The 230,686-nt window shown below is 60.6% G+C and carries 194 protein-coding genes, 2 tRNA genes and 6 pseudogenes (2 of these 202 cut by a window edge); 102 read left to right on the forward strand and 100 right to left on the reverse strand.

Going from position 1 to position 230,686, the window contains the following annotated elements; translation table 11 throughout:
- The 17 genes from AC0Z5Z_RS06605 to AC0Z5Z_RS06685 form a co-directional block, all read right to left on the reverse strand.
- On the reverse strand, positions 1-295 hold the 5' portion of the coding sequence (locus tag AC0Z5Z_RS06605; protein ID WP_485610890.1) for a glycosyltransferase. Its footprint begins 800 nt before the window's first position; the window shows 295 of its 1,095 coding nt (coding positions 1-295); the start codon lies at positions 293-295; its stop codon lies off the left edge, out of view.
- Between the two features lie 54 nt (positions 296-349).
- Entirely contained in the window at positions 350-1,111 is a 762-nt protein-coding gene (locus tag AC0Z5Z_RS06610; protein ID WP_252887212.1) for a glycosyltransferase family 2 protein, read from the reverse strand.
- A 54-nt stretch (positions 1,112-1,165) separates the two neighbouring features.
- Complete coding sequence (locus tag AC0Z5Z_RS06615) at positions 1,166-2,122, reverse strand: glycosyltransferase (RefSeq protein WP_485610891.1); 957 nt, start codon at positions 2,120-2,122, stop codon at positions 1,166-1,168.
- 81 nt (positions 2,123-2,203) lie between these two features.
- Positions 2,204-3,604, reverse strand: coding sequence for a PIG-L deacetylase family protein (locus tag AC0Z5Z_RS06620; protein WP_485610934.1), 1,401 nt, complete (start codon positions 3,602-3,604; stop codon positions 2,204-2,206).
- Between the two features lie 8 nt (positions 3,605-3,612).
- Positions 3,613-4,509: an antimicrobial resistance protein Mig-14 gene (locus tag AC0Z5Z_RS06625; RefSeq protein WP_485610892.1), complete on the reverse strand. Its 897-nt coding sequence runs from the start codon at positions 4,507-4,509 to the stop codon at positions 3,613-3,615.
- Positions 4,509-5,639, reverse strand: coding sequence for a glycosyltransferase (locus AC0Z5Z_RS06630; protein ID WP_236168150.1), 1,131 nt, complete (start codon positions 5,637-5,639; stop codon positions 4,509-4,511). The genes AC0Z5Z_RS06625 and AC0Z5Z_RS06630 overlap by 1 nt, the downstream gene beginning before the upstream one ends.
- On the reverse strand, positions 5,623-7,380 hold the full coding sequence (locus AC0Z5Z_RS06635; protein WP_024011327.1) for a carbamoyltransferase family protein: 1,758 nt from the start codon (positions 7,378-7,380) through the stop codon (positions 5,623-5,625). Before AC0Z5Z_RS06635 ends, AC0Z5Z_RS06630 begins: the two co-directional genes overlap by 17 nt.
- Before the next feature lie 172 nt (positions 7,381-7,552).
- A complete protein-coding gene (locus tag AC0Z5Z_RS06640) occupies positions 7,553-7,882 on the reverse strand; it encodes a YceK/YidQ family lipoprotein (RefSeq protein ID WP_370695111.1) in 330 nt (109 codons plus the stop codon).
- Positions 7,883-8,062: 180 nt separating this feature from the next.
- Positions 8,063-9,514 (reverse strand): lipopolysaccharide kinase InaA family protein, encoded by a 1,452-nt coding sequence (locus tag AC0Z5Z_RS06645; RefSeq protein ID WP_095180990.1) that lies wholly within the window; start codon positions 9,512-9,514, stop codon positions 8,063-8,065.
- The gene (locus tag AC0Z5Z_RS06650; RefSeq protein WP_056787474.1) at positions 9,514-10,266 is read right to left on the reverse strand and encodes a lipopolysaccharide kinase InaA family protein; all 753 of its coding nucleotides are present in this window, start codon (positions 10,264-10,266) and stop codon (positions 9,514-9,516) included. Before AC0Z5Z_RS06650 ends, AC0Z5Z_RS06645 begins: the two co-directional genes overlap by 1 nt.
- Positions 10,263-10,997 carry a lipopolysaccharide kinase InaA family protein gene (locus AC0Z5Z_RS06655; protein ID WP_041477623.1) on the reverse strand — a complete coding sequence of 245 codons (735 nt, stop codon included), beginning with the start codon at positions 10,995-10,997 and terminating at the stop codon, positions 10,263-10,265. The genes AC0Z5Z_RS06650 and AC0Z5Z_RS06655 overlap by 4 nt, the downstream gene beginning before the upstream one ends.
- Positions 10,997-11,803 (reverse strand): lipopolysaccharide core heptose(I) kinase RfaP, encoded by an 807-nt coding sequence (rfaP, locus tag AC0Z5Z_RS06660; RefSeq protein ID WP_056787471.1) that lies wholly within the window; start codon positions 11,801-11,803, stop codon positions 10,997-10,999. The genes AC0Z5Z_RS06655 and rfaP overlap by 1 nt, the downstream gene beginning before the upstream one ends.
- A complete protein-coding gene (locus AC0Z5Z_RS06665; RefSeq protein ID WP_041477621.1) occupies positions 11,803-12,924 on the reverse strand; it encodes a glycosyltransferase family 4 protein in 1,122 nt (373 codons plus the stop codon). Before AC0Z5Z_RS06665 ends, rfaP begins: the two co-directional genes overlap by 1 nt.
- Positions 12,924-13,985 carry a lipopolysaccharide heptosyltransferase RfaC gene (gene rfaC, locus AC0Z5Z_RS06670; protein ID WP_252885200.1) on the reverse strand — a complete coding sequence of 354 codons (1,062 nt, stop codon included), beginning with the start codon at positions 13,983-13,985 and terminating at the stop codon, positions 12,924-12,926. The genes AC0Z5Z_RS06665 and rfaC overlap by 1 nt, the downstream gene beginning before the upstream one ends.
- 1 nt (position 13,986) lies before the next feature.
- Positions 13,987-15,021: a lipopolysaccharide heptosyltransferase II gene (gene waaF / locus AC0Z5Z_RS06675; protein ID WP_056787465.1), complete on the reverse strand. Its 1,035-nt coding sequence runs from the start codon at positions 15,019-15,021 to the stop codon at positions 13,987-13,989.
- A 310-nt stretch (positions 15,022-15,331) separates the two neighbouring features.
- Positions 15,332-18,271 (reverse strand): bifunctional [glutamate--ammonia ligase]-adenylyl-L-tyrosine phosphorylase/[glutamate--ammonia-ligase] adenylyltransferase, encoded by a 2,940-nt coding sequence (gene glnE, locus AC0Z5Z_RS06680; protein ID WP_485610893.1) that lies wholly within the window; start codon positions 18,269-18,271, stop codon positions 15,332-15,334.
- A complete protein-coding gene (locus AC0Z5Z_RS06685; RefSeq protein WP_256584330.1) occupies positions 18,268-18,393 on the reverse strand; it encodes a hypothetical protein in 126 nt (41 codons plus the stop codon). Before AC0Z5Z_RS06685 ends, glnE begins: the two co-directional genes overlap by 4 nt.
- A gap of 262 nt (positions 18,394-18,655) precedes the next feature.
- On the opposite strand from AC0Z5Z_RS06685, the gene aceE reads away from it, so the two are divergent.
- The 5 genes from aceE (at position 18,656) to msrA (ending at position 28,757) form a co-directional block, all read left to right on the forward strand.
- Entirely contained in the window at positions 18,656-21,301 is a 2,646-nt protein-coding gene (aceE, locus tag AC0Z5Z_RS06690) for a pyruvate dehydrogenase (acetyl-transferring), homodimeric type (RefSeq protein WP_024011316.1), read from the forward strand.
- An 11-nt stretch (positions 21,302-21,312) separates the two neighbouring features.
- The gene (aceF, locus tag AC0Z5Z_RS06695) at positions 21,313-23,271 is read left to right on the forward strand and encodes a dihydrolipoyllysine-residue acetyltransferase (protein ID WP_056787460.1); all 1,959 of its coding nucleotides are present in this window, start codon (positions 21,313-21,315) and stop codon (positions 23,269-23,271) included.
- Positions 23,272-23,547: 276 nt separating this feature from the next.
- On the forward strand, positions 23,548-24,945 hold the full coding sequence (locus tag AC0Z5Z_RS06700) for an alkaline phosphatase D family protein (protein WP_465918993.1): 1,398 nt from the start codon (positions 23,548-23,550) through the stop codon (positions 24,943-24,945).
- 254 nt (positions 24,946-25,199) lie between these two features.
- Positions 25,200-27,896 (forward strand): putative bifunctional diguanylate cyclase/phosphodiesterase, encoded by a 2,697-nt coding sequence (locus tag AC0Z5Z_RS06705; protein WP_485610894.1) that lies wholly within the window; start codon positions 25,200-25,202, stop codon positions 27,894-27,896.
- A 195-nt stretch (positions 27,897-28,091) separates the two neighbouring features.
- Positions 28,092-28,757, forward strand: a complete 666-nt coding sequence (msrA, locus tag AC0Z5Z_RS06710; RefSeq protein ID WP_258707497.1) for a peptide-methionine (S)-S-oxide reductase MsrA — start codon at positions 28,092-28,094, stop codon at positions 28,755-28,757.
- A gap of 127 nt (positions 28,758-28,884) precedes the next feature.
- Here the strand turns inward: msrA and AC0Z5Z_RS06715 are convergent, their stop codons facing one another.
- Positions 28,885-29,724 (reverse strand): 23S rRNA (adenine(2030)-N(6))-methyltransferase RlmJ, encoded by an 840-nt coding sequence (locus AC0Z5Z_RS06715; RefSeq protein WP_016772007.1) that lies wholly within the window; start codon positions 29,722-29,724, stop codon positions 28,885-28,887.
- A 1,210-nt stretch (positions 29,725-30,934) separates the two neighbouring features.
- On the opposite strand from AC0Z5Z_RS06715, the gene AC0Z5Z_RS06720 reads away from it, so the two are divergent.
- Complete coding sequence (locus AC0Z5Z_RS06720; protein ID WP_150638083.1) at positions 30,935-31,168, forward strand: S1 domain-containing protein; 234 nt, start codon at positions 30,935-30,937, stop codon at positions 31,166-31,168.
- A 165-nt stretch (positions 31,169-31,333) separates the two neighbouring features.
- Here AC0Z5Z_RS06720 and AC0Z5Z_RS06725 read toward each other — a convergent pair whose 3' ends face one another.
- The 4 genes from AC0Z5Z_RS06725 to putP form a co-directional block, all read right to left on the reverse strand.
- Positions 31,334-31,654, reverse strand: coding sequence for a hypothetical protein (locus AC0Z5Z_RS06725; RefSeq protein ID WP_315435174.1), 321 nt, complete (start codon positions 31,652-31,654; stop codon positions 31,334-31,336).
- Positions 31,655-31,985: 331 nt separating this feature from the next.
- The gene (locus tag AC0Z5Z_RS06730) at positions 31,986-32,708 is read right to left on the reverse strand and encodes a DUF4123 domain-containing protein (protein ID WP_460142627.1); all 723 of its coding nucleotides are present in this window, start codon (positions 32,706-32,708) and stop codon (positions 31,986-31,988) included.
- Complete coding sequence (locus AC0Z5Z_RS06735) at positions 32,689-34,704, reverse strand: type VI secretion system Vgr family protein (protein ID WP_485610895.1); 2,016 nt, start codon at positions 34,702-34,704, stop codon at positions 32,689-32,691. The genes AC0Z5Z_RS06730 and AC0Z5Z_RS06735 overlap by 20 nt, the downstream gene beginning before the upstream one ends.
- A 350-nt stretch (positions 34,705-35,054) precedes the next feature.
- Positions 35,055-36,539, reverse strand: a complete 1,485-nt coding sequence (gene putP / locus AC0Z5Z_RS06740; protein ID WP_150638076.1) for a sodium/proline symporter PutP — start codon at positions 36,537-36,539, stop codon at positions 35,055-35,057.
- A gap of 458 nt (positions 36,540-36,997) precedes the next feature.
- Between putP and putA the strand changes: the two genes are divergently transcribed.
- Together putA and AC0Z5Z_RS06750 are read left to right on the forward strand one after the other, a co-directional pair.
- A complete protein-coding gene (gene putA, locus AC0Z5Z_RS06745; RefSeq protein ID WP_485610896.1) occupies positions 36,998-40,951 on the forward strand; it encodes a trifunctional transcriptional regulator/proline dehydrogenase/L-glutamate gamma-semialdehyde dehydrogenase in 3,954 nt (1,317 codons plus the stop codon).
- Between the two features lie 312 nt (positions 40,952-41,263).
- Entirely contained in the window at positions 41,264-43,066 is a 1,803-nt protein-coding gene (locus AC0Z5Z_RS06750; protein WP_485610897.1) for an acyl-CoA dehydrogenase, read from the forward strand.
- A gap of 201 nt (positions 43,067-43,267) precedes the next feature.
- Here AC0Z5Z_RS06750 and AC0Z5Z_RS06755 read toward each other — a convergent pair whose 3' ends face one another.
- Complete coding sequence (locus tag AC0Z5Z_RS06755; RefSeq protein WP_408005097.1) at positions 43,268-44,113, reverse strand: methyl-accepting chemotaxis protein; 846 nt, start codon at positions 44,111-44,113, stop codon at positions 43,268-43,270.
- A gap of 21 nt (positions 44,114-44,134) precedes the next feature.
- Positions 44,135-45,205 (reverse strand): annotated as a pseudogene (locus AC0Z5Z_RS06760) (cache domain-containing protein); the annotation flags it as partial.
- A 252-nt stretch (positions 45,206-45,457) separates the two neighbouring features.
- Between AC0Z5Z_RS06760 and AC0Z5Z_RS06765 the strand changes: the two are divergent.
- Entirely contained in the window at positions 45,458-45,829 is a 372-nt protein-coding gene (locus AC0Z5Z_RS06765) for a hypothetical protein (RefSeq protein ID WP_056787429.1), read from the forward strand.
- Between the two features lie 57 nt (positions 45,830-45,886).
- Here the strand turns inward: AC0Z5Z_RS06765 and AC0Z5Z_RS06770 are convergent, their stop codons facing one another.
- Both AC0Z5Z_RS06770 and AC0Z5Z_RS06775 read right to left on the reverse strand, forming a co-directional pair.
- The gene (locus AC0Z5Z_RS06770; RefSeq protein ID WP_056787426.1) at positions 45,887-46,189 is read right to left on the reverse strand and encodes a cell division protein ZapA; all 303 of its coding nucleotides are present in this window, start codon (positions 46,187-46,189) and stop codon (positions 45,887-45,889) included.
- Positions 46,186-46,416, reverse strand: coding sequence for a hypothetical protein (locus AC0Z5Z_RS06775; protein WP_016772015.1), 231 nt, complete (start codon positions 46,414-46,416; stop codon positions 46,186-46,188). Before AC0Z5Z_RS06775 ends, AC0Z5Z_RS06770 begins: the two co-directional genes overlap by 4 nt.
- A 343-nt stretch (positions 46,417-46,759) precedes the next feature.
- Here AC0Z5Z_RS06775 and AC0Z5Z_RS06780 point away from each other — a divergent pair.
- From AC0Z5Z_RS06780 to selO, 5 genes and pseudogenes are all read left to right on the forward strand, one after another.
- Positions 46,760-47,416: pseudogene (locus tag AC0Z5Z_RS06780) on the forward strand (MCP four helix bundle domain-containing protein); the annotation flags it as partial.
- Positions 47,417-47,719: 303 nt separating this feature from the next.
- Positions 47,720-48,319 (forward strand): annotated as a pseudogene (locus tag AC0Z5Z_RS06785) (methyl-accepting chemotaxis protein); the annotation flags it as partial.
- A gap of 314 nt (positions 48,320-48,633) precedes the next feature.
- Entirely contained in the window at positions 48,634-50,376 is a 1,743-nt protein-coding gene (locus AC0Z5Z_RS06790) for a potassium/proton antiporter (protein ID WP_056787420.1), read from the forward strand.
- A gap of 34 nt (positions 50,377-50,410) precedes the next feature.
- Positions 50,411-53,764 carry a mechanosensitive channel MscK gene (gene mscK, locus AC0Z5Z_RS06795; protein ID WP_095181005.1) on the forward strand — a complete coding sequence of 1,118 codons (3,354 nt, stop codon included), beginning with the start codon at positions 50,411-50,413 and terminating at the stop codon, positions 53,762-53,764.
- A gap of 48 nt (positions 53,765-53,812) precedes the next feature.
- Entirely contained in the window at positions 53,813-55,276 is a 1,464-nt protein-coding gene (gene selO / locus AC0Z5Z_RS06800) for a protein adenylyltransferase SelO (RefSeq protein WP_485610898.1), read from the forward strand.
- Positions 55,277-55,281: 5 nt separating this feature from the next.
- Here selO and mazF read toward each other — a convergent pair whose 3' ends face one another.
- Together mazF and mazE are read right to left on the reverse strand one after the other, a co-directional pair.
- Positions 55,282-55,644: a type II toxin-antitoxin system toxin MazF gene (gene mazF, locus AC0Z5Z_RS06805; protein WP_056787412.1), complete on the reverse strand. Its 363-nt coding sequence runs from the start codon at positions 55,642-55,644 to the stop codon at positions 55,282-55,284.
- Entirely contained in the window at positions 55,644-55,913 is a 270-nt protein-coding gene (gene mazE / locus AC0Z5Z_RS06810) for a type II toxin-antitoxin system antitoxin MazE (protein ID WP_315435182.1), read from the reverse strand. Before mazE ends, mazF begins: the two co-directional genes overlap by 1 nt.
- A gap of 236 nt (positions 55,914-56,149) precedes the next feature.
- Between mazE and trxC the strand changes: the two genes are divergently transcribed.
- Positions 56,150-56,584: a thioredoxin TrxC gene (trxC, locus tag AC0Z5Z_RS06815; protein WP_130911754.1), complete on the forward strand. Its 435-nt coding sequence runs from the start codon at positions 56,150-56,152 to the stop codon at positions 56,582-56,584.
- Between the two features lie 130 nt (positions 56,585-56,714).
- Here the strand turns inward: trxC and AC0Z5Z_RS06820 are convergent, their stop codons facing one another.
- A complete protein-coding gene (locus AC0Z5Z_RS06820; RefSeq protein ID WP_056787407.1) occupies positions 56,715-57,485 on the reverse strand; it encodes a ParA family protein in 771 nt (256 codons plus the stop codon).
- A gap of 356 nt (positions 57,486-57,841) precedes the next feature.
- On the opposite strand from AC0Z5Z_RS06820, the gene AC0Z5Z_RS06825 reads away from it, so the two are divergent.
- From AC0Z5Z_RS06825 to AC0Z5Z_RS06930, 22 genes are all read left to right on the forward strand, one after another.
- Positions 57,842-58,567, forward strand: coding sequence for a beta-ketoacyl synthase chain length factor (locus AC0Z5Z_RS06825; protein ID WP_041477598.1), 726 nt, complete (start codon positions 57,842-57,844; stop codon positions 58,565-58,567).
- The gene (locus AC0Z5Z_RS06830; protein ID WP_041477597.1) at positions 58,543-59,355 is read left to right on the forward strand and encodes a lysophospholipid acyltransferase family protein; all 813 of its coding nucleotides are present in this window, start codon (positions 58,543-58,545) and stop codon (positions 59,353-59,355) included. The genes AC0Z5Z_RS06825 and AC0Z5Z_RS06830 overlap by 25 nt, the downstream gene beginning before the upstream one ends.
- Positions 59,333-59,608 (forward strand): phosphopantetheine-binding protein, encoded by a 276-nt coding sequence (locus AC0Z5Z_RS06835; RefSeq protein WP_039756723.1) that lies wholly within the window; start codon positions 59,333-59,335, stop codon positions 59,606-59,608. Before AC0Z5Z_RS06830 ends, AC0Z5Z_RS06835 begins: the two co-directional genes overlap by 23 nt.
- Before the next feature lie 9 nt (positions 59,609-59,617).
- Positions 59,618-59,872 (forward strand): acyl carrier protein, encoded by a 255-nt coding sequence (locus tag AC0Z5Z_RS06840; RefSeq protein WP_041477596.1) that lies wholly within the window; start codon positions 59,618-59,620, stop codon positions 59,870-59,872.
- The gene (locus AC0Z5Z_RS06845; RefSeq protein WP_041477595.1) at positions 59,869-60,414 is read left to right on the forward strand and encodes a COG4648 family protein; all 546 of its coding nucleotides are present in this window, start codon (positions 59,869-59,871) and stop codon (positions 60,412-60,414) included. The genes AC0Z5Z_RS06840 and AC0Z5Z_RS06845 overlap by 4 nt, the downstream gene beginning before the upstream one ends.
- Positions 60,411-62,090: an acyl-CoA synthetase family protein gene (locus AC0Z5Z_RS06850; RefSeq protein WP_041477594.1), complete on the forward strand. Its 1,680-nt coding sequence runs from the start codon at positions 60,411-60,413 to the stop codon at positions 62,088-62,090. Before AC0Z5Z_RS06845 ends, AC0Z5Z_RS06850 begins: the two co-directional genes overlap by 4 nt.
- On the forward strand, positions 62,083-62,817 hold the full coding sequence (locus AC0Z5Z_RS06855; protein ID WP_076565267.1) for a glycosyltransferase family 2 protein: 735 nt from the start codon (positions 62,083-62,085) through the stop codon (positions 62,815-62,817). Before AC0Z5Z_RS06850 ends, AC0Z5Z_RS06855 begins: the two co-directional genes overlap by 8 nt.
- Positions 62,814-63,761 (forward strand): LpxL/LpxP family acyltransferase, encoded by a 948-nt coding sequence (locus AC0Z5Z_RS06860; RefSeq protein WP_315435185.1) that lies wholly within the window; start codon positions 62,814-62,816, stop codon positions 63,759-63,761. The genes AC0Z5Z_RS06855 and AC0Z5Z_RS06860 overlap by 4 nt, the downstream gene beginning before the upstream one ends.
- Positions 63,742-65,286: an HAL/PAL/TAL family ammonia-lyase gene (locus AC0Z5Z_RS06865; protein WP_137215151.1), complete on the forward strand. Its 1,545-nt coding sequence runs from the start codon at positions 63,742-63,744 to the stop codon at positions 65,284-65,286. The genes AC0Z5Z_RS06860 and AC0Z5Z_RS06865 overlap by 20 nt, the downstream gene beginning before the upstream one ends.
- On the forward strand, positions 65,279-65,704 hold the full coding sequence (locus AC0Z5Z_RS06870) for an acyl-CoA thioesterase (protein WP_485610899.1): 426 nt from the start codon (positions 65,279-65,281) through the stop codon (positions 65,702-65,704). Before AC0Z5Z_RS06865 ends, AC0Z5Z_RS06870 begins: the two co-directional genes overlap by 8 nt.
- Positions 65,701-66,303 carry an outer membrane lipoprotein carrier protein LolA gene (locus tag AC0Z5Z_RS06875; RefSeq protein WP_485610900.1) on the forward strand — a complete coding sequence of 201 codons (603 nt, stop codon included), beginning with the start codon at positions 65,701-65,703 and terminating at the stop codon, positions 66,301-66,303. Before AC0Z5Z_RS06870 ends, AC0Z5Z_RS06875 begins: the two co-directional genes overlap by 4 nt.
- Positions 66,287-68,617 (forward strand): MMPL family transporter, encoded by a 2,331-nt coding sequence (locus AC0Z5Z_RS06880; protein WP_485610901.1) that lies wholly within the window; start codon positions 66,287-66,289, stop codon positions 68,615-68,617. Before AC0Z5Z_RS06875 ends, AC0Z5Z_RS06880 begins: the two co-directional genes overlap by 17 nt.
- Entirely contained in the window at positions 68,614-69,777 is a 1,164-nt protein-coding gene (locus AC0Z5Z_RS06885) for a cation:proton antiporter (protein ID WP_056787377.1), read from the forward strand. The genes AC0Z5Z_RS06880 and AC0Z5Z_RS06885 overlap by 4 nt, the downstream gene beginning before the upstream one ends.
- The gene (locus tag AC0Z5Z_RS06890; RefSeq protein WP_353188805.1) at positions 69,764-71,011 is read left to right on the forward strand and encodes an NAD(P)/FAD-dependent oxidoreductase; all 1,248 of its coding nucleotides are present in this window, start codon (positions 69,764-69,766) and stop codon (positions 71,009-71,011) included. The genes AC0Z5Z_RS06885 and AC0Z5Z_RS06890 overlap by 14 nt, the downstream gene beginning before the upstream one ends.
- Positions 71,008-71,733, forward strand: a complete 726-nt coding sequence (locus AC0Z5Z_RS06895) for a class I SAM-dependent methyltransferase (protein WP_125925750.1) — start codon at positions 71,008-71,010, stop codon at positions 71,731-71,733. The genes AC0Z5Z_RS06890 and AC0Z5Z_RS06895 overlap by 4 nt, the downstream gene beginning before the upstream one ends.
- Positions 71,733-72,344: a hypothetical protein gene (locus AC0Z5Z_RS06900; protein WP_485610902.1), complete on the forward strand. Its 612-nt coding sequence runs from the start codon at positions 71,733-71,735 to the stop codon at positions 72,342-72,344. The genes AC0Z5Z_RS06895 and AC0Z5Z_RS06900 overlap by 1 nt, the downstream gene beginning before the upstream one ends.
- Entirely contained in the window at positions 72,341-73,537 is a 1,197-nt protein-coding gene (locus AC0Z5Z_RS06905) for a beta-ketoacyl-[acyl-carrier-protein] synthase family protein (protein ID WP_485610903.1), read from the forward strand. The genes AC0Z5Z_RS06900 and AC0Z5Z_RS06905 overlap by 4 nt, the downstream gene beginning before the upstream one ends.
- A complete protein-coding gene (locus AC0Z5Z_RS06910; protein ID WP_056787367.1) occupies positions 73,534-73,998 on the forward strand; it encodes a hotdog family protein in 465 nt (154 codons plus the stop codon). The genes AC0Z5Z_RS06905 and AC0Z5Z_RS06910 overlap by 4 nt, the downstream gene beginning before the upstream one ends.
- A complete protein-coding gene (fabG, locus tag AC0Z5Z_RS06915; RefSeq protein ID WP_041477582.1) occupies positions 73,991-74,719 on the forward strand; it encodes a 3-oxoacyl-ACP reductase FabG in 729 nt (242 codons plus the stop codon). Before AC0Z5Z_RS06910 ends, fabG begins: the two co-directional genes overlap by 8 nt.
- Positions 74,719-75,945, forward strand: a complete 1,227-nt coding sequence (locus tag AC0Z5Z_RS06920; protein ID WP_252868660.1) for a beta-ketoacyl-ACP synthase — start codon at positions 74,719-74,721, stop codon at positions 75,943-75,945. The genes fabG and AC0Z5Z_RS06920 overlap by 1 nt, the downstream gene beginning before the upstream one ends.
- A gap of 29 nt (positions 75,946-75,974) precedes the next feature.
- A complete protein-coding gene (locus AC0Z5Z_RS06925; protein WP_095181023.1) occupies positions 75,975-76,418 on the forward strand; it encodes an excinuclease in 444 nt (147 codons plus the stop codon).
- Positions 76,419-76,551: 133 nt separating this feature from the next.
- Positions 76,552-76,989 (forward strand): hypothetical protein, encoded by a 438-nt coding sequence (locus AC0Z5Z_RS06930; protein WP_024011278.1) that lies wholly within the window; start codon positions 76,552-76,554, stop codon positions 76,987-76,989.
- Between the two features lie 103 nt (positions 76,990-77,092).
- Here AC0Z5Z_RS06930 and AC0Z5Z_RS06935 read toward each other — a convergent pair whose 3' ends face one another.
- Positions 77,093-77,995: a LysR family transcriptional regulator gene (locus AC0Z5Z_RS06935; protein ID WP_056787362.1), complete on the reverse strand. Its 903-nt coding sequence runs from the start codon at positions 77,993-77,995 to the stop codon at positions 77,093-77,095.
- 118 nt (positions 77,996-78,113) lie between these two features.
- On the opposite strand from AC0Z5Z_RS06935, the gene AC0Z5Z_RS06940 reads away from it, so the two are divergent.
- Complete coding sequence (locus tag AC0Z5Z_RS06940; RefSeq protein WP_485610904.1) at positions 78,114-79,388, forward strand: MFS transporter; 1,275 nt, start codon at positions 78,114-78,116, stop codon at positions 79,386-79,388.
- Between the two features lie 177 nt (positions 79,389-79,565).
- Here the strand turns inward: AC0Z5Z_RS06940 and hemE are convergent, their stop codons facing one another.
- The 11 genes from hemE to AC0Z5Z_RS06995 all read right to left on the reverse strand — a co-directional run bounded on the left by hemE (position 79,566) and on the right by AC0Z5Z_RS06995 (position 95,378).
- A complete protein-coding gene (hemE, locus tag AC0Z5Z_RS06945; protein ID WP_056787355.1) occupies positions 79,566-80,633 on the reverse strand; it encodes a uroporphyrinogen decarboxylase in 1,068 nt (355 codons plus the stop codon).
- Between the two features lie 251 nt (positions 80,634-80,884).
- A complete protein-coding gene (locus AC0Z5Z_RS06950) occupies positions 80,885-82,303 on the reverse strand; it encodes an FAD-dependent oxidoreductase (RefSeq protein WP_007909438.1) in 1,419 nt (472 codons plus the stop codon).
- 33 nt (positions 82,304-82,336) lie between these two features.
- Complete coding sequence (gene gltB / locus AC0Z5Z_RS06955; protein WP_252868656.1) at positions 82,337-86,782, reverse strand: glutamate synthase large subunit; 4,446 nt, start codon at positions 86,780-86,782, stop codon at positions 82,337-82,339.
- Between the two features lie 350 nt (positions 86,783-87,132).
- Complete coding sequence (locus AC0Z5Z_RS06960; RefSeq protein WP_056787348.1) at positions 87,133-88,719, reverse strand: AAA family ATPase; 1,587 nt, start codon at positions 88,717-88,719, stop codon at positions 87,133-87,135.
- A gap of 10 nt (positions 88,720-88,729) precedes the next feature.
- Complete coding sequence (gene aroB / locus AC0Z5Z_RS06965) at positions 88,730-89,830, reverse strand: 3-dehydroquinate synthase (protein ID WP_041477573.1); 1,101 nt, start codon at positions 89,828-89,830, stop codon at positions 88,730-88,732.
- A gap of 152 nt (positions 89,831-89,982) precedes the next feature.
- Positions 89,983-90,501, reverse strand: a complete 519-nt coding sequence (aroK, locus tag AC0Z5Z_RS06970; protein ID WP_024011270.1) for a shikimate kinase AroK — start codon at positions 90,499-90,501, stop codon at positions 89,983-89,985.
- Between the two features lie 4 nt (positions 90,502-90,505).
- Positions 90,506-92,593, reverse strand: a complete 2,088-nt coding sequence (locus AC0Z5Z_RS06975; RefSeq protein WP_056787342.1) for a type IV pilus secretin PilQ — start codon at positions 92,591-92,593, stop codon at positions 90,506-90,508.
- Positions 92,594-92,606: 13 nt separating this feature from the next.
- Positions 92,607-93,131, reverse strand: a complete 525-nt coding sequence (locus AC0Z5Z_RS06980; protein ID WP_256808421.1) for a pilus assembly protein PilP — start codon at positions 93,129-93,131, stop codon at positions 92,607-92,609.
- On the reverse strand, positions 93,128-93,751 hold the full coding sequence (gene pilO, locus AC0Z5Z_RS06985; protein ID WP_041477570.1) for a type 4a pilus biogenesis protein PilO: 624 nt from the start codon (positions 93,749-93,751) through the stop codon (positions 93,128-93,130). Before pilO ends, AC0Z5Z_RS06980 begins: the two co-directional genes overlap by 4 nt.
- The gene (locus AC0Z5Z_RS06990) at positions 93,748-94,314 is read right to left on the reverse strand and encodes a PilN domain-containing protein (RefSeq protein WP_485610905.1); all 567 of its coding nucleotides are present in this window, start codon (positions 94,312-94,314) and stop codon (positions 93,748-93,750) included. Before AC0Z5Z_RS06990 ends, pilO begins: the two co-directional genes overlap by 4 nt.
- Complete coding sequence (locus AC0Z5Z_RS06995; RefSeq protein ID WP_150741723.1) at positions 94,314-95,378, reverse strand: pilus assembly protein PilM; 1,065 nt, start codon at positions 95,376-95,378, stop codon at positions 94,314-94,316. Before AC0Z5Z_RS06995 ends, AC0Z5Z_RS06990 begins: the two co-directional genes overlap by 1 nt.
- Before the next feature lie 219 nt (positions 95,379-95,597).
- On the opposite strand from AC0Z5Z_RS06995, the gene AC0Z5Z_RS07000 reads away from it, so the two are divergent.
- A complete protein-coding gene (locus AC0Z5Z_RS07000; protein ID WP_375709703.1) occupies positions 95,598-98,042 on the forward strand; it encodes a penicillin-binding protein 1A in 2,445 nt (814 codons plus the stop codon).
- A gap of 320 nt (positions 98,043-98,362) precedes the next feature.
- Here the strand turns inward: AC0Z5Z_RS07000 and AC0Z5Z_RS07005 are convergent, their stop codons facing one another.
- From AC0Z5Z_RS07005 to rpmE, 3 genes are all read right to left on the reverse strand, one after another.
- On the reverse strand, positions 98,363-99,631 hold the full coding sequence (locus AC0Z5Z_RS07005; protein ID WP_016772053.1) for a malic enzyme-like NAD(P)-binding protein: 1,269 nt from the start codon (positions 99,629-99,631) through the stop codon (positions 98,363-98,365).
- A gap of 184 nt (positions 99,632-99,815) precedes the next feature.
- Positions 99,816-100,604, reverse strand: a complete 789-nt coding sequence (locus AC0Z5Z_RS07010) for a thermonuclease family protein (protein ID WP_236168186.1) — start codon at positions 100,602-100,604, stop codon at positions 99,816-99,818.
- Between the two features lie 41 nt (positions 100,605-100,645).
- A complete protein-coding gene (gene rpmE, locus AC0Z5Z_RS07015; RefSeq protein ID WP_041477565.1) occupies positions 100,646-100,867 on the reverse strand; it encodes a 50S ribosomal protein L31 in 222 nt (73 codons plus the stop codon).
- Positions 100,868-101,151: 284 nt separating this feature from the next.
- On the opposite strand from rpmE, the gene AC0Z5Z_RS07020 reads away from it, so the two are divergent.
- The gene (locus tag AC0Z5Z_RS07020) at positions 101,152-103,371 is read left to right on the forward strand and encodes a primosomal protein N' (protein WP_236168187.1); all 2,220 of its coding nucleotides are present in this window, start codon (positions 101,152-101,154) and stop codon (positions 103,369-103,371) included.
- A 118-nt stretch (positions 103,372-103,489) separates the two neighbouring features.
- Here AC0Z5Z_RS07020 and AC0Z5Z_RS07025 read toward each other — a convergent pair whose 3' ends face one another.
- Positions 103,490-103,612 carry a hypothetical protein gene (locus AC0Z5Z_RS07025; RefSeq protein ID WP_256579857.1) on the reverse strand — a complete coding sequence of 41 codons (123 nt, stop codon included), beginning with the start codon at positions 103,610-103,612 and terminating at the stop codon, positions 103,490-103,492.
- On the opposite strand from AC0Z5Z_RS07025, the gene argS reads away from it, so the two are divergent.
- The 9 genes from argS (at position 103,611) to AC0Z5Z_RS07070 (ending at position 114,285) form a co-directional block, all read left to right on the forward strand.
- On the forward strand, positions 103,611-105,347 hold the full coding sequence (gene argS, locus AC0Z5Z_RS07030) for an arginine--tRNA ligase (protein WP_305382031.1): 1,737 nt from the start codon (positions 103,611-103,613) through the stop codon (positions 105,345-105,347). The genes AC0Z5Z_RS07025 and argS overlap by 2 nt on opposite strands.
- Before the next feature lies 1 nt (position 105,348).
- Entirely contained in the window at positions 105,349-106,059 is a 711-nt protein-coding gene (locus AC0Z5Z_RS07035) for an SPOR domain-containing protein (protein WP_076565226.1), read from the forward strand.
- 290 nt (positions 106,060-106,349) lie between these two features.
- Positions 106,350-106,880, forward strand: a complete 531-nt coding sequence (gene hslV / locus AC0Z5Z_RS07040; RefSeq protein ID WP_007968352.1) for an ATP-dependent protease subunit HslV — start codon at positions 106,350-106,352, stop codon at positions 106,878-106,880.
- A gap of 55 nt (positions 106,881-106,935) precedes the next feature.
- Complete coding sequence (hslU, locus tag AC0Z5Z_RS07045) at positions 106,936-108,273, forward strand: ATP-dependent protease ATPase subunit HslU (protein ID WP_016772060.1); 1,338 nt, start codon at positions 106,936-106,938, stop codon at positions 108,271-108,273.
- Between the two features lie 153 nt (positions 108,274-108,426).
- A complete protein-coding gene (locus AC0Z5Z_RS07050; protein ID WP_133337328.1) occupies positions 108,427-108,804 on the forward strand; it encodes a gamma-butyrobetaine hydroxylase family protein in 378 nt (125 codons plus the stop codon).
- Positions 108,805-109,061: 257 nt separating this feature from the next.
- Positions 109,062-110,741: a class II poly(R)-hydroxyalkanoic acid synthase gene (gene phaC / locus AC0Z5Z_RS07055; protein WP_041477559.1), complete on the forward strand. Its 1,680-nt coding sequence runs from the start codon at positions 109,062-109,064 to the stop codon at positions 110,739-110,741.
- 215 nt (positions 110,742-110,956) lie between these two features.
- A complete protein-coding gene (phaZ, locus tag AC0Z5Z_RS07060) occupies positions 110,957-111,811 on the forward strand; it encodes a poly(3-hydroxyalkanoate) depolymerase (RefSeq protein ID WP_076565220.1) in 855 nt (284 codons plus the stop codon).
- A 140-nt stretch (positions 111,812-111,951) separates the two neighbouring features.
- Complete coding sequence (gene phaC, locus AC0Z5Z_RS07065) at positions 111,952-113,634, forward strand: class II poly(R)-hydroxyalkanoic acid synthase (RefSeq protein WP_095181035.1); 1,683 nt, start codon at positions 111,952-111,954, stop codon at positions 113,632-113,634.
- A gap of 30 nt (positions 113,635-113,664) precedes the next feature.
- Positions 113,665-114,285, forward strand: coding sequence for a TetR/AcrR family transcriptional regulator (locus tag AC0Z5Z_RS07070; RefSeq protein WP_024011259.1), 621 nt, complete (start codon positions 113,665-113,667; stop codon positions 114,283-114,285).
- Positions 114,286-114,539: 254 nt separating this feature from the next.
- Here the strand turns inward: AC0Z5Z_RS07070 and AC0Z5Z_RS07075 are convergent, their stop codons facing one another.
- The 3 genes from AC0Z5Z_RS07075 to AC0Z5Z_RS07085 all read right to left on the reverse strand — a co-directional run bounded on the left by AC0Z5Z_RS07075 (position 114,540) and on the right by AC0Z5Z_RS07085 (position 116,385).
- Entirely contained in the window at positions 114,540-115,445 is a 906-nt protein-coding gene (locus tag AC0Z5Z_RS07075) for a phasin family protein (RefSeq protein WP_217851073.1), read from the reverse strand.
- Positions 115,446-115,455: 10 nt separating this feature from the next.
- Complete coding sequence (locus AC0Z5Z_RS07080; protein WP_076565216.1) at positions 115,456-115,878, reverse strand: phasin family protein; 423 nt, start codon at positions 115,876-115,878, stop codon at positions 115,456-115,458.
- A 231-nt stretch (positions 115,879-116,109) separates the two neighbouring features.
- Positions 116,110-116,385 carry a polyhydroxyalkanoic acid system family protein gene (locus tag AC0Z5Z_RS07085; RefSeq protein ID WP_056787308.1) on the reverse strand — a complete coding sequence of 92 codons (276 nt, stop codon included), beginning with the start codon at positions 116,383-116,385 and terminating at the stop codon, positions 116,110-116,112.
- Between the two features lie 154 nt (positions 116,386-116,539).
- On the opposite strand from AC0Z5Z_RS07085, the gene ubiE reads away from it, so the two are divergent.
- The 11 genes and pseudogenes from ubiE to AC0Z5Z_RS07140 all read left to right on the forward strand — a co-directional run bounded on the left by ubiE (position 116,540) and on the right by AC0Z5Z_RS07140 (position 124,755).
- Positions 116,540-117,310 carry a bifunctional demethylmenaquinone methyltransferase/2-methoxy-6-polyprenyl-1,4-benzoquinol methylase UbiE gene (ubiE, locus tag AC0Z5Z_RS07090; protein WP_016772069.1) on the forward strand — a complete coding sequence of 257 codons (771 nt, stop codon included), beginning with the start codon at positions 116,540-116,542 and terminating at the stop codon, positions 117,308-117,310.
- On the forward strand, positions 117,310-117,933 hold the full coding sequence (locus tag AC0Z5Z_RS07095; RefSeq protein WP_122508488.1) for a ubiquinone biosynthesis accessory factor UbiJ: 624 nt from the start codon (positions 117,310-117,312) through the stop codon (positions 117,931-117,933). The genes ubiE and AC0Z5Z_RS07095 overlap by 1 nt, the downstream gene beginning before the upstream one ends.
- Complete coding sequence (gene ubiB, locus AC0Z5Z_RS07100) at positions 117,930-119,534, forward strand: ubiquinone biosynthesis regulatory protein kinase UbiB (protein ID WP_056787303.1); 1,605 nt, start codon at positions 117,930-117,932, stop codon at positions 119,532-119,534. Before AC0Z5Z_RS07095 ends, ubiB begins: the two co-directional genes overlap by 4 nt.
- Before the next feature lie 120 nt (positions 119,535-119,654).
- Positions 119,655-120,056 (forward strand): phosphoribosyl-AMP cyclohydrolase, encoded by a 402-nt coding sequence (gene hisI / locus AC0Z5Z_RS07105; RefSeq protein ID WP_007899278.1) that lies wholly within the window; start codon positions 119,655-119,657, stop codon positions 120,054-120,056.
- A complete protein-coding gene (locus AC0Z5Z_RS07110) occupies positions 120,049-120,381 on the forward strand; it encodes a phosphoribosyl-ATP diphosphatase (protein ID WP_003220849.1) in 333 nt (110 codons plus the stop codon). The genes hisI and AC0Z5Z_RS07110 overlap by 8 nt, the downstream gene beginning before the upstream one ends.
- 25 nt (positions 120,382-120,406) lie before the next feature.
- On the forward strand, positions 120,407-120,688 hold the full coding sequence (locus AC0Z5Z_RS07115) for a twin-arginine translocase TatA/TatE family subunit (protein WP_016772073.1): 282 nt from the start codon (positions 120,407-120,409) through the stop codon (positions 120,686-120,688).
- A gap of 10 nt (positions 120,689-120,698) precedes the next feature.
- Positions 120,699-121,142 carry a Sec-independent protein translocase protein TatB gene (gene tatB, locus AC0Z5Z_RS07120; RefSeq protein ID WP_150638019.1) on the forward strand — a complete coding sequence of 148 codons (444 nt, stop codon included), beginning with the start codon at positions 120,699-120,701 and terminating at the stop codon, positions 121,140-121,142.
- Entirely contained in the window at positions 121,139-121,930 is a 792-nt protein-coding gene (gene tatC, locus AC0Z5Z_RS07125; RefSeq protein ID WP_016772075.1) for a twin-arginine translocase subunit TatC, read from the forward strand. Before tatB ends, tatC begins: the two co-directional genes overlap by 4 nt.
- Entirely contained in the window at positions 121,927-122,634 is a 708-nt protein-coding gene (locus tag AC0Z5Z_RS07130; RefSeq protein WP_406228069.1) for a 16S rRNA (uracil(1498)-N(3))-methyltransferase, read from the forward strand. The genes tatC and AC0Z5Z_RS07130 overlap by 4 nt, the downstream gene beginning before the upstream one ends.
- A 321-nt stretch (positions 122,635-122,955) precedes the next feature.
- A pseudogene (locus AC0Z5Z_RS07135) lies at positions 122,956-123,900 on the forward strand (methyl-accepting chemotaxis protein); the annotation flags it as partial.
- 141 nt (positions 123,901-124,041) lie between these two features.
- Positions 124,042-124,755 carry a methyl-accepting chemotaxis protein gene (locus AC0Z5Z_RS07140; protein WP_370593502.1) on the forward strand — a complete coding sequence of 238 codons (714 nt, stop codon included), beginning with the start codon at positions 124,042-124,044 and terminating at the stop codon, positions 124,753-124,755.
- Between the two features lie 253 nt (positions 124,756-125,008).
- Here the strand turns inward: AC0Z5Z_RS07140 and mdoH are convergent, their stop codons facing one another.
- The 15 genes from mdoH to hutC form a co-directional block, all read right to left on the reverse strand.
- The gene (mdoH, locus tag AC0Z5Z_RS07145) at positions 125,009-127,579 is read right to left on the reverse strand and encodes a glucans biosynthesis glucosyltransferase MdoH (protein ID WP_073471586.1); all 2,571 of its coding nucleotides are present in this window, start codon (positions 127,577-127,579) and stop codon (positions 125,009-125,011) included.
- The gene (locus AC0Z5Z_RS07150) at positions 127,572-129,353 is read right to left on the reverse strand and encodes a glucan biosynthesis protein G (RefSeq protein ID WP_162098724.1); all 1,782 of its coding nucleotides are present in this window, start codon (positions 129,351-129,353) and stop codon (positions 127,572-127,574) included. The genes mdoH and AC0Z5Z_RS07150 overlap by 8 nt, the downstream gene beginning before the upstream one ends.
- Before the next feature lie 305 nt (positions 129,354-129,658).
- Positions 129,659-130,096, reverse strand: a complete 438-nt coding sequence (gene dtd / locus AC0Z5Z_RS07155) for a D-aminoacyl-tRNA deacylase (RefSeq protein ID WP_056787289.1) — start codon at positions 130,094-130,096, stop codon at positions 129,659-129,661.
- A complete protein-coding gene (pip, locus tag AC0Z5Z_RS07160) occupies positions 130,093-131,064 on the reverse strand; it encodes a prolyl aminopeptidase (protein ID WP_056787286.1) in 972 nt (323 codons plus the stop codon). The genes dtd and pip overlap by 4 nt, the downstream gene beginning before the upstream one ends.
- Positions 131,065-131,309: 245 nt before the next feature.
- Positions 131,310-132,113 carry an N-formylglutamate deformylase gene (gene hutG / locus AC0Z5Z_RS07165; protein WP_150638010.1) on the reverse strand — a complete coding sequence of 268 codons (804 nt, stop codon included), beginning with the start codon at positions 132,111-132,113 and terminating at the stop codon, positions 131,310-131,312.
- A 10-nt stretch (positions 132,114-132,123) separates the two neighbouring features.
- A complete protein-coding gene (gene hutI, locus AC0Z5Z_RS07170; RefSeq protein ID WP_150638008.1) occupies positions 132,124-133,329 on the reverse strand; it encodes an imidazolonepropionase in 1,206 nt (401 codons plus the stop codon).
- A gap of 244 nt (positions 133,330-133,573) precedes the next feature.
- Positions 133,574-135,106: a histidine ammonia-lyase gene (gene hutH, locus AC0Z5Z_RS07175; RefSeq protein WP_353188075.1), complete on the reverse strand. Its 1,533-nt coding sequence runs from the start codon at positions 135,104-135,106 to the stop codon at positions 133,574-133,576.
- Between the two features lie 116 nt (positions 135,107-135,222).
- A complete protein-coding gene (locus AC0Z5Z_RS07180) occupies positions 135,223-136,746 on the reverse strand; it encodes an HAL/PAL/TAL family ammonia-lyase (RefSeq protein ID WP_353188074.1) in 1,524 nt (507 codons plus the stop codon).
- Positions 136,747-136,930: 184 nt separating this feature from the next.
- Positions 136,931-137,761 (reverse strand): quaternary amine ABC transporter ATP-binding protein, encoded by an 831-nt coding sequence (locus AC0Z5Z_RS07185; protein ID WP_016772086.1) that lies wholly within the window; start codon positions 137,759-137,761, stop codon positions 136,931-136,933.
- Entirely contained in the window at positions 137,758-138,609 is an 852-nt protein-coding gene (locus AC0Z5Z_RS07190; RefSeq protein WP_016772087.1) for an ABC transporter permease, read from the reverse strand. Before AC0Z5Z_RS07190 ends, AC0Z5Z_RS07185 begins: the two co-directional genes overlap by 4 nt.
- Positions 138,610-138,679: 70 nt before the next feature.
- A complete protein-coding gene (locus tag AC0Z5Z_RS07195; protein ID WP_130887639.1) occupies positions 138,680-139,648 on the reverse strand; it encodes an ABC transporter substrate-binding protein in 969 nt (322 codons plus the stop codon).
- 71 nt (positions 139,649-139,719) lie between these two features.
- A complete protein-coding gene (locus AC0Z5Z_RS07200; protein ID WP_485610906.1) occupies positions 139,720-141,192 on the reverse strand; it encodes a purine-cytosine permease family protein in 1,473 nt (490 codons plus the stop codon).
- Between the two features lie 147 nt (positions 141,193-141,339).
- A complete protein-coding gene (hutU, locus tag AC0Z5Z_RS07205) occupies positions 141,340-143,028 on the reverse strand; it encodes a urocanate hydratase (RefSeq protein ID WP_016772090.1) in 1,689 nt (562 codons plus the stop codon).
- Between the two features lie 473 nt (positions 143,029-143,501).
- Positions 143,502-144,071 carry a HutD/Ves family protein gene (locus AC0Z5Z_RS07210; protein ID WP_485610907.1) on the reverse strand — a complete coding sequence of 190 codons (570 nt, stop codon included), beginning with the start codon at positions 144,069-144,071 and terminating at the stop codon, positions 143,502-143,504.
- Positions 144,068-144,778, reverse strand: coding sequence for a histidine utilization transcriptional repressor HutC (gene hutC, locus AC0Z5Z_RS07215; protein ID WP_162803449.1), 711 nt, complete (start codon positions 144,776-144,778; stop codon positions 144,068-144,070). The genes AC0Z5Z_RS07210 and hutC overlap by 4 nt, the downstream gene beginning before the upstream one ends.
- Before the next feature lie 146 nt (positions 144,779-144,924).
- Here hutC and AC0Z5Z_RS07220 point away from each other — a divergent pair, with 146 nt between their 5' ends.
- Positions 144,925-146,289 carry a formimidoylglutamate deiminase gene (locus AC0Z5Z_RS07220; RefSeq protein ID WP_485610908.1) on the forward strand — a complete coding sequence of 455 codons (1,365 nt, stop codon included), beginning with the start codon at positions 144,925-144,927 and terminating at the stop codon, positions 146,287-146,289.
- Between the two features lie 121 nt (positions 146,290-146,410).
- Here the strand turns inward: AC0Z5Z_RS07220 and AC0Z5Z_RS07225 are convergent, their stop codons facing one another.
- Positions 146,411-146,980, reverse strand: a complete 570-nt coding sequence (locus AC0Z5Z_RS07225) for a lipocalin family protein (RefSeq protein WP_016772094.1) — start codon at positions 146,978-146,980, stop codon at positions 146,411-146,413.
- 29 nt (positions 146,981-147,009) lie between these two features.
- Positions 147,010-147,264: a hypothetical protein gene (locus tag AC0Z5Z_RS07230; protein WP_016772095.1), complete on the reverse strand. Its 255-nt coding sequence runs from the start codon at positions 147,262-147,264 to the stop codon at positions 147,010-147,012.
- A 282-nt stretch (positions 147,265-147,546) separates the two neighbouring features.
- On the opposite strand from AC0Z5Z_RS07230, the gene AC0Z5Z_RS07235 reads away from it, so the two are divergent.
- A complete protein-coding gene (locus AC0Z5Z_RS07235; RefSeq protein ID WP_224789889.1) occupies positions 147,547-149,439 on the forward strand; it encodes a methyl-accepting chemotaxis protein in 1,893 nt (630 codons plus the stop codon).
- A gap of 107 nt (positions 149,440-149,546) precedes the next feature.
- Here AC0Z5Z_RS07235 and AC0Z5Z_RS07240 read toward each other — a convergent pair whose 3' ends face one another.
- From AC0Z5Z_RS07240 to AC0Z5Z_RS07260, 5 genes are all read right to left on the reverse strand, one after another.
- The gene (locus AC0Z5Z_RS07240) at positions 149,547-150,149 is read right to left on the reverse strand and encodes a DUF924 family protein (protein WP_252883024.1); all 603 of its coding nucleotides are present in this window, start codon (positions 150,147-150,149) and stop codon (positions 149,547-149,549) included.
- Positions 150,150-150,152: 3 nt separating this feature from the next.
- The gene (locus AC0Z5Z_RS07245; protein ID WP_016772098.1) at positions 150,153-151,163 is read right to left on the reverse strand and encodes a class 1 fructose-bisphosphatase; all 1,011 of its coding nucleotides are present in this window, start codon (positions 151,161-151,163) and stop codon (positions 150,153-150,155) included.
- A 288-nt stretch (positions 151,164-151,451) separates the two neighbouring features.
- Entirely contained in the window at positions 151,452-152,816 is a 1,365-nt protein-coding gene (locus AC0Z5Z_RS07250; protein ID WP_485610909.1) for a DUF3999 domain-containing protein, read from the reverse strand.
- A complete protein-coding gene (locus AC0Z5Z_RS07255; protein WP_485610910.1) occupies positions 152,813-156,394 on the reverse strand; it encodes a DUF2339 domain-containing protein in 3,582 nt (1,193 codons plus the stop codon). The genes AC0Z5Z_RS07250 and AC0Z5Z_RS07255 overlap by 4 nt, the downstream gene beginning before the upstream one ends.
- A 251-nt stretch (positions 156,395-156,645) precedes the next feature.
- Positions 156,646-159,096, reverse strand: a complete 2,451-nt coding sequence (locus AC0Z5Z_RS07260) for a glycogen/starch/alpha-glucan phosphorylase (RefSeq protein ID WP_041477535.1) — start codon at positions 159,094-159,096, stop codon at positions 156,646-156,648.
- A 259-nt stretch (positions 159,097-159,355) separates the two neighbouring features.
- On the opposite strand from AC0Z5Z_RS07260, the gene AC0Z5Z_RS07265 reads away from it, so the two are divergent.
- A complete protein-coding gene (locus tag AC0Z5Z_RS07265) occupies positions 159,356-159,793 on the forward strand; it encodes a YkgJ family cysteine cluster protein (protein WP_150637984.1) in 438 nt (145 codons plus the stop codon).
- A 215-nt stretch (positions 159,794-160,008) separates the two neighbouring features.
- On the opposite strand, the gene typA is transcribed toward AC0Z5Z_RS07265, so the two are convergent.
- Positions 160,009-161,829: a translational GTPase TypA gene (typA, locus tag AC0Z5Z_RS07270; RefSeq protein ID WP_016772102.1), complete on the reverse strand. Its 1,821-nt coding sequence runs from the start codon at positions 161,827-161,829 to the stop codon at positions 160,009-160,011.
- Positions 161,830-161,968: 139 nt separating this feature from the next.
- Entirely contained in the window at positions 161,969-163,423 is a 1,455-nt protein-coding gene (gene thiI, locus AC0Z5Z_RS07275) for a tRNA uracil 4-sulfurtransferase ThiI (RefSeq protein ID WP_024011233.1), read from the reverse strand.
- A gap of 327 nt (positions 163,424-163,750) precedes the next feature.
- On the opposite strand from thiI, the gene glnA reads away from it, so the two are divergent.
- From glnA to ntrC, 5 genes are all read left to right on the forward strand, one after another.
- Entirely contained in the window at positions 163,751-165,157 is a 1,407-nt protein-coding gene (gene glnA, locus AC0Z5Z_RS07280) for a type I glutamate--ammonia ligase (protein WP_016772104.1), read from the forward strand.
- A gap of 329 nt (positions 165,158-165,486) precedes the next feature.
- On the forward strand, positions 165,487-165,999 hold the full coding sequence (locus AC0Z5Z_RS07285) for a DUF4124 domain-containing protein (protein ID WP_095181055.1): 513 nt from the start codon (positions 165,487-165,489) through the stop codon (positions 165,997-165,999).
- Entirely contained in the window at positions 165,996-166,619 is a 624-nt protein-coding gene (locus AC0Z5Z_RS07290; RefSeq protein WP_485610911.1) for a DUF4124 domain-containing protein, read from the forward strand. The genes AC0Z5Z_RS07285 and AC0Z5Z_RS07290 overlap by 4 nt, the downstream gene beginning before the upstream one ends.
- Before the next feature lie 230 nt (positions 166,620-166,849).
- The gene (gene glnL, locus AC0Z5Z_RS07295) at positions 166,850-167,935 is read left to right on the forward strand and encodes a nitrogen regulation protein NR(II) (protein WP_024011230.1); all 1,086 of its coding nucleotides are present in this window, start codon (positions 166,850-166,852) and stop codon (positions 167,933-167,935) included.
- Positions 167,932-169,368, forward strand: a complete 1,437-nt coding sequence (gene ntrC / locus AC0Z5Z_RS07300; RefSeq protein WP_016772108.1) for a nitrogen regulation protein NR(I) — start codon at positions 167,932-167,934, stop codon at positions 169,366-169,368. Before glnL ends, ntrC begins: the two co-directional genes overlap by 4 nt.
- 608 nt (positions 169,369-169,976) lie before the next feature.
- Here the strand turns inward: ntrC and AC0Z5Z_RS07305 are convergent.
- From AC0Z5Z_RS07305 to AC0Z5Z_RS07320, 4 genes are all read right to left on the reverse strand, one after another.
- Complete coding sequence (locus tag AC0Z5Z_RS07305) at positions 169,977-172,448, reverse strand: leucine-rich repeat domain-containing protein (protein WP_485610912.1); 2,472 nt, start codon at positions 172,446-172,448, stop codon at positions 169,977-169,979.
- Positions 172,449-172,696: 248 nt separating this feature from the next.
- The gene (locus tag AC0Z5Z_RS07310) at positions 172,697-175,162 is read right to left on the reverse strand and encodes a leucine-rich repeat domain-containing protein (RefSeq protein ID WP_485610913.1); all 2,466 of its coding nucleotides are present in this window, start codon (positions 175,160-175,162) and stop codon (positions 172,697-172,699) included.
- Positions 175,163-175,281: 119 nt separating this feature from the next.
- Positions 175,282-177,273, reverse strand: a complete 1,992-nt coding sequence (locus AC0Z5Z_RS07315; protein WP_485610914.1) for a leucine-rich repeat domain-containing protein — start codon at positions 177,271-177,273, stop codon at positions 175,282-175,284.
- A gap of 186 nt (positions 177,274-177,459) precedes the next feature.
- Positions 177,460-177,900, reverse strand: coding sequence for a hypothetical protein (locus tag AC0Z5Z_RS07320; protein ID WP_095181059.1), 441 nt, complete (start codon positions 177,898-177,900; stop codon positions 177,460-177,462).
- Here AC0Z5Z_RS07320 and AC0Z5Z_RS07325 point away from each other — a divergent pair.
- The gene (locus AC0Z5Z_RS07325) at positions 177,899-178,354 is read left to right on the forward strand and encodes a tRNA (cytidine(34)-2'-O)-methyltransferase (RefSeq protein ID WP_016772113.1); all 456 of its coding nucleotides are present in this window, start codon (positions 177,899-177,901) and stop codon (positions 178,352-178,354) included. The genes AC0Z5Z_RS07320 and AC0Z5Z_RS07325 overlap by 2 nt on opposite strands.
- Positions 178,355-178,475: 121 nt before the next feature.
- On the opposite strand, the gene secB is transcribed toward AC0Z5Z_RS07325, so the two are convergent.
- From secB to AC0Z5Z_RS07340, 3 genes are read right to left on the reverse strand one after another with little or no spacing between them, the layout of a single operon-like run.
- Complete coding sequence (gene secB, locus AC0Z5Z_RS07330; RefSeq protein ID WP_016772114.1) at positions 178,476-178,961, reverse strand: protein-export chaperone SecB; 486 nt, start codon at positions 178,959-178,961, stop codon at positions 178,476-178,478.
- A 57-nt stretch (positions 178,962-179,018) separates the two neighbouring features.
- On the reverse strand, positions 179,019-179,273 hold the full coding sequence (gene grxC, locus AC0Z5Z_RS07335; RefSeq protein ID WP_016772115.1) for a glutaredoxin 3: 255 nt from the start codon (positions 179,271-179,273) through the stop codon (positions 179,019-179,021).
- Between the two features lies 1 nt (position 179,274).
- Positions 179,275-179,688: a rhodanese-like domain-containing protein gene (locus AC0Z5Z_RS07340; RefSeq protein ID WP_016772116.1), complete on the reverse strand. Its 414-nt coding sequence runs from the start codon at positions 179,686-179,688 to the stop codon at positions 179,275-179,277.
- A 153-nt stretch (positions 179,689-179,841) separates the two neighbouring features.
- Here AC0Z5Z_RS07340 and gpmI point away from each other — a divergent pair, with 153 nt between their 5' ends.
- The 5 genes from gpmI to AC0Z5Z_RS07365 all read left to right on the forward strand — a co-directional run bounded on the left by gpmI (position 179,842) and on the right by AC0Z5Z_RS07365 (position 186,531).
- Positions 179,842-181,371: a 2,3-bisphosphoglycerate-independent phosphoglycerate mutase gene (gene gpmI, locus AC0Z5Z_RS07345; RefSeq protein WP_423664263.1), complete on the forward strand. Its 1,530-nt coding sequence runs from the start codon at positions 179,842-179,844 to the stop codon at positions 181,369-181,371.
- A 254-nt stretch (positions 181,372-181,625) separates the two neighbouring features.
- Entirely contained in the window at positions 181,626-182,912 is a 1,287-nt protein-coding gene (locus AC0Z5Z_RS07350) for a murein hydrolase activator EnvC family protein (protein WP_056787238.1), read from the forward strand.
- A 31-nt stretch (positions 182,913-182,943) separates the two neighbouring features.
- Positions 182,944-184,263 (forward strand): S41 family peptidase, encoded by a 1,320-nt coding sequence (locus AC0Z5Z_RS07355; protein ID WP_039756590.1) that lies wholly within the window; start codon positions 182,944-182,946, stop codon positions 184,261-184,263.
- A gap of 2 nt (positions 184,264-184,265) precedes the next feature.
- The gene (locus AC0Z5Z_RS07360; RefSeq protein WP_485610915.1) at positions 184,266-185,042 is read left to right on the forward strand and encodes a divergent polysaccharide deacetylase family protein; all 777 of its coding nucleotides are present in this window, start codon (positions 184,266-184,268) and stop codon (positions 185,040-185,042) included.
- 115 nt (positions 185,043-185,157) lie between these two features.
- Positions 185,158-186,531, forward strand: a complete 1,374-nt coding sequence (locus AC0Z5Z_RS07365) for a Vps62-related protein (protein WP_485610916.1) — start codon at positions 185,158-185,160, stop codon at positions 186,529-186,531.
- On the opposite strand, the gene AC0Z5Z_RS07370 is transcribed toward AC0Z5Z_RS07365, so the two are convergent.
- The 7 genes from AC0Z5Z_RS07370 to AC0Z5Z_RS07400 all read right to left on the reverse strand — a co-directional run bounded on the left by AC0Z5Z_RS07370 (position 186,512) and on the right by AC0Z5Z_RS07400 (position 192,331).
- Positions 186,512-187,267: a substrate-binding periplasmic protein gene (locus AC0Z5Z_RS07370; protein WP_041477526.1), complete on the reverse strand. Its 756-nt coding sequence runs from the start codon at positions 187,265-187,267 to the stop codon at positions 186,512-186,514. The genes AC0Z5Z_RS07365 and AC0Z5Z_RS07370 overlap by 20 nt on opposite strands.
- Before the next feature lie 73 nt (positions 187,268-187,340).
- Entirely contained in the window at positions 187,341-188,111 is a 771-nt protein-coding gene (gene hisF / locus AC0Z5Z_RS07375; RefSeq protein WP_007897430.1) for an imidazole glycerol phosphate synthase subunit HisF, read from the reverse strand.
- Between the two features lie 9 nt (positions 188,112-188,120).
- Positions 188,121-188,858 carry a 1-(5-phosphoribosyl)-5-[(5-phosphoribosylamino)methylideneamino]imidazole-4-carboxamide isomerase gene (gene hisA / locus AC0Z5Z_RS07380; RefSeq protein ID WP_056787231.1) on the reverse strand — a complete coding sequence of 246 codons (738 nt, stop codon included), beginning with the start codon at positions 188,856-188,858 and terminating at the stop codon, positions 188,121-188,123.
- Between the two features lie 42 nt (positions 188,859-188,900).
- Positions 188,901-189,161, reverse strand: coding sequence for a DUF2164 domain-containing protein (locus AC0Z5Z_RS07385; protein ID WP_485610917.1), 261 nt, complete (start codon positions 189,159-189,161; stop codon positions 188,901-188,903).
- Positions 189,162-189,800: an imidazole glycerol phosphate synthase subunit HisH gene (gene hisH, locus AC0Z5Z_RS07390; RefSeq protein WP_056787225.1), complete on the reverse strand. Its 639-nt coding sequence runs from the start codon at positions 189,798-189,800 to the stop codon at positions 189,162-189,164.
- On the reverse strand, positions 189,800-190,393 hold the full coding sequence (hisB, locus tag AC0Z5Z_RS07395) for an imidazoleglycerol-phosphate dehydratase HisB (RefSeq protein WP_016772125.1): 594 nt from the start codon (positions 190,391-190,393) through the stop codon (positions 189,800-189,802). The genes hisH and hisB overlap by 1 nt, the downstream gene beginning before the upstream one ends.
- Positions 190,394-190,666: 273 nt before the next feature.
- Entirely contained in the window at positions 190,667-192,331 is a 1,665-nt protein-coding gene (locus tag AC0Z5Z_RS07400; RefSeq protein WP_485610918.1) for an OFA family MFS transporter, read from the reverse strand.
- Positions 192,332-192,686: 355 nt separating this feature from the next.
- On the opposite strand from AC0Z5Z_RS07400, the pseudogene AC0Z5Z_RS07405 reads away from it, so the two are divergent.
- The 18 genes and pseudogenes from AC0Z5Z_RS07405 to vapC all read left to right on the forward strand — a co-directional run.
- Positions 192,687-192,881, forward strand: a pseudogene (locus AC0Z5Z_RS07405) (GNAT family protein); the annotation flags it as partial.
- Positions 192,882-192,959: 78 nt separating this feature from the next.
- Positions 192,960-195,176: an AsmA family protein gene (locus AC0Z5Z_RS07410; RefSeq protein WP_485610919.1), complete on the forward strand. Its 2,217-nt coding sequence runs from the start codon at positions 192,960-192,962 to the stop codon at positions 195,174-195,176.
- The gene (gene mutY, locus AC0Z5Z_RS07415) at positions 195,173-196,240 is read left to right on the forward strand and encodes an A/G-specific adenine glycosylase (protein ID WP_041477524.1); all 1,068 of its coding nucleotides are present in this window, start codon (positions 195,173-195,175) and stop codon (positions 196,238-196,240) included. Before AC0Z5Z_RS07410 ends, mutY begins: the two co-directional genes overlap by 4 nt.
- Entirely contained in the window at positions 196,237-196,509 is a 273-nt protein-coding gene (locus tag AC0Z5Z_RS07420) for an oxidative damage protection protein (protein WP_041477523.1), read from the forward strand. Before mutY ends, AC0Z5Z_RS07420 begins: the two co-directional genes overlap by 4 nt.
- A gap of 91 nt (positions 196,510-196,600) precedes the next feature.
- Positions 196,601-196,676: transfer RNA gene (locus AC0Z5Z_RS07425), tRNA-Phe, on the forward strand.
- A gap of 402 nt (positions 196,677-197,078) precedes the next feature.
- Positions 197,079-198,053: a 2,3-diaminopropionate biosynthesis protein SbnA gene (gene sbnA / locus AC0Z5Z_RS07430; protein WP_252868631.1), complete on the forward strand. Its 975-nt coding sequence runs from the start codon at positions 197,079-197,081 to the stop codon at positions 198,051-198,053.
- A 5-nt stretch (positions 198,054-198,058) separates the two neighbouring features.
- Entirely contained in the window at positions 198,059-199,090 is a 1,032-nt protein-coding gene (gene sbnB / locus AC0Z5Z_RS07435) for a 2,3-diaminopropionate biosynthesis protein SbnB (protein WP_485610920.1), read from the forward strand.
- Positions 199,084-200,865: an FAD/NAD(P)-binding protein gene (locus tag AC0Z5Z_RS07440; RefSeq protein ID WP_485610921.1), complete on the forward strand. Its 1,782-nt coding sequence runs from the start codon at positions 199,084-199,086 to the stop codon at positions 200,863-200,865. Before sbnB ends, AC0Z5Z_RS07440 begins: the two co-directional genes overlap by 7 nt.
- Complete coding sequence (locus tag AC0Z5Z_RS07445; protein WP_056787214.1) at positions 200,862-201,476, forward strand: glutathione S-transferase family protein; 615 nt, start codon at positions 200,862-200,864, stop codon at positions 201,474-201,476. Before AC0Z5Z_RS07440 ends, AC0Z5Z_RS07445 begins: the two co-directional genes overlap by 4 nt.
- 15 nt (positions 201,477-201,491) lie before the next feature.
- Positions 201,492-202,916: an L-lactate permease gene (locus tag AC0Z5Z_RS07450; protein WP_041477518.1), complete on the forward strand. Its 1,425-nt coding sequence runs from the start codon at positions 201,492-201,494 to the stop codon at positions 202,914-202,916.
- A 27-nt stretch (positions 202,917-202,943) separates the two neighbouring features.
- Positions 202,944-204,422, forward strand: a complete 1,479-nt coding sequence (locus tag AC0Z5Z_RS07455; RefSeq protein WP_485610922.1) for an aminotransferase-like domain-containing protein — start codon at positions 202,944-202,946, stop codon at positions 204,420-204,422.
- Positions 204,423-204,444: 22 nt separating this feature from the next.
- Complete coding sequence (locus AC0Z5Z_RS07460; protein ID WP_256808525.1) at positions 204,445-204,789, forward strand: hypothetical protein; 345 nt, start codon at positions 204,445-204,447, stop codon at positions 204,787-204,789.
- A gap of 280 nt (positions 204,790-205,069) precedes the next feature.
- Positions 205,070-206,128, forward strand: a complete 1,059-nt coding sequence (locus tag AC0Z5Z_RS07465; RefSeq protein ID WP_256808527.1) for a PDDEXK nuclease domain-containing protein — start codon at positions 205,070-205,072, stop codon at positions 206,126-206,128.
- 106 nt (positions 206,129-206,234) lie between these two features.
- Positions 206,235-207,170: an alpha/beta hydrolase family protein gene (locus AC0Z5Z_RS07470; RefSeq protein ID WP_256584334.1), complete on the forward strand. Its 936-nt coding sequence runs from the start codon at positions 206,235-206,237 to the stop codon at positions 207,168-207,170.
- Positions 207,171-207,199: 29 nt separating this feature from the next.
- Positions 207,200-207,613 carry a hypothetical protein gene (locus tag AC0Z5Z_RS07475; RefSeq protein ID WP_236168218.1) on the forward strand — a complete coding sequence of 138 codons (414 nt, stop codon included), beginning with the start codon at positions 207,200-207,202 and terminating at the stop codon, positions 207,611-207,613.
- 6 nt (positions 207,614-207,619) lie between these two features.
- Positions 207,620-208,072: a hypothetical protein gene (locus tag AC0Z5Z_RS07480; protein ID WP_056787197.1), complete on the forward strand. Its 453-nt coding sequence runs from the start codon at positions 207,620-207,622 to the stop codon at positions 208,070-208,072.
- Between the two features lie 165 nt (positions 208,073-208,237).
- Positions 208,238-208,468, forward strand: a complete 231-nt coding sequence (gene vapB, locus AC0Z5Z_RS07485; RefSeq protein WP_024011210.1) for a type II toxin-antitoxin system VapB family antitoxin — start codon at positions 208,238-208,240, stop codon at positions 208,466-208,468.
- Positions 208,468-208,866, forward strand: coding sequence for a type II toxin-antitoxin system tRNA(fMet)-specific endonuclease VapC (gene vapC / locus AC0Z5Z_RS07490; RefSeq protein WP_150637947.1), 399 nt, complete (start codon positions 208,468-208,470; stop codon positions 208,864-208,866). Before vapB ends, vapC begins: the two co-directional genes overlap by 1 nt.
- Before the next feature lie 78 nt (positions 208,867-208,944).
- Here vapC and gabP read toward each other — a convergent pair whose 3' ends face one another.
- A complete protein-coding gene (gene gabP / locus AC0Z5Z_RS07495) occupies positions 208,945-210,336 on the reverse strand; it encodes a GABA permease (protein ID WP_016772141.1) in 1,392 nt (463 codons plus the stop codon).
- 543 nt (positions 210,337-210,879) lie between these two features.
- Here gabP and AC0Z5Z_RS07500 point away from each other — a divergent pair.
- The 7 genes from AC0Z5Z_RS07500 to AC0Z5Z_RS07530 all read left to right on the forward strand — a co-directional run bounded on the left by AC0Z5Z_RS07500 (position 210,880) and on the right by AC0Z5Z_RS07530 (position 216,870).
- Positions 210,880-211,653: an ABC transporter ATP-binding protein gene (locus AC0Z5Z_RS07500; RefSeq protein ID WP_024011209.1), complete on the forward strand. Its 774-nt coding sequence runs from the start codon at positions 210,880-210,882 to the stop codon at positions 211,651-211,653.
- A 13-nt stretch (positions 211,654-211,666) separates the two neighbouring features.
- Entirely contained in the window at positions 211,667-212,419 is a 753-nt protein-coding gene (locus tag AC0Z5Z_RS07505; RefSeq protein WP_150741763.1) for an ABC transporter substrate-binding protein, read from the forward strand.
- Positions 212,420-212,496: 77 nt separating this feature from the next.
- Complete coding sequence (locus tag AC0Z5Z_RS07510) at positions 212,497-213,192, forward strand: ABC transporter permease (RefSeq protein ID WP_041477511.1); 696 nt, start codon at positions 212,497-212,499, stop codon at positions 213,190-213,192.
- Entirely contained in the window at positions 213,189-213,878 is a 690-nt protein-coding gene (locus AC0Z5Z_RS07515; RefSeq protein ID WP_064363372.1) for an ABC transporter permease, read from the forward strand. The genes AC0Z5Z_RS07510 and AC0Z5Z_RS07515 overlap by 4 nt, the downstream gene beginning before the upstream one ends.
- Positions 213,859-215,094 carry a methyltransferase gene (locus AC0Z5Z_RS07520; protein ID WP_252887167.1) on the forward strand — a complete coding sequence of 412 codons (1,236 nt, stop codon included), beginning with the start codon at positions 213,859-213,861 and terminating at the stop codon, positions 215,092-215,094. Before AC0Z5Z_RS07515 ends, AC0Z5Z_RS07520 begins: the two co-directional genes overlap by 20 nt.
- Before the next feature lie 429 nt (positions 215,095-215,523).
- Positions 215,524-215,599: transfer RNA gene (locus AC0Z5Z_RS07525), tRNA-Thr, on the forward strand.
- Between the two features lie 281 nt (positions 215,600-215,880).
- Positions 215,881-216,870 (forward strand): Abi family protein, encoded by a 990-nt coding sequence (locus AC0Z5Z_RS07530; RefSeq protein WP_485610923.1) that lies wholly within the window; start codon positions 215,881-215,883, stop codon positions 216,868-216,870.
- Between the two features lie 202 nt (positions 216,871-217,072).
- Here AC0Z5Z_RS07530 and AC0Z5Z_RS07535 read toward each other — a convergent pair.
- A pseudogene (locus AC0Z5Z_RS07535) lies at positions 217,073-217,186 on the reverse strand (helix-turn-helix domain-containing protein); the annotation flags it as partial.
- A 19-nt stretch (positions 217,187-217,205) separates the two neighbouring features.
- Between AC0Z5Z_RS07535 and AC0Z5Z_RS07540 the strand changes: the two are divergent.
- On the forward strand, positions 217,206-217,250 hold the full coding sequence (locus AC0Z5Z_RS07540; RefSeq protein ID WP_236168269.1) for a hypothetical protein: 45 nt from the start codon (positions 217,206-217,208) through the stop codon (positions 217,248-217,250).
- Positions 217,251-217,583: 333 nt separating this feature from the next.
- Positions 217,584-218,381, forward strand: coding sequence for a lipopolysaccharide biosynthesis protein (locus tag AC0Z5Z_RS07545; RefSeq protein WP_095181080.1), 798 nt, complete (start codon positions 217,584-217,586; stop codon positions 218,379-218,381).
- Here the strand turns inward: AC0Z5Z_RS07545 and AC0Z5Z_RS07550 are convergent.
- The 3 genes from AC0Z5Z_RS07550 to AC0Z5Z_RS07560 form a co-directional block, all read right to left on the reverse strand.
- Complete coding sequence (locus tag AC0Z5Z_RS07550) at positions 218,372-219,037, reverse strand: RES family NAD+ phosphorylase (protein ID WP_095181167.1); 666 nt, start codon at positions 219,035-219,037, stop codon at positions 218,372-218,374. The genes AC0Z5Z_RS07545 and AC0Z5Z_RS07550 overlap by 10 nt on opposite strands.
- An 11-nt stretch (positions 219,038-219,048) precedes the next feature.
- The gene (locus tag AC0Z5Z_RS07555; protein ID WP_150637943.1) at positions 219,049-219,456 is read right to left on the reverse strand and encodes an MbcA/ParS/Xre antitoxin family protein; all 408 of its coding nucleotides are present in this window, start codon (positions 219,454-219,456) and stop codon (positions 219,049-219,051) included.
- A gap of 219 nt (positions 219,457-219,675) precedes the next feature.
- The gene (locus AC0Z5Z_RS07560; RefSeq protein ID WP_056787159.1) at positions 219,676-219,966 is read right to left on the reverse strand and encodes a type II toxin-antitoxin system RelB/DinJ family antitoxin; all 291 of its coding nucleotides are present in this window, start codon (positions 219,964-219,966) and stop codon (positions 219,676-219,678) included.
- Positions 219,967-220,434: 468 nt separating this feature from the next.
- Here AC0Z5Z_RS07560 and AC0Z5Z_RS07565 point away from each other — a divergent pair, with 468 nt between their 5' ends.
- Positions 220,435-221,361: a LysR family transcriptional regulator gene (locus AC0Z5Z_RS07565; protein ID WP_016772151.1), complete on the forward strand. Its 927-nt coding sequence runs from the start codon at positions 220,435-220,437 to the stop codon at positions 221,359-221,361.
- On the opposite strand, the gene AC0Z5Z_RS07570 is transcribed toward AC0Z5Z_RS07565, so the two are convergent.
- From AC0Z5Z_RS07570 to AC0Z5Z_RS07610, 9 genes are all read right to left on the reverse strand, one after another.
- Positions 221,278-221,595, reverse strand: a complete 318-nt coding sequence (locus AC0Z5Z_RS07570; protein ID WP_024011198.1) for an AzlD domain-containing protein — start codon at positions 221,593-221,595, stop codon at positions 221,278-221,280. The two genes, AC0Z5Z_RS07565 and AC0Z5Z_RS07570, sit on opposite strands and share 84 nt — an antisense overlap.
- Positions 221,574-222,290 (reverse strand): AzlC family ABC transporter permease, encoded by a 717-nt coding sequence (locus tag AC0Z5Z_RS07575; protein WP_016772152.1) that lies wholly within the window; start codon positions 222,288-222,290, stop codon positions 221,574-221,576. Before AC0Z5Z_RS07575 ends, AC0Z5Z_RS07570 begins: the two co-directional genes overlap by 22 nt.
- Positions 222,287-222,664 carry a GNAT family N-acetyltransferase gene (locus tag AC0Z5Z_RS07580; RefSeq protein WP_008080517.1) on the reverse strand — a complete coding sequence of 126 codons (378 nt, stop codon included), beginning with the start codon at positions 222,662-222,664 and terminating at the stop codon, positions 222,287-222,289. The genes AC0Z5Z_RS07575 and AC0Z5Z_RS07580 overlap by 4 nt, the downstream gene beginning before the upstream one ends.
- 79 nt (positions 222,665-222,743) lie before the next feature.
- Positions 222,744-223,490 (reverse strand): 2OG-Fe dioxygenase family protein, encoded by a 747-nt coding sequence (locus tag AC0Z5Z_RS07585; RefSeq protein WP_041477502.1) that lies wholly within the window; start codon positions 223,488-223,490, stop codon positions 222,744-222,746.
- 231 nt (positions 223,491-223,721) lie between these two features.
- A complete protein-coding gene (locus AC0Z5Z_RS07590) occupies positions 223,722-225,026 on the reverse strand; it encodes an OprD family porin (protein ID WP_122699900.1) in 1,305 nt (434 codons plus the stop codon).
- 453 nt (positions 225,027-225,479) lie between these two features.
- Positions 225,480-225,692: a hypothetical protein gene (locus tag AC0Z5Z_RS07595; RefSeq protein WP_056787152.1), complete on the reverse strand. Its 213-nt coding sequence runs from the start codon at positions 225,690-225,692 to the stop codon at positions 225,480-225,482.
- 245 nt (positions 225,693-225,937) lie between these two features.
- Complete coding sequence (gene aguA / locus AC0Z5Z_RS07600) at positions 225,938-227,044, reverse strand: agmatine deiminase (RefSeq protein WP_485610924.1); 1,107 nt, start codon at positions 227,042-227,044, stop codon at positions 225,938-225,940.
- Positions 227,044-227,922, reverse strand: a complete 879-nt coding sequence (aguB, locus tag AC0Z5Z_RS07605) for an N-carbamoylputrescine amidase (RefSeq protein WP_485610925.1) — start codon at positions 227,920-227,922, stop codon at positions 227,044-227,046. Before aguB ends, aguA begins: the two co-directional genes overlap by 1 nt.
- A gap of 305 nt (positions 227,923-228,227) precedes the next feature.
- Positions 228,228-230,686, reverse strand: the 3' portion of a protein-coding gene (locus AC0Z5Z_RS07610; protein WP_485610926.1) for an aminotransferase. Its footprint extends 454 nt past the window's final position; only the last 2,459 of its 2,913 coding nucleotides appear in the window; its start codon lies beyond the right edge, outside the window; its stop codon occupies positions 228,228-228,230.

The raw sequence follows: 230,686 nt of genomic DNA on the forward strand, positions 1-230,686 counted from the left end.
CGCCCATGCCGTCCAGCAGCAGCAATCGAGCGTCACTGTCCACGAGCGCCTGGCGAAACCTCGCCCGCATCACGGGTTTGGCCAAACGCCAGAAATGCCGGCCCTTCAGGCGGGCTGACGATAACTGCCACTCCCGGACCTCACCGACATCCACGCCGCACTCGGCTCCCTGCCCCTGGAGCAGCCAGGTTTTGACCACCGCCGACGGCGCAGCCTGAGAGAGTATCTGCTGATGCACTTTATGGATTGATGCGAACGGAGCGCCACCGGCCCACATGATATTGAGAATATTCATAGGGCAGAAAGCCGTTGCACGGATTTGCGGGGACAAGCTGCGCGGTACTCGAACTCAGTTGATGAACCAGCCAATGCAGACTCCCAGCAACAGAAACAAGGCAAATTTGATCTGTTCGCGGCGATTGCGGCGCGCTTTGCGTTCACGCTCGACATCCGTTTGCACGTGCAGACCGAAACCGGTGTGCATGACCGCGTCTGCCTCGAGTATCAAGGCGTCCCTGTTCAGTTGTGAGTAGCGCTGTGACAAGGCCTTCTCGCCACCATGGCCGGCGAAAGGCGCACACAACCGATAGTCCTCAAGTCGACGCAACCCAGGGTTCAGCGAGAACCCCTGCCACTCCGGCTTGTCGGAAATCAGCGGATAACACGCAACGCCATCGACAATCTCGCGCGCGCCCAAATGGATGTAAGGACTGTGAACCCGCAGATCGTGATTATAGCTGCGCAACCAGATCTGCAGAATTTCCGGCCGCGCTTGCAGAATGGTCATCGAGTCTTCGACGAACCCCGGACGGTAGAACTCCCAGTCATCTTCGCAATGAAAAATGTAGGGGGTGCTGACGTGTCCGTAGGCCAGGTCGATCGATGCCAACTGGCCCAGCTTCGGACGATTGACGAAGACCGTGCAATGTTCTTTCCAGTGGGCAGGCAGAATCCCGGCAACGCCTTCGTCGCCGGCATCTTCGGTGATGAACACTTCACGAATGGGTGCCGTGTTGTACCGGTCGAAGCTATCGAGAGTGGCCTTGAGCAGATCGAGTCGACCGCAGCTGGTAACCACCAATGTAATCTGGCTTTCTTTGGAAAATTGCACCGATATCTCGTTAATCAGAAGTCGCCAGCAATATCACTGGCTATATGACACTTGTCAAATGCCCACTTTCAGGCGGATTTTTTCCAGCAGGCTCAGCGGCGCCCGATCACGCAACGGCGGCTCAAGTTCTTCAACGATGCGCTGACCGATCCGCGCGAAGCTGAACTGCTCCACCGCCAGCTTGCGACCGTTGTCAGCGATGCGTTGCGCCAGTTGCGGATCCTCGCGCAGCGTGGCCAGCTTTTCCTGCAACTGCGCGATCGTCTGATAGAACACCACGTTGTGCATGTCCTGCAAACCCAGCGCCGCAGCTTCGGCGGCGCCTTGATCATAGGCCAGCAGGACGCAGCCGCAAGCCATGGCTTCGAAGTTCTTGATCATGAACTCGCCCATGCCCACGTCCGCGCTGACAAAAAAACGGATACGGTTGAGCGTTTCCAGGTATTCAGCCCCGGACTTGGTCCGCGTCACCAGCAGCGGCTCGACCTGGCCCAGTTCATCCAGCAGCGCCTTGCGGCCACTGTAGGCCACACTGTTGGTGCTGCCGACGAAGGCGAGTTCGATATCCCGCTCGCGCCCCTGGTCCTGCAATTGCGTCTGATCGTAGCCCTTGGGCACGAACACGGCGTCGAAGCCCTCCGAGCGCAGGCGCTCGGCCACCACGAAACCGGAACTGATCACCCGTGCCCACGGCAAACGCCGATAGTGCGCACTGAACTTGCCGGTGTACTTGCAGGGGATGTAATTCTGATAGGCATCGTGCTCCAGAATCACCAGATTGGGGATGGTGCGGATAAACCCGACCTGCCGGATCTCCTGCTTGAAGCGCAGGAAAAACACGATGCGGTCATAGCGGGTAACATCGACTTCGCGGCGGAAATATCGCCGCAGATTGCGCTGCTCGTCACCGCTCAACCAGCGCAGATCGCAATCACAATGGGCGGCGACACCCTCATACAAGCGATCGAGGATGGCCCGCTGATCTTTCTGCACCAGAAATAGAACTTTCATTGTCTTCCTTGCCGCAACAGCAACCCGAGCAAACCTGAACATGCCCGCCTGCAAGACAGTCTTGCGCGGGCTCCTGTGTCGTTACAAACGCCAGAACAGTTCGTGTCGCCGAACCGCCTTGCGGAAAAATTCGTTTTCGCCATAAGGCGAACCGGCGCGCCCAGCCAGCAATCGCTGCAGGCTTCGACGCAAGCGACGCTTGAACGGCGCGGGCGGCTGCAGGTCATGCATCATGCCCAGGGCCATTGCCTTGTCACGCTGCTGATCCACGGACAACGTCAGGCATACAGGCTGCACCGGCACGCCAGCATCAAAGGCTGGCGGCAGCGCCACGCCATCGCCACTATTGCCCATCGGCCACCGGTCGTTATCGTGCAGATGGTTGGCATAACCGAGCAGCGTCGGCTGCCAGTCCAGCCCCCCCAACACTTCAAGTACAGCCTGCTGCGCACAGATGTGGTCGGGGTGCGGGTCCAGCGTCGGATGCGGCAGCACGATAACGTCCGGACGCGCGCGCAGCATTGTTTCGCGCAGATCAGCCAGCAGATTGTTCCAGGTCGGCGCGCCATCGGCGTCACTTGGCAGAACAAACCGATTGAATTGACGGAACAGACGGGTATCGCTCAAATCCGCTTCGCGCGAACCCACCGGTTGCTCCGGCTTGTCCCGCATCGCGGCCAGTTGCAGGCAGAAATAGCCCAACTGCACGCAGCGTTCCTGGGGGACACCGGCCCATTGCGGTACGGTGAGGCTGTCCCAGGCGCGCAAGCGTCCCTTCAGCCGCGCGGCGTCGACCTTGCTCACGCCCATCTGCTGATAATGTTCGGCCTCGATTTCGCCAGCGGTCAGGGTGACGATCCAGGCTTCATCGGCCTGACTGTACAACCCGAACGCCGCCAGCTCCGCATCGTCGGCGTGAGGGGCAATGACCATGACCCGCTGGCGACGATAATCAGCGTGTTCCAGCGCCCACAGTACCGGCTCGCCCGACACTCGACAGAAACGGCCGCGCAGACGCAATACTCCTTCGGACAACGCTTGCGCCTGACCGCTCAGGTTCAGATAGCGCAGGCCGCCGACACCGCGTTCAAAGGTCTGCACGTCAGGATTGGCGCCACCCGACAACTCGATGAAAGGATCAAGAAAACGTCCCAGCCAAGTGCTTTTGACCTGTACAGCCAGAATCAGCACGGCTTCGTCAGCCAGCATCACCCCTTCATCCAGACGCAACTGCTCGCCGTTCAGATGCACCTTAGGCTGCGGCGTATACGCCGGGAAGCTGTATTGGTAATCGTCGCCGGGCGCGTAGAAAAGATGATCGGCAAACCACGCCTCATGGGCGATCCAGCCGCCAACCAGCAACACCGGGGCCAGCCACCAGGCGACCAGCACGCTCAGCGCGATGATGGCGGCCAGCGCGACCAACATGGCCACGCGCTTGTTGCGTCGATGGCGTCTGAGCAATTGCTGTTTGCGGCTCATGGTCTGACTCATACGGTGAACACCGGCACAGGGTTGCACCAGCGGTCCTTGTATTCACGGTCAGCGCGACCGAACGAAAAACGCAACGGCTTGCCGAGTGCCCGTGCGTGTTCCCAGGCGCTTTGCGTATTGAGAAAGCTCAGCACGCTGCCGGGGCTGAACTCGCGGGTTTCGGGATCCACGCCGCCATTCACGTATTCGATACTGATCCATTCTGCCGCCTCAACGCGGTAGACCAATTGAATCGCAATCGGCGCATCGTTGAGGAAAATGACCGAGCCGATGAGCAACTCGCGCAGCAACTCTATGACCTCGGCCATGCGCGCCGCGCCGGTCGCCGGAAAGCCCCAGCGGCGCTGAAACAGATCGCAGTACATCGCGGCCAGCTCAACGCTGGAAAACTCGCTGACCGCTCGCACCACACCGCCCGCTTCTTCCAGCAGACGCAGCTCTCGACGCTGGTTATAGCGAAACTTTTTCGACAACTCTTCCGGCGTGCGGGCCATGGCCAGTTGTTCAGCCTGCAACTTCAGGCCACTGAAACGGCCTTCGTTGAGTGCCGACAGATAGCGCGCCCGATGCCGCAGCGGTGCCTGAGCATCGACGGCGGCCGGCAGAATCAGCTCGGCATTGCCGAGGTCGAACAGGCCTTTCTTGCCGTTGCGTTTGAGCACGTCCTTGGACAACGCCAGGTCGCGTCCCCAGGTAGCGATGGCGGCTTCAACCTCGCCCTGCTGCTGCCAGGCCAGATAACGCACCGGGATCCCGGCCAGGTCCGCCAGGCGCTCGATGACCAGCGGATGTGTCGCGACACTGCCGCCATAACGTTGCCAGGCAGTGGCGTAGGTCGAGGCGTCAACGGGCGACCAGCCACGTTCGCGCCAGCCTTGAAATCGGTTGAGCATCAGCCCCTCGTTGCCAGATCGGTAACTGGCGGCAGGCGCCAGAAGGTCTCGCGCACCGCACGGTCGGAGAAACGCTCATGTAGTCGCTCGAGCATCATCTGCGCACATTGACGACGCTGCGGCTCATCCATCGCGGCCAGATGTTGCAGCCCCTGAGCCAGATGTTCGGCATCGCCCAATGGAAACAGGATGCCCACACCCTCCACCACTTCCTTCGCCCCGCCGCACGCGGTGGCCAGCAACGGTAAGCCGGCGGCCATGGCCTCCAGCAAGACCATGCCGAACGGTTCATGATCGGAGCTCAAGGCGAACACATCGAAGGCGCGGAAATAATTGCGCGCATCAGGCACCTGACCGAGAAACAGCACTCGGTCGGCAATGCCCAGCTCACGGGCCAGCACCTTGAGATCCTGCTCCAGGCGACCACTGCCGAGAATGACCAGCTGACTGTTGGCCGGCAGGCCTGGCAGCGCTTGGGCAAACCCGCGCAGCAACGTGGCCTGATCCTTGTCCGGGTGCAGGCGGCCGACGTTGCCGACAATCCAGGCATCCGGCGACAGCCCGAGGATCTGCCGCGCTTCTTCGGAAGGTACCTGACGGGCTTGCAGTGCAGGCACATCGATGCGGTTGTACAACGTCTGGATTCGGCTTGCCGGCCATTTCGGCAGGCAGCGCCGCATGTCGTCACGCACTGCATCCGACACGCCGAGAAGGCTCAGGCGCTGGCGGAAAATATGCGCGAACAACTTGCGCGTCCCTCGCTGGTAATCGCCGAACGCGTGGTGCACACCAATGACCGGTAGCGATGTGCCGAGCAAGGCGATATAGATCGGCTTGAAGCGATGGGCGATGCAAAGACTGAAATTGCGTGAGGCGACGATCTTGCGCAGATCGCCGATAGCCCCCAGTTTCAGGCCACGAATGGCCTTGGAGCTGTACTCCATGAACAACACTTCATCGGAAGCACACGCTGCGGCCACCTCGCTATCGGCGGCCCCGGTGAGAAACACCGTGGTCACCCGATAGCCGGTGCCGGCAAACAGGCTGGCGTACTGCCGCGCGCAGTCCAGGAACGGCCCGTCATAGCCGTGACAGAACTGCAGCACATGGCGTTCAGCCGAGCGAGTCATAAGCGTTGGCGCCCTCTTTGACCACCAGAATGTCTTCCATGATCAGGTACTGCAGATCCGAGCCGAAAAACATGTTCAGCGCGTCGGTCGGCGAGCAGATCATCGGTTCGCCACGACGGTTGAGCGAAGTGTTCAGCGACACGCCGTTACCGGTGAGGTTTTCCAGCGCCTTCATCATGTCGTAGTAGCGCGGGTTGTATTCGCGCTTGAGTACCTGGGCACGGGAAGTACCGTCCTCATGGACGACTTCCGGCACGCGGGTTTTCCATTCTTCGGCGACTTCGAAGGTGAAGGTCATGAACGGCGCCGGGTGATCGATCTTGATCATCTGTGGAGCGACTGTGTCGAGCATCGACGGGCAGAAAGGCCTCCAGCGCTCGCGGAACTTGATCTGATGGTTGATGCGGTCGGCGACACCGGCCACGCTCGGGCAACCGATGATCGAACGACCACCCAACGCGCGCGGACCGAATTCCATACGGCCCTGGAACCAGGCGACCGGGTTGCCATCGACCATGATCTGGGCGATCTGCTCCGGCATGTTGTCGAGCTTGCGCCAGGTCGGCTTGTTCTCGTGCCGGGCACACGCGGCAATCACGTCCTCGTTGCTGTACGACGGGCCGAGATAGACGTGTTCCATCTTCTCGACCGGTACGCCACGGGCGTGCGACACGTAAGCGGCAGCGCCGACTGCGGTGCCGGCATCGCCGGACGCAGGCTGTACGAACAGCTCTTTGATGTCGTCGCGAGCGATGATTTTCTGGTTCAGCTTGACGTTCAACGCACAGCCACCAGCGAAAGCCAGTTTGCCGGTTTCCTTGAGCACGTCGCCCAGATAGTGGTCGATCATCTGCAGCGCGAGCTTCTCGAACAGTGCTTGCATGCTCGCGGCGTAGTGGATGTACGGCTCGTCGGCAATGTCGCCTTCGCGCTTCGGACCCAGCCACTCGATCAGCTTCGGCGAGAAGTAGAAACCCTTGCCCTTCTCTTTATAGCGACGCAGGCCGATCACGTTGGCGTAGTCGGTGTTGATCACCAGCTCGCCATTTTCGAACGAGGCCAGACGCGAGAAATCGTACTTGCTGGCATCGCCGTATGGCGCCATGCCCATGACCTTGAACTCGCCGTCGAGCATCTCGAAACCGAGGAATTCGGTGATCGCACCGTACAAACCACCGAGGGAATCCGGATCGAAGAATTCCTTGATCTTGTGGATCTTGCCGTTTTCGCCGTAACCGAAGAAGGTCGTGGCGTATTCGCCTTTACCGTCGATGCCGAGGATCGCGGTTTTCTCTTTGAAACCGGAGCAGTGATAAGCACTGGAGGCGTGAGCCAGGTGATGCTCGACCGGCTCGATCTTGATTTTCTTCGGATCGAAGCCCAGTTGCTCGAGGCACCAGACGATCTTGTTGCGATAGCGCTTGTAGCGACGGTTGCCCATCAGGATGGCATCGAGTGCGCGATCAGGGGCATACCAGTAGCGCTTGGCGTAATGCCAGCGGGCCTTGCCGAACAGGCTGATCGGGGCGAAAGGAATCGCCACCACGTCAACGTCGGACGGTTTGATGCCGGCTTGCTCGAGGCAGAATTTCGCCGATTCGTAGGGCATGCGGTTCTTTGCATGTTTATCGCGTACGAAGCGCTCTTCCTCAGCCGCCGCGACCAGCTTGCCGTCGATGTACAAGGCTGCGGAAGGATCATGGCTAAGGGCGCCGGACAGGCCAAGAATCGTCAATGCCACAGGGGTCTAGCCTCTTTAGTCTGCATGCAGGCGCGATGCGCCTTGAAAATTGATGTGCCCTCGCACAGGGCGAGTGGCAGCTAAAGGGCGGGATTATAGCGTAAACATGACGGGAATTACCTTGTACGAATTGCCACCTGCGCGATTGATCCGATTCAACGAGTCCAACGACTCAATAGCCGTCTCTGCGCCAGTAAATACTCAGATTTGAATCGGTAATCTGCCGATAGACCGTGTAAGGCAACGAAAGCGTATCGAACACGGCGGACAGCGGAAGATCGAGCAACACAAAGGGCGCCAGCATACCCGTAGGATCAGGCGGCGCATTCAGCGTGCAAAAATCGAAGGCCAGACCACTGTAGATGCGCGGAATCGATTGGCAGTAGGTCTTCTTTTTGCGCAGGTCACGGGCAGCATCGGCGTCGCCCTGCAAAACGGTCGAGACACTGCCACAGCCTGAGAGAACTGCAGACATTACGCCCAGCGTCAGAATTTTTTTCATGCTCAAGATTCGCCCTCCGAGATCGTCAGGCAAATTAGCATCGAGCCCGAGCAGGGCACAGTTCATGGCTTCTGGAGAAGTTGTAGGACAGATCGCTGTATTTTGTCCGCTACTGCCCACAGACTCCGTTTCGCAGTGGACCAGGTCCATTGCAAGAACGAGTCTGCTCGTGAGAAGGAATCACCCTGCGCTGGAGACTTCTTTCGGCAACCGCTGATCAATGACCTGGTACAACGCGCTGCTTTCAGGCCAGTTGCGCATGAACCGCGCGCGATCGCGGGCGTAAGCTGGGGCAAAACTGCCGACCGATGAGTGCTGACACATGGAGTCGAGGTCGATCAGCGCCCAGCGATCCGCCTGCCAGAATAGGTTGTGGCCTTTGAAGTCGCCATGACTGATGCGCTCGGCGATCAATCGGGCAAACAATTGATCAAGCGCCAGCAACTCGGCTTCCGGTGCCTGGCCATTTTCCACGTACGGCGCAAAGCGCTTGATGATGTCCGGCCCGGGCAGGAACTCGGTGACCAGATAGGCACTGCGGCGCAGCCACAAAAAACGCTTTTCCAGTACCGCCAGCGGTTTCGGCGTGGCGATGCCCAGGAACGCCAGGCGATTGCCTTCACGCCACGAATGCCAGGCCCGGCTCGGGCGCCAGAAGCGCTTGAGCCAATGGGCGAAATTCTTGATGTTGTAGCGTTTGATAACCAGAGCTCGCCCGGCCACCTCGACTCTGCCGACGCTGGCCGCGCCGCCGGTCTTGTACAGATGCCCCCGATCAAGCAAGGCGTCGGCCTGATCAAGCACCGGCAGCATGGCCGCTGCTTCTTCACGGCGAACGGCGCGCAGGACAAATGCACCGCGCTGCACGGCGAACAGCGTGCATTCACGGCCGACCTTGTTCAGATAATCCCTGAGCCGCCAGCTGCGCACCTTGTCGATCTGTTTCTGCAACGCCTCCAGCGGCAAAGCATGTTCGCTGTTGCTCAACAGGTAATAGACCAGCAACTCTTCGGTGAACGGCTCGAGTGACTTCGGAAGCTGAGCGAAAAACACCCCGAGATTTTCCAGCACTTTTTGTCGGGACAGTGGCTGGCCCGCAGCTTCCGCACGAACTCCGGCGCCATCGATCAGGTACAACTGACCGCCGTGACGCAGCAGATTGTCCAGGTGCAGATCCTCCTGCCAGAGTCCTTTGCCATGCATCCGACCGATAGCGTCAAGCGCTTCGGCCAGAACGGCGGTCTGCTCATCGGCCAGTGCCGGCAGAGACTCGACCTCGGCCCAGGCATCACCGAGGCTCTCGGCGCCCTCGAGGAATTCGAACAGCAGCCAGCCACCCTCACCGTCTTTCAGTCCATCGGCCAACAGCAGCGGCGTGGTCAGACCTTGCGCAGCGAGCAGGCGCACACCGTCCAGCTCCCGCTGAAAATGCCGGGCGGCCTTGCTGCCGACCAGCAACTTGGCCAATACCGGCCGACCGCGCCAGACGCCGGCGCCAACATAGCGCTGCCCGGGCAACACCCGCAGCAGGCTCAGCAACTGCAAATCCGCAACACCGGCGGCGTCCGCCAGGGTCACGGTCAGCGGCAGTGAGGGGGTACGCCCGGAGCGGGCCAGCTCGGACAATTGCATCAGCGGGTCTCCTTGTGGCTGCGCCGCGCTGTCAGTCGGCTCAGCCAGCTGTCGAGCAGCGAGCTGTCAGTCGGCTGATCGAGATAAGCCGCGAGCAACTGGCGCAAGTCTGCCTCGCTCCATTGCGGCGCTCGCCGTTGCAACGGTTCCAGATCCTTGACCCGATCACGCATGCCGAACAGCAACGGCCGGGTTTTCTCCAGATCGATCAGCTGCGCCTCATAGCCGTCGCCGGTGGCGCGCAGGAAAATATGTTTGGGATAGAAACAGCCATGCACCTGACGCGCGCCGTGCAGCCGCCGCGCCAACAGCCCGCAAGCCTTGAGAATGGCCGAATGCTGCGCGGCACTGAGCTGCGCCCAGCACGCCAGCAACGAATCCAGGTCGCTCCAGCCGTCCAGTGCACGGGTGAGCAGAATGGCGCGCACTTCCCCGGCGACCTTGCGCTCACCGAAAAAGGCTGCCTGCAACGCCGGAATGCCTAGCTTGCGGTAACGGCTGATGTTGCGAAATTCGCGGGCAAAGCTCGGTTCGCCAAACGGCGCCTGCAAGGTGCGGGTCAGATAATTGCTCTGGCGCTTGAGGTAATAGCCCTGGCCTTCAAGATCGAGACGGAACACGCTGCTCCAGCCGCCACCGGCAGTGTTGGGCTCATCCACAGCTTCAAGCTGTTTGGCCCACAGTGCATCGAAATTGCCGAGACCGTGGCGCTCCAGCAGTGCGCGGTCCTGTTCGGCAAGAAAATCAGTCATTCGCGCCCCTCAAAAAATCTCACCACATGGCGGATCCGTTTCTTGTCGGCGACATCGAGCCGATCACACTGGCGATACTGCTTGTAGAAGCGCAGGCGCTGGGTGTTGGACAGGTGATATTTGGCCAGTTTGTCGAGACAGGCGAGGTCCTTGGTGATCCGGTACTTGAGCCAGAAGCCGCGCCAGAATTCGCCGTTAGGGCAGTCGATGAGGAAGATGCGCGCCTGATCGTCGATCAGCAGGTTGCGCCATTTCAAATCGTTATGCGTAAACCGATGGTCGTGCATGGTCCGGGTGTAACCGGCCAATTGCTGGCTGACACCGTCGACCCAGGCGCGATCCTTGAGCCTGGGATCCTTGCGCTCGGCCAGTGCCGAAAGGTCTTCGGTATTGGGCAGTTCACGGGTGATCATCGCGCCCCGATCATAGGCCGCGCCCCGCCGCTCCAGCCCCCAGGCCACCACCTCGGCCGTGGGGATGCCCCACTTGGCGAAGCGCTTGAGGTTCTGCCATTCCATTTTTACGCGCGGCTTGCCGAGGTAACGGCGCAGGCCCTTACCGGCGCCGACGTAGCGTTTGACGTAATAATTGACGCCGTCGCGCTGCACCCGAACCACCTCCGACAGCGGATCGCGGGTCAGGCGTTCGCCCTGCAAGGCAAATACGGCTTCGAGGCTGCCGAAATCTTCGGCGAGTTCGCCGTACTGCGGCTCAAGTGTCCAACCCGCCATCAGAGCGCATCCCCGTAACGCTGTTTACGCTCGTAGAGCTTGTCGGCCTTGCCTTGCAGCCAGCTCAGCAATGGCGCTTCTTCTGCCAGAATCTGCCGCAGCGGTTGCTGGAAATAGCCTTTGAGGAAACGCAGTTTGTCGCGGCGGGTCAGGCCGATGTCCAGCGCCGAGAAGTACAGCGCCGCCAGATCCTTGTTGCGCCAGCGCTGAGTGATCTTTGCGCGGGTCTGGGCTCGATGCAGGTCAATCACCGAGAGTTTGAAATCCTGCGGTGTGACCGGTTTGTCGGTGTGCAGCAGAAAATGGCAAATGTAGCAGTCACGGTGATTGACCCCGGCGCGGTGCATCATCCCGGTCATCCGCGCGACTTCGGCAATCAGCGCGCGCTTGAGTGTTGGCTCCGGCGGCTGCTTGACCCAGTCAATGCTGAAGTCTTCGAGGCTGATGGTCGGCGCGAGTTCTTCGGTGACGATGAACGAATGCTGATCCGCCGGGTTGCTGCCTTTCTCGCCGTAGGCGACGGCAGTCATGGTCGGCACGCCGGCTTCCTGCAGACGCTGAATGGCTTTCCACTCCTGACCCGCGCCGAGCACCGGCAGCTTGGCGGTCAGCAGGTTCTTGAAGATCTCGCCCCAGCCGATGCCACGGTGGATTTTCACAAAAAACCCGTTGCCGTCGACTTCCGTGCGCAATGTCCGGCGCGCTTCCAGCTCGCGGTACACCTCGCCCTGCAAGCCTTCGACTTCGGCGAACGGGTCGCGTCCGGCCCAAAGGCTTTTGAACGGTTCAGCCAGCATCAACTTCATTAAGCGTGCTCCGCCAGAATCACATCCGCCGCGTGCTGCGGCATGCTGTAGAGGTCGGCCGTCTCGGCGAAGGCCAGACCGTTGCGGCTCCAGGCCGCCCGTGCAGCGTCGTCGCTCAACATCTCGGTCAGGTATCGGGTCAGTTGCGCCTGCTCGAACGGCTCATCGAGCACTCGCCCGGCATCGGCTTCGGCGATGTAATGGGCGTAACCGCAGACCGCACTGACCAGTACAGGCAACCCGGCAACCAGCGCTTCAAGCAGCACGGTGCCGGTGTTTTCGTTGTAGGCCGGGTGAATCAACAGGTCGGCACCGAGCAGGAAACGCGGGATATCGCTGCGGCCTTTGAGGAAGGTCACATTGTCGCCCAGGCCCAGCGTCGCACTCTGCATCTGGAACAATTTGGGGTCATCCTGGCCGATTACAAACAGCCGGGTGCGTTTTCTCAACTCGGCCGGCAGCGCGGCCAGCGCCTTGAGGCTGCGATCGACACCCTTGGTCTTGAAGCCGGAGCCGATCTGCACCAGCAGCAACTCGTCGTCCTTGAGATTGAATTCAGCGCGGAAACCGGCGCGAATCTCATCGGCATCCGCCGGCCGCCGACGGTCCTGGGCAATGCCCGGCGGCAGCAGGTGGAAGCGCTCGAGCGGCGTGTCGTAATACTTGATGAACAGCGGCTGCTGCACTTCGGAAATCATCAGCACTTCGGTCTTCGCGTCCTTGGCGAACACCGCGCGCTCATACTCGGCGAAGTGGCGATAGCGGCCCCAACGGCGGTACAGCGAGTTGCGCAGGTTCTGCGCCTTGTCTTCGAAGCAGCCGTCGGCGGCGTAGTAGACGTCCAGGCCCGGCATCTTGTTGAAGCCGATCAAGCGATCGACCGGACGCTTGGCCAGATCCGCTGCCATCCACGCGCTGAGCTTTTCGTTGCGACGGTGGTTGAAGAACGCTTTGACCGGCGCCACCAGCACTTCGAAACCCGGCGGCACGTCGCCTTCCCAGATCAGCGTGTAGACGCGAATCTGATGGCCGCGCTTCTGGCATTCGAGAGCGATGCGCATGAAGTCGCGCTGCAAGCCACCGAACGGGAAATATTTGTACAGGACAAATGCCAATTGCATCAGCGCAGCTCCTCAGCCATTAACAACGTGCTCAGTCGGCTGGCGACACGCTCGGGGTTCACACGCGTGAAGCACAAAGGCTGCTCGCGTTTCAGGTCAAACTGACGGGCATCCTGCTCGGTCGGTTGATAGGTACATTTTTTCTGCATGCAGGGCGCGCACGGGAAGTCGCTGGCCAGATGAATCTGCAGCTTGCCGTAAGCGCCGGTCAGGCCCGGGTTGGTCGGGCCGAACAACGAGATGGTCGGCACATCCAGCGCAGCGGCCAGATGGCCGAGCCCGGTGTCCACCGCCACGCAGGCTTGCGCGCCGGCGAGGACTTTGCCGACGCCGGCCAGATTGAGCTTCGGCAGCACTTCGGCGTGTTTGAAGCCGGCAGCGATGCGTTCGGCGCGGGCCTTTTCCTGAGGGTTGCCCCATGGCAGCCTGACGCCAACGCCGAGGTAGCCGACCCGCTCGGTCAGCTCGCGCCAGTAGATTTCCGGCCAGTGCTTGGTGTCCCAAGTGGTGCCGTGGAGGAACACCACGTAGGCGTTCTTGCGCGGCAACTCGACCAGTCGTTCAACGTTGAGGCCGTAATCGCCGAGGCCTTTGGGCAGGTCGTAACCCAAGGCAATGGCGAACAACTGGCGCACGCGTTCGACGGCGTGCTGACCACGGGCGACGGCGAGCTTGCGATCGTAGAAGCGCGCAGCCATCGGCTCGCGGGCCGAGGTTTTATCGAGGCCGGCCACCGGGGCTTTGACGTAGCGGGTCAGCCAGGCACTTTTCAGCAGGCCTTGGGCATCGATCACCAGATCGTATTTATTGGCGCGCACGCTTTGCTTGAAGCGTTTCCACTCGCCGCTGGTGATGGTTTTCCAAAGATTCTTGCGCCAGCGGCGGATCGCCACCGGAATCACTTTATCGACCGCCGGGTGCCAGCTCGGAATCTCGGCGAAGCCCTCTTCCACCACCCAGTCGAACTTGATCCCCGGGATCGCGCGTGCAGCGTCGGTCAGCGCCGGCAACGCGTGAATCACGTCGCCCAGCGATGAGGTCTTGATCAGCAATACCCGCAAGTTAATGAACCTCGACCACGGAGCCCTGCAACTTCTGCAAGGCATCGTTGACCGCTTCCGGCATCAGCTGACGCAGGCAGTTGTAATGGCCGAACCGGCAAGTGCGATCGAAGCACGGGCTGCATTCGATGCCCAGGCGTACGATCTCGACCTGCTCGGCCAGCGGCGGGGTGAAGCCCGGCGAGGTCGAGCCGTATACCGCGACCAGCGGACGATTCAATGCCGCAGCGACGTGCATCAGGCCGGAGTCATTGGACACAACGGAATCGGCGCAGGACAGCAGGTCAATGGCCTCGGCCAGCGAGGTGCCGCCGCTGAGGTTGACCGATTCTTCGCGCAGGCCCGGGATCAAACGTGCGCGGATATCTTCACCGACAGCGTGATCGTTTTTCGAGCCGAACAGCCACACCTGCCAGCCTTCGCGGATGCGCGCTTCGGCGACCTTGGCGTAATGCTCGGACGGCCAGCGCTTGGATTCGCCGAACTCGGCGCCGGGGCACAGGGCCAGGACCGGACGATCAAGGCTCAGGCCGAACTTGGCCAGTGCCGCCTCGCGGGTGACCGGGTCAATTTGCAGACTCGGGCGCGGGTACGGCTTCGGCAGCTCGGCGTTGGCTTCATAGGCCAAGGCCATGAAGCGCTCGATCATCAGCGGGTAGCGTTCTTTGTCGAGAGTGCGCACGTCGTTGAGCAGGCCATAGCGGAATTCGCCGCGCCAGCCAGTGCGTTTCGGGATGCCGGCGAAAAACGGCACCAGCGCCGATTTCAGCGAGTTGGGCAGCAGGATCGCCTGATCGTACTGACCGCGCAGGGATTTGCCGATGCGCCGGCGCGTCGCCAGTTCCAGCGCGCCGTGGCCGAGCGGGAAGCTCAAGGCCTTGCGCACTTCGGGCATGCGCTCAAGGATCGGCCGGCTCCATTCGGGCGCCAGCACGTCGATTGCGCATTGCGGGTGGCGCTGCTTGAGACACTGAAACAGTGTCTGCGCCATCACCATGTCACCGACCCAACTGGGCCCAACGATCAGAATATTCATGTGGTTTCCAAAAACGAACCGGGGAGGCATTTACGCCTCCCCGCCTCGATAATCATTGTGGAAGCGGCGCTGCTGGCGATGGGTCATTTCCTTCAACATGACTGTCGACTGTCACTCCACTATCGCGAGCAGGCTCACTCCTACATTGTTTTGCATCTGTTCACATTACTGCGCTCAGCGCAGATCACTGTGGGAGCGAGCCTGCTCGCGAAGGGGCCGGCACGTTCAACATTGCTGTTGACTGACACTCCGCGTTCGCGAGCAGGCTCGCTCCCACCTTTTGAATCTCATTGTCTTCATTGGCGCTTTTTCAGCTTAGCCCCATCTCTTTCCATATCCGCAAAACCTGCCGGCGTTCGTCGGCAAACTGGTCGCCCGGTATTACCCCGGCGTCCTTCTGCAAGGCCTGCCGGTGGGCGGCGGAGCGGTAGGCTTTGTAGGCCTCGCGCAACAGACTGGCATCTTCTGCGGGCATCAGCCCTTCGTGTTCCAGCTCTTCCAGAATGCGGATGTTATCGGTCCAGCGCAGCAGCGGCGGATGGCTGTGCGACCACGCCAGGGCCGCGTATTGCACCATAAATTCAATATCGACGATACCTCCGGCGTCCTGCTTGAGGTCGAACGGCACGCCCGCGTCGAACGCATTCGCTGCCGTGCCGGCTGCGGTGCTGCGGGTGCCGAGGTTGTCGCGCATCTTGGCGCGCATCTCGCTGACTTCCTGTTGCAGCTTGGCCAGATCCCTAGGTTTGCCCAATACTTGCGCACGGACTTTTTCGAAGGCCTGGCCAACATCCTGACTGCCCACCAGCACCCGCGCGCGCACCAAGGCCTGATGCTCCCACGTCCAGGCTTCATTTTCCTGATAGCGGGCGAACGCGCCGAGCGAACTCACCAGCAACCCGGAAGCACCGGACGGCCGCAGACGCATATCCACTTCATACAGCTGGCCGGAATTGGTCTGCGCTGTGAGCAGATGAATGATCCGCTGCCCCAGGCGCGTGAAGAACTGCGCGCCGTCGATGGATTTCGGCCCGTCGGTTTCCGCCTGCGGATCGCCGTCATGGATGAACACCAGATCCAGATCGGAACCATGCCCCAATTCGATACCGCCGACTTTGCCATAACCGACAATGATGAAGCCGGGATCGCACAGCGTACCGTCGGTGCGCAGCGGCGTGCCGTACTTGGCCACGGTCTGCCGCCAGGCCAGGGCCAGCACCTGTTCGAGAATCGCTTCGGCCAGCCAGGTCAGGTAATCGCTGACTTTCATCAACGGCAGGCTGCCGGCGATTTCCGAGGCGGCGACGCGCAAGCGGTGCGCCAGTTTGAAATGGCGCAGGGCTTCCATTTGCTGCTCGAGGTCGTCCTCGGGAATTCGCGTCAGGCGTTCGCGCAACTCGGCCGCCAGTTCCGGCGCCAGCGGCGGCTTGAACAGCCGACCCTCGTTGAGCAATTCGTCGAGCAGCAGTGGGAAGCGCGTGATCTGCTCGGCAATCCAAGGGCTCGCCGCACACAAGGTCAGCAGGCGGCGCAGCGCGCCGGGGTTTTCCGTGAGCAACACCAGATACGCCGAACGCCGCGCCACCGCTTCCACCAGCGGCAGCACGCGCTCGAGCACCAGATCGGGATTTTCATGCTCCACCGCTTGCGCAAGCAGTCGAGGAATAAAAGCATCGAGACGCTCGCGCCCCAGCCGCTGCATCGCGCGCAATTGCGGACTGCCACGCAAACCGGCCAGCGCTTTCAGGGCTTTGCCGGCATCGACGAAACCGCCCTCCTGCAACTGTCGGCAAGCGGCCTCTTCGTCCTGTTCTTCCTCCCAGAGTGGCAGCCACTCACCACCGACCACCACTTCGCTTTCGCCGCCCTCTTCTTCGTCGGGATCGGCGATCACCTGGGCGAAATGCCAGGCTACGCGCCCGCGCCAGTACATCAGTTGTTCATGGAACGCCGACCAATCGGCGAAGCCCAGCATGAAGGCGATCCGCGCCTGATCCTGAGCGCTGTCCGGCAGCATCTGCGTCTGGCGGTCGGCAATCGCTTGAATGGCATGTTCGGTGTAACGCAGAAACTCGTAACCCTCGCGTAACTCACTGACCACCGCCGGCGGCAGATAGCCTTGCCCTTCCAGCGTGCTCAGCACCTTTAATAGAGGACGCTGTTGCAGGCTCAGGTCGCGGCCACCGTGGATCAATTGAAAGGCCTGAGCGATGAACTCGACCTCGCGGATGCCGCCGGAGCCGAGCTTGATGTTGTCGGCCATGCCCTTGCGTCGCACTTCCTGCTGGATCAGCTGCTTCATGGTGCGCAGCGCTTCGATCGCCGAGAAGTCCAGATAGCGCCGATAAACGAACGGCCGCAGCATATCGAGCAACTGCGCGCCGGCAACCTGATCGCCAGCCACCACCCGCGCCTTGATCATCGCGTAGCGTTCCCAGTCGCGGCCCTGATCCTGGTAATACTGCTCCAGCGCGTTGAAGCTGAGCACCAGCGCACCGGACGATCCGTATGGACGCAGGCGCATGTCGACGCGGAAAACGAAGCCGTCGACCGTCATCGGGTCGAGCGCCTTGATCAGACGCTGGCCGAGGCGGATGAAGAATTCCTGATTATCCAGCGAGCGTTTCACGCCGACGGTTTCGCCGCCTTCGGGGTAGGCGAAGATCAGGTCGATGTCGGAAGACAGATTCAGCTCGACCGCGCCGAGCTTGCCCATGCCGAGAATGACCATCTGCTGCGGCTCACCGCTGCGCCGGCCGGTGGGTGTGCCGAATTGCTCGCAATGGCGGCTGTACAGCCATTGATAAGCCTGATCGATGGTGGCGTCGGCCATGTCCGAGAGGTCACGGCAGGTCTGCACCAGATCGGCCTGACGGGTCAGGTCGCGCCAGATGATCCGCACCTGATGCCGTGCACGCTGACGGCGCAAGGCGCGGCCGAGTTCGTCTTCGCTCTGCGCGCAGTTCACGGCGGCGGCGATCTGTGCGCACAGTTCGCCGGGCGCGAACGCCCGATCAAGTTCGCCGGACGCCACCAGCGACAGCAACATCAAAGGGTCACGAATGCTCTGTTCAATGACAAATTCGCTGGCGGCGCTGACGCGGGCGAATTGCGCCCAGCGCTCCGGCGTCCAGTTCGACAGGCCGTGATCGTCTTCAAGGGCGGCGACGGACGTACGGAACGACTGCTCGGATCGGCTGACCAACGGCAGGAGAATGGCGGGCAGTTCGGCAAGCACGGGCAGGGTCATGGTCTATCCTTGATCGGCGTAATAAGGGCCGCTTGTAGTGAATGATGAAAACCCGCTACGTGAAGGACTGTCGAACAAAAGTTAGAAATAGCTGAAATTTCTTCTTCTTTGGCATCCAGCATCAAACATTCACCTTATTCGGATGGAAATCGACCCGCCTTAACGATTATTCTCACAACGCAGTCGGAGGCCACAAGCCTTTCATCTGTAGTTTTACTACTCGTCTATACATTCGAAAGGCTGAAATGCCGGAAGATTTGTAGTAAAACTACACGCCGCCGGAACAACCTGTCGGCAATCCAAGAATTTTAAATCGTCTGCCCACAAGGCCAGTCGCAAACTCAGGCAACCGATTCTGGAAGCCTTTCCGCCCTGGAGCAAGCCATGCAAGACCTCGATCCCGTCGAAACCCAGGAATGGCTGGACGCCCTGGAATCGGTTCTCGACAAAGAAGGCGAAGACCGTGCTCACTATCTGATGACCCGTATGGGCGAACTCGCGACCCGCAGCGGCTCGCAGCTCCCTTACGCGATCACCACGCCTTACCGCAACACGATCCCAGTTACCCACGAAGCACGCATGCCTGGCGACCTGTTCATGGAACGCCGCATTCGCTCGCTGGTACGCTGGAACGCGATGGCCATGGTAATGCGCACGAACCTGCGAGATTCGGACCTGGGTGGTCACATCTCCAGCTTCGCTTCCAGTGCGACCCTGTATGACATCGGCTTCAACTATTTCTTCCAGGCCCCGACCGACGAACATGGCGGCGACCTGATCTACTTCCAGGGCCACACCTCGCCAGGCGTTTACGCCCGCGCATTCATGGAAGGCCGCATCACCGAAGACCAGATGAACAACTTCCGTCAGGAAGTCGATGGTCAAGGCCTGTCGTCCTATCCGCACCCTTGGCTGATGCCTGACTTCTGGCAGTTCCCGACCGTATCGATGGGTCTGGGTCCGATCCAGGCGATCTACCAGGCGCGCTTCATGAAGTACCTGGAGCATCGCGGTTTCATCCAGCCGGGCAAACAGAAAGTCTGGTGCTTCCTGGGCGACGGCGAGTGCGACGAGCCGGAATCCCTGGGCGCGATCTCCCTGGCCGGCCGCGAGAAGCTGGACAACCTGATCTTCGTCATCAACTGCAACCTGCAGCGCCTCGACGGCCCGGTTCGCGGCAACGGCAAGATCATCCAGGAACTCGAAGGCGTGTTCCGTGGTGCGCAGTGGAACGTGACCAAAGTCATCTGGGGCCGTTTCTGGGACCCGCTGCTGGCCAAAGACGTCGACGGCATCCTGCAACGCCGCATGGACGAAGTCATCGACGGCGAATACCAGAACTACAAAGCCAAAGACGGCGCATTCGTTCGCGAGCACTTCTTCAACACGCCTGAACTCAAGGCAATGGTTGCCGATCTGTCCGACGACGAGATCTGGAAACTCAACCGTGGCGGCCACGACCCGTACAAGGTCTACGCGGCGTACCACGAAGCGGTCAACCACAAGGAACAACCGACCGTCATCCTCGCCAAGACCATCAAGGGTTATGGCACCGGTGCCGGCGAAGCGAAAAACACTGCGCACAACACCAAGAAAGTCGACGTCGACAGCCTGAAGCTGTTCCGCGACCGCTTCGACATCCCGGTCAAGGACGAAGAACTGGAGAACCTGCCGTTCTTCAAACCAGAGCCGAACAGCGCCGAAGCCCGCTACCTCGCCGAGCGCCGTGCCGCACTGGGCGGTTTCGTGCCGCAGCGCCGCGCGCAGAGCTTCAGCGTACCGACCCCGGATCTGGACACCCTCAAAGCCATCCTCGATGGCTCGGGCGACCGTGAAATTTCCACCACCATGGCTTTCGTGCGGATCCTCGCGCAACTGGTCAAGGACAAGGAAATCGGCCCGCGCATCGTCCCGATCATCCCGGACGAAGCCCGTACCTTCGGTATGGAAGGCATGTTCCGTCAGCTGGGTATCTACTCCTCCGTCGGCCAGCTCTACGAGCCAGTCGATAAAGACCAGGTGATGTTCTACAAGGAAGACCAGAAAGGTCAGATCCTTGAAGAAGGCATCAACGAAGCAGGCGCCATGAGCTCGTTCATCGCTGCCGGTACTTCGTACTCCAGCCACAACCAGCCGATGCTGCCGTTCTACATCTTCTACTCGATGTTCGGCTTCCAGCGTATCGGCGACCTGGCCTGGGCCGCTGGCGACAGCCGTACCCGTGGCTTCCTGATCGGCGGCACCGCTGGCCGCACCACCCTGAACGGTGAAGGTCTGCAGCACGAAGACGGTCACAGCCACCTGCTGGCCGCGACCATCCCGAACTGCCGCACCTACGATCCGACCTACGGCTACGAGCTGGCGGTGATCATTCAGGACGGCATGAAGAAGATGACCGAAGAGCAACAGGACATCTTCTACTACATCACCGTGATGAACGAGTCGTACCAGCAGCCAGCCATGCCGGCCGGTGCCGAAGAAGGCATCAAGAAAGGCATGTACCTGCTCGAGGAAGACACCCGCGATGCGGCGCACCACGTTCAGCTGATGGGCTCCGGCACCATCCTGCGTGAAGTGCGTGAAGCGGCGAAGATCCTGCGTGAAGAGTTCAACATCGGCGCTGACGTGTGGAGCGTTACCAGCTTCAACGAACTGCGTCGCGACGGCCTGGCCGTAGAGCGCAGCAACCGCCTCAAGCCTGGCCAGAAGCCTAAGCTGAGCTACGTCGAAGAGTGCCTGAACGGCCGTAAAGGTCCGGTCATTGCTTCTACCGACTACATGAAGCTGTTCGCCGAGCAGATCCGTCAGTGGGTACCGTCCAAGGAATTCAAAGTCCTGGGCACCGACGGTTTCGGCCGCAGCGACAGCCGCAAGAAACTGCGTCATTTCTTCGAAGTCGACCGTCATTTCGTGGTGTTGGCAGCCCTGGAAGCACTGGCTGACCGTGGTGATATCGAACCTAAGGTTGTGGCCGAAGCCATCGCCAAGTTCGGCATCGACCCGGAAAAACGCAACCCACTGGACTGCTGAGGAGACATTTTGTGAGCGAACTCATTCGCGTACCTGACATCGGCAGCGGTGAAGGTGAAGTAATTGAACTGTTTGTGAAGGTCGGCGACCGCATCGAAGCCGACCAGAGCATCCTTACCCTGGAATCGGACAAGGCCAGCATGGAAGTGCCGGCCCCGAAAGCCGGCGTCATCAAGAGCCTGAAAGTGAAGCTGGGCGACCGTCTGAAAGAAGGCGACGAACTGCTTGAGCTGGAAGTCGAGGGCGCCGCTGAAGCGGCACCTGCGCCTGCCGCTGCTCCTGCCAAAGCCGAAGAGAAACCGGCTGCGACACCTGCTGCTGCCGCGCCTGCCGCTGCTCCTGCTGCCGCTTCGGTACAGCAAGTGCACGTGCCGGACATCGGTTCGTCGGGCAAGGCACAGATCATCGAGATCCAGGTCAAGGTCGGCGACAGCGTCGAAGCTGATCAGTCGTTGATCACCTTGGAATCCGACAAGGCCAGCATGGAAATCCCGTCGCCTGCCGCTGGCGTGGTCAAGGCCATCAGCGTCAAGCTCAACGACGAAGTCGGCACTGGCGACCTGATTCTGGATCTGGAAGTGGCGGGTGCTGCGGCCCCTGCGGCTGCCGCTCCGGCCCAGGCTGCTGCACCGGCCGCTGCCGCTGCGCCTGCTCCGGCAGCCGCGCCAGCAGCACCGGTTGCCGACAGCGTTCAGGACATCCACGTTCCGGACATCGGCTCGGCTGGCAAAGCCAAGATCATCGAAGTGTTGGTCAAGGCGGGCGATACCGTTGAAGCCGACCAGTCGCTGATCACCCTGGAATCCGACAAGGCAAGCATGGAAATCCCATCGCCTGCCGCTGGCGTGGTGGAAAGCGTTTCGATCAAGCTGGATGACGAAGTCGGTACCGGCGACCTGATCCTCAAGCTCAAAGTCAAAGGCGCGGCCCCTGCTGCTGCCCCGGCTCCAGCTGCCGCAGCTCCGAGCGCTCCGGCACCTGCCGCTGCTGCTCCGGCTGCCGCTGCACCTGCTGCCGCCGCTCCAGCCGCCGCACCGGCCAAGCCGGGCGCGAAAGTTCACGCCGGCCCTGCCGTGCGTCAACTGGCCCGTGAGTTCGGCGTCGAGCTGAGCGCCGTTGGCGCCAGCGGTCCGCACGGTCGCATCCTCAAGGAAGACGTGCAGGTTTACGTCAAGGCGATGATGCAGAAGGCCAAGGAAGCCCCGGCCGCTGCCGGCGGCGCTACCGGTGGTGCGGGCATTCCGCCGATCCCGGTGGTCGATTTCAGCCGTTTCGGCGAAATCGAAGAAGTGCCGATGACCCGCCTGATGCAGGTCGGCGCCGCCAACCTGCACCGCAGCTGGCTGAACGTGCCACACGTAACGCAATTCGACTCGGCGGACATCACCGAGCTGGAAGCTTTCCGTGTTGCGCAGAAAGCCGTGGCCGAGAAGGCTGGCGTCAAGCTGACCATCCTGCCGCTGCTGCTCAAGACCTGCGCGCACTTGCTCAAGGAGCTGCCGGACTTCAACAGTTCGCTGGCGCCAAGCGGCAAGGCGATCATCCGCAAGAAATACGTCAACATCGGCTTCGCCGTCGACACTCCGGATGGCCTGTTGGTGCCGGTGATCAAGAACGTCGACCAGAAGAGCCTGCTGCAATTGGCAGCCGAAGCGGCTTCGCTGGCTGAGAAAGCCCGCACCAAGAAGCTGTCGTCGGACGAGATGCAAGGCGCCTGCTTCACCATTTCCAGCCTCGGCCATATTGGCGGCACCGGCTTCACGCCGATCGTCAACGCGCCGGAAGTGGCGATTCTTGGTGTTTCCAAGGCAACCATCCAGCCAGTCTGGGACGGCAAAGCCTTCCAGCCGAAGCTGATGCTGCCACTGTCGCTGTCCTACGATCACCGCGTGATCAACGGCGCTGCAGCGGCACGCTTCACTCAGCGTCTGGGCAGTCTGTTGGGCGACATCCGCACCATCCTGCTGTAACTCAAACGGCCCTCCGGCGACGGAGGGCCGCTTGCTGCACCCTTTCGAGCGCCACACGCTCGTACCTCAACCCCGTCAATTGACGGGGCTTTTTTTGCCTGAAATAAACCGGATCGCGCCTCTTTCCTACAACCTGCGCTGACATCGGCCACAGGTCTGGTCCACTTAACGCCAATATTTTCCGCCGCTGGCCAACTAACCTCTGCTCAGGAAAGTTGCTTCAACGCGCTCCGCTTATTTAAATCTTGTTTATTAAAATCTCGAACGGAATCGATCATGTTCAAACCGACTATCGGCCCCATCGTGGGCCACGCGACAACTAACGAAGTGCGCATTTTCATGCGCGGCGAACAACAGGACAAAAAACGTGTATTTGCCGGAGTTCGCGCTCGCAAGGCCGGCACGGAAAAATGGTCGAACAGCGTATTTGCACTTTTGAACCCGGCCAATGACATGTCGGGTGTACTGGTATTGCAGGATCTCGAAGCTGATTGTGAATACGAATATCAAGCCGGCTGGTTAAGCCCGATGAATCCGGTGCATACCATCGACACGGTCATTGAGTTTCCATTGCAATGGCCGCGACAGCTCTACCGCTTTCGCACCCGCACCGCGAAAGCCAGCCAGCCTCGGGGCTTTGTCGTCGGTTCGTGCCGTTATCTGCGGATTACCGCTGGCGTCGCTTCCTTGCCGCAACTGGGCGACCGCATCTTTGGCTCGATCAATCGACTGGTCGAGAACAGTCATCTACCCGTCAGCGCGGTGATCATGACCGGAGATCAAGTGTATGTAGATGATTTGAATGTCATTGCTCCGGATCGCGAAGCCAAAGACATCCTGAAGAAATATCGAACGGCATTTTCGCAACCGAATATTCAGCGACTGATGTCCAATACATCGACTTACATGATGCTCGACGATCATGAAATAGAAGATAACTGGCCTGCCAATGCCACCGCAGCGGACGAGGACTTATATCGCAACGCCATGGCCGCTTATGAACTTTATCAAGCCAGCCACAGCCCGGTTTATGCATGTAATGAGAAGGGTCAGATAGACCGGGATACGTTGAAGCATTACTGGTATCAGTTTGGCGACAGCGATATCGCCTGGTTCGTCACCGACAGCCGCACCCGACGCAACTTGTCTGAGGATGACCGGCGCATTCTCGACATCGAGCAGGAACAGGCCCTGCTGCAATGGCTGATTCATAGCCCGGCACGGGTGAAATTCGTGGTGACCAGCGTGATGTTCTATCCCGATCGCAAGTTCAACGGTGACGATGCCTGGAAAGCTTTTCCCGAGCAGCGTCTGCGCCTGCTGGAAACCATCCGCACTCACCGGATCAAGAACGTGGTGTTCGTCTCCGGCGACGTCCATGGCTCGCTGACCAGTCGCTTGAGTCACAGCGAGGACACCGATTTCGAGGTGCACACCATCGTGTCCTCGCCGTTGCACAACAGCAAATTGCTGCCGTATGCCAAGGCCTCGACGTTCATCCTCGATCAACCGCTGGTGCGCACGGCAGCCGGGGATTATCGGCACGAGCTGACCAGTGCCGTGGTGAGTCAGGACAATTTTGCGCATGTGGTCGTTGAGGCTGATCAGATATTGGTCAATTACCATGACCGCGATGGCAAGAAGTTGCAGTCGATCAGTATGAAATTGCGTTGAGACACCAAGAGATCGCAGCCTTCGGCACCTCCTGTATGGCTACGTGGCGCCTGCAAGAGTTGTTCAAGGCTGCGATCTTCTGCTCATTTCAGTTGTGCACTGGAGAAATGTTCACTGCAGCCGACATATTCTTATAGCACTTGGCCTTCATCTCTCTTGTCAGTCGGTGCCGCAATGATGCAACCTTGCCGCAGCCAACAGACAAGAGGGCGAGAGCCCGGCGCATTCAGCATATTTCCAAGCGAGTTTCCTTCATGAAGAGCCAGCCCGATGCCGCCAGCCGTATGGCGGCCGAGGTAGTGACGCAGTTGCCTGTGCCCTCGCGGCTCGGCATGCTGCGTTTCGAGCGCTTGAATGAAGCCAGTTGGGCAATGCTGTTCCTCGATCCCAACTGCGAACGCCAGTTTGGCCAGCCGGCCGTCGAGCTCTGCGCGCTGGTCGGCTCGCCCTACGCCAGCCTGATGGAGCCCGAGGCGCGCTATCAACTGCACGATGCGATTCAGCAGCAGTTGAGCAAAAGCGCACATTACGTGGTGCGCTACACCCTGCACACCGCCGCCGGCGCGTTGAACATCCTCGAGCTCGGCGAAGCCTACAAACAGCACAACCGGCACTTGCTGCGCGGCTACCTGCTGGCGGTCGACGAGGTGTTCGACGAAGCCCAGGCGCTGCCTTCGGTGGATCTGGAAACCCAGAACTCGCGCCTGCAAATCGCCCTTGAGCTGAACCAGCGTGCCCAGCAGGAACAACTGCAGCATCTGGAGCGCGTGCGTGCCCAGCAGGATCTGATTCTGCTGCTCGCACGCCAGCGCTACAGCACGCACAACTCGCTGCAGGAAGCCGCCGAACTGATCACCCGCTGCGCCTGCGATATCTACGAGATCGACTGCGCCAGCCTGTGGAACCTCGAAGGCCAGCGCTTGCTGCCGATCTCCGCTTACCATCGCGCGACCCAGGAATACATCCTGCCGGAGCCGATCGATATCAGCGGCTTCCCCGACTACATGGAAGCCCTGCACAGCAGCCGCGCCATCGATGCCCATAACGCCATGCACGACCCGCGTACCCGCGAGATGGCCGAGGCGATGCGTCCGCGTGACGTCAACGCCATGCTCGATGCCAGCATTCGCGTCGACGGCCAGGTAGTCGGCGTGTTGTGCCTGGAACAGACCGGCGTCACCCGCGCCTGGCAGTCCGACGAAATCGCCTTTGCCGGCGAACTGGCCGACCAGTTCGCACAAGTGATCAACAACCACAACCGCCGCACTGCCACCAGCGCCCTGCACCTGTTTCAGCGCGCGGTCGAGCAAAGCGCCAACGCCTTCTTGCTGGTCAACTGCGACGGCGTGGTCGAGTACGTCAACCCGAGCTTCACTGCGATCACCCAGTACACAACCGAGGAGGTCCACGGTCAGCGCTTGTCGGAGTTGCCGGCGCTGGAAAATCTCAGCGAACTGCTGTTCGACGCACCTTCGGCGCTGGCCCAGAGCAACAGCTGGCAGGGCGAATTCAAGAGCCGACGCAAGAACCTCGAACCGTACTGGGGCCAGCTGTCGATCTCCAAGGTCTATGGCGATAACCGTGAGCTGACGCATTACATCGGCATCTACGAAGACATCACTCAGACCAAATTGGCCCAGCAACGCATCGAGCGCCTGGCCTACACCGACAACCTGACCAACCTCGGCAACCGTCCGGCATTCATCCGCAATCTCGATGAGCGCTTCGCCCGCGACAGCGATACGCCGATCAGCCTGTTGCTGGTGGACATCGACAACTTCAAGCGGATCAACGACAGCCTCGGTCACCAGACCGGCGACAAACTGTTGATCAGCCTCGCCCGGCGCTTGCGCAACAGCCTCAGCCCGAGTGGCAGTCTGGCGCGTTTTGCCAGTAACGAGTTCGCCGTGTTGCTCGACGACACCGATCTTGAGGCCGGGCAGCAGATCGCCAGTCAGTTGCTGATGACCCTCGACAAGCCGATGTTCGTCGACAACCAGCTTATCAGCGTCACCGGCTCCGTCGGTCTGGCCTGCGCGCCGCTGCACGGGCGCGATCCGCAAACCCTGATGCGCAACGCCGGTCTGGCACTGCACAAGGCCAAGGCCAACGGCAAACACCAGTTGCAGGTGTTCACTGAGGCGCTGAACGCCGAGGCCAGTTACAAACTGTTCGTCGAGAACAACCTGCGCCGCGCCCTGACGCAGAACGAGCTGGACGTGTTCTACCAGCCGAAACTGTGCCTGCGCAGCGGTCGTCTGCTGGGGATGGAAGCGCTGTTGCGCTGGAACCACCCGGAGCGCGGCATGATTCGCCCGGATCAGTTCATCAGCGTCGCCGAGGAAACCGGCCTGATCATTCCGATCGGCAAGTGGATCGCGCGTCAGGCGTGCCGCATGAGCAAATCCTTGACCGCTGCCGGCCTGGGCAATCTGCAGGTGGCAATCAATCTGTCACCGAAACAGTTCTCTGATCCGGATCTGGTCGCCTCGATCGCCAACATCCTCAGGGAAGAAGCGCTGCCGGCCAATCTGCTCGAACTCGAGCTGACCGAAGGCCTGCTGCTGGAAGCCACCGAAGACACGCATTTGCAACTCGACCAGCTCAAGCGCCTCGGCCTGACCCTGGCCATGGATGACTTCGGCACCGGTTATTCATCGTTGAGCTATCTGAAGAAATTCCCGATCGACATCATCAAGATCGATCGCAGCTTCATCCATGAAATCCCTGACAATCAGGACGACATGGAAATCACCTCCGCGGTGATTGCCATGGCCCATAACCTGAAACTCAAGGTGGTCGCCGAAGGCATCGAAACCGCCGAGCAACTGGCGTTCCTGCGCCGGCATCGTTGCGACGTCGGTCAGGGTTATCTGTTCGACCGACCGATTCCCGGTGACGAGTTGATCAAAGCCCTCAAGCGCTACCCGCGTGGGCCGCTGTGCCTCTAAAGCCTGCCTCTATGAAGATCCCTTGTGGGAGCGAGCCTGCTCGCGAAGGCGATAAAACCGTCGACATCTTCGTCGCCTGACACCCCGCTTTCGCGAGCAGGCTCGCTCCCACAGTTTTGATAGTGCGAATTCCGGCATCATTCGGCACACTGGCGGTCTGACTTTTTACCTCCAACCTGACTGAGAGGAACGCTCATGGTTCTGCGCTCGGAAATTCTTGTGAACAAAAACGTGCTTCCAACCAAAGAACAAGCCCTGCCCGGCCGCGAAACCGCGATGACCCTGCCGGAAAAACACTTCGTCTTCGAAGACACCCCGCTGCTCGGTCCATTCTTTCAGGACGTCGACTTTGCGATTTTCGGTCTGGGTTGCTTCTGGGGCGCGGAACGACGTTTCTGGCAGCGCGAAGGTGTGGTCAGCACCGTGGTCGGTTACGCCGGCGGTTTCACGCCAAATCCGACTTATGAAGAAGTCTGCTCGGGCCTGACCGGCCACGCCGAAGTGGTCTTGGTGGTGTATGACAAAGCCCGAGTCAGTTACGAAGAACTGCTGGCGATGTTCTGGGAACTGCACAACCCGACTCAGGGTATGCGTCAGGGCAACGACATCGGCACCCAGTACCGCTCGGTGATCTACGCGACCTCGCCTGAGCATCTGGACGCGGCGCTGAAGAGCAAGGCTGTGTATCAGGCGGAACTGTCGAAGGCGGGTCTGGGCGAAATCAGCACCGAGATCGAACAGGCGCCGACCGTGTACTTCGCCGAGACGTATCACCAGCAATATCTGGCGAAGAACCCTGAGGGTTATTGCGGGATTGGGGGCACCGGCGTGTGCATGCCTGCGAGCCTGGCGGGCAACTAACCCCACCGACCGATCGTTCCCACGCTCTGCGTGGGAATGCCTCAATGGACGCTCTGCGTCCGCTGTTGGGACGCGGAGCGTCCCGGGCTGCATTCCCACGCGGAGCGTGGGAACGATAAGTCAGTGATCAGCTCTCGGCAATCAACCAATCCATCTGCCAGCCACCTTGGGTCTGCCCCAGCTTCTTCGACAACCACGGCAGCAGCTCACGCAATTCTTCTTCCAGCCCCCACGGCGGATTGGCGATCGCCAGCCCGGAACCGTTCAGGCTGTTCGGCGTGTCCAGTGGATGCACCAGCAGCTCCACACGCAGCAACTTCGGCGCACCCGTGCCCGCCAGGTCTTGATAGAAACGCCGCAATGCACGCTGATCCTTCACCGGATACCAGATCGCTGCCACGGTCTGGCGCATGCGGCCGATGGCCTCTTTCATCGACGCCGCGCAACGCTGCATCTCGTCCAGTTGCTCGAACGGCGGATCGATCAGCATCACCGCACGCTTCTCCTGCACCGGCAACATCGCCCGCGCCACGTGCCAGCCCTCGCCCAGATGCACTTTCACTCGACGATCGCCGGCCATGTTGTCCTTGAGCAACACGCCATCTTCGGGATGCTTCTCGTTGAGCATCACCCGATCCTGCGGCCGCGTCAGACGCCGTGCCAGCTCCGGCGAACCCGGGTAATAGCGCAACTGGCCATCCGGGTTCATCTCGTGCAGCACCTTCATGTAATCGGCGGTCAGCGCCGGCAGGTCCGGCTGATCCCACAACCGCGCAATGCCTTCCAGGTACTCGCCGGTGCGATTGGCCTGATCGCCCTGCAAGTCATACAGACCGATGCCGGCGTGCGTGTCGAGATAGGCAAACGGCTGCTCCTTGCGCGACATCAGAGCGATGAGGCGGGTCAAGGTCAGGTGTTTGAACACATCGGCGTGATTGCCGGCATGGAAGGCGTGACGATAATTCATGGCTGCTCCTGCGAGGGCCGCAAAGTTTACCTTTTACCGGTCGGCAAGTCAGGGGTTCGCAGCCGAGTGGACAAACGCCTTTCCCTCACCCTAACCCTCTCCCGAAGGGAGAGGGGACTTACGGTGGCGATCTTGCGAGTTACATCGACCTGAATGATCGACGTGATCTCAGGCTTGGCCAAACGAAGTTCACCGCTGAAGTCGCAGGTCGGCGTACAACACCAAGACAACTCGGTCAGTCCCCTCTCCCTCTGGGAGAGGGCTAGGGTGAGGGGCTTTGCTTTTATGGCGTTAAACTGGCTAACCATCAACGACAGGAAGTCAAAAATTCATGCGATATCTGATCATCTGTTTACTCGGCCTTCTTAGTCCATACCTCGCCCTTGCCGACGAAACCCACATTGAACAGGCACGCCAGACACTAAAGAACTACGGGCTGAGCCAACTGCATCCCGGCGCCATTCAATGAGCAATCAGCCCAGAGAAAAGACATTGCACTATCCGCCAATGCCTACTCATCCATGGGCAACGGCCTGCATTCCATCCAGCATAATGAAGACACGCTGCAAGTGCTGCACGATCGTTATAAAACAACCAGAAACTATGTGTATGCGGCATCTGAGCAGACACCGTCGATCAGCAAACACTCGAAAAGCCATTTCGTTTTTTATGGGTGCCTGGAGGTCTCAAGTCAGAGGCTTTCGACAGTTTTATCAAGACCCAGGATCGGCACATCGCAGACTGACTGCTGAACCCTAAACGTCAAAAGATCGCAGCCTTCGGCAGCTACTACAGATGATCCCGTGTAGGAGCTGACGAAGGCTGCGATCTTTTGATTTTGCTTCTGAACAGTTCAGGCAGGCATGGCGCCCAGACGTCGCCCGATGACGTCGAGCAAGGGGATGGCGCAGAATTTGGCGAAGTCGCTGAGGATCATCGAGTCACCTTGATCGAACGGCGCATGCATATATTCTCCAGCACCAGGAGCACGGCGCAAAGTGGGGGGTAGTTGAAGGCCATATCAGGAAATCGGAGATGAGGAATTTTACGGAGCTGCACAAAGGTCGAATTTGGATAGACGGTAGTATTTAATGCAATTACCTGTCAGATCTGACAGTGGCGTTATCGGTAGCTACTGATCCATAGTCTGAACGACGCGAAAATCAATCGATCGCCCTGATTCTAGACTACGACTGGAAGGAGATTGGAAATGGCAAAAATTACTGTAAATACATCGGGCAATGGCACCGTGATTAGCGCCTATACCAGTGGTGCAGGCGGGCCGTACCCAACATACTCAATAACGGTGAAACCCGATGACAACAGTGGAGACCTGAGCGTAAGCACTCCGGGCGATCCCCGCCTGAAAGTTGGTGACAAGGTCAGCTTTACCATTAGCGACGGCGCTGCTGGCAGACTTCTGGGAAATGTGACAAAGATATAAAAAAAGTAACCCTGATAAAAAATTCTGTTTACCGCTTCAATAAGGTTGGCTTCGCAGCCTAAAACAACGCCGTGACTTGCTCTTCAACGACAAAAGATCGCAGTCTTCGGCAGCCCCTACATGGGATAGGCGTCCACTCTGCCGAAGGCTGCGATCTTCTGATCTTCAGGCGGGCATGCTGCGCAAGCGTCTGCCGATGACATCGAGCACATCACAGCCATCCCGCAATGGGATGGCGCACAGCAGGGCGAAGTCGCTGAGGATCACGGAGTCGCATTCGATCGAGCCGCGCATGCACATGTTTTCCAAGACCTGGACCACGGCGCGGATGCGATAGTTGGCGGCATCCATGAGGATGTCGAGGGGCACATGGGTGTCGACGAACAGGCTGGGCATGTCGCTGCAATTGCCGGTGAGGGCCATGAAGCGGTTGTCGGGGTGAGGGGTGATTTTTTCGTAGGGTGAATCAGTATGCATATTGGTCATTTTCCGGGTCCCATGATTGATAAACGTGAGCCGCCATCACACCTTCCTACGGGTTAGGGTGGCAGCTGTGCGCGGGAGTAGGAACCGAGCAATCATGGACCTCGGCCACGCCGAAGCGTGCCCCACGCACAGCCGCCGCGAACGATCTTACGGACTTGAACCAAGTGCCGCAAAAAGCCAACGAACTGTAACGTCATGAATGCGGGAATCCTTCATCCTGCCAACGCTCTCGCGGCGACAACGAAAAGACTATCCCTGCAACCCACCGCGCACCAGTTCATGAAAGCCGCCGCGATTCGAAGGAAACGTCCGAAGCGTTTGCCCCGAAATTTCACTCTGCCTCTGCCAGCAAAAACTCCAGAAGGGACGATCGTGACGAATCTTCCGACATCGATAATTTGAAAAACTGCCCGACCTTGCAGCGCAAAACAGCCTCGGGAAACGCCTCGAACACGGCCGGTTGCTCCTCGCTCAGCCATTGCAAAGCATTGGCGATGCGTACGCTTGCATCTGTCTGCGCCAAGAGCGATTGCGGCACGCTCCACCACGGAAAGACCCGCCCCGAAACCAGCGCACGGCCCGCGATTTCGATGGCTTGGCCATTGATCAAGGCTCGTGAAACGACTGGCAGCAATTGCGCGGAATTGACCTCCTCAGAGTGCAAAAGAGGCAGCAGAAACCGACCATCCCAAAAGCGGAAAAACACGGTTTTACCGTCCGGCATCAGCACTTGAGTGAGGCTGCGGAAATGTTCGACCAGCACGTCAAGATCCGCCGAAGACACCGCCAACCATCCCCAATCCCGGGATTCTGTTTCCGCCACCCAACGTAAAAACTCACTGTCTGCAGCGACAATTCCCACGTAGGGCATCACCGCGTCCCACTCGGCATAAATGGTTTCGGCCCAGACCGGATTCGCCGTGCCCTGCCAGGCTTTGAAGGCATCGGCGTCGCTGGCGCGGCTGAAAATGGCGAACAATTTTTCCGACGCATGCAGCGGCTGCCGCGCCAGCCATTGTTCAGGCGTCAATTCCTCACGCGGCACAAACACCATCCTTACAACGCTCACACTCCTCGCAGAATGGCGCATCACCTTTGAGACTCATGATCTGTGCGGCGGTGAGAATCGCCGCCGGCGCAGCGGCCAGTTTCTCCGGCAATCCCGGCACCACCGGCGCAGCGCTGGTCGCCGCCATCGGCGCGCCACCCACAACAATCGGCACGCTGCTGAAAATTCCGCCGGGGCCGATGTTGATCCACTGTCCGCCGGCCTGAATCGTCGCGCTCGCGCCGCCATCAATGACCACTTGCTGGCCTGCGCTGATATGGATCTGCGCCGAGGCGCTGGTGGCCTGGCTGTTCACCCGCACCTGCCGGTCGCCGAGCACGGACAAATGATCATCCTGCCTGACTTCGGTCTGGCGCTGGCCGTGGGTGATGCGTTGCTCGTCGGCCTTGAGTTCATGGCGGGCGGTGCCGGTGACCACCACACTGCGCTGATTATCGACCTGCAGCTGCTGGTCGTTGAGCACATGCTGGGTCCAGTTGCGCTGGGCACGCAGGTAGATTTCCTCGGCGCCTTTTTTGTCTTCGATGCGCAGTTCGTTATAACCGCCACCGCCAGGGCTGCTCTGGCTGCGGAAGATACTGCGGGTCTTGTCTGCCGGCAGATCCAGCGGCACCGGGGTCGCCGCATTCGGCAGGCAACCCATGACCAGCGGCTTGTCGGCATCGCCATCAATGAAGCCGACCAAAACTTCCATGCCGACGCGCGGAATCAACACGCTGCCGTAGTGATCGTGAGCCCAACCGGTCGCAACGCGCAGCCAGCAACTGGAGTGCTCATTGAGTTCGCCATCGCGGTCCCAGGCCAGTTGCACTTTGACCCGGCCGTATTCATCGCAATGGATCTCAAGGTCTTTCGGGCCGGTGACCACGGCAGGTTGGTAGCCCGACATGCGCGGTTTTTCCGGGCACAGCGCCGGACGAAAGACCACGTCCCACGGCGTGGCGACGAAAGTATTGCGGTAGCCCTGGAAGGATTCGCCATCGCTGGTCACCGATTCCTCAAGCACCTGCGGCTGACGGCCGCGATGCTCGACACAGGTGAGCAACCACAGATCATTCCAGTCGCTGCGCGGATGCCCGGTGAGTTGCAGGAAATGGCCGCAGACCAATGAAGACTCGTCGCTGCTGCCCTCGGCCTGACGGTAATCGGCGACGTGCCGTTCCAGCGCACGGCGCGTCAGGTGTCTGCCGGTTTCGCGATCGTTGAATTGGCCGGGGAAGTGGTAGTCCTCCAGCACTGGACGTTGTTCGCCGTCACTGCGACTTTCCAGCGACAGGCGTGGTTTTTCGAAGTTGTAGTCGCGCCGGGTGACGACGCTGGTGCGGGTTTCCACGCGCACATTGAAACGCTGAATCGCCGGCGCGCCCGCCGACATGCCGCTGCCCGGCAGATACAGCGTCGGCTCGGGCAGCTTGGGGAACACGGTCTGGTCGTCGCCGAATACCAGCAAATGGCCTTCGGGGCTGTGTTGAAAGTGGTAATGAATGCCGACTTCGGCACACAGACGCTGGATGAAGGCCAGATCGCTTTCGGCGTATTGCACGCAGTATTCGCGCTCCGGGTATTCGCTGCCCAGGCGAAATTCAAAGGCATCGCGCAGGATCGAATGATCCTTGAGGATCTGCGTGACTATCTGCGGCACGCTCTGATGCTGAAAAATCCGCTGGTTGATGCGATGCCCCAGATACGTCAGACGCGGGACAAGGCTGAGGTGATAGCGTGTCAGACGTTTCCCGGAATCGCCCTGCCCGACCTGATAAATCTGACCATGAATACCGCAACCCTGAGCATCGAAACTCAGAAACGCCTGACCATGCAGCAGGCTTTCCAGATCCAGGTCCGGCCGCTCGCTGACCAGTTCCAGCTCGAAGCGAAAGGGTTGGCTGATGGCTTCCCTGCCCGTGAACTCAAGGACCTTGAGGTCATGCTGGGCGCCTTCGAGGGTCAACGTGAAACGCGGTTGATTGGCAGGCGCGAACATCCGATGTCTCTCTGCAGTGTGAGGGCGGGCGATTCTGCATGAGGGGCAAGGGGTGATGAGCAGGTGACGGGAAATTCAGATTTGCCCTACGTGGTTTGCTGAAAGGACCTTGTTAATTCGGCCGTTCGACTACAGACAATTCAATCAAACCTGCCACCCACCCTGTGGGAGCGAGCCTGCTCGCGAAAGCGGCATGTCAGTCGATACATTCATTGAATGATCAATCGCATTCGCGAGCAGGCTCGCTCCCACAATGGATTTCCACAGGATTCGAGAAATCACAGGCCATAAAAAACGGCCCGCCTCCGGTAGGAAGCGGGCCGTTTTCATGTGAGCCGAAGCTCAGTCCATCACTTGTTCAGATGGAAGTCTTTTTCCGCTGCCTCGAAACGCTCAACCATGCCGCGAGTCGGTTCACCCGCCTTGCTGACAAAGTAGATGGCCAGGCTGGCGAAGATGAAGCCAGGAATGATTTCGTACAGACCCAGCAGTTCGAAATGCTTCCAGACCACCACGGTGATCGCGCCGACCAGAATGCCGGCCAGGGCGCCGTTGCGGGTCATGTCTTTCCAGACGACCGAGATCAGCACCACCGGACCGAACGCAGCACCGAAACCGGCCCAGGCGTAGGACACCAGACCCAGTACGCGGTTTTCCGGGTTGGCAGCCATCGCGATGGCAATCAAGGCTACCAGCAGCACCATGGCACGACCGACCCAGACCAGCTCAAGCTGGGAGGCGGACTTGCGCAGAAAGGTCTTGTAGAAGTCTTCGGTCAGGGCGCTTGAGCACACCAGCAACTGGCAGCTCAGGGTGCTCATTACCGCAGCCAGAATGGCCGACAGCAGCACACCGGCAACCCATGGGTTGAAGAGGATTTTCGCCAGTTCGATGAACACGCGCTCCGGGTTCTCGGTGACCGGACCGGCCACTTCCGGGTGCGCCGAGAAGTAAGCGATACCGAAGAAGCCCACCGCCACGGTGCCGCCCAGGCAGAGGATCATCCAGGCCATGGAAATGCGACGCGCCTTGGCGATCGACTTCACCGAATCCGCCGCCATGAAACGCGCGAGGATGTGCGGCTGGCCGAAGTAGCCCAGACCCCAACCCATCAGCGAGATGATGCCGATGAAGGTGGTGCCTTTGAGCATGTCGAAGTTGCTCGGATCCTGCGCTTCGATGGCCAGGAACGTGGTATCGACGCCGCCGGTGGCCAGCAGGACGATGATCGGCGTAAGGATCAGCGCGAAGATCATCAGGGTCGCTTGTACGGTGTCGGTCCAGCTCACCGCGAGAAAACCGCCGACGAAGGTGTAAGCAATGGTCGCCGCAGCACCGGCCCACAGCGCCGTCTCGTAGGACATGCCAAAGGTGCTTTCGAACAGACGCGCACCGGCGACGATGCCGGAGGCGCAGTAGATGGTGAAGAACACCAGAATCACCACCGCCGAGATAATCCGCAGCAAGCCGCTTTTATCTTCGAAACGGCTGGAGAAGTAGTCCGGCAGAGTCAGTGCATCGCCGTTGTGCTCGGTCTGCACCCGCAGACGGCCGGCGACGAACAGCCAGTTCAGGTAGGCACCGACGATCAGGCCGATGGCGATCCAGCTTTCGGACAGACCGGACATGTAGATGGCGCCCGGCAGGCCCATCAGCAACCAGCCGCTCATGTCGGAGGCACCGGCAGACAGCGCGGTGACGACGCTGCCGAGGCTGCGACCGCCGAGAATATAGTCGGAAAGGTTATTCGTGGAGCGATAGGCCATGAAGCCGATCAGCACCATTGCTGCGATGTAGATCACGAACGTGATCAGGGTTGGATTGCTTACGCTCATTGAGTTACGCCCTGGCTTTGTTTTTATGTAGCGGCGGTAGTGAACCGCTCGCAAACGACGACGTTTGGCAGACGATCCGGGATCCCGCGCATTTAAGACTGATGTTTCCCCAGGAAAGCCATCAGCCGGTACACCGGGTTATTCCCGGTTGCACCTTGGCGGCGAATGCTATGCAACAAAGCAAATAAGGTGCAACCAGTTTCGCGAGAATTAGTTGCACCCAGTCGGATTAATCGACGATCACCCCGTTTTTGCTCCCTTTTGTGGCAGTCATGCCTCTTTGCTAGAAGTAAAAGCACCAAGCAGGAGCAGCACTTTCGTACCAGAAATTATTTCCTGACGAGCTGCGTATTATTCCGGCAAAAAAAGGGTTGCACCCGGTTGCACCTCATTCAGCGCACGGCTAATCTTGCGGCCAGCTGATGCCACGCAACTGTGGCAACCATGAGGATAAAAATATGGCTACCACCACCCTTGGGGTCAAACTCGATGACCCGACCCGCGAGCGCCTGAAGGCTGCCGCAACCTCGATTGATCGCACGCCGCACTGGCTGATCAAGCAGGCAATTTTCAATTACCTGGAAAAACTCGAGGGTGGTGCAACCCTGACCGAGTTGAACGGTTTGACCGCCAAAGACGCCGATGACGCAGGCGAAGTGCAGACCGATCACGCTCACCAATGCTTCCTCGAATTCGCTGAAAGCATCCTCCCGCAATCGGTGCTGCGCGCTTCGATCACCGCTGCTTACCGCCGCCCTGAGCCGGAAGTGGTGCCAATGCTGATCGAGCAGGCACGCCTGCCGGCACCGATGGCCGAAGCCACCAACAAGCTCGCGGCGACCATCGCCGAAAAACTGCGTAACCAGAAAAGTGCCGGCGGTCGTGCCGGTATTGTTCAGGGTCTGTTGCAGGAATTCTCCTTGTCGTCCCAGGAAGGCGTGGCGCTGATGTGCCTGGCCGAAGCGCTGCTGCGCATCCCGGACAAAGGCACCCGCGATGCGCTGATCCGCGACAAGATCAGCACCGGCAACTGGCATCCGCACCTGGGCAACAGCCCTTCGCTGTTCGTCAACGCTGCGACCTGGGGTCTGCTGCTGACTGGCAAACTGGTCTCCACCCACAACGAAGCCGGCCTGACCTCGTCGCTGAGCCGCATCATCGGCAAGAGCGGCGAGCCGATGATCCGCAAGGGCGTCGACATGGCCATGCGCCTGATGGGCGAGCAGTTCGTTACCGGCGAAACCATCGCCGAAGCACTGGCCAATGCGAGCAAGTTCGAAGCCAAAGGCTTCCGCTATTCCTACGACATGCTCGGTGAAGCGGCACTCACCGAAGTCGACGCACAGAAATACCTGGCCTCGTACGAACAAGCGATCCACTCGATCGGCAAAGCGTCCCACGGCCGTGGGATTTATGAAGGCCCGGGCATTTCCATCAAGCTCTCGGCGCTGCACCCGCGTTACAGCCGTGCGCAGTACGAGCGTGTGATGGACGAGCTGTATCCGCGTCTGCTGTCGCTGACCCTGCTGGCCAAGCAATACGACATCGGCCTGAACATCGACGCCGAAGAAGCCGACCGCCTCGAGCTGTCGCTGGATCTGCTCGAACGTCTGTGCTTCGAGCCGCAGCTGACTGGCTGGAACGGCATCGGTTTCGTCATCCAGGCTTACCAGAAGCGTTGCCCGTACGTGATCGACTACGTGATCGATCTGGCCCGCCGCAGCCGCCATCGCCTGATGATCCGCCTGGTGAAAGGCGCGTACTGGGACAGCGAAATCAAACGTGCTCAGGTCGAGGGTCTGGAAGGCTATCCGGTCTACACCCGCAAGGTGTACACCGACGTTTCCTACATCGCTTGCGCGCGCAAACTGCTGTCGGTGCCGGAAGTCATCTACCCACAATTCGCTACGCACAACGCCCATACCCTGTCGGCGATCTACCATATCGCCGGTCAGAACTATTACCCGGGCCAGTACGAGTTCCAGTGCCTGCACGGCATGGGTGAACCGCTCTACGAACAAGTTGTAGGCAAGGTTGCCGAAGGCAAGCTGAACCGTCCGTGCCGTGTGTACGCACCGGTCGGCACCCACGAAACCCTGCTGGCGTACCTGGTGCGTCGTCTGCTGGAAAACGGCGCCAACACCTCGTTCGTCAACCGCATCGCCGACCAGTCGATTTCGATCCAGGAACTGGTGGCCGATCCGGTGGCGCAGATCGAGCAGATGGCCACCGTGGAAGGTGGTTTCGGCCTGCCGCACCCGCGCATTCCGCTGCCGCGTGACCTGTACGGTGCCGAGCGCGCCAACTCGAGCGGCATCGACATGGCCAACGAACATCGTCTGGCCTCGCTGTCCTGCGCCCTGCTCGCCACCGCGCACAACGACTGGAAAGCCGCGCCGATGCTCGGTTGCGCGTCCAGCAACGAAACGCCGGTCGCCGTGCTGAACCCGTCCGATCACCGCGATGTGGTCGGTCATGTTCAAGAAGCTACCGTTGAAGATGTCGACAGCGCCATTCAATGCGCGCTGAACGCCGCGCCGATCTGGCAGGCCACCCCGCCGGCCGAACGTGCGGCGATCCTGGAACGTGCCGCTGACCTGATGGAAGGCGAGATCCAGCCGCTGATGGGCCTGCTGGCTCGCGAAGCCGGCAAGACCTACGCCAACGCCATCGCCGAAGTCCGCGAAGCCGTCGACTTCCTGCGTTATTACGCGGTGCAGGCGCGCAACGATTTCAGCAACGACGCCCACCGCCCACTGGGCCCGGTGGTGTGCATCAGCCCGTGGAACTTCCCGCTGGCAATCTTCAGCGGCCAGGTCGCTGCGGCATTGGCTGCCGGTAATCCGGTACTGGCCAAACCGGCCGAGCAGACTCCGCTGGTAGCGGCTCAGGCTGTGCGCCTGATGCTCGAAGCCGGCATCCCGGAAGGCGTGCTGCAACTGCTGCCGGGGCGCGGTGAAACCGTCGGCGCCGGTCTGGTCGGTGACGAGCGCGTCAAAGGCGTGATGTTCACCGGTTCCACCGAAGTCGCGCGCTTGCTGCAACGCAACATCGCTGGCCGTCTCGACAGCCAGGGCCGTCCGATTCCGCTGATCGCCGAAACCGGTGGCCAGAACGCGATGATCGTCGATTCCTCGGCTTTGACTGAACAAGTCGTGATCGACGTAGTGTCGTCGGCCTTCGACAGCGCCGGTCAGCGCTGCTCGGCGTTGCGCGTGCTGTGCCTGCAGGAAGATTCCGCCGATCGCGTCATCGAAATGCTCAAGGGTGCCATGGCCGAAAGCCATCTCGGCAACCCCGAGCGTCTGTCCGTGGACATCGGTCCGGTGATCGACGCCGAAGCCAAGGCCGGCATCGACAAGCACATCCAGGGCATGCGCGACAAAGGTCGCAATGTTTACCAGGTTGCGATTGCCGACAGCGAAGAGATCAAGCGCGGCACCTTCGTCATGCCGACCCTGATCGAGCTGGAAAGCTTCGACGAACTGCAACGCGAGATCTTCGGCCCGGTACTGCACGTGGTGCGCTACAAGCGCAAAGAGCTGGATCAACTGATCGGTCAGATCAACGCCTCCGGTTACGGCCTGACGCTGGGCGTGCACACGCGCATCGACGAGACCATCGCCAAGGTGATCGACAACGTCAACGCCGGTAACGTCTACGTCAACCGCAACATCGTCGGTGCCGTGGTCGGCGTGCAGCCATTCGGCGGCGAAGGCTTGTCGGGTACTGGCCCGAAAGCCGGCGGCCCGCTGTATCTGTACCGTTTGCTGTCGACGCGTCCTAGCGACGCCATCGAGCAATCCTTCGCTCGCGGTGACGCCATCGTCGCCCCGGACGTGCGCTTGCGCGATGCCATGAGCCAATCGTTGAACGCTCTGAAAGCCTGGGCCGACAACAACAAGTTCGCCGATCTGAGCACCCTGTGCGTGCAATACGCAGCACAATCGCAGAGCGGCATCACCCGCGTGCTGGCTGGCCCGACCGGCGAGAAAAACAGCTACGCCATCCTGCCGCGCGAGCACGTGCTGTGCCTGGCGGAAGTTGAAGGTGATCTGCTGACGCAACTGGCGGCGGTGCTGGCAGTGGGCGGTTCGGCGGTGTGGCCGGAAACCGAGCTGACCAAGGCGTTGCTCGCCCGTCTGCCGAAGGAAGTCCAGGCGCGGATCAAACGCGTTGCCGACTGGAACAAGGACGAAGTGGTCTTCGATGCAGTGCTGCATCACGGCCACTCCGACCAGTTGCGCGGCGTCTGCCAGCAGATCGCCCAGCGTGGCGGCGCGATCGTTGGCGTTCAGGGACTGTCCCAGGGCGAGACCAACATTGCCCTGGAGCGCCTGGTGATCGAGCGGGCATTGAGCGTTAACACGGCTGCTGCTGGAGGCAATGCCAGTCTGATGACGATCGGTTAAACCGCTGTAAGTCCAGGCGACTGCAATGGTTGCCTGGTAAGCAATACCCTCCGGCAGCGAGCCTGCTCGCGAAGACGGCGTTTCAGTCGACATCAATGTTGCCTGAACCACCGCTTTCGCGAGCAGGCTCGCTTCCACAGAAGATCAAAAGATCGCAGCCTTCGGCAGCTCCTACAGGGAAACGCATTCCAAATGTAGGAGCTGCCGAAGGCTGCGATCTTTTGCTTCTGCATCACTCTCATCAATCATCCTATCCAGCCTCTATTCCACCGCCTTAGACTCGGCCCAACCCCAATTTCCAGGTAGGCCGCCATGTCCGAGACGCTGCTCAGTTCCCGCAATCTGGCTTTCGAGCTGTACGAAGTCCTCGATGCCGAGGGCCTGACCCGGCGTGAGCGCTTTGCCGAGCACAATCGCGAGACCTTCGACGCCGCCATCGGCACCGCGCGCAATATCGCCGAGAAGTATTTCGCCCCGCACAACCGCAAGGGCGACGAGAACGAGCCGCGCTACGAGGATGGTAAGGCGATCCTGATTCCTGAAGTGAAACCGGCGGTGGATGCCTTCCTTGAGGCCGGATTCCTTAACGCAGCGCGCAGTTTCGAGGCCGGCGGTATGCAATTGCCGACCCTGCTGTCGCAAGCCTGCTTCGCGCATTTCCAGTCCGCCAATGCAGCTTCGACGTCCTACCCGTTCCTGACCATGGGCGCGGCCAACCTGATCGAGAGCTTTGGCAGCGAAGAGCAGAAACAGCGCTTCCTGCAACCGATGATCGACGGACGTTTCTTCGGCACCATGGCCCTGACCGAGCCCCATGCCGGTTCATCGCTGTCGGACATTCGTTCCCGCGCCGAGCCTGCGTCCGACGGCACCTATCGCCTGAAGGGTAACAAGATCTTCATTTCCGGCGGCGATCATCCGCTGTCGGAAAACATCGTGCACATGGTCCTGGCCAAACTGCCGGACGCACCGCCGGGGGTGAAAGGTATTTCGCTGTTTATCGTGCCGAAGTTTCTGGTCAACGACGACGGCAGCCTCGGCCAGCGCAACGACGTGCTGCTCGCCGGCCTGTTCCACAAGATGGGCTGGCGCGGCACCACATCGACGGCGCTGAACTTCGGCGATAACGGCGAGTGTGTCGGCTATCTGGTGGGCAAACCGCACCATGGTTTGAGCTACATGTTCCAGATGATGAACGAAGCGCGGATCGGCGTCGGCATGGGCGCGGTCATGCTCGGTTATGCCGGTTACCTGTATTCACTGGAATATGCGCGTGAGCGGCCGCAGGGTCGGGTGCCGGACAGCAAGGATCCGACCACGGCGCCGGTGGCGATCATTCAGCACGCGGACGTCAGACGCATGCTGCTGACGCAGAAATCCTACGTCGAAGGGGCATTTGACCTCGGCCTGTATGCCGCGCGGTTGTTCGATGACACCACCACGCTGGAAACCGAAGCCGAACGCAAACAGGCTCATGAACTGTTGGACTTGCTGACACCGATCGTCAAATCCTGGCCTTCGGAGTTTTGCCTGAAGGCCAACGAACTGGCGATCCAGATTCTTGGCGGCCACGGCTACACCCGTGAGTACCCGGTGGAGCAGTACTATCGCGACAACCGCTTGAATCCGATCCACGAAGGCACCCACGGCATCCAGTCGCTGGATTTGCTCGGGCGCAAACTGGCGCAGAACGGTGGCGCCGGTCTCAAGCAGCTGATTCGATTGATCGCCAACACGGCCGAACGTGCCACTGAATACGATTCGTTGACCACCCTGCGCGAACCGCTGGAAAAACTCGTTGCCCGCCTGCAAACCGTGACCATCGGCCTGCTCACCGATCTGGCCCAAGGCAAGGTCAACAGCAGCCTGGCGAACTCGGCGCTGTACCTGAAAGTGTTCGGCCACGCAGTGATCGGCTGGCGCTGGCTGGAGCAGGCGATCCGCGCCGAGGAAGGCCTGGCCAAAGGAAATGCGGCGGATGTCGACTTCTATAAGGGCAAGTTGCAGGCGGCGCGGTATTTCCTGACATGGGAAGTGCCGGGTTGCCAGCATGAGCTGGACTTGCTGGAGGCGCGGGATGATACGTGTCTGGGGATGCGGGATGCGTGGTTCTGAAACGCTACCCTCACCCCAGCCCTCTCCCGGAGGGAGAGGGGGCCGAATGGGGAATATTCAAGAAGTACGCCGACCTGAAAGGGACTTGCCGGATCCATGATCGACTGGTGTTTTCAGGTCGACGTATAGCGATAGACGCCTCGGTCAGTCCCCTCTCCCTCCGGGAGAGGGCTAGGGTGAGGGGCTTTTCAGGTCTGATACTCAACTCAGTTTGAACCCACCCATCTGCCGCGCCAGATCATCCGCCAGCCGCTGCAACATCTGACAATCCTCACGACACGCACGAACCTCCCCCGCCGTCGCCCGCGCCAGATCGGAAATCCCCTGCACGTTGCGGTTGATCTCTTCGGTCACCGCCGACTGCTCTTCGGTTGCCGTCGCCACCTGATGGTTCATATCGCTGATGCGCTCGACCTGACCGGTGATCGCCGTCAGCGACGCGCCGGTACGCTGGCTCGATTCAACCCCGGTGCCGGTCGCGGCCTGGCCGGTGCGCATCGATGACACGGCGTTTTCCGCGCCTTGCTTGAGGCTGCCAATCATCAGTTGAATTTCGTCGGTCGAGGCCTGGGTCCTGCGCGCGAGGGTGCGCACTTCATCGGCGACCACCGCGAAGCCGCGGCCCATGTCGCCAGCGCGGGCGGCTTCGATGGCGGCGTTGAGTGCGAGCAGATTGGTCTGTTCGGAAACGCCACGAATCACCGCCAGCACCGAATCGATCGACGCCACTTGCTGCGCCAGCTCACCCACCGCCCCTGCCGCCACGCCGATCTCATCGGACATGCTTTCGATATGACGGATCGAGCCACCGACCACTTCCCGTGCCTGCAACGCCTCATCGCGCGCGGTTTGCGAGGCAAGCGCGGCGTTGCCAGCGTTCTGCGCGATTTCCTGCACGGTCAGGCCCATTTCGTGGACGGCGGTGGCAACCATGTCGGTCATTTCCTGCTGCCGGCCCGAACGCTCGGCGGTGTTGTCCACCACCTTCGCCACTTGCCCCACGGCCGTGCGCAGGCGCTCGCTGGTGGTCAGCACTTCGCCGATCATCGCGCGCTGGCTGTCGAGGAAACGATTGAAGCCGCGCGCCAGGTCACCCAGCTCATCGGCACGGCTGGAATCTAACCGATGGGTCAAATCTCCACCACCGCTACCGATGGCCACCAGCGCCCGTGTTACTTGTCGAATCGGTCGCACCAGCCCCTGCGCCAGCCACACCACCAACGCCAGGCAGACCAGCGCCACCACCAGACCGATGCCGCCACTCATCCACATCGCTTTCCGTGCTTCGGCGTAGATCTGCGACTGCGGCACTTCGGCCACCAGGGTCCAGCCGAGATCGCGCAGCGGCAGGCTGAAGGCGAGGAAGTCTTCACCGTCGCGCTGGAAGCTGCTGTTCACTGCGGATTTGTGCCCCATCAGCGCTTGCGCCGCGTTGGCGCCGATCTGCTCGGTCAAGGTGCGTTTGCCGCTGAACTGCGCTTCAGGATGGACCTGAATCAAACCATCGGAACGCACGAGATAGACCTTGCCGCGCTCGCCGAAACTGAAGTTGTGGATCAGCTCAGACAGCTCTTTCATGCTCAGCCCCAACCCGGCGACACCGACGACTTTGCCGGCCTGCTCGACCTTCAGATCGATGAACAGGGCCAGCTCGCCAGTGGCGCCGTCGTTGTCGATATTGAGGGTGCGCGGCTGATTGCTGTCGAGAAAGGAATAGAACCAGGCGTCGGCCGGTTTCGCGCGACTGAGGGTGCGATCGAGGCCTTTTTCGGTGATGTAGTGGTTGGATTCGGTGCCGATGATCAGCGCGGTGAAGGCCTTGTGTTCGGCGCGGATGCCTTCCAGATACTGCGCAAAGAGCGCGGTTTTGCTGCTGTCCTCGCCTGTCGCCAGCCAGTCACGCACCATGGTGTTGCTGGCGATGTCCTTGGCGGCGGTGAGCGGTTGCACGAGGATGCGTTCGATATCGTTGCGCGTCGCTTCAATGCTCGACGGCAGCGCTTGTTCGACCAGATAGCTCTGGGCGAGGCGGTTGACCACCAGGGTATAAATGCCAACCACGATCACGATGCTGATCAGCAGGGCCGTGCCCATGCCGAGAATCAACTGCCACTGAATACTGCGTCGCCACCACTGCATGGAGCACCCCCGAAGAATAAGAGCCTGAACCACTGCAACAGCCGTGCCGATTGTATACAAAGAGCATCAGAATAAAACACAACCTTCGGTACAGCCGTATCCTTACAAGCAAGAAGCTGGCCGTTATATCGAGGGATTCACTGTCAAGTCTGACAGGTTACAACTTGCATCGGGTGACTTAGATTCGCGGTTTCACGTCTGTGACAAGCATCCGCGTCGCAGATCCAAGCCGTCCATCGCAGGAGAAAGAACATGACTGACACCGGTCCACGAGAGAATTTTGTTCAGGCAATGGCTGACAACGATACGTTTGTTAAATCGGCGCTCATTGGCGACTTTGTCGGGAGCTCGACTTCTCAATCGATGATTATTCGCAGGCACTTCACCGAGGTCATGGTTTTCCCGGTAATCCATTACAAAATTACGATCACCACCCTCGCAGGCACGACGTACAGCACAGTTCAGCCAATTCCGTCGGCAGAATATATCTACCTGCTTTCCAAGGGTGATGAAGTGACGATCGAAAATACTACCTATAGAGTTTCCCACTCAGAGTTCATCAAGCAATCCGATGGAGAATGGACAACAAAAGTCTACTGGCAGCCAATACTCCAAGCCTCATAGCAACAAGACCTCAGCATGTTCAGCGCCTCAATGTACCGAGGCGCTGCGAAAAGCGAGTCAACCCTGACTGATCGTCTTGGCAATGGTGTCGACCGTGGCGCTGACTTGCTCTTGATAACGGTCGAGTTCTTCCTGGTGCTGTTTCTTCATTTCGATCTGCTGCGAGCACAGATTCATCGCCGCCAGCACCAGCAAACGGTCACCGATCAGCGTCGGGTATTTGCGCTTGGTGTCTTCCAGCGCGGCCTTGAGCATCATCGCCGCGTCCAACAGGGTCTGTTCTTCCCCGGCCGGTGCCTTGATCGAATAGTCCTCGCCAAGAATGGAGATGACTTTTACCCCTGCTGTGCCGTGGTTCATGCGCTGACAGGACCGGCATTGACGCGATCAACCAGCGCCTGGATGCGCGCGGCGGTGGCGCCGTGTTTTTCTTCCTGCTCCATCAGGTTCAGTTGCAGGTTTTCGTTTTCATCCTTGGCCTGGGCCAGTTCCGTGGACAGGGTCTGGTTGGTCTGCAGCAGGGTCTGGTTCTGTTGCACCAGGTCGCTGACGAGCTGTTCCAATTGGCTGAGGGATGCTTCCAACATTTTGATCTTCCAAGCGTTTTTCAAAGGGCGCGTACGATAAAGAAAAGTCACCACGGATGCCAGGGTTAAACCGGCGCAAGGCCTTGATTTTCCTGGGTGGCGAAGCTTCTCGCGAGTTTAAAAGACTGTGATTGGTCGATCTGGTTCCTGCACTTCGTCGCTCAAGCCTGTCTGCGACAAATACGCACACCACCTCAAGACTTTAGTCGTATGACCGATAAGTCACCCATGCAGCAGTCTCAGCCCGCATGGATGCGGCCCTTTTCGGTATCCGCCCATGTCCCTTCGCAATATGAACATCGCCCCACGGGCGTTCACCGGCTTCGCCCTGATCGGCGGCCTGATGTTGATCCTCGGCGTGTTTGCGCTGAACCAGATGAGCAAGATCCGCGCGGCCGGCGAAGACATCGCCACCGCCAGCGTGCCGTCGATCAAGGCTCTGGACGAATTCACCCAACTGACCCTGCGCCTGCGCGTGCTCTCCTATCGTTTGCTGATCAACCGCGAACCCGACGTGCAGCAGAAAACCATCGAACTGTTCGACCTGCGCAATCGCCAGATCGCCGATGCGCAACGCGCATACGAGCCACTGATCGAAGGCCCGCAGGAACGTGCGGCGTACGATCAGTACGTGCAATTGCTGGCGCAGTACCGTCAGCTCGAAGCGCGGATGAAAACCCTGTCGCGCAACAATCAGATCGACGAGTTGCGGCAGATGCTCAACAGCGATTTGCTGAGCAATTCGGAAGCGGTGAATACCGCGCTGGCGCGCTTGCTGGAGATCAACACCCAGCAGATCGCCGAAACCGACCAGGGCGCGAAGGATCAGTATTCGATGTCGTTCAATCTGGTGGTGACCTTGCTGGTGATCGCCAGCGGCCTGACCCTGCTGTTCGCCTGGTTGCTGACCGTGAGCATTACCAAGCCGATTTCCAAGGCACTGGAGGCGGCGGAAACCATCGCCGAAGGCAACCTGACCCAGCCGATCCATGTCGATGGCGAAGATGAAGCCGGGCGCTTGCTGGCGGCGATGGCGAAGATGCAATCGAAGCTGCGCGATACCCTGCAGCGCATCTCCGGTTCGGCCACACAGCTTGCGTCTGCCGCAGAAGAGCTGAACAGCGTCACCGATGAAAGTGCTCGCGGCTTGACCCAGCAGAACAACGAAATCGAGCAGGCGGCCACTGCGGTCAATGAGATGACCAGCGCTGTCGAAGAAGTCGCGCGCAACGCGGTCAGCACTTCGGAAGCCTCGAAAAACGCCACCACCTCGGCGGGCGACGGTCGTGATCTGGTGCAGGAAACCGTCAGCGCCATCGAACGCATGAGCGCCGATGTGCAGAGCACCGCGTCGCTGATCGGCGACCTGGCCAATGAATCCCGCGACATCGGCAAGGTGCTCGACGTGATCCGTGGCCTCGCCGACCAGACCAACCTGCTGGCATTGAACGCAGCGATCGAAGCGGCCCGTGCCGGTGAGGCCGGTCGTGGTTTTGCCGTGGTGGCGGACGAAGTGCGCGCACTGGCCCATCGCACCCAGCAGTCGACCAGCGAAATCGAGCGCATGATCGGCAGCATCCAGAGCGGCACCGAACACGCCGTGGATTCGATGCGCAACAGCACCGAGCGCGCCGAATCGACCTTGAATATTGCCCGTGGCGCCGGGATGTCGCTGGACACGATCAACAGCGCCATCGTCGAAATCAACGAGCGCAACCTGGTCATCGCCAGCGCTGCCGAAGAGCAGGCGCAGGTAGCGCGGGAAGTCGATCGCAATCTGGTCAACATCCGCGATCTGTCGGTGCAATCGGCGACCGGCGCCAATCAGACCAGCGCGGCGAGCAATGAGCTGTCGCGCCTGGCGCTGGATCTGAACAACATGGTTGGGCGGTTCAGCCTCTAAGATCAAAGGCTACCCCCTCACCCCAGCCCTCTCCCCCAAGGGGGCGAGGGGGAAAGGGAGCAGATTGAGGGCCTTTCAGATTTTGAGTTCGGCTCGATATTGCAAGTCGGTGTAACCTGCACAAACACCTCGGTCAGTCCCCTCTCCCTCCGGGAGAGGGCTAGGGTGAGGGCCGCAATCCTCCGCCTGCCGCAAAACCTGATGCACCCTGAAAACCTTTTTGACAGCATCACATTTCAACAGGTTAGAATCGCTGGCACGCAGACTGCATGGTCAGTTTGTGCCCCCGTCTTTACGCTTCTGGAGTACTGCCTTTGAATGCGACGACCATCAACAGCCTGTTCTTGATCGGCGCGTTGCTGGTAGGCGCAAGCATTCTTGTCAGTTCTCTTTCTTCACGTCTCGGCATTCCGATTCTGGTCATCATCCTCGCGGTCGGCATGGCGGCAGGGGTCGATGGTGGCGGGATCATTTTCGATAACTACCCGACGGCCTATCTGGTCGGCAACCTCGCCCTTGCAGTGATCCTGCTCGACGGCGGCTTGCGTACGCGGGTGTCGAGTTTCCGCGTGGCCTTGTGGCCGGCGCTGTCGCTGGCCACGGTCGGGGTGTTGATCACCACCGGGCTGACCGGCATGGCCGCTGCGTGGCTGTTCGACCTCAATCTGATTCAGGGCCTGCTGATCGGCGCCATCGTCGGCTCGACCGACGCCGCTGCGGTGTTCTCGCTGCTCGGCGGTAAGGGTCTCAACGAGCGGGTCAGCGCCAGTCTGGAAATCGAATCCGGCAGCAACGACCCGATGGCGGTGTTTCTCACCGTGACCCTGATCGACATGCTCGCCAGCGGCGAAACCGGCTTGCACTGGAGTCTGCTGACCCACCTGATCCGCGAGTTCGGCATCGGTGGTGTGATCGGTCTGGGCGGCGGCTGGGTGATGCTGCAACTGGTCAACCGCATCAATCTCGCCGCCGGGCTCTATCCGATCCTCATCATTGCTGGCGGTCTGGTGGTGTTCGCGCTGACCAACGCCTTGCATGGCAGCGGCTTCCTCGCTGTCTATCTGTGCGGTCTGGTGATCGGCAACCGCCCGGTGCGCAGCCGCCACGGCATTCTGCATATGCTCGACGGCATGGCCTGGCTGGCGCAGATCGGCATGTTCCTCGTGCTGGGCCTGCTGGTCACGCCCCACGATCTGCTGCCGATCGCCCTGCCCGCCCTCGGTCTGGCGCTCTGGATGATCCTGTTCGCGCGGCCGCTGTCGGTGATGGTCGGCCTGCTGCCGTTCAAGGCTTTCCATGGTCGTGAAAAAGCCTTTATTTCTTGGGTCGGCCTGCGCGGCGCGGTGCCGATCATTCTCGCGGTGTTCCCGCTGATGGCCGGGCTGCCGCAAGCGCAGCTGTATTTCAACCTGGCCTTCTTCATCGTACTGGTGTCGCTGCTGGTGCAGGGCACGAGCCTGCCGTGGGTGGCCAAATTGCTCAAGGTGACCGTTCCGCCAGAACCCGCGCCGATATCCCGGGCGGCACTGGAAGTGCACGTCACCAGCGAGTGGGAGCTGTTCGTTTACAAGCTCGGCGCGGAGAAATGGTGCATCGGTTCGCCCCTGCGTGAGCTGAAAATGCCCGAGGGCACACGCATCGCGGCGCTGTTTCGTGGCCAGCAACTGCTCCATCCGTCGGGTAGTACGGTGCTGGAAGTCGATGATTTGCTGTGTGTTATTGGCCATGAACACAACTTGTCGGCCCTCGGCAAACTGTTCAGCCAGGCGCCGCAACGTGGCCTCGATCTGCGCTTCTTCGGCGACTTCGTGCTTGAAGGAGACGCCCAGCTTAAAGCGGTTGCAGCGCTGTATGGCTTGCCGGCCGAAGGCATCGATCCGGACATGACCCTGGGCGTGTTCATCGCGCAAAAAGTCGGGGGCGCCCCCATCGTCGGCGACCAGGTGGAGTGGAACAACACCCACTGGACGGTTGCGGTCATGGACGGGAACAAGATCGGCAAAGTGGGCGTCAGATTCCCCGAAGGAAGTCGCCCGGGCCCCGGACTCTTCCTCTAAACTGCTTCCACTCTCACTTGCTTGACCGGTCTCTATGCCTACCCTGCGCTCCTTTTTCGCCGCGGCCCTGCTGGGCCTCAGTCTTGTCGTCGGCCCGCTGCATGCTGCCGAACCACCGTCCAGCGATGCCGTGCAGGCCAGCCTCGACAAGCTGGCTGACAGCAAACTGCCGGACGCCGACAAGAAGACCCTGCAGACCGTCCTGCAGAACACCCTCAATCAACTGAACAACCAGCGTGATTACGAGCAGAAGCTGATCGATCTCAAGCGTCAGCTGGCCAACGCGCCGAAGCAGACGATTGAAAATACCCGCGAACTGAGCCGCCTCAAGGCCACCGCACCGGTGCCGGTAGCGCAACGTTTTCCGAAAGAGTCGATCCAGCAACTGGAGCAGATCCTCACCGATCGCTCGACCCAGCAAAGCGATCTGCAAAAAGCCCTGGCCGAAGCCAACAGTCTGATCATCACCGCGCAGACTCGCCCCGAGCGTGCGCAGGCGGAGATTTCCGCCAGCCAGACGCGCATCCAGCAGATCAACACCATCCTCAAATCCGGCAAGGACACGGGCAAAACGGTCACCGCCGAACAGCGCGACCAGTTGAACGCCGAACTGGCCGCACTCAATGCACTGATTCCATTGCGCCGCCAGGAACTGGCAGGCAACACCCAGTTGCAGGATCTGGGCAACGCTCAGCATGACTTGCTCTCGGAGAAATCCGATCGCCTCGACCGCGAGATCCAGGAACTGCAAACCCTGATCAACCAGAAGCGTCTGGCGCAGTCGCAGGAAACCGTTACCCAGCAATCGATCGAAGCGCAGAAGGCCGGCGGCAGCAGCCTGCTGGCGAGCGAGAGCGCGACCAATCTCAAGCTTTCCGACTATTTGCTCAAGAGCACCGACCGTCTCAACGAAGTCACGCAGCAGAACCTGCAGACCAAACAGCAACTCGACACCCTGACCCAGAGCGATTCGGCACTGGACGAACAGATCAGCGTGCTCAAGGGCAGCCTGCTGCTGTCGAAAATTCTCTACAAACAGAAGCAGGCGCTGCCGCACTTGAAGGTCGACCGCGACCTCGCCGACCAGATTGCCGATATTCGCCTGTATCAGTTCGATGTCAGCCAGCAGCGGGAGCTGTTGAGCAATCCGGCGACCTATGTCGACAATCTGCTGGCCACGCAGCCGCCAGAGCAGGTCACCCCGCAACTGCGCAAAAGCCTGCTCGATCTGGCCAACACCCGTGCTGATCTGCTCGAGCGGCTGAACCGCGAGTTGAGCGCGATGCTCAATGAATCGATCACCCTGCAGCTCAACCAGAAACAATTGCTGAGCACCGCGCAAAGCCTGCGCGCGACCCTCGACGAACAGATGTTCTGGATCCCCAGCAACAAGCCGCTGGACGTGGAATGGATGCGCGGCGTGCCCGAGCGTCTCGAGCGACAGGTCAACACCCTGCCCTGGGCGTCGAGTCTGAGCGAACTGACTGACGGCCTGACCCAGCGGCCATTGCTGTTTCTGCCATTGGCGCTGCTGATCGGCGCCCTGTTGTGGCGACGCAAAGCGCTGTACGGAAGACTCAACAAGGTTCACCAGGACATCGGCCACTTCAAGCGCGATAGCCAGTGGCACACGCCGCAGGCGATTCTGATCAACATTCTGTTGGCGATGCCGGTGGCGTTGGGTCTGGCGCTGTGCGGTCTGGCCCTGCAGATTGACGCGCGCGGGCAGAACGCCAACATGGGCGCGGCGCTGTTGCAGATGGGCCAGGCCTGGCTGGTGTTCTACACCGCGTACCGTATTCTTGCGCCGGGTGGCGTGGCGGAATTGCACTTCCGCTGGGAAAAACCGCAGGTCGAGTTCCTTCAGGGCTGGGTACGTCGATTGGGCCTTGTGGTCATGGCGCTGGTGGCCGTGGTGGCCGTCGCCGAGTTGCAACCGGCGGCGCTGGCCGATGACGTGCTCGGCATGCCGGTGGTGCTGACCTGCTACGCCTTGATGGCATGGCTGCTCAGTCGCCTGCTGATCAGCAGCCCGACGCACCAGAACGCTTCGCTGTTCCGCAAAGCCGTCGGCGTGATGTTCACCCTGCTGCCGATCGCCCTGTTTGTTGCGGTGTGTTTCGGCTACTACTACACCGCGCTGAAACTCAGCGACCGTTTGATCAACACCCTGTACCTGCTGATGTTCTGGCTAGTGATCGAGGCCACTTTCGTACGGGGCCTGAGCGTTGCCGCGCGGCGTCTGGCTTACCAGCGCGCGCTGGCCAAACGGCAGGCGGCAAAAGAAGCTGGCGACGGCGAAGCGGTGATCGAAGAGCCGACCCTGGACATCGAAAAGGTCAACGAACAGTCCCTGCGTCTGATCCGCCTGGCCCTGCTCGGCGGCTTCATTGCGGCGCTGTACTGGGTCTGGTCGGACCTGATTTCGGTGTTCTCGTATCTGGACAACATCACCCTTTACGAATACACCAGCGGTACCGGCGCCAACATGAGCATGGTGCCGATCAGCATCGGCGACATGCTCGGCGCGCTGATCATCATCGGCATCACCTTCGCGCTGGCGCGCAACTTGCCCGGTCTGCTCGAAGTGTTCGTGCTGTCCAAACTCAATCTGGCCCAGGGTAGCGCTTATGCGACAACCACGCTGCTGTCCTACGTGATTGCCGGCGTTGGTTTTGTCACCACCCTGTCGACCCTCGGCGTCAGTTGGGACAAGTTGCAATGGCTGGTGGCAGCGCTGTCGGTGGGCCTCGGTTTCGGTATGCAGGAGATCTTCGCCAACTTCATCTCCGGCATCATGATCCTCTTCGAACGCCCGGTGCGGATCGGTGACACCATCACCATCGGCAACCTGTCGGGCACGGTGAGCAAGATCCGCATCCGCGCCACGACCATCACCGACTTCGACCGCAAGGACATCATTGTCCCGAACAAAACGTTCATCACCGGGCAACTGATCAACTGGTCGCTGACCGACACCATCACCCGCGTAACGCTGAAACTCGGCGTCGACTACGGCTCGGATCTGGATCTGGTCAAGGAGTTGCTGCTCAAAGCGGCTCGGGAGAACCCGCGCGTGCTCAAAGAACCTGAGCCACACGTGTACTTCCTCAACTTCGGCGAAAGCACCCTCGACCACGAACTGCGCATGCATGTGCGCGATCTCGGTGACCGCAACCCGGTGCTGGATGAGGTCAACCGCTTCATCAATCGCGAGTTCAAGAAGCAGCACATCAACATCTCGTTCCGGCAGATGGAGGTTTATCTGAAGAACCTCCACGGTCAGGAATACAAGATGGTGCCTGTGGAGCCCGAGAACAAAACCATCGTGCCGATCGTCGACGGACAGAAACCGTTGCCGGAACCGCCACCGAGCAAACTCGACTAACCGACATGGTCCCAGCAGAATGCTCGGACATTCTGCTGGAGCCGGCCCGTGAAAGCCCTCGACGAACTGACTTTCGACAACCGCTTTGCCCGGCTGGGCGACGCGTTCTCCGCGCACGTGCTGCCCGAACCGATCGACAATCCGCGTCTGGTGGTCGCCAGCCCGGCCGCTCTGGCCTTGCTCGATCTCGATGCGGCCAGCGCCGAAACCGAAGAATTCGCGCAACTGTTTGGCGGCCACAAGCTGTGGGCCGACGCCGAGCCACGGGCGATGGTGTATGCCGGGCATCAGTTCGGCGGTTATACCCCGCAACTAGGTGACGGGCGCGGCCTGCTGCTGGGCGAGGTGTACAACAACGCTGGTGAGCACTGGGACCTGCACCTCAAGGGCGCCGGGCAAACGCCCTTTTCGCGCATGGGCGATGGTCGCGCGGTGCTGCGCTCATCGATTCGCGAGTTTCTCGCTTCCGAAGCGCTGTACGCGCTGAACATCCCGTCTTCGCGGGCCGCCTGCGTGATTGGCTCCGACACGCCCGTCTGGCGGGAAAAGCAGGAACGCGCGGCGATGGTGCTGCGTCTGGCGCCGAGCCACATCCGCTTCGGCCACTTCGAATATTTCTACTACACCAAGCGACCCGAGCAGCAGAAACAGCTCGGCGAGCATGTGCTGGCGACGCACTTCCCCGAATGCCTCGAACAGCCGGAACCGTATCTGGCGATGTTTCGCGAAATCGTTGAGCGCAACGCCGAGCTGATCGCCAAGTGGCAGGCTTATGGCTTCTGCCACGGCGTGATGAACACCGACAACATGTCGATCCTCGGCATCACCTTCGACTTCGGCCCGTTCGCCTTCCTCGATGACTTCGACGCGCATTTCATCTGCAACCACTCCGACGATCAGGGCCGCTACTCGTTCAGCAATCAGGTGCCGGTGGGGCAGTGGAACCTCAGCGCCCTCGCCCAGGCACTGACGCCATTCATCAGCGTCGAAGCCCTGCGTGAAACCCTCGGCTTGTACCTGCCGCTGTTCCAGGCGCACTACCTCGACCTGATGCGCCGTCGCTTCGGCTTCACCACCGCCGAGGAGGAGGACCAGCAACTGCTGGAAAACCTGCTGCAACTGATGCAGAACAGCGGCGTCGACTACACGCTGTTTTTCCGCCGCCTCGGTGAAGAGTCAGCCGAACAGGCCATCGCCCGCCTGCGCGACGATTTTGTCGATATCAAAGGTTTCGATGCCTGGGGCGAACGCTACGTCGCCCGGGTTACCCGCGACGGCAATGCCGATCAGGCACAACGCCGCGCACGGATGCATGCAGTCAATCCGCTGTACATCCTGCGCAATTACCTTGCGCAAAAAGCCATCGATGCGGCCGAGCAAGGCGACTATTCCGAGGTGCGCCGATTGCATGCGGTGCTGAGCAAACCGTTTGAGGAGCAGCCGGGGATGGAGGGTTACGCCGAGCGGCCACCGGAGTGGGGAAAGCATTTGGAGATCAGTTGTTCTTCGTAGGCGCTTCAGCTTAGCGGGTCGATTGCACTGATTACACGGTCGACGATGTCAGACATTGTCACGTCATCCAGTCGCTCGATGAATTTGGCCGTGCCGTCTCGTACCCGTTGTTCTATGTCAAAACTGCGAACCTGATTACACACCGCTACACCATTGGTTTCGTGGCCAGTAATGGCGACCGCCAAACCCATATACCGGCTGAAATTCCCACCGCTAGTAACAGGCACCGTCATGCTCACGCCCAATGCGTTGATCTCTCTGGGCGTGATCACCACAAAGCGATGTCTGTTCATCATCTCCCGCCCCGCCACTGGGTTTGGATCAATCCAGTAAACGTCACCCCGCTGAGGGGGCTGTCGGCGCACCATCAACCCAGCTCCCGGCCGACAGAATCACCTTCAAGGGTCTCGCTAGTCTGGGCGTTAAGTTTCTGCAATTCTTCTGCGCCTTCGAGTAGCTCTGACAAACTATAACGCTTACGCGTAACGGCTACGGCTGGACGAGCAATCAGTTCGCCATCGACCACATTCAGCTCTAGCTGTGCGCCAACCTCCAGATGCAACAACTTTAAAAGCGTGGGCGGAATCGTAATGACGGCAGCGCCGCCTTGGCGGCGTATCTTGGAAGTTACGGACATTATGTCGCTCCGATTTGATGCATAGGAATCATCGATTTCTGGATTAGTGCAACAAAAGTAGCACGCGGATAAAGACAAAGCGATCTCCTCACGACAAGCGTAAAACGCCGAATTGGTCTTCAGACTAGCCATCGATCCCGGAACTGTTTTGAGAAAAATGTGAGCAGTGGCGACATTGATAAGTTGGCAGATCGACTCCAAATCAGTTCTATAGACTGTCTATCAGAGAACCAATCATGACCACCCCACTCCTCATCCCCTGCCCCTCCTGCAATGGCGTCAACCGCATTCCAGCCGAGCGTCTCGCCGATCAACCCAAGTGCGGACGCTGCAAATCTGCGGTACTGCTGAGCAAGCCTTTCGAACTCAAGCAAGGCGATTACGCCAGTCAGATCAAGGGCGATCTGCCGTTACTGGTGGATGTCTGGGCGGACTGGTGCGGGCCGTGCAAATCGTTTGCGCCGGTGTTCGAACAGGCTGCGGCGCAGCTGGCAGGCAAGTGCCGGCTGGCCAAGCTCGACAGCGAAGCGAACCAGCAGTTGTCGGCGCAGTTGGGGATTCGCTCGATTCCGAGTCTGATTCTGTTTAAAAACGGCAGGGAAGTGGCGCGCCAGAGTGGTGCATTTCCATTGCCGCAGTTGATGGCATGGCTGCGTAGCCAAGGCATCTGACCCACCACAGATCCCCCTGTGGGAGCGAGCCTGCTCGCGAAGGCGGTCGATCATTCAGCGCCGATGTTGAATGTGCCGGCCTCTTCGCGAGCAGGCTCGCTCCCACAGGATTTGCGTGTGAGTCGGGGAATCAGTGGCCTTCCAGCAGATTGTGCAGTTCAACGAACTGCTGCGTGAGCTTGTGCCGTGGATCGAGGTGGATCAGCGGCATGCTGGCCTGATGCGACTCGCGCATGCGCACCGAACTGCTCAGGTACACCGGCAGTACCGGCAAGCCTTCGGCGATCAACTCATCGAGCATCTGCTGTGGCAGGCTGGCCCGCGCCTGAAACTGATTGACCACGATGCCTTCGACTTCCAATCCTTCGTTGTGGTCATCCTTCAACTCTTCGATCTCGGCGATCAGTCCATACAGGGCCTGACGTGAAAAGCTGTCGCAGTCAAAGGGGATCAACACTCGATCCGCGGCAATCAGCGCCGATACCGCGTAGAAATTCAGTGCCGGCGGGGTATCCAGATAAATCCGGTCGTAGTCCTCGGACAATTCGTCCAGCAACTTGCGCAGCTTGTTGATCTTGTGTTTCGCCTCGAGCTTGGGCTGCAGGTCGGCCAACTCGGCGGTGGCGGTAATGATGTGCAGGTTGTCGAACGGCGTTTCATAGATGTCCGCCTGATTCTTTTTCGAGAACGGCCCGGAGGACAGGGTCTGTTTGAAGAAATCGGCGATGCCCATCGGAATGTCATCGCCGGTGAGCCCGGTCAGATACTGAGTGGAATTGGCCTGGGCATCGAGGTCGACCAACAACGTGCGATAACCCTCGCTGGCGCTGACCGCCGCCAGATTGCAGGCGATGCTGGATTTGCCCACGCCACCTTTCTGATTGAACACCACGCGCCGCATGACCAAACCTCCGTGTATCAAAGAATGACCGAGTGTAGTTGGCGGTGACCGCGCTTCGCTACCTTCACCGACATGGACTACGTCGTCAGGTGTAAAAATCGACGCCCAGGCATGGAAAAAACCGCCAGCCATTACGGAGACACCTGACAGACACGCCGCGTCAAATCTGGGTAATGGCCAAGTGATAGCCATACAGCGAACCGCTCGGTACATTTTGTTGGGCAAAATGTAACCAACATTTGCTACACACCCGTCGCACCGGGATAATGCGCGCCACCCGGCGCCCTGCGCCAAGCCAAGCCTGCTGCGGCGCTGGCGACTCAACGCGTCAACGAAAGCCCGCAGGGGCGGGATGAATGTCCGTGATCAACTTCAACATCGCCCAATGGCGCGCGTGGGCCCCGGGGCTCGACAGCGTGGACGCCTGGCAGGCCTGGAGCCGACAACCGGTCGTGCTGCAGAGCAGTGATGCCGCGCCCGATGTGTCGTTTCTGCCGGCCATGCAGCGCCGCCGCCTCAGCCGCCTGGCGCGGATGGCCTTCAGCGTTGGCTGGCCGCTGGCCGACGGGCGGGACAATCTGCCGCTGGTGTTCGTCTCGCGGCACGGCGAAACCCCCCGCACGTTTGAAATCCTCCGCGATCTGGCCACCGAGCAGCCCTTGTCGCCGACCCAATTCAGCCTGTCGGTGCATAACGCGATCATCGGTTTGTGGTCGATCATGCGCGGTGAAACCAGCGAAATGACCGCCCTCGCGGCGGCTGGCGATGGTCTGGAACATGGCATGCTCGAAGCGGCGGCATTGCTTGATGAAGGCGCCCCGGCGGTGCTGCTGGTGATCACCGAAGAGCAGCCGCCCGAGGCGTATTCGCAGTGGGTCGATGATGTGCCGTTCCCTTATGCGCTGGGCTTGTTGCTCACGCCCGGTACCGACTGGCGGCTGACCCTGAACAGCAGCACCGAAACCCGGTCAAAGGCGCACTGGCCGCACGCGCTCAACCTGCTGCGAACCCTGCTCGGCCAGCAACCTGACTGCCAACATGCGTGGAAAAATCGTGTATGGACCTGGCATCGCAACCCGTGACCGCCAAACACCGCGACGCCTACTACTGGCGCCTGCTGGCCACTGCTGCGAGCTTCGCCTTGTTCGGGCTCGGCGGGCTGTGTCTGCGCCTGCTGGTATTTCCGCTGCTCGGCTGCCTGCCCGGTGACGCGCTGGTCCATCGCCTGCGCGCGCGGCGTACGGTCAGTCGCTTGTTCTGGTTTTTCGTGCGTTTCATGGCCCGCACCGGCGTGCTCACTTACGACATTGAGGGTGCCGAGCGCCTCGGTCGCCCGGGGCAGATGATCATCGCCAACCACCCGTCGCTGATCGATGTGGTGTTTCTCATCGGTCTGGTGCGCCACGCCAATTGCGTGGTGAAAAAAACCCTCTGGGAAAACCCGTTCACCCGTGGCCCGCTGCGCCGCACCGAGTACATCAGCAACGACGGCAGCATGGACATGCTCGACGCCGCCGCGCAGTCATTGCAGGACGGCCAGACCCTGATCATTTTCCCCGAAGGCACCCGCACCCAGCCGGGGCAGGCGCCGGCCTTTCATCGGGGGGCGGCGGCAATTGCCCTGCGCGGTGCGAAAATCGTTACCCCGGTGATCATCAAGGTCAGCCCGACCACCCTGACCAAAGCCGAGCCGTGGTATCGCATCCCCCATCGCCGCGTGCACTTCAGTTTTCGCGTGGGGGCCGATATAGACCCACAGACCTTCGCCGCGCAAGGCCCCGCACCGCAGGCTTCGCGCAAGCTCAACGATTATTTGCATGACTATTTCATTAAGGAGCTCGCCGCAGATGAGCGAACTGAACACCGCTAGCCTGGTGCGTGACATCAAACTGCTGATCATCGATGCCTTGGGCCTGGAAGACATCAGCCCCGAGGACATCGGCGACGAGCAGACATTGTTCGGCGAAGGCCTCGGCCTGGACTCCGTGGACGCGCTGGAACTGGGCCTGGCGATCCAGAAAAAATACGGCATCAAGATCGACGCCGATGCCAAAGACACCCGCAACCATTTCACCAACGTGGCCAGCCTTGCGGCATTCGTCACGGCAAAACAGGCAGCTTGAGACCGGACCATGCAAACTCGTGACGATATTTTCAACACCCTGCGCGATGCCCTGGTCGAGCTGTTCGAACTGGATCCGGCCCGTGTAAGCATGGAAGCCAATCTGTATCAGGATCTGGAAATCGACAGCATCGACGCCGTCGACCTGATCGATCACATCAAACGCCAGACCGGCAAGAAAATCGCCGCCGAAGAGTTCAAATCGGTGCGCACCGTCGGTGACGTGGTCGAGGCGGTGTTCCGTCTGGTTCAACCGGCCGCATGAGCCGACTGATCGGCCTGGGCCTGCTGCTGGCCGGTCTGCTGTACCCCTTTGCGGTGTATTTCGGCATGGAGCATTTCGCCCCGTGGCAATTTGCGCTGCTGTTGGGCAGCCTGTGGCTGGCGCGAGCCCTGACCGGCGAACGCAAGCCGGGCAGCCTGTGGATGGCGTGCGTGGCGATGGTTTTCTGCCTGCTGCTCGCGGTGTTCGACAGCCCGCAGCTGCTGCGCTGGTACCCGGTGCTGATCAGCGCATTCATGCTGGTGCTGTTCGGCGCAAGCCTGAAATTCGGCCCGCCGATGGTCGAGCGTCTGGCGCGCTTGCGTGAGCCGGAGCTGCCGCAGGTTGCCATTCGCTACACGCGCAAGGTCACGCTGGCCTGGAGCGTGTTTTTCTTCTGCAACGGTTTGTGCGCCGCCCTCCTCACCCTGTGGGCGCCGCTGGATTGGTGGATGTTGTACACCGGCCTGATCTCCTACGGATTGATCGGCCTGATGTTTGCCATTGAATGGCTGATACGACAACGGGTAAGAGGCCGTACATGAATTGGATAAAACTTGAGCAGCTGTTGCTCAAGGCACTGCCGGCACGGGCGATCTGCCAGGCGCCGGCACTCGATCACACGCAACTGCGAGCGCAGGCCCTGAGCGTCGCCGCGGGTCTGCAAAGCCAAGGCGTGAAAAGGCTGGCCGTGCATCTGGAAGATGCCGCCGACCTCGCCATCGCCCTGCTCGGCGCGTGGCGTGCCGGCGTCAGCGTGTTGCTGCCGGCGGATCTGCAAGCGCAGACGCGTCAGCGCTGGTCGCAGGAAGTCGATCTATGGCTGACCGATCAATCAGGCGATGCACAGCTGGACGACTTCACTCAGCCCGAACTGCCCGGTGCACAACTGGATCTCGATCAATGCCGCCTGAGCCTGTGCACTTCCGGCTCTAGCGGCGAGCCCAAGCGCATCGACAAGACCCTGCGCCAATTGGCCAACGAGGTCGAAGCGCTGGAACAGTTGTGGGGCGCAGACCTCGGTGAAGCCTGCATCATCGGCAGTGTCGCCACGCAACACATCTATGGCCTGCTGTTTCGCGTGTTGTGGCCATTGTGCGCCGGGCGCCCGTTCGTGCGCCGGCAACTGGCGTTCTCCGAAGACTTGCAGCGCGCCAGCCGCGAATACCCGGCCTTCGCCTGGGTCGCCAGCCCGGCGCTGCTCAAGCGCATGGGCGACAACCTCGACTGGCCGGCCCTGAGCGCGGTGCGCCGGGTGTTTTCCTCCGGGGGCGCGTTGCCGTCGGAAGCGGCGCAAAGTCTGCAACAGCGCTTGCAGCAATGGCCGACGGAAATCCTCGGCAGCTCGGAAACCGGCGGCATCGCCTGGCGTCAGGGCGATTCGTTGTGGCGGCCGTTTGCTGGCGTCGAACTGAGCCAGGACAGCGACGGCGCCCTGCTGATCGCCTCGCCTTACCTGCCTGCCGGCCATGTCGAACACAGCGCCGATGCCGCGCGCATTGCCGCCGATGGTCGCTTCGAACTGCTGGGGCGACTGGACCGCATCGTCAAACTGGAAGAAAAACGCATCTCGCTGCCGATGCTCGAGCAGGCCTTGGCAGCCCATGACTGGGTCGTCGAAGCGCGCCTCGGTGTGGTCCAGGAAAACCGCGCCTCGCTCGGTGCGCTGCTGGTGCTCAGCGAATCGGGCCTGTTCGCCCTGCGCGAGCACGGTCGCCGCGACCTGACCGAAACCCTGCGCAAACATCTGAGCCAACATTGCGAAGCCCTCGCCCTGCCCCGACGCTGGCGCCTGCTGCGGCAGATGCCATTGAACAGCCAGGGCAAACTGGCGCAAGCCGACGTCGAAGCATTGCTGCTGGCCGCGCGACCCAAAGCCCCCGAAGTGCTGGAGCAAAGCGCAAGCGACGGCGAGTGGAGCCTGCAACTCAGCGTGCCGCCGGACCTGGCCTACTTCAGCGGGCACTTTCCCAAGGCGCCGGTGTTGCCCGGGGTGGTGCAGGTGGAGTGGGCGCTGAATCTGGGTCGGCAGTTGCTGAAGCTGGACGGCGCGTTTGCCGGAATGGAAGTGCTGAAATTCCAGCAACTGGTGCGCCCGGGTGATGAAATCCAGCTGCATCTGCGTTTCGATGCCGAGCGCGGCAAGTTGTATTTCGCTTATCGCAACGACACGGCGACCTGTTCCAGCGGACGCATTCTCCTGGGGCCTGCCCATGCATAACCCCTGCGCCGTAATCCCGGTGTACAACCACGAAACCGCGATCACCACCGTGGTCGATGCCCTGCTTGCACAAGGTCTGCCGTGCATTCTGGTGGACGATGCCAGCGAGCCGTCCTGCGCGCGGGTGCTCGACGCCCTGGCCGAGCGCGACAGGGTTTTTCTGGTGCGCCTGACGGCCAATCAGGGCAAGGGCGGCGCGGTGATGACCGGTCTGCGTGAAGCCTCGCGTCTGGGTTACAGCCATGCCTTGCAGGTCGATGCCGACGGCCAGCACGATTTGCACGACGTCGCGCGCTTCGTCGGCGAATCCCGCGCCCATCCCGAGGCGATGATCTGTGGCTATCCGCTGTTCGACGAGAGCGTGCCGAAAGGGCGTTTGTACGCACGCTACCTGACCCACGTGATGGTCTGGATCAACACCCTGTCGTTGCAGATTCGCGATTCGATGTGCGGCTTCCGTGTTTATCCGCTGGCGCCGACTCTGGCCGTGATCGACTCGGCGAAGGTCGGCAAGCGCATGGATTTCGACTCGGACATTCTTGTGCGGCTGGCCTGGCGCAATCAGCCGATGCGCTGGCTGCAGACCAGCGTGCATTACCCGCTGGACGGCGTGTCGCACTTCCGCCTGTTCCACGACAACGCGCTGATTTCCAGCATGCACACGCGGCTGTTCTTCGGCATGTTGCTGCGTTGGCCGGTGATCCTCTGGCGGCGGTGGAAACCATGAGCGAAGAAGTCGACAAGAAGCACTGGGCCGACCGCGAAGAGCGCGGAAGTTTCCTGCTGATGAAATTCACCGCGTTCGCCGCCAAAGTCCTCGGCCGGCGCCTGCTCAGCCCGTTGCTGTACGGCATCGTCCTGTATTTTTTCCTCTTCGGCCGCGTCGCCCGGCGCAGTGCCTGGCAGTACCAGCAGCGGCTGGCTGAGTGGAGCCGGCGCGACGACCTGCGCCCGAGCCACTGGCGGGTGTTTGGCCAGTTCATGACCTTTGCCGATTCGCTGCTCGACAAGCTCGACGTGTGGAACGGCAAGCTGAGCATCGAGCAGATCGAAATCATCGACCCGGCGCTGCTGCGCAAGCAGTTGCGCGGCAGTCGCGGGCAACTGCTGGTCGGCGCGCATCTGGGCAATCTCGAAGTGTGCCGGGCGCTGGCGGAGATCGGCGAAAAGGTCACCATGAACGTGCTGGTGCACACCAAGCACGCCGAGCAATTCAATCGCCTGCTCGGCGAGGCCGGGGCGACCAATCTGCGCCTGATTCAGGTCAGCGAACTCGACCCGGTGATCATGCTGCAACTGCACGAACGGCTGGAACGCGGCGAGTGGCTGGCGATTGCCGGTGACCGCGTGCCGCTGCACGGCGGGCGCAGCGTGACGGTGGACTTTCTCGGCCATCCGGCGCCATTTCCGCAAGGCCCGTGGTTGCTGGCCGGCCTGCTCAAGTGCCCGGTCAACCTGCTGATGTGTCTCAAGCAACCCGACGACCACTATCGCCTGACCCTTGAACCGTTCGCCGAGGCGGTGGTGTGGACACGCCGCGAGCGCGAGCAGGTCATTCATCAGTGGGCCACTCGCTACGCGCAGCGCCTGAGTCACTATTGCCTCGAAGCCCCGCAGCAATGGTTCAACTTTTACCCTTTCTGGAAGACCGATGACGACGCCAACCCATGAGCCGGTAACCTTCGGCGAACGCCCTTTGCGCATCGAAGACGTGCTGGCCCTGGCCAACCGTCAGGCGCCCGTGCAGTTACAGGCTGACGCCGACTATCGCGAGCGCATCGCCAAAGGCGCGCGGTTTCTCGATTCGCTGCTGGACAAGGAAGGCGTGATCTACGGCGTCACCACCGGTTACGGCGATTCCTGCGTGGTCGCGGTGCCGCTGCATCACGTCGAGGCGCTGCCGCGTCATCTCTACACTTTTCATGGTTGCGGCCTGGGCAAACTGCTCGACGCGCAGGCCACTCGCGCGGTGCTGGCAGCGCGTTTGCAGTCGTTGTGTCACGGCGTTTCCGGGGTGCGCGTCGAACTGCTCGAGCGTCTGCATGCGTTTCTCGAATACGACATCCTGCCACTGATTCCCGAAGAAGGCTCGGTGGGTGCCAGCGGCGATCTGACGCCGTTGTCCTATGTCGCCGCAACCCTGTCCGGCGAGCGTGAAGTGATGTTCCGTGGCGAACGTCGTCAGGCTGCCGACGTGCATCGCGAGCTCGGCTGGACACCGCTGGTGCTGCGCCCGAAAGAGGCGCTGGCGCTGATGAACGGCACAGCGGTGATGACCGGCCTCGCCTGCCTGGCTTTCGCTCGCGCCGATTACCTGCTGCAACTGGCCACGCGCATCACCGCGCTCAACGTCGTCGCGCTGCAAGGCAACCCGGAGCACTTCGACGAACGCCTGTTCGCCGCCAAACCGCACCCGGGGCAGATGCAGGTCGCCGCGTGGCTGCGCAAGGATCTGGCGATCGACGCGCCGACCGCGCCACTGCATCGTCTGCAGGATCGTTATTCGCTGCGTTGCGCGCCGCATGTGCTCGGCGTGCTGGCCGACAGCCTGAACTGGCTGCGCGGCTTCATCGAAACCGAGCTGAACAGCGCCAACGACAACCCGATCATCGATGCCGAAGCCGAGCGCGTTCTGCATGGCGGGCACTTCTACGGCGGGCACATTGCGTTCGCTATGGACAGCCTGAAAAACCTCGTGGCCAACGTCGCCGATCTGCTCGATCGGCAATTGGCGTTGCTGGTCGACGAGCGCTACAACCACGGCTTGCCAAGCAACCTCTCCGGCGCGCCAGCCGATCGGGCCATGATCAATCACGGCTTCAAAGCGGTGCAGATCGGCACCAGCGCCTGGACCGCCGAAGCACTGAAAAACACCATGCCGGCCAGCGTGTTCTCGCGCTCCACCGAGTGCCACAACCAGGACAAGGTGAGCATGGGCACCATCGCCGCCCGTGATGCGATTCGCGTGCTGGAGCTGACCGAACAGGTCGCCGCCGCCACGCTGCTCGCCGCCAATCAGGGCGTGTGGCTGCGCGCTCAAGCCGCCGATGCGCGCCCGCTGCCGCCGGCACTGGCAGCGATGCACGAAGAGCTGGGCAAGGACTTCCCGCCGGTCATCGAAGACCGCGCCCTGGAAGGCGAACTGCGCCTGTGCCTGCAACGCATCGCCGCGCAACACTGGAGGCTGCATGCGTAGTGCCGGAGTGCTTCACGCCGATACCGAGATTCTCGTGCCGTTTTTCGACGTCGACACCATGCACGTGGTCTGGCACGGCCATTACGTCAAATACCTCGAAGTGGCGCGCTGCGCGTTGCTGGACAAGATCGGCCACAACTACACGCACATGGTCGAGTCGGGTTACGCCTGGCCGATCATCGATCTGCAATTGCGCTACGTGCGCAGCGCGGTGTTCGGCCAACGGCTGAACGTGCGCGCCAGCCTGATCGAGTGGGAAAACCGTCTGAAGATCAATTACCTGATCAGCGACCTGCAGACCGGCGAGCGCCTGACCCGCGCAAGCTCTGTGCAAGTCGCTGTGGAAGTCAGCCGCCGCGAGATGCAACTGGCCTCACCAAAAGTCTTCACCGATGCCGTGGAAAGGATGCTGCGATGAATGTGTTTTTCAGAAGCCTCGGCGCGTTGGCGCTGCTGGCCGTGTCGTCATGGGCCTATGCCTTCGACCTGCAACAACTCAGTGAACAACTGGCGAAACCGGATGTTATCCACGGCCAGTTCACTCAGGAAAAACACCTGCGCGCCCTGCCGCAGCCGCTGATCAGCAAGGGCAGCTTCGTCCTCGCGAAAAATCATGGCCTGCTGTGGCTGTTGAAAACTCCGCTGCAACAGGATTACCGCATCACCGCCAATGGCATCGCCCGCCGTGACACCAATGGCTGGCAACTCCTGCCGAACAAGAGCGCCGGTGCCGAGCAGAACCGTTTGTTCCTCGCCGTGCTGCAAGGTGACAGCAGCGGTTTGCAGCGCGATTTCGAACTGGCCCTGAGCGGCACGGCGCAGCAGTGGCAACTGACCCTGACGCCGCGTTCGATGCTGCTCAAGCAAGTGTTCCAGCAGATCAATATCGATGGCGGCGCCCTTGTGCAAACCATCGAGCTGCTGGAAACCCAAGGCGACAGCACCCTGCTGCGCATGCAGGACAGCACGGCCGAGCAACCCTTGAGCGAAGCGGAGCAACATGACTTTGCCGAGTGAACGCAAGCTGCCCTGGCTGTTTCTGAGCCTGCTGCTGGCCGTCGTCGCGCTGGCTGCCTGGCAGTGGCGCGACGGTGCGCCGCTGTCGGCCAATCTCATGGAGCTGGTACCCGGGACCAATCCAGACGCGCTGGAGTTGCGCGCCGAACAGCGCATGCAAGAACCGCTCAATCGCGAAATGCTGGTGCTGGTCGGCCACGCCGATCGCCAGCAAGCGCTGACCATGGCCCAACAACTGGGCGAACAATGGCAGGCCAGCGGTCTGTTCGAAACCGTGCAGTGGAACCTGCAAGCCGACTTGCCGGCGCTGCGCAAGCAATTGCTGCAAGGACGCCTTGCGATGCTCTCGGCGGATGATCGGCAGCTACTCAGCAAGCACCCCGACGCGTTCATCCAGCAGCGGGTGCAGGCGCTGTTCGATCCGTTCAGCGGCTTTACCCTGGTGCCGAGCCAGGACGACTGGCTGGGCCTGACCGGACGCATCCAGAACAGCCAGCCGAAACATGGCGCAGTGCAACTGGACATTGGCAGCGGCGCACTGGTCGCCGATGCCGACGGCAAGAGCTGGGTGATGTTGCGTGCGCGCACCACCGGCAATGCCTTCGACATGAACCTGCCGTTGCAAGTGGCAGAGCTACTCAAGCACAGCCGCGAACAGGCGGCGAAAGGCGACGTGCAGTTGCTCGCCGCCAGTGGCCTGCTCTACGCCGCCAACGGCCAGCAACAAGCCACCCGGGAGATGACCTGGGTCGGCGGTGGTGCGACGGTCGGCATTCTGCTGTTGCTGCTGTTGGCGTTTCGCCGCTGGGGCGTGCTGCTGGCATTTGTTCCGGTGCTGGTCGGCATGCTGTTCGGCGCGGTGGCCTGCGTGGCGCTGTTCGGCCACATGCATGTGATGACGCTGGTGCTCGGTTCGAGTCTGATCGGCGTCGCCGTCGATTACCCGCTGCACTATCTGTCCAAGAGCTGGAGCCTCAAGCCGTGGCGCAGTTGGCCGGCCCTGCGCCTGACGTTGCCGGGGCTGACCCTGAGCCTGATCACCAGCGTTATCGGTTATCTGGCCTTGGCCTGGACTCCGTTCCCGGCATTGACGCAGATCGCGGTGTTCTCTGCGGCCGGTTTGCTCGGCGCCTATCTGTCGGCGGTCTGCCTGCTGCCGGCGCTGCTGAAAAATGTCGAACTGCGCCCGGCGCAATGGCCGCTGCGTCTGGCCGAGCGCCTGATTCATCTGCGTGAGGCGTTGCTCGGTTGCATACGCACGCCCGCGCTGCTGGCCCTGCTGATCGCCTTCTGCGTCGGCGGACTGATGCAGTTGCAGAGCAAAAACGACATTCGCCAATGGGTTGGCGCGCCGCAGCATCTGACCGACGAAGCGCAGACCATCGCGCGCATCACCGGTTTTCAACCGACCAGCCAGTTCTTCCTGATCCGCGCTGCCAATCAGGAGCAATTGCTTGAGCGCCAGGCAGCGCTGAGCGAACGGCTGCAGCAACTGGTCAACCTCGACAAACTGCAAGGCTATCTGGCCCTTGATCAACTGGTCAGCGCGCCGAGCCAGCAACAGCAAGTGCGCGAATCACTGAACAAGCTGCCGTCGTTCTGGCAACCGCTGCTCGATCTCGGCGTGCCGGCGGCTGCGTTGCAAAATGAATTGCAGCAGTTGCAGACCCTGCCCGCCGAAGACATCGACGCCGCGCTGGCCGGCCCGCTCGGTGAGCCGTATCGGACACTGTGGCTTGGACCGACTGAAGACGGCGTCGCAGCGATGACCAGTTTGCAGGGCTTGAACAATCCGTCGTTGTTGCGCGTGCAGGCGCTCGATTTGCCGGGAGTGGTGCTGGTCGATCGCCTCGGTGATCTGAACAAGGTGTTCGCCGCCACGCAGATCAGCGCCGCCGAACTGAAACTGGCCTCCTGCGTGTTGATCGTGCTGGTGCTGATGCTGCCGTTCGGCCTGACCGGCGCCCTGCGTATCGTCGCCCTGCCGCTGCTGGCGGCGCTGTGCAGTCTGGCCAGCCTTGGCTGGCTCGGTCAGCCACTGACCCTGTTCAGCCTGTTCGGCCTGTTGCTGGTGACGGCGATCAGCGTCGATTACGCAATCCTCATGCGCGAACAGGTGGGCGGCGCGGCGGTGAGCCTGCTCGGCACCTTGCTCGCCGCCGTCACCACGTGGCTATCGTTCGGCCTGCTGGCGGTGTCCAGCACCCCGGCGGTGAGCAATTTCGGTCTGTCGGTGAGCCTCGGCCTGGCGTTCAGCTTCATGCTCGCGCCGTGGGCCGGGCGCCATGAACCGGTTGCGGAGCCAGCGGCATGATGGTCTTCGGCTTCTGGTTGCTGGCCTTGGCGCTGTTTGCGCTGGCGACTCGTGTCGGCCGTCACTTCGGCCTGATTCCGATCGTCAGTCAGTTGCTGCTGGCGAGCTTCGGTTTGCCGTTGCTGATGTATTTCTGGATCGAGCCGGGCTGGCAGCTCAGCGGCGCACAACTGATCGCCCCGGACTGGCTGAAAGATCTCTACAGCCTGAGCTTCGCCTTGCTGCTCGGGCACATCCTCAGCGATGTCATCGATCTGCGTCTGGATCGCCAGAGCGTAAAAATCGCTGTGCCGAGTTTCGCTGTGCCGTTCGCTTGCGGGCTGGCGGTTGCGTACTGGTTGCTGCCGTCGCAGCCGTGGTTCAACGCATTGGCCATCGGACTGGTCTTCGCGATTACCGCGATCCCGGTGTTGTACCTGTATCTGCGTCATATCGATTACCCGCCCGCTGCCACGCGGCGGCTGGTGCAAACCGCGATCCTTATCGATCTGACCTGCTGGACGCTGTTCGGCCTCGCCCAGGGCAGCCTGCACCTGAGCAGCCTGTTGCTGCCTGTGGCCATGGCCGGCGTGCCGCTGCTTTTGCACCTGCTGCGCGTGCGTCGCCCGCTGACTTACAGCCTCGGCTTCTTCGCGTTGCTGGTGATGGCCGAGCATTACAAACTCAACGCGCTGATTTTCGGCATCGGCTACCTGCTGTGCATGGCGCTGTTGAAAGTGCCGTTGGTGCTGCCGTTGCCGGCGCGCTGGATGAGCCGTTTGCAGACATGGATCGCGATCCCGCTGATCCTCACGTTCGGCATCGTTCAGATCGACGTGCACAGCGCCCTCGCCAGCCTCGACGCCGGGCAATGGGCGGCGCTGCTGCTGTTGCCGATTGCCAGTAAACTGCTGGGCAACTGGCTCGGCCTCGGTTGGGCGGGCGCCTCGTTCGCTGGCGCCAGCCGCTGGCGCGAAAGCGTGCTGCTGAACATTCGCGGCCTGAGCGAAATCGTCTTTCTCAATCTGCTATTGCAACAACAGCTCATCACCCCGGCGCTGTATTTCGCGCTGATGCTGATGGGCCTGATCGCGACGCTACTGCCGGCCCTTATCGGCCTGCATCGCGCGCCCCTGAATCTGAACAGTCCCTTGCCCCGGAGCTCACGTGCCAATCGTTGAAATGGAATCCCGTCAGGTCGTGATCATCGGTGCCGGCCCGTCCGGTGCTATCGCCGCTGCCCTGCTCAAGCGCAAGGGCCACGATGTGCTGGTGCTCGAGCGCCAGCACTTCCCACGCTTCTCCATCGGCGAGAGCCTGCTCAGCCACTGCCTGGATTTCGTCGAAGAAGCCGGTATGCTCGACGCCGTCAACGCCGCCGGGTTCCAGCGCAAGACCGGCGCGGCGTTTGCCTGGGGCGAGCGCTACAGCGCTTTCGATTTTGGCGACACTTTCACCGCCGGCAAGCCGACCACGTTCCAGGTGCAGCGCGCCGACTTCGACAAGTTGCTGGCCGATCAAGCAGCATTGCAAGGTGCGGAAATCCGTTATGGCGATGCGATTGTCAGCGTCGATTTCGATCAGGCGAAACCACAACTCGATGTGCGCCGCGAAGATGGCAGCGAGTATCGCGTCGAAGCCAATTTCGTCCTGGACGCCAGCGGCTACGGCCGCGTGCTGTCGCGCTTGCTCGACCTCGAAGCACCTTCGAATTTCCCGGTGCGTCAGGCCGTGTTCACCCATGTCGAAGATCACATCGACAATCCGGCGTTCGACCGCGAAAAGATCCTCGTCACCACCCATCCCGAGCATCGCGATGTGTGGTTCTGGACCATCCCGTTCAGCAACGGCCGCTGCTCGGTGGGCGTGGTCGCGGCTGAGGAACATTTCCAGGGCCGCGACAGCGACCTCGATGCCTGCCTGCGCAGTTTTATCGCCGAGACGCCAAGCCTCGCCGGGGTTCTGAACAACGCGGTCTGGGACACCCCGGCGCGCACCCTCGGCGGCTATGCGGCCAACGTGAAAACCCTGCACGGCCCGGGCTTTGCGCTGCTGGGCAACGCCGCAGAATTCCTCGACCCGGTGTTCTCCTCCGGCGTGACCATCGCCATGCGTTCGGCGAGCATGGCCGCCGGCGTGCTGCACCGTCAGTTGCAGGGGGAAGCGGTGGACTGGCAAAGCGAATTTGCCGAACCGTTGAAACGCGGCGTCGATACCTTCCGTTGCTACGTCGAAGGCTGGTACGCCGGCACCTTCCAGGACGTGATTTTCTATGAGGACAGCCAGGCGGAGATTCGCCGGATGATCTGCTCGATCCTCGCCGGTTATGCCTGGGACGAGCGCAACCCGTTCGTCAGTGAAGCGCGGCGCCGGCTGAAGATGATTTCCCAACTCTGCGCGCAGGACGCCTCATGAATTACTTGAGCGACAGTTACGTAGAGGAAACCCGCTTCGGTCTTTGGTTCTTGCGCAGCCACACCTGGCAGCACCATGTGCTGCGCGTGGCGATCAATGATCTGCGTGGATTATTCAGTGAGCCGCTGCCGGAACACCCGGTGCTGCTCGACGCCGGTTGCGGTCAGGGCAAGTCCTTCGGCCACCTGCGTCAGACCTTCGCCCCGCAGCGACTGATCGGCGTCGACGCCGACCCGCACAGTTTGCAACTCAGCGCCGAAGAGGCCACCCGCCTGGGCATGCCAGTCGAGTTGATCGGCAGCGATTGCGCCACGCTCAACGTCGCCGATGCCAGCGTCGACCTGCTGTTCTGCCACCAGACCTTCCATCATCTGGTCGAGCAGGAAAAGGCCTTGGCCGAGTTCTATCGCGTGCTCAAGCCAGGCGGCTATCTGCTGTTCGCCGAATCCACCGAGGCTTACATTGATACCTGGGTGATTCGCTGGCTGTTCCGCCATCCGATGCATGTGCAGAAGAGCGCCGCCGGCTACCTGCAGATGATTCGCGAGCAGGGCTTCGAGTTTGCCGAGCGCAATGTGTCCTACCCGTATCTGTGGTGGAGCCGGTCGAAGGATTTTGGTTTGCTGGAGCGGCTGGGGTTGAGCAAACCCAAGCCATTCGGTGAGCGTGAAGAGACGCTGGTGAATGTCGTCGCGCGCAAGCCATTGCAGGAATCTGTCTGATGTACGGCTATCGATCTGAACACCTGAAACCCTGTGGGAGCGAGCCTGCTCGCGAAAGCGGTGTATCAGTCAGCCAAAGTGGCGAATGTCAGATTGCATTCGCGAGCAGGCTCGCTCCCACAGGGTTTGCTGCGTGGCTGGCGATCGTTTTGTCAGCCTTGCTGTTGAGCGCCTGCGCCAGCCAGCCACCGCTACCAGCGGCCAACCCGACGCTGCCTCTGCCGCTGCAACTGCACATTGAGCGCGAGCAAGCCGGGCAGCGTCAGGACTGGCTGCTGGTGATCCAGCGCGAAGGCGCCGGCACGCGTTGGTCGATGATGGATCCGCTGGGCATTCCCCAGGCCCGCCAGCAACTGATCGACGGGCACTGGCAGGCCGACGGTCTGCTGCCGCCGAACCCGGAAGCGCGGGAGTTGTTCGCCGCACTGCTGTTCGCCTTGACGCCTCCTGCCGAGCTGCTGCGCAATTATCCCGACGCCCGACAACAGGCCGATCAGCGTTCACTGCCGGCGCGCTGGAACATCCGCTATTCACAACCGTTGAGCTTCCAATTGAATCTGCCCCAAGGCCCGCACTATCGCGTTTCCCAGTTAGGTGAATCGACGCCATGACCGCTTACCTGAATGCCCTCGGCGTGATCTGCGCCCTGGGCCGCGACAAGTCTGAAGTCGCGCGCAATCTGTTCGCCGGCGACTGTTCGGGGATGCGCCGCGAGTCCGGCTGGGTCGCCGAACGTGAACTGCCTGTGGCTGGCGTACACGGTGAATTGGCGGCGATCCCTGCGGACCTGGTCGAGCACAGCAGTCGCAACAATCAGCTGTTGCTGGAAGCCGCGCTGCAGATTCGAGACGACATCGATCGTGCGATCCAGACCTTCGGCCGCGAGCGCATAGGCGTGGTGCTCGGCACCAGCACCTCAGGCATCGACGAGGCCAGCCGGGGTCTGGCGCATTACATCCGCGAACAGCAATTTCCCCACGAGTACGACTATCGCCAGCAGGAACTCGGCGCCCCGGCGAATTTTCTCGCCGAATGGCTGCAGCTGAGCGGCCCGGCCTACGTGATTTCCACCGCCTGTACCTCCAGCGCCCGCGCGCTGATGAGCGCTCAGCGCCTGCTCGATCTGGGCCTGTGCGACGCGGTACTGTGCGGCGGCGTCGACAGTCTGTGCAAGCTCACGCTGAACGGTTTCTCATCGCTGGAAGCCGTTTCAGATGAGCGCTGCAATCCGTTTTCCGCCAACCGCAAAGGCATCAATATCGGCGAAGCAGCGGTGCTGTTCGTGATGAGCAAACAGCGCGGCGAAGGCCCGGGAATCGCCCTGCTGGGGACGGGCGCCAGCTCGGATGCGCACCATATCTCCGCGCCGGAGCCGAGCGGTCGCGGCGCTCTGCAAGCGATGCAGAAAGCCCTTGGCCGCGCGCATCTGCAAGCCGCGCAAATCAACTACCTGAACCTGCACGGCACCGCGACCCAGCACAACGACGCGATGGAAAGTCTGGCGGTCGCGGCGCTGTTTCCCCAAGGCGTCGCCTGCTCGTCAACCAAGCCGCTGACCGGTCACACCCTCGGCGCTGCCGGCGCGCTGGAAGCGGCGTTCTGCTGGCTGAGCCTGAGTGCCGACAACCCTGAGCAGGCGTTACCGCCGCATATCTGGGACGGCCAGGCCGATCCCGCGCTGCCGCCGCTCAAGTGGGTGACCGCGAGCGAACGCCTGACGTCCATTGCACCGCGCTACCTGATGAGCAACTCGTTTGCCTTCGGCGGCAACAACGTCAGCCTGATTATCGGAGACGCCCCATGAGCCACTGGCCGCTCGCCGAACTGCTGCCGCATGCCGGCGACATGATTCTGATCGACGCGATCGAGCGCTTCGACGATGAGCAGATTTTCACCCGCCTCACGGTCAAGCCCGACGGCCTGTTCAACCTGCCCGACGGCAGCCTGCCGGCGTGGGTCGGCGTCGAGCTGATGGCGCAGAGCGTCGCCGCTTTCGCCGGTTGCCACGCCCGGCAGAAAGGCAATCCGCCGGAGCTGGGCTTTCTCCTCGGCACGCGCAAATTCGAGTGCAACGTCGAAGCCTTTGCGCCTGGCAGCGTGCTGACCATCCACGGCCTGCGCTCACTGGAAGACGACAACGGCATGGGCGTATTCGAATGTCACATCCACGGTGACGGCATTCATGCCAGCGCCCGGCTGAACGTGTTCCGTCCGCCGCATGCCAACCAATATCTGCAACAGACAAAGGAGTCGCACGATGACTGAATCCGTACTGGTCACCGGCTCCAGCCGTGGCATCGGCCGCGCCATTGCCTTGCGTCTGGCGCAAGCCGGGCACGACATCGTCCTGCATTGCCGCAGCGGCATGACCGAAGCCCAAGCGGTGCAGGCCGAAATCGAAGCATTGGGTCGCCGCGCACGCATTCTGCAATTCGACGTCGCCGACCGTGAAACCTGCAAAAGCATTCTCGAGGCCGACGTCGAAAACCATGGCGCCTATTACGGCGTGGTACTCAACGCCGGGCTGACTCGCGACGGCGCGTTTCCGGCGCTGAGCGATGACGATTGGGACGTGGTCCTGCGCACCAACCTCGACGGTTTCTACAACGTCCTGCACCCGGTGATGATGCCGATGATCCGTCGTCGCGCCGCCGGACGCATCGTGTGCATTACTTCGGTTTCGGGCCTGATCGGCAACCGTGGCCAGGTCAACTACAGCGCTTCGAAGGCCGGGGTGATTGGCGCCGCTAAGGCATTGGCGATCGAGCTGGGCAAGCGCAAAATCACCGTTAACTGCGTCGCCCCTGGCCTGATCGACACGGCCATGCTCGACGAAAACGTGCCGGTGGAGGAACTGATGAAAATGATCCCCGCGCAACGCATGGGCACCCCTGAAGAAGTGGCCTCTGCGGTGAATTTCCTGATGTCGGCGGAAGCCTCGTACATCACCCGCCAGGTGCTGGCGGTCAACGGAGGCCTGTGCTGATGAAACGCGTCGTCGTCACCGGCATGGCCGGCATCACCTCTCTGGGCAGCGACTGGCCGACCATTGCCGGCAATTTCGCGGCCAATCGCAGCGGCATTCGCCGGATGGACGAGTGGGATCGCTTCACTGAACTCAACACACGTCTGGCCGGGCCTATCGATGATTTTCTCGTACCGTCGCACTGGACCCGCAAGCAGTTGCGCAGCATGGGCCGGGTTTCGCGACTGGCGGTCGGCGCAGCAGAAAAGGCTCTGGCCGATGCTGGCCTGCTCGGTGACGAATCGATCAAGGACGGGCGCATGGGCGTCGCTTGTGGTTCATCTACCGGTAGCACTGACGAGATCAAAGCCTTCGGCAACATGCTGCTCAACTCGGTGGCCGAGGGGCTCAACGCCAACTCCTATGTGCGGATGATGCCGCACACCACCGCTGCCAATATCAGCATTTTCTTCGGCCTCACCGGCCGCCTGATCCCCACCTCCAGCGCCTGCACCAGCGGCAGCCAGGGCATCGGCTACGCCTACGAGGCAATCAAGTTCGGCCGCCTGCCATTGATGCTCGCCGGCGGCGCCGAAGAGCTGTGCCCGACTGAAGCCATGGTGTTCGACGCGCTCTACGCCACCAGCCTGAAAAATGATGCACCACAGACCAGCCCACGCCCGTACGACAAGGGCCGCGACGGTCTGGTGATCGGCGAAGGCGGCGGCATGCTGGTGCTTGAAGAGCTGGGACACGCCCTCGCCCGTGGCGCGCACATTCACGCGGAAATCGTCGGTTTCGGCAGCAACGCCGACGGCCAGCACACGACCCGCCCGGAACAGGTCACCATGCGCCGCGCCATGGAGCTGGCCCTGGAAGATGCCGGCCTCCGCCCCGACGCCATCGGCTATGTGAATGGCCACGGCACCGCGACCGAGCAGGGCGACATCGCCGAAACCCTGGCCACCAGCAGCCTGTTCGGCGAACACATGCCGATCAGCTCGCAGAAGAGTTTTCTCGGCCACACCCTCGGTGCCTGCGGTGCGCTGGAGTCATGGTTCAGCATCGAGATGCTCAACAGCGACCGCTATGTGCACACCTTCAACCTCGACGAGGTCGACCCGCACTGCGGCAAGCTCGATTACCTGCGCGGCGAGTTTCGTCAGATGCACCACGATTACGTGATGAACAACAACTTCGCTTTCGGTGGCGTCAACACTTCGTTGATCTTCCGCCGCTGGGCATAACCGAATCAATCCAGGTCAAGGAGACCTACATGCACTTCAAGAAATTCGCCGCCGTTACCCTGCTGCTCTGCGCCCTGCCAGCGGTCAGCCAGGCCCGCGACACGGCGGTCTACCTGCCATTCGACAAAGCCGTCGCCGAAGCCACCCGCTCCGGCAAGATCGATGGCAGCGTGAAATTCTATCTGGCCGGCAACACCCCGGCCGGTAAAGTCACCGTGGTCAGCGCCGACGCCGTGACCAACAAGAAAACCAACGCCTTCAACAAGTCCGACGAAGTCGCCTGCGAATGGGTTGCCCAATCGGCAATCATCAGCCTGCACCAGGCCGCGAAAAACGCCGGCGCCAACGCCGTGACCAACATCGTCAGCTTCTACAAGCGCAACGAGCGCAAGGACGCGCAAACCTACGAATGCCACGCCGGCGCGATCATGGCGGGCGTTGCGTTGAAGGGTGATCTGGCGAAGGTTCAGTAAGCGCCAGAAATGACAAAGGGCGCCGTTTGGCGCCCTTTTTTTGCGCTGATTGAACAGCATCTACACTCGCTGATGCAGGTCGCAGCACCGTAACCTGCCCTCGCAGTCTCTTTCACCGTCAAAGGAGATGACCATGCAAGTGAAAGCCCTGATGGCCGCTGCGCTTATCGCCCTGCTGCCAAGTGCCAGCCATGCCACCAACCTCATGTACATGCCTTTCGAAACCGTGCTGTCGGACGCGATTCGCGCCGGGCGACTGGACGGCAGTGTGAAGTTCTACCTGATCGGCAACGGGCCGCAGGGCACTCAGCAGTTGCTGCGCCAAGGGGTGGTCAGTGATTTGAAAACCAACGGCTTCAACAAGAGCGATCAGGCTTCGTGTGAATGGGTGTTGCAGTCGAATCTGATCAAATTGCAGGCTGATGCCAAGCGGGTCGGGGCGAATGCGGTTGTGAATATCGTCAGTTACTACGACCAGCATGTGCGCAAGGATTTGAATACCTACGAGTGCAGGGCAGGAGTTTTTGTTACCCGGGTGGCTTTGAAGGGGGATTTGGTGCGGTTGCCCTGAAATCTGTGATGTTTGGGCCGACGCCTTCGCGAGCAGGCTCGCTCCCACCTTGGAATGCGTTTCCCTGTGGGAGCGAGCCTGCTCGCGAAAGCGCCAGCCGCCTTCACACCGTCAGCGGTTCAACCTTGCGCGTCAGCAGTTCGACAAACGCCTTGGCCATCGGCGATTTCTGGTCTTTGCGCTGCACCAGCCACACCGCCGAAATCGCTTCGGGATCGAGCAGCGGACGGTAGACCACGCCGTCGATGCGCATGCGTTGGTAGGACGCTGGCAGCACCGATACACCCAAGCCCGCCGCCACCAGACCAATAATGGTCATCGCCTCACCAGCCTCTTGAGCGAAGTGCGGGCTGAAGCCGGCGTCACGGGCCAAGTTTAGCAGTTGCGCATAGAGCCCGCTGCCATAGCTGCGCGGGAAAAATACGAACGGTTCCAGCGCCAGCGCCGATAGAAACAGACCTTCATCGCTACTTTGGGCCAGTGGATGCTTGGAACTGAGCACCGCCACCAATGGCTCGCGCATCAACTCCACAACACTCAGTGAATCTGGCAATCCCAGCGGGCGCATGATGCCGACTTCGATCGACTCGTCCACCAGAGCATCGGCGACCATGGTGCTGCTCATTTCGCGCAAATTCAGATGCACCGCCGGAAAGCGCTGACGAAAGGAAAAAATCGCCTGCGGAATGGTCGAGTTGAACGGCGCCGACGAAGTGAAACCAATCTTCAACTCACCCAGCTCACCAAGTTGCGCACGCCGGGCAACATCCGCGGCCTTGTCGACCTGCGCCAGCACCAGCCGCGCCTCCTGCAGAAACAGCCTGCCCGCTTCACTCAACTCGACCCGACGATTGGTGCGCTCGAACAAGCGCGCGCCGAGCTGTTGCTCCAGCGCCTGAATCTGTTGGCTCAGTGGTGGCTGGGAGATGCCCAGCACCTGTGCGGCCCGGCCGAAATGCAGTTCTTCGGCGACTGCGATGAAGTAACGCAGATGACGCAGTTCCATAGGATTTCCATTAGGTCGCTGAAGCTATCAAAAAGGTCGAACAATATATTGGATAGAAACATTAGCCAGCTATATGATTTTTTCATTGCCTGCCCGGCTGTGCTTTCCGAGGTCTGAAGTGAAAACTGCTGTCGCGCCCCTTGCCCACGAAGTCCCGCCCGCTGCCGGCGACGATACCCTCGCCGAGCTGCAGGAGATCTACATCGAAAAAGGCACGCCGGCATTCATGCTCACGGTGCTGGCGCTGTTCTGTGGCGGCTTTGCGACGTTTGCCCTGCTCTACTGCGTACAACCGATGATGCCGCTGCTGTCCCACGAATACGGGATCAACGCGGCGCAGAGCAGTCTGATCCTCTCGGTGGCAACCGGCATGTTGGCCTTCGGCCTGCTGATCACCGGGCCGATCTCCGACCGCATCGGCCGTAAACCGGTGATGGTCGCGGCATTGTTCGCTGCCGCGCTATGCACCATCGCCAGTTCGATGATGCCGAGCTGGCACGGCGTGCTGATCATGCGCGCATTGATCGGCCTGTCATTGAGCGGTCTGGCAGCGGTGGCGATGACCTATCTGAGCGAAGAAATCCATCCTCAACACATCGGCCTGGCGATGGGTTTATACATCGGCGGCAACGCGATCGGCGGGATGAGCGGACGCTTGATAACTGGCGTGCTGATCGACTTCGTCAGCTGGCACACGGCGATGCTGGTGATCGGCGGTCTGGCGCTGGTCGCGGCGGCGGTGTTCTGGAAGATCCTCCCGGAGTCGCGCAACTTCCGCGCCCGCTCGCTGCACCCGCGCAGCCTGCTCGACGGCTTCACCATGCACTTTCGCGACGCCGGCCTGCCGCTGCTGTTTCTTGAAGCGTTCGTGCTGATGGGCGCGTTTGTCACGCTGTTCAACTACATCGGCTACCGCTTGCTGGCTGCGCCGTACAACCTCGATCAGGTATTTGTCGGATTGCTCTCGGTGGTCTACCTGTCGGGGATCTACAGCTCGGCGAAGATCGGTTCGCTGGCGGACAAACTGGGGCGGCGCAAAGTGCTCTGGGCGACGATTGCGCTGATGTTCGCCGGGCTCGCGCTGACGATGTTCACGCCGCTGTTGCTGGTCATCATCGGCATGCTGGTGTTCACCTTCGGCTTCTTCGCCGCGCACTCGGTGGCGAGCAGCTGGATCGGCCGGCGCGCGTTGACGGCCAAGGGTCAGGCGTCGTCGCTGTATCTGTTCAGTTATTACGCCGGGTCGAGCATTGCCGGGACGGCGGGCGGGGTGTTCTGGCATCTGGGCGGGTGGAACGGCATCGGCCTGTTTATTGGCGCTTTGTTGCTGATTGCCCTTCTGGTGGCGTTGAAGCTGGCGAAGTTGCCGCCGTTGCAGGGTGTCAAAGCCTGACATAAAACCCTGTGGGAGCGAGCCTGCTCGCGAATGCACTGTGTCAGGCAACATCAGTGTTGAATGACACACCCCTTTCGCGAGCAGGCTCGCTCCCACAGTTGATTTGGGTACGACATTAGATCGTGCAAAAGAAAACGCCCGGCACTTGGCCGGGCGTTTTTTATTGGGCGCTGATCACTCGTGATACTGCGCCGACAGCTCATGCACCGCACGCAGGAATGCGCCGGCATGTTCCGGATCGACTTCCGGGGTGATGCCATGACCAAGGTTGAACACGTGGCCGCTGCCCTTGCCGTAGCTGGCCAGAATGCGCCCGACTTCAGTGCGGATCGCTTCCGGTTTGGCGTAGAGCACGGTCGGGTCCATGTTGCCTTGCAGCGCGACCTTGTCGCCGACACGGGCACGGGCGTTGCCGATGTCGCAGGTCCAGTCCAGGCCGAGGGCGTCGGCGCCGGCTTCGGCGATGCTTTCCAGCCACAGGCCGCCGTTCTTGGTGAACAGAATCACCGGCACTTTGCGGCCGTCGTTCTCGCGGATCAGGCCGCTGACGATTTTCTTCATGTAAGCCAGGGAGAATTCCTGATACGCCGCCGCCGACAGGTTGCCGCCCCAGGTATCGAAGATCTGCACCGCTTGCGCACCCGCCATGATCTGGCCGTTGAGGTACGAAGTCACCGACTGCGCCAATTTGTCGAGCAGCAGGTGCATGGCTTGCGGGTTGTCGTAGAGCATCGCCTTGGTCTTGCGGAAGTCTTTCGAGGAGCCGCCTTCAACCATGTAAGTCGCGAGGGTCCACGGACTGCCGGAGAAACCGATCAACGGCACGCGACCGTTGAGTTCGCGACGGATGGTGCTGACCGCATCCATCACGTAGCCGAGGTCTTTGTGCGGATCCGGGATCGGCAACGCTTCGATGTCGGCCATCGTGCTGACGACTTTTTTGAAGCGCGGACCTTCACCGGTCTCGAAGTACAGGCCCTGGCCCATGGCATCGGGAATGGTGAGGATGTCGGAAAACAGGATCGCCGCGTCCAGTTGCGGGTAGCGGTCGAGCGGTTGCAGGGTGACTTCGCAGGCGAATTGCGGATTCATGCACAGGCTCATGAAGTCGCCGGCATGCGCGCGGCTGGCGCGGTACTCCGGCAGGTAGCGACCGGCCTGGCGCATCATCCACACAGGGGTGACGTCAACGGGTTGCTTGAGCAGGGCGCGGAGGAAACGGTCGTTCTTCAGGGCAGTCATGTCGGCATCCGGAAAAAAAGTGCGGGCATTTTCTCAGAGCGCGAGGCAAAAGGCACGGATGTGGGTCAGCCTTTTGTCTATCGGGTCAATTTGTCGCGCTGGAATGCGCTATCAGCAACACCGAGAAACAACTGTGGGAGCGAGCCTGCTCGCGAAGAGGGCTTCACATTCAACATCTCTGTTGACTGATCCACCGCTTTCGCGAGCAGGCTCGCTCCCACAATTAATCCCATTCCAATTTTGGAAAGTGATCAGACACCCAGGTAATCGAGGATCCCTTCAGCCGCATTGCGCCCTTCAAAGATCGCCGTCACCACCAGGTCGGAACCGCGCACCATGTCGCCACCGGCGAAGATTTTCGGGTTGCTGGTCTGGTGCTTGTACTGACCTTGCTCGGGCGCAACAACGCGGCCCTGGCTGTCGGTCTGGATCTCGAACTGTTCGAACCACGGCGCCGGGCTCGGGCGGAAGCCGAAGGCGATGACCACGGCATCGGCCGGGATGATCTCTTCGGAACCCGGGATCGGCTCGGGGCTGCGACGGCCACGGGCATCCGGTTCGCCGAGACGGGTCTCGACCACCTTCACGCCTTCGACCTTGTCTTCACCGACGATGGCGATCGGCTGGCGGTTGTAGAGGAATTTCACGCCTTCTTCCTTGGCGTTCTTCACCTCTTTGCGCGAGCCGGGCATGTTCGCTTCGTCACGACGATAGGCACAGGTCACCGACTTGGCGCCCTGACGGATGGACGTGCGGTTGCAGTCCATCGCCGTGTCGCCGCCGCCGAGTACCACGACCTTCTTGCCTTTCATGTCGACGAAATCTTCCGGCGACTTTTCAAAGCCCAGGTTGCGGTTGACGTTGGCGATGAGGAAATCCAGCGCGTCATAAACGCCCGGCAGATCCTCCCCGGCAAAACCGCCCTTCATGTAGGTGTAGGTGCCCATGCCCATGAACACCGCGTCGTATTCGGCGAGCAGTTGTTCCATGGTCACGTCTTTACCGACTTCGGTGTTGAGACGGAACTCGATGCCCATGCCGGTGAAGACTTCGCGACGATTGCTCAGCACGGTCTTTTCCAGCTTGAACTCGGGGATGCCGAAGGTCAGCAGGCCACCGATTTCCGGGTTCTTGTCGAACACCACCGGGGTTACGCCGCCACGCACCAGCACGTCGGCGCAACCCAGACCCGCCGGGCCTGCGCCGATGATCGCGACACGTTTGCCGGTCGGCTTGACCTTGGACATGTCCGGGCGCCAGCCCATGGCGAACGCGGTGTCGGTGATGTACTTCTCGACCGAACCGATGGTCACCGCGCCGAAGCCGTCGTTGAGGGTGCAGGCGCCCTCGCACAGACGATCCTGCGGGCACACCCGGCCGCAGACTTCCGGCAGGGTATTGGTCTGGTGCGACAACTCGGCGGCCTGAAGAATGTTGCCCTCGGCGACCAATTTGAGCCAGTTGGGAATGAAGTTGTGCACCGGGCACTTCCATTCGCAATACGGGTTGCCGCAACCCAGGCAGCGGTGGGCCTGATCGGCCGACTGCTGGGGTTTGAACGGTTCGTAGATTTCAACGAACTCTTTCTTGCGTTGACGCAACAGTTTCTTCTTCGGATCCTTGCGCCCGACATCGATGAACTGGAAGTCGTTATTCAGACGTTCAGCCATTGTTAAAACCTCATCAAACTCTTCAGGCGCATATCACTGCGGGTTGGCACGAGTGCTGGAAAGCAGGGTTTTCAAGCTGGCAGCCTTGGGCTTGACCAACCAGAAACGCCGCAAGTAATCGTCGAGGTTCTCGGCGAGTTCACGACCCCACTCGCTGTCGGTTTCGGCGACGTACTCGTTCAGCACGTTCTGCAGGTGGCTGCGATAGGCTTCCATGGCCTCGCCGCTGATCCGCTGGATTTCCACCAGTTCGTGATTGACCCGGTCAACGAAGGTGTTGTCCTGATCGAGCACGTAGGCGAAACCACCCGTCATGCCAGAACCGAAGTTGTAACCGGTCTTGCCCAGCACGCAGACGAAACCACCGGTCATGTACTCGCAGCAGTGATCGCCAGTGCCTTCCACGACGGTGTGGGCACCGGAGTTACGCACGGCGAAACGCTCGCCTGCGGTGCCGGCGGCGAACAACTTGCCGCCAGTGGCGCCGTACAGGCAGGTGTTGCCGATGATGGCGCTTTCCTGAGTTTTATAGACGCTGCCCTTCGGCGGCACGATGACCAGCTTGCCGCCGGTCATGCCTTTGCCGACGTAGTCGTTGGCGTCGCCTTCCAGGTACATGTTCAGACCGCCGGCGTTCCACACACCGAAGCTCTGACCTGCCGTGCCCTTGAAGCGGAAGGTGATCGGCGCTTTCGCCATCCCCTGGTTGCCATGCTTGCGCGCGATTTCGCCGGAGATCCGGGCGCCGATCGAACGGTCGCAGTTGCAGATATCCAGCTCGAACTCGGCACCGCTGAGGTCGTTGATCGCCGACGAGGCCAGCTCGACCATCTTCTCCGCCAGCAGACCTTTATCGAACGGCGGGTTGCGCTCGACGCCGCAGAACTGCGGTTTGTCCGCCGGGATGTGATCGCTGCCCAGCAGCGGGGTCAGGTCCAGGTGATGTTGCTTGGCGGTCTGGCCTTCGAGGATTTCCAGCAGATCAGTGCGACCGATCAGTTCTTCGAGGGAGCGCACACCAAGCTTGGCCAGCCACTCACGTGTTTCTTCGGCGACGTAGGTGAAGAAATTCACCACCATGTCGACGGTGCCGATGTAGTGATCCTTGCGCAGCTTCTCGTTCTGCGTCGCGACGCCAGTGGCGCAGTTGTTCAGGTGGCAGATGCGCAGGTATTTGCAGCCCAGTGCGATCATCGGCGCGGTACCGAAGCCGAAGCTCTCGGCGCCGAGGATTGCCGCTTTGATCACGTCGAGGCCGGTTTTCAGGCCGCCGTCGGTCTGCACCCGGACTTTGCCGCGCAGGTCGTTGCCGCGCAGGGTCTGGTGGGTTTCAGCGAGGCCGAGTTCCCAAGGTGCGCCCGCGTATTTGATCGAAGTCAGCGGCGAAGCACCGGTACCGCCGTCGTAACCGGAAATGGTGATCAGGTCGGCATAGGCCTTGGCCACACCGGCGGCGATGGTGCCGACGCCCGCTTCAGCTACGAGTTTCACCGAAACCAGCGCCTGCGGGTTGACCTGCTTGAGGTCAAAGATCAGTTGCGACAAGTCTTCGATCGAGTAGATATCGTGGTGCGGCGGTGGCGAAATCAGGGTCACGCCCGGCACTGCGTAACGCAGCTTGGCGATCAGCCCGTTGACCTTGCCGCCCGGCAGTTGCCCGCCCTCGCCCGGCTTGGCGCCTTGGGCGACCTTGATCTGCAGCACTTCGGCGTTGACCAGGTATTCCGGGGTTACACCGAAACGGCCAGTCGCGACCTGCTTGATTTTCGAGCTCTTGATGGTGCCGTAACGCGCCGGATCTTCACCACCTTCGCCGGAGTTGGAACGCGCGCCGAGGCGGTTCATGGCTTCGGCCAGGGCTTCGTGAGCTTCCGGCGACAGTGCGCCCAGCGAGATGCCGGCGGAGTCGAAGCGCTTGAGCACCGACTCCAGCGGCTCGACTTCACTGATGTCCAGCGGCGTGTCGAGGGTCTTGACCTTGAACAGGTCGCGAATCATGGACACCGGACGGTTGTCCACCAGTGAGGTGTATTCCTTGAACTTGGCGTAGTCGCCCTGCTGCACGGCGGCTTGCAGGGTGTTGACCACGTCCGGGTTGTAGGCGTGATATTCGCCACCGTGGACGAACTTCAGCAGACCGCCCTGCTGGATCGGCTTGCGCGGGCTCCAGGCTTCGACGGCGAGGGCTTTCTGCTCGGCTTCGATGTCGACGAAACGCGCACCCTTGATCCGGCTTGGCACACCACGGAAGCTCAGTTCGCAGACTTCTTCGGACAGACCAATGGCCTCGAACAGCTGCGCACCACGGTACGAAGCGATGGTCGAGATACCCATCTTCGACAGGATCTTGAGCAGGCCTTTAGTGATGCCTTTGCGGTAGTTCTTGAACACCTCGTAGAGGTCGCCCAGGACTTCACCGGTACGGATCAGGTCGCCCAGCACTTCGTAGGCCAGGAACGGATACACCGCCGAGGCGCCGAAACCGATCAGCACGGCGAAGTGATGCGGGTCACGGGCGGTCGCGGTTTCAACGAGGATGTTGGAATCGCAACGCAGGCCTTTTTCGGTCAGACGGTGGTGCACTGCACCGGTCGCCAGCGAAGCGTGGATCGGCAGCTTGCCCGGGGCGATATGACGGTCGCTGAGGACGATCTGGGTACGCCCGGCGCGCACGGCTTCTTCAGCCTGATCGGCAACGTTGCGGATCGCCGCTTCGAGGCCAAGGCTTTCGTCGTAGTTGAGGTCGATGATCGCCCGTTCGAAACCCGGACGGTCGAGGTTCATCAGCGAGCGCCACTTGGCCGGAGAGATCACTGGCGAGCTGAGGATCACGCGCGAGGCGTGTTCCGGCGACTCCTGGAAAATGTTGCGCTCGGCACCGAGGCAGATTTCCAGCGACATCACGATCGCTTCACGCAGCGGGTCGATCGGCGGGTTGGTCACCTGCGCGAACTGCTGACGGAAATAGTCGTACGGCGTGCGCACACGCTGGGACAGCACAGCCATCGGCGTGTCGTCGCCCATCGAGCCCACGGCTTCGTAACCTTGCTCGCCAAGCGGGCGCAGCACCTGATCACGCTCTTCGAACGTGACCTGATACATCTTCATGTACTGCTTGAGCTGGTCGACGTCGTAGAAAGCCGAACCGTGGTCGTTGTCTTCCATGGTCGCCTGAATGCGCAGGGCATTCTTGCGCAGCCATTGCTTGTACGGATGACGGGATTTAAGACGGTTGTCGATCGCATCGGTATCGAGGATCTGCCCGGTTTCGGTGTCCACGGCGAAGATCTGGCCAGGGCCGACACGACCCTTGGCGAGCACGTCTTCAGGCTGGTAGTTCCACACGCCGATTTCCGAGGCGAGGGTAATGAAACCATTCTTGGTGGTGACCCAGCGCGCCGGACGCAGACCGTTGCGGTCGAGCAGGCACACCGCGTAGCGACCATCGGTCATCACCACGCCGGCCGGGCCGTCCCACGGTTCCATGTGCATCGAGTTGTACTCGTAGAACGCACGCAGATCCGGGTCCATGGTTTCGACGTTCTGCCACGCTGGCGGAATGATCATCCGCACGCCACGGAACAGGTCGATGCCACCGGTGACCATCAGTTCGAGCATGTTGTCCATGCTCGAGGAGTCGGAACCGACGCGGTTGACCAGCGGGCCGAGCTCTTCCAGATCCATCAGATCATTGGTGAACTTGGTCCGACGGGCCTGCGCCCAGTTGCGGTTACCGGTGATGGTGTTGATTTCGCCGTTGTGGGCGAGGAAGCGGAACGGCTGCGCCAGCGGCCATTTCGGCAGGGTGTTGGTGGAGAAGCGCTGGTGGAACACGCAGATCGCGGTTTGCAGGCGCTCGTCACTCAGGTCCGGATAGAACGCGGCCAGGTCGGCCGGCATCATCAGGCCTTTATAGATGATGGTCTTGTGCGAAAAGCTGCAGATGTAATGGTCGGTGTCAGCGGCGTTGGCCACCGACGAACGGCGACGGGCGCTGAACAGCTTCACGGCCATGTCCTGATCGCTCAGGCCTTCGCCGCCGATGTAGACCTGCTCGATCTGCGGCAGGCGCTCAAGGGCCAGGCGGCCGAGGACGCTGGTGTCGATCGGCACTTTGCGCCAGCCGATCAGTTGCAGGCCTTCGGCGAGGATCTCGCGGTTCATGTTCTCGCGAGCGGCTTCGGCCTTGGCCGGATCCTGATTGAAGAACACCATGCCCACGGCATATTGCTTGGGCATTTCGACACCGAAGCTCTCCTGGGCAATGGCTCGCAGGAAGGCGTCGGGTTTTTGAATCAGCAGACCGCAACCGTCACCGGTCTTGCCGTCGGCATTAATCCCACCGCGGTGGGTCATGCAGGTCAGGGCCTCGATGGCCGTTTGCAAAAGGGTATGACTGGGCTCGCCCTGCATATGAGCTATCAGGCCGAAACCGCAGTTATCCTTGAATTCATCTGGTTGGTACAGACCTGCTTTCATAGACACTTTCTCACCAGGCTGCCTCTACTCGAGGCAAATTTCTTTTCAATTCAACCACTTGCGTTCCGCGCCGAACGTACGCCGGCTTAGCGGGGGCAAAAGGGTGGTCATTGTACACAGCGACACAGAGGCTCACAAATTTGACGACGAACTGTCGCAAATTCATGTCGCATTTGTGAAAGGTTTAAAGCGATCTGCTGTGCTAGTCAAAACTTTTTTAATTTTGACCGCAACGACTCAAAGACTACTGTGACGCAGACACCACAAGGCACGCGGCCCTTTCAGGCGGCGCGCACTCATGGAGATTTTGAGGTGCCGGGAGAGGCGGCCTGGGTAAGGCCGCCGAATCTTCAGCGAGTTGTTGCCAGTTCCTGTTGGACGCTGGCGACAGTGCGAGGCCAAGGTTTACCAGCCTGAACCTTCGCTGGCAAGGCCTTGATGGCAGAAACGGCCGCATCACGATTGGCAAAGTTGCCGTAGGTGATCACGTAAAGCGGCTTGCCGTTGAGGACTTTCTTGAAATAACGGTACTCGCCGCCCTGCTCCTTGACGAAGTTCTGCGCGGCGGTCTCCGAGCTGGTGCCGAGGATCTGCACGACATAGTTGCTGGTCGGCTGACCGGCGTACCAGCTGCCACCGGCAGCCTTGGCCACGGTAACGGGCTTGTCGGCAGGCTTGGCCGGAGCAGGAGCCGGTTTCGCAGCTGGCGCCGGGGTGGCCGGAGCAGGCTTGGCTGTGGCGATCTGCGTCGGTGCCGGGGTTGGCGCCGGTTTGGCGGCAGGAGTCGGAGCCGGTGTCGGCGCGGGACCGGCCGGAACGCCCGCAGGCGGTGCGGAGGTGGTTACGGTCGGCGGCGTATCGCTGGAGCCTTCCAGGGGCACGCCGTCGTCGCCTTCGGTGATGCCACCGGCGGCTTCTGCCAGCGGGCCACGCATGACCGGCTGCGAGTTGCCGACCAATGGCAGCGGCATCGGCTGGGTGTTGCCGGCGAATTCGACGGACGGGTTGGCGCCGTTCGCTGCACCCTGACCCAATGGCAGTTGCGCCTGTTCATTGGCCGGAGCACCGGTGGTCGGTGCCTTGCTGCGACCCGGCATCAGCCAGGCGGCGGCAACCGCGACCACAACGACGGCGGAAATCGCCAATACGTGTTTCTTCGGCATGTTGAACCCCATACTTGGACGCTTGACCGCGGAGCGGCTGGCAATCATGACTTCGATCAGTGCATCGCGAGCGACCTGGTTGATGTTGCCCGGCCAGCCCTCGGAGCTTTCGTGAATATCAGAGATCTGATCTGCGGTGAAAAGTTCGACACCCCGGCCCGCGCCTTCCAGCCGCTGGTCGAGATATTCGCGGGTCTCTTCTTCGGTGTACGGCTGCAATTCGATGACGTGGAAACGCTCTTCTTCGAGCTGCAACGCCTCAAGCTGAGCGATCAGCGACGACTCGCCGAACAGGAACACATGCGGACGACCTTCCGGCGTGCCGGCGCCGAGCGCCATCAATGCTTCCAGCGCGGACTCGTCGAGCTGCTCGGCATCGTCCACGAGCAGATAGACTTCCTGCCCGGTCAGACCCAGTTGCACCACCTGCTCGAGAATCGCGCCGACTTCGGCCTGAGCGACATCCAGCGCCTGCGCCACCTGGCGCAGCACGCCGGCCGCATCACCGGCGCCACGGGCGGAAACCACCACGCTCTGCACCGATTGCTTATTGGTGCTGGCCACCAGCGCCTGCCGCAGCAGGGTCTTGCCGCTGCCTTGCGGGCCGGTGACCACCAGCAGCAACTGGCTGTAACGCGCCAGGTGATGCAGTTGACCCAGCACCGGTTTGCGCTGGGCCGGGAAGAATTTGAAGCCCGGCACCCGTGGCGCGAACGGGTCGTGACTTAACTGGAAATGGCCGAGAAACGCCTCGTCGGCATGCAAACTAGTCATCGGAATCGTTTTAACCTTTAAGCTGAGCCAGGGCGCGGTAATCCGCTCCCAGCGTGGCCTGTAGAACCTCTTTCGGATAATCGTCGGTCACTACCGCTTCGCCCATCCGGCGCAGCAGCACCAGGCGCAGACGACCGTCGATCACTTTTTTATCAATTGCCATGTGTTGGAGAAAATCGGCTTCGCTCATCTCTTCAGGCGGAATGACCGGCAGACCGGCCCGCTGGAACAGACGAATGCCGCGGTCACGCTCCTGCTCGCTGATCCAGCCCAGGCGCGCGGACATTTCCAGCGCCATCACCGTGCCCGCCGCCACCGCCTCGCCATGCAGCCAGACACCATAGCCCATGTGGGTTTCGATGGCGTGGCCGAAGGTGTGGCCGAGGTTGAGCGTGGCGCGTACGCCGGTTTCCTTTTCATCGGCGCCGACCACCGCAGCCTTGGCCGCGCAGGAACGCTCGATCGCATAGGTCAGCGCGGTTTGATCCAGCGCGCGCAGGGCGTCGACGTTTTCTTCGAGCCAGGTCAGGAATGGTTCGTCGCAGATCAGGCCGTACTTGATGACTTCCGCCAGGCCCGCCGACAGCTCGCGCTGCGGCAGGGTTTTCAGCGATGCGGTATCGATCAGCACCACGTTCGGCTGATAGAACGCGCCGACCATGTTCTTGCCCAGCGGATGGTTGATCCCGGTCTTACCGCCGACCGAGGAATCGACCTGCGACAGCAGCGTGGTAGGAATCTGGATGAAATCGACACCGCGCTGATAACAGGCGGCAGCGAAACCGGCCATGTCGCCGATCACCCCGCCGCCCAAGGCGATCACGGTGGTGCGGCGGTCATGACGGGCGGTCAGCAGACCATCGAAAATCAGTTGCAGGGTTTCCCAGTTCTTGAAGGCTTCGCCGTCAGGCAACACCACCGAGATAACCGAAAACTGCGCAAGGCTGCGGGTCAGACGTTCGAGATAGAGCGGCGCGACGGTTTCGTTGGAGATGATTGCCACCTGCCGCCCGTGGATATGCGGCGCCAGCAGTTCCGGCTGATCCAACAGACCTTCGCCAATATGAATCGGGTAGCTGCGCTCGCCTAGATCGACCTTGAGTGTCTGCATGTGTCCCCACAGTGAAGATGGAAGCAGGCGTCCTGCCCTGAAATTATTGGTGTTCTGCGGCCTGTAGCGGTATGACGCCGCTCGCCCGGCATCCGCCACACCCTCGGCGGGCGCTGACAGGACGCCGAGGATAGCGCATTTCGGGCGATGCTTTAACGGGGTGGCAACTGCGCGAGACGGTCGAGAATGTCGAGCACCACCATGCGTGGCGGCCGCTCGTCGGTTTCCACCACCAGATCGGCAATTTCCCGATAAAGCGGATCACGGATCTCGAGCAGGTCGCGCAGGGTTTTCGCCGGATCGGCGGTACGCAGCAGCGGCCGATTGCGGTCGCGGGAGGTGCGGCCGACCTGCTGCTCGACGGAGGCGTGCAGATACACCACGCGCCCGCCTTCATGCAGGGCCTTGCGATTGGCATCACGCATCACCGCGCCGCCGCCGGTCGCCAGCACCACGCCATCGAACGCGCACAGCTCGGCGATCATCGCCTGCTCACGGTCACGAAAGCCGGGCTCGCCTTCCTTGTCGAAGATCCATGGGATATTGGCACCCGTGCGCAGCTCAATTTCCTTGTCGGAATCCTTGAACGGCAGGCGCAGCTCTTTGGCCAGCAATCGGCCGATGGTGCTTTTGCCAGCACCCATCGGTCCTACAAGTATCAAATTTCGCACAGAATCAACGACTCACAGCAATCGCCTGGTTATTCATGATACGCGGAGTGAGAAATACCAGCAGCTCGGATTTTTTCTCCGAAACCACATCACGCCGGAAAAGGCGGCCAAGATACGGCACATCGCCAAGAAATGGCACCTTATCTACGACCTTGCTCTGAGTATTTGAAAAAACACCGCCGATTACGATGGTCTCGCCGTCATTTACCAGCACTTTGGCGTTGACCTCGTTTTTCTTGATCGGCGGCACATCCTGCACTTTGTTCAGGTAATCGGGCTCATCCTTGGTGACCTTGACCTCCATGATGATGCGGTTGTCCGGGGTGATCTGCGGGGTGACTTCCAGTGACAGCGAAGCCTCCTTGAACGACACCGAGGTAGCGCCGCTGGAGCTGGCCTCCTGATAGGGAATCTCGGTGCCTTTGAGGATCTTCGCGGTTTCCTTGTCCGAGGTGACCACCTTCGGCTGTGAGACGATTTCGCCGTTGCCGGTTTTTTCCATCGCCGTCAGTTCGAGATCCAGCAGTACGTTGTCGGTGATGAAAGCAATGCCGATCCCCGAAGTGTTATTGACCGTGCCCATGTCGACGAACGGCGAGTTGGTGCCGGTGCTGCCCGGCGTACCGATAGTGCTCGACGAACCGTTGACCCCGGAGGCGTTCCAGTTGCCCTTGTTCTGCACCGAACCGCCCCAGCGCACGCCCAGGCTCTTGTCGTAATCGACGTTGGCCTCAACGATGCGCGCCTCGATCATCACCTGGCGCACCGGAATATCCAGCTGGGCGACGATCCGCCGGAGTTCGTCGAGGCGATCCTGGGTCTGGTAGGCAATGATGTTGTTGGTTCGCTCATCGACGGTAATCGAACCGCGCTCGTCGACCTTGGCCTCGGCGCTCGTCACCGACTGGAACAGCTTGGCGATGTCCGCTGCCTTGGCGTAATTGACTTGCAGCAGCTCACGACGCAGGGGCGCCAGCTCGGCGATCTGCTTCTGCGATTCCAGTTCCTGACGCTCGCGAGCGGCAATTTCATCGGCCGGCGCGACCAGCAGCACGTTGCCGATCTTGCGCTTGTCCAGCCCCTTGGTTTTCAGCACCAGATCCAGTGCCTGATCCCACGGCACGTTTTGCAGGCGCAACGTGATGCCGCCCTGCACCGTGTCGCTCGCCACCAGGTTGAGATTGGTGAAGTCCGCGATCAGTTGCAGCACCGAGCGCACGTCGATGTCCTGAAAATTCAGCGAGAGCTTGTCGCCGACATAGGCCTGACGGTCGGCGTTGCGCTTTTGCAGGTCGTCGATGCTCATCGGACGAACGCTCACGGTGAGCTTGTTGTCGGTCTGGAATGTGGAATAGTCGAAGGTGCCGCTGGGCTCGACACTGATCACCGTACGATCGCCGGTGAGCGCTGCGTTGACGAACTGCACCGGGGTGGCGAAGTCCTTGACGTCGAGGCGCACGCGCAGTTTTTCCGGCAGTTGCGTACGGGCGAAGCTGAGGATGATCTTGCCGTCGTGCTCCTGGATATCCGGGGCGATGGTCGGATCAGAGAGATCGATGACCACGTTGCCCTCGCCCTCGGTGCCGCGCTGGAAATCGACACCGCGAATCGCCCTGCTGCGTTGCGCGGCTGGTCTGGCAGGTGCCGCAGCGGCCGTGGCGGCCGTGGCGGCACGCGGTGCAACGGCAGCCGGGCGCGGCGCAGTCGCGGAAGCGCCCTGACCGACCACCACAAACAGATTATTGCCCTCGACCCGCGTGCTGTAAGGCGCCAACTGCGTCAGGCTGACAATCAGCCGCGTGCGATCCTTGGCTTCGGCCACCGTGGCCGTGCGCGCGTTGCCGCTGCCCAGATCAAGATTCTTGTTGGCCATCTGGCTGGTCACGCCCGGCAGATCCAGTGCAATGCGTGCCGGTGACTCGGTTGTGTAGCCCTTGGGCTGCGGTGGCGGGCCGTCGAACGACAGCTTCAGTTCGACGCGGTCACCCGGCAGCGCGGCGACATCCAGCGCTTTCAGACTGGCCGCCATTACCATCGGTGACACCAGCGCTATCCATAGCGAAAAACCGAGGGTGGAGAAAATCCTGTTCATTGTTCGACTTCCACTATGAGTGCTCTTTCAAAGGAATGGTGCGCGGCCGCTCCAGCCAGGCGCCGGCGCCGTCGGGCACGATCTCCACGACATCGACCTGGGTAGGGCTGATGGCGACGATGCGGCCGTCGTTGCGGCCCAGGTAGTCGCCGACCTTCAGGCGATGCACCCCGCCTGCGCCGCGCAACAGCGCAAACGAGCCCGAGGCATTGGCAATCGTGCCGACCATTTCGAACTGCTCGATATTGAACCCTTCAAGGTATTGCTTGACCCGGCTGGGGTCGGGTTTGACGTTGCGCGAGCCGTGCTTCTGCCCGGCCAGATCGACTCTCGCCTGCCGCGAAAACGGGCTGCGCAGGTTGGCGGCGCTGTAAGTGAATGTGGGGTAAGACCGGAATGTCGGCGTTGGTTCAATCCTGCCCGCCGGGCGCAGGCGCACTTCGTTGAGGTACGCGTCGAGGTCGCTGAAGTCATCACCGCCACCGCAGCCGCTCAGCGCCAGCACCATGGGCAGGACGAGATAACGAATCGGGGTCATTTTTCCAGCCCCTTGTCGTTATAGCGGTACGTCTTGGCAAGAATACTCATGCGCAGCTTCGTCCCGCCCTCGGGATTGGCCGGCGCCAGTTCGAAATCGTGCAGAGTGACAATTCGTGGCAGCCCGGCGACGCCGCTGACGAAGGTCGCGAGATCGTGATAGGCACCGGTCACGGTGATCTGGATCGGCAGTTCGATGTAGAACGGCTGGGTCACTTCCGGCAGCAGCTTGATTTCCTCGAATTCCAGGCCGCTGCCCAGACCGGTGCGAGTGATGTCTTCGAGCAGGCCCGGCACTTCAGTGTCGCTGGGCAATTGCCGCAGCAATACGCCGAAGGTGTTTTCCATTTCCTTCATTTGCTGGGTATAGAGCTCAAGGTTCGCCGACAGCCGCGCCTTGCTGGCGAATTGTTCCTTGAGGGTGGTTTCCTCTTCGCGCTTGAGGTCGAGCTGATTTTCCATGTCGCTGATGAAGAAGTAATAGCCAAGCGCGAGGATCAACACCATCACCAGCGCACCGCACAGGGTTTTTACCGCCGGGGGCCAGGAGCCGATGTTGCTGGTGTCGAGGTCGTTGAAATCGATATTGCGCAGGCTTTGCAGCCATTCGGAGGCGTTCATTGCTCGTCCTCCACAACCTTGGGCTGCGTCTGACGAACGGTCAGCTGGAAGACGTTGGCTTGTTCGACCTGATCAGCGCTGGTGGCCTTGACCTCATTCAGGCTTGGCGCGTCGAACCAGTCGGACGCGTCGAGATTGCGCATCAGCTCGGAGACCCGGTTGTTCGACTCCGCCGCGCCACTGATGGACAGGGTCTTGCCGGCCATTTTCACATCGGTGAAATACACGCCGTCCGGCAGGGTACGCGCCAGTTGGTCGAAGACCCGCCCGCTGATCTGCCGATTGCCCTGCAGGTCCTGGATGATGCGCATGCGCTCGACCAGTTGCTGGCGGCGCGCCTTGAGTTCGCTGATCTGTTTGATGCGTTCGTCGACCACGGCAATCTGTTTGCCGATGTAATCGTTGCGCGCCATCTGCCGCTCGATGGCCGCGGTGATGATCTGGTCGGCAATCAGCAGCGCGCCGATCGAACCGGCCAGCACGCCGATAAGTACCAGCAGAAAGCGTTTGCGCCGTTCTTCGCGGCGCTCCTCGCGCCAGGGGAGAAGGTTGATCCGCGCCATCAGTCAAAACTCCTGAGCGCGAGCCCGCAGGCAATCATCAAGGCTGGCGCGTCGCTGGCCAGCGCTCCTGCGTTGACCTTACTGCCCAAGGCCATGTCGGCGAATGGGTTGGCGACCTGCGTCGGCGTGTCCAGCCGCTGTTCGATCAGACGGTCCAGGCCGGGCACCGAGGCGGTGCCGCCGGCCAACAGGATATGGTCGACCGCGTTGTACTGGCCGGAGGCGAAGAAGAACTGCAGCGAACGCGAGACTTGCTGCACCAGTGCCTCGCGAAATGGCTGCAAGACCTCGCTGACGTAATCGTCAGGCAGCCCGCCCTGTTTTTTCGCCAGGCCCGCCTGTTCGACCGTGAGGCCGTAACGGCGCTGGATCTCTTCTGTGAGCTGACGTCCGCCGAACAATTGCTCTCGGGTATAGATGATCTTGCCGTTGTGCAGGACGCTGAGAGTGGTCATGGTCGCACCGATGTCGACCACCGCCACGGTCAGGCGCTCCTGGGAGGCCGCCAGATGCGTCGCCAGCAGACCGAACGAGCGCTCGAGGGCGTAGGCCTCGACGTCCACCACCCGCGGGGTCAGGCCGGCGAGCGCCAGCGCCGCTTCACGTACCTCGACGTTTTCCTTGCGACAGGCGGCAAGCAGCACGTTGACCCGATCCGGGTTGCGCGGCGAGACGCCCTGGACTTCAAAATCGATGGCGACTTCGTCCAGCGGATAGGGAATGTATTGGTCGGCCTCGATCTTGAGCTGGTTTTCCAGTTCGTCGTCGGACAGCCCGGCGTCCATCTCGATGACCTTGGTGATCACCGCAGAACCGGCCACCGCCACCGCCACGCTCTTGACCCCGGTTCGCGCTTTCACCAGCAACCGGCTCAGCGCCTGGCCGACGCCTTCGAGGTCGGCGATGTTCTTTTCGACCACGGCGTTCGCCGGCAACGGCTCCACCGCATAGGCCTCGACCCGGTAGCGCTCGCCCTGACGGCTCAGTTCCAGCAGCTTCACCGACGTGGAGCTGATGTCGATCCCCAGTAACGCATTGGTCTTTTTATTGAAGAGTCCCAGCACTACCAATTCCCTATGACTTTCCGTGAGTTACGGACTCTGTAATACGCATTGCGTTCCTTCACCCCCGTCTTGACAGAAGCGCCAATGACGCCCCCGACGGAAAAGTGCTTATAATGCCCAGCGATTTTTTCCGCTTTTTACTGCCAGCGCGGATGGCTCTGTGTGTAACCGCAGCCCCGTGCCAAATTCATTCTTTGCCCTGGATGTCCAAAAGCCTTGATTCGTCTGCTGAAATTTTTCGGTTGGTCCATCGTCGCCGTTTTCTGCGGACTGCTCTTAGGTCTCAGCGGCGCCTTTCTTTACCTTAGTCCGGGTTTGCCGTCTGTGGAGGCGCTGAGAAGCATTCAGTTGCAGATTCCTCTGCGCGTCTACAGCAGCGACAACAAGTTGATCGCAGAATTTGGCGAAATGCGCCGTACACCGATTCGTTTCGCCGACATTCCGCCCAACTTCATCAATGCGTTACTAAGTGCTGAAGACGACAATTTTGCCAACCACTATGGCGTCGACCCGAGCAGCCTGATGCGCGCGGCGACGCAACTGGTCAAGAGCGGACATATTCAGTCCGGCGGCAGCACCATCACCATGCAGGTGGCGAAGAACTTCTTCCTCACCAGCGAGCGCAGCTTCTCGCGTAAAACCACAGAAATTCTCCTCGCCTTGCAGATCGAGCGACAGCTGACCAAGGACGAGATTCTTGAGCTGTACGTCAACAAGATCTACCTGGGCAACCGCGCCTACGGCATCGAGGCGGCGGCGCAGGTGTATTACGGCAAATCGATCCGTGACATCAGCCTGGCGCAGATGGCGATGATCGCCGGTCTGCCAAAAGCACCGTCGCGTTTCAACCCGCTGGCCAACCCGGCGCGCAGTAAAGAACGCCGCGACTGGATCCTCGGGCGCATGTACAAGCTGGGCAAGATCAGCGAAGCCGACTACACCGCCGCGATCAACGAGCCATTGAACGCCAGCTATCACGTACCGACCCCGGAAGTGAACGCACCGTACATCGCCGAAATGGCCCGTGCCGAAATGGTCGGCCGTTATGGCAGCGACGCCTACACCGAAGGTTTCCGCGTCACCACCACAGTGCCGAGCAATCTGCAGGAAATGGCCAACACCGCGCTGCACGAAGGCTTGATGACCTACGACCAGCGCCACGGCTACCGTGGCCCCGAGTCGCGCCTGCCGGGCAAGACCCGCGAAGCCTGGGCCAGCGAGCTGACCAAGCAGCGCACCATCAGCAGCCTCGAACCTGCGATCGTCACCCAGGTCGATAAAACCGGCCTGCAGGTGTTGACCCGCACCGGTGAAGAGCACGTAGCCTGGGACACGATGAAATGGGCGCGACCGTTCCTCAACACCAACAGCATGGGCGCCAACCCGCGCCAGCCGTCGGATGTGGCGCAGGTCGGTGATTTGATCCGCGTGCAGCGCCAGACGGACAATTCGCTGAAATTCAGCCAGATACCACAGGCTCAGGGCGCACTGGTGTCGCTGGATCCGCAAAACGGTGCGATCCGTTCGCTGGTGGGTGGCTTCGCTTTCGAGCAGAGCAACTACAACCGCGCCATGCAGGCCAAGCGTCAGCCGGGTTCGAGCTTCAAGCCATTCGTTTACAGCGCCGCGCTGGATAACGGCTATACCGCTGCCAGTCTGGTCAACGATGCGCCGATCGTGTTCGTCGACGAGTACCTGGACAAGGTCTGGCGCCCGAAGAACGACACCAACACCTTCCTCGGCCCGATCCGCCTGCGTGAAGCGCTGTACAAGTCGCGCAACCTGGTGTCGATCCGCCTGCTGCAGGCCATGGGCGTGGGCAAGACCATCGACTACATCACTCGCTTCGGCTTTAACAAGCAGGACCTGCCGCCGAACCTGTCGCTGGCACTCGGCACCGCAACGCTGACGCCGATGGAAATCGCCACTGGCTGGAGCACCTTTGCCAACGGTGGCTACAAGATCACTCCGTATATCATCGACAAGATCGAAAGCCGTAACGGTGACACTTTGTTCGTCGCCAACCCGCCGACCGTGCCACAGGGTGGCGCGGCGACCGACGGTATCGCTGCGCCGGCTACCGAGTCGTTCACGGTCAATGCCGCTCCGGTTGCCGGTGAAGCGTCGGCCAATCCGGCAGTGCCGCAAGCGCCGGCCGTGGCCGAACGGATTGTCGATGGACGTACCACCTACATCCTCAACAGCATGCTGCAGGACGTAATCAAACTCGGCACCGGCCGGCGCGCACTGGCCATGGGCCGCAGTGACATCGCGGGCAAGACCGGTACCACCAACGAATCGAAAGATGCCTGGTTCTCTGGCTACAACGCTGATTACGTAACCACGGTGTGGACTGGTTTCGACCAACCGGAAAGCCTCGGACGCCGTGAGTTCGGCGGTACTGTGGCGCTGCCAATATGGATGAATTACATGTCGGCCGCGCTGAAAGACAAGCCGCCGCATGTGCAGCCTGAGCCAGAAGGCTTGCTCAGCCTGCGGGTAGACCCGGTCAGCGGCCGTGCAGCAACACCGAGCACACCGGGCGCATACTTCGAACTGTTCAAGGCCGAAGACACGCCGCCGTCGGTGAACGAGCTGGGCAACGGCGCAGTGCCAGGCAGCCCGCTGCCGGCGGATGAACAGGCGCCGATCGATTTGTTCTGATCCTGATGCCGCAAAAAGCCCCCGTCTTCGTGAGAAGTGCGGGGCTTTTTATTACCCGAAGATCAAAAGCCCCTCACCCTAACCCTCTCCAAGAGGGAGAGGGGACTTACCGAGTTGTCTGGGGTCAAACACCGACCTGAAAGTGTGGTGTCGATTATGGATTCAAAACCATACATTCAGGTCGGCGTAGCTCCCAAGCGTCCCCCAATCAGTCCCCTCTCCCTCTGGGAGAGGGTTAGGGTGAGGGGCTCTTGATCTTCAGGCATAAAAAAGCCCCGACTCTCACGAGCCGGGGCTTTTGTTTGACACGCTACAACGACTTAGCCGTTGAACACGTCATCCACGCTTTTCAGCGGGTAGTTCTTCGGATACGGCAGAGTAGCAACGCCGGTCTCGATCGCGGCCTTGGCCACGGCGTCGGAGATCAGGGTGATCAGGCGCTTGTCCATTGGCTTCGGAATGATGTACTCACGGCCGAACTCCAGCGGAGCACCGCCGTAGGCATCGCACACGTCCTGTGGAACAGGCAGTTTGGCCAGTTCGCGCAGGGCGTTGGCGGCGGCGACTTTCATTTCTTCGTTGATGCGCTTGGCGCGAACGTCCAGGGCACCACGGAAGATGAACGGGAAGCCCAGTACGTTGTTGACCTGATTCGGGTAGTCCGAACGGCCGGTTGCCATGATCACATCGCTACGGGTGGCGTGCGCCAGTTCCGGGGAGATTTCCGGATCCGGGTTGGAGCAGGCGAACACGATCGGGTTGGCCGCCATCGACAGCAGGCCTTCGGCGCTCAGCAGGTTCGGACCGGATAGACCGACGAATACGTCAGCGCCTGCCAGTGCGTCTGCCAGGGTGCGCTTCTCGGTAGCGTGGGCGAACACGGCTTTGTACTGGTTCAGGTCGTCACGGCCGGAGTGGATCACGCCGGTACGGTCAACCATGAAGATGTTTTCGATGCGAGCGCCCATGCTCACCAGCAGTTTCATGCAGGAGATGGCGGCAGCACCGGCGCCGAGGCAGACGATTTTTGCTTCCGGCAGGGTTTTGCCAGCGATTTCCAGGGCGTTGATCATGCCGGCAGCGGTCACGATTGCGGTGCCATGCTGGTCATCGTGGAACACCGGAATGTCGCACTGCTCGATCAGAGCGCGTTCGATCTCAAAGCACTCTGGCGCCTTGATGTCTTCCAGGTTGATGCCACCGAAGGTGATGGAGATGCGCTTGACGGTGTCGATGAAGGCTTGCGGGCTTTCCGAGTCGACTTCGATGTCGAATACGTCGATGCCGGCGAAGCGCTTGAACAGCACGCCCTTGCCTTCCATCACAGGCTTGGAAGCCAACGGGCCGAGGTTGCCCAGGCCCAGAATCGCGGTGCCATCGGAAATGACTGCCACCAGGTTGCCCTTGCCGGTGTATTTGTAGGCCAGTTCAGGATCGCGAGCGATCTCGCGTACTGGTTCAGCTACGCCGGGGCTGTAGGCCAGCGACAGGTCGCGGGCGGTAGCAGTGGCCTTGGTGAGCTCGACACTCAGCTTCCCCGGACGAGGATTGGCGTGGTATTCGAGAGCGGCAGTTTTCAGATCAGACATTTTGGCATTCCGCTTTTTTACTGTTGGACAGACTGGTCAGCGAGGATACGCGCCTCGCAAAGTCCCCACAAGACTGGGCAGTCACCGCTGTCAAGCGCCCTGCCCTACGACTTTGGGCCAAGAGCCACGGCGCACAAGGGCTGGACTGTTCACAATCAGCTGTAAAAATGTCTACAATTTTTCTTCAACGCGGTACGTGCAGCATCGAAGGATCGGTCAACGGCAACAACCAGCGCGCCTGACCTTTTTGCAATCCACCGCGCCGGGTTCGGTCAACCACCCAGCCACGCGCCTCGATCTGCCTGCCTTTCAGTGCTTCCAGACCAGCACTGTCAAATCGTCCGAGCAGATTGGGTGCAACCCGCAATACAACCCTGTCCTGCAACTCGATCCAGATTCCGCCGCGATTGCGCTGCACCTTGCTCACCCGACCGCTGACTACGGCAAAGCCTGAACGCTGGATCTCCTGCGCTTTCTGCACCGGCGATTGCCGCCAGAGACCAAGCCCGGCCTGTCGCGCGCTGCGTTCGGCGGCCTGCTGGCAGGGGACCAGGTCGACATTCGGCGCGACCGCAACGTGAAAACCCAGGCCATCGGCAAGCATTTGCGCTTCGAGATTCACTCCGCTGGCGCTGTAAACATGCGCGAGCGTACGCCCGTAATGGTCTTTCGCCTGCTTGCCGGGCCGCAAGCCGACCCGGCCGCCGCTCTCATCCACCAGCGCTTGCAGGCGTTTACGCGCCGCCACGGCGAACGGTTCGTCGCTGCGGCCCTGCTTGCCCAGCTCCGGCGTATTGAGGCCGATCATGCGCACATTGCGCCCGTCGCTCAGGCGCAGGGTGTCGCCATCGACCACCCGCTGCACGCTGACGCTGACGCTGGTCAGCCCTGCGGGTGTCGGGCAGAACGCCTGGGCGGCGGACAGCCAAATCGCAGACACAAAAAAGGCGCCCGCAAGGGACGCCTTTTTCATCAGTCTGGAGAAGTCGAAACGACCATCCAAAATGATCAGCCTCAGGCTTTTTTGCCGACGCCGAAAGTAGCGAAACGGTCTGCGAACTTCTGCACACGGCCGCCGGTGTCCAGAGTCTTCTGCTTACCGGTGTAGAACGGGTGGCATTCGTTGCAAACGTCGATCGCCAGGGCTTTGCCGTAGGTCGAACGAGTTTCGAACTTGTTACCGCAGCTGCAGGTAACAGCAATTTCCGGGTAGTTCGGATGGATATCGGCTTTCATGGTGTCTTCCTCAGGCTAGCGTGCCGCCACCCAACACTATTGTTGAATACCGCACGTAATTAGGCCGCGGATTCTACCAGACCTTTTCAATCGCGCAAGCTGTCACCGAGACCGACCGTCTGCTAGGCTCCCGGCCTTGAACGCACTTCCCTGTGGGAGCGAGTCTGCTCGCGAAGGCGCCATGGCAGTCGACACATGTGTTGCCTGACCCACCGCCTTAGCGAGCAGGCTCGCTCCCACAGGTCATGCATATCCGATCATTTTGCGTATCGAGATCCCCCCGCGTGCCCGACGCCATTTTGCGCCTTGCCCTGCCTTCGCCTCTGCGCCGCCTGTTCGATTACCGGGCGCCGGCCGGGGTGCGGCGTGAGCAATTGCAGCCGGGCATGCGCTTGCGGGTGCCGTTCGGTCGGCGCGAGATGATCGGGATTCTGGTCGAGGTCACCGACACCAGCGAGGTGCCGGCAGAAAAACTCAAACCGGCACTGGCCCTCCTCGACTCGACTTCACCGCTGCCGCCGGCGCTGTTCAAGCTGTGCCTGTGGACGGCGCAGTATTATCAGCACAGCCTCGGCGACACCTTGAACTGGGCCTTGCCAGTGCTGCTGCGTCAGGGCGAGCTGGCCGAAGCCCGCCAGGAACGCTTCTGGTCGGTGGCCCCCGGCGCCAGCGTCGATGACCCGCGAGTCGCCCGTGCGCCACGCCAGCGCGAGGCGCTGACCACGCTGGCCCAGCACCCCCACGGCGTCGCCCATCAGTTGCTGAGCAAACTGATGCTGAGCAAGGACAGCCTCGATCTGCTGCTGGCCAAGGGACTGGTGCAAGTCGAAATCCGCCGCCACGCCCCCGGCGTCCGCCATGAACACTGGCTGGCACAACCGGAGCTGCCGCTCAACAGCGAACAACGCGCGGCGTATGAAGCGATTCGCGCTGGCTTCGACAGCTATCACGCCTTCCTGTTGGCCGGCGTCACCGGCAGCGGCAAGACCGAAGTCTATCTGCAACTGATCCGCGAAACCCTCGAAGCCGGCAAACAGGCACTGGTGCTGATCCCGGAAATCAACCTCGGCCCGCAGACCCTGGCGCGTTTCGAACAGCGCTTCAATGCGCGCATCGCCCTGCTGCACTCGGCGGTAAATGATCGCGAACGCCTGGAAGCCTGGCTCGCCGCCCGTGATGGCGAGGCCGACATTATTATCGGCACCCGTTCGGCCCTGTTCACGCCAATGAAAAATCCCGGGCTGATCATCATCGATGAAGAGCACGACGGCTCCTATAAACAGCAGGAAGGTCTGCGCTACCACGCTCGCGATCTGGCACTGGTACGCGCGCGGCAGGAAAACATCCCGATCGTGCTCGGCTCCGCCACGCCGTCGCTGGAAAGTCTGCATAACGCTTACACCGGTCGCTATGGCCTGTTGCGCCTGAACGAACGCGCCGGCGGCGCCAAGCAACCGCGCTTCCTGCGGCTGGACGTGAAAAGCCGTCCGCTCGACAGCGGTATTTCCGGGCCGATGCAGCAAGCCATCGGCCAGACCCTCGCCAACGGCCAGCAGGTGCTGGTGTTCCTCAACCGTCGCGGCTTTGCCCCGACCCTGCTCTGCCACGATTGCGGCTGGATGTCCGAGTGTTCGCGCTGCGATGCGCGCATGACCGTACACCAGCGTTACGGCGAGTTGCGCTGTCACCACTGCGGCAACGTTGAGCGCACGCCACGCCAGTGCCCGAAGTGCAGCAAGGTCGATCTGCGCCCGGTCGGCGCCGGTACCGAACGCGCCGAAGAGCGTCTGGCGATTCTATTCCCGGATTACCCGGTACTGCGCGTCGATCGCGACAGCACCTCGCGAAAGGACGCGATGAATCAGCTGTTCGCGACAATCCAGAAAGGCCAGCCGTGCATTCTGGTCGGCACGCAGATGTTGGCCAAAGGGCACCATTTCCCCCGGGTGACGCTGGTATCGATTCTGGATGCCGACGGCGGCCTGTTTTCCGGCGACTTCCGCGCCAGCGAGCGCATGGCGCAGTTGATCGTCCAGGTCGCCGGGCGCGCCGGCCGGGCTGAGGAGCCGGGCAGGGTGATCATCCAGACGCATTTGGCCGACCACCCTTTATTGGTGCAACTGACCGAGCAAGGATATTTCGCCTTTGCCGAACAAGCCTTGAGCGAGCGCCGCGCCGCGGGGTTGCCGCCGTTTGCCCATCTGGCGCTGTTGCGCGCCGAAGCGCACAAGCCGGGGCAGGCGGAAGGCTTTCTCGATGAAGCGTGCAGCGCGGCCGAACGCCTGCTGGCCGAATTGAATCTGAGCGGCATCGAGTTGCTCGGGCCGGTGCCGGCGCCGATGGAGCGCCGTGCCGGGCGTTATCGCGCCCAGCTGTTGTTACAGGCGACCGCGCGGGCACCGCTGCACCGCTTGCTGGCGAGCTGGATGCTGGTGCTGGAGCAGATGCCGAGCGGGCGGGCGGTGCGCTGGTCGCTGGATGTTGATCCGGTGGATCTGTATTGAGCTGAAGATCGCTTTCGCGAGCAGGCTCGCTCCCACAGTGGATCAGCGCCGTACATACCTTGTGTGTCCTGCGCAAAACCTTGTGGGAGCGAGCCTGCTCGCGAAAGCGGACTTTTTCTCACCACATATCCATAAGCTGCCTGCTAAGGTTGGCAAGCCCGTCTTCGCAACGGATAATGCCCAGTTTTTCCACCCGCGCATCGATGCGCCCGCCGCGCTTGCGGTCGAAAGAGAAGACCATGAAAGACACCATTCGCCAGCTGATCCAGCAAGCCCTCACCCAACTCGTCAACGAAGGTGTGTTGCCTGAAGGCCTGACGCCGGCGATCCAGGTGGAGAACGCCCGCGACAAGACCCACGGCGACTTCGCCAGCAACATCGCCATGATGCTGGCCAAGCCGGCCGGCATGAAGCCACGGGATCTGGCGGAGAAAATCATCGCCGCCCTGCCCGCTGACGAGAACGTCACCAAGGCCGAAATCGCCGGCCCGGGCTTCATCAATTTCTTCCAGAACACCCAGGCACTGGCCTCGCGCCTCGACGCCGCACTGGCCGACGCCCATGTCGGCGTGCGCAAGGCCGGCCCGGCGCAGCGCACCGTGGTCGATCTGTCGGCGCCGAACCTGGCCAAAGAGATGCACGTCGGCCACTTGCGCTCGACCATCATCGGCGACGGCGTGGCCCGCGTGCTTGAGTTCCTCGGCGACGAAGTGATCCGCCAGAACCACGTCGGCGACTGGGGCACCCAGTTCGGCATGTTGATGGCGTACCTGCAGGAAAACCCGATCACCAGCGACGAATTGTCCGATCTGGAAAACTTCTACCGTGCGGCCAAGCAGCGTTTCGACGAGTCCGAAGAGTTCGCCGACCGCGCCCGTGGCCTGGTGGTCAAGTTGCAGGCTGGCGATGCCGAATGCCTGGCGCTGTGGATCAAGTTCAAGGACATCTCGCTGTCGCACTGCCAGAAGATCTACGAACTGCTCAACGTCAAACTGACCATGGCCGACGTGATGGGCGAAAGCGCCTACAACGACGACCTGATCAACGTGGTCAACGACCTGAAAGCAGCGGGCATGCTGGTCGAGAGCAACGGCGCCCAGTGCGTGTTCCTCGACGAGTTCAAGAACGCCGATGGCGACCCGCTGCCGGTGATCATCGTCAAGGCCGACGGCGGTTACCTGTACGCCACCACTGACCTGGCGGCCGTGCGCTACCGCAGCGGCAAGCTCAAGGCTGATCGCGCGCTGTATTTCGTCGACCAGCGTCAGGCCCTGCACTTCCAGCAAGTGTTCGCGGTGGCGCGCAAGGCCGGTTTCGTCACCCATCCCATGGAAATGGAGCACATGGGGTTCGGCACCATGAACGGCGCCGATGGCCGTCCGTTCAAGACCCGTGATGGCGGCACCGTGAAGCTGATCGACCTGCTGACCGAAGCCCAGGAACGTGCCTACAACCTGGTGAAAGAGAAGAACCCGACCCTGGCCGAAGACGAGTTGCGCAACATCGCCAAGGTCGTCGGCATCGGCGCGGTGAAATACGCCGACCTGTCCAAGCATCGCACCAGCGACTACAGCTTCAACTTCGACCTGATGCTCAATTTCGAAGGCAACACCGCGCCGTATCTGCTGTACGCCTACACCCGTGTGGCCGGTGTGTTCCGCAAACTGGGCAAGGACTTCAGCGAAGTCGACGGCCAGATCGTCCTCGAAGCGGCGCACGAGCAGGAGCTGGCGGCGAAGCTGGCGCAGTTCGGCGAAGTGCTGAACAACGTGGCTGAAAAAGGCACGCCGCACATTCTCTGCACTTACCTGTACGACGTCGCCGGCCTGTTCTCCAGCTTTTACGAGAACTGCCCGATCCTCGCCGCCGACACCCCGGCACAGATGCAGAGCCGTCTGCGTCTGGCCGCACTGACCGGTCGCACCCTCAAGCAAGGCCTGGAGCTGTTGGGTCTGGAAACTCTGGAGCGTATGTAAGTTGGCTGCCAAGAAAAAACCTGCACCCAAACGCGGCGCCAGCCGCTATCAGGCCCCGGCGAAACAACCGATTCCGGGCTGGCTGTGGATGGCCATCGGCCTGACCGTCGGCGCCTTCATCGTGTTTCTGATGAAACTGGAACCGGGCAAGGGCAGCGACACGGTCAAGCGCGAGAAAGTCGAACAGCAGCAGAAAGCGTCGAAGATCGCCGAGGCCAACAAGACCCCGCCGAGCCCGACGCAACCGGTGAAACCGAAGTACGACTTCTACACCTTGCTGCCGGAATCGGAAGTGATCGTGCCGCCGGACGCGGTGCCGGAAAAGACCCTGCCGACGCCGCAAGTGCCGGCCGTCCCGACCACGCCGGTAACCCCGGCCGAAGCGGCGAAGATCGACACCGCACGGGCACAGGCAGCTCTGGCGGGGATCACGCCGCCGCCAGCGCCACCGGTGAGCAAGGCCGCGCCAGTGACCAAGTTTTTCCTCCAGGCCGGTTCGTTCCGCAAGGAAACCGATGCCGACAAGGTTCGCGCGCAGATCATTCTGCTCGGCCAGGCCGTGTCGGTGGAGTCCGGCACGGTCAAGGATGAAACCTGGTATCGCGTGCTGGTCGGCCCGTTCAGCAACCGTGAACAACTGACCACGGCGCAGAAACAACTGGCCGGTGCCGGCTTCAGCAACCTGTTGCTACAACAACGCCAGAGCCGCTAAGGCTCTCAGAGGTCAGCTGCAACTTGCAGGTGACCTTCAAACTTTGTGGCGAGGGGATTTATACCCGTTTGGCTGCGGAGCAGCCCTGAAACCAGCCATTGCGGTGCAGCAGGCATACCGCAAATGATGGTTTCGCGACTGCTCCGCAGCCGAACGGGGATAAATCCCCTCGCCACAGTCATCACACACACCATTCGTCTCCCATCGTCCCTGCCGGTTGAAATCCCCTCCAGCACCCCCATATGAATGGGCATAAGGCATTTTCGCCCCGCTGCGTGGAGACTCTTCCCTTGACCACCATCGTTTCAGTCCGCCGCCACGGCAAAGTCGTCATGGGCGGCGACGGCCAGGTTTCTCTCGGCAACACCGTGATGAAAGGCAACGCCAAAAAGGTCCGTCGCCTGTACCACGGCCAGGTCATCGCCGGTTTCGCCGGTGCCACCGCCGACGCCTTCACCCTGTTCGAACGTTTCGAAGGCCAGCTCGAAAAACATCAGGGTCACCTGATCCGCGCCGCCGTCGAACTCGCCAAAGAATGGCGCACCGACCGCTCCCTGAGCCGCCTCGAAGCGATGCTCGCGGTCGCCAACAAGGATGCTTCGCTGATCATCACCGGCAACGGTGACGTGGTCGAACCCGAAGATGGCCTGATCGCCATGGGTTCCGGCGGCGCCTACGCGCAAGCCGCCGCCAGCGCCCTGCTGAAAAAGACCGACCTGTCGGCGCGCGAGATCGTCGAAACCGCTCTCGGCATCGCCGGCGACATCTGTGTATTCACCAACCACACCCAGACCATTGAGGAGCAGGATCTCGCTGAGTAAGCCTGTTGCGGCCCCTGTGCCACGGCTTGTTTCTGCTTGAGGACCGTCAATTACTATGTCCATGACTCCCCGCGAAATCGTCCACGAACTCAACCGCCATATCATCGGCCAGGACGATGCCAAGCGCGCCGTCGCGATTGCCCTGCGCAACCGCTGGCGCCGCATGCAGCTGCCTGAAGAGCTGCGCGTTGAGGTGACCCCGAAGAACATCCTGATGATCGGCCCGACCGGTGTCGGTAAAACCGAGATCGCCCGTCGCCTGGCGAAACTGGCCAATGCGCCGTTCATCAAGGTCGAAGCGACCAAATTCACCGAAGTCGGTTATGTCGGCCGTGACGTCGAGTCGATCATTCGTGATCTGGCCGATGCCGCGATCAAAATGCTCCGCGAACAGGAAATGACCCGCGTACGTCACCGGGCCGAAGACGCCGCCGAGGATCGCATCCTCGACGCGTTGCTGCCGCCAGCACGCATGGGCTTCAGCAACGAAGAAGCGCCGAGCTCCGATTCCAACACCCGTCAGCTGTTCCGCAAGCGCCTGCGCGAAGGCCAGCTGGACGACAAGGAAATCGAAATCGAAGTCGCCGAAGTCTCCGGCATCGAGATCGCCACGCCGCCAGGCATGGAAGAGATGACCAACCAGCTGCAATCGCTGTTTGCCAACATGGGCAAGGGCAAGAAGAAGTCGCGCAAGCTCAAGGTCAAGGAAGCGCTGAAACTGGTGCGCGATGAAGAAGCCGGGCGTCTGGTCAACGAAGAAGAACTGAAGGCCAAGGCGCTGGAAGCGGTCGAGCAGCACGGTATCGTCTTCATCGACGAGATCGACAAGGTCGCCAAGCGCGGCAATGTCGGCGGCGCCGATGTCTCCCGCGAAGGCGTACAGCGCGACCTGCTGCCGCTGATCGAAGGCTGCACCGTCAACACCAAGCTGGGCATGGTCAAGACTGACCACATCCTGTTCATCGCCTCCGGCGCGTTCCACTTGAGCAAGCCAAGCGATCTGGTGCCGGAGCTGCAAGGTCGTCTGCCGATCCGCGTCGAGCTCAAGGCCCTGAGCCCGGAAGACTTCGAACGCATCCTCAGCGAACCGCACGCCTCGCTCACCGAGCAATACTGCGCGCTGCTGAAAACCGAAGGCCTGAACATCCAGTTCCAGCCCGAGGGCATCAAGCGTCTGGCGGAGATCGCCTGGCAGGTCAACGAGAAGACCGAGAACATCGGTGCCCGTCGCCTGCACACCCTGCTTGAGCGTCTGCTCGAAGAGGTGTCGTTCAGCGCCGGCGACCTGGCCAGCGCCCACGATGACAAGGCGATTCTGATCGACGCCGACTACGTCAACAGCCACCTCGGCGAATTGGCGCAGAACGAAGATCTGTCCCGTTATATCCTGTAAGCCATACTTACAGCGGTAGCGGACCCTGTGGGAGCGAGCCTGCTCGCGAAGAGGTCGTGTCAGGCGGTATCAATGCCGTCTGACCCGCCGTTTTCGCGAGCAGGCTCGCTCCCACATTTGAATCAGGGTCGCCCACACATCGGACGCCAGCCCATGAATCGAATCCCCACCGACATCAAACTGCACAAAGCCTCGAAAACCCTGACGCTCACTTACGCGTCCGGCGAGGAATTCACCCTGCCCGCGGAGTTTCTGCGCGTGCACTCTCCCTCCGCCGAGGTCCAGGGCCACGGCAAACCGATCCTGCAATTCGGCAAGCTCAACGTTGGTCTGAGCAAGCTGGAGCCGGCCGGCAACTATGCACTGAAACTGACCTTCGACGATGGTCACGACAGCGGCCTGTTCACTTGGGAATACCTCTACGAACTCGGCAAGCGCCAGAACGAACTCTGGGACGATTATCTTGCCGAGCTGCGCGCTGCCGGGAAATCCCGCGATCCGAACGAGTCGTTCGTCAAGCTGATGCTCTAGGCCGTGGCTCTCGCTCTTTAGAGGGCATTTTCTAACTTCATCTGTTTGAATGCTCCGCGCATATGGCCCCGGATCGGCCGCTTGCGAAAAAAATTAAACTCGGGTAACCAATGGAGCTGGCAAGTTCCCTGCAGTGCTCTACGACTGTAAAGCAGCTATGCAGAATCAACGGTCACCCGAGCAGTAGTACCCGGCATTGGCTGTGGAAGCGACAGCGTGAAACCGGGTACTCGTCTCAGGACAATGGAGCGTCGTAGATGAGTGACAAGAATAACGATGACCTGAAGTACCAAGCCTCGGAAAACACTCTGGGGCTTAACCCCGTCGTCGGGCTGCGCGGAAAGGATCTGCTGGCCTCTGCTCGAATGGTGCTGAAACAGGCCATCAGACAACCGATTCACAGCGTCAGGCACGTGACCCATTTCGGCCTCGAGCTGAAGAACGTGCTGCTGGGTAAATCCGCGCTGCAACCGGCCGGTGACGACCGCCGTTTCGCCGACCCGGCGTGGAGCCAGAACCCGCTGTACAAACGTTATCTGCAAACCTACCTGGCCTGGCGCAAGGAACTGCATGCCTGGATCGATGACAGCAGCCTGTCCCCCAAGGACATCGCTCGCGGGCATTTCGTCATCAACCTGATGACCGAAGCCATGGCGCCGACCAACACGGCGGCCAACCCGGCGGCGGTCAAACGCTTCTTCGAAACCGGCGGCAAAAGCCTGCTCGATGGCCTCTCGCATCTGGCCAAGGATCTGGTGCACAACGGCGGCATGCCGAGCCAGGTCAACATGGGCGCGTTCGAAGTCGGCAAGAGCCTCGGCGTCACCGAAGGCGCGGTGGTGTTCCGCAATGATGTGCTGGAGCTGATCCAGTACCGGCCGATCACCGAGCAGGTCCACGAACGCCCGCTGCTGGTAGTGCCGCCGCAGATCAACAAGTTCTACGTCTTCGACTTGAGCCCGGACAAGAGCCTGGCGCGCTTCTGCCTGCGCAACAACGTGCCGACCTTCATCATCAGCTGGCGCAACCCGACCAAGGCCCAGCGCGAGTGGGGCCTGTCTACCTACATCGAAGCGCTGAAAGAAGCCGTCGATGTGGTCACGGCGATCACCGGCAGCAAAGATGTGAACATGCTCGGCGCCTGCTCCGGCGGCATCACCTGCACCGCCCTGCTCGGCCACTACGCCGCCCTCGGCGAGAACAAGGTCAACGCCCTCACCCTGCTGGTCAGCGTGCTCGACACCACCCTGGACAGCGACGTCGCCCTGTTCGTCGATGAGCAGACTCTGGAGACCGCCAAGCGCCACTCCTACCAGGCCGGCGTGCTCGAAGGCAAAGACATGGCCAAGGTCTTCGCCTGGATGCGCCCCAACGATCTGATCTGGAACTACTGGGTCAACAACTACCTGCTCGGCAATGAGCCGCCAGTGTTCGACATTCTGTTCTGGAACAACGACACCACCCGCCTGCCCGCTGCGTTCCACGGCGACCTGATCGAGATGTTCAAAAACAATCCACTGATCCGCCCCAATGCACTGGAAGTGTGCGGCACGCCGATCGACCTCAAGCAGGTCACCGCCGACATCTTCTCGCTGGCCGGCACCAACGATCACATCACGCCGTGGAAGTCCTGCTACAAGTCGGCGCAACTGTTCGGCGGTAAAGTTGAATTCGTGCTGTCGAGCAGCGGCCATATCCAAAGCATCCTCAACCCGCCGGGCAATCCGAAATCGCGTTACATGACCAGCGAAGAGATGGCGGCGACTGCCGATGACTGGCAGGAAAACTCGACCAAGCACACCGATTCCTGGTGGCTGTACTGGCAGGCATGGCTGGCCGAGCGCTCGGGCAACCTGAAAAAGGCCCCGACGAAATTGGGCAACAAAGCGTACCCGGCAGGCGAGGCTTCGCCGGGCACTTATGTTCACGAGCGGTAACTGACACCACCCATTGTGGGAGAGGGCCTTGTGGCGAGGGGATTTATCCCCGTTGGGTTGCGAAGCGACCCCGAATCCTGAAACCGTGATTTGTCAGACGCACCGCGGCTACTCGATTCACGACTGCTTCGCAGCCGAACGGGGATAAATCCCCTCACCACAAGGTCCGCTCCTACAGGAATACGGGTGGACTTGAAATCTACAGGGCCTCACGCATGCCGCAACCGTTCATATTCCGCACCGTCGATCTGGATGGCCAGACCCTCCGCACGGCGGTGCGTCCCGGCAAGCCTCATTTGACGCCTCTGCTGATTTTCAACGGCATCGGCGCCAACCTGGAGCTGGTGTTCCCGTTTGTCGCGGCGCTCGACCCGGATCTGGAAGTGATCGCCTTCGACGTGCCAGGGGTCGGCGGCTCGTCGACGCCGAACCGGCCGTATCGCTTCCCCGGCCTGGCCAAACTGACGGCGCGGATGCTCGACTATCTCGACTACGGTAAGGTCAATGTGATCGGCGTGTCGTGGGGCGGAGCTCTGGCGCAGCAGTTTGCCTACGACTATCCCGAGCGCTGCAAGAAACTGGTACTGGCGGCCACTGCGGCCGGTGCGGTGATGGTGCCGGGCAAACCGAAAGTGCTGTGGATGATGGCCAGCCCGCGCCGCTACATTCAGCCATCCCATGTGATCCGCATCGCGCCGATGATCTACGGCGGCTCGTTCCGCCGCGATCCGACGCTGGCGGCCAGCCATGCGGCGAAAGTGCGCTCGGCGGGCAAGCTCGGTTACTACTGGCAGCTGTTCGCCGGCCTCGGCTGGACCAGCATCCACTGGCTGCACAAGATCCATCAGCCGACGCTGGTGCTGGCCGGCGATGACGACCCACTGATTCCGCTGATCAACATGCGCATGCTCGCCTGGCGCATTCCCAACGCGCAGTTGCACATCATCGATGACGGCCATCTGTTCCTGATCACTCGCGCCGAAGCGGTGGCGCCGATCATCATGAAGTTTCTCGAAGAGGAGCGTCTGCGCGCAGTCATGCACCCGCATCCGACCCCGCTCGGCGGCTGATCGCGGCGGCCTGCTTTATGCAGCACTTTCCAAATCAAGCGCGCGGCAGGACGCCGCGCAGGCAGCAACCGGTAACAGCGTCTATGGTGTTCTGGTTCGGTGAGTGTGTTTTTGCCCTGAAGACGAAGGAGTGTTGAGTCATGCGCGAAAAACCAGCGACGGGCGTGGTGCCCAGCCCCGCCGTGTTTATCAACGCCCAAAGTGCGATCGCCGGTCTGCGTGGCAGGGATCTGCTGTCGACACTGCGCAGCGTCGCCGCCCACGGCTTGCGCAATCCGTTGCACAGCGCCAGGCACGCGCTGAAGCTTGGCGGGCAGTTGGGGCGCGTGCTGCTCGGCGAAACCCTGCACCCGACCAATCCGCAAGACAGCCGCTTCGCCGATCCGGCGTGGAGCCTCAACCCGTTCTACCGGCGCAGCCTGCAGGCGTATCTGGCCTGGCAGAAACAGGTCAAGAGCTGGATCGATGAAGGCGACATGAGCCCTGAAGATCGTGCCCGTGCGCACTTCGCTTTCACTCTGCTCAATGACGCCGTAGCGCCCTCCAACACCCTGCTCAATCCGCTGGCGGTCAAGGAGCTGTTCAATTCCGGCGGGCAGAGTCTGGTGCGTGGCCTGAGCCATCTGTTCGATGATCTGTTGCACAACGACGGCCTGCCACGGCAAGTGACCAAGCAGGCGTTCGAGGTCGGCAAAACCGTAGCGACCACCACTGGGGCTGTGGTGTTCCGCAATGAAATGTTCGAGTTGATCCAGTACAAATCGATGAGCGAAAAGCAGTACGCCAAGCCCTTGCTGGTGGTGCCGCCGCAAATCAACAAGTACTACATCTTCGATCTGAGCCCGCAGAACAGCTTCGTCCAGTACGCCCTGAAAAACAGCCTGCAGACCTTCATGATCAGCTGGCGCAACCCTGATGTGCGCCATCGCGAGTGGGGCCTGTCGAGTTACGTCGAAGCGGTCGAAGAAGCGATGAACATCTGCCGGGCGATTACCGGCGCGCGTGAAGTGAACCTGATGGGCGCCTGCGCCGGCGGCCTGACCATTGCCGCCCTGCAAGGGCATTTGCAGGCCAAACGGCAACTGCGCCGGGTCGCCAGCGCGACTTACCTGGTCAGTCTGCTCGACAGCCAGATCGAAACCCCGGCCACGCTGTTCGCCGACGAGCAAACACTGGAAGCGGCCAAACGTCGCTCGTACCAGCGAGGCGTGCTCGACGGTCGCGACATGGCCAAGGTCTTCGCCTGGATGCGCCCCAACGATTTGATCTGGAGCTATTTCGTCAACAACTACCTGCTGGGCAAGGAGCCGCCAGCCTTCGACATCCTCTACTGGAACAACGACAACACGCGCCTGCCGGCGGCGCTGCACGGCGATCTGCTGGACTTCTTCAAGCACAACCCGCTGATCCACGCTGGCGGTCTCGAGGTGTGCGGTACGCCGATCGATCTGCAGAAGGTCAATGTCGACAGCTTCAGCGTCGCCGGCATGAACGACCACATCACGCCGTGGGACGCGGTGTATCGCTCAACCCTGCTGCTCGGTGGCGAACGACGTTTCGTGCTGTCCAACAGCGGCCACGTGCAGAGCATCCTCAACCCACCGAGCAACCCGAAAGCTGCCTACGTCGAGAACGCCAAACTGAGCAGCGACCCGCGTGCCTGGTACTACGATGCCAAACACGTCGACGGCAGCTGGTGGCCGCAGTGGCTGGAATGGGTTGCCCAGCGCTCCGGCGCCCTGAATGAGACTCGCACCACCCTCGGCAATCCGAACTATCCACCGATGGAAGCAGCACCTGGCACCTATGTGCATGTGCGCTGACGCTCAACCGAAATTTTCTAAGAAGACTGGATGAAAACCCGCGACCGGATCCTCGAATGTGCGCTGCAACTGTTCAACGAAAAGGGTGAACCGAACGTTTCCACCATGGAGGTGGCCAACGAAATGGGGATCAGCCCGGGCAATCTCTACTACCACTTCCACGGTAAGGAACCGCTGATTCTCGGCCTGTTCGAACGCTTCCAGCACGAGCTCGCGCCCCTGCTCGACCCACCGCCGGACGTTGAACTGGCGCCGGAGGATTACTGGCTGTTTCTGCATTTGATCGTCGAGCGCCTGGCGCAATACCGGTTCCTGTTCCAGGACCTGTCGAACCTCGCCGGGCGCTTGCCGAAACTGGCCAAGGGGATTCGCAATCTGCTCAATGCGCTGAAGCGGACGCTGGCGTCGTTGCTGGCGCGATTGAAGGCTTCGGGGCAACTGGTCAGCGATACCCAGGCATTGGGGCAACTGGTGGAGCAGGTGACCATGACGTTGCTGTTCTCGCTGGATTACCAGCGGATTCTTGATCGTGAGGGAGAGGTTCGGTTGGTGGTTTATCAGATCATGATGCTGGTGGCGCCGCATTTGCTGCCGCCGGTGAAGGTGGCGACAGAGCGGATGGCCTTGCAATACCTTGAGGATCACGACTGACCCGAAAAGCCCCTCACCCTAACCCTCTCCCGGAGGGAGAGGGGACTGATTGGGGGATGTTCGCGAGCTACGCCGACCTGAGCGAGCTTCTTTGAATCGATAATCGACTCGATTTGTTCAGGTCGACGTATGACGCAGGACACCTCGGTCGGCTCCCTCTCCTTGGGGAGAGGGCTGGGGTGAGGGGCCGCTTGGAATGCACAAACAAAAACGCCCGACCCTCACAGGCCGGGCGTTTTTGATTTGCCCTGAAATCAGGACTGACTGGATGGCGTCGACGGTGTCGATGCCGCAGTCGGAGTAGCTGCTGCCGTGGGTGCCGCAGCGGAGTTTGCCGCGTTGGCCAGAGCTGTTGGCGCAGTCGATGGCGCCTCAGCCGGTTTCGGCGCAGCGGCTTTCGGCGCGGCCGGTTTTTTCACTGCTGGCTTTTTCGCCGCAGCCGGTTTGGCCGCAGGCTTCGCAGCGGGTTTGGCGGCAGCAGTTTTCGCTGCTGGCTTGGCCGCTGGTTTCGCTGCAGCTTTAGCCGCAGGTTTTGCTGCCGCTTTGGTTGCCGGTTTGGCAGCGGCCTTGGCGGCAACCGGTTTGGCTGCCGCTTTGGCCGCGGGCTTGGCGGCCGCAGTTTTGGTCGCAGCTTTCGCAGCCGGTTTTGCTGCCGCTTTGGTCAGTGGCTTGGCTGCGGTTTTCGCCGCAGGTTTGGCAGCTGCAGTTTTACTGGCAGGTTTCGCCGCAGCGGTTTTTGCCGCCACAGGCTGCGCTTTCAGACCGGTGAGTTTTTCGATCTGCTTTGTCAGCGTATCGACCTTGGCGTTGAGCGCCTTGACCTCATTGCGGCTCGGCACACCCAGGCGCGAAATCGCGCTGTTCAGGCGCTTGTCGAAAGCCCCTTCCAGCTCGTCCCACTTGCCCAGTGCGCGATCTTTCACGCCGCTGATACGCGACTTGGCCGAGGAGGTCGAGTCCTCGACTTTCTTGCCGACGGCAGTCTTGGTGAGCTTCTCGGCTTTCTCGCCGTCTTTGACCAATGCATCGAAGAGTTTGCTGCCGTCAGTGTCGATCTTCGAGTACACGCCTAAACCAGCCAGCCAGATTTTGCGGGAGTAGGACTCGACCTTCCCGACCCACGAGCTGCTTTCTTTATCGGTGTTCTTTTTGCCAGCCATCCCGTTCTCCTTAAGATTTTCGCGCGACGCGTTCGAGCAATGCCGTCAGCTCATCGAGCTTAGCAGAGAGTGCCTCAACGTCATGTTTAGACGGAATGCCGATCCGATTCAAGGCGCTGGCCACACGGTTGTCGAAGGCCTTCTCGACCTTGTCGAGCTGAACTTCAACGCGACCCTTGAACGAGCTGACCTGAGTGGCCGCGTCATCGATCTCGGCGTTGGCCGCATGGAGTTTTTCGCTGACGGCTTTTTTGCCTTTCTTTTCAACAGTTTGACCGGCGGCTACGAGTTCTTGAAAGTACTCGCTGCCCTCTTGGCCGACCTTGGTGTAGGCGCCCAGGCCTGCCAGCCAGATCTTGCGGGCATAGGATTTGACGTCGCTCAGAGTGGAAGTCGGAGCGTCGATTTTTTTCTTCAAAATGACTTTGGCCATGGTGCACCTCACGCGCAGAAGGTTTGAGGAACTGCCGGACGAGTGTCGGGCTCAGGCACAAAGTAGGGAGAAAAATTAGAAAGGGCACCCTAACCAGCGGGAGCATCACAAAACAAATGTGGGAGCGAGCCTGCTCGCGAATGCGTCATATCAGCCAACATTTCAGTCAACTGATACACCGCTTTCGCGAGCAGGCTCGCTCCCACAGGGGACTGGATTTCAATCTGGAAATCAGGCCAGGGCTTTGTCGAGGGCTTTCTCGATCTCGGCTTTGATCATGCCGCTCATGGCCGACATCATCAGGCCCAGTTCGACGTCGACCCTGATCGAATCGTCCGCCACATGCACTTCGCCTTTCACGCCGGAGCGCTTGAGGTTCAGGGTGTCGCCCGACCACTGCGGCTCCAGGCCGTATTGTTCGTTGAGCTTTTTGGCCAGTTTGTCGGCCTTTTCGCGGGCGGCTTCCTTACCCAGGGTGTGGGCGCGCTCAACACTGATTTTGGCCATGGAATGACTCCTGATGATTGAATGGCTGACGTTGAATCTTGACCGCATCTGCGGCAAATCGTCCCGAAGGTTGCCCATCTTACCTTTAGCCATTCCAAGACAAAGCATGGCTTGGGGATTAGAATGTCGCGCATTCTCTTTTGGTGACAGCGATATGACTGATCAGCGCAAAGGCAGCGATGCCGAACCCACCACTCACTTCGGCTTCAAAAACGTTCCGGAAAGCCAGAAAGCGGAAAAAGTCGCTGAGGTTTTCCATTCCGTAGCCGCTAAATACGACCTCATGAACGACCTTCTGTCGGGCGGCATGCACCGTCTGTGGAAGCGTTTCGCGATCGAGCTTTCCGGCGTGCGCAGCGGCAACCGCGTACTCGACATCGCTGGTGGCACCGGCGACCTGACCCGCAAGTTCTCGAACCTCGTCGGCCCGACCGGCCAGGTCGTGCTGGCCGACATCAACGAGTCGATGCTCAAGGTCGGCCGTGATCGTCTGCTCGATCTGGGCGTTGCCGGCAACGTCGAATTCGTCCAGGCCGACGCGGAAAAACTGCCATTCCCGGACAACCATTTCGACTGCGTGACCATCGCCTTCGGCCTGCGCAACGTGACGCACAAAGAGGACGCGTTGCGTTCGATGCTGCGCGTGCTCAAGCCTGGCGGCCGCCTGCTGGTGCTGGAATTCTCCAAGCCGACCAACGCGCTGATGTCCAAAGCCTACGACGCCTACTCGTTCGCCTTCATGCCGCTGATGGGCAAGCTGATCACCAATGACTCGGAAAGCTATCGCTACCTGGCCGAATCGATCCGCATGCACCCGAATCAGGAAACCCTGAAGTCGATGATGGTCGAGGCCGGTTTCGACCGCGTGACCTATCACAACATGACCGCAGGCATCGTCGCCCTGCACCGCGGCATCAAACCCTGATGTTGCTCACCGGGCTGCTCGCCAGCGTCGAACTCGGCCTCAACCGGGTGCTGCGTCTCGACAGCACGGCGCTGCCGCGCCTGGCGCATCTGACCGGCAAGGTGATTGCCGTCGACTGCCGCAACCCGGCGCTGCAACTGTTCATCCTGCCCAGCGACGAAGGCTTGATGCTCGCCTCGCAGTGGGCAGCGGATGTCGATTGCACGTTGCGCGCACCGGCCTCGAGCCTGGTGAAACTGGCCCTGAGCAAGGACAAGACCGCCGTGCTGCACGCCCCGGAAGTCGAGCTCGATGGCGACAGCGGCGTGCTGCTGGAGCTGGCCGGCGTACTGCAGGATCTTGAGCTGGACTGGGAGTACGAACTCTCGCGCTGGCTCGGTCCGGTCGCCACGCAATTGCTCGGCGGCCATCTGCGCAGCCGCGCGCGCTGGTATCAACAAGGATTTGCCAGCCTCAACCAGAATCTTGCCGAATACCTCGCCGAAGAATCACGCACCCTTGTCGGGCAGCGTGAAGCCGAAGCGCGATTCAGCGAACTGGACCGGATCAAACTCGATCTGGAACGACTCGAGGCGCGTTTCGAGCGCCTTTCCCGATCCCTCGACCCAAGCGATAACGCATGAAGCTGCTTGCCGTCCGCCGTCTGTTGCGCATCCAGCGCGTCGTGATCCGCTACCGCCTCGATGACCTGCTGTTCGATCTGCCGCTGCCCTGGTTCCTTCTGGCCGTGCGCTTTTTGCTGCCGTGGCGCTGGCTGCCGCGCAAGCCGCTGGAACTCAACCGTGGTGCGCGCTTGCGTCTGGCGTTGCAGGATCTGGGGCCGATCTTCATCAAGTTCGGGCAGATTCTTTCGACCCGCCGTGACCTGCTGCCGGAGGACATCGCCGATGAGCTGATGCTGCTGCAGGACCGCGTGCCGCCGTTCGACTCGCAGCTGTCAATCAAGCTGATCGAAGAACAGCTGGGCAAGAAAATCAGCGAAGTGTTCAGCCGTTTCGACGTCGCCCCGCTGGCCTCGGCCTCGGTGGCGCAGGTGCATGCGGCGCAGCTCAAAAGCGGCGAAGAAGTCGTGGTCAAGGTCATTCGCCCGGGCCTGAAACCGATCATCGCGCAGGATCTGGCGTGGCTGTTCATCCTCGCCCGCGCCGCCGAGAAGTTCTCCGCTGACGCGCGCCTGCTGCACCCGGTCGATGTGGTGCAGGACTACGAAAAAACCATTTACGACGAACTCGATCTGTTGCGCGAGGCGGCCAACGCCAGCCAGTTGCGCCGCAACTTCGAAGGCTCGCAGTTGCTTTATGTACCGCAAGTCTATTGGGACTGGTGCCGGCCGAAAGTGCTGGTCATGGAGCGCATCTACGGCATCCAGGTCACCGATCTGGCGACCCTCGCTGACCAGCGCACCGACATGAAAATGCTCGCCGAGCGTGGCGTGGAGATTTTCTTCACTCAAGTGTTCCGCGACAGCTTCTTCCACGCCGACATGCACCCGGGCAACATTTTCGTCAGCACCGTCAATCCGTGGAGCCCGCAATACATCGCGATCGACTGCGGCATCGTCGGCAGCCTGACCCCGGAAGACCAGGACTATCTGGCGCGCAACCTGTTCGCCTTCTTCAAGCGTGACTACCGTCGTGTGGCGCAACTGCACATCGATTCGGGCTGGGTGCCGGCGGAAACCAAACTCAACGAATTCGAAGCGGCGATTCGTACCGTGTGCGAACCGATCTTCGAAAAACCGTTAAAAGATATTTCATTTGGCCAGGTATTGATGCGCCTGTTCCAGACCGCACGCCGCTTCAACATGGAAGTGCAGCCGCAACTGGTGCTGTTGCAGAAGACCTTGCTGAACATCGAAGGCCTCGGTCGTCAGTTGTATCCGGATCTGGATCTGTGGAACACCGCGCAGCCGTTTCTCGAGCGCTGGATGCGCGAACGCGTCAGCCCGAAAGCCTTGCTGGGCAACGTGCAGAGCCAGCTGGAGCAGATTCCGCACCTGTCGAACATGGCCCGCGATCTGCTCGAACGCATGTCGCAACCCCACGCCAAAGACCCTCCGCCGCCGTGGCACAAACGCAAGGACGACTGGTTCCTGCGCCTGCTCGGCTGCGCGCATCTGGCCGGCGGCGCGATCCTCGCAGCGGGTGGTCCGTTGACCGAGTGGGCGCACTGGCCCGCCGGAATCATGATCGCGGTCGGTTTGTATCTGGTCGTTCGCCGATAGCACGATTGAGCTGCAAGTTATAAGCTGCCAGCTTCAAGCTTGACGCTACAGGCACGCCGCAACGTGCGTTTACTTGCAGCTCGAAGCTCATGGCTTGCTGCTGCTTTTCGAGATTTGACGATGAAAAACTGGCTGGACGAGATCAAGTGGGATGCTGACGGCCTGGTGCCGGCGATTGCCCAGGATCACAAGACCGGGCGCGTATTGATGATGGCCTGGATGAACCGCGAAGCGCTGGAACTGACCGCTGCGGAGAATCGTGCAATCTACTGGTCACGTTCCCGTGGCAAGCTGTGGCGCAAGGGCGAAGAGTCCGGCCATGTGCAGACCCTGCATGAAATGCGTCTGGACTGTGACGCCGACGTGATCATCCTGATGGTTGAACAGATCGGCGACATCGCCTGCCACACCGGCCGTCAAAGCTGCTTTTACCGGGTCTTCGAAAACGGCGACTGGAAAACGGTCGATCCGGTACTGAAAGACCCGCACGCTATCTATTCCGCAGGACACACACATGAGTGACACCCTGACCCGCCTCGCTCAGGTACTTGAAGAGCGCAAAGGCGCAGCCGCCGACAGTTCGTATGTCGCCAGCCTGTATCACAAGGGGCTGAACAAGATTCTGGAGAAAGTCGGCGAAGAGTCGGTCGAAACCATTATTGCCGCCAAGGATGCCGCGATCAGCGGCGATTGCAGTGATGTGATCTACGAGACCGCCGACCTGTGGTTCCACAGCATGGTCATGCTCGCCCAACTGGGGCAGCATCCGCAGGCCGTGCTGGATGAACTGGACCGTCGCTTCGGCTTGTCCGGACACGTCGAGAAAGCCTCGCGTCCGTCCGCCTGAACAACTTTTAGAGAGGAATCGCCACATGGGCATTTTTGACTGGAAACACTGGGTCGTCATTCTGATTGTCGTGGTGCTGGTGTTCGGTACCAAAAAACTGAAAAACCTCGGCACCGACGTTGGCGAATCGATCAAGGGCTTTCGCAAAGCCATGAACGACGACGAAAAACCGGCCGAACCGAGCGTGACCCCGCCAGCCCAGCCAGTGCCACCGGTGCAGCCGCAAACCACCGCTCAGGCCAACCCGCCGCACACCATCGACGTGCAGGCGCAGAAAGTCGAAGAGCCGATCCGCAAAGACGTGTGAGCACTGACTAATGTTTGGTATCAGCTTCTCTGAACTGCTGCTCGTCGGCCTCGTCGCCCTGCTGGTGCTCGGCCCCGAGCGTCTGCCGGGCGCGGCGCGCACCGCCGGTCTGTGGGTCGGCCGCCTGAAGCGCAGCTTCAACGCGATCAAACAGGAAGTTGAACGTGAAATCGGTGCCGACGAGATCCGTCGGCAACTGCACAACGAACATATTCTGTCGCTGGAGCAAGAGGCGCGGAAGATTTTCAATCCGAACCAGCAGGAGCCGACGCCGGTCGAGCCTGTGGGCGAGCAGACGATTCACAGCGCTGCCGCTCCGACTCCTGCACCTGTTGTAACACCGCCAGGACCGGCGCCGATTACCACAGACACATCGGTTGAACCCGTAGCGCCCTCCGCCGCGCCGACTACACCAGCGCCTCAAGACCCTACACTGCCGCCGCGAGCCCCATGAGCGATCTTCCGGAAAACGACCAGCACATGCCGCTGGTTTCGCACCTCACCGAGTTGCGCACCCGCCTGCTGCGTTGCGTGGCGGCGATCTTCATTATCTTTGCCGGGCTGTTCGCGTTCACCCAGCAGATCTACACCTTCGTCTCGACGCCGTTGCGCCAGTACCTGCCGGTCGGCGCGACGATGATCGCCACAGACGTGTCGTCGCCGTTCCTGACGCCGCTGAAGCTGACCATGATGGTTTCGCTGTTTCTTGCGATTCCGGTGATCCTGCATCAGATCTGGGGCTTTATCGCGCCGGGCCTGTACAAGCATGAAAAACGCGTCGCGGTACCGCTGCTGATCTCCAGCATCCTGCTGTTCTACATCGGCATGGCGTTCGCCTATTACTTCGTCTTTCCATTGATCTTCAAATTCTTCGCCGCTGCCACCCCGGCCGGCGTGGAGATGATGACCGACATCGCCAGTTACCTCGATTTCGTCATGACGCTGTTCTTCGCTTTCGGCGTGGCGTTCGAGATTCCGGTGGCCGTGGTCCTGCTGGTGTGGATCGGCGTGGTCGACGTCAAATACCTGAAGAAGATCCGCCCGTACGTGATCATCGGCTGCTTCGTGGTCGGCATGATCCTGACCCCGCCGGACATCTTCTCGCAGACCCTGCTGGCCGTGCCGATGTGGATGCTGTTCGAGATCGGCATCCTCTTCGGCGCGCTGGTCAGCAAGCGCGAACGCCCGGACGAAACCCCGGCCGACGACCACAACGACCAGCCGCCAGCGACTCAGGCATGAACCTGCTGCTGCTCGAAGAGGCCGACTTCATTGCGGCCGACCGCGTGATCCTGCGCGACCGGCGCCTGACCCACATGCAGGAAGTGCATCGCTCCGAAGTCGGTGACAGCCTGCGCGTCGGGCGCATCAACGGACTGATGGGTTCGGCTGAGCTGCTGCGTCTGGAAGCGGGCGAAGCGGAGCTGCGCGTCAGCCTCGATCAGCCACCGCCGGCCAAGCTGCCGCTGACCCTGGTGCTGGCCCTGCCCCGGCCGAAAATGCTGCGCCGCGTGTTCCAGACCGTCGCGACCATGGGTGTGGCCAAGGTGATTCTGGTCAACAGCTATCGCGTGGAGAAAAGCTTTTGGCAGACGCCGTTTCTGGAGCCGGAAGCGATTCGTGAGCAGTTGATCCTCGGGCTCGAACAGGCTCGCGATACGGTGTTGCCAGAGATCGTCATCGAAAAGCGCTTCAAGCCTTTCGTTGAGGATCGGCTGCCGGCGATCAGCGCGGGCACCCTCGGCCTGGTCGGGCACCCCGGCAACTTCCCGCCCTGCCCGCGCGCCCTGAGCGAACCGGTGACCCTGGCCATCGGCCCCGAGGGTGGCTGGATTCCCTACGAAATCGATCTGCTGGCCAAATCCGGCCTGCAACCGGTGCAACTGGGCGAGCGCATCCTGCGCGTCGAAACCGCCGTCACCGCCCTGCTTGCACGCCTGTTCTAGCGCGACACCGATCCTGTGTAGGAGCTGCCGAAGGCTGCGATCCTTTGATCTTGTTCAAAAGCAAGATCAAAGGATCGCAGCCTCGTTGCACTCGTCAGCTTCTACAAGCCCCTACAGTCGCAGACAAGTGGCGTTACAGATTGCCACCACCCAGCCGATACAACCCCTATAAGTCCAATTAAGTGGTCCGAAGGGAGTGGTCGCATGTACCGTTGGTTAGCCGAGAGTCTTGGAAACGTCAGCGTCAAACGCAAGCTGGGCATCGGGTTCGGCCTGGTGCTGTTGCTGACGCTGTTGATCACTTTCACCGGCTGGACCGGCATGAGCGGCATCATCAGCCGTGGCGACAAGCTCGGCTTCATTTCCAGCCTCAATGAGCTGACCAAAGACCTGCGCCTGGCGCGCATGGACTACGACATGCGTCGTGGTGAACAGGGTCCGGGCGCGGTCAATGAATTGCTCAGCAAACTCGAAAGCGGTTTGCAATCGGCACGCGGCATGATCGAGCAGCCGTCGGATGTGGCAATGGTCGATCAACAGCTTGCTGCGGTCGCCGAATACAAACGCGCTTTCGGCGAAATGACCCAGGCCACCGTGCACCGTGAAGATGCGCGCAGCAAGCTTGGCGCCAACGCTGACAATGCTGTGGCCAAGGTCGGCGAAGTCGAAAGTGCGCTGCTGCAAGGCGACAGCGTTGCGCAGTACAACGCTGTCATCGAGCTGAGCAAACTGTTGCAGCAGGCGCGCTATCAGGTGCGCGGCTACACCTACAGCGGCAAGGCCGATGCCGAGCAACCGGCGCTGACCGCCATCGACAACGCCTTGAAGAACCTCGAAAGCCTGCCGACCCGCGTGCCAGAGCAGCACATCGCCAACCTGCAGCAAGCCACCGATTCGCTCAAGGCTTACCGCGCCGCCGTCGCTCAGTTCCGCGATTCGCAGGTCAAGAACGCCGCCGCACTGGCCAACATGTCGGCTCAGGGCGACATCCTGATCGCGGCCAGCAAGAAGCTCACCGAATCGCAAACCGTGGTGCGCGACACCGATGCCGCCCATGCCAAGAACATGCTGCTGATCGCCACTGCGCTGGCGCTGGCCTTCGGTCTGATTGCCGCTTGGGCGATCACCCGACAAATCATCATTCCGCTGACCCAGACTCTGAAAGTGGCCGAGCGCGTGGCCGCCGGTGACCTGACCCACAACCTGGTTTCCCTGCGTCGCGATGAGCTCGGGCAATTGCAGCGCTCGATGCAAAGCATGACCCAAGGCCTGCGCGAGTTGATCGGTGGCATCAGCGACGGCGTCACGCAGATCGCCAGCGCCGCTGAAGAACTTTCGGCGGTGACCGAGCAGACCAGCGCCGGGGTCAACAATCAGAAGGTGGAGACCGATCAGGTCGCCACCGCCATGAACGAGATGGCCGCCACCGTGCAGGAAGTCGCACGCAATGCTGAAGAAGCCTCAGAGGCCGCTGTCGCCGCTGACCAACAGGCCCGTGAAGGCGACAAGGTCGTCGGCGAAGCCATCGCCCAGATCGAGCGTCTGGCAATCGAGGTGGGTCACTCCACTGAAGCCATGGGCGAGCTCAAGCGTGAAAGCGACAAGATCGGCAGCGTCCTCGACGTGATCAAGTCTGTCGCCCAACAAACCAACCTGCTGGCCCTCAACGCTGCCATCGAAGCGGCCCGTGCCGGGGAAGCCGGACGTGGTTTCGCCGTGGTTGCCGACGAAGTGCGCAGCCTCGCCCAGCGCACCCAGAAGTCCACCGAAGAGATCGAAGAGCTGATCGTCGGTCTGCAAAACGGCACTCAACAAGTGGCGACGATCATGGACAACAGCCGCAGCCTCACCGACAGCAGCGTCGAACTGACCCGGCGTGCCGGTGGCTCACTGGAGAGCATCACCCGCACCGTCTCGGCGATTCAGGCGATGAACCAGCAGATCGCCGCCGCTGCCGAGCAGCAGAGCGCCGTGGCCGAAGAGATCAACCGCAGCGTGCTGAACGTGCGCGATGTGTCGGATCAAACCTCGGCGGCGAGTGAAGAGACCGCTGCGTCCAGCGTTGAACTGGCGCGGTTGGGCACGCATCTGCAGATGCTGGTGGGCCGCTTCAAAGTCTGAGTTGATGCACGACTGCGGTTCGCCTGTAACCGAGGTGATGCCATTCGCGAGCAGGCTCGCTCCCACAGGGAAACGCATTCCAAGGTGGGAGCGAGCCTGCTCGCGAAGGCAGCGGCGCGGTCTGCGCGTCGTAGGTAACGGGCGCGCCAATTTGGCGACGGATGCTTTGCACTGGCTTTAGGTTTGATCGGTGTTTGTTCGCAGCTCAACAGCGGACATAAAAAAACCCCGCTGAATCAGCGGGGTTTTCTCATCAGGCCGGCTGAGCCTGCAGGCTCACCGGTCGCAGCGGCAGCAACGGCGCGTGCGGATCGGCTTTCACCGAAGCGCGCCAGGCGTCCAGCCACTCGGCGTGACCTTCGGCCCAGACCTGCTCGTGCAGGCGTGCCAGTGCGACAGGGTCGCTAAGCAGTTGCAGGCGATCATGGTTGTTCAGCCCGGCCGGGCCGACCTTGATCGCGTGACGCACACGTTCCTGACGCAGCCACTCGATCGGCTCGGCCTGGCCGTGACGCGAGGTCGCCAGCGAGCACGCCAGGGCGTTCTGCTGTGGATCGACCACGGCGCGGACGAAGCCGTCGTTGAGGGCGTGATAGCGGTTCTCGTGGGTGTACTGATCGGTTGCCAGCAAGGCCTGTGGCGGATTGTATTCCTCAGGGATGAGGAACAGGCTCTCGTCACGGGTCTTCAGGCCCAGGCCGACACGGCTGGAGATCACCGATACCGGGATCGACAGCATCAGCGAACCGACGATCGGCACCAACCACCAGAGGAAGCTCGGGTTCAGCCAGATCACCAGCAGCGCCCACAAGAAGCCCAGCAACGTCTGCGGACCGTGGCGCTTGACCGCTTCGCTCCACGGCGTCGAGTCGTCGTCACGCTGCGGCGAGTTCCAGGTCGCGGCCCAGCCGAGGAACGCGGCGAGGACGAAGCGGGTGTGGAAAATCATCCGCACCGGCGCCAGCAGCATGGAGAACAGCATCTCCAGCAGCATCGACAGGGTCACCTTGAACTTGCCGCCGAACTCTTTCGCGCCCTTGGCCCAGATCAGGATGATGCTCAACAGCTTCGGCAGGAACAGCAGCACGATGGTCGTCGAGAACAGCGCGATGGCCTTGTCCGGGTGCCATTGCGGCCACAGCGGATAGAGCTGGCGCGGTTCGAGGAAGTACTGCGGCTCCATCAGCGTGTTCACCGCCAGCAGCGCGGTCGACAACACCAGGAAGAAGAACCACAACGGCGCCGACAGGTAGGACATCACGCCGGTGAGGAACACCGCGCGGTGCACCGGGTGCATGCCCTTGACCAGGAACAGGCGGAAGTTCATCAGGTTGCCGTGGCACCAGCGACGGTCACGCTTGAGCTCGTCGAGCAGGTTCGGCGGCAACTCTTCGTAACTGCCCGGCAGGTCGTAGGCAATCCACACGCCCCAGCCGGCACGGCGCATCAGCGCAGCTTCGACGAAGTCGTGGGACAGGATCGCACCGGAGAACGCGCCTTTGCCCGGCAACGGCGCCAGGGCGCAGTGGTCGATGAACGGCTTCATGCGGATGATCGCGTTGTGCCCCCAGTAGTGCGATTCACCCAACTGCCAGAAGTGCAGGCCGGCGGTAAACAGCGGGCCGTACACGCGGGTCGCAAACTGCTGCATGCGCGCATACAAAGTGTCCATGCCCGACGCACGCGGCGCGGTCTGGATGATCCCGGCGTCCGGCGTGGCTTCCATCAGGCGCACTAGACTGGTCAGGCACTCGCCACTCATCACCGAGTCGGCGTCGAGCACGACCATGTACTTGTAGTCACCGCCCCAACGACGGCAGAAGTCGTCGAGGTTGCCGCTCTTGCGCTTCACACGACGGCGACGACGGCGATAGAAGATCTTGCCGAAGCCTTTGGCTTCGCGGCAGACATCCAGCCAGGCCTGTTGCTCGGCGACGCAAATATCGGTGTCGTTACTGTCACTGAGGACGAAGAAGTCGAAGCGATCCAGATCACCGGTGGCCGCTACCGATTCGAACGTCGCACGCAGACCGGCGAATACGCGCGGCACGTCTTCGTTGCAGATCGGCATTACCAGTGCCGTACGCGCATCTTTCGGAATCGGCTCGTTACCCGCGCTTTTCCCGGAGATACGATATTTATCGTGGCCAGTGAGCAACTCGAGGAAGCCCATCAGCGCGGTCCAGAAACCCGCCGACACCCAGCAGAACAGAATCCCGAACAGAATCAGGATGCTGGTTTGCAGTGCGTAAGGCAGCACTTGCGTGGCGGTTTGCAGCAGCGGCTGATGCAGGACTTCTTCCAGATCGACGAACGACCAGCCCTGGTACGGCATGATGCCTTTCATGTACCAGCCGGCAACGATGGTCTGGCCGAGCATCAGCAGCAACAGAATGTAGCGACGGATCGAGCCGACCGTGCGCCAGCGCGCGGCCGGCAGGACGTTGGCGTCCTTCGGCGGCTGCGGCGGGTTGGTGCGCCCGGTCAGACGGCGCCAGCCACGCACCAGAATATTGGTGCGCCATGGCTCCGGCACGACCTTGGTGCGGCGGATTGGCGGGGTCGCCTTGAGGCTGACCCGACCGCTGGCATCGAGCACCAGCATCTCCGCTTCAGCCAGTTCTTCGGCAGTGCTCAGGGTCAGACGCTTGCCCACCGAAGCCTGGGCGGCTTCGGCAGGGGCGTCGAATGTCGAGGACGACAGGCGTTCATGCAGCTCGCTGAACGACTGGCAACCCGCGAGTTCCGCGCGTTGCTCGTCGGTCATCGGCAGATGCGCCAGATACTCGGACAGAGTCTCTGGCTGTACTGGTGAATTACTCATCGGCAGGCAACTGATAGCTCCAGGTCTCGGTCAGGACTTCTTCAGTCGGCGCCGATTCCGGTGTGGCTGGGGCCGCGTCGGCAGCGACTGGCTGCTTGGCGTCTTTGTTGGCCTTGTCCTTGGCGTCGGCTGCAGGCTTGGCTTCAGCCTGTTTGGCTTCGGCGGCCTTGGCTTCCTTGTCGAGTTTTTCCTGTTGCTTGGCGGCAACCTTGTCAGCCTTGGCGACCGACGAATTGGAGGCCGGGACCGATTTGCCCAGATCCGCGGTGACCACTGGCTGAACCAGGGCGGCACGCATTTCGGTCGCTTTGCTCGGGTCCTTGATCTTCATCCGCAGGGTCAGGCGCCAGCCCTTGGTTTCCGGGTTGTAGCGCACGCTGTTCTCGACCAGTTCGGCGTTGTCACCGACGCTGACCTGACTGCGCACGTCGGCATCCGGCGTCAGTGCCGCCAGCGATGGACCTTCGAAGTCGACCAGATAGGCAACGCTGCCGTCGGGCTGACGGATCAGGTTCGATTGCTTGACGTCACCGGTCGAACGCAGGGTCTGTGCCACCCAGGCGCTATCCGGTGCATGGAGTGCTGCTTCGTCCATGGTCCAGTGCATGCGGTAGGCGAAGTCCAGCGGCTGGCCTGGCTCCGGCATTTTTTCCGGGCTCCAGAACGCAACAATGTTGTCGTTGGTTTCGTCAGCGGTCGGAATCTCTACCAGATCGACAGTGCCCTTGCCCCACTCGCCCTTCGGCTCGATCCAGGCACTTGGGCGCTTGTCGTAGCGGTCGTCGAGGTCTTCGTAGTGGCTGAAATCACGGCCACGCTGCAGCAGACCGAAACCACGCGGGTTCTCGACGCTGAAGTTGCTCACAGCCAGATGTTTCGGGTTGTTCAGTGGGCGCCAGATCCACTCGCCGTTGCCGGCATGAATCGACAGACCGCTGGAGTCGTGCAGTTCACGACGGTAGTTGAGGACTTTCGACGGCTGGTTGGCGCCGAACAGGAACATGCTGGTCAGCGGCGCGATGCCAAGTTTGCCGACCTTGTCACGCAGGAACATCTGCGCCTTGACGTCGACGATGGTGTCGCTGCCCGGACGCAGGATCAAACGGTAGGCACCAGTGGCACGCGGCGAGTCGAGCAGAGCAAAGATCACCAGGTGCTTGTCGCCCGGCTTGGGCTGCTGAATCCAGAACTCGCGGAAACGCGGGAACTCTTCACCCGACGGCAGCGCGGTATCGATCGCCAGACCACGGGCCGACAGACCATAGGTGTGGCCCTTGCCGACGACGCGGAAGTAGCTCGCGCCGAGCATGGTCATGATCTCGTCTTGCTTGTCGGCCTTGTTGATCGGGTACAGCACACGGAAACCGGCATAACCCAGTTGCTCGGTGGCTTTCGGATCGAATTTCAGATCGCCGAAATCGAAGCGGCTCGGATCGTATTTGATCTCCGAGACGGTATTGGTGGTGATTTCGTTGATTTTCACCGGTGTATCGAAGTGCATACCCTGGTGATAGAAGGAGAGCTTGAACGGCGTCTTCTGATCGGCCCACTCAGCCTTTTCGGTGAGGAAGCGGATCTTCTGGTAATCCGCGAACTTCATTTCGCGGAATTCGTTCGGCAGGTTGCTGCGCGGGGCTTCGAACTTCTGCCCGGCCAGCTCTTTGGCCTTGGCCGATACGTCGTCAAGATTGAACGCCCAAAGCTGACCGGCGCTGAGCAGGCACAGGAGCGCCGAACCCGCTACCAGAGCACTTCGCATGCGTTTGGCAGACATTTTTGCTGCATTACAGGGACTAACAATCACGAGCAACCCTCGCCGAAAACAGATCAATAAACCAACGGCCAGCTATCTTTATGCCAGGTTGGCGAGCATTGTTCCGACTCCGCCGGGGCAAAATGATTCCCCAATCGGATCCAGACAAGTCTCTACCTAAGTCAAAACGGATCAACGAATGTCGATCCCCGCAGCGCGCGATTATCTAGTAGCCCGGATGACAACGCATCAGGGGTAACAAAGTATTTATCGCGAAAACAGCCTAAAAACAGTCGAAATTTCCGAAAAAGGTGTTTCAGGCACTGTCAGGTCTGTAACAAAAAGGTAACCGGGCCATCGTTGACCAGGTGCACCTGCATATCGGCGCCGAATCTACCTGATGCCACAGTGCCATGCACCTGTTTCGCCTGGCTCAATAAATAGTCGAACAATTCCTCACCCAGTGCCGGCGGTGCGGCCGTGGAAAAGCTCGGGCGCAGGCCGCTTTTGGTGTCGGCGGCAAGAGTGAACTGAGAGACCAGCAGCAACCCGCCACCCACATCCGCCAGGGACAGATTCATCTTGCCCTCGGCGTCACTGAATACTCGATAGTTAAGCAGCTTATGCAGAAGTTTGTCGGCGCTGGTACGCGTATCGTCGGGTTCTACCGCGACCAGCACGAGCAAACCCTGATCGATTGCGCCGACTACCTCGCCGGCGACCTCTACCCGCGCGCCGCTTACGCGTTGTAACAGCGCCTTCATGCTTCTTCGAGTGGCAAGTCGAGCAGGCGCTGGGCCATTTTGCTCGCCGCGCGCACCAGCGCATCGGTGATGCCTGGCTCGGACGCGGCGTGGCCGGCGTCGCGGATCACCTGCAATTCGCTGTTCGGCCAGGCCTGGTGCAATTCCCAGGCATTGTCGAGCGGGCAGATCACGTCGTAGCGACCGTGAATGATCACGCCGGGCAGATGAGCGATCTTGCCCATGTCGCGGATCAGCTGGTTCGGCTCAAGGAAGGCGTTGTTGGTGAAGTAGTGGCATTCGATCCGCGCAATCGACAGCGCGCGCTGCGGCTCGGAGAAACGATCGACCACCAGCGGGTTCGGCCGCAGGGTCGCGGTACGCCCTTCCCAGGTCGACCACGCCTTCGCTGCATGCATCTGGGCGATCTGGTCGTTGCCGGTCAGGCGTTTGTGGAAAGCACTGAGCAGGTCGTCGCGCTCGTCCAGCGGGATCGGCGCGATGTAGTCCTGCCAGTAATCCGGGAATAGACGGCTGGCGCCGGCCTGATAGAACCATTCGATTTCCTGCGGACGGCAGAGGAAAATCCCGCGCAGAATCAGACCATGGACCCGCTCCGGGTGGGTTTGCGCGTAGGCCAGCGCCAGGGTCGAACCCCACGAGCCGCCGAACAGCACCCATTTTTCAATGCCCAGGTGTTTGCGGATGCGCTCAAGGTCTTCCACCAGATCCCAGGTGGTGTTGTTTTCCAGGCTGGCGTGCGGGGTGGAGCGACCGCAGCCGCGCTGGTCGAAGGTGACGATGCGATACAGATTCGGATCGAAATAGCGTCGGCTCTGGGCGTCGCAGCCGGCGCCGGGGCCACCGTGGATGAATACGACCGGCAATCCTTCCGGCGAGCCGCTTTCATCGACGTACAGCGTATGGGTGTCATCGACAGCCAGATCGTGCCGGGCGTGAGGTTTGATCTGCGGAAACAAAGTCTGCATTGCGCGCTCCGTAAGGGGTCGAGGTCATCCCTGGGGGGACTCGTATTATTCTGCCGTTGGGCATCATAAACCCGATTTGCGTCAATGAGCATGCTCCGGGGCCTGATCGTTCCCACGCTCTGCGTGGGAACGCCTCTTGGGACGCTCCGCGTCCAGTGACGCGGAGCGTCACGGGCTGCATTCCCACGCAGAGCGTGGGAACGATCAAACGGACGCCTTCGCGAGCAGGCTCGCTCCCACAGGGGTTAGGCGCTGTAGTGAGATTTTGCCCAGGCCAGATAGCCCTGCAGCAATTCCCTGAGCACCACCCGCGTCGGCTCGGCCAGGTCAGCGCGGTAGCGGAACGGTTCGAACTCTTCCATGTAGGTGGACTGGCACAGTTCCAGCTGCACGGCGTGGATGTTCTGCGCCGGATCGCCGTACTGGCGGGTGATGTGCCCGCCCTTGAACCGACCGTTCAGCACATGGGTGAACTGCGCGTGCTGCGCACAGATCGCTTCCAGTTGACTGGCCAGTTGCGGATCACAACTGGCGCCATTGAACGTGCCGAGGTTGAAGTCCGGCAGCTTGCCGTCGAACAGGTGCGGGATGATTGAGCGGATCGAGTGCGCATCGAACAACAGCGCGTAGCCGAATTCGGCTTTCAGTCGCGCCAGTTCCTCCTGCAAGGTGCGGTGGTACGGCGTCCAGATCTGCTCCAGGTATGTTGCGCGCTCCTCTTTCGACGGTTCCAGACCTTCCTGAAACAACGGAATGCCGTCGAACAACGTCGCCGGATACAACCCGGTGGTCGCCCCGGCATACAACGGCTTGTCGTCGGACGGCCGGTTGAGGTCGATGACGAAACGCGAATACTCGGCAGCCAGGGTGCTGGCGCCCAGTTCCTCGGCAAAATCGTAGAGCTGCGGGATATGCCAGTCGGTGTCCGGCAAACTCTTCGCGACGGGGATCAACCCGGCTTCGACCGCCGGGGTCAGACGCACGCCGGCGTGGGGCATGCTGATCAGCAGCGGCACGCGACCTTGTTTGAAACTCAGAACCTTGTCCACAACCGCCCTCCTAGAAATTCGATTCGACGCCGTGACGCACGACGCGCTTGTCCAGATCGCCACCGAGCCAATAGGCCAGATCCGCCGGACGCTCGATGTCCCACGCCACGAAATCAGCGACCTTGCCGACCTCCAGCGAGCCGTGGGTATCGGCCATGCCCAACGCCTGCGCGGCATGAAGGGTCGCCCCGGCCAGGGCTTCTTCCGGAGTCATGCGAAAACAGGTGCAGGCCATGTTCAGCATCAGGCGCAACGACAGCGCTGGCGAGGTGCCGGGGTTGAGGTCGCTGGCGATGGCGATCTTCACCTTGTGCTTGCGCAGCGCTTCCATCGGCGGCAACTGGGTTTCGCGCAGGAAATAGAACGCGCCGGGTAGCAGCACGGCAACGGTGTCGGCAGCGGCCATGGCGATCGCGTCGTCCTCGTCCATGAACTCCAGGTGATCGGCGGACAAGGCTTTGTAGCGCGCGGCGAGGCTGGAACCATGCAGCGAGGACAATTGCTCGGCGTGCAGCTTCACCGGCAGTCCGAGTTGTTGCGCGGCGACGAAGACCCGCTCGACCTGCTCCGGCGAAAACGCCAGGTATTCGCAGAACGCATCCACGGCATCGACCAAACGTTCGGCGGCGAGGGCCGGAAGCATCTGCTCGCAGACCAGATCGATGTAATCGTCGGCGCGATCCTTGTACTCCGGTGGCAACGCGTGCGCCGCCAGGCAAGTGCTGCGCACGCTGATCGGCAGCTCTTCGGCCAGACGCCGGATGACCCGCAACAGCTTGCGCTCGTTGGCCAGATCGAGACCGTAGCCCGACTTCATTTCCACCGTGGTCACGCCGTCGCGCATCAGGCTTTTCAGGCGTTTGACGGCGCTGGCGAACAACTCGTCTTCGCTCGCTTCACGGGTGGCGCGCACCGTGCTGGCGATGCCCCCGCCCTGCGCGGCGATCTCGGCGTAGCTGACGCCTTGCAGACGCTGCTCGAACTCGCCGCTGCGGTTGCCACCGAACACGGTGTGGGTGTGGCAGTCGATCAGACCGGGGGTGACCCACGCACCCTGCAAATCATTGACCGCCGGGTATTCGCCGGACGGCAATTGAGTGCGCGGGCCGATCCACTCGATCAGCGTGCCGGACGTCACGATCGCGGCATCCTCAATGATCGAATAGGCGCCGTTGGCCATGGTTGCGACGTGGCAGTGTTGCCAGAGGGTTTTCACTGTTGGCCTCCGTTTGGGTTTGTATGGTGAGCAGCCTCAAAAGCCCCTCACCCTAGCCCTCTCCCAGAGGGAGAGGGGACTGACCGTGTTGTTCCGTCGAGATATGCCGACCTGAAATTTCTCAGCCGAACTCACGTTGCGAAAACAATGAAGATCGGCTCCCTTCCCCCTCTCCCCCTTGGGGGAGAGGGCTGGGGTGAGGGGGATCGATTTCACTAACAATACAAATCTCCCCGTAAAGCGCTTACAAACTAGGCAACAACTGCCCAGCAACAAGCTCGGTCAGACACCGCGACGCCAGCAATTCAGTCGCCGCATTGATGTCCGGGGCAAAGAATCGGTCCTTCTCATAGAACGGCACTTGCTTGCGCAAAATCGCCCGCGCCTGTTCCAGCTTCGGTGAGGTCTTCAGGCCGTTGCGCAGATCCAGGCCCTGCACTGCCGCCAGCCATTCCACGGCGAGAATGCCGCGAGTGTTCTCGGCCATTTCCCACAGACGCTTGCCCGCCGCCGGGGCCATCGACACGTGATCTTCCTGGTTGGCCGAGGTCGGCAGGCTGTCCACCGAATGCGGATGGGACAATGCCTTGTTTTCGCTGGCCAGTGCTGCCGCAGTTACTTGCGCGATCATGAAGCCGGAGTTCACACCACCGTTAGCGACGAGGAACGGCGGCAGTTGCGACATGTGCTTGTCCATCATCAGCGAGATGCGCCGCTCGCTCAGCGAGCCGATTTCAGCGATGGCCAGGGCCATGTTGTCAGCGGCCATGGCTACCGGTTCGGCGTGGAAGTTGCCGCCGGAAATCACGTCGCCTTCAGCGGCGAATACCAGCGGGTTGTCGGAAACCGCGTTGGCTTCGACCGCCAGCACTTCAGCGGCCTGGCGGAACTGGGTCAGGCAGGCGCCCATGACTTGCGGCTGGCAGCGCAGCGAATACGGGTCCTGGACCTTGTCGCAGTTCTGGTGCGAGGCGGAGACTTCGCTGCGCTCGCCGAGCAGATCGCGATAAGCCGCAGCGGCGTCGATCTGTCCTCTCTGCCCACGCGCGGCATGAATGCGCGCGTCGAACGGCGAGCGCGAACCGAGCACGGCTTCTACGGTGAGACTGCCCAGCGCCACTGCACCGGCAAACAGATCTTCGCCTTCGAACAGGCCGCGCAGGGCAAACGCTGTGGAAACCTGAGTACCGTTGAGCAGCGCCAGACCTTCTTTAGCCGCTAACGTCAGCGGCGCCAGGCCGGCGACTTTCAGTGCTTCGGTGGCTTCAAGCCATTCGCCCTTGTAGCGCGCCTTGCCCTCGCCCAGCAGCACCAGCGACATGTGCGCCAACGGCGCCAGATCCCCCGACGCACCGACCGAACCTTTCAGCGGAATGTGCGGATAGACCTCGGCATTGATCAGCGCGATCAGCGCGTCGATCACCTGCCGACGGATGCCGGAAAAACCACGGCTGAGACTGTTGACCTTGAGCACCATGATCAGTCGCACAAGGTCATCGCTGATCGGCTGGCCGACGCCGGCAGCGTGCGAGAGCACCAGCGAACGCTGCAGGTTCTCCAGGTCTTCGCTGGCGATGCGCGTCGAGGCCAGCAGGCCGAAACCGGTGTTGATGCCGTAGGCGGTGCGGTTCTCGGCGAGGATCTGTTCGACGCAGGCGACGCTGGCCTCGATCTGCGCGCTGGCGCTGTTGTCGAGGGTCAGTGTGACCGGGTTCTGATAGACGTCACGCAGTTGGGCCAGGCTCAGTTGGCCGGGGATCAGATTCAGCGCAGTCATTAAAATGCTCCTGTCAGGCATTGTTATTAACTACCAGTCGCTCCGGAGCATTCCGTTATCCGTCGTTTCTCGTCTTGTGAACGATCCACGCCTTGGCACGCTGGTATGGGTAGTTGTCAGTGCAAATTCGGTAGAACGTTGTGCGGCAGATTCGGGTCTTTCAGCACGGTCGCAGCGGCAGCGATATCCGGCGCCAGCCAGCGATCCTGATCGTAGGCGGGGACCGTTTCGCGCAGCAGTTTCCACGCGCGGTCAGTGCCCACGCCAAAGCGCTGTTCCTTGAGGAATTCAAACGCCTGCGCCGCCAGCAGGTATTCAATCGCGAGGATCTGCGTGCAGTTTTCCAGCGCGCGATGCAGCTTCAGCGCGGCGTTGGTGCCCATGCTCAGGTGATCTTCCTGCAGGCCCGAGGTGATGTAGTTGTCGAGTACCGCCGGTTGCGCCAATTGACGGTTTTCCGCACACAGCGAGGCGGCGACGTATTGCACGATCATCATCCCCGAGTTGACCCCGGGATTGGCCACCAGAAACGCCGGCAGACCGCTGACGTGCGGATTGACCAAACGGTCCAGACGGCGCTCGGCAATCGAGCCGATTTCGGCCATGGCAATCGCCAGCAGATCCGCCGCCATCGCCACGGATTGACCGTGCGGGTTGGCCTGCGACATCACCCGGAAATTGTCCGGTGTGCCGAGCAGTAACGGGTTGTCGGTGCAGCCGTTTAGTTCGGCTTCCACCTGTTTGATTGCGTGCTCCAATTGATCACGCGCGGCGCCATGCACCTGCGGGATCGAGCGGATGCTCAGCGCGTCCTGAGTGCGAACGCCTTTGCTTGCGGCGATCACTTGGCTGCCATCGAGTAATGCACGCAGATTTTCGCCGACCTGCTGCATGCCCGGATGCGGCTTGAGCGCAATGATCTCGGCATCGAAGGCATCGATCTGGCCGCGCTGGGCTTCGAAACTCATCGCACCAATGACATCGGCCCATTGCAACAGCCGCGTAGCATCGGCAATCGCCAGGCAACTGAGGCCGGTCATGCAGGGCGTGCCGTTGACCAGACACAAGCCATCCTTCGCGCCGAGCTGCACAGGTTGCAGGCCCTCTTCGGCCAGCGCCTGTTGCGCCGAAATGATCTGCCCGCGATAACTGACATTGCCAACGCCGAGCAGCGCGATGCCGATGTGCGCCATGTGCGTCAGGTAACCCACCGAACCCTGCGACGGCACCTGCGGGGTGATGCCGCGATTGAGCAGCGCCAGCAGCCCTTCGACCACACGCCGATGCAGGCCTGACTTGCCGTGGCTGTAGTTGTGGATCGCAGCGCAGATGATTGCGCGGGTCTGCTCGTCGCTGAGCACCGGGCCGACACCGCAGGCATGGCTGAGCAAGGTGTTGCGCGAGAGTTGGCTGAGCTGTTCGTCCTGCAGCGAGAGGTTGGACAGACCGCCCAGACCGGTGTTGACGCCATAGGCGCGCTCGCCACTGGCGACGATGCGCTGGACGATGGCCTGAGCATTATCGATGCGCGCCCAGGTTTCGCTGGACAGTTCCAGCAGCGCACCGTGCCGGGCGACGGCGACCACGTCCTGCCCACGCAGAGGGCTGCCTGTGATAACGATTTTTTCAGCCTGGGACATCTCTAACCTCATACCAATTCTGTTGATGCCGGTAACCCAGTGGTGAGGGGATTTATCCCCGTTGGGTGGCGAAGCCGCCCCAAACCATGCCCGCAAATCCGTCAGACAGACCGCAGTGGCCGGTTTTACGACTGCTTCGCAGCCGAACGGGGATAAATCCCCTCGCCACGACGGCCACTCAGTCTCAGACCACTGCCGCGCGCCGCTGCACGAACCGGTCGACATACTCATCCGCCGGCGAGTGCAGGATCTCTCTTGGCGTGCCGACCTGAATCAACCGGCCATCCTTGAGAATCGCGATGCGATTGCCGATGCGCACGGCTTCGTCGAGGTCGTGGGTGATGAAGACGATGGTTTTGTGCAGGGTCTTTTGCAGTTCCAGCAACTGGTCCTGCATTTCGGCGCGGATCAGCGGGTCCAGCGCACTGAACGCTTCGTCCATGAGGATGATGTCGGTGTCCGCCGCCAATGCACGGGCGAGGCCGACGCGCTGACGCATGCCACCGGAGAGCTGGTGCGGATATTTGTTTTCGTAGCCTTTTAGACCGACGGTGTTGATCCAGTGCAGCGCGCGTTCGGCGCAGACCTGCTTGCTTTCGCCACGTACTTTCAGGCCGTAGGCGACGTTATCGAGCACGGTCTTGTGCGGCAGCAGGCCGAAGCTCTGGAACACCATGCTGATCTTGTGTCGGCGAAATTCGCGCAGGGCGTCCATGTCGTACTGCAGGATGTCCTCGCCATCGACCAGAATCGCCCCGCTGGTAGGATCGATCAGGCGATTGAAGTGGCGCACCAGGGTGGATTTGCCCGAGCCGGACAGGCCCATGATCACGAAGATTTCGCCAGTGCCGATACTTAGCGACAAGTCATTAACGCCGACCACGCAACCGGTTTCGTTGAGCACCTGATCCTTGCTCTTGCCCTGGCCGACCATGGCCAGCGCATCCTTGGCGCGGTTGCCGAAAATCTTGAAGACGTTGCGCACTTCGATCTTGCTCACGCTTGCGTTGCTCATTTGCTCACCTCGTGGCGTGGCCGACCGTACGCTTGAGTAATGCGGTCGATGACCACCGCGAGAATCACGATCGCCAGCCCGGCTTCAAGACCACGGCCGACGTTGAGGGTCTGAATCCCCACCAGCACGTCTTCACCGAGGCCGCGGGCGCCGATCATTGAGGCGATCACCACCATCGACAGGGCCATCATCGTGGTCTGGTTGATCCCGGCCATGATGCTCGGCAGCGCCAGCGGCAGTTGCACGCCGAACAGTTGCTGCCAGCGGTTGGCGCCGAAGGCATTGATCGCTTCCATGACTTCGCCGTCGACCTGGCGAATACCAAGGTCGGTCAGGCGAATCAGCGGGGGCGCGGCGTAGATCACCGTGGCGAAAATCGCCGGCACCTTGCCCAGACCGAACAGCATCAGCACCGGAATCAGGTAAACGAAACTCGGCATGGTCTGCATGATGTCGAGCAGCGGCATCAGCACCGAACGCAGGCGATTGCTACGCGCCGAGAGAATCCCCAGCGGGATGCCGATCAGCACCGAAATGATCGTCGCGACCATCATCAGCGCCAGGGTCTGCATGAGTTTGTCCCAGAGGCCGACCGCGCCCACCAGAAACAACAGACCGACAATCACGGCGGTGGTCACGACTTTGCGCGTGGCGTGCCAGGCGATGACACCGACGATTGCCAGCATCAACCACCACGGCGCCGCACGCAGCAAACCTTCGAGACTGACGATGGCCCACAACAGCGTGTCGGAGATATGCCGGAACACGTCGCCGTAGTTGGTCACCAGCGAATCGACCCAACCGTTGACCCAGTCGGCGATGGAAAAGGTAAAGCTTTCGGGAAACATAAGGGACTCTCAATCAAGGGGTTGCGATCAAGCGTCCGGCTGCCGTGGCTGGCAGCCGGGGAAACCTGACCTACAAGGCCGCGTCGATTTTCTTGGCTGCGTCGTCGCTCACCCATGCGTGCCAGACTTCAGGATGTTCCTTGAGGAAGATTTTCGCCAGTTTTGCCGACTCGATGCGTTCCTTGGCCATGCGCCCGAGGTTCTGATTGAGCAGGTCGATCGGCAGGTTGACTTTCTCCAGCACGGCGACCAGTTCCGGGGCTTCGTCGTGGAAGGTTTTCGACAGGCCGACCTTGATGCTGACGGTCTTGTCGACGCCGGGTTTCTCTTCCAGTTTGACTGCATCGATCTGGCCCATCAGCGGAGTCGGCGACCAGTAGTAGAAGAGGATCGGCTCGCCACGCTTGTAGCTCGACAGCACCGCTGCATCCAGCGCAGGTCCGGTGCCCGGACGGAAGTTGGTGTAACTGTTTTCCAGGCCATAACTCTTGAGCATTTCGCTGTTGTCGAGCTCGCAGGTCCAACCGGCCGGGCAGTTATAGAAGCGGCCCTTGGACGGCTCTTCGGCATCCTTGAACACGGCGGAATACTTGCCCAGATCAGCGATGTTTTTCAGGTCCGGGGCCTTCGCCTCGAGCTTGCGCTTGGCGTCGCCTTCGATCACGTAACGCGGCACGTACCAGCCTTCGACAGCACCCACCACTGGCGCGCCGACACCGATGACCTTGCCGGCCTTCTCGGCCTTGTTCCAGACCTCGCTACGGCCGACCCACTCTTCGGCGAACACTTGAATGTCGTTGCTGCTCAGGGCGTTTTCCATGGTGATGGAATTGCCCGGCAGGCTGTCGGTCTTGCAGCCGTAACCTTTCTCCAGCACCACTTGCAGCACGTCGGTCAGGAGCATGCCGCTCTCCCAGTTCAGCCCGGCGAATTTCACCGGTTTGCCCGATTCGCACCAGCCGGCGGCTTGCGTCGCACCGGCACTGGCCAACAGGCCCATGGACAGCAATGTGGTCAGCAGGGTCTTGTTCGATTTCATTGTCGTGACGCTCCTAATCATGAATGGGCTTACGGCAGTTCAAGAGGCATCCAGCCTGGTCCACGTCCAGATCAGGCCTGCGCCGCAGCGCGACCGGCCCCGCTCGTTTTTGCTTGTTGGGTGCTGTTCTGCTCGACCGGCAGAATCAGGCGATCGGGCACGGTGCTGTGCCATTTCTTTGCGCAGAAGTAATAGACGGCAGCCGGGAGAACCAGGCCGATGATCCAGGAAATGTCCACATCACCGAGGGCGGCCACCAGCGGCCCGGTATAGAACTTGGTGGAGATGAACGGCAACTGCACCAGCACACCGAACACATAGACGCTGATGCCGAGCAGGTTCCAGCGACCGTAGCGGCCATTCGGGTCGGCCAGCGCCGGCACGTCGTAGCGCTCGCGGGTGATGCAGTAGTAGTCGACCAGGTTGATCGCGCTCCACGGGGTGAAGAAGGCGAGCAGGAACAGGATGAACGACTTGAACGCACCGAGGAACGAGTGCTGCCCGAGCAGGGCAATCAGGGTTGCCGCGCCGACGATGAACAGCACGAACACCAGCCGTTGCATGCGGGTAACCGTCAGGTGCCCTTTGAAGCCACTGATGATGGTGGCGATGCACATGAAGCTGCCGTAAGAGTTCAAGGTGGAGATGGTCACCTTGCCGAACGCGATGCTGAAATACAGCAGCGCGGCAGTGGCGCCGGAGCCGCCTAAACCAACGATGTAAGCGACTTCGTGACCGGCGAATTGACCATTGGCCGAAGCGGCGGCAAACACGCCGAGGATCATCGCCACCTGCGCGCCGATCACCGAACCTGCGCCAGCGGCGAAAAAGGTTTTCACCGATGAAGTGGTGCTCGGCAGGTAGCGTGAATAGTCCGCCACATACGGGCCGAAAGCGATCTGCCAGGACGCCGCCAGCGACACCGCCAGGAGGAAACTGCTCCAGCTGAAATGACGTATCTGCAGAAGTGCGCCGACGTCGGTCTGGCTCATCAGCCGCCAGAACAGGAACACAAAAGCGATCACGCCAATCACGCTGGCGACGCGGCCGATCCAGTGGATTACCCGGTAGCCAAGCACCGTGACCAGCACGATGACGCTGGCGAAAATCAGGATGCCTACACTGTCGCTGACACCGAACAACTGGCCCAGCGCTTGCCCGGACAGCACCGTTCCGGTGGCGGTGAAGCCGAGGTACATCAGGCACACCAGCACGATCGGAATCGCAGCGCCATAAACGCCGAATTGCACACGACTGGAGATCATCTGCGGCAAGCCCAGTTTCGGTCCCTGCGCGGCATGCAGCGCCATCACACCACCGCCGAGCAGTTGGCCGATCAAAAGACCGATCAACGACCAGAACACATCACCGCCGAGCACCACGGCCAAGGCCCCGGTGACGATCGCGGTGATCTGCAGGTTGGCGCCCATCCACAGGGTGAACTGACTGAACAGACGACCGTGTCTTTCCGCTTCCGGGATGTAGTCGATCGAACGCCTTTCGATCAACGGGGTACTGCCTGCACGTTCGTTGTTAACCGCCATGATTCAACCTCTGTGGATTGCTATTCGGGTTCACTGAAATTCCTCTGTGGGAGCGAGCCTGCTCGCGAATCGGTGTATCAGGCACAGCAGTAGCGACTGACACGACGCCTTCGCGAGCAGGCTCGCTCCCACATAAACCAGAGCGTGTTACCCGCCAGTGATCATCGGCAGATTCAGCCCCTGCTCTTTCGCGCAGTCGATGGCGATCTGGTAACCGGCATCCGCATGGCGCATGACGCCGGTAGCCGGGTCGTTGTGCAGCACGCGCGCGATGCGCTCGGCGGCTTCATCGGTACCGTCGCAGACGATCACCATCCCCGAATGTTGCGAGAAGCCCATGCCGACACCGCCGCCGTGGTGCAAAGACACCCAGGTCGCGCCGCTGGCGGTGTTCAGCAGCGCGTTGAGCAACGGCCAATCGGAGACGGCGTCGGAACCGTCCTGCATCGATTCGGTTTCGCGGTTGGGGCTGGCCACCGAGCCGGAGTCGAGGTGATCGCGACCGATCACCACGGGGGCCGACAGCTCACCGCTACGAACCATTTCGTTGAAGGCCAGACCGAGCTTGGCGCGCTGGCCCAGACCGACCCAGCAGATACGTGCCGGCAGACCCTGGAAGCTGATGCGCTCGCGGGCCATGTCCAGCCAGTTGTGCAAATGCGCGTCGTCCGGGATCAGCTCTTTGACCTTGGCGTCGGTTTTGTAGATGTCCTGTGGATCACCCGACAGCGCCGCCCAACGGAACGGGCCGATGCCACGGCAGAACAGCGGACGGATGTAGGCCGGCACGAAGCCCGGGAAATCGAAAGCGTTTTCGACGCCTTCTTCTTGGGCCATCTGGCGGATGTTGTTGCCATAGTCGAAGGTAGGAATGCCCTGCTTCTGGAACTCCAGCATGGCTTTGACGTGCACCGCCATCGACTGCTTCGCGGCTTTGATCACAGCGGCTGGTTCGGTCTTGGCGCGGGCGCGGTATTCGTCCCAGCTCCAGCCGGCCGGCAGGTAGCCGTTGAGCGGGTCGTGGGCGCTGGTCTGGTCGGTGACCATGTCCGGGCGCACGCCGCGCTTGACCAGTTCCGGCAGGATTTCCGCCGCGTTGCCGAGCAGGGCGATGGAAATCGCTTTGCCTTCTTTGGTGTATTTGTCGATGCGCGCCAGTGCGTCGTCGAGGTCTTTGGCTTGCTCATCGACGTAACGGCTTTTCAGGCGGAAATCGATGCTGACCTGTTGGCACTCGATGTTCAGCGAGCAGGCGCCGGCCAGGGTGGCGGCCAGCGGTTGTGCGCCGCCCATGCCACCGAGGCCGGCGGTGAGCACCCAGCGGCCCTTGAGGTCAGCGTTGTAATGCTGGCGCCCGGCTTCGACGAAGGTTTCATAGGTGCCCTGAACGATGCCCTGGCTACCGATGTAGATCCAGCTGCCGGCGGTCATCTGGCCGTACATGGCCAGGCCTTTGGCGTCGAGCTCGTTGAAGTGTTCCCAGCTCGCCCAGTGCGGCACCAGGTTGGAGTTGGCGATCAGCACGCGCGGCGCGTTGCTATGGGTCTTGAATACGCCGACCGGCTTGCCCGACTGCACCAGCAGGGTTTCGTCGTCGTTCAGATTAGTCAGGCTTTCAACGATCTTGTCGTAGCACTCCCAGTTCCGCGCAGCGCGGCCGATGCCACCATAGACCACCAGTTCTTTCGGGTTCTCGGCGACTTCCGGGTCGAGATTGTTCATCAACATGCGCAGCGGCGCTTCGGTCAGCCAGCTCTTGGCGGTCAGCGTGTTACCGCGTGCGGCGCGAATCTGCACGTCACGAAACTTGTTGCTGTTCTGGGTATTGTCAGTCACGAAAAAGACTCCTCAGCGATCAATTCAAACCAACCCTGGCAGTGGGCAGCAGCCTGCGCGCTGTGCTGCGCGACAAGCGAATCAGTGGACGCTGCGGAGAGTCTCGACCGACTCATACGCATACGTCTTTACTTGTACATACAAGCATATGCAATCAAGCGGCCAACTTGCTGGAGGAGTGTTCAGGAAAAATCAGAGGTAGGGCTGGAGAGCGCCTGAATCGAGGGTTCTGGCGTGAATGAAATTTTCTTCGCAGTTATTTTGGGGAGGTTGGGATTGGCTACGACAGCGTGGGTTTGCGCCACGCTGGGGCGTTCGGTAACAAGTTGGTGCGCGGAAGGGAAACAAGAGTGGGGATGGCTTGTGGCGAGGGGATTTATCCCCGCTGGGCTGCGCAGCAGACCGCTTTTTTAATCAAGAATGGGGCCGCTTCGCGACCCAGCGATGATAAATCCCCTCGCCACAGGGTGTGTTCAGTTCTGGAGGAGTTCGATCACGCAGCATGCGGCGTTGGTAGAGACTTCGACCAGCCCACTGTTGCCGTCCAGCTGCAGGCAATCATGCCGACCGAGCTGCGAAACGCCGTCGCCAACACGCACGTCCATCCGCTCACTGACACTGAACACCAGCACCGTCGATGCCGAGCTGAAAAACCGCTGCTCACCGGCCAACCACTGCAACCGTGCGCTGTAACGTTGCGGCGCGTAGATCAGATTGAAATCGCGAATCGCACCGCCGAGCAAGGTGCAGGACACCTGACTTTCGCCGCTGAAGGCGAACGGGTCCAGCGGTAACAGTGGGCGGGTAGCGTCACCGTCGACGCACAGGGTCATGCCGTCGCCCTGCAACACGGTGATCACTCGCTGGTAACCGGCGAATGTCGAGAAACCGCCCGATTCGGCGATGTCGGCAATTGACAGGCGCCAGCCGAAACCGTCCAGGCCAGCGCCCGCATCCCGAGTGATTTCCTCGGTGCTGCCGCCGCCGTTTTTCCACGGCATGCGCGGGTAGCCTTCGGCGCGTAAAACCTTTATCTGATTCATTTGTGAAAGCGCCCTTCCAGACGATGACGCGAACCCGGGTGAATCAAACGTGCCGCCGTCACCGGTTGACGCCCCGACCAAGTCCGCCGACGGATCAGCAGACACGGCTCGCCCTTTTCGATCTGCAGCAACTTGCACTCCGACGGCTCGGCAAGAATCGCTTCGACCACGTGCTCGCCCTCGGTCAGCGGCGCGACCTGATTGAGATAGGCATAGGGCGTTTGCAGGGTGAAATCCTGCTTGAGGTATTCCGGCGCGACCAGGGCGTTGACGAAACGGTCTTCGATTTGCACCGGGATGTCATTTTCGTAATGCACGATCAGTGAGTGGAAGACTTTCTGGCCTTCGCGCATGTCCAGCGCCAGCGCGCGTTCGGAACCGGCGGCCTCTTCTTCGAGGGTGATGACCTGACAGGTGTGGCGATGCCCGCGCGAGGCGATTTCGTCGGCAATGTTGTGCACTTCGAACAGCGCGGACTGGCTCTTCGGTTCGGCGACAAACGTGCCCACGCCTTGCATGCGCACCAGCAGGCCGTCGGCGGTCATCTCGCGCAGGGCGCGGTTGATGGTCATGCGGCTGAAGCCGAGCTGGCTGACCAGTTCGCTTTCGGACGGCACGCGGTAGTGCGGCGGCCAATTACCGCTGTCGATTTGCTGGGTGATCATCTGTTTGACGCGGGCGTACAAGGGCGCCGGACTGTCGCCCATGTTCGCGGCCAACGGAGAAACTGGAGGCGGAGTCGGCACGGTTGATCCCTGTTCATTGGATGAAAGTGACTAGCTTGCCGGAGTTTACCGGGCAGGCAAACGTCTGTATATGTATATACAAATAACACACGATGGGGTGCCGAACGATGTCCGCCTTCTTTGCCGAACGCGCACTGCTGCCTAACGGATGGGCCAAAAATGTACGTCTCGAGGTCAGCGCCGATGGCCTGCTGACCCGAATCCAGGCCGATTCCAGCGCAGACGAAGCCGAGCGGCTGCGCGGGCCGTTGCTGCCGGGGATGCCCAATCTGCACTCCCACGCCTTCCAGCGTGCCATGGCTGGATTGGCCGAGGTGGCCGGCAACCCCAACGACAGTTTCTGGACCTGGCGCGATCTGATGTATCGCCTCGTCGGAAAAATCAACCCGGATCAGCTCGGCATCATCGCCCGTCAGCTGTACATCGAAATGCTCAAGGCCGGTTACACCTCGGTCGCCGAATTTCACTACGTGCACCACGACAGCAACGGCCAGCCGTATGCCGATCCTGCCGAACTGGCTTTGCGTATCAGCCAGGCCGCCAGCGAAAGCGGCATCGGTCTGACCCTGCTGCCAGTGCTCTACAGTCATTCCGGATTCGGCGGGCAGACGCCAAACGATGGCCAGCGTCGCTTTATCAACAGCACTGAAAACTATCTGAATCTGCAAGCGCGGTTGCAGCCATTACTGGCGCAGCAAAAGGCGCAATCGCTGGGCCTGTGTTTCCACTCGCTGCGGGCGGTGACGCCACAACAAATCAGCGAAGTGTTGGCGGCCAGTGACAAACAATGCCCGGTGCACATACACATCGCCGAACAGCAAAAGGAAGTCGACGATTGCCTGAGCTGGAGCGGTCGTCGTCCGCTGCAATGGCTGTACGAGAACACTGAAGTCGATCAGCGCTGGTGTCTGGTCCACGCAACCCACGCCAATCCGCAAGAAGTCACTCTGATGGCCAACAGTCGCGCGATCGCCGGGCTGTGCCTGACCACTGAAGCGAATCTGGGTGACGGGATTTTCCCGGCGGTGGACTTTCTTGCCCAGGGCGGGCGCATGGGCATTGGCTCCGACAGCCATGTGTCGCTGAGCGTGGTGGAAGAATTGCGCTGGCTGGAATATGGCCAGCGTCTGCGTGACCAGCGGCGCAATCGCTTGTATGGCGCGCAGCAGCCGATGGTCGGCCGCACGCTGTATGACGCGGCGCTGGACGGCGGCGCGCAGGCGCTGGGTCAACCGATTGGTGCGCTGGAAGTGGGCAAGCGCGCGGACTGGATTGTCCTGGACGGTAGCGATCCGTATCTGGCGACGGCTGCGGGGGACGGGATTCTCAATCGCTGGTTGTTCGCCGGCGGCGATCGCCAGGTGCGCGATGTGCTGGTCAATGGTCAATGGGTGGTGCGCGATGGCCGGCATGCTGGCGAAGAGCAAAGCGCCCGAGCCTTCACCCAGGTCCTGCGCGATCTCTTGGGCTGACCCAAAACTAAACTGTGGGAGCGAGCCTGCTCGCGAACTCGGTGTATCAGTCCGTATTCAGGTCGACTGATACACCCTCTTCGCGAGCAGGCTCGCTCCCACAGTTGATTTGTATCGAGGCTTAATTGGAGGTCTTGGCCATCTGCCGATCCGACGCGCGCCAGATCAGGCGTGTGGTGTCGTAACCCTGCTGACGCGCCTTGCTCAGCAATTCTTCACGCACTACGCCGTTGACGGTCGGTGTGCGTGACAGCAGCCACAGGTACTTGCGACTCGGATCGCCGACGATGGCGGTCTTGTAATCGTCGCTGACGTACAACACCCAGTACTCGCCCTTCGCCACACCCGGCACCAGACGCGAGAACCAGTTATCGAATTCGACCCAGAGCTTGTCGGTCTTGCCCGGCACTTGTGGATAAGCCGTGCCCTTGGCTTCTTCCCACTGCCACTCCGGAGTCAGGCAACGGTTGAGCACGCCGACATTACCGTCAGGCTTGAGGGTGTAATGGGCTTCGGATTGCGCGCAGTGGCGCTGGAAGTACATCGGCAAGCGTGCGAGTTCATACCAGGTGCCCTGATAACGCTTGAGATTGACGCTGTTGACGGTCTTGGGCGCCAACGGGTCGACGCCGGAAGTGGCGCAGCCAGCCAGTACCAGGCCAGCAAAAAGGATCAGCAATAACCGCTTCATTTTTTTCTCCGTGGGCGCGAAGCCCCGGTTTACTTCAGGCCTTGGCCGGAAAACATCAGCACTTTGTCACCGGCGTATTGCACGCTGATAAAGCTGTTCTTGTCGCCCCAGGTGCAGCTGGACATACCGAGCGCGCCCGAGCAATCGGTGGGCTTGCCGAGAAGGGTTTCCACTTCGGACTTGGCCATGCCGGCCGAGAGCTTGGAGTAGTTTTCCTGATTGACCTTGCTGCATGCGGCCAACAGCACGCAAAACGACAGCAGGGCGATAGATCGCAGCGACATGGTGAAACTCCTGGAACGAGGGGGGATGGCATGGTGCCAACCAGAAGCTTAGAAGAGAAAAGTGTCATCTGGTTCCGTGACCGAACGCCTATTTATCAGCCCGCCCGTCCGGCTTTTGTCGGTAAATCAAAAACTTTGTGAAGCCGTCGAGCATTTCGTCGACTTTCCCTGCAAACGCCTAATCTTTGGCGCGGCGCGGTCGAAAATAAGAGCAGCGCAACGCTGCCGAATATGGCAAATTGCCGCCCTTTCCTGACCAGCCCCTTCGCGGTAGTTCATTCGATGACCAGAAACATGAAATTCAGCCACAAGATTTTGCTGGCTGCTGCCCTTGTGGTGGCCGTTGCGTTCGCCTGTTTCATCCTCTTCAACGACTATCGCCAGCGTCAGGCATTGAGCAGCAGCACCGAAGCGACCATGCAGGAACTGGGTAGCCTGACCACCAGCAACATCCAGACCTGGCTGGAAAGTCGCATTCAACTGCTGCAATCGCTGTCGCAGCAAGTCGCCGTCGACGGCAACGCGCCCGCCAGCCTCAAGCGCATCATCGACCTGCCCGCCTACACCGGCAATTTCCAGCTCAGCTATTTTGGCGGTGCCGACGGCGTGATGTTCTCGGTGCCGGCCGGCAACCGTGCGCCGGACTACGATCCACGGGCGCGCGGCTGGTACAAAGCGGCCAACAGCGCGCAGCAGACCATCGTCACCGAACCGTACATCGCCGCCTCGTCGGGCAAACTGGTGATCACCGTCGCCACCCCGGTACAACGTCAGGGCCAGATGCTCGGCGTCGCCGGTGCCGACATCGATCTGACCAGCGTCAGCGCGATCATCAACTCGCTGAACTTCGGCGGCCACGGTCATGCATTCATTGTCAGCGCCGAAGGGAAAATCCTGATTCACCCGGACAGCAAGCTGGTGCTCAAAACACTGGCCGAGGCTTATCCGAACGGTGCGCCCAAAGTCAGCCCGGGCCTGAAAGAAGTCGAGTTCGACGGCAAGACCCAGTTGATCTCATTCACCCACGTCAACGGCGTGCCATCGGCTGACTGGTACGTGGCGCTGGTGCTCGACAAAGACACCGCGTTCTCGATGCTCAGCGAATTCCGCACCTCGGCACTGATCGCCATGGTCATCGCCGTGTTGATCATCATCGGCCTGCTCGGCATGCTGATTCGCGTGCTGATGCAACCGCTGCTGACCATGGGCCGTGCGATGCATGACATCGCTGAAGGCGAAGGCGATCTGACCAAACGTCTGGTGATTCACGGCAATGATGAATTCGGCGCGCTGGGTACGTCGTTCAACCGCTTCGTCGAACGCATTCATACGTCGATCCGCGAAGTGTCCTCGGCCACCGGCCAGGTCAACGAAGTCGCCCTGCGTGTGGTCGCTGCCTCGAACTCGTCGATGTACAACTCCGACCAGCAGGCCAGCCGCACCAACAGCGTCGCCGCCGCGATCAATCAGCTCGGCGCCGCCGCCCAGGAAATCGCCCAGAACGCCGCGCTCGCCTCGCAGCATTCCAGCGATGCGCGCAGCCTCGCGGTCGACGGCCAGCAGGTGGTGGATAAAACCATCCACGCCATGCAACAACTGTCGGCGAAGATCAGCGATTCCTGCGGCAACATCGAAACGCTGAACAGCAACACGGTGAACATCGGCCAGATTCTCGAAGTGATCACCAGCATTTCCCAGCAGACCAACCTGCTCGCACTCAACGCCGCCATTGAAGCCGCGCGTGCCGGTGAGGCCGGACGCGGTTTCGCCGTGGTCGCCGACGAGGTGCGCAACCTTGCGCACCGCACCCAGGATTCGGCGCAGCAAGTGCAGAAGATGATCGAAGAGCTGCAGGTCGGCGCACGCCAGGCGGTAACCATCATGACCGAGAGCCAGCGCGAGAGCGAAAGCAGCGTCGGCATCGCCAACCAGGCCGGCGAGCGTCTGGGCAGCGTGACCCAGCGCATCGGCGAAATCGACGGCATGAACCAGTCGGTAGCCACCGCGACCGAAGAACAGACCGCCGTGGTCGAGTCGATCAACGTTGATATCAACGAGATCAACACGCTGAATCAGGAAGGCGTGGAGAACTTGCAGGCGACGTTGCGCGCGTGTTCGGACCTTGAGCAGCAGGCGGCGCGGTTGAAGCATCTGGTCGGCAGCTTCAGGATCTAAGCTGCAGCCTCAGGCCTCTTCGCGAGCAGGCTCGCTCCCACAGTGGAATGCATTTCAATTGTGGGAGCGAGCCTGCTCGCGAAAGCGGCATAAACCGCACTGAAGATTCAGAATCTTGAGCCGGGCCTGGACAGGAACTCCAATTCCTCAGACGTAGACTCCCGCCCCAACACCGCATTGCGATGCGGAAACCTTCCAAACCGGGCAATCACCTTCCGATGCCGCTCGGCGTAGTCCAGGTTATCGGCAAACACCGCCCGCTCCGACTCTGGCTGTTCAGCCACCAATTCAATAAATCTGGAAACGGCTTCGTTCTGCACCGCGAGGTTTTCGCAGTGCTCGAACACCAGATAAATGAACACACGCTGAATCGGTTTCAACTGCCGATCGAAATCCGCTGCAATGCCTTGAGCGACGAGCTTCTGAGCGCGCAGATCACCGGAAAAGGCTTTGGGAGTGTCGCGATAGATCATGCGCGGCAGCTGATCGAGCAGCAGCACTACCGCCAGCCAGCCTTCGGGACATTGCGTCCACTCAGTCAATTCGCCGGCCAGGGCCTGATCGACAAAGACCCCGAAACGCGTCTGCGCTTCGAGGTCTTGGCTGTTTCGCTTGCCGAACCACAACTTGCCCTTTTCGGCCGCCACTTCGTTGGCTGATTCGGCATGTCCGAACCACCAGTCGAGCAACGGCTGCCAGGGCGCGTGCATGGTTTATTCCTTGTGGTAAGCCGTGGCGCGGGCGACTTCTTCTTTCGAACCTAGGAACACGGCGACGCGCTGGTGCAGGCCTTCCGGCTGGATGTCGAGAATACGCTGGTGACCGTCAGTGGACGCGCCGCCGGCTTGTTCGACGAGGAACGACATCGGGTTGGCTTCATACATCAGGCGCAGCTTGCCCGGTTTCGACGGCTCGCGGCTGTCGCGCGGGTACATGAACAGACCACCACGGGTCAGGATACGGTGGACGTCGGCAACCATCGCCGCGACCCAGCGCATGTTGTAGTTCTTCTTCAACGGGCCTTCTTCACCGGCCAGCAGCTCGCCGACATAGCGCTGCACCGGGGCTTCCCAGTGACGCTGGTTGGACATGTTGATGGCGAATTCCTGGGTGGTTTCCGGGATGGTGATGTCTTCGTGAGTCAGGACGAAGCTGCCCATTTCGCGATCGAGGGTGAAGCCTTTGACGCCGTCGCCCAGGGTCAGCACCAGCATGGTCTGCGGGCCGTAGATGGCGTAACCGGCGGCCACTTGCTGGGTGCCTGGCTGCAGGAAGGCTTTTTCGTTCAGCGGCTCGTTCTGGCTCAGGTATTCGTTCGGGCAACGCAGTACCGAGAAGATCGTGCCGACCGGGGCATTGATGTCGATGTTCGACGAGCCGTCCAGTGGGTCGAACACCAGCAGGTACGCGCCTTTCGGGTATTTGCCCGGGATCTGGTAGGCATTGTCCATTTCTTCGGACGCCATGCCGGCCAGGTGACCGCCCCATTCGTTGGCTTCGAGCAGGATCTCGTTAGAGATCACGTCGAGCTTCTTCTGCACTTCGCCTTGCACGTTCTCGGTGCCCATGCTGCCCAGAACACCACCCAGGGCGCCTTTGGACACGGCGTGGCTGATCTCCTTGCAGGCACGCGCTACCACTTCGATCAAAAAGCGCAGATCGGCAGGAGTGTTGTTGCTGCGGGTCTGCTCAATCAAATAGCGACTCAAGGTAACGCGGGACATGGACGGCTCCGGTGGAATGGGGGGGCGGAAAACCCGCGCAGTTTACAGGGAGTCTGAAAACCTAGCGAGCGAAGACGCCGGCTAACGTGCGCCTGGATGTATTTGCCTGTATGAGACGTGATTGTAGGTGGAGAGTTCAGGTGTCGGATTGAGCGTAGTTCGGTTCGGCATGAGCGATTGAGGATTTTCAGTGTTTGCCCGGGCGCCTTCGCGAGCAGGCTCGCTCCCACAGGGCAATGCATTCCATTGTGGGAGCCCGCTCGCGAACGGCGCAAAGCGCCGCCATGCTCAGGTATTGGCAGGCGGCTTGCGCAACAGGCTGAACGCCATCGCCCCGAGAAACACCACACTGAGCAGCAACACCGCCCACAGCCCGAACTTCTTCCAGTTGGTCCCGGCCACCGCAGCCGTCGTCGCCGTTGAGGTTTGCGTGGCCACTGCTTCGCCCTGCACCGTCGCCTTGCCCAGGCTCGCCAGCCTTTCTGGCTTGAAGTCCGGAATCAACGTTGCCAGTGGCAGATTCGCCGTTTTCACCGTGGCATTGCCCAAGGCCAGACTGTACGGCCCTTCGCCCCGGGCTAGGAAGATCACTTGCGTGGCGCGCACCGCATATTTCAGGTCCGGCGCCTGCTCACCCAGACCGCCGCCGCGCTCATCCACGGTCAGCTTGAGTTGCTGCACGGTCTGCCCGGACAGCGGGATTTCGTTCTGCACCACGTCCTGATTGTTCTGGCTCAGGCGATACAGCAAACCGCTGCTCAGCGTCTGCCACGGCAAGTTGCTCTCGCGCCGGCCGGCCAACGTGACCGGCGCCAGACTGTTCGGCTGTTTCAGCTCGATCTGCACCCGCTCGACATTCAGCCCCATCGGCAGCTGCCAGATGTATTCCCCGGACTTGGTGCTGCTGCCGGCCACGCTGGGCGACCAGACCAAGGGCAGCGGCAGGTTGCGCGGGTCGCTGCTTTTCAATTGCGCCGACGTCAGGACGGGCGCCGAACCCGGCGACTCCCACAGCAGGCGCACATAGCGCGCGGTCTGCCCCGGCAGGGTCACTTCATGCTGTTCGATGCGCTCATCGGAAAAGGTCAGCCGCGCCACTTGGCCCTCGCCCCATGACTGCCAGTGCTGCAGATCGTCGCTGGCCTCGATACTGAAACGCTGGAAACCGTCGCGCTCGCTGGTCCAGTCGAGGATCAACTGCTGCAACGGTGCCTTTATCGCACTGGCATCGAGCAGCCAGCCGCGCAGCACTTCTTCGCCCGCCTCCAGCTGCGAGGACGGTTGCACTTCGACCAAGGTGCCGTTGGTGGTCGACTGCACGCGCACATTCGGCGCGCGCTCGCTGGCGTCGGCGGCGTTGTACAGCGGGAACCATTTGACCTCGTGCAGCTTGCCGTCGTCGCGGGTCTGCGCCGATTCGCGAGCCAAGGCATAGGCCTGCGCTTCGCCGGCGGCGTTGAACACACGCAGGTCGCTGAGATCGGTCTGGCGCGCCTGCAATTGCGCGCTCAGCGGCAAGTCGAGGCGATACCACGGGCCATTGCCGCTCACCGTCAACGGCACTTGCGTGGCGAAGTCCGCCGGTTTTTCCTGAGCACCAGCGACCATCACCACGCCCAGCGCCAACCACCCCAGATTCAGCATGCGACTCAAGATGCAACTCCTTCGGTATCCGGCGCGGGTTTGTCCGCCACCGGTTCAGCCTCGACGCGTTTGGGTGGCAGCGGCGCGAAGTAGCCAACCACCAGCAGCAATACCCCGACACCGATAAACGAGACGATCCGGGCGAGACCGCCACGGTTGCTCAGTTCGACAAAAATCAGCTTGGCCACCACCAGCGCAATCAGCGCCGCGCCGATCAGCCACACTTCGCGGCGATGGCGCAGATGGCCGCCGATCATCAGTCCCAGGGCCATCAACGTCCAGACGATCGACAGGCCGGCCTGCACCAGCATCGACGCGAGCAGTTGATCAAGCTCGAACGGGATGCCGGCCCAGTGATGCGCCGCGCGGGTGACCAGCGCGGTGCAGAAGGCGAACAGCGAAACCCCGGCGATCAGTTGCGTGGCGTGGTCGGCATGATCCTGACGGATCGACAACTGCGCAACGGCGCTGCGTGACCAGATATAAACGCCGAACAGCGCAAACAGCAGACCCAACTCCAACGGGTTAAGTAGCGGCACGTAAGGCAACGGCTCGGCATTGCCATCGCTGACGCCATTGGCCAGCCAGAACCACGCCAGCATCAGCACCGCCAGCGGTGCCGCCGCATACAAGCGGTACTCCCGAGCAAATGCGGCCACCGGCCACGGCCAGTTGCGCGGTGCAGCCATCAGCAACAGATAGAGGCTCGGCAGAATCGCCCAGCCCAGCCAGCGCCACGCGTTGTACTGCTCGGACAACAACAGCAGGCCGTAACGCAACTCCAGCGCCAGCACGCCAATCAGCAGCCAGCAACCGAGCACATGGGCCGCGCTCAATGCGCGCGCCGGCAACAGCGAAGCCAAGCGGCGCAGGCTGAAGTAATGCACCGCGAACAGCGCCGGCCACGCCAGCCAGCCGAAGTCGGCAGCCGGGTGATAGCGTGCATGCCACGCGCCGAGCAGAATCAGCGCCGCCGCCGGAATCAGCAAAGTGCAGAGCAAGCCCAGCGCCGGCCATCTCAGGCGCAACGACAACACCGTCCACAGCGCCACACTGATCGCAGCGACCAGCAGCAACAATGTGCCTTGCAGGTTCGGCGAAGCGAAACGCAGGATCTCGCTGACCCACGCCAGCGTCCACCAACCGGCGCCCCAGACCAGCAGCACTTGCGACAAGCGTTGCAAACTCAAGGCATCAAAAGCACTGGCATGGTTGCCCAATTGCAAGCGCCACGCGCCGATCAGCGCGGCCAGCCCCAGCACCAGCGGCGTCCAGAATCCGCCATGGGCCAATGGTTTCAATCCTTCGCTAGACAACGGCCCGAGCCATTCGGGGCCGGCGAGCAGAAACGCTGCGCCGCCGACCACCTGCAACAGCAGCCCGAAAACGAAACTCAGACGCTGTTGCAGGTACGGGCTCAGCCAGATGATCAGCAAACCGCTGGCCGCCCACACCGCGCTCGCGGTTTGCCACGGCAGCACGAACAGCACCGCCAGATTGATCAGTACCAAGCCGGCCAGCAGCACCACCGACAAGCCGCGCAGCAGGCGCACATCGCCGCGCACCATCTCGTCCCGCGCCGCCAGCAGCATGCCGCCAATCAAGGCCAGACCGATCAGCGATGCACTGAGCAAGCCGCTCCAGCCAGCGCTGAACACCGCCGCCGAATCTTCACCGGCAGTTTGCAGGCGCAGCAGGAACAACGCGCCGCCCAGCAACTGCACGGCGAACGCGGTGAACAGGAATGTGCGTGATTGAATCCGCAGCCCCACGAACAAAGTCGCCAACCCGGCCAACGCCCAACTGATTGCCGTGCCCTGGATGAACAGGAACAACGGTGCCAGCAGATAAAGGAACGTCAGGCCCAGACACGCCAGCACTGGTAGTCCTTGCCTTTCCCACGGCAATGTTTGCTCGGGCGTAGCCTTGCGCAGTTGGAAGAAACTGAACAGCAGCGCGGCGCCAAGCATCAGCGCGCCCAGCGGTGCGCCGTCGAGCAGGCTGCTCTCGCCGAGTTGCAGCTGGCTGAGAAATGCCAGTGCCGAACCCAGTTGCAGCAGTAAGGCAAAGGCCCGGGCAAACGGTCGATGCTGACGTAAACCAAGCCAGAAAATCCCTGCGCCTTCCACGGCCCACGCCGCAGAAGTCCAGCGCGCATCGAGCCCCAGCGGAATCGCGAGACTGGCAAAAATCACTCCCAGCGCCAGGCAGGTTTCACCTAGCAGCATCGCGCGCCCGCCCATCAAAACTTTGGCCAGCGCCATATAGATCATGCCCAGCGCCAACGCACTGAACGCCGCCGCAAATTCGAGGTGCTGGACCAACGCAAACTGCAAACCGAAGCCAATGATCGGCGGGCCGAACAGCAGGGTGCCGTCGACATAATCACCCTTGCGGGCCGACCATTGCAGCAGCGCCTCGCGATCAGCCTCCGCCGGAGCATCCTGCAGGTCGCGCAATTTGCGCCGGGCGAACAGCAGGCCGATGGCGAGGTACATGAGGAAAAACACAATCAGGAACGGCTCGGTGCTCCACAGCAGCTCCGGCGTGTAGGAACGCAGGCCCCAGGCGAAACCGATACCGAAGGTGCCGACGAAACCGATCAGGTTGAGCAGGCGCCAGGCCTTGAACCAGGCGATGGCGAGAATGCCTGCGTTGAGCAAGGCGAAATAACTGAACAGTGCGACGTGATTGCCTTCGCCGGTAGAAGTCAGAATCGGCGCAGCGAAACCACCGAGTGCCGCCGCTGCGGCCAACCCCAGCGCGTCCTGGGTAATCGCCAGAATGGCCGAGAACACCGTCACCGCGACCAGCAAACCAAGTGCAGCGGACGGATCAAGCAACGGATGCAGACGCATCGCCGCAAACACCGTCAGGTACAACACCGCGATCCCGGTGCCTTGCAGCATTAACGCATAGTTGCTGTTGCGTCGGCGCAGCCACCAGCCCAGCGCAAGCAGAGCCAACGCCGCTGCCGCGACGCCGGCGTATCGCAACTCGATCGGCACCACCATGCCTTCGGTGGCGTAACGCAGTAAAAATGCCAGACCGAAAAACAGCAGCACCACGCCGACGCGCAGCACCGTGTTGCCGCCGAACAGCCAATTGCGCGCAGCGCTGATGCCGCGTTCGATCAGGTTCGGGCCACGGGGTTCGGCGGGTTTTTGCGGTGGTGCAACGGGGGCCGGTTCGGCGCGCCAGACATCGGCGGGCAGCGGCTGGCTGGTTTCGCGGGCGACGGCGGAAATCGGTTCGAGTTCGGGGGGCAGTTCCCAGATCAGCTCAGGGGGCTGGGCTGCCTGCTCAGCCACGTCGACGGGCGCGGCGACTGGCTCGGCTTCAGGTGGCGGCGCGGGCGCATGGGAGGGCGAACCTTCCAGCACAAACAGCCGCTGGGCCACGCCTTGCAAGGCTTCGCGCACCTGCTCGAGTTGACGCTGTTGCTCCGCCGCCTGCGAGCCGAGGCGCGCAATGCGTAGCGCCTGGCCGATGACCAGCCCCAGCAGCGCACCCAACAGCGCGCCGCTGAATGACTCGTCGAGCAGTCCACCGAGCACCAGCCCGATCAACATGAACATCCATTGCATGGTCGATATCCCTAAGCAGCCCCGGGGCGGGGCGAGTCCGGCGATGGCTTCAGTCTAGGCACAAACCGTGTGGGAGCGAGCCTGCTCGCGAAGGCGGATTGTCAGCCAACATTTCTGTTTAAGTCGACGATCGCTTCGCGAGCAGGCTCGCTCCCACAGGGTACGGCGGTGATTGATGCCTTTTAACCGGCGCTCAGTATATCGATCCGGCCCAACAAACGTTGGGCCTTGCGCAGATTTGTCGGGGAAAGTTACTCCAGCGCTTTCCAGATATCCGTGGCGTACTCGCGAATCGTCCGGTCGGAAGAGAACCAGCCCATCCGCGAGGTGTTGAGCACCGCCGAACGCCACCAGTTCTGCGAGTCGTGCCAGTGCGCATCAACACGCTTCTGCGCTTCCCAGTAGGAGTCGAAGTCGGCGCAGACCAGGAAGCGGTCATAGTCGATCAGCGAATCGATCAGCCCGGTATAACGCGAGGTATCGTCCGGCGAGAACACACCGCTGCGAATCGCTTGCAGCACATCGTTCAAACGATGGGAGGCGGCGATGTCGGGTACAGCGCTGAACTCGTGGTTCTGCTTGCGCGCTTCAACCTGTTGCGCACTGAGGCCGAAGATGAACATGTGCTCGGCACCGATGCGCTCGCACATTTCCACGTTGGCACCGTCGAGGGTGCCGATGGTCAGCGCGCCGTTGAGGCCGAACTTCATGTTACTGGTGCCCGACGCCTCGAAACCGGCGGTGGAAATCTGCTCGGACAAGTCCGCCGCCGGGATGATGCTTTCGGCCAGGCTGACGTTGTAGTTGGGCAGGAACACCACTTTCAGCAAGCCGCGCACGGTCGGGTCGTTGTTCACCACCCGAGCGATGTCGTTGGTCAGTTTGATGATCAGCTTGGCCTGGTGGTAACTCGCCGCCGCTTTACCGGCGAAGATTTTCACGCGTGGCACCCAGTCGACTTCCGGCTCGGCACGAATCGCCTGGTACAACGCCACGGTGTGCATCAGGTTGAGCAACTGGCGTTTATATTCGTGGATACGTTTGACCTGCACGTCGAACATCGCTGCCGGGTTGACCGCGATCCCGAGGCGCTCGTGAATCAGATAGGCCAGCGCCTTCTTGCTGTGCAACCGCTGCTCGGCGAAGGCTTTGCGGAAGGCGGTTTTCTCGGCGAACGGTTCAAGTTCGAGCAGGCGCTCTTCAGGATGGTCGAGCACATCCGGGCCGAGAGCGTCGATCAGCATCGAGGTCAGTTCCGGGTTGGCCTGATACAGCCAGCGGCGGAACGTGATGCCGTTGGTTTTGTTGTTGATCCGCTCCGGATAGAGCTTGTGCAGTTCGGCGAATACGGTTTTGCGCATCAACTGCGTATGCAGACCGGACACGCCGTTGACGCTATGCGAACCGAGGAACGCGAGGTTGCCCATGCGCACCCGGCGGCCGTTGTCTTCTTCGATCAGCGACACCGCGCGCAGCACGTCGAAGTCATGAATGCCCTTGGCCCGCAGCGAATCGATGTGCTGTGCGTTGATCAGGTAAATGATCTGCATGTGCCGTGGCAGCATGCGTTCCATCAGCCCGACCGGCCAGGTTTCCAGCGCTTCCGGCAGCAGCGTGTGGTTGGTGTACGACAGCGTGTCGACGGTGACTTGCCATGCTGCGTCCCACGCGACGTCGTAGACGTCGACCAGTTGGCGCATCAGCTCGGCCACTGCAATCGAGGGGTGAGTGTCGTTGAGCTGGATCGCCGCGTGATCACCGAGGGTCAGCACCGAGGTGTGCATGTTGCGGTGACGGCGCAGCAGATCCTGCAACGAAGCGGCGACGAAGAAGTATTCCTGACGCAGGCGCAGCTCTTGCCCGGCTTCGGTGCTGTCGGCCGGATAAAGGACGCGGGAGATACTCTCGGCGCGGGCCACTTCCGCCACGGCGCCCAGGTGGTCACCGGCGTTGAAGCGCTCAAGGTGCAGATCTTCCATGGCGCGGGCACGCCACAGACGCAGGGTGTTGACGCTCGCCCCGCGCCAGCCGACCACCGGCGTGTCATAAGCAATTGCGCGCACGGTTTCCGCTGGCGACCAGACCTGACGAGTCTTGCCGGAGGCATCGGTGACGGTTTCGACGCTGCCGCCGAAGCCGATCGGGTACGCCACTTCCGGCCGTTCAAATTCCCAAGGGTTGCCGAAATCCAGCCAGTGTTCGGTCTGTTCCTGTTGCCAGCCATCGACAATCGCCTGACGAAACAAGCCATGCTCATAACGAATGCCATAGCCATGGCCGGCGATGCCGAGGGTCGACATGCTTTCCATGAAGCACGCCGCGAGACGACCGAGGCCGCCATTGCCCAGCGCTGCATCGGGCTCCAGCAGACGAATGCGTTCCAGATCGACGCCCAGTTCGGTCAGCGCTTCACGGGCGACGTCGAGCAGGCCGAGGTTGCTCAGGCTGTCGTAGAGCAAACGGCCGATGAGAAATTCCAGCGAGAGGTAATAAACCCGCTTCTGGCCTTTGCGGTAGATCTGCCGGGTGTGATCCATCCAGTGTTCGACCATGTGATCACGCGCGGCCAGGGCAATGGCTTCGAACCAGTCATGGTCGAAGGCATGATCGGGGTCTTTGCCCACGGCGTAGGTGAGTTTGGTCAGGACGGCGTCGCGGAACGCGGCCACCTCTGCTTCGCGAACTAGTGGTTCTTGAGTCATCAACAGGACCTCGAGCGAGCGGGAATTTTCTGAGCCTAGACGGTCTGACCGGCGGTAACGGCTCTGGTTCGGCAGTATTTGCCCGGACTGTGCAGCAGTCCGACATAACCCTGGCGGATGAACCAATGAATGCAGGGGCCGTGCCGTCCTGTCGGGCAAATTGCAGTCGTTGCGAAAATATCCGGCGAAAGGTTGTTCAAAATTCCACCGCTCCCGGTATGATCGCGCGCCCTGATGCATACACGCCTGGTAACTCCCGATGATGAAGCCCAACCTGATCGCCGCCGCCGAGATTGATCGTCTCGATACGTGGGCCAAATACTCGGCGCCGATGTGCGGCTCGTGCATGTCCAGCTGCTGCACGCTGCCGGTCGAAGTGAAGATCAAGGATCTGGTGCGCATCGGTGTGGTCGACGAGTTCGAACTGGGCGATCCGCCAAAGAACATTGCCAAGCGTCTGCAAAAGGAAGGTCTGGTCGAGCGCTTCAATCAGAAGTCGGGAATCTTCACCCTCCAGCGCATGAGCAACAACGATTGCTATTACCTGGATCGTAAAACCCGCCTGTGCACCATTTATGACAAGCGCCCGGACACCTGCCGCAACCACCCGAAGATCGGGCCGCGGCCGGGGTATTGCGCTTATAAACCGAAAGACGTCGAGCGGGTGCAGAACTTCCGGGCCATCGACAAATTTTGATCGCTGGGGAAGTTTTCGGCGGCTGATCGGCCGCTTTCGCGAGCAGGCTCGCTCCCACAATAGAGATCAGTGAACACGGATTTTGTGTGCACCCGAAATCCCCTGTGGGAGCGAGCCTGCTCGCGAAAGGGCCAGTGCAAACACTGCATAAACGCCAGACAAACAAAAACGCCCCCGGTCTCGCGACCGGGGGCGTTTTCTATTCCAGGGCTGGATTACGCCTTGGCTTTCTTGGCAGCGCGGGTACGCTCGCTTTCGTCGAGGATCTTCTTGCGAAGACGGATCGACTTAGGCGTGACTTCGCACAGCTCGTCTTCCTGGATGTATTCCAGAGCCTGTTCCAGGGTGAAGCGAACAGGTGGGACCAGAGCGATGGTTTCGTCTTTACCCGAAGCACGCATGTTGTCGAGCTTCTTGCCTTTGGTTGGGTTCACACCCAGGTCGTTGTCGCGGCTGTTCTGACCAACGATCTGACCGTTGTAGATCTCCTGGCCGTGTTCTACGAACAGCTTGCCACGGGCCTGCAGAGTTTCCAGCGAGTAGGTCAGAGCCTTGCCGGTTTCAACCGAAACCAGAACGCCGTTCTGACGGCCGGACATGTGGCCCGACTTCACTGGAGCGTAACGGTCGAAGATCGAGGTCAGGATGCCAGCACCGTTGGTCAGGGTCAGGAACTGGTTACGGAAACCGATCAGACCGCGAGCAGGGATGTTGTATTCCAGACGAACACGGCCCTTGCCATCCGGCACCATGTTGCTCAGGTCGCCCTTACGCAGCCCCATCTCTTCCATGACCTTGCCCTGGGATTCTTCAGGGATGTCGATGGTGACGTTTTCGAACGGTTCCTGCTTCACGCCGTCGACTTCACGGATGATCACTTCAGGGCGGCCCAGGGCCAGCTCGAAGCCTTCGCGACGCATGGTTTCGATCAGTACCGAGAGGTGCAGCTCACCACGGCCGGAAACCTTGAACTTGTCAGCGGAGTCGCCTTCTTCAACGCGCAGTGCAACGTTGTACAGCAGCTCTTTGTCCAGACGATCCTTGATGTTACGGGAGGTCACGAACTTGCCTTCTTTACCGCAGAATGGCGAGTCGTTTACCTGGAAGGTCATGGAAACGGTTGGCTCGTCAACGGTCAGCGGCTTCATCGCCTCGACGGTGTTGATATCGCACAGAGTGTCGGAGATGAACAGCTCGTCGAAGCCGCTGATGCAGACGATGTCGCCGGCTGCTGCTTCGTCAACGTCGATGCGGTGCAGACCGTGGTGACCCATCAGCTTCAGGATACGACCGTTGCGACGCTTGCCGTCGGCGCTGATAGCGACAACCGGGGTGTTCGGCTTGACGCGACCACGGGCGATACGGCCAACACCGATAACACCCAGGAAGCTGTTGTAGTCCAGAGCGGAGATCTGCATCTGGAACGGACCGTCACGGTCAACGGCCGGAGGCGGAACGTGGTCGACTACTGCCTGGTACAGCGGAGTCATGTCTTCCGCCATGGCGGTGTGGTCCAGACCAGCAATACCGTTCAGGGCCGAAGCGTAAACAACCTGGAAGTCCAGTTGTTCTTCGGTCGCACCGAGGTTGTCGAACAGATCGAAGATCTGGTCCAGAACCCAGTCCGGACGCGCGCCTGGACGGTCAACCTTGTTGATGACCACGATTGGACGCAGGCCGGCTTCGAAAGCCTTCTTGGTCACGAAACGGGTTTGCGGCATAGGGCCGTCTTGAGCGTCAACCAGCAGCAGAACGGAGTCGACCATCGACATTACGCGTTCAACTTCGCCGCCGAAGTCGGCGTGGCCCGGGGTATCCACGATGTTGATGTGGTAGCCGTTCCAGTTGATGGCGGTGTTCTTCGCCAGAATGGTAATACCGCGCTCTTTTTCCTGGTCGTTGGAGTCCATCACGCGCTCGTCGTTGAGCTCGTTGCGCTCCAGGGTGCCGGATTGACGCAGGAGTTTGTCTACCAGGGTGGTTTTACCGTGGTCAACGTGGGCAATGATGGCGATGTTGCGTAGATTTTCGATCACTTGTGTATCTCGATCAGAGGATTCGGTTTGCTGACAAGTCATGGCAGCGATTAGCAGTAGTGTCCGGCATGGCCGTTACAGCTTGACGGCGGTGTCGGGGGGCCGGTGACGCAGGCCACAGGCAAACAGCCCCGGGCACTTAGCTCGGTCGATAAACGCGCACATTGGCATGCCCCTCACTGAGCAAATGGTGGGCATGCAGGCGACTCATCACGCCTTTGTCGCAATACAGCAGGTACTGGCGAGTAGGGTCCAGTTCCTTGAAACGTGCGTTCACTGCATAGAACGGCATCGTCTGTACCTCTATGCCGGCGAGCTCCAGCGGGTCATCCTCGGCGGCATCCGGGTGGCGGATGTCGATGACGATCTGACCGGCCAGCGCTTCGCTGACTTCTTCAATCTGCAAATCCTGGCCCAACTCGTCGATTACCCGATCGATCGGCACCAGTTTGGCGTTGGCGAGCGCACGCTCGAGTACCGCCATGTCGAATTCTTTCTCTTCGTGCTCAACCCGGCCACGCTTGGCGGCGGTCTTGGGGTTGACCGAAATCACGCCGCAGTATTCCGGCATGTGCCGGGCGAAATCGGCGGTGCCGATCTCGTTGGCAGTGTCGATGATGTCCTGCTTGTGCGCGACGATCAGCGGCCGCAGCACCAGCTTGTCGGTCACGCAGTCGATCACCGACAGGTTCGGCAGCGTCTGGCTCGACACCTGGGAGATCGCTTCACCGGTCACCAGTGCATCGATGTGCAGGCGTTCGGCGATCTCGGACGAGGCGCGCAACATCATACGCTTCAAAACCACGCCCATATGACTGTTATCGACTTTGCCGAGAATTTCGCCCAGCACTTCCTCGAACGGCACACTGACAAATAGCACGCGTTGCGAGCTGCCGTACTTCTTCCAGATGAAGTGCGCGACTTCCATCACGCCCAATTCGTGGGCACGCCCGCCGAGATTGAAGAAGCAGAAGTGCGCCATCAGGCCGCGACGCATGATCTGGTAAGCCGCCACGGTCGAATCGAAGCCGCCGGACATCAATACCAGCGTCTGCTCCAACGCGCCGAGCGGGTAGCCGCCGATGCCGTTGTGCTGGCTGTGAATCACGAACAACCGTTTGTCGCGAACTTCGATACGGACTTCGATTTGCGGTGCTTTAAGGTCGATTCCGGCCGCACCGCACTCGCGACGCAGCTTGCTGCCGACGTATTTTTCCACGTCCATCGAGCTGAAGGCATGCTTGCCTGCGCGCTTGCAGCGCACCGAGAAAATCTTCCCGGCCAGTGCATCGCCGTAGTGCTGTTTGCACTTTTCGGTGATGTCGTCGAAGTCGCCCAGCGGGTACTCGTCGATCTGCAGAAAATGCGCGATACCCGGCATGCAGGTCAGGCGTTCGCCCATCTCTTTCAAGGCTTTGGGGTCGGTAACGCGGGTTTCCAGCTCGAGATTGTCCCACACGCCGTTCACCACCACGGCCGGGTCCAGGTCACGGAGCACGGTGCGGATGTTCTTGGCCAACTGGCGGATGAATTTCGTCCGGACAGGTCGGCTTTTGATGGTGATCTCGGGGAAGACTTTTACGATAAGTTTCATGAAAACAGCGCGCGAACGGCCAGCCGAAAAAGGGGGGCGCGGATTATAGCGGAAATTGCTCAAGGTTTAACCAGTTAATGTGCAGAAGGTTTTGCTTGCACCAAAACAGGTCATTTCTGAATTTAAACGCAACATTAAGGGGCGGGATTTGTCGATTCAGAACCTCGCACGCCTTAATAAGCGTGAATTTGGGGCAAAAAACCCATGCTGGGGCACTGGCATGCAATTTGCTCCCTTGTGAGGCAGGTTGCCTTGGCAGAGTATTCGCGCCGGCATCACCATTATTAAGGGCATCCACTACCCGCCCTAATTCACCCGGAGGACACTATGTCGAAGTCGGTTCAACTCATCAAAGATCATGACGTCAAGTGGATTGATCTGCGCTTCACGGACACCAAAGGCACTCAGCACCACGTGACCATGCCGGCTCGCGATGCGCTGGATGACGACTTCTTCGAAGTCGGCAAGATGTTCGACGGTTCCTCCATCTCCGGCTGGAAAGGCATCGAAGCCTCCGACATGATCCTGATGCCGGTCGACGAAACGGCCGTGCTCGATCCGTTCACCGAAGACCCAACCCTGATTCTGGTGTGCGACATCATCGAGCCTTCGAGCATGCAAGGCTACGATCGCGACCCACGTGCGATCGCCAAGCGCGCCGAAGAGCACCTGAAAGCCACCGGTATCGGTGACACCGTATTCGCCGGTCCGGAGCCTGAGTTCTTCATCTTTGACTCGGTGAAATTCAAGTCGGACATCTCCGGCTCGATGTTCAAGATCTACTCCGAGCAAGGTTCGTGGATGTCCGACCAGGACATCGAAGGCGGCAACAAGGGTCACCGTCCAGGCGTGAAAGGCGGCTACTTCCCGGTTCCACCGTTCGACCACGACCACGAAATCCGTACCGCCATGTGCAACGCACTGGAAGAAATGGGTCAGTCGGTTGAAGTTCACCACCACGAAGTGGCGACTGCCGGCCAGAACGAAATCGGCGTCAAGTTCAACACCCTGGTGAAGAAGGCCGACGAAGTTCAGACCCTGAAATACGTTGTGCACAACGTTGCCGACGCTTACGGCCGCACCGCGACCTTCATGCCGAAGCCACTGTACGGCGACAACGGTTCGGGCATGCACGTACACATGTCGATCTGGAAAGACGGCAAGAACACCTTCGCAGGTGAAGGCTATGCCGGCCTGTCCGATACCGCTCTGTACTTCATCGGCGGCATCATCAAGCACGGTAAGGCCCTGAACGGCTTCACCAACCCGGCGACCAACTCGTACAAGCGTCTGGTGCCAGGCTTCGAAGCTCCGGTAATGCTGGCCTACTCGGCTCGCAACCGTTCCGCTTCGATCCGTATTCCTTACGTGTCGAGCCCGAAAGCCCGCCGTATCGAAGCACGCTTCCCGGATCCGGCTGCCAACCCGTACCTGGCTTTCGCAGCTCTGCTGATGGCCGGTCTGGACGGTATCCAGAACAAGATCCACCCAGGCGATGCCGCCGACAAGAACCTGTACGACCTGCCGCCTGAAGAGGCGAAAGAGATTCCACAGGTTTGCGGCAGCCTGAAAGAAGCCCTGGAAGAGCTGGACAAGGGCCGCGCGTTCCTGACCAAGGGCGGCGTGTTCTCCGACGACTTCATCGACGCTTACATCGCGCTGAAATCGGAAGAAGAAATCAAGGTTCGCACCTTCGTACACCCACTGGAATATGAGCTGTACTACAGCTGCTGATCCGGTAGCGCTGCGTAAAGCGGCGTGACACAAGAGGCCTCCTTCGGGAGGCCTTTTTTATTGCCCGGCGCAACGCATTTTCCATGTGGGAGCGAGCCTGCTCGCGAAAGCGGTGGGTCATTGATCATTCCCACGCTCCGCGTGGGAATGCAGCCCGTGACGCTCCGCGTCACTGGACGCGGAGCGTCCCAGGAGGCATTCCCACGCAGAGCATGGGAACGATCCGTGTTTTGGCTACCAGTCTTTTCAATTCCAGTTATTAACGGTTTTGGCCAACCGCCCCACCTGTCCTATGCTGCTACCCACAGTTTCCAACCCCGGTCGATTTCATGGGTCGCACGCTTCTCTACATTCTGCTGCTGATCGCCCTGCCCGCCGCCGCGCAGATCTACAAGTACACCGACGCCAACGGCAACACGGCGTACAGCAATCAGCCGCCGGACGGCGTGCAGGCGCAACCGGTCGAGTTGCCGCCACTCAATCGGGTCGAGCCGCAAGCACCGAGTGCGCCGCAATCACCCCGCCCCGAAGCACCGCAACCAGCGCGCAACGCCTATGAAATCCTCGAGCTCGCCGGCCTGCCCACTGACGAGGCCCTGCGCGCCAACAACGGCACCTTTACGGTCAATGTTCTGATCAAGCCGCGTCTGCAACCGCCGCATCAATTAAGGCTGCTACTCGACGACCAGCCCTATGGCCAGCCGAGCAACGTGCCGGTTCTGCAACTGGTCAACATCGATCGCGGCGAGCATCGCCTGGCCGTGCAAGTGATCGACGGCCAAAGCGTCGTTCAGCAGAGCCCGCCAGCCGCCTTCACCGTGCAACGGGTGCATACGCCATGATCCGCGCGGGGCTGGCACTCATTCTGGCGCTGGTGTCGACGTACACCTTGGCGGAGGTCTTTACCTATGTCGACGCACAGGGCAACCGCGTCTATACCGATCAGCCGCGCGCCAACGCCAAGCGAGTGCCGATCGCGACGAGCAATCGCATGGCTGTCCCTGCCAACACCGCAGCGCCGATCACCACAGCGAAAAAATCCGCCGAACCAGCGCCCTTTCACTACGACATGCTGCGCATTCTGATCCCGGAGCCTGATGCCACCTTGCGCAACAGCGCCGGCGAGCTGATCGTCAGCGTCACCAGCGAGCCCGGCCTGCAAAGCGGCCATCGTTATCGCTTGCTGCTGGATGGCAAGGCCACTGGCGAGCCCGGCGTCAGCCCGGTATTTGCGCTGAGCAATATCGATCGCGGCAGCCACAGCCTTTCGATCGAGATTCTCGACGCCGCCGGGCGCACCGTGGAACGCACCGCCAATCAACCGTTCCACATGCTGCGCATTTCCCTAGCGCAAAAACGTCAGGTCAAACCCTGTGTCGCCGACGATTACGGCGTGCGCCCGGAATGTCCGCTCAAGGACAAACCTGACGAACCGAAAAATCCCTTCCTGCGCTTCTTTTAACGCCTGCCGGGCATGCGCACCCTATTGGTGCACTAAACTGCATCTCGCCCACAACCCAACCCATTTTGGTTCGAAACTTCCCGTTTGAGCTGGCTTCGTGCCATACAAACGCGCGTCAAACGCCTGTTTCAGGGGTTAAACGCTTCTTTTCGGAGCCTTGGTTTGGTTTTTGCATTTTCCCGACATCAGCGCTTTGTTCTCGCGCACGCCTTGCTCCAAAAGGGGTCCAGATGACCATAAGCGACGCTATTCACCGTTTGCTGCTCGACAACCTGACCACGGCGACCATCCTGCTCGACGCCGAGCTGCGCCTGGAGTATATGAACCCGGCAGCGGAGATGCTGTTGGCCGTCAGCGGTCAGCGCAGCCACGGCCAGTTCATCAGCGAGCTGTTCACCGAATCCCCCGAGGCGCTCAATTCCCTGCGTCAGGCCGTGGAGCAGGCGCACCCGTTCACCAAGCGTGAAGCGATGCTCACCGCCCTCACCGGCCAGACGCTGACCGTGGATTACGCGGTCACGCCGATTCTCAGTAACGGCGAGACTTTGCTTTTGCTTGAAGTGCACCCGCGTGATCGCCTGTTGCGCATCACCAAGGAAGAGGCGCAGCTGTCCAAGCAGGAAACCAGCAAGATGCTGGTGCGCGGCCTCGCCCACGAGATCAAGAACCCTCTTGGCGGCATCCGTGGCGCAGCGCAATTGCTGGCCCGCGAACTGCCGGAGGAAAGCCTGCGCGATTACACCAATGTGATCATTGAAGAGGCCGACCGCCTGCGCAATCTGGTCGATCGCATGCTCGGCTCGAACAAACTGCCGTCGCTGGCCATGTGCAACGTCCACGAAGTGCTCGAACGCGTCTGCCATCTGGTCGAAGCCGAAAGCCAGGGCTGCATCACCCTGGTGCGTGATTACGACCCGAGCATTCCCGACGTATTGATCGACCGCGAGCAAATGATTCAGGCGGTGCTGAACATCGTGCGCAATGCGATGCAGGCCATCAGCAGCCAGAACGAGCTGCGCCTGGGCCGCATCAGCCTGCGCACCCGCGCCATGCGCCAGTTCACCATCGGCCACATCCGCCATCGTCTGGTGACCAAGATCGAGATCATCGACAACGGTCCCGGCATTCCGGCGGAACTGCAGGAAACCATTTTCTTTCCCATGGTCAGCGGCCGCCCGGACGGTACCGGGCTGGGCCTGGCCATTACCCAGAACATCATCAGTCAGCACCAGGGCCTGATCGAGTGTGAGAGCCATCCAGGCCACACCACCTTCTCGATCTTCCTGCCACTGGAACAAGGAGCCACATCGACATGAGCCGTAGTGAAACCGTGTGGATCGTCGATGACGACCGTTCTATCCGTTGGGTCCTGGAAAAAGCCTTGCAGCAGGAAGGCATGACCACCCAGAGCTTCGACAGCGCCGATGGCGTGATGAGTCGTCTGGCCCGGCAGCAGCCGGACGTGATCATTTCCGATATCCGCATGCCGGGCGCCAGTGGCCTGGATCTGCTGGCGCGGATTCGCGAACAGCACCCACGGCTGCCGGTCATCATCATGACCGCTCACTCCGATCTGGACAGCGCTGTCGCCTCCTATCAGGGCGGTGCTTTCGAGTACCTGCCCAAGCCGTTCGACGTCGATGAAGCGGTTTCGCTGGTCAAACGCGCCAATCAACATGCGCAGGAACAGCAAGGCCTGGAGGTTGTGCCAGCCCTGACCCGCACCCCGGAAATCATCGGCGAAGCGCCGGCGATGCAGGAAGTGTTTCGCGCCATCGGGCGCCTGAGCCACTCCAACATCACCGTGCTGATCAACGGCGAATCCGGTACCGGTAAAGAACTGGTGGCCCACGCCCTGCACCGCCACAGCCCACGCGCGGCCTCGCCGTTCATTGCCCTGAACATGGCGGCGATCCCCAAGGATCTGATGGAATCCGAGCTGTTCGGCCACGAAAAAGGCGCGTTCACCGGCGCGGCGAATTTGCGTCGCGGTCGCTTTGAACAGGCGGACGGCGGCACGCTGTTTCTCGATGAAATCGGCGACATGCCGGCGGACACCCAGACGCGTCTGTTGCGCGTGCTGGCCGATGGCGAGTTCTATCGCGTCGGCGGCCATGTGCCGGTCAAGGTCGATGTGCGCATCATCGCTGCGACACACCAGAATCTGGAAACCCTCGTCCACGCCGGCAAGTTCCGCGAGGACTTGTTCCACCGCCTCAACGTGATCCGCATCCACATCCCGCGCCTGTCGGATCGTCGTGAAGACATTCCAACCCTGGCCCGGCACTTCCTCAGCCGCGCCGCGCAGGAACTGGCGGTGGAGCCCAAGCTGCTGAAAAGCGAGACCGAGGAATACCTGAAAAACCTGCCTTGGCCAGGTAACGTGCGCCAGTTGGAGAACACCTGTCGCTGGATCACCGTCATGGCCTCCGGTCGCGAAGTGCACATCAGTGACCTGCCGCCGGAACTGCTCAACCTGCCGCAGGATTCGGCGCCAGTGACCAACTGGGAACAGGCCCTGCGCCAATGGGCAGATCAGGCCTTGGCCCGTGGCCAGTCGAGCCTGCTCGACAGCGCAGTGCCGGCGTTCGAGCGGATCATGATCGAGACGGCACTGAAGCACACCGCAGGACGTCGGCGTGATGCGGCGGTGCTGTTGGGTTGGGGGCGGAACACCCTGACGCGCAAGATCAAGGAACTGGGGATGAAGGTTGATGGTGGGGATGATGATGAGGGGGAAGAGGGTTAACGCTTAAGGGTTGCCGTGTACTCAGGATCGATCCCCCTCACCCCAGCCCTCTCCCGGGGGAAGGGAGCAATCTCGGGTGGTTTCGAGGCCTGGGTTCGGCTCGGTATCTCAGGTCGGCGTAACTGACCGGGCAACTCGGTCAGTCCCCTCTCCCTTGGGAGAGGGTCAGGGTGAGGGCACCGTGCACCGCATCAATGCACAATGAACCGTGATCGCGCAGAGCCGTATCGCCACCTCCGCATCTGAAAGTGCCGAAAAACCCAGACTTGAAATAAGCGAAAGCCCCGTATTCCGGGGCTTTCGCGTTTTCGAAGCATTTTTTGTTACAGCAAATCAAAACCTGGCACGCCGCCTGCAATATCTATCTCAGGTGATTCGATTCACCACCCGTTTCGGGGACCTTGGTACAGGCAGGCCGGGGATTCCCCTCTTTACACCGGGCTCACAGCGCAAAGCAGCGAGCCTACCCTTTTGGGATCCTTGGTACAGGCAGGCCGGGGGTTCCCTCTTTACACCGGGCTGACGCTGCAAGCGAAGCCCATGCTTTTGGGAACCCTGATACAGGCAGGTCAGGGATTCCCGCTTTTACACCGCAATGCGTCCCACCCCTATTCGAACCTGGGGCGCTCGGGCACATGATGTGGGGGCTGGTTTTGCCATGTCGGGTCAAACCTCCTTACTTCCTCCTCCAGCCTGTCCAGCATTTTCCCCGGGCTGGGTTCAGTAGACGCAATGTTCAGCAAACTTTCTTGCTCACCTACGCTGGCCTTTTGGAAGCTTTCAATAAACGACCAGAGCCGGCGCTGCAAAAGCAGACGCTCAACCTGAAATTCCGGCGTACGCACCAGATTTCTGAGTTGTTTGATCATTGCGGGGTTCGCTTGAAGGACAAATGAATCCCACAGGGCAGACTTTTCAGCGCGTTGCGTTTGGGGGACATGGTGCAGCCATGGACTGTCCGCCAAATCAGCCTCGATTCTCCCAAGCCACAGATCGGTACCCGTCTGCCGACGTGCAGCTATCAATCGTCGAAGAGAAGCGGGGTCGGCAATCGGACTGCCAGTCAGGTCAAACCCTTTTCTCAGCTCAATGGTTTCGGGAATGGCTCTGATCGCGGTATAGGCCAGATTCAAACGTGTCCTGGGAATATCGGATGTCACGCCGTCCGGGAATTCTCTTATACGAGTTCGGTGGAGATCGACTTCCCGCAACGCCGTCATTCCCCGCAGTGAGGGCGCCACAGCCAGCCGACTTTCCGACAAATTCAATATCTCCAGCCGCGACGGACCGTTCTGCAAACCAAGCCCGGGCGGCGGCGAGGTTATGAACGTATTGGCCAGATTCAACTCTCGCAATCCGGACATGCGAGTCACATCAGGTGCTTCTGTCAAATCGGGATTATGGTACAGGTCAAGCACCTCCAACCGTGACGCCACGGGCCATTGATCCAGCCCGACAGGGGGACGACTCAAACCACAGGAACGTGCGCGCAAGACCCGCAACTCGCTCATGCCACGCACTGAAAAAAGCGGCCAGATACTGCAGTGCGTCAGGCTCAACTCCCGCAAACGGGTCAATCGCGTGAAATGCTCAAGGCCGTCCGACGGGAGCCATAGTCTGGCTTCCTGCATCGTCAGGACTTTCAACGCCGGGAGTTTATCGATTTCGGCCAACAGTTCATGACACTTGCCATTGAATCTGCGGATTTCGAGGGTTTCAATGTGGGAAAGCATCGAGAACAATTTTCCCAGACTTTTCGAAGGACTTCCTTCCAGGCCTAGAGATACGACGGATCTGAGCGGAACGGAACAACCCGGTAGCGCCAGATTGCGCCGACTTCCCAGGTCGAGCTCCAGCTTGAAACCGACCAGCCGCCCGTCGCGGTAGACTTTTTCCGAATGCTCTCCCTGCCATTTGAACAACCGACGCACGTTGGCCCCTATTGCCAGCCGGCGCCTGCGTTCGGCAATGTCCTGGCCTTTGTAACCCGTCTCCCAGGCAGTGATCTCACGGTTCAATCGAGGAAACTCCAGCTCAAGCCGCTTGAGTTCGACTTCTGCGACACCCGCTTCCCCATAACGCGCAATGAAATCATCGGCATGTTGATCCGTCGCATCAGCAAAATAGCGTCTGACCAGTGTCCGTGTGGTCGCAACCAGAACCGGCGGCTGTCCCCCAGAGGGGCCTGCGCCGGTGAGCCAGGGGCGGTGAAAGTTGAACGGGTTGGCAGGTACTTGAGCAGCGCCGTCCATCCCACCGCGCAAACCTGTGAGGATGCAAACCCAGGTGTTCTGCTCGCTGCGGGTGATCGCCAGGGTTTCACCGCCCAGGCTGGCGCGGTAAATGTTCACGCTGTCGGCAGCGACGGGATCGTTGGGTTTGACCAGGCGCCAAACCCTGTATTCCGGGCGGGAGGCATCCAGATCCTGCATCACCTGATACGCCTGCTCATGGATGACCACATAGAGTTTGCCATCGTGACGTATCACGCCGTCGCTGCCCGATTGTGCGCCACTGACATCCAGCCCGGCATGAAAGCCATCCAGGCTTTGGGCGGTCAGGGGGTTGGTGCGGGTGCTGAAGTCGCTGTGCGGATGCCAGATGCCGCTTTCGCTATCGCGCAACATCCATGGGCCGCAAGGGTACAACTCGCCGGGATGTCGAGCGCGATACCATCCCGTATCCGGATCAGCTGCGACGAGAACGAGGCCACTGCCAGGGACGTCAACATAACGGCGATTTTTGTACAGCCTGAAGCCTTCGCCATCAGCGTCAGGCAATTCGGTGGTTGATGTTATCCGGTAAGTCTCCAGCGACCGGTGTATCACAGGAGAGATGGCAGCAACCTCCGGTGCCGGGCGAACCTCGACCACCGGCGCCGGCAGGATCGTATTCGGGCCTGCGTCGTCGCCAGGTTTGGTGCTAAGCGACTTCAGATCATCGAGACCAGCCCAGGGGACCGTGCCATCGCGGACGGGCATATCCGCCGCTGTGAAATCCTTGTCCGAGCTTCGCTTCGGGAACGTGTGGACATCAGTATCAACGTGGGTGCTGCCCCCGCGAGGTGGTTTTAGTGGCATGTTTTTTCATCCTTGAAAAGTCGCCCCGCCATTCATGCTCAGGCGGGGGGGGCGGCATCCTGCCGGTTAGCTGGGAAGACCAACGATAGCCTGCGTTAACGTTGACGCGCAGCGGAAAAACAGACGGCTCCGGTGGGAAATGACGCTAGCAAATGTGGGAATGGCAGGGCAGGCCGAACGTCATCAGCCTGCGCTTTTGTGCAGGGGTGATGATGCCGGCATCGTGCCGCCTGCGGTTTGCCCCCCCCCTATGCAAGCCGCGGCCGCTTGGGCAAATGATGCGGGGGCTGGTGCTGCCAGGTTGAGTCGAACTTCGTCATTTCCTCTTCGAGCCTTTCCAGCATTTTTCCGGGACTGGACTCCGTTATCGCGATGTCCCGCAAAGCGTCTTGCTCACCAAGACTCGCCTTTTGGAAATGTTCCAGAAACGCCCAGACCCGACGCTGCAGAAGCGGCCGCTCAACCTGAAACTCAGGCGTGCGGACCAGCTCTCTGATTTTGCCCATCATGGCAACATTCGTCTGATCGATTAACGAGTCCCAGAGGGAAATCCGGGCGGCGCGTTGCGCCTGTGGAACATTGTGCATCCAGTGGTCTATGACCAGATGGCTCGAAGCTCGTCCCAACCAGATGTCCGTACCTGTTTGCCGACGTGCAGCAATCAACCGCCGAAAGTAGACAGGATCGGAAATCAACGTGCCGGTAAGGTTGAAACCTTCCCTGAGTTCAACAGCTTCGGGGATTGATTCGATCCGGGTATAACTCAGATCCAGACGTGCTCGGGGAACCTCGGAGTTCACGCCGTCCGGGAAAGTTTTTATCGCGGTATGGCTCAGGTCAACTTCCAGCAATGCCGACATTGCGCTGAGCGACGGCGCCACAGCGAGTGGGGTGCTGGATAAATTCAAGACCTGGAGTCGCGAAGGACCGCTCTGCATGCCAAGCCCGGGTGGCGGCGCGGATATGCGGGTATGGGACAGATCCAATACTCGCAATTCGGACATCTGGGTCACATCAGGCGGATGTCGCAGTTCGGGATTGTGGTACAGATCAAGCACCTGCAACCGTGACGCCACGGCCACCTCATCCAATCCGAAAGGCAGACGGAGCAAGCCACAGGAACGTGCGCGCAATACCCGTAACCCGGTCATCCCTCGCACTGAAAGATCGGGCCAGATACCACAGTTGATCAGGCTCAACTCTTCCAGCCCGATCAATGTGGCGAAGTGGTCGAGGCCTGTCGACGACAGCAACAGACTGCTTTCACGAATTTCCAGGACTCTCAACTGTGGGAGCTTGTCGAGTTGGGCAAGCAATTTCTGGCCGTCGATTCTGCGTGTTTGCAAGGTGTCCATGCGCGGGAACATCGACAACAGATCTCCCAGATTCCTAGAGGTGCGTCCCTCCAGGCCAAGAGACACAACAGATCCGAGTCGAGTCGAAAAAACCGGAAGGGCGAAATTCCCCCGCGCGCCCAAATCCAGTTTCAACCTGAAGCCGATCAGCCGGCCATCCCGGTAGACTTTTTCCGAACTGTCGCCCTGCCACTTGAACAATCGACGCACGCTGGCACCTATTGCCAGTCGCCGAATGCGCTCGGAACTGCTGTCACCCCTGTAGGCAGTCTCCCACGCAGTGACCTCACGGTTGAGTTGAGGAAACTCAAGCTGTAGCCGTTTGAGCTCCACCTCAGCCGCACCTGCCTCAGCAAATCGGGCAATGAAATCATCGGCATGCTGATCGGTGGAGTCGGCGAAATAGCGTTTTACCTGCGCCCGCGTGGTCGCGTCTGCAACCGCCGCTTGCCCCCGTGAAGGGCCGGAGTCAGTGAGCCAGGGGCGATGAAAGTTGAACGGATTGGCACCTGCAGCCTCATTGCGCTGCATGCCCCCGCGTAAACCAGGAAGGATGGAAACCCAGGTATTGCGCTCGTTCCGGGTAATGGCCAGCGTCTCACCGCCGAGGCTGGCGCGATAAATGTTTGCGCTGTCGGTGGCGCCGGGATGACTGGGATCAACCAGACGCCAGACCTTGTATTCCGGGCGAGACGCAGCAAGATCCTGCAAAACCTGATACGCCTGTTGATCAATGACCACGTAGAGCTTGCCAGCGTGACGTACCACGCCGTCGCTGCCGGGGGCGACGCCGCTGAGATCCAGCCCGCTGCGAAATCCCTGCAAACCCGCAGCGGTCAGAGGATCGGTGCGTGCGTTGAAGTCGTTGTGCGGATGCCAGAGGCCGCTGCGGCTATCCCGCAACATCCATGGACCGGTGGGCAGCAACTCGCTGGGGAGTCGAGCGCGATAAAATCCGCTGTCCGGATCCACCCCTACCAGAACGATGCCGCCGCCAGACACATCCACATACTGACGTTTTTTGTACAGCCTGAAGCCGTCACCGTCAGCTGCCGGCAGTCCGGCCGGTGATCGCATTGCGTAACTGTCCAGCGACCTGGCGATGACGGGAGGACTTGGATTGGTGTGCGGCGCAGGGCGAACCTCGACCATCGGCGTCGGCAAGGTCCTGTCCGCGCCGACAACATCGCCCGGCAAGCTGCCCCGCAGCTTCGGATCATCGCCACGAACCCAGGGGGCGGTGCCATTGAGATCGGGAGTGCGCACCAGTGCGAAATCCTTGTCCAGACGTCGGGTCATGGCCGGGTGAACATCCGTGTCCACGCGGGTGCTGCCACTGCGGGGTGGTTTTACTGGCATGTTTTCATCCTTGAAAGTCGTCCCTGGCATTTATCCCAGAGACGATGGGGGGGTGGCATTGCTGTTACAGACGGGCCGAGGTTTGCCGCTTTTGCATCGGCACTGCGTACTCCTGCGAGTTACTCGAACCTGGGACGCTTGGGCAAAGGGTGCAGCGGCTGACTCTGTCGCCCTCCGTCATAGTTGCGGATTTCATTCTCCAGCCTGTCCAGCATTCTCCCGGGACTCGTTTCCGTATAAAGAATGGCGTCGAGCCTGGCCCGCTCGTTGACTTCGGCGCTGTCATACATTTCCAGAAACCACCACACGCGCCGCTGCAGAAGCGGGCGCTCCACGTGAAACTCGGGCGTTCGACTCAGTCGACGAAGAATGCCGGTCACTGCCAGTGGCATTGCGGCGTTATGCCTGTCCCACAGCGCTTGTTTTTCCGCTATCTGTTCCTGTGGCACATTGCGTAGCCAGAGATCGGCAGTTACATCGCTGCTTTCCTGCCCAAGCCAGATATCGGTGCCTGTCTCTACACGTGCTCGTATCAACCGCCGTAAAGAGGCCGGGCCCATTATCGGATTGCCGATGAGATTGAAGCCCGCTCTGAGCTCCACGGATTCGGGGATCGACCTGATGTGATTGTCCGCAAGATTCAGTTCTCTTGCGGGAATCCTGTCGGTAATGCCCTCGGGAAATCTTTGCAATCGTGTATTGGAAAGATCCAGCTCCTGCAGTGCGGTCATGTGTTCGAGTGAGGGGCTGATCGAAAGCGGATTGCCCCCCAGTCTCAACACTTCCAGCTTCGACGCCACGTCGATGGCCTCAAGTCCGGAAGGCAGCAGGTGTATTCCGGTGCGGCTCAGATCCAGCACCCGCAGTTCAGTCATCCCTCTGATATCAGCTGCCACTTGCAAAAAGGTGACTTGCTCCTGACGCCGCATCTGCATGTCCAGGCTGTTCACCGGGACCTCGAAGGTGTTGCAAAGCCATAGCTCGTTTAGCCTGGCAAGGCCTCGTACGGAAAAGTCAGACGTTAGTTCACAGTCCTGCAGGTGCAGCCTTTGCAAACGCGGGAATCTTTTCAATTGCTCGGCAAAGCGCGAATCCAGCCTGAATTTCGAATAAGCCCGTTCGATCACGTTCCAGCCTTGAAACCGCCCTTCCACTTCGATTGCCTGACTGGTAATGGTCAGACTTTCAAGATTGGGAAACTGTGCGCAAAACACGTCCGGGTCCAGCCGGCCACGGCCTCTTAAAGTCAGAGAAACCACTGAGCTGAATTTCAAGGAAAGCGGTTTTTGAACTGGCCATATCGTCAGATCGATTTCCAGCTTGAAGCCCACATGCCGCCCGTCACGGTAGACGCGCTGTTCGGGCTGGCCTTGCCATCTATACAGCTGGCGAAACGTCGCCCATATATTCCGCGCCTCATGTAACTCCTTGTCCGATGAAATGCGACCTCGACTGATCGGCAGGTCAAAACGCGTCGAGTCCAATTGCGCCAGCCCAAGCTGGATATGCTTGAGCTCAAGCTCTGCCCCGTCCTTGTCATCGAACCGGGCGATGAAGGCGTCCGCGTCCTCGTCGGTCGTGTCGGGCAGGTACTTGCGGATCTGCTCCCGGGTGGTGGGCTCCGCGACTTCACGCGCATACCAAAGTCCGCTGTCCACATCGCGCAGCATCACCGGGCCGGATGGGAGCAACTCGCTTGGCCGCCGGGCTCGATACAGACCCGTCGCAGGATCCACTGCGACAGGCACCAGGTCGCCGTTGACCAGGTCTGCGTAGGTTCGCCGACTGATCACCCGCAAACCCTCACTGTTGACCTGTGGAAGTATCGCTCGGGCGTTGGTGACGTAATTGTCCAGCGAAGGCTGGGTGGCGGGAGGGCGAATACCTTCTGCGAGTGCGCGCACCACAACGGCCGCGGCAGGGGGTATGGCACCCAGGGTCGCATCACTGGATGATTCGACGCGCGGCAGCAAATGGTGCTGAGCAAAATTCACATCGACGCCTGTGCGACCCGGGTGGCCGTGGAGCGAAATGTCGGCGTCCGCAGCCCGAAGCGGGCTGCCCGGAACGTCCACGTGGGTACCGCCACCGCGAGGGGGTTTTACTGGCATGTTTTCATCCTTGAAAAAGACGCCCCATGCTGTCGAGCAAGGGGACAACGGGTTTCGGCATCCTGCCGTTTGAAGGGGCAAACGATAGCGTGGACGAGCATCGGACGGAGATGGGAAAGGGAGACGGCCGCAGTGGGAAACGACCTCAAACAGTGTCGGAGCGCGCCCAGTGATGAGGACTTGCCCCTAGGGCTCGCTCAAGCGGATCTCCAGCCGCCAACGATCATCGACCTCGCTGCCAACCCAGTCGCCCTGCAACGGGCGCGCTGCCAGCACCGTCAGCAATAACCCTCCATCGCTTTTGCGCGTGCGCCAGTTGACGTCCTTGCCGTTGAGCCTGAGCTGGCCCTTCTGCGCCCGACCTTCGGCCTGAAACAGCAGCGCGACGGTGCCATCGATGATCTCGCCGTGCAGTTTCGGCTCGTTGTTGAACCACACCACCAGGCCACCATCGGTGACCTCGACACGCTCCAGCACGCTTGGATCGGGCGTGGTCAGACGGCCGATCATCAAGCCGATCATCAAGCCGACAATCGCCAGCGAGCCGATGACTCGCGGGAATAGTTTCGAACGGTTGTCCACAGGCGGCGTAGAATGCCGCTCATCTTTACCTTCGGAGCCGTGCATGTTTCACGTCATCCTTTTTCAACCAGAAATTCCGCCGAACACCGGCAACGTTATCAGGCTGTGCGCCAACAGCGGCTGCCACCTGCATTTGATCGAACCACTGGGTTTCGAGATGGACGACAAGCGCCTGCGCCGTGCCGGTCTCGACTACCACGAATATGCCACGTTGCAGCGTCACGCTGACCTGGCCAGTTGTCTGGAAAGTCTGGGCAACCCGCGCGTGTTCGCCTTCACCACCAAGGGTTCGCGACCGTTCCATGATGCCGCGTTCGTGCCCGGCGACGCTTTTCTGTTCGGCCCGGAAAGCCGTGGCCTGCCGGCGGACGTGCTCGACGCCCTGCCCGCCGAACAGCGCCTGCGCCTGCCGATGCGCGAAGGCTGCCGCAGCCTGAACCTGTCCAACACCGTGGCGGTCGCCGTGTACGAAGCGTGGCGGCAGAACGACTTCAAGTAACGCCGCAAGCAAATGTGGGAGCGAGCCTGCTCGCGATTACGGAGTGTCAGTCAACATTGATGTGTCTGACAGACCGCTTTCGCGAGCAGGCTCGCTCCCACATGGGTATTACTGAACCGTCTTACTGAACGGTCGGGGTCTCGCCGCTTTCCTGCATGCGCTGCAGCTCTTGCGCGTACAGGGCGTCGAAGTTCACCGGGGCCAGCATCAGCGCCGGGAACGAGCCACGGGTAACCAGGCTGTCCAGGGTTTCGCGGGCGTACGGGAACAGGATGTTCGGGCAGAACGCACCCAAGGTGTGGCTCATCGAAGCCGCGTCCAGATTCTTGATCAGGAAGATACCGGCCTGTTGCACTTCAGCGATGAAGGCCACTTCTTCACCGTTTTTCACGGTGACGGAAAGAGTCAGCACCACTTCGTAGAAATCGCCTTCCAGCGCTTTCTGGCGCGTGTTCAGATCCAGACCGACCGCCGGATCCCACTGCTGGCGGAAGATCGCCGGGCTTTTCGGGGCTTCGAAGGACAGGTCGCGTACGTAGATGCGCTGCAAGGAAAATTGCGGTGCGGTTTCTTCTTCGCTGGCTGCAGTGTTCTGTTGGTCAGTCATCTCAGATCCTTATCGATCTTGGGTCTTTTAGGGAGTGCTGTACGTGGGTGCAGCCGTTCAGCCCTTGAGCAGCGCGTCGAGTTTGCCGGCGCGTTCCAGGGCGTATAAATCATCGCAACCGCCGATGTGCTTTGCGCCGATCCAGATCTGCGGCACGGATGTGCGCCCGGCCTTTTTGGTCATTTCGGCACGCAGCTGCGGCTTGCCATCGACCTTGATCTCTTCGAAGGCCACGCCTTTGCTGGCGAGCAGATGCTTGGCGCGCGAGCAGTAAGGGCAGTAATCGCTGGAGTAGACGATGACTTCGCTCATGTCATTTCACCAGCGGCAGGTTGTCGCCTTTCCAGCTGGAAATCCCGCCGGACAGCTTGGCGGCGGTGAAGCCGGACTTCATCAGCTCGCGGGCGTGGGTGCCGGCGGTCTGACCGAGGGCATCGACCAGAATGATGGTCTTGGCCTTGTGTTTTTCCAGCTCGCCGACGCGGGCAGCCAGTTTGTCTTGCGGGATGTTCACCGCGCCGACGATGTGGCCAGCCGCATAATCCTTGGCCGGACGGATGTCCACCACCACGCCTGCGTCTTTATTGACCAGTGCGGTCAGCTCGCCGGTGCTCAGGCTCTTGCCGCCGCCCTGCATCGTGTGCGCCAGCAACAGAGCCAGAAGTACGACGAAGATACCGACAAGAATGTAGTGGTTAGTGGCAAATTCAATCAGGTGAGCAACCATCGAAGGAGGTTCCAGGGCGTTAAAATGTCGGCCAGTATACACAGCCACTATGGTCGGCCAAACCCCGTCCGGCGGTGACGCGGTCGGAACTTCGCTTTAAACTCCAACTCCGTTTTCCATCGCCCTCTTCTTTATCAGCCACGAGTGGATTCCATGACGACTACGCCCAAACCTTTGGTCCTGATGATTCTCGACGGCTTCGGTCACAGCGACAGCCCCGAATCCAATGCCGTGTTCGCGGCAAAGAAACCTGTGCTGGATCGTCTGTGGGCCACCGTGCCGAACGGCTTGATCTCGGGCAGCGGCATGGACGTCGGTCTGCCGGACGGCCAGATGGGCAACTCCGAAGTCGGCCACATGAACCTCGGCGCCGGGCGCGTGGTGTATCAGGACTTCACCCGTGTGACCAAAGCGATCCGCGACGGCGAATTCTTCGACAATCCGACCATCTGCGCCGCTGTGGATAAAGCCGTGGCCGCCGGCAAAGCCGTGCACTTCATGGGCCTGCTGTCCGATGGCGGCGTGCACAGCCATCAGGATCACCTGATCGCCATGGCCGAGCTGGCCTTCAAGCGCGGCGCCGAAAAAATCTACCTGCACGCCTTCCTCGATGGCCGCGACACGCCGCCGAAAAGCGCTGCTTCGTCGATCGAACTGCTCGACGCGACTTTCCAGTCCCTCGGCAAAGGCCGGATCGCCAGCATCATCGGCCGCTATTTCGCCATGGACCGTGACAACCGTTGGGATCGCGTCGCCCAGGCCTACAACCTGATCGTCGACGGCAACGGCGAATTCAACGCCGCCACTGCTCAGGAAGGTCTCGAAGCCGCCTACGCCCGTGGCGAAAGCGACGAATTCGTCAAAGCCACTTCCATCGGTGAGCCGGTCAAAGTCGAAGACGGCGATGCCGTGGTGTTCATGAACTTCCGTGCCGACCGCGCCCGCGAGCTGACCCGGGTGTTCGTCGAAGACGATTTCAAGGAATTCGCGCGCGCCCGTCAGCCGAAACTGGCCGGTTTCGTCATGCTTACCCAGTACGCCGCAAGTATTCCGGCACCGTCGGCCTTCGCCGCCGGCAGCCTGGAAAACGTTCTTGGTGATTACCTGGCAAAAAACGGCAAGACCCAGCTGCGCATCGCTGAAACCGAGAAGTACGCTCACGTGACCTTCTTCTTCTCCGGCGGTCGTGAAGAACCGTTCCCGGGCGAAGAGCGCATCCTGATCCCGTCGCCGAAAGTCGCCACCTACGACTTGCAGCCGGAAATGAGCGCGCCGGAAGTCACCGACCGTATCGTCGACGCCATCGAAAACCAGCGCTACGACGTGATCGTGGTCAACTACGCCAACGGCGACATGGTCGGCCACAGCGGTGTGTTCGATGCAGCGGTCAAAGCGGTCGAGTGCCTCGACACCTGCGTCGGTCGCATCGTCGAGGCGCTGGAAAAAGTCGGCGGCGAAGCCTTGATCACTGCCGACCACGGCAACGTCGAAAAAATGGCCGATGAAGAAACCCACCAGGCGCACACCGCACACACCACCGAGCCGGTGCCGTTCATTTATGTCGGCAAGCGTGACCTGAAAGTGCGCGAAGGTGGTGTACTGGCTGACGTGGCACCGACCATGCTGATGTTGCTGGGTCTGGAAAAACCGGCGGAGATGACCGGGACTTCGATTCTGGTCTGAGCCGAATCCGGAAAACACCGCAAAAACCCTGTGGGAGCTGGCTTGCCAGCGATAGCAAGCTGACAGCCAGCATTTATGTTGAATGTGCAGCCGCCATCGCTGGCAAGCCAGCTCCCACAGTGGTTTGTGCTGGTTTCGAAGATTATTTTCAGCTGTATCTCCAGCCAGTTATCACACAGCCCCAATTGGGCGTTTTTTTTGCAGCCTCGGGCGGGCATACTAGGCCGTCCCTTACCCTGGTGCCGCCCGCCCCTATGCTTCGCGTCCTGATCGCCCTTGCTCTGACCTGTCTGCTCCAGCCGGCCTTCGCCGACGAGCGCGCGCAAACCCAACAGCAGTTGGACGCCACGCGTCAGGATATCGCCGAGCTGAAAAAACTCTTGGGCAAGCTGCAGGAAGAAAAGTCCGGCGTGCAGAAAGAGCTCAAGGGCACTGAAACCGAGATGGGCAAGCTGCAAAAGCAGGTCGACGCGCTGCAGAAAGAACTGCAGAAGAGCGAATCCGAGCTGCAGCGGCTCGATGCAGAGAAAAAAAAACTCCAGAGCGCGCGCACTGAACAGCAGCGACTGATCGCCATTCAGGCCCGAGCGGCGTACCAGAACGGCCGCCAGGAATACCTCAAGCTGCTGCTCAACCAGCAGAATCCCGAGAAATTCGCCCGCACCCTCACCTATTACGACTACCTGAGCCAGGCACGCCTGGAGCAGTTGAAGAACTTCAATGAAACCCTGCGCCAACTGGCCAATGTCGAAAAAGACATCGGTCTGCAGCAAGCGCAGTTGCTGGTGCAGAAAAGCGACCTGGACACGCAGCGCGAAGCACTCGAGAAAGTCCGCAAGGAGCGCCAGCAGGTTCTCGCCAGACTCAATGACGACGTCAAGGCCCGCGATCAGAAACTCGCCGCCCGCGAGCAGGATCAGGCAGACCTGTCTAAAGTCCTTAAAACCATTGAAGAAACCCTGGCCCGACAGGCTCGTGAGGCAGAAGAGGCGCGGCAGAAAGCGCTGATCGCCCAGCAGGAAGCGGAAAAAAAGCGTTTGCGTGAGGCGCAGGCTGAAAACAGCGACGCCCCACGAAAACCCGCCAGATCAAGCCCCGGCGCGCTGGTATCGAGCAGCGGCGAAACGTTTGGCGGGCCATTTGCTGCAACCCGGGGAAAACTTCCGTGGCCGGTTGATGGTCGATTACTCGCACGCTTCGGTGAAAGCCGTGGCGACGACGCCCGCACCAAGTGGGATGGCGTGATGATCAGCGCCTCCGCCGGCAGCCAGGTGCACGCCGTACACGGCGGGCGCGTGGTGTTCGCCGATTGGCTGCGCGGTGCCGGTTTGCTGGTGATTCTTGATCACGGCAACGGTTTTCTGAGTCTTTACGGCCACAACCAGACGCTGCTCAAGTCGGCGGGTGATGTGGTCAAGGCGGGCGAGTCGATTTCCACTGTCGGTAACAGTGGCGGTCAGGACACGCCAGCGCTGTATTTCGCAATTCGTCAGCAGGGTCACCCGAGTGATCCGGCGCAATGGTGTCGTGCGCAAGGATAAGCGCACCACCTAATTCAGGAGTTCGTTCGACATGCTGCATTTGTCCCGCCTTACCTCGCTGGCCCTGACGATCGCCCTGGTGATCGGCGCGCCTCTGGCGTTCGCCGCGCAACCGGCCCCGACCGTCGCTCCGGCAGGCACTGCCGCGACCGCCAAGGCGCCGTTGCCACTGGAAGAGCTGCGCACCTTCGCCGAGGTCATGGACCGGATCAAAGCCGCGTACGTCGAGCCTGTGGACGACAAGACCCTGCTGGAAAACGCGATCAAGGGCATGCTCAGCAACCTCGATCCGCATTCGGCCTACCTTGGCCCGGAAGATTTCACCGAGCTGCAGGAAAGCACCAGCGGTGAATTCGGCGGTCTGGGCATCGAAGTCGGCGCCGAAGACGGCTTCATCAAGGTCGTCTCGCCGATTGATGACACGCCAGCGTCGAAGGCGGGCATCCAGGCTGGCGACTTCATCGTCAAGATCAACGGCCAGCCAACCCGTGGCCAGACCATGACCGAAGCCGTCGACAAGATGCGCGGCAAGATCGGTCAGAAAATCACCCTGACCCTGGTTCGCGATGGCGGCACGCCGTTCGACGTGACCCTGGCCCGTGCAGTGATTCAGGTCAAGAGCGTCAAGGCGCAGCTGCTGGAATCGGGCTACGGCTATATCCGCATCACCCAGTTCCAGGTCAAGACCGGCGAAGAAGTCTCCAAGGCTCTGGCCAAACTGCGCAAGGACAACGGCAAGAAGCTCAACGGCATCATCCTCGACCTGCGCAACAACCCGGGCGGCGTGCTGCAATCGGCGGTTGAAGTGGTCGACCATTTCATCACCAAGGGCCTGATCGTCTACACCAAGGGCCGCATTGCCAACTCCGAGTTGCGCTTCTCCGCCACCGGCAAGGACGAGAGCGAAGCGGTACCGATGGTCGTGCTGATCAACGGTGGCAGTGCCTCGGCTTCGGAGATCGTCGCCGGCGCCCTGCAGGACCAGAAACGTGCCGTGGTCATGGGCACCACCAGTTTCGGCAAGGGCTCGGTGCAGACCGTGCTGCCGCTGAACAACGACCGCGCGCTGAAGATCACCACCGCGCTGTATTTCACGCCGAACGGCCGCTCGATCCAGGCTCAGGGCATCGTGCCGGACATCGAAGTGCGCCGCGCGAAGATCACCAACGAAGCCGACAGCGAGTACTTCAAGGAAGCTGATCTGCAAGGTCACCTGGGCAACGGCAACGGCGGCGCCGACAAACCGAGCGGTTCCGGCGGCAAGGCGAAAGCGATGCCGCAGGATGACGATTACCAGTTGGCCCAGGCCCTGAGCCTGCTCAAAGGCCTGAGCATCACGTCCGGCCGCTGAGGATGTTGCTGCGTTCCCTCTGCGTTCTGTTGTGCTGTCTGGCGGGTCTTGCCCAAGCAGAGCCCGCCAGTTCCTCGCCGCACAAGGCCTACCTGACACTGATCATCGATGACCTGGGGCAGAACCTGCCCCGGGATCGTCGCGTGCTCGCCCTGCCCGGCCCGGTCACGGCGGCGATCATGCCCGATACCCCCCACGCCACGGAATTTGCCCGCGAAGCTCATCGCGCCGGCAAGATCGTCATCCTGCACATGCCCATGGACCCGGCCACCGGGCCTTACGCCTGGCACCCGGAACTGCCCCTCGAAGAACTGCAGAAACGCCTGAATGCTGCGTTCGAAAAAGTCCCGTTCACTGCCGGCATCAACAATCACATGGGCAGCCGCATGACCGCGCAGCCTGTGGCGATGGCGTGGTTGATGGGCGAATTGCAGCGTCGGCACAAGTTCTTCGTCGACAGCCGCACCAGCGCTCAAACGGTCGCTGCGCAGCAGGCGCAGAAAATCGACCTGGCCAGCGTTTCCAGAGACGTGTTTCTCGATGATGAGCGCACCGAAGCGGCCATTGCCACTCAGTTGCAGACCGCGATCGCCCTGGCGCACAAACAGGGTTCAGCGGTGATGATCGGCCATCCGTATCCGCAGACCCTGGCGGTGCTCGAGCGCGAATTACCCAAGCTCAAAGCGCAGGGCATCGACTGGATCGATATCAGGCAGATGATCAGCGTGCGCAGCAACCGCGCCATGGCTGGCCATGGCAAGGATGGCGTTTACCGGTAACACCCGGTCACGTTGCAATACATAGTTACCACCGAACGCCCCTCCCCCTTCCGGATAGTGAGACCTGCAACAGGTCGCGACTCCTTTGAGTCGCTTGCAACTATCAGGAGTGCCCATGACAAACAACGCCCCGATTATCCCGCCCGTTGGGCGGACTGAACCGATCCGCATCGATAACCTGCTGATCAATTTCACAACAGAATTTCTGCGCATCTGGGATACCAACGGTTTGTCGGCCAGACCCGCGTCGTTCTGGCGCCCGACCCCGGCTCCCGACGCGCTGCCCGGTTATTTCCCCTTGGGCGACTTCGTCACCAGAGGCGTTGGCAACATCAACGGTGAACGCGTGGTCGCGGTTGTTTGTGAGGCAGACATTGCCAGCAATGACCCCACCAAAGGCAGGGCACTGCGACGTCCCGATGATTACGAGCTGGTCTGGAAGGACTCCGGATCAGGCTCGAAAAGAGATCTGTCGATCTGGCGACCGCTAGCTCCCGCAGGCTACGTAGCGCTGGGGTCGGTGTGCTCGAACGATCATGAAAAACCTTCGCTCAACGCGGTGCGCTGCGTTCGCGAAGACCTGGTGATCGCGTCGAATACCACCGATCTGATCTGGGACGACAAGGGCAGCAAGGCCCGACAGCGCGTCAGCACCTGGAGCGCCGTTCCTCCAGCCGCTTTGCCGGGCGAAGTCTACTTGGCATCGGGCAGTTTTTTCAGCTTGAGTGACTACACCCGACCGGCCAGTTTCCCGGTCTACTGCTTGCGCTTGCAGATCGGCCTGCAGATGTCTACACGCCCATCGCCACCGGTGCTCTGCGGCGAGACGCCAACACCTGTAGAGCCAACGGACGATGCGACTTACACCGCCAGCCTCCCCTGGTTCACGGTCAACGATCCGCGTTACACCGCCGCTGAGCAATGGCGTCACTCGCCCTTCTATCTGCTTGAACGCAAGGATCGCTACATCCTCGTCGGTCACGCACGCAACAGTGGCAACGACAGCCAGATATTCAGGTGGAATGCGCAGCGCGCCCAGCGTACTGGCGGCTTGCGTACTTTCACCCAGACCACATCCATCGAATTCGGCGCCCAATGGCAAACCCGACAGCACGGCGCGTTGATGTTTTCCGCACGGCTGGGCCACGATTTCACCCAATGCGAACTGCATTCGAATGAATGGCTCAATACAGCGACCATCGAAGTGGTTGCGGTGGTGGACAAAAACCGCTCAGTGGCCGCCTACCTGGCCCAGAGCGAATACAGACTGGTGCGCGCGGACGGCACGGCAGTGACGGATGGTTTCATCTACACCGATGGCAATAGCCTGCACATCAGCCAGTACGCACCCACCGAGCCTGCAACCATCGTCGCGTCGGAGCCAGAGGCGGTCGAAGATCAGACTGTGCTTGCGCCTGCGACCGAGGGCGAAATCAGCGCCTCCCTGCCAGAGCCCGACGAGTCAGCCGTTACAGATAGCGCGCCATGATTTCATCGACCACGCCTTCCTTGCGCAACTGATCCAGCGCGGTCTGTAGCTTGTTGACCACCTCATCGGAGACGTCCTTGTTCAGCGCCAGATACAACTCGGCGCTGTTGAAGCGCAGTACGGTCTTCAGGCCGGTCACGCCATCCTGCCGCGCCAGATAACGGCCGGCAGGATCACCCGTGGCCCACAGATCGATCTGGCCATTGAGCAGTTTTTTTGCGTTGTCCTGATCGCGCAGCACTACTACCGGTTTGAGGCCTTGCTTGGTGAGCGTCTCGGCAATCGCATCGCCCTTGTAGGCGCCGATCTTGTATTTGCGCGCATCATTGAGGGTTTCGAGGGTGATCTTGCTGTCAGCCTTGGCCAGCAGGATCCAGTCGTCCGGGCCGATTGGGCCGACCCATTTGAACAGTCTTTCGCGATCGGGCAGGCGCGCCATGACGAAGGCCCCGTAGCCGGGATTCTCCAGGGCGAGTTTGTAGACACGCTCCCAGGGGAAACGCAGGGTCAGGCTGTAAGTGAGGCCGGCGCGCTGGAACATCTCGCGAACGATGTCCGTGGCAATGCCGTTGATGTTGTCGCCCTGGGCAAAATTCTTGCCGTTCTTCGCCATGTTGTACGGCGGGAAGTTCTCGGTGAGCAGCACCAGATCGGTGTCGGGACTGGTTTCGGCCCGGGCATTGCTGATGAACAACAACGAGGCGCTGGCGAGAACAACAAGCAGGCGTTTGATCATGTCGGGCTACCGGAATCCATGGCGTGCCCAAGAGTGCCTTGGGCGCGCCATGCTGTCCACTGGCCTGTACGCTTTAGCGCATGACGATGCCGCGATGGGCCATGTAGGCCTTGGCTTCCTGCACGGTGTATTCGCCGAAGTGGAAAATACTCGCCGCCAGCACCGCACTGGCATGACCTTCGAGAATGCCATCGGCCAGATGCTGCAGATTGCCGACACCACCGGAAGCGATCACCGGAATGCCCAGCGCGTCGCTGATGGCGCGGGTCACGCCGAGGTCGAAACCGTTTTTCATGCCGTCCTGATCCATGCTGGTCAGGAGGATCTCGCCGGCACCGAGGCCTTCCATTTTCTTCGCCCACTCGACTGCGTCGAGACCGGTCGGCTTGCGCCCGCCGTGGGTGAAGATTTCCCAGCGCGGGGTTTCGCCGGGACCGGAAACTTTCTTGGCGTCGATGGCAACGACGATGCACTGCGAGCCGAAATGCTGCGCGGCCTCGCCGACGAACTCGGGGTTGAACACGGCGGCGGTGTTGATCGACACCTTGTCCGCGCCGGCATTGAGCAGGTTGCGGATGTCCTGCACGGTACGCACACCACCGCCGACGGTCAGCGGGATGAATACCTGGCTGGCCATGCGCTCGACGGTATGCAGCGTAGTGTCACGACCATCGACGCTGGCGGTGATGTCGAGAAAGGTAATCTCGTCGGCGCCCTGCTCGTCGTAGCGACGGGCGATTTCCACCGGGTCACCGGCGTCGCGGATGTTCTCGAACTTCACACCTTTGACGACCCGGCCGTTGTCCACGTCCAGGCAAGGGATGATGCGTTTGGCCAGCGCCATGGTCAGTCCTCAGCCTTGGTACGAATCGCAGAAAGCTTGCGCTTCGGCGACGTCGAGAGTGCCTTCGTAGATCGCCCGGCCGGTAATCGCGCCGATGATGCCCGGTGCCTTGGCGTCGAGCAGCGACTTGATGTCACCCAGGTTATGGATGCCGCCGGAAGCGATCACCGGAATCCTGGTGGCAGCGGCCAGCGCGGCGGTGAACGGTACGTTGCAGCCCTGCATCATGCCGTCTTTGGCGATGTCGGTATAAACGATCGAGGATACGCCGTCGGCTTCGAACTGCTTGGCCAGGTCGATGACCTGTACGGTGCTGATTTCCGCCCAACCGTCGGTGGCAACGAAACCGTCTTTGGCATCCAGACCCACGATGATCTTGCCTGGGAACGCACGGCAGGCTTCAGCGACGAACGCCGGATCCTTAACGGCTTTGGTGCCGATGATCACGTAGCTCACGCCCGCCTTGACGTAATGCTCGATGGTTTCCAGCGAACGAATGCCGCCACCGATCTGGATCGGCAGGGTCGGGTAACGCTTGGCGATTGCGGTAACCACTTCGCCGTTGACCGGCTGGCCTTCGAACGCACCGTTGAGGTCGACCAGATGCAGACGGCGGCAACCGCCCTCCACCCACTTGGCAGCCATGCTCACCGGGTCATCGGAGAACACCGTGGAATCTTCCATGCGGCCCTGGCGCAGACGTACGCAGGCACCGTCTTTGAGATCGATAGCGGGAATAATCAGCATCTGGCAAACCTTAAAATTGGAATGTTCAGCTTGGCTCGGGAATCAGTTTTTCTCGAGCGCCCACAGGTCGCTTTCGATGCTTTCAAACCGTTCCTTGAGGTGGGTCTGCACATCGAAAATCGCCCTGTTGTAATAGTGCGGAGCAATCTCGCGGGTAAACAGCTCAAGAATTTCCGCCGCTTCGAACGAACCCAGGTCCAGTTCGAAACGGTCTTCCATGAACCGCTGGATCTTGCGATTGGCCTCGCTCTCCTGCTCGGGAGCGAGGGTCAGGATCGGCGGTCTGGACTTCTTGACAGCCATTTACCAGCGACCGTCCCACGCAGCGAAGTTCTGCAGCAGTTGCAGGCCGTGGGTATGGCTTTTCTCCGGGTGGAACTGCACGGCGAAACGCGAACCGTCGGCCAGCGCTGCGGCGAAATCGACACCGTAATGACCGCTGCCCACCACCTGCCGCGCATTGGCGGCGGCGATGTAGTAGCTGTGCACGAAGTAGAAACGCGCCAGATCCGGGATGTCATGCCACAGCGGGTGACTGATCTTCTGCTTTACCTCGTTCCAGCCCATGTGCGGGACTTTGAGGTGCTCGCCGTCTTCGTGCAGATCCTTGCCGAAGAATTTCACCGCGCCCGGAAACAGGCCGATGCAGTCGACGCCGGCGTTCTCTTCGCTGGTATCGAGCAAGGCTTGCATGCCGACGCAGATGCCGAGGAACGGCCGATCCTGGCTGACCTCACGGACCAGCGAGTCGAAGCCGAGGCGACGGATCTCCGCCATGCAATCGCGAATCGCGCCAACGCCCGGGAATACCACACGGTCGGCTTCTCGAATCACGTTCGCGTCGCTGGTAATCAGCACCTTGCCGGCGCCGACGTGCTCGAGCGCTTTGGCCACCGAGTGCAGATTGCCCATGCCGTAGTCGATAACTGCAACCGTCTGCATTACAGAACGCCTTTGGTCGACGGCATTTGCCCGGCCATGCGCTCGTCAAGCTCGACGGCCATGCGCAGCGCGCGGCCGAAAGCCTTGAACACGGTTTCGATCTGGTGGTGAGTGTTGGTGCCGCGCAGGTTATCGATGTGCACGCTGACCAGCGCGTGGTTGACGAAGCCCTGGAAAAACTCCTGGAACAGGTCAACGTCGAAACCGCCGACGGTGGCGCGGGTGTACGGCACGTGCATCTGCAGGCCCGGGCGACCGGAGAAATCGATCACCACGCGCGACAGCGCTTCATCGAGCGGCACGTAGGCATGGCCGTAGCGACGGATGCCTTTCTTGTCGCCGATGGCTTTGGCGAACGCCTGGCCGAGGGTGATACCGACGTCTTCCACCGTATGGTGGTCGTCGATATGCAGATCGCCCTTGCATTCGATATCCAGGTCGATCAACCCGTGACGGGCAATCTGATCCAGCATGTGCTCAAGAAAAGGTACACCGATATCGAATCGGGCCTTTCCGGTGCCATCAAGGTTGATCGAGGCTTTGATCTGGGTTTCCAGAGTGTCGCGCTCGACAGACGCCTTACGTTCGGCCATCACCAGCTCCGCAAAATCATTGGGCGAAAAAGGCAGCCATTATAGGCACGCAGGAGGCAAACAGAAACACGAGAGGTGAGATGCCTGACGGATAGAACGCCCGGCTGTCGCGGGTAGACATGTCCATACAAGCCAGTACAGGCATGCCATAAACAAATGTGGGAGCGAGCCTGCTCGCGAATGCGGTACGCCAGCCAACATGGATGTCGACTGGTGCTCCGTCTTCGCGAGCAGGCTCGCTCCCACAGGTTCGGCGTTTATTCAGCTAACACCTTAGTGAAACAATACCGCCGTCTTCTGCAGGGTCACCCACACACCCCACGCCAACGGAATACCCACCACCAGCCATGCCGCGATCGCCAGAGGCTTGGTGCCCGGCGCGGCTTTCCACTCCAGAACGGTGCTGGCGTCAGCACCTTTGTCGTGACCCAGCGCCTGTTCAGCAGCCAGTTCAGCGTCGGTCATGAAGTACTTGTCGGCCACCGGACGGACCATCAGATTGCACAGGAAGCCCAGCACCAGCAGGCCGGCGAGGATGTACAGGGTGATGTCGTAAGCGGCAGCGCGTTCCACGCCGATACTCAACTGATATTCACGCAGGTAGTTCACCAGCACCGGACCGAGCACCCCGGCAGCGGCCCAGGCAGTCAGCAGACGACCGTGGATCGCACCGACCATCTGTGTACCGAACAGGTCGGCCAGATACGCCGGAACGGTGGCAAAACCACCGCCGTACATCGACAGGATGATGCAGAACGCCGCCACGAACAGCGCAACGTTGCCCAGATGGCCCATGTTCGGAATCAGCGCGTACAGGGCAAAACCCAGCGCGAAGAACACGAAGTAGGTGTTCTTGCGCCCCAGGTAGTCGGAGAACGAGGCCCAGAAGAACCGGCCACCGATGTTGAACAGGCTAAGCAGACCGGTGAAGCCCGCTGCGATCGCCGCGATCGAGGCCAGTTGGCCAGCGTCGAGCTGACCGAACGGCACATCGACGCCCAGCAGTTTGCCGCCGAACACTTCCTGCAACAGTGGCGAAGCCATGCCGAGGATGCCGATACCCGCCGACACGTTCAGGCACAGCACCAGCCAGACCAGACGGAATTGCGGAGTTTTCCAGGCTACATTCACGTGAACGTGACGGTTGGTGATCATCGCGTTGGAAGCTTTCTTCGCCGGAGCGGTCCAGCCTTCAGGTTTCCAGCCGGTTGGCGGCACGCGGTAGGACAGTGCGCCACCGATCATGAACACGAAGTAAATGGCCGCCATGGCTACGAAGCTCTGCCATACGCCCACGCCTTCTGGCGAAGCGAAGTGGCTCATCAGCGCAGTCGCCAATGGTGCACCGACCATTGCGCCGCCACCGAAGCCCATGATCGCCATGCCGGTCGCCATGCCGCGCTTGTCCGGGAACCACTTGATCAGGGTCGACACCGGCGAGATATAGCCCAGGCCCAGACCGATACCGCCGATCACGCCGGAGCCGATCCACATCAGCCAGATCTGGTGGGTATAGATACCCAGCGCGGAAATCAGCAGACCGCCGCACCAGCACAAGGCCGAGACCACGCCCGCTTTACGAGGCCCGGCGTGTTCCAGCCAGCCACCCCAGATCGCTGCCGAGCAGCCGAGGAAGATGAAGAACAGCGTGTAGATCCAGCCGAGCATGGAGATCGGCCAGTCGCAGTTCGACGAAAATACCTGTGCGATGAAGCTCATGTCCGGCGCGCAAGCCACCGGTGCGGTAACGCCCAGTGCCTTGGACAGCGGCAACCAGAACACCGAGAAGCCGTAGGCCATGCCGATGCACAGGTGAATGGCCAAAGCGGCCGGTGGAACCAGCCAACGGTTGAAACCGGGCTTGGCGATGATGCGTTCCTTGGACAGGAACGCAGGCTGGTCGGATTTGAAGCCGTCCGCCGTGATGCTCGTGCTCATTGTGTATCCCCCAATTGTTAGTATGGTTCGCCAGCCACTGCTCACCCTCGGCCTTATGCACGCAGGCATGACCGTTTTTTTAGGTGAAGCTCCTTGAAGGCGCGACGTTAAGTCGCAGACGGGCGGACGAACTGGCGAAGGTTACCATTCTCAGGTGACAGAAAAACCAAACTGATATCACCTTTTTTCTGTCACCTGTGTTCGCCCCCTGTAGGAGCTGCGGAACGCTGCGATCTTTTGATCTTTTTGAAAATGCCAAAATCAAAAGATCGCAGCGTTCCGCAGCTCCTACAGACGGCATTTCAATGGGGTTACCATGCCGGATGTTGTTCAGGTGCCTGACACCGATATGTGCATTTGCTACTTGTCCCATTTATGCGTGCGAAAAGTTACCCGTCGCCTTGGCGGGGCTGAACGACGGGTGAACCAAGCGCAAAAAATGGCGTCGCAAGCGGGGGCCGGATTGCGCCCTCTGGCGCCCGCCGGGCGTCCTCAAGCGCAGGCACCGGTGGCGAAGTCGCAGGTGCCACCGCCGACCCTCGGCAGATGACGCCACACCGAACCGGGTGTTTGCAGCGCTATACTCCCCGGCCAAATGACGAATTCGACTAACTACAAGGACTCGCCCATGAAAGCGTTCGGCAAAATCCTGGGTCTGGTACTTCTCGGGCTGTTGCTGATCATTGTGGCGGCAGGTTTTGCCCTGACCCACCTCTTCGATCCCAACGACTACAAAGACGAGATCCGCCAGATAGCCCGCGACAAGGCCCACATCGAGCTGACGCTCAATGGCGATATCGGCTGGAGCCTGTTCCCGTGGCTTGGTCTGGAACTGCACGAAGCCAGCGTCGCCACCCTGGCCAAGCCTGCCGAACCGTTTGCCGACCTGCAGATGCTCGGCCTGTCCGTGCGCGTGCTGCCGTTGTTGCGCCGCGAAGTGCAGATGAGCGACGTGCGCGTCGAAGGCCTCAACCTGCGCCTGAACCGCGACAAGAACGGCCACGGCAACTGGGAAGACATCGGCAAGGTGCCTGTGGCGCCTGGCTCGACTCCACCCGCCACACCGGGCGCGACCGCCAGCGAGCCGACCGTCGCCGTAGAAAAACCGGCGCAACCGATCCGCCTCGACATCGACAGCCTGACCGTCAACAACGCCCGCGTTGAATACACCGATGAGCTGACCGGCAAGCAGTTCAGTGCCGAAAGCATTCAGTTGAGCACCGGCCCGGTGCACGACTCGACCAATATCCCGGTAAAAGCCACCGCGTTCCTCGGCACCAACCAACCGGTGCTGCGCGTGCGCACCGAGCTCAACGGCGAGCTGCGCTTCGAGCGCGCCCTGCAACGCTACAAGTTCGAAGACTTGAAGCTGACCGGCGAACTCGCTGGCGATCCGCTGCAAGGCAAAACCATGACCTTCTCTGCTCAAGGGCAGTTATTGCTGGATAAAGCAGCGAACGTCGCCGAATGGACCGGCATCAAAATTTCCGCCAACCAGTTGCGCGCCCTGGGCGAGCTGAAAGCCAACGACCTCGACAAGACGCCACAGATCAGCGGCGGCATTTCCATCGCCCAGTTCGATCTGGCGAAATTCGTCGACAGTATCGGCCAGACACTGCCGGCGATGGGCGAAGGCAGCCTGAGCAAGGTCGAACTGGTCAGCCGCGTTGCGGCCACCCCGACCAGCCTGTCGTTCGACAACATCAACCTGAAACTCGATGACAGCAACTTCAGCGGCCGCATCGCCATCGAGGACTTCGCCAAACAATCGCTGCGCGCGATTCTCAAGGCCGACACGTTCAACGTCGACCGCTACCTGCCACCGAAATCGGCTCAGGCCAACAACGCCACGCAAACCCGTCAGGCCGAAGTCGCCAGCACCGAGGCTGGCGCCGTCGCAGGCACCACGCCGCTGCCGGACAAACCGAGCAAAACCGCCTGGAGCACCGAGCGCCTGCTGCCGGTCGAGCGCCTGGCCAAACTGGACGTGGACGCCGACCTGACTTTCGGCCAACTGACCCTCGACAAACTGCCAATCCAGAACGCCGCGCTCAAAGCCACCGGTCAGGGCGGCCTGCTGACACTGACTAACCTGAGCGGTGATCTGTACAACGGCGGTTTCGTCGCCAACGGCACGCTCGACGTGCGCCCAAGCGCGCCGGTACTGAACCTGCAGACCCGGCTCAATCGCGTCCCGGTGGAAAAAATCATCGAAAGCCAAGGCAAAAATCCGCCGGTCAAAGGGCTGGTGACGCTGACCAGCAGCCTCACCGGCAGCGGCAACAGCCAACAGGCGCTGATCGACACGCTCAACGGCAACGCCAGTTTCGTCATCAACAACGGCGTGCTGCTCAATGCCAATCTCGAACAGCAATTGTGCAAAGGCATCGCCACCCTCAACCGCAAGACCCTTAGCGGCGAGCCTCGGGGCAAGGACACGCCGTTCGAGGAGCTCAAGGGCAACCTGACCGTGCGCAACGGCGTCGCCAGCAACCCCGACCTGAAAGTGCGTATCCCTGGCATGACCGTCAACGGTGACGGCGACATCGACCTGCGCGTGCTCGGCATGGATTACCGCGTCGGCATCATCGTCGAGGGCGACACCAGCGCCATGCCCGACCCGGCCTGTCAGGTCGGCGAGAAGTTCGTCGGCATCGAGTGGCCACTGCGCTGCCGTGGCCCGCTGGAACTGGGGGCCAAGGCCTGTCGCGTCGACAATGACCGCCTTGGTCAGGTCGCCAGCAAAATGGCCGGCAACAAACTCAGCGAAAAGATCGACGAGAAACTGGGCGACAAAGTCAGTCCGGAACTGAAAAACGCATTGAAGGGGCTGTTCAAGCGATGACAGCGGAGCAGTTTTCCACGGCGGTGCTGGAGTGGTTCGACCGCCATGGCCGCCACGACTTGCCGTGGCAGCAGGACATCAATCCGTATCGGGTCTGGGTGTCCGAGATCATGTTGCAGCAGACCCAGGTCAGCACCGTGCTCAACTATTTCGAGCGCTTCATGGCGGCGCTGCCGACAGTCGAAGCGCTTGCCGAAGCGCCGGAAGACGAGGTGCTGCATCTGTGGACCGGGCTGGGTTATTACACTCGCGCACGCAATCTGCAGAAGACCGCGAAGATCGTCGTCAGCCAGTACGCTGGCGAATTCCCGCGTGACGTGGAAAAACTCACCGAGCTGCCGGGCATCGGCCTGTCCACCGCGGGGGCGATCGCCAGCATCAGCATGGGCCTGCGCGCGCCGATCCTCGACGGCAACGTCAAACGCGTGCTGGCGCGCTTCACGGCGCAAGAGGGCTACCCCGGCGAACCGAAAGTCGCCAAACAGCTGTGGGCCAACGCCGAGCGCTTCACCCCGCACGATCGGGTCAACGCTTACACCCAGGCGATGATGGATCTTGGCGCCACACTCTGCACGCGCAGCAAGCCGAGCTGTCTGCTGTGCCCGCTCAAGCGTGGCTGTGAAGCGCACATGCTTGGTCTGGAAACACGTTATCCGATTCCCAAGCCACGCAAGGCCATCCCGCAGAAACGCACGCTGATGCCGATGCTCGCCAACGGCGAAGGCGCGATTCTGCTTTACCGCCGCCCGTCGACGGGACTGTGGGGCGGTTTGTGGAGCCTGCCGGAACTGGATGATCTGGAAGATCTGCAGCATCTGGCCGATCAGCACTCGCTGACCATGGGTCAGCAGCAGGCGCTGCCGAGCCTGATTCACACCTTCAGCCACTTCCAGTTGTCCATCGAACCGTGGCTGGTTCAGGTGCAGGAAGCCAGCCATCACGTGGCCGAGGCCGACTGGCTCTGGTATAACCTCGCCACCCCGCCGCGCCTGGGCCTTGCTGCCCCGGTCAAGACCTTGCTCGAACGCGCGGCCGCCGTATTGAATGCAGGAGAGTCGCCATGACCCGCACCGTAATGTGCCGCAAGTACAAAGAAGAACTGCCCGCGCTGGAGCGCGCCCCTTTCCCGGGCGCCAAGGGCCAGGATATTTTTGACCACGTCTCGGCCAAGGCCTGGGCCGACTGGCAGAAACACCAGACCCTGCTGATCAACGAAAAGCGCCTGAACATGATGAACGCCGACGATCGCAAATACCTGCAGGGCGAAATGGACAAGTACTTCTCCGGCGAGGAATACGCCAAGGCCGAAGGCTACGTGCCGCCAGCCGAATAACCGGTATATTTCGTAAGCGACGGAATTAATTTAAGAAATTTTCAAAAAGTCGTTGACGTAAATCTGAAAAACCCTTTTAATGCGCCCCGTTGCCCAGATAGCTCAGTCGGTAGAGCAGGGGATTGAAAATCCCCGTGTCGGCGGTTCGATTCCGTCTCTGGGCACCAAATACCGAAAACCCTGAATCGCAAGATTCAGGGTTTTTTTATGCCTGCGATTTGATTCCCCTCCCCTCGTCCCCTTCGATACACCCGGATTCCAGCTGTACTGGAAAAAACCCGAAATCTGTATCTCTCCGTGTAGATGGCGTTTCGCCAATACTTCAAGCAAGCCTTGGCGAGCCAATGACTGGCTCTACTTTGCGCCCCGCAACACTCTGGACTCCTGTAGCCCTCAGAGCGCAAACCCTGATTTTTTGAATCGATCGGCGTCGCCCGCAAGGTCACTTCCTGTCCAGCAAAAAAATCTGAACCCAACCCACAGGCGGACTGCAGTTACTGCTTTTCAAACATTCCAGGATGAATGCTGGCGCCCCCGTGCGCCCGGCAAAAGAGCGAAACGGACGACGTATGATCAAGCAACTCATCAATGAAGACAGTTATGTGCAGATCGGCGATCTTTGCAGCGCAACGATCCAGCTGAAAATCGAAGGACTGAATCCCGCCGGCTCCATCAAGCTGAAGACTGCGCACGCGCTGATCACTGATCTTGAAGTCCGCGGACTGATCAACCACAAGACCCGCCTTATCGAATCCTCATCGGGGAATCTGGGCGTTGCGCTGGCTATGGTCTGCGCCGCCAAGGGCTACAAGTTCGTTTGCGTAATCGACCCGAATATTTCCGCGCCGAACCGCAAGCTGATTCACGCCCTTGGCGCGCAAATGCTCATGGTCGATCAGCGTGACGAGAACGGCGGTTACCTGAATTCGCGGATTCGCCTGATCGAACAACTGGTCGCTGACAACGCCGACTACATCTGGCTCAACCAGTACAAGAATCCGACCAACCCCCTCGCCCACTATCAAGCGACTGCCGGGTCCATCGCGCGCAAGTTTCCCCAGGTGGATTACCTGTTCGTCGGCGCGGGAACCACTGGCACGCTAATGGGCTGCAAGAACTACTTCGCCGAACATCATCCGCAGACCAAAGTCATTGCCGTCGATACCGTCGGCTCGGTGACGTTCGGCCTGCCGGGCGGCACGCGCCATATCCCGGGGCTCGGCACCAGCCGCCTGCCGGAGATATTCGAGTCGTCGGGCATTCACGACTTCCTGTCGATTCCCGAGGAACAGACGATCAAGGTCTGCCGTTGGCTGGCGCAACGCTACGGCCTGCTCTTCGGCGGCTCCACCGGCACTGTGCTCGCGGGCATCCGCCAGTGGGCGCCGCATATCCGGCCCGACGATGTCGTGGTGGCGATCTCCCCCGACATGGGTGAGCGCTATCTCGAAACCATCTACTCCGACGACTGGGTCACCCAGCGGATCGGCGCAACCGCACTGCAGCCCCTTTTCCCTGAAATCGCTCTGGCACTCTCGGCGTAATCCTCATGACCACACAGAATCCGATCCAGCCGTTCCACGTCATCCCCGGCGCTGTCGTCAAAGACATCCTCAACGGGCTGCGGCATGCAACCATCGACATGGTGGCGCAGACCTACCTGACCCACGAGCGTGGCGAAACCGTTAACCCCGACAGTTACTTTTTGCGTTTCCCTGCGCAACCGGCGAACCGGATCATTGCGCTGCCGGCGGCCATCGTCGACAGCAAGGGCGATCAATCCGTCTCCGGGATCAAGTGGATTGCCAGTTATCCCGACAACATCAAGTCAGGCATTCCGCGCGCATCTGCCGTGCTGATTCTCAACGACCCGCAGACCGGTTATCCCTACGCCCTGCTCGAAGGTGCGCTGATCAGTGCCGTGCGCACGGCGGCGTCGGCGGTATTGGGTGCCTGGTGGCTGAATGGCCAGAACCGCCACGCGGCGACACTTTCGATCATTGGTGGCGGGGTAATCTCAAGAAATACCCTCGGGACTTTCGTCGCCGACGACTGGTCCTTCGACAGCGTGGGCATTCACGATCTCAACGGGGAATCGGCGCAAGCCCTCGCGGAATTTGGTGAACAACTGGGCCTGCCGGATGTACGCCTGCTGTCGCTCGAAGAAGCACTGACTGCCGACATCGTGGTGTTCGCCACCAGCGCGGGCGAGCCGTACGTAAAAGGCCAGGGCACGTTCCGCCCGGGGCAGATTGTTCTGAACATCTCGCTGCGGGATATCGGCGCTGAAATCATCGCGGAAAGTTACAACTACTTCGACGACATCACCCATTGCCTGAAGGCCAATACCTCACCGCATCTGGCCGAGCAGCAATACGGCCATCGCGACTTTGTCACCGGCACAGTGGCGCAGCTGATTCGCGGTGACCTGCATGTCGCCCAAGACAAACCGCTGATCTATTCGCCATTCGGCATGGGCATTCTCGATCTCGCGATTGGCCGGATGATCCACGACATTGCGGTGGCGGCCGGTACGGCAATTGCCATCCCGTCATTTTTTGGCGAGGAGCGCAGATGGTGAAGGCGCCTGTGCACATCGGCCTGGTCGGCTGCGGTTCGCGCGGATTGTCGATATTCGAGCGCCTGTTGAGCCGCGCCGAGGAACGCCCGCAACAACCGGTGTTCATCGACATCTTCGAGCCCAACGTGCTCGGCAGCGGCGCGCACTGGCCCGATCAACCGGACTACCTGCTGCTCAACACCGTCGCCGGTCAGCTCGGGGTATTTCCCGACGCAGCAGCGTTCGGTGATCTGACCGACGCCCGGGAACGACCAGGGCCGGACTTTCTCGCGTGGTGCAGAGCCCGGCGCGTCAAGGTTGACCCCGACAGTGGCCTGCTCGCCGCCGACGGTCGCGACGTCGAGCCGGAGGATTTTCTGCCACGGCACCTGCTCGGCGCTTATCTGGCCGACGCCTTCACGCGGATCCTCGCGACCGCACCCGCCTGGGTCACGGTCAATCTGCATCGGCATCAGGTCACGGCGGTCGAGCGCAACGAGAATCAGCAATACATTCTGCTGACCGCCGAAGGCGCTGCGGTGACGGTGGATCGTCTGATGCTGACCGTTGGCCACACCGGACGCCTGCGCCTGGCGGGGCAGAACCGGGTCGACAACGTTTACCCGCTGCCGGGCAGCCTCACCACCGTCGAGCCCGGCGAAACGGTGTTGATCGAAGGGTTGGGCCTGGGCGCCATGGACACCCTGGCGGCGCTGACGGCTGGCAGAGGCGGGATCTACAAACCCATGGCTGATGGCAGTCACACTTACCAGCCTTCGGGTCAGGAGCCGGTGATCTTCATTCAGTCGCGGGACGGGCTGCCGTTTCGCACGCGTCCCAATGGCTTGATCGGCTTCCCCCGCCATAGCGCCGTGCTGCTCACGAGCGAGCGTATCGAATCGTTGCGGGTCAACGCGCACAACCGCCGACTGGATTTCGAACGGGACATTCTGCCGCTGATGCTGCTGGAGATGCGTGCCGCTGCGGTCGCCGTTCTGCATAAACCTTCAGCGCCACAACAGCTGCTTGAGCAGCTCAGAACCGTCAGCGTTGTCGGCCCAGCAGGGGTTGTCGCCTGCGAAGCTTTGCTGCGCGAGTTCGAAACGATTGCCGGGGCAATCAATCCGCTGGAGCTGATCTGCCACGCACTGCCCGACAGCGTGACGCCTTACAACTATCACGCATGGATTTACGACACCCTCGAAGCCGACTTGCATGAAGCACGTCTGGGACGCGGCGCGTCGCCGATCAAAGCCGCCATCGAAGTCTGGCGCGACTTGCGCGACCGGCTGCGTGAGGCGGTCGATTTCGATGGGCTCACCGAAGATTCGCATCGGCAGTTCTATGGCCGCTGGCACAAGGCGATCAACCGTCTGGTCGCCGGCCCGCAGAAGGAGCGCCACGCCGATCTGCTCGCGCTGTGTGATGCCGGTTTGCTGACCTTTCTCAAGCCCGGCTCACGCCCCGCGATCGATCACTTCAAGCGAGTCGCCGGTTACGTCCAGAGCAGCGGCGTCACCCACAGCGACTGCGCACCTGTGCGCGACCTCGCGCGCCTGGGCCTTGTGCGTCCACGCACCGATGTGCCGGGCATCGACGGCATCGATGTCGACGCGGCGTCCAACCCCAAGTCGAACAGCGGCGAAACGGTGCGTGACATCTGGGTGCTGGGTCCGCTCGCTGAAGGCTCCTGTTATTACAACCACTACGTCACCTCGGCGGGCGCACCTTCGCGGCTGTTCATGGACGCCCATCGAGTCGCCACCGCCATCCTTGAGACAGGAACTCGCGCATGAAACTCTATTATCAGACGCATTCGCCGTACGCCCGCAAGGTGTTGGTGCTGGCTCACGAACTTGGCATCGCATCGAGCCTTGAGGTGATACATCACGAGACCAGCCCGACTTCACCGAACGCGACCATTTACCAGGCCAACCCCTTGGGTAAAGTGCCGGTGCTGATGCTGCCCGACGACAGCGCACTGTTCGATTCCATCGTGATTTGCGAATACCTCGATGACCTGAGCAATGGCCGTAAATTTATCCCGGCCAGCGGCCCCGAGCGCTACAAGGCGCTGCGCCTGCAGGCATTGGCGCAGGGCATGTGCGACGTCGGCATCAAGCTGCGCTGGGAAGTCGAGCGGCGCCCCGAGGCTTTGCGCTATCCGGCGTACGCGGACGGCCAGGCCTACAAACTCAAGGAGGCGTATCGCTTCATCGAAGAGCACGTCGACCTCAATGGCCCGATCACCGTTGGCCACATCGCCTTGGCGACCGCGCTGGACTGGATCGCTTTCCGTCAACTCTCGGACTTCTCGGCGCAAGCACGCCTGAGCGAGTGGTATCAGACGTTCTGCCAGCGCGCGTCCATGCGGGCGACCGAGTACAGCGGACAGACGCACGATTAAGCCAAGGAAACCGCTATGAGCTCTCTCTTGCTGCAAATGTCACCGATCGCGCTGGTGATCGCGCTGATCCTGATCCTCCGGCGTCCGCCGGTACAGGCCGCGCTGGCCGGTGTGGTGCTGGTGCTGGTGCTGTGGGCACTGGGCGCTGCCGGGCCGGTGTCGGCGGCGATCTCCTCGGCGATTTTTCAGGACACCACGATCCTGTTTCTCAGCACCGCGTGCGTCATCGTCCCAGGGCTGGCCTTCGTCATTCTGGTCGAGCGCGGCGGCGCGCCACAGGCCATCGGCGCGTGGGTCAAGGAACTCGGCTGGACACCCCCGGCGCAGGTGATTTTCATCGTGCTGGGTCTGGCGCCGCTGCTGGAAGCGATGACCGGCTTCGGCGTTTCGCTGATCGCCACGGTGCCGCTGCTGATGGGGCTTTTCACTCGCCAGTCGGGGATGAAAATCGCTCTCGCCGGCATGGTGATCATGCCGTGGGGCACGCTGGGTCTGGCGACGGTAATCGGCGCCCTGCTGGCGCACCTGCCGGCGCAAACCCTCGGTAGCCATTCGGCGCTGATCAGCGCGCCGGTGTTCCTCTGCCTGGCGTCGCTGGCCTTGTGGCAGGCCGGCATCCGCAGGATTACTCCGTGGCTGGGGCTGATCGTCGTGACCGCCCTGTTCGTTGCCGTGCTGTATTGCGTCAACCTGTGGGTCGGCCCGGAAGTTTCCGGTGTGCTGGCCGGGCTGGCTGTGGCTTGCGTCGGCCTGGGCATCTCCTGGGCGCAACGGAAAAAACTGGTGCGCTGGCCGAGCGCGGCATGGCCTTATCTGGCCTTGCTGGGAGTGATTGTGGCGTCGCGCGGATTGTTCGTGCTGTCGGGTTGGGATGGCCTGTGGGTCATCAGGGGCGAACACGTTTCATGGAAGCCATTGGCGTCTCCAGGGCTGGCGCTGCTGATCGTGACCGTGCTGATGGCGTTCAGGCAAACAGCAGGCGCCGGATTTCCTTGGCAAGCGCTGTTGAACCGGGCGAAGTTTCCCGTCACGACAATCTTCCTGTTCCTGCTGCTCTCCCAGGTGATGGTCAACGCCGGATTCCTCGTCGAGGCGCAAAGCGCATTGCAATCCATGTCGGGTATTTCGCTGGCGCCGACGATCGCCCTGCTGGCAGGGATTGCCGGTTATGTCACCGGCTCCAACGTCGGCGGCAACACGCTGGTGATGCCGTCCATCGCCGCGCTGAGCAGCGAACACGGGGCGTGGCTGGCGGCAATGGTCAACAGCGCCGCCGGCCATGGCGCACTTGGCTCGCTGTCGATTCTGTCGTTGATCACCGGACTTGCCGGGGCCAACCGCCAGGAAGAAAACAGCCTGATCCGCTTCGCCTTCGGTCTGGTGGCGCTGAACATCGTCATAGTTGCTGCAACGGGGATCGTTTTGCTCTACTTTCTGTGAATTGTTTCGAATCATCACAGAGAACTTATGGACAGGTTTGATTTGCCGGACAAGCGCTGGCGGATAGTCAAGGACTGGATTATTCGCCAGATCGACAGCGGTGACCTGGCGGCCGAGGCGAAACTGCCGTCAATCCGCGTTCTGGCGCGGATGTTCGAGACCAGCATCACCACGGTGCAGCGGGCGCTGGCCGATCTCGAGGCCGACGCCTACGTCTCGACGGTGCCGCGCGTCGGCTACTTCGTCTCGGCATCAGGGCGGGCAAAACCGTCCGGCGCTTTCGACTTTTCCAGTGTCACCGTCAACGTCAATCATGCTGTGGTTGCGATGCTCTCCGAGGCGGCCTCGCGCACCACCGCATCGCTGAATTCGGCCGTCCTGCACAGCGATCTCACGCCCAACGTGTTGCTCAACAAATGCCTCTCGGTGTTGGCCGCCAGGACCGACAACGCGCTGAGCGGTCTGGTCGCGCCACCCGGCCTTCCCGCGCTGCGAAGGCGTATTGCCGGCCTGATGCTGACCCGCGGTGTAGTCTGCGGGCCGGACGATATTCTGGTGACGTCGGGCGACACCATCGCTCTCGAACTGGCCCTCGAAGCCGTCGCGTCGAAAGGCGCTACAGTCGCCATCGAAACCCCGACCTATTACGGCATTCTGCAGACCATCGAACGCCTGGGCATGCGCGCCTTGCCGATCCGCACCGACGGCCGCACGGGCCTGGATGTCGATCATCTGGAAGAAGCTCTGAAGCAAAAAAAGGTCGCGGTGATTTTTCTCAACCCGACGCTGCAGAATCCGCGTGGCTTCATCATGCCCGACGAAGCGCGCGCGCGACTTTCAAGGATCGCCCGGGAAGCGGATGTGCCGATCATCGAAGACGACATCTTCTTCGACCTGGTGCCCGAAGCTGATCGGCCGCGCGCCCTCAAGAGCTACGACAGCAGCGGCCAGACGATCTACTGCTCGTCCTTTTCCAAAACCATCGCGCCGGGTTATCGCGTCGGCTGGTGTCTGGCCGGCAAATACCGCAATGCCATCCTCGCGCAGATGTTTTCGCGCAACCTGGCCGTTTCCAGCCTGGCGCAAAATGTTCTCAATGAATTCATCGGCCGTGGCTACATGGACGAGCACTGCGCCAGATTGAGGTCGCAACTGTCCTCGCTGGCGAGTTTTGTCGAAGCACTGGTGCGCACGGATTTCCCGCTCGGGACCGTCTATGTGCCACCGCGCGGCGGCTTCATCCACTGGATCGAAATGCCGACACACACCGACATGCCGGCGCTGCAGCAATTGGCCACGGAGCGTGGTTGCCACGTGGCTGGCAGCGGCATCTTTTTCGCCGACGGCCAGGCTTCCACAGGCGTGCGCATTTGCCTCGGCACTACGCTGACCCCGGCGGTGATCGGCATTCTCAAGGTGATCGCCGAATGCGCCCACCTTGCCGCACGCCCGACGAGCCCGCGGCAGATGCCGACTGAACAGCTGCAAGAGCTGGCAGTTTCCTGACCGGCTTGCGCGAGCCCTGCTTATGAATCAGAAAAGAACCCGTATTCGCTTGCCGCATCCCCGGCCGTATCGCCCGAGCCGCTGGACATTCTGGCTGACGGTGCTCGCGGGAGTGCTGATCGCCTTTGCCGTGTGTCTGTCGATCTACACGCTTATCGAGAGCTGGGTCAGCGGTTCCATCACCACCAACAATCGCGGACCGCGCAGCACCTACACCTTGGCACTGCAACCTCGGCGATACTGGTTCGAGTTCATGTGGCAGAGCTTCTGGACCGCGTTCATGTTGGCCATAGGTGTGTTCGGGCTGTGGATTTATCGCAAAGGACGGGTGCGTGAGCAGAGGCCGAAGGGCAAGCGCTCGCGATGATGCAACTGGGGCGCTTTTTTGAAGCAGCCTCTTACCTGCCTGTTCCTTTCATTCCAGCGCAACACCAGATCGCTCACCGCAGCGCCGCCAACTCTGCGGCGATTGACTGGGCAAAAGTACGAAATGGACTACGGACATTTACCCTGTTACGCGCCTTCCGGTGGCAATGTCCTGCAACGCCTGTCCCACCCTTCCTTCCGAACTCGCAGGTTCGCCCGACATACCTGCGCCGCCTTCCCCGGCATGCTTGCGTCTCTGTTTCCAGAATGCGGAAGACCCGATGAGCCAGCTCAAATCTGCTGATACGCAAGACCATAAAATCGATTCACTGCTGGGCGAACTGGGCGAGCTGATTCGCCAGGCGCGGCAAAAAGTGCTACGCGCGGTCGATACGATTCAGGTGCAGACCTGTTGGCAAATCGGCCGGCATATCGTCGATTTCGAACAGAAAGGCGCTCAGCGTGCGGGTTATGGCCAGCAGTTGCTCGCGCTGCTGGCGAAGGATCTAACGGGGCAATTCGGGAAGGGATTTGATGAGCGCAATCTGCGATATATGCGTAGCTTTTATCAGTCTTTTCCAATTTGGAACGCAGTGCGTTCCGAATTGAGCTGGACCCACTACCGCCGCCTGCTACGCGTCGAGAACGAGAAAGCGCGCCTGTGGTACATGAACGAATGCGCCGACCTCAACTGGTCAAGCCGCGCCCTTGATCGTCAGATCCTGACGCTCTACTACGAGCGCCTGCTGATGAGTCAGGACAAAGCCGAGGTGGTGGAGGAAGCCACGACCAACATCGACGCGATGAAATGCAATCCGCGGGAATTCATTCGCGATCCGGTCATGCTCGAATTCCTCGGCCTGCCCTCGGCAGGCAAAGTCAGGGAAAGCGGACTCGAACAAGCCCTCATCGATCACTTGCAAAGCTTTCTGCTTGAACTTGGCAAAGGCTTTTCCTTTGTCGCCCGCCAACAACGCATCAGCACTGACGGCGTCGACCTCTATATCGATCTGGTGTTCTACAACTACCTGCTCAAGTGCTTCGTGATCATCGACCTGAAACGCGGCAAGCTCAGCGCCCGCGATGTCGGGCAGATGGACATGTATGTGCGCATGTACGACGAGCTCAAGCGCAGCGAAGGTGACAAGCCAACCGTCGGTATCATTCTCAGCGCGGAAAGCAATGACTCGGTGGCGCGCTATTCCATGCTCAAAGGCAATGAGCAACTGTTCGCCAGCAGCTACAAGACGATACTGCCGAGCGAAGAAGAGTTACGTGCTGAACTCAACCGCGAACAGGCGTTGATCGAAGAACGCATGCTCATTCAATCCAGTGAATGAACCGGCCGGATTGTTCTTGATCAGCGCGGCGACTATGGTTGGCACCTAACCGCCGAGGTCAAGCGCCATAGGCAGCAAGCCCCCATTCGAGTTGGAAGACGCAGAGTTGAGCCAACCAGTTTTGACTGCAGCTGAAGGCACGTCCTTCAAGGAAACTGCCGACGACGGCTACGCACTCGGCGGCTTCACCTGGCGCCACAGTTCGCCCGATCCTCAGCGCCCGGTAGTCATCATCAACGCCGCCACCTCGGTGCGCTGTCGGCACTATTCACGGTTCGCGGCCTACCTGTTCAGCCATGGCTGCGATGTGATGACCTACGATTACCGGGGCATTGGCGAATCACGCAGCGAATCGATCAAAGGGCTGCGTGCCTCGTGGACCGACTGGGGCGCGCTGGATTTCGAAGCGATGCTCAAACGCGCGCAGCGGGAGTTTCCCGGTCAGCCAATCGATGTGGTCGCCCATAGTTTCGGCGGTTGCGCGGCGGGCTTAGCGGAGTCGGGCAAGGTGATCCGACGGTTGGTAACCGTCGGTGCGCAGTTCGCTTATTGGCGCGATTATGCTTCCGAACAGCGCTGGCGGATGTTCGGCAAGTGGCATGTGGTCATGCCTTTGATGGCGCTGCTCTGCGGCTATTTTCCAGGCAAGCGGATCGGCTGGCTGGAGGACACGCCAACCGGCGTAGTCTGCGACTGGAGCACCCCCACTGCACGGTACGAGGATCGTCCAAGCGGTCGGGTGCTGATGAAAAAGGCGGGCGCCCTGCCCTTCGATGGCGTCCGCGCGCAGACCCTCGCCATCAGCCTCAGCGATGATCCTTACGGAACGATCCCGGCGATCGAACGCCTGCTCGGCTACTTCAGCAACGCGGCAAAAACCCATCTGCGCATTGCGCCGCAGGACATCGGCGAACGACAAGTCGGACATTTCGGCTTTTTTCGCAGCGCATACCAAGCCACACTATGGCCCATTGCTCTGACCTGGCTGCAGACCGGCGCACTGGCCGCCGATACACCCGGCCGACAAGTGCCACGCAGCTGAGCCCCTCTCAACGCACGACGGAACACATCATGGCCTCCGCCAACAAGCAGCAAAAACGCGCCACCCGGGCCAAAGCCAAGGCCAAGCAGAACCGCACCAAGCGCGCCGAAGCGCCGGTCGAGCTGGACCCGAACGACGACCGCATCGACTTCGAATCGGTGGACTTGACCGAGCTGTTCAAGAAAATGATCGACGCCGAAAAGATCAGTCAGCAAGCCATGTGCAGCGCGTTCCTCGAAGATCCGCTACTGGAACTGGTGTACGAGCAGGAAGGCGAAGAAGGCGCGATGGATTTCATCCTCGCCGCGCTGATCGAGTATCGCCAATGGTCGCAGGAAACCGACGAGGCCGGCGCGCTGGCGTGGATCGAATCTCCGGCATTCCAAGCTGACTATGTAGCGGCATCCGACGCGATCGCGGCACAAACCCAACAGAAGAACTGAGCTCCCATGGCATCCCTGAACAAGCAACAGAAACGCGCCAAACGCGCCAAGGCCAAAGCCAAGCAGATCCGTATGGTCGGGCGCAAACCGCTGGATCAGGACGAAGAGCTCGGCCACCTCGCCGAGCCGATCCCGGAATACACCCTGGCGATGTTCAGCAAAATGCGCGACGCCGAAGCCGTCAGCCGCAACGAAATGCTGCTGACCCTGCTGCGCGAACTGGCCTTCATCATCGTCGACCATCCTGAACTGCTCGACATGGAAAACGCCGACAACGAAGGCATGGCCGCCACCCACCTGGCCGCCGATATGCTCATCGACTACCGCATGTGGGCCGACGGCATGACCATCGAACAGGCCCAGGCCTGGCTGAGCGAGCCGCAGTTCATTACGGATTTCGGCGTGGCGCTGGATGCTTATGGCAAGTCGGTAGAGCCCCAGGAAGACAAGAGCGAATAAGCCCTTCTCAGAAACAAAAAACGGCCGCTAGTCATCCCTGACAGCGGCCGTTTTTGTTTGGATGGCCTAGCTACTCTTTGTCCGGTGACGATGTATATCCCATTGACATATCCCCAGCACGATCTATCCTGAGCTAATCACAGGAACAGACCCGGGAGCTCGAATATGGAGCAGACCACAATTTTCATGAGCAACAGAAGTCAGGCAGTCCGACTGCCAAAGGCAGTTGCGATGCCCGGCGACGTTAAACGAGTGGAAGTCATCGCGATTGGCAGAACACGCGTCATTACGCCTGCTGGAGAAAGCTGGGATAGCTGGTTTGATGGCGACAGCGTCAGCCCTGATTTCATGGCTAACCGTGAGCAACCCACTGAACAGGAGCGCGAGTCGTTCTGATGATCAAGTACATGCTGGATACAAATATCTGCATCTTCACCATCAAGAACAAACCACAAATTGTCCGGGAAGCCTTCAATCGACATTCCGGGCAGTTGTGCATCAGCGCTATCACGCTTATGGAGCTTATTTACGGTGCTGAAAAGTCGGCGGCCCCGGAGAAAAATCTGGCAATTGTTGAAGGATTTGTCGCGCGACTGGATGTCTTGCCTTTCGATAACGACGCAGCCGCACAGGCCGGGATGGTTCGATCTGAACTCGCGAAGGCTGGAACGCCGATCGGGCCATACGACCAAATGATCGCTGGCCACGCACGCTCACTTGGACTCATTGTAGTGACGAACAACGTACGGGAGTTTGAACGCGTTTCCGGTTTGCGAATCGAGGACTGGGTTTAACCTGACTGGAAAGCTCAGAAACAAAAACGGCCGCTAGTCATCCCTGACAGCGGCCGTTTTTACATCACGCGTTACGACTCAGTTCAACACCACCGCACCACGTTTCTCCAGCTTGCGCCGGCGCGACACCAGCAGACCGGCAGCCACCACCATCAGACTCAGCAGGCCCGTGGCAAGGATTTCCACGCGGTGGGCTTCCTGGAACAGCATGATGGTCAGCGCGGCGACAATGAAGATGATCACCGCCCAGGTCAGCCCCGGGAACAGCCACATGCTGAAGACGATTTTCTCGCCGCGCGCCATGCGCTGTTTCCGCATGCGCAGTTGCGAGAAGGCGATCACCAGGTACACCAGCAGGGCGATGGCGCCGGAGCTGGCCAGGAGGAATTCAAACACCGCGGCCGGAGCCACATAGTTGGCGAAGGTGCAGAGGAACGCTGCGCCGGTCGACAACATCACCGCCCAGTAAGGCGTACCGCTTTTATTGGTGCGGGTCGACATGGCCGGGGCATCGCCGCGCTTGCCGAGGGAAAAGAGCATGCGCGAGGAGGTGTACAGCGCCGAGTTCAGGCAACTGGTCACTGCGACCAGTACGACGATGTCGACGATCATCTTGGCGTTGGGAATGCCCATGCGCTCAAGTACGGTCTGGTAGGAACCCAGGTTGGCCAAGGTAGGATCGTTCCACGGCACCAGCGCAACCACGATGAAAATCGACACCAGATAGAACAGGCCGATCCGCCAGATCACCGAGTTGGTCGCTTTGGAAATCTGCTTGCCAGGGTCCTTCGATTCCGCCGCTGCGATGGTGACGATTTCGGTACCCATGAACGAGAACATGGTGGTCAGGATCGCGCCCAGCACAGCACCCATGCCATTGGGCAGAAAGCCGCCGCTGTCGAACAGGTGCGAAACGCCACTGACCTGGCTGGTCGGCAGGAAGCCGAAAATCGCTGCAAGGCCGAGGCCGATGAAGCCGATGATCGCAAGCACCTTGATCAGGGCGAACCAGAACTCGAACTCACCGTAATTCTTCACGCTGAACAGGTTGGTCACGGTCAGCAGCATGGTGATCACCAGCGCGAAAGCCCAAATGTCGACACCCGGGAACCACGCATGCAGGATGGTCGCGGCGGCGTTGGCTTCCAGCGGAATCACCAACACCCAGAACCACCAGTACAGCCAGCCGATGGTGAATCCGGCCCAGTGACCGATCGCGCGATCAGCGTAAGTCGAGAACGAACCGGTGTCCGGCGAAGCCACGGCCATCTCGCCGAGCATGCGCATCACCAGCACCACCAGAGTACCGGCAGCGGCGTAGGCCAGCAGCACGGCCGGGCCGGCGGCAGCAATGGCGTGGCCGGAGCCGACGAACAGACCGGCGCCGATCACACCGGCGATCGACAACATGGTCACATGACGCGGTTTGAGCCCCTGTTCGAGGCCAGTGGAGCTTGGGGTACTGCTCATAGAGACTACCTTTGCAAGGAAAGCGAGTGCGTCCGGCGCGTCTGAAAATTCTTTCTCGTAAAAAGAATCCAACGGCCTGTTCCTTATTCTGCACGCAATATTTGCGCCAAAATGTTTCAAGTCCTTGAGGGCCGGGGGCTCCGGCATCCGATGCAAGTCCTTGAGTTTAATGGCTATTCGCCAGAACGTTACCCGGCGACTCACTTTCAAGACGAATCCGCGCACCAGAAACACACAGAAAAAGTGTGCGGCGCACAGAAAAAGGGCGAATAAGGAACGTTCGGCCGGATAGCGCTTCCAACACCCCGCCAAAGCTGGCAACATCGCGCCTTTTTTTACGCGGCACCCACGGGTTTGCACGATCAAACACCCGTTCGGTTGTTGATGGGGCGACAGTCTGCTGCGCCGATGCGACAACCCGCCACATGCCACCCGTTTACCGCTCGTAGCGCTGTTGGCTGCCATTGAAACGCTATGCTAGCTTGGCCGCCTCGCCAGGAAGGCCCGCCAACAGCAGGAGCGCAACATATATGAGGAACGCACATGGCTGAGGCCACGCCCGCGCTGGAAATCCGCAACTTGCACAAACGCTACGGACAGCTGGAGGTGCTCAAAGGCATCTCGCTGACCGCCCGCGACGGCGACGTGATCTCGATCCTCGGCTCTTCCGGTTCCGGCAAGTCCACGTTCCTGCGCTGCATCAACCTGCTGGAAAACCCGCACCAGGGCCAGATCCTGGTGGCCGGTGAAGAACTCAAGCTCAAAGCCGCGAAGAACGGCGAACTGGTCGCCGCTGACGGCAAACAGATCAACCGCCTGCGCTCGGAGATTGGTTTTGTATTTCAAAACTTTAATCTGTGGCCGCACATGAGCGTGCTCGACAACGTCATCGAAGCCCCGCGCCGCGTGCTCGGCCAGAGCAAGGCCGAGGCCATCGAAGTCGCCGAAGCGTTGCTGGCCAAGGTCGGCATCGCCGACAAGCGCCACGCCTACCCGGCGCAATTGTCCGGTGGTCAGCAACAACGCGCAGCGATCGCCCGCACGCTGGCGATGCAGCCGAAGGTGATCCTGTTCGACGAACCGACCTCCGCGCTTGACCCGGAAATGGTTCAGGAAGTACTTAGTGTCATCCGCGCATTGGCCGAAGAAGGCCGCACCATGCTGCTCGTGACCCACGAAATGGGCTTCGCCCGCCAGGTTTCCAGCGAAGTGGTGTTCCTTCATCAGGGCCTTATAGAAGAGCAAGGATCGCCACAGCAGGTGTTCGACAACCCGCTTTCGGCGCGCTGCAAACAATTCATGTCCAGCAACCGCTAACGGAGCAACATGCATGCAGAATTTCAAAAAGGTCTTCCTGGCCGCCGCCGTCACCCTCGCGTTCAGCGCCGGTGCCATGGCTGAAACCCTGAAGATGGGCATCGAAGCGGCCTACCCGCCGTTCAACAATAAAGACGCCAGCGGCCAAGTGGTCGGCTTCGACAAGGAAATCGGCGACGCCCTGTGCGCGAAGATGAAAGCCGAATGTTCCGTTGTCACTTCCGACTGGGACGGCATCATTCCGGCGCTGAACGCGAAGAAGTTCGATTTCCTGATCTCCTCGCTGTCGATCACCGAAGAGCGCAAAGCCGCGGTGGACTTTACCGACCCGTACTACTCGAACAAATTGCAGTTCATCGCGCCGAAAAACGTCGACTTCAAGACCGACAAGGACTCGCTCAAGGGCAAAACCATCGGCACCCAGCGCGCAACGCTGGCCGGCACCTGGCTGGAAGACACCTACGGTGACGATATCAAGGTCAGCCTCTACGACACCCAGGAAAACGCCTACCTCGATCTGACCTCCGGTCGTGTCGACGCGATCCTCGCCGACAAGTACGCCAACTACGACTGGCTGAAAACCGACGCTGGCAAGAACTACGAGTTCAAGGGCGACCCGGTAGAGGAAAGCGACAAGATCGGTATCGCCGTGCGCAAGGGTGACAACGAACTGCGCAACAAGCTGAACGCCGCACTGAAGGAAATCGTCGCTGACGGTACCTACAAGAAAATCAACGACAAGTACTTCCCGTTCAGCATCTATTGATCTGACTTGTGGGACCGGCGCCGTAATCAAGCGGCGCCGGCTCCCGACTTTGCCTGCCGCAATTTGAACAGAAACCCATGATTATCGACCTCTACGGATTCGGCCCGGCGCTCGCCGCTGGTGCGCTGATGACCGTCCAACTGGCCCTCACCGCCCTGTGCCTGGGCCTGGTGCTCGGCCTGCTCGGCGCCTTGGCCAAGACTTCCCCGTACAAGCCGCTGCAATGGCTTGGCGGTACCTACTCGACACTGGTGCGCGGCGTCCCGGAACTGCTTTGGGTGCTGTTGATCTACTTCGGTACGGTCAACCTGATGCGCGCCCTCGGTGAGTACTTCGGCAACCCCGACCTGCAACTCAACGCCTTTGCCGCTGGTGTGATCGCACTGGGTTTGTGCTTCGGCGCCTACGCCACGGAAGTGTTTCGTGGCGCCCTGCTGGCCATTCCCAAGGGCCACCGTGAGGCCGGCCAGGCCCTGGGCCTGTCGAAATGGCGGATTTTCACCCGGTTGATCATGCCGCAGATGTGGCGCATCGCCCTGCCGGGCCTGGGCAACCTGTTCATGATCCTGATGAAAGACACCGCGCTGGTATCGGTCATTGGTCTGGAAGAAATCATGCGTCACGCGCAGATCGGTGTGACCGTGTCAAAACAACCGTTCACCTTCTATATGGTCGCGGCGATCATGTACCTCGGCCTGACAGTGCTGGCGATGACCGGCATGCACTTCCTGGAAAAACGCGCCGCCCGCGGCTTTGCGAGGAGCGCGCAATGAACTGGGAAGTCATCATCAAGTGGCTGCCAAAACTGGCACAGGGCGCGACCCTGACGCTGGAACTGGTCGCCATCGCGGTCATCGCCGGCCTGCTGCTCGCCATTCCGCTGGGTATCGCCCGATCTTCGAAGCTGTGGTACGTGCGCTCGCTGCCTTACGCCTACATCTTCTTTTTCCGGGGCACGCCGTTGCTGGTGCAGCTGTTCCTGGTCTATTACGGCCTGGCGCAGTTCGACGCCGTACGTGAAAGCTCGCTGTGGCCGTACCTGCGCGATCCATTCTGGTGTGCCACGGTGACCATGACCTTGCACACAGCGGCGTACATCGCCGAGATTCTGCGCGGTGCCATTCAGGCGATTCCACCCGGTGAAATTGAAGCCGCGCGAGCCTTGGGCATGTCCAGGCCCAAAGCGATGTTCTACATCATCCTGCCCCGTGCCGCGCGCATCGGCCTGCCGGCCTACAGCAACGAAGTGATCCTGATGCTCAAGGCCAGCGCCCTGGCCAGCACCGTGACCCTGCTGGAACTGACCGGCATGGCACGCACGATCATCGCCCGCACTTATCTGCCGGTGGAGATCTTCTTCGCCGCCGGCGTGTTCTATCTGGTCATGGCTTACGTGCTGGTACGCGGCTTCAAGCTGCTGGAGCGCTGGCTGCGCGTCGATGCCTGCCAAGGCCGCTGACACTTCCTGCGTGCTGACGGGCGAGGACTTACTCGCCCGCTTCACCGCGCTGGATGCTTTTCTGATTGAGCATCAGGCGCTGTGGAAACCTCGACCGTTCACTCACCTACAACTTCCATGGGAAGCGTCCTACCCGGAGTTGTCTGCGTGGCTACGCAAGCGATCGCTGGAAGCCGCAGAACGCGCGCATAACCATCCTGCTGATCTTGTCGATGCGCCAGAGCCGTTCGCTTCATTGGCGAAGTTGTCGGCAGAGTTGAGTACGGTCGATGAGTTTCCGGGGCATGCGCTTGAGGCTGCCGGGCATCGCTTGAATGTCGATGTGCCCGGGCGCAAGTGGCAGCAGATCGAGGCGTTTGCCGGTCGCTTGTCTTTCGCTTCGCCACCGACGCATTGGTTGGATTGGTGTTCAGGCAAAGGGCACTTGGGACGGCGCTTAATGGGGTCGGGGCAGCAACTGACTTGCGTTGAATACGATCCTTTATTGGTCGCCAGCGGTCAGGCACTGAGTCAGCGTCATCACTTGCACGCCCTGCATGTCGAACAGGATGTACTCGCGGCAGACGCCCCGGCCGTATTGAACGCCGCCCACACCCCCGTCGCCCTCCACGCATGCGGTGATCTGCACGTGCGCTTGATGCATTTGGCCAGTGCTGCCGGCTGCCAGCAAATGGCGATCGCACCGTGCTGTTACAACCGCATCAGTCGTAACGAATACCAGGCCTTGTCCTGCGCAGGATCGGCATCGCTTCTACAGCTCTCGCTGGAAGATCTGGCGCTGCCGATGAACGAAACCGTCACCGCCGGTGCGCGCGTCCGGCGCCAGCGTGACACATCGATGGCTCGTCGCCTGGCTTTTGACCTGCTGCAACGGCAAGTGCGCGGCGTCGATGAATACCTGCCAACGCCCTCCCTGCCCAGCGCCTGGCTGGACAAACCGTTCGCCGATTACTGTCGCGATCTGGCTGTGCTCAAAGAGTTATCCACAATCGGTGAGGCAGATTGGCCCGCACTCGAAGCAACCGGTTGGCAGCGGTTGGCCGAAGTTCGCAATCTCGAATTGCTTTGCGGTTTGTTCCGCCGACCGCTTGAGCTCTGGCTGAATCTGGATCGGGCGCTTTTCCTCGCAGAACAGGGATACGTCGTACGCCTCGGCACCTTTTGCGACGCCTCACTCACACCGCGTAACTTACTGCTGCTCGCCGAGCGCGCCTAAAACGTTACGACCTGTGGATAACTCTGTTGATGGATTTGCTGTGGATCCAATATCTGCGCCTGTTTCGTCGCTTTAACAACACTGGTCATTTTTTGTTCACATGAATAAAAAACCTGTAAAACAGGGATTTGCGAACAAGATGAGAATGGGTTCACAACACCTCGCATAAGCCAGTATCCGCGCCCCTCAGTTGTGCATAAGCTGCCAATCAAAACGACATAACCGACGAATATTGGGCTAGCCGAGTGAATAATTGTGGGGTCATGAAAGCCGAAGCTGACCCGTACGCCCTGTATAAATGTCTTACTACGCGCGAGGTACAAAAGCAGCGCATAAATTTGCGCTGGGCCTGATTTTTCCGGAATGCAAAAATAGTCTGAATTCAGGGGTTTACAGGATCTACCCAATCGCTATAATCGTCGCCCACACGCCGGTATAGCTCAGTTGGTAGAGCAACTGACTTGTAATCAGTAGGTCCCGGGTTCGACTCCTGGTGCCGGCACCATACAAAACAAAGCCCCTGCAGAAATGCAGGGGCTTTGTTGTTTCTGGCGCTTGGAGCTCACCAGGAGGTCCGCATCGCTGCGACAAAACAAACGACGCCTTATCTCAACCAGCAGCCCCCTACTCTGCCCGCGTGCCTGGACCCGTTACAATTTCACATCAGCCCAACATTGACGGGCTCTTGCACCTACCTATAATGCACCCCAATACACCCGCCAAGCCTAGGTTGACCCAGTCAGCAAGCTCAAATCGTGCGGGTTTTTTTTGCCTGGAGAAAACTACATGAGGCCCTTCGACAAGCCGGCCCTCAGCGTAGAACAGCAATTGGAACTGCTAAAGCAACGAGGCCTGCAAGTCGCAAATGACGAGCGCGCCATGCGTTTCCTGGAAGTGGTCACGCTGTTTCGCTTGAGTCCATACATGCGCCCTTTTCAGGAAACAAACCCTGAACACACCTTCAAACCTGGTAGCACTCTGAAAGCAGTCGTCGACATCTACCGCTTCGATGGCTCGTTGCGACGCATAACCATGGATGCTATCGAACGTGTCGAAGTCGCCATACGAGCGACTATCAGCAATCACATGTGCCCTAAGTACGGGCCTGACTGGATAGCTGACGCGTCAATCTTCTCTTCTTCATATTCACATGGCGATTTATTGCGGCCCCTGCGAGATCAACTGGGCAAGGAGCGCCACAAACTGGGACGTGAGATTGATCGTATAAAAAAGAGCAGCCGAGTTGATCAGGTCCAGCAGCAGCGAATTGAAAATCGCATGCGCGATAACTATTTTCGATTCTACGGATCAACCTATGCCCATCCCGAGTTGCCGCCCGCTTGGGCTGTTCTGGAAGAGCTCAGCCTTGGGACGGTATCCACGATGTTCAATGCCATAGGCAAAAGCGTCGACAAGAAAGCGATCGCTAGCAGATTTAATCTCCCCTTCGAAGTACTGGCCTCCTGGCTCCACACTCTGACCTTCATTCGAAACTGCTGCGCCCACCACTCACGACTATGGAACAGAGAGCTCTCGATTCGACCATCCTTACCAAAAGAATGGGTCATCCAAAATGCGCCTGGCGATCGGCCTCAACCCAAGCAGCGGCTATTTATAGTACTAACGATGCTGGCGTATTTAACCGATTTGATCAGTCCAGACAGCCAGTGGAAATTTCACTTGGCCGAAATAATGGACCAGAGGGAACCGGGTGATTTGAAACTTATGGGATTTCCAGATGACTGGAAACGGCAATCGCAATGGTGTTTGGGGTAGAGGAAGCCAGAGGTCTTGTTCTTTTGCCATTGCGCGGAGAAACAGAATTGGGGACAGACCACGTTTTTCAAAAAATGACAGAGTCGCAACCTGAATTCATTTTTTACGATTTTAGTGCTGACGCCATACAAAACGAAGCCCCTGCAGAAATGCAGGGGCTTCGTTTTGTATTGCAGAGGTCAGGCCAAAGGCCTTAGTGGTATCAAGCAATATGCAAATCCCGCAACGCCTCAGGATGCTGACTTGCGACCCGCAAGAGAGTCTGCGCTGCACCCGTCGGTTGCCTGCGCCCCTGCTCCCAATCCTGCAAAGTCCGCGCTTATGCCTCGCAGTATCTGCACGAGCTAAGCAAGGCATTGATCGATGATGTGGTGAAGTAATGGATTCGCCACCAGAAAGGCATCGATGCAAACCGCCATTCGAAGCCCTCCTTGATGCGAGGGCTTTTTGCATTTCAGGCCTGCCGAAAACATGCCGGCCTTCCTCAAGGTCCCTTGGTGCGGGGACATATCCGACTTCCCTCCTGCATCTATCCAGATAACCCGCCAGCCACTGGAGCGTTCTTGGCCAACGCATGGGCTGCCCAGCAGCCAACTGGGAACTAACGCCGAGCGCAACACTCACTTACAAAGCGCGGCGCTGTGGAAGAGTCATCTCGCTTCATCACGTCAGCACAACGGACTGAACGCATGACATGGACCTAGAGACCATCGATGAACTCGACATCAAGAACGCCAAATGCCTCCCCACTTCCCCTCCACGTCAGGGACTTTGCTGACTGCCGAAATATCGCTCACGGCGCTGCATTCATCATCGTTTCGGGCAGCTCCGCGAAAGATTTTCCCATTGAACAGTTTGCCGACATCCCGATGATCACGGTGAACGGTGCGATATCCATGTTCATGGGAACAGGCATAAAGCCGTTCTTCTATGCATGCACCGACACCAGTTTTTCGATACAACAGCCTGACTTGTTTGCCTATGCGATGCGCACCAGTCAGCGAGTAGCTCTCTGGGCTCGCCAGGCCCAGGAACTGGCCGTTGAACCGACAGGTGATCTCTATCTTCTGAAGAAAGCGCCCAAACCAACCCTGACTGAATGGCTACTGCGCAACAACCAGGATCTCGTACGCAATCGCGCTGTTCTGGGTAGCCGAAACCGCAGTATCGGGTTCAGCAAAAACCTGGCCCATGGTTTTTTTGATGCCCGCACAGTCTTGTATCTCGCACTCCAACTTGCCTATCACGCAGGCTTTTCAAAGGTGATTTTGGTGGGAGCGGATATGAACCAGTCCGCGGGGCGCTTTTACGAGACTGATGGAAGCTCTATCTCGCCGTGCGGTCTGGATCAGCATTTTCATTCCAGAATACTTCCATCTCTGAAACTCATGTCCGACAAAGTCGTCGGCAAAGAGTTTGCCGTTTACAACTTGTCGCCCTCTTCGCGAATTCCTTCCGGCGTCATTCCGGTCAAAACACTCGACGAAGTCAAAGCGATAATTCAGACCTGACTGACCTCGAACACAAACGAAATTCTGCCCTCACTTGCGCTCCAGACATAGCGCAAGTGCTTGCCCTGCTTCGGAATCGATACCGCCGGCGGACGAAACGCCGCAACGCATTCATGCCCAGGCAACCGGACGCTGCTATAGAGCAAGCCCCACGACTCGACGTCGCGCAGTTGCCGCGCGAACAGCTGTGATGGGCCATAGGCCTCAGGATCAGGCTGATGCAGATGATCAAAGCCATGGCGAACGTCGTGCAGCGGCTTGATCACCTGATTGATGTAAGTACGCATGGTCAATTCGAGATCGGCTTCCTGGGTCGCCGCGAGAAAGCGTTCCTGGTGAAAACAGGTTTCAGCGATGGCCGCAGCCTGGCTGCTGGCGGCGTAATAGACGCCGAAGGTGCCGTCACTGAAACGGCTGCGTTTGCCGACGTGAGTGAACGCGGCCATCACCGGGCTGGAACCGGGGCCGGACAGACGATCTTCGGGACGTACGCGGGCAAGGACGCCGGCCTGTTCGATCAGGCGATCATTGGTCAGCGCTTCGATGGCGTAGGCAACTTCGAGGTCCTCGGGGTCGAGGACGTCTTCGAACAGCGCAATCGGCGGGAAGCTGCTGTTGACGATGCGATAGGCGCGTGGCCATGGCACGTCGACCAGCGCCGGCGCTTTCAACCGCGCACTCCGTCGAGGTAGCGGCGCACATCGGCGATATCGACCACTCGGCCCGCCAGCATGTAATCCAGGGCGGTTTTGCCATTGAACGGTGCCGCAGTGTTCGGGCTGCTGACCCACTTGTAGGCGCGCTCACGGCTATTGCTGAAGATGATGCTCAGCGCCTTGTGAATGCCCATCAGATAAGAGATGCGCTCAAGGGTATCGTTAGGCAGACGTACGTTCGGCAGGTGTTTGTATTTATAGAAGGTGGTGTTACCGACACCGCCCAGCAATGTGCGTTGCTGCTCAGCGCTGCAGCCCCAGCGCTCCATGAGGTTAAAGAAGAACTTCAGCGCGACGCGACCGGCTTCGGGGGCGTCGAGTTGTTCGCGTGGGGTGAGAGCTGGGGATGAGGTAGGCATAGACGCCTCCTGATTTTTTGTCTTAGCTGAAGACTAGTACATAACTGTAATTTTTTAGCGTTTTGATACACAAATGAACGAATCGTAATAATCAAACGCTCAGAAGCCGGAGTTAAGCCGGCTTATGTTTTTCTGCGCTATTTAAACAGTTCTGAATGACTCCCTAAACGATCCCAAGACTTCTTGAATTCAGAAGTCTGTGCACACTGTTTAGGCCGATCAGCGCGTTTTTGCGTTTTCTCCTGTTTCGCCATCAGCATTCCTTAGCATGTCGTCTATCGAGTCGAAACGCTGACGGATTTCTCGTGCTTCCATCATTGCGCGGGCCGTCTTCTCCGATGGAACTCGCACCTCGAAGGGAAGCCCCTGAGTAGCAACAACCTGTCGCAGAAAAAGTCGCATGGCGTCGCTAATGCTCAGCCCGCAAGCGTTCAAGACTTCAGTGGCACGCGCTTTCAAATCCTCATCAATGCGGCAGCGCACATCGGTAGTTTTCAGTAGTGCAGCCATTTCAATTACCTCATCGTGGTTTTGTAGCTACATCAGCGCTACCCCTGCATTGTGTTCGGAGTGATCTTTGTGGGTCAATGCGAAGTTGATAGGTGGTTATCTACCACCATGGCTCGCATGCCAGACATCCATTTCAACTCCTTTGACTGTTGGGCGCTATCAGCTGAATCGTTACTTTACCTGAGACCTATCTGCGTATGACGCAGGCAAAAAGCTAGGAAGATGTAAGCTGTTTCTCTTCGAAAAAAATCTCACCGCGCACCAAAACCACGCACTTTTTTGACCTTCATCACCCCCACTTCACCAAAAACCCCGATCCTCTGTCAGCCTCCAGCCATCGGCGGGGAAATCAATTCGCTACTAAATCCGCGACAACTATGCTCAGGTGCAGGAATATAGCCGGCATATGGCGCCGTTTCGGTCGTTTCGTAAACAACAATACCCAGCCCACTTCAGAGGGCATTACCCATGGATAGCAGAACCTTACGCAACCTCATGCGCATCGTGCAGACCGGCTCGTTGTCGGCTGCAGCCGAGCATTCGTGCCTGACCGTGCAGGCGTTGGCCGCACAGTTGAACAAGGTCGAAGAGCAGTTCGGTTTCCGCTTGTTTCGCCGTTCCAACAAGGGCCTGACGCTGACGCCGCAAGGTACGGAGCTCACGCCTTACATCGACAAAGTGTTGATCGCCACGCGACAGATGGAAGAAAAGGTCGAGGCGCTGAAGGTGCCCGGGCAGCGCACGTTGAAGGTGGCGTTGAACAACACGCTGTCGCCTGATTTCAACCGGCGCATGATCGGTCGCCTGATCGAGGTGTTTCCTGATTACCAGATGGAATTCAGCTACGCCGAGTCGATGGAAAACCTCAGCAAGCTGAAGAATGAGGACTTCGATCTGGCGGTGTTGATCGGCCCACAGCGCCCGGGGTTGCCGAGCATCGTCCTGCCGGATGTGCAGGTGCAGGTGGTCGGTGCGCATTGCGGTCAGGAGAACGATCCGCTGACTTTGCTGGGCAACAAGTTTCAGGTGCGTCCTGCGGAAGATTGTCCGTATTCCCACAGCTTCTTGCGGTTTCTCGACGCCGGGCTGGGCAATCACGAGAACGGCCAGCGCATGGTCTATTCCTGCAGCGAAACCCTGACGCTGTCGTTGATCACGCAGATGGATGCGGTCGGCATGGTCTCGCGTGAAGCGGCGCAGAAGAACGGTCTGACGATTTTTCCCGGTTTCGAGGATTTCCTCGAAGTGCGCCTGGCTGTAAACAATCCGGAGCTGTCGCACCAGGCGCTGAACGACGTCGTTGATCTGCCGCTACATGAACGAGCCGAGCGCAATGTACGCAGCCGTCCCCACCGCCACACTGAGAAAGAGGTTTTTGCTGAAATACGCACATAGCAACGTCGGAATCGCAGCATAGAATTCCGGGCGATCGAGCTGGATCTGCCGGTCCTTGATCAACAGGGGTGTGAGGCTGATCGCAGCGACGATCGCCACCGGCAGATATTCCAGCGCCCGCGCCACGAAGGGCGGCCAGTGTTCGGTGTTGATCTGCAGTGGCAAGGCGCGCGGCAGGAATGTCACCGCCATCATCAGCACCACCACCAGAATCAGGAACGTTTGGTCAGGCATACACCCACTCCGCAGCCCACGAACGTGGCGATAAATACGTTGAAGGGCGAACTGCCGATCAGGCTCAGCGCACCCATGCAGACCACGGCGGCAGCGGCGGCAATCAGTTTGTTGCGCGTGTTGCACAGCGAGACCAGCACGTAGAGCATCATCGCCGTCAGCGCGTAGTCGAGCTGATATTTGATCAAGTGCGCCGCGTACTGCGCGCAGACCGCACCGAGCAAACCGCCGAGCACCCACGAGGTGTGACAGAACAGGTTGAAGCCGATCAGGTAACGCACGTTGACCGGCGCGCCTGTACCGAGCTTGACGCTATGAAAGGCGAAGGATTCATCCGTCAGGCCACCGGCGTAAGCCCAACGCTCCATGCGGCTCAAGCCAAGGGCGCGCAGCGCCTTGGCCATGTACACCGACATCAGCATGTGCCGCGCATTGATCAGGAAAGTGGTCAGCACAATGGTGGTCAGGGAGGCGCCGCTGGAGATCAGCGCCAGCGCGGCGAACTGCGAAGCGCCGGCATAGACGAACAAGCACATCGCTACTGGCAGCCACATCGGCAGGCCGGCGTTGACCGCCATCAGCCCGAAGACAAACGACACGGTGAAATACCCGGCGACCACCGGGCTGGCTTCGGCAAACGTGCGCGACGGCTGATGAGTCGCCATCAGCGGCGCGCTGCCGGACCTTTCATTCATAGATCCCTCTCAAATGTTCGTTCGCCGTGAGGCTCGCAAAAACCCTGGGCAGTCCAGAATCGCTTGCCCGCGAGGTTAGCATCGTCGACGAACAGAAACATCCGCAGCACCCCGACCCGTTTCATGTCGGACGACGCTGCTTCAACCAGACGCTGGCCCACGCCTTGGCTGCGGTAGCGCGGGCTCACGGCCAGATGATTGATCGTGCCGCGACTGCCGAGCATGCCGCCGAGCACCGCGCCGACGATCTCGCCAGCCACATCGAACGCCAGATACGCCGTGGTGGTTTTCTGGATCAACACGCCGCGCAGGCATTTGGCGTCCTGCCATTCGCAGAACGACACTTCGTCGAACTGGCGGAAGAAGCGCTCCATGCGTTGCGCATCCTTGGCGGTGGCGCGGCGCAGTACCACTGGCGTCGAGCACTCGACGCCGTCGATTAGGGTGATCTGATTAGCGAACAATGTCGAAAGCGGTCCCGGGCCGCGAGAAGGAAATCGCCAGAATCTGCCGGTACGCCATGGCATGGGTGTGGGTATTGCGCGCCGGGGTCACGTAGTGGCGCATGTCGCGATCGAGGAAGAAGGTGGTATCGAGAATTTCCTCGTAGGTGGTCGCCGCCAGTTGATGCTCGTGAATGTCGTACAGTCGACTCTCGGCACCCTCTACGTTACTGCGGCCCCAGAAGTGCACACCGCTGAACGGATAGCCGTCGCAATGAATACCTTCAGGAGTGATTTCCAGCTGTTTGCCGGGTTTGATCTCGATGCGGATCTGATGGATCTGGCACTGCCAGATTTCATCGTGCAACTCTTCCGGCAGGACACTTTTGTACACTTCGAAATCGGTGTCGATCAGGCTGCGCATCACCGGGGAAGAGATCACTTCTTCGGAAAAGTCTTGGAAGTGGCGCACCACGCCACCGACGTAAGCGTTGTTCTCTTTCGATTGCACATAAGCGCGATGCTCAAGTTGCTTGAGTTCGCGGGTTTTCGGGTTGTATTCAAAGTCGCTGTAACGACGATAACGCATGCCGGCTTCGGCCTGACCGTAATAGCTGTCAGGCTCCATGTTCTCCCAACTTTTGGTCAGTCTGACGAAGTCGGCAAAATGACCGTAGAGATTGAAGTCACCACCCTGGACGTTGACAAACTTGTCGCGCCGTAGCGATTCGCCCACTTCTCTGTTCAAAACGATCATTACCAAATTCTCCGCTGCGTTGAACGCCCTAATCTATTGGGTGGAGAATTTGCGTCCATGAGAAAGAATTTCAGGCATTTGAAGCACTGCTTGAAACGGAATCTGCAGCGCTTGAAAAACGACTTTTATATGACAAGAACACCGGTTATTTGCGGTTTTCGCTGAAAAACCGGCGAAAAAAAACCCCGAACGAATCGGGGTTTTCTCATTTTTCTTACAGCGGATCGATCATCAGAAGATGTTGATCGGATAGTCCACGAATACACGCAGCTCGTTACCGCTGACGTTGTACTCGCTGGATTTCTGCGATACCCGCAGGATCGAGCTGCGCAGCTTCACGCTCAGGTCTTTGGCCGGGCCACTCTGCACGACGTACTTGAACTGGTTGAAGATTTCGCGCTCGGTGCCGCCTTCGCTGGTGGACGTGGTGATGTTGTCGCCGCGCACGTAAGCGAAGTTGTAGCTCAGACCCGGAACGCCGAACGAACCAAAGTCCAGACCGTAACCCAGCTGCCAGCTGCGTTCGTCTTCGGCGTTGAAGTCAGACCAGTAGGAGTTGGCCAGATAGATGGAGTTACCACCGTCGCCGACACGGCCCTGATCTTTCTGGTAGCCACCATAGGCGTAACCGAGGTTGCTGTCGCCAGTAGAACGCTGATGCGCCACGGTGAACGAGTGCGGGCCGGTGGCGAAGGTGGCTGCCAGGCTCCAGATCTTGTTGTCGCGACCGGTGACGATGCTTTCGCCCGGTACGGTGTTTTCGCGTACGTACGAGCTGTCCAGCTTGGTGCGATAACCGTTGAAATCCAGGGTCAGCGACTGATCCTTGTTGAACGGAATCACATAGTTGGCATTCACGTACTGTTTCTTCAAGACGTCCTCAACGTCGGACGCATACAGCGCGCCTTTGAAGTGTTCGGTGAACTGATAGCTGCCGCCCAACACGTTGATCGACTTCAGACCGCCGCTGTCGCGGCCTTCATCGCTTTTGCGCGATTCGGCGGTGAAACGACCGGCGTTCAATTCCAGGCCTTCGATTTCACGGGAAGTGACCAAAGTACCGGTGTAGCTTTCCGGCAGCAGACGCACGTTGTCGTAGCTCAGCACCGGCAGGGCCGGCATCTGGTCGCCATAGGTCAACACGGTGTTGGAAACACGAAACTTGACCGCAGCACCGCCCTTGGCGATGTCGTGGTTCGCACGACCGTCATTTTCCTGTTTGAAGAAGTCGATGCCGCCGGCGCCGCTACGGCCCTTGCCGCCGTCCAAGCGCAATGCGTACAGACCGAAAGCGTCCACGCCGACACCAACGGTGCCTTGGGTGAAGCCCGACGAGAACGTACCGATGGCCGCTTGGCCCCATTCGGCCTTGTCCTTGTTACCGTCTTTGTAATCACGATTGATGTAGGCGTTGCGCAACAGCACTTTAAGGCTGCTGTCTTCAACGAAACCCTTGGATTCGGCCTGGTCGTTAGCCATGGCCTGTGTAGCACTCAACATCCCCAGTGCGATCAGACTGATTCGCTTGTTCAACATTTTGTTTTCCTTATTACGGGTTGAAACGCGCTGTGTCGAACGGCTGAAACGGCGCTTTCTGCACTCTTGTATTCACCCCGAAACAAAAAAGCCCGCCGACGTAACGTCCTGGCGGGCCTGCTCCTTATTTTGAGTCATGGCGGTTAGCCACAGGCGTTGGGCCGAATCGTAGCCGCGCCCTGAACTGTGTGTCAATTTCAAGAATCGTCTTTAAATAGGCGAAAAACGTCTAAGAAACGTAATTTTTTTGCTGGGCGGTTGCAGAAAAATGAGGTTAAGCAGGGAGTTCTGAACTGTGGGAGCGAGCCTGCTCGCGAACGCGCATAAAGTCATTGGCAGGGCTGACGTCATCGCGAGCAGGCTCGCTCCCACCTTTGAATGCCTGTGGATAAAAATCAGGCCAAAAAAAGCGCCGCCATCCCGGCAGCGCTTTTTGACCAATCCCTGTTGTTCCTATCCTTCCATCACATCCCACAAGGCTTCCAGCTCGGCCTCGCTGAACAGGCCAGCGGGGTAACGCTCGATCATCATCCGGCGCGGATCAGGTTCTCTGATCTGACGCGTTCCATTGGACTTCAACCAGTGCGCGACAAGCTGGAGCGATTCGCCGTTGACGGCCATGGGATGCACAGTCCGCTCGCTGATTACGTTCACTTCGGCGTTCATTTCAGCGCTCTCTCCCCGTTCGTGAGCGGCTACGTTATCCAAGGTTTGTGACAGAACTGTTGAAGTTCCCCTCCCTCCCTAGTGCATCAGGAGCAATACAAGAGCTATGCCAAGGCGACTCGAATGTGGACCGGCGGATACAAACAAGCCCGCGGTCCTGACGGGCTGCGGGCTTGCTTTCATGGGTAGCGAGCTAATCATTGCCTGACTGATTTGTTAATCAACTCAAGCTGTTACGACTCAACTCACTCTTTGTGCGGCGCTGGCTGCTGTTGGGTAAGGCAGTGAATATTGCCGCCACCCAGTAACAGTTCACGGCCCGGCACCATCACCACTTCGTGCTGCGGGAACAGCTTCTGCAGAATTTCCCTGGCCGGGGCATCCATCGGGTCGTCGAAGCTCGGCGCGATGATGCCGCCGTTGACGATCAGGAAGTTCACGTAGGAGCCGGCCAGGCGCACGGAAGGGTTGCGCTCCTGCGAACCGTCCACCGGATCGACCCCGGCGCATTCTTCTTCGGTCGCATAGAGCGGCCCCGGAATCGGCATTTTGTGCACCGTGAACGGGCGGCCCTTGGCGTCGGTGCTGCTTTGCAGCACTTTCATTGCGGCCTGGCAGCGCGGGTAGTTCGGATCCTGCGGATCATCGGTCCACGCCAGCAACACTTCGCTCGGACGCACGTAACAGCAGAAGTTATCCACATGGCCGTCGGTTTCATCATTGAACAAGCCATCCGGCAGCCAGATGATCTTGTCCACAGACAGGTTGTCGCTGAGTACGGCTTCGATTTCTTCGCGGCTCAGGTGCGGGTTGCGATTGCGGTTGAGCAGGCATTCTTCAGTGGTGATCAGCGTGCCTTCGCCATCGACATGGATCGAACCGCCTTCGAGCACGAAACCTTCGGTGCGGTAACGTGGACTGCGTTCGATCTCGAGGATCTTGCCGCCGACCTGCGAATCACGGTTCCACGGTGCATACAGGCCGCCATCGAAACCGCCCCAGGCGTTGAAATCCCAGTTCACACCCCGCACTTCGCCATGGTTATTGATAACGAAGGTCGGGCCGCTGTCACGAACCCAGGCATCGTCGCTGGACATTTCCACCACGCGGATATTCGGCACATCGAGGCGCGCGCGGGCGTTTTCGTATTGGCCGGCGGAGACGGCAACGGTCACCGGCTCGAAGCGGGCGATGGCTTTGGCCACTGTGGCGTGCGCGGCCTGCGCCGGTTTGCCACCCAGACGCCAGTTGTCCGGGCGCTCGGGCCAGATCATCCAGGTCTGGGTTTGTGGCGCCCACTCGGCCGGCATGTAGAAGCCGTCGGCGCGCGGGGTACTTTTCAATGTGGTCATCAGGACTCCAGGAAACCGTCGAGGGTTTTCAACGCGCCGTACAGATTCGGCCGGCGGTCGCGGAATGAACCCCACGCGCTGCGAATATGTTCCAGCTCGTCGAGGTTGAACGTGTGCACAAGAATACCTTCTTCGGTTTTATTCAGCTCCTGCACTTTTTCGCCGAACTGGTTGGCGATGAACGAAGAGCCATAGAAGGTGATGTCGTAGCCGTCCTGCTCTTCATTGCCGATGCGGTTGCTGGCAACCAGCGGCATCAGGTTGGCGCCGGCATGGCCCTGCTGCACTCGCTGCCAGTGGTCGCGCGAAGAAATGGTCTTGTCGTGCGGCTCGCTGCCGATCGCGGTTGGATAAAAGAGAATTTCCGCGCCTTGCAGGGCCATGCTGCGCGCCGCTTCCGGGAACCACTGGTCCCAGCAGATGCCGACGCCGATTTTCGCGTAACGGGTATTCCACACCTTGAAGCCGGTGTCGCCCGGGTTGAAGTAATACTTCTCGTGATAGCCCGGGCCGTCCGGAATGTGGCTTTTACGATAAATCCCGAGGTTGCTGCCGTCGGCGTCGATGATCGCGATGCTGTTGAAGCGTGCACGCCCGGCCAGTTCGTAGAAGCTGATCGGCAGCACCACTTGCAGCTCTTTGGCAATTTTCCGGAAATGCTTGATGGCGACGTTTTCTTCAACCGTCGTTGCCAGTTGCAGGTAATCCGGATTGGGCTTCTGGCAGAAGTACGGTGCCTCGAACAGTTCCTGGATGAGGATGATCTGCGCGCCTTTGCCGGCGGCTTCACGGACCAGTCTTTCAGCGGTTTCGAGGTTGGCTTCCAGGTCCCACGAACAGGCCATCTGCGTGGCGGCGACGGTAACGATACGGCTCATGAATCATCTCCGGGCTAGTGCTTTGACGGTCGAAGAATTCAACCGAAAAGAAAACGCGCGCACCGGACAAGAGATCGCCATGCCGGAGCAATGGCGAATTTATAACCGATAAATATCGGCTTTAAAAGCTATAAATCATTAATCTCTTCGCTTTAACGCTAATTAAATCGATAGAAATCGAACTTAAGACCGAAAACAAATGTGGGAGCGAGCCTGCTCGCGAATGCGCTGTGTCAGTCACCGCATGTGGCGACTGATACACAGCTTTCGCGAGCAGGCTCGCTCCCACAGGGGATGTGCCTTGCTTACAGGCCTTCGCTCAACACCCGATCCAGCATTTCGACGAAGAAATCCACGCTCTGGCGCGACGTCACCATCGGTGGCTTGATCTTGAGGATGTTCAAGTCATCGCCCGTCGGCTGCATGAAGATCCCCAACTCGCGCAGGCGATCACACAGCAACGCTGTCTCGGCGGTTGCCGGTTCCAGCGTCTGCCGATTGCGGATCAGCTCCAGCCCCAGATAAAACCCGGAGCCGTGTACCGCGCCGACCAGCGGATGTTTATCGATTAACGCTTCCAGGCGCGCCTTGAAGTAACCGCCGACGACCTGGGCGTTTTCCCAGAGCTTTTCCTCCTCCATCACATCCAGCACCGCCATGCCGATCTGGCAACTGACCGGACTGCCGCCCGCCGACGAGAAGAAATAACCTTCGGCCTCCAGCGCCTCGGCGATTTCCCGGCGGGTGATCACCGCGCCAAGTGGCTGACCGTTACCCATGCCTTTGGCCATGGTGATGATGTCCGGCACTACGTCCTGCTCTTCGAAGCCCCAGAAAAAATGGCCCATGCGCCCGTAACCGACCTGCACTTCGTCAGCGATGCACACCCCGCCCTGCGCGCGGACCTTTTCATACACCTGCGGCAGATAGCCCGGCGGTAAAGAAATACCCCCGGCATTACCGTAGACCGGCTCGCAGATGAAACCGGCCAGTTGCCGCTTTTGCTCGGCCAGTTTTTGCAGGTGATGTTCGACGCTGCGCACGTAATCCGGCGCCGAATCCGCGCCACGGAATTCTCCCCGATAAGTGTTCGGCGCCGGCACCGGATGCACCCAGTCCGGGCGACTTTCCAGCGCCCTCGGGTTGTCGGCAATCGACGTCGATACCGCATCGGCACCGATCGTCCAGCCGTGATACGCCTCGAGCACGCTGATCATGTCGCGCCCGCCGCTGAAAGCCCAGGCCAGACGAATCGCCAGGTCATTGGCCTCGCTGCCGCTGTTGACCAGGAACACGCGATCCATGCCCTTCGGCGCCAGCTTGAGCAAGCGCTCGGAAAACTCGGCGACCGCCGCATAGTTGAAGCGCGAATTGGTATTGAGCAATGACCACTGCCGCGCCGCGACCGCCGCCATCCGAGGGTGACCATGGCCGAGAACCGCGACGTTGTTGAGCATGTCCAGATAGGATCGGCCGTGCATGTCGATCAGGTGATTGCGCCAGCCGCGTTCAATACGTGGCGGGTCAACGTAATAGTGTTTTTGCGTGCGGGCGAAACTGGCATCGCGGCGTTCGAGCAGGGTTTGCGCGTCCAGCTCAGGCTCGGCGTCGCAGGCCAGCCCGAGCAAAGTCGCCGGTGACGGGCACACCGCCTGCCATGCGGATGCACGGGACGGCGTGCAGAACAGCGGCGCGTCGAGTTCTGCTCCCCGGCACATCTGCACTAGCAGCGGGCCCGTGACCGTACCGAGCTTCTGGCCTCGATCCAGTGCCGCGTCATGGCCAAGAACTGGCGTCACGCCCCACAGGCGAACGCTGAACTGCGGGCCATCGAGTTGCAGCGCCCCGTTTGCCGCTTGATTCAGAACGCCGGGGAACGGTGCTTGCACCTCGCTTCCGGTCGGCACACGCAATTCGACATGCAACGGGAACGTATCCGGTTCAGTCGCACTGTCCGGGCGGGTGCGTGACAAGCGGTACTGGCCATAACGCGTCGCCGCCAGCCCATGGACCGCTGCTGCTTCTGTCAGCAAGCGCTGATCAATGCCCGGCTGCTCCCAATTGCCCGCTTCGAAATGCGGACTCAACACGCCCAGATCGATCAGCGCAAATTCACGCCCGACCAGCCCGGGCAACAATGGTGCAAATTCTGTGTTTTCAGCCTCCGGCACGGTCTGTCCCACGGCGGTGAGAATCGCCGCTTCCATCAGCTCCAGTGGCACCGAGGTCGCGACGCGGAAGATTTCCCACTCGTGGCTGAGATTGTCGCGGCTATAAGTATTGGCGGGATCGATGCTCACCTGTTGCTCGCCACTGAGCACCAGCACCGCCGCCCGCGCCACGATCAAGGGCCACAGCGCTTGCAGTTCTGCGTACTGCAACGGATTGACCGCGTGATACGCCTTGACCGCCGGCAGGATGACAAACGGATCGCCATCGGCGTGATGCAGCAAAGCCGCACAGGTCACGGACAAATCAGTGATGCGCCAGGTGCGCACCAGATCACCGAAGTCGATCACCCCCTGCAATTGCCAATGCCGCTGGGCATCACGCGCCCAGACGACGTTGTCATCGGTGATATCCATGTGAATCGCCTGCACCGGCAGCTTGTCCAGCAGCGGCTGCAAACGGCGCTCGGCCTGCTCGGCGGCAGCGCTCATCACCGCACGCTGCTGCACGTCCGAGATCACCGGCAACAGATGACTGATCAAAGCGTTGGCGTGACGCGCGTCCCACTGCAAGGTGCGTTCAAGGCCCGGGTGAT

This window comes from Pseudomonas sp. 1L-E-NC-VB-C3 (genome assembly GCF_057291535.1).

Coding starts and splice junctions, on each gene's coding strand:
- AC0Z5Z_RS06655 (WP_041477623.1), bottom strand. CDS start 10,997: ATGGCGGGTTGGACACTTGAGCCGCAGTACGGCGAACTCGCCGAAGAT.
- AC0Z5Z_RS07315 (WP_485610914.1), bottom strand. CDS start 177,273: ATGCCAGTAAAACCCCCTCGCGGTGGCGGTACCCACGTGGACGTTCCG.
- hisA (WP_056787231.1), bottom strand. CDS start 188,858: ATGCTGATTATTCCCGCTATCGATCTCAAAGACGGTGCCTGCGTACGT.
- AC0Z5Z_RS07530 (WP_485610923.1), top strand. CDS start 215,881: ATGAGGCCCTTCGACAAGCCGGCCCTCAGCGTAGAACAGCAATTGGAA.
- AC0Z5Z_RS07130 (WP_406228069.1), top strand. CDS start 121,927: ATGAACCTGCTGCTGCTCGAAGAGGCCGACTTCATTGCGGCCGACCGC.
- AC0Z5Z_RS07235 (WP_224789889.1), top strand. CDS start 147,547: ATGACCAGAAACATGAAATTCAGCCACAAGATTTTGCTGGCTGCTGCC.
- AC0Z5Z_RS07025 (WP_256579857.1), bottom strand. CDS start 103,612: ATGGTCTTCTCTTTCGACCGCAAGCGCGGCGGGCGCATCGATGCGCGG.
- AC0Z5Z_RS07010 (WP_236168186.1), bottom strand. CDS start 100,604: ATGAAAAAGGCGTCCCTTGCGGGCGCCTTTTTTGTGTCTGCGATTTGG.
- AC0Z5Z_RS06840 (WP_041477596.1), top strand. CDS start 59,618: ATGCAAACTCGTGACGATATTTTCAACACCCTGCGCGATGCCCTGGTC.
- secB (WP_016772114.1), bottom strand. CDS start 178,961: ATGACTGACCAACAGAACACTGCAGCCAGCGAAGAAGAAACCGCACCG.
- AC0Z5Z_RS06860 (WP_315435185.1), top strand. CDS start 62,814: ATGAGCGAAGAAGTCGACAAGAAGCACTGGGCCGACCGCGAAGAGCGC.
- sbnA (WP_252868631.1), top strand. CDS start 197,079: ATGATCAAGCAACTCATCAATGAAGACAGTTATGTGCAGATCGGCGAT.
- AC0Z5Z_RS07290 (WP_485610911.1), top strand. CDS start 165,996: ATGATCCGCGCGGGGCTGGCACTCATTCTGGCGCTGGTGTCGACGTAC.
- AC0Z5Z_RS07140 (WP_370593502.1), top strand. CDS start 124,042: ATGAACGAGATGGCCGCCACCGTGCAGGAAGTCGCACGCAATGCTGAA.
- AC0Z5Z_RS06820 (WP_056787407.1), bottom strand. CDS start 57,485: ATGCGGCGCGTGGTGTTCAATCAGAAAGGTGGCGTGGGCAAATCCAGC.
- hutH (WP_353188075.1), bottom strand. CDS start 135,106: ATGACTGCGCTGAATCTGATCCCCGGCCAACTGAGCCTGGCCCAACTG.
- AC0Z5Z_RS07545 (WP_095181080.1), top strand. CDS start 217,584: ATGAACTCGACATCAAGAACGCCAAATGCCTCCCCACTTCCCCTCCAC.
- AC0Z5Z_RS07355 (WP_039756590.1), top strand. CDS start 182,944: ATGCTGCATTTGTCCCGCCTTACCTCGCTGGCCCTGACGATCGCCCTG.
- AC0Z5Z_RS07455 (WP_485610922.1), top strand. CDS start 202,944: ATGGACAGGTTTGATTTGCCGGACAAGCGCTGGCGGATAGTCAAGGAC.
- ubiE (WP_016772069.1), top strand. CDS start 116,540: ATGACTGATCAGCGCAAAGGCAGCGATGCCGAACCCACCACTCACTTC.
- AC0Z5Z_RS07510 (WP_041477511.1), top strand. CDS start 212,497: ATGATTATCGACCTCTACGGATTCGGCCCGGCGCTCGCCGCTGGTGCG.
- hutC (WP_162803449.1), bottom strand. CDS start 144,778: ATGGGCGACAGTCCGGCGCCCTTGTACGCCCGCGTCAAACAGATGATC.
- AC0Z5Z_RS07050 (WP_133337328.1), top strand. CDS start 108,427: ATGAATCGAATCCCCACCGACATCAAACTGCACAAAGCCTCGAAAACC.
- AC0Z5Z_RS07195 (WP_130887639.1), bottom strand. CDS start 139,648: ATGAAATCGAACAAGACCCTGCTGACCACATTGCTGTCCATGGGCCTG.
- AC0Z5Z_RS07255 (WP_485610910.1), bottom strand. CDS start 156,394: ATGCAATGGATGTTCATGTTGATCGGGCTGGTGCTCGGTGGACTGCTC.
- AC0Z5Z_RS07180 (WP_353188074.1), bottom strand. CDS start 136,746: ATGTCCCAGGCTGAAAAAATCGTTATCACAGGCAGCCCTCTGCGTGGG.
- AC0Z5Z_RS06705 (WP_485610894.1), top strand. CDS start 25,200: ATGAAGAGCCAGCCCGATGCCGCCAGCCGTATGGCGGCCGAGGTAGTG.
- AC0Z5Z_RS07085 (WP_056787308.1), bottom strand. CDS start 116,385: ATGGCCAAAATCAGTGTTGAGCGCGCCCACACCCTGGGTAAGGAAGCC.
- tatC (WP_016772075.1), top strand. CDS start 121,139: ATGAGCGATCTTCCGGAAAACGACCAGCACATGCCGCTGGTTTCGCAC.
- AC0Z5Z_RS06895 (WP_125925750.1), top strand. CDS start 71,008: ATGAATTACTTGAGCGACAGTTACGTAGAGGAAACCCGCTTCGGTCTT.
- msrA (WP_258707497.1), top strand. CDS start 28,092: ATGGTTCTGCGCTCGGAAATTCTTGTGAACAAAAACGTGCTTCCAACC.
- putP (WP_150638076.1), bottom strand. CDS start 36,539: ATGAGCGTAAGCAATCCAACCCTGATCACGTTCGTGATCTACATCGCA.
- AC0Z5Z_RS07560 (WP_056787159.1), bottom strand. CDS start 219,966: ATGGCTGCACTACTGAAAACTACCGATGTGCGCTGCCGCATTGATGAG.
- AC0Z5Z_RS07220 (WP_485610908.1), top strand. CDS start 144,925: ATGTCCGCCTTCTTTGCCGAACGCGCACTGCTGCCTAACGGATGGGCC.
- AC0Z5Z_RS06750 (WP_485610897.1), top strand. CDS start 41,264: ATGTCCGAGACGCTGCTCAGTTCCCGCAATCTGGCTTTCGAGCTGTAC.
- AC0Z5Z_RS07225 (WP_016772094.1), bottom strand. CDS start 146,980: ATGAAGCGGTTATTGCTGATCCTTTTTGCTGGCCTGGTACTGGCTGGC.
- AC0Z5Z_RS07265 (WP_150637984.1), top strand. CDS start 159,356: ATGATGAAGCCCAACCTGATCGCCGCCGCCGAGATTGATCGTCTCGAT.
- AC0Z5Z_RS07350 (WP_056787238.1), top strand. CDS start 181,626: ATGCTTCGCGTCCTGATCGCCCTTGCTCTGACCTGTCTGCTCCAGCCG.
- AC0Z5Z_RS07210 (WP_485610907.1), bottom strand. CDS start 144,071: ATGAATCAGATAAAGGTTTTACGCGCCGAAGGCTACCCGCGCATGCCG.
- hisB (WP_016772125.1), bottom strand. CDS start 190,393: ATGGCCGAACGTAAGGCGTCTGTCGAGCGCGACACTCTGGAAACCCAG.
- AC0Z5Z_RS07240 (WP_252883024.1), bottom strand. CDS start 150,149: ATGCACGCGCCCTGGCAGCCGTTGCTCGACTGGTGGTTCGGACATGCC.
- aguB (WP_485610925.1), bottom strand. CDS start 227,922: ATGAGCCGTATCGTTACCGTCGCCGCCACGCAGATGGCCTGTTCGTGG.
- AC0Z5Z_RS06625 (WP_485610892.1), bottom strand. CDS start 4,509: ATGCTCAACCGATTTCAAGGCTGGCGCGAACGTGGCTGGTCGCCCGTT.
- AC0Z5Z_RS06775 (WP_016772015.1), bottom strand. CDS start 46,416: ATGTTGGAAGCATCCCTCAGCCAATTGGAACAGCTCGTCAGCGACCTG.
- AC0Z5Z_RS06630 (WP_236168150.1), bottom strand. CDS start 5,639: ATGACTCGCTCGGCTGAACGCCATGTGCTGCAGTTCTGTCACGGCTAT.
- AC0Z5Z_RS07115 (WP_016772073.1), top strand. CDS start 120,407: ATGGGCATTTTTGACTGGAAACACTGGGTCGTCATTCTGATTGTCGTG.
- AC0Z5Z_RS06925 (WP_095181023.1), top strand. CDS start 75,975: ATGCACTTCAAGAAATTCGCCGCCGTTACCCTGCTGCTCTGCGCCCTG.
- AC0Z5Z_RS06715 (WP_016772007.1), bottom strand. CDS start 29,724: ATGAATTATCGTCACGCCTTCCATGCCGGCAATCACGCCGATGTGTTC.
- AC0Z5Z_RS07555 (WP_150637943.1), bottom strand. CDS start 219,456: ATGCCTACCTCATCCCCAGCTCTCACCCCACGCGAACAACTCGACGCC.
- vapC (WP_150637947.1), top strand. CDS start 208,468: ATGATCAAGTACATGCTGGATACAAATATCTGCATCTTCACCATCAAG.
- AC0Z5Z_RS07365 (WP_485610916.1), top strand. CDS start 185,158: ATGACAAACAACGCCCCGATTATCCCGCCCGTTGGGCGGACTGAACCG.
- AC0Z5Z_RS06910 (WP_056787367.1), top strand. CDS start 73,534: ATGAGCCACTGGCCGCTCGCCGAACTGCTGCCGCATGCCGGCGACATG.
- AC0Z5Z_RS07410 (WP_485610919.1), top strand. CDS start 192,960: ATGAAAGCGTTCGGCAAAATCCTGGGTCTGGTACTTCTCGGGCTGTTG.
- AC0Z5Z_RS06765 (WP_056787429.1), top strand. CDS start 45,458: ATGACTGACACCGGTCCACGAGAGAATTTTGTTCAGGCAATGGCTGAC.
- AC0Z5Z_RS07310 (WP_485610913.1), bottom strand. CDS start 175,162: ATGCCAGTAAAACCACCCCGCAGTGGCAGCACCCGCGTGGACACGGAT.
- pilO (WP_041477570.1), bottom strand. CDS start 93,751: ATGAACGCCTCCGAATGGCTGCAAAGCCTGCGCAATATCGATTTCAAC.
- AC0Z5Z_RS07095 (WP_122508488.1), top strand. CDS start 117,310: ATGTTGCTCACCGGGCTGCTCGCCAGCGTCGAACTCGGCCTCAACCGG.
- AC0Z5Z_RS07005 (WP_016772053.1), bottom strand. CDS start 99,631: ATGTCTGATCTGAAAACTGCCGCTCTCGAATACCACGCCAATCCTCGT.
- mazF (WP_056787412.1), bottom strand. CDS start 55,644: ATGGTGCGCCGACAGCCCCCTCAGCGGGGTGACGTTTACTGGATTGAT.
- argS (WP_305382031.1), top strand. CDS start 103,611: ATGAAAGACACCATTCGCCAGCTGATCCAGCAAGCCCTCACCCAACTC.
- mscK (WP_095181005.1), top strand. CDS start 50,411: ATGCCTACCCTGCGCTCCTTTTTCGCCGCGGCCCTGCTGGGCCTCAGT.
- AC0Z5Z_RS06685 (WP_256584330.1), bottom strand. CDS start 18,393: ATGCTGGATGCCAAAGAAGAAGAAATTTCAGCTATTTCTAACTTTTGT.
- AC0Z5Z_RS07520 (WP_252887167.1), top strand. CDS start 213,859: ATGCCTGCCAAGGCCGCTGACACTTCCTGCGTGCTGACGGGCGAGGAC.
- glnA (WP_016772104.1), top strand. CDS start 163,751: ATGTCGAAGTCGGTTCAACTCATCAAAGATCATGACGTCAAGTGGATT.
- AC0Z5Z_RS06825 (WP_041477598.1), top strand. CDS start 57,842: ATGTCCGTGATCAACTTCAACATCGCCCAATGGCGCGCGTGGGCCCCG.
- AC0Z5Z_RS07465 (WP_256808527.1), top strand. CDS start 205,070: ATGAGCCAGCTCAAATCTGCTGATACGCAAGACCATAAAATCGATTCA.
- AC0Z5Z_RS06885 (WP_056787377.1), top strand. CDS start 68,614: ATGATGGTCTTCGGCTTCTGGTTGCTGGCCTTGGCGCTGTTTGCGCTG.
- AC0Z5Z_RS06870 (WP_485610899.1), top strand. CDS start 65,279: ATGCGTAGTGCCGGAGTGCTTCACGCCGATACCGAGATTCTCGTGCCG.
- ubiB (WP_056787303.1), top strand. CDS start 117,930: ATGAAGCTGCTTGCCGTCCGCCGTCTGTTGCGCATCCAGCGCGTCGTG.
- AC0Z5Z_RS06875 (WP_485610900.1), top strand. CDS start 65,701: ATGAATGTGTTTTTCAGAAGCCTCGGCGCGTTGGCGCTGCTGGCCGTG.
- AC0Z5Z_RS06930 (WP_024011278.1), top strand. CDS start 76,552: ATGCAAGTGAAAGCCCTGATGGCCGCTGCGCTTATCGCCCTGCTGCCA.
- AC0Z5Z_RS06735 (WP_485610895.1), bottom strand. CDS start 34,704: ATGTTCGCGCCTGCCAATCAACCGCGTTTCACGTTGACCCTCGAAGGC.
- AC0Z5Z_RS07480 (WP_056787197.1), top strand. CDS start 207,620: ATGGCATCCCTGAACAAGCAACAGAAACGCGCCAAACGCGCCAAGGCC.
- AC0Z5Z_RS07460 (WP_256808525.1), top strand. CDS start 204,445: ATGAATCAGAAAAGAACCCGTATTCGCTTGCCGCATCCCCGGCCGTAT.
- AC0Z5Z_RS06960 (WP_056787348.1), bottom strand. CDS start 88,719: ATGACTAGTTTGCATGCCGACGAGGCGTTTCTCGGCCATTTCCAGTTA.
- AC0Z5Z_RS07230 (WP_016772095.1), bottom strand. CDS start 147,264: ATGTCGCTGCGATCTATCGCCCTGCTGTCGTTTTGCGTGCTGTTGGCC.
- mazE (WP_315435182.1), bottom strand. CDS start 55,913: ATGTCCGTAACTTCCAAGATACGCCGCCAAGGCGGCGCTGCCGTCATT.
- AC0Z5Z_RS07190 (WP_016772087.1), bottom strand. CDS start 138,609: ATGTTTCCCGAAAGCTTTACCTTTTCCATCGCCGACTGGGTCAACGGT.
- AC0Z5Z_RS06665 (WP_041477621.1), bottom strand. CDS start 12,924: ATGCAATTGGCATTTGTCCTGTACAAATATTTCCCGTTCGGTGGCTTG.
- AC0Z5Z_RS06880 (WP_485610901.1), top strand. CDS start 66,287: ATGACTTTGCCGAGTGAACGCAAGCTGCCCTGGCTGTTTCTGAGCCTG.
- waaF (WP_056787465.1), bottom strand. CDS start 15,021: ATGAATATTCTGATCGTTGGGCCCAGTTGGGTCGGTGACATGGTGATG.
- phaZ (WP_076565220.1), top strand. CDS start 110,957: ATGCCGCAACCGTTCATATTCCGCACCGTCGATCTGGATGGCCAGACC.
- phaC (WP_041477559.1), top strand. CDS start 109,062: ATGAGTGACAAGAATAACGATGACCTGAAGTACCAAGCCTCGGAAAAC.
- tatB (WP_150638019.1), top strand. CDS start 120,699: ATGTTTGGTATCAGCTTCTCTGAACTGCTGCTCGTCGGCCTCGTCGCC.
- AC0Z5Z_RS07450 (WP_041477518.1), top strand. CDS start 201,492: ATGAGCTCTCTCTTGCTGCAAATGTCACCGATCGCGCTGGTGATCGCG.
- AC0Z5Z_RS06830 (WP_041477597.1), top strand. CDS start 58,543: ATGGACCTGGCATCGCAACCCGTGACCGCCAAACACCGCGACGCCTAC.
- AC0Z5Z_RS06755 (WP_408005097.1), bottom strand. CDS start 44,113: ATGATCGGCGAAGTGCTGACCACCAGCGAGCGCCTGCGCACGGCCGTG.
- rfaP (WP_056787471.1), bottom strand. CDS start 11,803: ATGAAGTTGATGCTGGCTGAACCGTTCAAAAGCCTTTGGGCCGGACGC.
- AC0Z5Z_RS06845 (WP_041477595.1), top strand. CDS start 59,869: ATGAGCCGACTGATCGGCCTGGGCCTGCTGCTGGCCGGTCTGCTGTAC.
- AC0Z5Z_RS06720 (WP_150638083.1), top strand. CDS start 30,935: ATGGCAAAAATTACTGTAAATACATCGGGCAATGGCACCGTGATTAGC.
- AC0Z5Z_RS07080 (WP_076565216.1), bottom strand. CDS start 115,878: ATGGCCAAAGTCATTTTGAAGAAAAAAATCGACGCTCCGACTTCCACT.
- AC0Z5Z_RS07570 (WP_024011198.1), bottom strand. CDS start 221,595: ATGCCTGACCAAACGTTCCTGATTCTGGTGGTGGTGCTGATGATGGCG.
- AC0Z5Z_RS07445 (WP_056787214.1), top strand. CDS start 200,862: ATGAAACTCTATTATCAGACGCATTCGCCGTACGCCCGCAAGGTGTTG.
- mutY (WP_041477524.1), top strand. CDS start 195,173: ATGACAGCGGAGCAGTTTTCCACGGCGGTGCTGGAGTGGTTCGACCGC.
- AC0Z5Z_RS06850 (WP_041477594.1), top strand. CDS start 60,411: ATGAATTGGATAAAACTTGAGCAGCTGTTGCTCAAGGCACTGCCGGCA.
- AC0Z5Z_RS07185 (WP_016772086.1), bottom strand. CDS start 137,761: ATGAGCAACGCAAGCGTGAGCAAGATCGAAGTGCGCAACGTCTTCAAG.
- AC0Z5Z_RS06900 (WP_485610902.1), top strand. CDS start 71,733: ATGTACGGCTATCGATCTGAACACCTGAAACCCTGTGGGAGCGAGCCT.
- AC0Z5Z_RS06975 (WP_056787342.1), bottom strand. CDS start 92,593: ATGAACAGGATTTTCTCCACCCTCGGTTTTTCGCTATGGATAGCGCTG.
- aguA (WP_485610924.1), bottom strand. CDS start 227,044: ATGACCACATTGAAAAGTACCCCGCGCGCCGACGGCTTCTACATGCCG.
- trxC (WP_130911754.1), top strand. CDS start 56,150: ATGACCACCCCACTCCTCATCCCCTGCCCCTCCTGCAATGGCGTCAAC.
- glnL (WP_024011230.1), top strand. CDS start 166,850: ATGACCATAAGCGACGCTATTCACCGTTTGCTGCTCGACAACCTGACC.
- AC0Z5Z_RS07565 (WP_016772151.1), top strand. CDS start 220,435: ATGGATAGCAGAACCTTACGCAACCTCATGCGCATCGTGCAGACCGGC.
- AC0Z5Z_RS06700 (WP_465918993.1), top strand. CDS start 23,548: ATGTTCAAACCGACTATCGGCCCCATCGTGGGCCACGCGACAACTAAC.
- AC0Z5Z_RS07285 (WP_095181055.1), top strand. CDS start 165,487: ATGGGTCGCACGCTTCTCTACATTCTGCTGCTGATCGCCCTGCCCGCC.
- AC0Z5Z_RS07340 (WP_016772116.1), bottom strand. CDS start 179,688: ATGGTTGCTCACCTGATTGAATTTGCCACTAACCACTACATTCTTGTC.
- AC0Z5Z_RS07305 (WP_485610912.1), bottom strand. CDS start 172,448: ATGCCACTAAAACCACCTCGCGGGGGCAGCACCCACGTTGATACTGAT.
- pip (WP_056787286.1), bottom strand. CDS start 131,064: ATGCAGACTTTGTTTCCGCAGATCAAACCTCACGCCCGGCACGATCTG.
- dtd (WP_056787289.1), bottom strand. CDS start 130,096: ATGAAGGCGCTGTTACAACGCGTAAGCGGCGCGCGGGTAGAGGTCGCC.
- AC0Z5Z_RS07150 (WP_162098724.1), bottom strand. CDS start 129,353: ATGTCTGCCAAACGCATGCGAAGTGCTCTGGTAGCGGGTTCGGCGCTC.
- AC0Z5Z_RS06770 (WP_056787426.1), bottom strand. CDS start 46,189: ATGAACCACGGCACAGCAGGGGTAAAAGTCATCTCCATTCTTGGCGAG.
- AC0Z5Z_RS06730 (WP_460142627.1), bottom strand. CDS start 32,708: ATGGTGTTTGTGCCGCGTGAGGAATTGACGCCTGAACAATGGCTGGCG.
- AC0Z5Z_RS07325 (WP_016772113.1), top strand. CDS start 177,899: ATGTTTCACGTCATCCTTTTTCAACCAGAAATTCCGCCGAACACCGGC.
- AC0Z5Z_RS07420 (WP_041477523.1), top strand. CDS start 196,237: ATGACCCGCACCGTAATGTGCCGCAAGTACAAAGAAGAACTGCCCGCG.
- gabP (WP_016772141.1), bottom strand. CDS start 210,336: ATGAGCAGTACCCCAAGCTCCACTGGCCTCGAACAGGGGCTCAAACCG.
- mdoH (WP_073471586.1), bottom strand. CDS start 127,579: ATGAGTAATTCACCAGTACAGCCAGAGACTCTGTCCGAGTATCTGGCG.
- AC0Z5Z_RS06865 (WP_137215151.1), top strand. CDS start 63,742: ATGACGACGCCAACCCATGAGCCGGTAACCTTCGGCGAACGCCCTTTG.
- AC0Z5Z_RS06905 (WP_485610903.1), top strand. CDS start 72,341: ATGACCGCTTACCTGAATGCCCTCGGCGTGATCTGCGCCCTGGGCCGC.
- AC0Z5Z_RS06935 (WP_056787362.1), bottom strand. CDS start 77,995: ATGGAACTGCGTCATCTGCGTTACTTCATCGCAGTCGCCGAAGAACTG.
- hisF (WP_007897430.1), bottom strand. CDS start 188,111: ATGGCGCTGGCCAAACGCATCATCCCTTGCCTGGACGTGGACAACGGC.
- AC0Z5Z_RS07500 (WP_024011209.1), top strand. CDS start 210,880: ATGGCTGAGGCCACGCCCGCGCTGGAAATCCGCAACTTGCACAAACGC.
- AC0Z5Z_RS07580 (WP_008080517.1), bottom strand. CDS start 222,664: ATGGAGCGCTTCTTCCGCCAGTTCGACGAAGTGTCGTTCTGCGAATGG.
- phaC (WP_095181035.1), top strand. CDS start 111,952: ATGCGCGAAAAACCAGCGACGGGCGTGGTGCCCAGCCCCGCCGTGTTT.
- AC0Z5Z_RS06920 (WP_252868660.1), top strand. CDS start 74,719: ATGAAACGCGTCGTCGTCACCGGCATGGCCGGCATCACCTCTCTGGGC.
- AC0Z5Z_RS07385 (WP_485610917.1), bottom strand. CDS start 189,161: ATGGCTGTCAAGAAGTCCAGACCGCCGATCCTGACCCTCGCTCCCGAG.
- aceE (WP_024011316.1), top strand. CDS start 18,656: ATGCAAGACCTCGATCCCGTCGAAACCCAGGAATGGCTGGACGCCCTG.
- AC0Z5Z_RS06855 (WP_076565267.1), top strand. CDS start 62,083: ATGCATAACCCCTGCGCCGTAATCCCGGTGTACAACCACGAAACCGCG.
- AC0Z5Z_RS07585 (WP_041477502.1), bottom strand. CDS start 223,490: ATGATCGTTTTGAACAGAGAAGTGGGCGAATCGCTACGGCGCGACAAG.
- AC0Z5Z_RS07075 (WP_217851073.1), bottom strand. CDS start 115,445: ATGGCTGGCAAAAAGAACACCGATAAAGAAAGCAGCTCGTGGGTCGGG.
- ntrC (WP_016772108.1), top strand. CDS start 167,932: ATGAGCCGTAGTGAAACCGTGTGGATCGTCGATGACGACCGTTCTATC.
- AC0Z5Z_RS06620 (WP_485610934.1), bottom strand. CDS start 3,604: ATGAGCCGCAAACAGCAATTGCTCAGACGCCATCGACGCAACAAGCGC.
- hisH (WP_056787225.1), bottom strand. CDS start 189,800: ATGCAGACGGTTGCAGTTATCGACTACGGCATGGGCAATCTGCACTCG.
- AC0Z5Z_RS06950 (WP_007909438.1), bottom strand. CDS start 82,303: ATGGCTGAACGTCTGAATAACGACTTCCAGTTCATCGATGTCGGGCGC.
- AC0Z5Z_RS07260 (WP_041477535.1), bottom strand. CDS start 159,096: ATGACTCAAGAACCACTAGTTCGCGAAGCAGAGGTGGCCGCGTTCCGC.
- AC0Z5Z_RS07440 (WP_485610921.1), top strand. CDS start 199,084: ATGGTGAAGGCGCCTGTGCACATCGGCCTGGTCGGCTGCGGTTCGCGC.
- vapB (WP_024011210.1), top strand. CDS start 208,238: ATGGAGCAGACCACAATTTTCATGAGCAACAGAAGTCAGGCAGTCCGA.
- AC0Z5Z_RS07110 (WP_003220849.1), top strand. CDS start 120,049: ATGAGTGACACCCTGACCCGCCTCGCTCAGGTACTTGAAGAGCGCAAA.
- AC0Z5Z_RS06615 (WP_485610891.1), bottom strand. CDS start 2,122: ATGAAAGTTCTATTTCTGGTGCAGAAAGATCAGCGGGCCATCCTCGAT.
- AC0Z5Z_RS07505 (WP_150741763.1), top strand. CDS start 211,667: ATGCAGAATTTCAAAAAGGTCTTCCTGGCCGCCGCCGTCACCCTCGCG.
- putA (WP_485610896.1), top strand. CDS start 36,998: ATGGCTACCACCACCCTTGGGGTCAAACTCGATGACCCGACCCGCGAG.
- AC0Z5Z_RS07590 (WP_122699900.1), bottom strand. CDS start 225,026: ATGTTGAACAAGCGAATCAGTCTGATCGCACTGGGGATGTTGAGTGCT.
- sbnB (WP_485610920.1), top strand. CDS start 198,059: ATGACCACACAGAATCCGATCCAGCCGTTCCACGTCATCCCCGGCGCT.
- AC0Z5Z_RS07575 (WP_016772152.1), bottom strand. CDS start 222,290: ATGAATGAAAGGTCCGGCAGCGCGCCGCTGATGGCGACTCATCAGCCG.
- AC0Z5Z_RS06645 (WP_095180990.1), bottom strand. CDS start 9,514: ATGCAATTGTCCGAGCTGGCCCGCTCCGGGCGTACCCCCTCACTGCCG.
- rpmE (WP_041477565.1), bottom strand. CDS start 100,867: ATGAAAGCCGATATCCATCCGAACTACCCGGAAATTGCTGTTACCTGC.
- AC0Z5Z_RS06725 (WP_315435174.1), bottom strand. CDS start 31,654: ATGACCAATATGCATACTGATTCACCCTACGAAAAAATCACCCCTCAC.
- AC0Z5Z_RS06650 (WP_056787474.1), bottom strand. CDS start 10,266: ATGACTGATTTTCTTGCCGAACAGGACCGCGCACTGCTGGAGCGCCAC.
- AC0Z5Z_RS07475 (WP_236168218.1), top strand. CDS start 207,200: ATGGCCTCCGCCAACAAGCAGCAAAAACGCGCCACCCGGGCCAAAGCC.
- thiI (WP_024011233.1), bottom strand. CDS start 163,423: ATGAAACTTATCGTAAAAGTCTTCCCCGAGATCACCATCAAAAGCCGA.
- AC0Z5Z_RS07360 (WP_485610915.1), top strand. CDS start 184,266: ATGTTGCTGCGTTCCCTCTGCGTTCTGTTGTGCTGTCTGGCGGGTCTT.
- AC0Z5Z_RS06990 (WP_485610905.1), bottom strand. CDS start 94,314: ATGGCGCGGATCAACCTTCTCCCCTGGCGCGAGGAGCGCCGCGAAGAA.
- fabG (WP_041477582.1), top strand. CDS start 73,991: ATGACTGAATCCGTACTGGTCACCGGCTCCAGCCGTGGCATCGGCCGC.
- AC0Z5Z_RS07245 (WP_016772098.1), bottom strand. CDS start 151,163: ATGTCCCGCGTTACCTTGAGTCGCTATTTGATTGAGCAGACCCGCAGC.
- AC0Z5Z_RS07200 (WP_485610906.1), bottom strand. CDS start 141,192: ATGGCGGTTAACAACGAACGTGCAGGCAGTACCCCGTTGATCGAAAGG.
- AC0Z5Z_RS07400 (WP_485610918.1), bottom strand. CDS start 192,331: ATGAGCACGAGCATCACGGCGGACGGCTTCAAATCCGACCAGCCTGCG.
- hisI (WP_007899278.1), top strand. CDS start 119,655: ATGAAAAACTGGCTGGACGAGATCAAGTGGGATGCTGACGGCCTGGTG.
- AC0Z5Z_RS06835 (WP_039756723.1), top strand. CDS start 59,333: ATGAGCGAACTGAACACCGCTAGCCTGGTGCGTGACATCAAACTGCTG.
- AC0Z5Z_RS07070 (WP_024011259.1), top strand. CDS start 113,665: ATGAAAACCCGCGACCGGATCCTCGAATGTGCGCTGCAACTGTTCAAC.
- AC0Z5Z_RS07515 (WP_064363372.1), top strand. CDS start 213,189: ATGAACTGGGAAGTCATCATCAAGTGGCTGCCAAAACTGGCACAGGGC.
- grxC (WP_016772115.1), bottom strand. CDS start 179,273: ATGAGCGAAGTCATCGTCTACTCCAGCGATTACTGCCCTTACTGCTCG.
- hemE (WP_056787355.1), bottom strand. CDS start 80,633: ATGACTGCCCTGAAGAACGACCGTTTCCTCCGCGCCCTGCTCAAGCAA.
- AC0Z5Z_RS07595 (WP_056787152.1), bottom strand. CDS start 225,692: ATGAACGCCGAAGTGAACGTAATCAGCGAGCGGACTGTGCATCCCATG.
- AC0Z5Z_RS06640 (WP_370695111.1), bottom strand. CDS start 7,882: ATGAAAAAAATTCTGACGCTGGGCGTAATGTCTGCAGTTCTCTCAGGC.
- gpmI (WP_423664263.1), top strand. CDS start 179,842: ATGACGACTACGCCCAAACCTTTGGTCCTGATGATTCTCGACGGCTTC.
- glnE (WP_485610893.1), bottom strand. CDS start 18,271: ATGACCCTGCCCGTGCTTGCCGAACTGCCCGCCATTCTCCTGCCGTTG.
- AC0Z5Z_RS07320 (WP_095181059.1), bottom strand. CDS start 177,900: ATGCACGGCTCCGAAGGTAAAGATGAGCGGCATTCTACGCCGCCTGTG.
- AC0Z5Z_RS06980 (WP_256808421.1), bottom strand. CDS start 93,131: ATGACCCCGATTCGTTATCTCGTCCTGCCCATGGTGCTGGCGCTGAGC.
- AC0Z5Z_RS07370 (WP_041477526.1), bottom strand. CDS start 187,267: ATGATCAAACGCCTGCTTGTTGTTCTCGCCAGCGCCTCGTTGTTGTTC.
- gltB (WP_252868656.1), bottom strand. CDS start 86,782: ATGAAAGCAGGTCTGTACCAACCAGATGAATTCAAGGATAACTGCGGT.
- hslU (WP_016772060.1), top strand. CDS start 106,936: ATGTCCATGACTCCCCGCGAAATCGTCCACGAACTCAACCGCCATATC.
- aroB (WP_041477573.1), bottom strand. CDS start 89,830: ATGCAGACACTCAAGGTCGATCTAGGCGAGCGCAGCTACCCGATTCAT.